The 226,838-nt window shown below is 70.7% G+C and carries 219 protein-coding genes, 6 tRNA genes, 1 other RNA gene and 1 pseudogene (2 of these 227 running past the window's edge); 98 read left to right on the top strand and 129 right to left on the bottom strand.

Features of this window, described 5'->3' with window-relative positions:
* A protein-coding gene (locus AYL44_RS10145) for an FMN reductase (protein ID WP_064003163.1) crosses the window boundary here: on the bottom strand, positions 1–301 show its 5' portion. It extends 344 nt beyond the left edge of the window; only the first 301 of its 645 coding nucleotides appear in the window; the start codon lies at positions 299–301; its stop codon lies beyond the left edge, outside the window.
* Positions 298–1,494 (bottom strand): LLM class flavin-dependent oxidoreductase, encoded by a 1,197-nt coding sequence (locus AYL44_RS10140; protein ID WP_157532635.1) that lies wholly within the window; start codon positions 1,492–1,494, stop codon positions 298–300. Before AYL44_RS10140 ends, AYL44_RS10145 begins: the two co-directional genes overlap by 4 nt.
* Positions 1,495–1,642: 148 nt before the next feature.
* Here AYL44_RS10140 and AYL44_RS10135 point away from each other — a divergent pair, with 148 nt between their 5' ends.
* On the top strand, positions 1,643–2,764 hold the full coding sequence (locus tag AYL44_RS10135) for an acyltransferase family protein (protein WP_064003161.1): 1,122 nt from the start codon (positions 1,643–1,645) through the stop codon (positions 2,762–2,764).
* A gap of 6 nt (positions 2,765–2,770) precedes the next feature.
* On the opposite strand, the gene ald is transcribed toward AYL44_RS10135, so the two are convergent.
* Positions 2,771–3,868 carry an alanine dehydrogenase gene (gene ald, locus AYL44_RS10130; RefSeq protein ID WP_064003257.1) on the bottom strand — a complete coding sequence of 366 codons (1,098 nt, stop codon included), beginning with the start codon at positions 3,866–3,868 and terminating at the stop codon, positions 2,771–2,773.
* A 119-nt stretch (positions 3,869–3,987) separates the two neighbouring features.
* On the opposite strand from ald, the gene AYL44_RS10125 reads away from it, so the two are divergent.
* Both AYL44_RS10125 and AYL44_RS10120 read left to right on the top strand, forming a co-directional pair.
* The gene (locus AYL44_RS10125) at positions 3,988–4,497 is read left to right on the top strand and encodes an Lrp/AsnC family transcriptional regulator (protein WP_064003160.1); all 510 of its coding nucleotides are present in this window, start codon (positions 3,988–3,990) and stop codon (positions 4,495–4,497) included.
* A gap of 59 nt (positions 4,498–4,556) precedes the next feature.
* Positions 4,557–5,567, top strand: a complete 1,011-nt coding sequence (locus AYL44_RS10120; RefSeq protein ID WP_064003159.1) for an isopenicillin N synthase family dioxygenase — start codon at positions 4,557–4,559, stop codon at positions 5,565–5,567.
* An 82-nt stretch (positions 5,568–5,649) separates the two neighbouring features.
* On the opposite strand, the gene rpsO is transcribed toward AYL44_RS10120, so the two are convergent.
* The 4 genes from rpsO to AYL44_RS10100 all read right to left on the bottom strand — a co-directional run bounded on the left by rpsO (position 5,650) and on the right by AYL44_RS10100 (position 8,436).
* Positions 5,650–5,919, bottom strand: a complete 270-nt coding sequence (gene rpsO / locus AYL44_RS10115; RefSeq protein ID WP_018187174.1) for a 30S ribosomal protein S15 — start codon at positions 5,917–5,919, stop codon at positions 5,650–5,652.
* A gap of 165 nt (positions 5,920–6,084) precedes the next feature.
* Positions 6,085–6,453 carry an FKBP-type peptidyl-prolyl cis-trans isomerase gene (locus tag AYL44_RS10110; RefSeq protein WP_064003158.1) on the bottom strand — a complete coding sequence of 123 codons (369 nt, stop codon included), beginning with the start codon at positions 6,451–6,453 and terminating at the stop codon, positions 6,085–6,087.
* A 40-nt stretch (positions 6,454–6,493) separates the two neighbouring features.
* The gene (locus AYL44_RS10105; RefSeq protein WP_064003157.1) at positions 6,494–7,057 is read right to left on the bottom strand and encodes a YceI family protein; all 564 of its coding nucleotides are present in this window, start codon (positions 7,055–7,057) and stop codon (positions 6,494–6,496) included.
* Positions 7,058–7,278: 221 nt separating this feature from the next.
* A complete protein-coding gene (locus AYL44_RS10100) occupies positions 7,279–8,436 on the bottom strand; it encodes a PrsW family intramembrane metalloprotease (RefSeq protein ID WP_064003156.1) in 1,158 nt (385 codons plus the stop codon).
* 64 nt (positions 8,437–8,500) lie between these two features.
* On the opposite strand from AYL44_RS10100, the gene AYL44_RS10095 reads away from it, so the two are divergent.
* Positions 8,501–9,370 (top strand): fumarylacetoacetate hydrolase family protein, encoded by an 870-nt coding sequence (locus AYL44_RS10095; RefSeq protein ID WP_064003155.1) that lies wholly within the window; start codon positions 8,501–8,503, stop codon positions 9,368–9,370.
* Between the two features lie 63 nt (positions 9,371–9,433).
* Here AYL44_RS10095 and AYL44_RS10090 read toward each other — a convergent pair whose 3' ends face one another.
* From AYL44_RS10090 to AYL44_RS10060, 7 genes are all read right to left on the bottom strand, one after another.
* The gene (locus AYL44_RS10090) at positions 9,434–9,877 is read right to left on the bottom strand and encodes a DUF4190 domain-containing protein (RefSeq protein ID WP_064003154.1); all 444 of its coding nucleotides are present in this window, start codon (positions 9,875–9,877) and stop codon (positions 9,434–9,436) included.
* A gap of 80 nt (positions 9,878–9,957) precedes the next feature.
* Complete coding sequence (locus AYL44_RS10085) at positions 9,958–11,415, bottom strand: aspartate ammonia-lyase (protein WP_064003153.1); 1,458 nt, start codon at positions 11,413–11,415, stop codon at positions 9,958–9,960.
* 65 nt (positions 11,416–11,480) lie between these two features.
* Positions 11,481–12,464, bottom strand: coding sequence for an aldo/keto reductase (locus AYL44_RS10080; protein WP_064003152.1), 984 nt, complete (start codon positions 12,462–12,464; stop codon positions 11,481–11,483).
* Positions 12,461–12,850: a MerR family transcriptional regulator gene (locus AYL44_RS10075; RefSeq protein ID WP_064003151.1), complete on the bottom strand. Its 390-nt coding sequence runs from the start codon at positions 12,848–12,850 to the stop codon at positions 12,461–12,463. The genes AYL44_RS10080 and AYL44_RS10075 overlap by 4 nt, the downstream gene beginning before the upstream one ends.
* 42 nt (positions 12,851–12,892) lie before the next feature.
* Positions 12,893–13,795, bottom strand: coding sequence for a phosphodiesterase (locus tag AYL44_RS10070; protein WP_064003150.1), 903 nt, complete (start codon positions 13,793–13,795; stop codon positions 12,893–12,895).
* Between the two features lie 37 nt (positions 13,796–13,832).
* On the bottom strand, positions 13,833–14,168 hold the full coding sequence (locus tag AYL44_RS10065; RefSeq protein ID WP_064003149.1) for a hypothetical protein: 336 nt from the start codon (positions 14,166–14,168) through the stop codon (positions 13,833–13,835).
* Positions 14,165–15,418, bottom strand: coding sequence for an inorganic phosphate transporter (locus AYL44_RS10060; protein ID WP_064003148.1), 1,254 nt, complete (start codon positions 15,416–15,418; stop codon positions 14,165–14,167). The genes AYL44_RS10065 and AYL44_RS10060 overlap by 4 nt, the downstream gene beginning before the upstream one ends.
* A 185-nt stretch (positions 15,419–15,603) precedes the next feature.
* On the opposite strand from AYL44_RS10060, the gene AYL44_RS10055 reads away from it, so the two are divergent.
* The 5 genes from AYL44_RS10055 (at position 15,604) to AYL44_RS10035 (ending at position 21,853) form a co-directional block, all read left to right on the top strand.
* Entirely contained in the window at positions 15,604–17,703 is a 2,100-nt protein-coding gene (locus AYL44_RS10055; protein WP_064003256.1) for a S9 family peptidase, read from the top strand.
* A gap of 34 nt (positions 17,704–17,737) precedes the next feature.
* Positions 17,738–18,640, top strand: coding sequence for a hypothetical protein (locus AYL44_RS10050; RefSeq protein WP_064003147.1), 903 nt, complete (start codon positions 17,738–17,740; stop codon positions 18,638–18,640).
* A gap of 193 nt (positions 18,641–18,833) precedes the next feature.
* Positions 18,834–19,871 carry a TerC family protein gene (locus tag AYL44_RS10045; RefSeq protein ID WP_197471638.1) on the top strand — a complete coding sequence of 346 codons (1,038 nt, stop codon included), beginning with the start codon at positions 18,834–18,836 and terminating at the stop codon, positions 19,869–19,871.
* 62 nt (positions 19,872–19,933) lie between these two features.
* Complete coding sequence (locus AYL44_RS10040; RefSeq protein WP_064003145.1) at positions 19,934–21,214, top strand: hemolysin family protein; 1,281 nt, start codon at positions 19,934–19,936, stop codon at positions 21,212–21,214.
* Positions 21,215–21,289: 75 nt separating this feature from the next.
* Positions 21,290–21,853 carry a hypothetical protein gene (locus AYL44_RS10035; protein ID WP_064003144.1) on the top strand — a complete coding sequence of 188 codons (564 nt, stop codon included), beginning with the start codon at positions 21,290–21,292 and terminating at the stop codon, positions 21,851–21,853.
* Between the two features lie 39 nt (positions 21,854–21,892).
* Here the strand turns inward: AYL44_RS10035 and AYL44_RS10030 are convergent.
* Together AYL44_RS10030 and AYL44_RS10025 are read right to left on the bottom strand one after the other, a co-directional pair.
* A tRNA-Thr gene (locus AYL44_RS10030) sits at positions 21,893–21,968 on the bottom strand.
* Positions 21,969–21,998: 30 nt separating this feature from the next.
* The gene (locus tag AYL44_RS10025) at positions 21,999–22,970 is read right to left on the bottom strand and encodes a DsbA family protein (protein ID WP_064003143.1); all 972 of its coding nucleotides are present in this window, start codon (positions 22,968–22,970) and stop codon (positions 21,999–22,001) included.
* Between the two features lie 226 nt (positions 22,971–23,196).
* Here AYL44_RS10025 and AYL44_RS10020 point away from each other — a divergent pair, with 226 nt between their 5' ends.
* Positions 23,197–24,300 (top strand): ABC transporter ATP-binding protein, encoded by a 1,104-nt coding sequence (locus tag AYL44_RS10020; RefSeq protein ID WP_064003142.1) that lies wholly within the window; start codon positions 23,197–23,199, stop codon positions 24,298–24,300.
* Positions 24,301–24,379: 79 nt separating this feature from the next.
* A complete protein-coding gene (locus tag AYL44_RS10015) occupies positions 24,380–25,690 on the top strand; it encodes a DUF4032 domain-containing protein (protein ID WP_064003141.1) in 1,311 nt (436 codons plus the stop codon).
* 6 nt (positions 25,691–25,696) lie between these two features.
* Here AYL44_RS10015 and AYL44_RS10010 read toward each other — a convergent pair whose 3' ends face one another.
* From AYL44_RS10010 to cysS, 3 genes are read right to left on the bottom strand one after another with little or no spacing between them, the layout of a single operon-like run.
* Positions 25,697–26,335, bottom strand: a complete 639-nt coding sequence (locus AYL44_RS10010; protein WP_064003140.1) for an NAD(P)-dependent oxidoreductase — start codon at positions 26,333–26,335, stop codon at positions 25,697–25,699.
* 60 nt (positions 26,336–26,395) lie between these two features.
* Complete coding sequence (gene rlmB, locus AYL44_RS10005; protein ID WP_064003139.1) at positions 26,396–27,382, bottom strand: 23S rRNA (guanosine(2251)-2'-O)-methyltransferase RlmB; 987 nt, start codon at positions 27,380–27,382, stop codon at positions 26,396–26,398.
* Positions 27,375–28,781 (bottom strand): cysteine--tRNA ligase, encoded by a 1,407-nt coding sequence (gene cysS / locus AYL44_RS10000; protein ID WP_064003138.1) that lies wholly within the window; start codon positions 28,779–28,781, stop codon positions 27,375–27,377. The genes rlmB and cysS overlap by 8 nt, the downstream gene beginning before the upstream one ends.
* A 58-nt stretch (positions 28,782–28,839) precedes the next feature.
* Between cysS and AYL44_RS09995 the strand changes: the two genes are divergently transcribed.
* Positions 28,840–29,766 (top strand): EamA family transporter, encoded by a 927-nt coding sequence (locus tag AYL44_RS09995; protein WP_064003137.1) that lies wholly within the window; start codon positions 28,840–28,842, stop codon positions 29,764–29,766.
* Position 29,767: 1 nt separating this feature from the next.
* Entirely contained in the window at positions 29,768–30,235 is a 468-nt protein-coding gene (locus AYL44_RS09990) for a GNAT family N-acetyltransferase (RefSeq protein WP_064003136.1), read from the top strand.
* Between the two features lie 9 nt (positions 30,236–30,244).
* Here AYL44_RS09990 and AYL44_RS09985 read toward each other — a convergent pair whose 3' ends face one another.
* The 3 genes from AYL44_RS09985 to AYL44_RS09975 form a co-directional block, all read right to left on the bottom strand.
* Entirely contained in the window at positions 30,245–31,435 is a 1,191-nt protein-coding gene (locus AYL44_RS09985; RefSeq protein WP_064003135.1) for a bifunctional 2-C-methyl-D-erythritol 4-phosphate cytidylyltransferase/2-C-methyl-D-erythritol 2,4-cyclodiphosphate synthase, read from the bottom strand.
* Positions 31,432–32,709 (bottom strand): acyltransferase family protein, encoded by a 1,278-nt coding sequence (locus AYL44_RS09980; protein ID WP_064003255.1) that lies wholly within the window; start codon positions 32,707–32,709, stop codon positions 31,432–31,434. Before AYL44_RS09980 ends, AYL44_RS09985 begins: the two co-directional genes overlap by 4 nt.
* Positions 32,710–32,806: 97 nt before the next feature.
* Positions 32,807–33,289 (bottom strand): CarD family transcriptional regulator, encoded by a 483-nt coding sequence (locus tag AYL44_RS09975; RefSeq protein ID WP_064003134.1) that lies wholly within the window; start codon positions 33,287–33,289, stop codon positions 32,807–32,809.
* Between the two features lie 134 nt (positions 33,290–33,423).
* Here AYL44_RS09975 and AYL44_RS09970 point away from each other — a divergent pair, with 134 nt between their 5' ends.
* Positions 33,424–33,909 (top strand): hypothetical protein, encoded by a 486-nt coding sequence (locus AYL44_RS09970; RefSeq protein ID WP_064003133.1) that lies wholly within the window; start codon positions 33,424–33,426, stop codon positions 33,907–33,909.
* Positions 33,910–33,968: 59 nt separating this feature from the next.
* Here the strand turns inward: AYL44_RS09970 and AYL44_RS09965 are convergent, their stop codons facing one another.
* Together AYL44_RS09965 and AYL44_RS09960 are read right to left on the bottom strand one after the other, a co-directional pair.
* Positions 33,969–34,652: a response regulator transcription factor gene (locus tag AYL44_RS09965; RefSeq protein ID WP_064003132.1), complete on the bottom strand. Its 684-nt coding sequence runs from the start codon at positions 34,650–34,652 to the stop codon at positions 33,969–33,971.
* Positions 34,649–35,836, bottom strand: coding sequence for a sensor histidine kinase (locus AYL44_RS09960; protein WP_064003131.1), 1,188 nt, complete (start codon positions 35,834–35,836; stop codon positions 34,649–34,651). The genes AYL44_RS09965 and AYL44_RS09960 overlap by 4 nt, the downstream gene beginning before the upstream one ends.
* A gap of 176 nt (positions 35,837–36,012) precedes the next feature.
* Between AYL44_RS09960 and phoU the strand changes: the two genes are divergently transcribed.
* A complete protein-coding gene (phoU, locus tag AYL44_RS09955) occupies positions 36,013–36,684 on the top strand; it encodes a phosphate signaling complex protein PhoU (RefSeq protein ID WP_064003130.1) in 672 nt (223 codons plus the stop codon).
* A gap of 67 nt (positions 36,685–36,751) precedes the next feature.
* Here phoU and AYL44_RS09950 read toward each other — a convergent pair whose 3' ends face one another.
* A complete protein-coding gene (locus AYL44_RS09950) occupies positions 36,752–37,501 on the bottom strand; it encodes a phosphoglyceromutase (RefSeq protein WP_064003129.1) in 750 nt (249 codons plus the stop codon).
* Between the two features lie 41 nt (positions 37,502–37,542).
* Between AYL44_RS09950 and AYL44_RS09945 the strand changes: the two genes are divergently transcribed.
* A complete protein-coding gene (locus AYL44_RS09945) occupies positions 37,543–38,367 on the top strand; it encodes a class I SAM-dependent methyltransferase (protein WP_064003128.1) in 825 nt (274 codons plus the stop codon).
* A gap of 10 nt (positions 38,368–38,377) precedes the next feature.
* Here the strand turns inward: AYL44_RS09945 and AYL44_RS09940 are convergent, their stop codons facing one another.
* The 4 genes from AYL44_RS09940 to AYL44_RS09925 all read right to left on the bottom strand — a co-directional run bounded on the left by AYL44_RS09940 (position 38,378) and on the right by AYL44_RS09925 (position 41,618).
* Positions 38,378–39,442 (bottom strand): FUSC family protein, encoded by a 1,065-nt coding sequence (locus AYL44_RS09940; protein WP_064003254.1) that lies wholly within the window; start codon positions 39,440–39,442, stop codon positions 38,378–38,380.
* A 32-nt stretch (positions 39,443–39,474) separates the two neighbouring features.
* Positions 39,475–40,554 carry a YgfZ/GcvT domain-containing protein gene (locus AYL44_RS09935; RefSeq protein WP_064003127.1) on the bottom strand — a complete coding sequence of 360 codons (1,080 nt, stop codon included), beginning with the start codon at positions 40,552–40,554 and terminating at the stop codon, positions 39,475–39,477.
* Complete coding sequence (locus tag AYL44_RS09930) at positions 40,551–41,156, bottom strand: FABP family protein (protein ID WP_064003126.1); 606 nt, start codon at positions 41,154–41,156, stop codon at positions 40,551–40,553. Before AYL44_RS09930 ends, AYL44_RS09935 begins: the two co-directional genes overlap by 4 nt.
* Positions 41,157–41,327: 171 nt before the next feature.
* On the bottom strand, positions 41,328–41,618 hold the full coding sequence (locus AYL44_RS09925) for a hypothetical protein (protein WP_064003125.1): 291 nt from the start codon (positions 41,616–41,618) through the stop codon (positions 41,328–41,330).
* A 117-nt stretch (positions 41,619–41,735) separates the two neighbouring features.
* Between AYL44_RS09925 and AYL44_RS09920 the strand changes: the two genes are divergently transcribed.
* From AYL44_RS09920 to AYL44_RS09885, 8 genes are all read left to right on the top strand, one after another.
* The gene (locus tag AYL44_RS09920) at positions 41,736–42,422 is read left to right on the top strand and encodes a response regulator transcription factor (protein ID WP_064003124.1); all 687 of its coding nucleotides are present in this window, start codon (positions 41,736–41,738) and stop codon (positions 42,420–42,422) included.
* A gap of 66 nt (positions 42,423–42,488) precedes the next feature.
* Positions 42,489–44,657, top strand: a complete 2,169-nt coding sequence (locus AYL44_RS09915) for an RNA degradosome polyphosphate kinase (protein WP_064003123.1) — start codon at positions 42,489–42,491, stop codon at positions 44,655–44,657.
* Positions 44,654–45,592 (top strand): NUDIX hydrolase, encoded by a 939-nt coding sequence (locus tag AYL44_RS09910; RefSeq protein WP_064003122.1) that lies wholly within the window; start codon positions 44,654–44,656, stop codon positions 45,590–45,592. The genes AYL44_RS09915 and AYL44_RS09910 overlap by 4 nt, the downstream gene beginning before the upstream one ends.
* A gap of 137 nt (positions 45,593–45,729) precedes the next feature.
* Positions 45,730–46,845: a phosphate ABC transporter substrate-binding protein PstS gene (locus AYL44_RS09905; RefSeq protein WP_064003121.1), complete on the top strand. Its 1,116-nt coding sequence runs from the start codon at positions 45,730–45,732 to the stop codon at positions 46,843–46,845.
* A 77-nt stretch (positions 46,846–46,922) separates the two neighbouring features.
* Positions 46,923–47,885 carry a phosphate ABC transporter permease subunit PstC gene (gene pstC / locus AYL44_RS09900; protein ID WP_064003120.1) on the top strand — a complete coding sequence of 321 codons (963 nt, stop codon included), beginning with the start codon at positions 46,923–46,925 and terminating at the stop codon, positions 47,883–47,885.
* On the top strand, positions 47,885–48,979 hold the full coding sequence (gene pstA, locus AYL44_RS09895; RefSeq protein ID WP_064003119.1) for a phosphate ABC transporter permease PstA: 1,095 nt from the start codon (positions 47,885–47,887) through the stop codon (positions 48,977–48,979). Before pstC ends, pstA begins: the two co-directional genes overlap by 1 nt.
* A gap of 29 nt (positions 48,980–49,008) precedes the next feature.
* Complete coding sequence (gene pstB, locus AYL44_RS09890; RefSeq protein ID WP_064003118.1) at positions 49,009–49,788, top strand: phosphate ABC transporter ATP-binding protein PstB; 780 nt, start codon at positions 49,009–49,011, stop codon at positions 49,786–49,788.
* Between the two features lie 279 nt (positions 49,789–50,067).
* Positions 50,068–50,877: a type IV toxin-antitoxin system AbiEi family antitoxin domain-containing protein gene (locus AYL44_RS09885; RefSeq protein WP_064003117.1), complete on the top strand. Its 810-nt coding sequence runs from the start codon at positions 50,068–50,070 to the stop codon at positions 50,875–50,877.
* A gap of 108 nt (positions 50,878–50,985) precedes the next feature.
* Here the strand turns inward: AYL44_RS09885 and AYL44_RS09880 are convergent, their stop codons facing one another.
* The 4 genes from AYL44_RS09880 to sigK form a co-directional block, all read right to left on the bottom strand.
* A complete protein-coding gene (locus AYL44_RS09880; protein WP_064003116.1) occupies positions 50,986–51,870 on the bottom strand; it encodes an aminodeoxychorismate lyase in 885 nt (294 codons plus the stop codon).
* A 323-nt stretch (positions 51,871–52,193) separates the two neighbouring features.
* Complete coding sequence (locus AYL44_RS09875; RefSeq protein ID WP_064003115.1) at positions 52,194–52,832, bottom strand: hypothetical protein; 639 nt, start codon at positions 52,830–52,832, stop codon at positions 52,194–52,196.
* Positions 52,833–52,876: 44 nt separating this feature from the next.
* The gene (locus tag AYL44_RS09870) at positions 52,877–53,686 is read right to left on the bottom strand and encodes an anti-sigma factor (protein ID WP_064003114.1); all 810 of its coding nucleotides are present in this window, start codon (positions 53,684–53,686) and stop codon (positions 52,877–52,879) included.
* Positions 53,683–54,270 (bottom strand): ECF RNA polymerase sigma factor SigK, encoded by a 588-nt coding sequence (gene sigK / locus AYL44_RS09865; protein ID WP_064003113.1) that lies wholly within the window; start codon positions 54,268–54,270, stop codon positions 53,683–53,685. Before sigK ends, AYL44_RS09870 begins: the two co-directional genes overlap by 4 nt.
* Before the next feature lie 216 nt (positions 54,271–54,486).
* Here sigK and AYL44_RS09860 point away from each other — a divergent pair, with 216 nt between their 5' ends.
* From AYL44_RS09860 to AYL44_RS09855, 3 genes are all read left to right on the top strand, one after another.
* Complete coding sequence (locus AYL44_RS09860) at positions 54,487–55,167, top strand: fasciclin domain-containing protein (RefSeq protein ID WP_064003253.1); 681 nt, start codon at positions 54,487–54,489, stop codon at positions 55,165–55,167.
* 115 nt (positions 55,168–55,282) lie between these two features.
* Entirely contained in the window at positions 55,283–55,459 is a 177-nt protein-coding gene (locus AYL44_RS14700; protein WP_197471637.1) for a hypothetical protein, read from the top strand.
* 39 nt (positions 55,460–55,498) lie between these two features.
* Positions 55,499–55,571 (top strand) — tRNA-Lys (locus AYL44_RS09855).
* Positions 55,572–55,658: 87 nt separating this feature from the next.
* Here AYL44_RS09855 and AYL44_RS09850 read toward each other — a convergent pair.
* The 3 genes from AYL44_RS09850 to AYL44_RS09840 are packed head-to-tail and all read right to left on the bottom strand — an operon-like array spanning position 55,659 to position 58,569.
* The gene (locus AYL44_RS09850; RefSeq protein WP_064003112.1) at positions 55,659–56,369 is read right to left on the bottom strand and encodes a glycosyltransferase; all 711 of its coding nucleotides are present in this window, start codon (positions 56,367–56,369) and stop codon (positions 55,659–55,661) included.
* Positions 56,370–56,371: 2 nt separating this feature from the next.
* Positions 56,372–57,724, bottom strand: a complete 1,353-nt coding sequence (locus tag AYL44_RS09845; RefSeq protein ID WP_082886183.1) for a PIG-L family deacetylase — start codon at positions 57,722–57,724, stop codon at positions 56,372–56,374.
* Positions 57,718–58,569 (bottom strand): acyl-CoA dehydrogenase, encoded by an 852-nt coding sequence (locus AYL44_RS09840; RefSeq protein ID WP_231872773.1) that lies wholly within the window; start codon positions 58,567–58,569, stop codon positions 57,718–57,720. Before AYL44_RS09840 ends, AYL44_RS09845 begins: the two co-directional genes overlap by 7 nt.
* Positions 58,570–59,006: 437 nt before the next feature.
* Here AYL44_RS09840 and AYL44_RS09835 point away from each other — a divergent pair, with 437 nt between their 5' ends.
* From AYL44_RS09835 to AYL44_RS09825, 3 genes are all read left to right on the top strand, one after another.
* Entirely contained in the window at positions 59,007–59,393 is a 387-nt protein-coding gene (locus AYL44_RS09835) for a YciI family protein (RefSeq protein ID WP_064003110.1), read from the top strand.
* A 167-nt stretch (positions 59,394–59,560) separates the two neighbouring features.
* Positions 59,561–59,851, top strand: coding sequence for a winged helix-turn-helix transcriptional regulator (locus AYL44_RS09830; RefSeq protein WP_064003109.1), 291 nt, complete (start codon positions 59,561–59,563; stop codon positions 59,849–59,851).
* Between the two features lie 270 nt (positions 59,852–60,121).
* Positions 60,122–60,709 (top strand): 1-acyl-sn-glycerol-3-phosphate acyltransferase, encoded by a 588-nt coding sequence (locus AYL44_RS09825; RefSeq protein ID WP_064003108.1) that lies wholly within the window; start codon positions 60,122–60,124, stop codon positions 60,707–60,709.
* A gap of 47 nt (positions 60,710–60,756) precedes the next feature.
* On the opposite strand, the gene AYL44_RS09820 is transcribed toward AYL44_RS09825, so the two are convergent.
* Positions 60,757–61,155 carry a YybH family protein gene (locus AYL44_RS09820; protein ID WP_064003107.1) on the bottom strand — a complete coding sequence of 133 codons (399 nt, stop codon included), beginning with the start codon at positions 61,153–61,155 and terminating at the stop codon, positions 60,757–60,759.
* Positions 61,156–61,288: 133 nt separating this feature from the next.
* On the opposite strand from AYL44_RS09820, the gene AYL44_RS09815 reads away from it, so the two are divergent.
* Complete coding sequence (locus AYL44_RS09815; RefSeq protein WP_157532626.1) at positions 61,289–61,960, top strand: hypothetical protein; 672 nt, start codon at positions 61,289–61,291, stop codon at positions 61,958–61,960.
* Positions 61,961–61,989: 29 nt separating this feature from the next.
* Here AYL44_RS09815 and moaA read toward each other — a convergent pair whose 3' ends face one another.
* Positions 61,990–63,078, bottom strand: a complete 1,089-nt coding sequence (gene moaA, locus AYL44_RS09810; RefSeq protein ID WP_064003105.1) for a GTP 3',8-cyclase MoaA — start codon at positions 63,076–63,078, stop codon at positions 61,990–61,992.
* On the opposite strand from moaA, the gene AYL44_RS09805 reads away from it, so the two are divergent.
* Positions 62,987–63,979 (top strand): NAD-dependent epimerase/dehydratase family protein, encoded by a 993-nt coding sequence (locus AYL44_RS09805; protein ID WP_157532624.1) that lies wholly within the window; start codon positions 62,987–62,989, stop codon positions 63,977–63,979. The genes moaA and AYL44_RS09805 overlap by 92 nt on opposite strands.
* Positions 63,980–64,050: 71 nt before the next feature.
* Positions 64,051–64,440: a hypothetical protein gene (locus tag AYL44_RS09800; RefSeq protein ID WP_064003104.1), complete on the top strand. Its 390-nt coding sequence runs from the start codon at positions 64,051–64,053 to the stop codon at positions 64,438–64,440.
* Here AYL44_RS09800 and AYL44_RS09795 read toward each other — a convergent pair.
* From AYL44_RS09795 to AYL44_RS09780, 4 genes are read right to left on the bottom strand one after another with little or no spacing between them, the layout of a single operon-like run.
* Positions 64,427–65,488: an ABC transporter ATP-binding protein gene (locus AYL44_RS09795; protein ID WP_064003103.1), complete on the bottom strand. Its 1,062-nt coding sequence runs from the start codon at positions 65,486–65,488 to the stop codon at positions 64,427–64,429. The genes AYL44_RS09800 and AYL44_RS09795 overlap by 14 nt on opposite strands.
* A complete protein-coding gene (locus AYL44_RS09790; RefSeq protein WP_064003102.1) occupies positions 65,485–66,267 on the bottom strand; it encodes an ABC transporter permease in 783 nt (260 codons plus the stop codon). The genes AYL44_RS09795 and AYL44_RS09790 overlap by 4 nt, the downstream gene beginning before the upstream one ends.
* Positions 66,264–67,010 carry a molybdate ABC transporter substrate-binding protein gene (modA, locus tag AYL44_RS09785; protein WP_064003101.1) on the bottom strand — a complete coding sequence of 249 codons (747 nt, stop codon included), beginning with the start codon at positions 67,008–67,010 and terminating at the stop codon, positions 66,264–66,266. The genes AYL44_RS09790 and modA overlap by 4 nt, the downstream gene beginning before the upstream one ends.
* Position 67,011: 1 nt before the next feature.
* A complete protein-coding gene (locus AYL44_RS09780) occupies positions 67,012–67,404 on the bottom strand; it encodes a TOBE domain-containing protein (RefSeq protein WP_064003100.1) in 393 nt (130 codons plus the stop codon).
* A 124-nt stretch (positions 67,405–67,528) separates the two neighbouring features.
* Here AYL44_RS09780 and AYL44_RS09775 point away from each other — a divergent pair, with 124 nt between their 5' ends.
* From AYL44_RS09775 to AYL44_RS09760, 4 genes are read left to right on the top strand one after another with little or no spacing between them, the layout of a single operon-like run.
* A complete protein-coding gene (locus AYL44_RS09775) occupies positions 67,529–68,308 on the top strand; it encodes a HesA/MoeB/ThiF family protein (protein WP_064003099.1) in 780 nt (259 codons plus the stop codon).
* Positions 68,305–69,537 (top strand): gephyrin-like molybdotransferase Glp, encoded by a 1,233-nt coding sequence (glp, locus tag AYL44_RS09770; protein ID WP_064003098.1) that lies wholly within the window; start codon positions 68,305–68,307, stop codon positions 69,535–69,537. Before AYL44_RS09775 ends, glp begins: the two co-directional genes overlap by 4 nt.
* The gene (moaC, locus tag AYL44_RS09765; RefSeq protein WP_064003097.1) at positions 69,534–70,028 is read left to right on the top strand and encodes a cyclic pyranopterin monophosphate synthase MoaC; all 495 of its coding nucleotides are present in this window, start codon (positions 69,534–69,536) and stop codon (positions 70,026–70,028) included. Before glp ends, moaC begins: the two co-directional genes overlap by 4 nt.
* Entirely contained in the window at positions 70,025–70,258 is a 234-nt protein-coding gene (locus tag AYL44_RS09760) for a MoaD/ThiS family protein (protein ID WP_064003096.1), read from the top strand. Before moaC ends, AYL44_RS09760 begins: the two co-directional genes overlap by 4 nt.
* Positions 70,259–70,275: 17 nt before the next feature.
* Here AYL44_RS09760 and AYL44_RS09755 read toward each other — a convergent pair whose 3' ends face one another.
* From AYL44_RS09755 to AYL44_RS09740, 4 genes are all read right to left on the bottom strand, one after another.
* Positions 70,276–70,704: a molybdenum cofactor biosynthesis protein MoaE gene (locus AYL44_RS09755; RefSeq protein WP_064003095.1), complete on the bottom strand. Its 429-nt coding sequence runs from the start codon at positions 70,702–70,704 to the stop codon at positions 70,276–70,278.
* Positions 70,701–71,189, bottom strand: coding sequence for a MogA/MoaB family molybdenum cofactor biosynthesis protein (locus AYL44_RS09750; protein ID WP_064003094.1), 489 nt, complete (start codon positions 71,187–71,189; stop codon positions 70,701–70,703). The genes AYL44_RS09755 and AYL44_RS09750 overlap by 4 nt, the downstream gene beginning before the upstream one ends.
* A gap of 25 nt (positions 71,190–71,214) precedes the next feature.
* Positions 71,215–72,768 carry a molybdopterin-dependent oxidoreductase gene (locus AYL44_RS09745; protein ID WP_064003093.1) on the bottom strand — a complete coding sequence of 518 codons (1,554 nt, stop codon included), beginning with the start codon at positions 72,766–72,768 and terminating at the stop codon, positions 71,215–71,217.
* Positions 72,769–72,913: 145 nt separating this feature from the next.
* Positions 72,914–73,432 carry a hypothetical protein gene (locus AYL44_RS09740; protein ID WP_157532622.1) on the bottom strand — a complete coding sequence of 173 codons (519 nt, stop codon included), beginning with the start codon at positions 73,430–73,432 and terminating at the stop codon, positions 72,914–72,916.
* Between the two features lie 179 nt (positions 73,433–73,611).
* Here AYL44_RS09740 and AYL44_RS09735 point away from each other — a divergent pair, with 179 nt between their 5' ends.
* Positions 73,612–74,655: a GNAT family N-acetyltransferase gene (locus AYL44_RS09735; RefSeq protein WP_064003091.1), complete on the top strand. Its 1,044-nt coding sequence runs from the start codon at positions 73,612–73,614 to the stop codon at positions 74,653–74,655.
* 24 nt (positions 74,656–74,679) lie between these two features.
* Here the strand turns inward: AYL44_RS09735 and AYL44_RS09730 are convergent, their stop codons facing one another.
* On the bottom strand, positions 74,680–75,513 hold the full coding sequence (locus AYL44_RS09730; protein ID WP_231872771.1) for a MerR family transcriptional regulator: 834 nt from the start codon (positions 75,511–75,513) through the stop codon (positions 74,680–74,682).
* Between the two features lie 102 nt (positions 75,514–75,615).
* Here AYL44_RS09730 and AYL44_RS09725 point away from each other — a divergent pair, with 102 nt between their 5' ends.
* The gene (locus AYL44_RS09725; protein WP_064003090.1) at positions 75,616–76,614 is read left to right on the top strand and encodes an endonuclease/exonuclease/phosphatase family protein; all 999 of its coding nucleotides are present in this window, start codon (positions 75,616–75,618) and stop codon (positions 76,612–76,614) included.
* Here the strand turns inward: AYL44_RS09725 and AYL44_RS09720 are convergent.
* Positions 76,592–77,551, bottom strand: coding sequence for an alpha/beta fold hydrolase (locus AYL44_RS09720; protein ID WP_064003249.1), 960 nt, complete (start codon positions 77,549–77,551; stop codon positions 76,592–76,594). The genes AYL44_RS09725 and AYL44_RS09720 overlap by 23 nt on opposite strands.
* A gap of 373 nt (positions 77,552–77,924) precedes the next feature.
* On the opposite strand from AYL44_RS09720, the gene AYL44_RS14895 reads away from it, so the two are divergent.
* On the top strand, positions 77,925–78,200 hold the full coding sequence (locus AYL44_RS14895; RefSeq protein WP_419865921.1) for an ATP-binding protein: 276 nt from the start codon (positions 77,925–77,927) through the stop codon (positions 78,198–78,200).
* 33 nt (positions 78,201–78,233) lie between these two features.
* Here the strand turns inward: AYL44_RS14895 and AYL44_RS09715 are convergent, their stop codons facing one another.
* Together AYL44_RS09715 and AYL44_RS09710 are read right to left on the bottom strand one after the other, a co-directional pair.
* Positions 78,234–78,614 carry a hypothetical protein gene (locus AYL44_RS09715; RefSeq protein ID WP_231872770.1) on the bottom strand — a complete coding sequence of 127 codons (381 nt, stop codon included), beginning with the start codon at positions 78,612–78,614 and terminating at the stop codon, positions 78,234–78,236.
* Positions 78,615–78,785: 171 nt separating this feature from the next.
* Complete coding sequence (locus AYL44_RS09710) at positions 78,786–79,967, bottom strand: NAD(P)/FAD-dependent oxidoreductase (protein ID WP_064003088.1); 1,182 nt, start codon at positions 79,965–79,967, stop codon at positions 78,786–78,788.
* 386 nt (positions 79,968–80,353) lie between these two features.
* Between AYL44_RS09710 and AYL44_RS09705 the strand changes: the two genes are divergently transcribed.
* Positions 80,354–81,763 (top strand): HNH endonuclease signature motif containing protein, encoded by a 1,410-nt coding sequence (locus tag AYL44_RS09705; RefSeq protein WP_064003248.1) that lies wholly within the window; start codon positions 80,354–80,356, stop codon positions 81,761–81,763.
* 77 nt (positions 81,764–81,840) lie between these two features.
* Here the strand turns inward: AYL44_RS09705 and AYL44_RS09700 are convergent.
* Positions 81,841–83,088, bottom strand: a pseudogene (locus AYL44_RS09700) (RNA polymerase sigma factor).
* A gap of 7 nt (positions 83,089–83,095) precedes the next feature.
* Positions 83,096–83,524 (bottom strand): YciI family protein, encoded by a 429-nt coding sequence (locus AYL44_RS09695; protein WP_064003087.1) that lies wholly within the window; start codon positions 83,522–83,524, stop codon positions 83,096–83,098.
* A 117-nt stretch (positions 83,525–83,641) separates the two neighbouring features.
* Between AYL44_RS09695 and AYL44_RS09690 the strand changes: the two genes are divergently transcribed.
* Entirely contained in the window at positions 83,642–84,040 is a 399-nt protein-coding gene (locus tag AYL44_RS09690; RefSeq protein WP_064003086.1) for a hypothetical protein, read from the top strand.
* A 4-nt stretch (positions 84,041–84,044) separates the two neighbouring features.
* On the opposite strand, the gene AYL44_RS09685 is transcribed toward AYL44_RS09690, so the two are convergent.
* The gene (locus AYL44_RS09685) at positions 84,045–84,683 is read right to left on the bottom strand and encodes a TetR/AcrR family transcriptional regulator (RefSeq protein ID WP_064003085.1); all 639 of its coding nucleotides are present in this window, start codon (positions 84,681–84,683) and stop codon (positions 84,045–84,047) included.
* 181 nt (positions 84,684–84,864) lie between these two features.
* On the opposite strand from AYL44_RS09685, the gene AYL44_RS09680 reads away from it, so the two are divergent.
* From AYL44_RS09680 to AYL44_RS09655, 6 genes are all read left to right on the top strand, one after another.
* Positions 84,865–86,529: an ABC transporter substrate-binding protein gene (locus AYL44_RS09680; protein ID WP_064003084.1), complete on the top strand. Its 1,665-nt coding sequence runs from the start codon at positions 84,865–84,867 to the stop codon at positions 86,527–86,529.
* Positions 86,530–86,615: 86 nt separating this feature from the next.
* A complete protein-coding gene (locus AYL44_RS09675; protein ID WP_064003083.1) occupies positions 86,616–87,440 on the top strand; it encodes an ABC transporter ATP-binding protein in 825 nt (274 codons plus the stop codon).
* Positions 87,437–88,246: an ABC transporter ATP-binding protein gene (locus AYL44_RS09670; protein ID WP_064003082.1), complete on the top strand. Its 810-nt coding sequence runs from the start codon at positions 87,437–87,439 to the stop codon at positions 88,244–88,246. The genes AYL44_RS09675 and AYL44_RS09670 overlap by 4 nt, the downstream gene beginning before the upstream one ends.
* A complete protein-coding gene (locus tag AYL44_RS09665; protein WP_064003081.1) occupies positions 88,243–89,322 on the top strand; it encodes an ABC transporter permease in 1,080 nt (359 codons plus the stop codon). The genes AYL44_RS09670 and AYL44_RS09665 overlap by 4 nt, the downstream gene beginning before the upstream one ends.
* Positions 89,323–89,324: 2 nt before the next feature.
* Positions 89,325–90,344: an ABC transporter permease gene (locus tag AYL44_RS09660; RefSeq protein WP_064003080.1), complete on the top strand. Its 1,020-nt coding sequence runs from the start codon at positions 89,325–89,327 to the stop codon at positions 90,342–90,344.
* Positions 90,341–92,581 carry a glycoside hydrolase family 3 N-terminal domain-containing protein gene (locus tag AYL44_RS09655; RefSeq protein ID WP_064003079.1) on the top strand — a complete coding sequence of 747 codons (2,241 nt, stop codon included), beginning with the start codon at positions 90,341–90,343 and terminating at the stop codon, positions 92,579–92,581. Before AYL44_RS09660 ends, AYL44_RS09655 begins: the two co-directional genes overlap by 4 nt.
* 177 nt (positions 92,582–92,758) lie before the next feature.
* Here the strand turns inward: AYL44_RS09655 and AYL44_RS14560 are convergent, their stop codons facing one another.
* From AYL44_RS14560 to AYL44_RS09640, 4 genes are all read right to left on the bottom strand, one after another.
* Entirely contained in the window at positions 92,759–92,947 is a 189-nt protein-coding gene (locus tag AYL44_RS14560; RefSeq protein WP_157532620.1) for a hypothetical protein, read from the bottom strand.
* A gap of 76 nt (positions 92,948–93,023) precedes the next feature.
* Positions 93,024–93,917: a carbohydrate ABC transporter permease gene (locus AYL44_RS09650; protein WP_064003078.1), complete on the bottom strand. Its 894-nt coding sequence runs from the start codon at positions 93,915–93,917 to the stop codon at positions 93,024–93,026.
* A 1-nt stretch (position 93,918) separates the two neighbouring features.
* Positions 93,919–94,845, bottom strand: coding sequence for a carbohydrate ABC transporter permease (locus tag AYL44_RS09645; RefSeq protein WP_157532618.1), 927 nt, complete (start codon positions 94,843–94,845; stop codon positions 93,919–93,921).
* 5 nt (positions 94,846–94,850) lie between these two features.
* Positions 94,851–96,134 (bottom strand): extracellular solute-binding protein, encoded by a 1,284-nt coding sequence (locus tag AYL44_RS09640; protein ID WP_064003246.1) that lies wholly within the window; start codon positions 96,132–96,134, stop codon positions 94,851–94,853.
* 125 nt (positions 96,135–96,259) lie between these two features.
* Here AYL44_RS09640 and AYL44_RS09635 point away from each other — a divergent pair, with 125 nt between their 5' ends.
* The 3 genes from AYL44_RS09635 to AYL44_RS09625 are packed head-to-tail and all read left to right on the top strand — an operon-like array spanning position 96,260 to position 98,085.
* On the top strand, positions 96,260–96,922 hold the full coding sequence (locus AYL44_RS09635; protein ID WP_064003077.1) for a TetR/AcrR family transcriptional regulator: 663 nt from the start codon (positions 96,260–96,262) through the stop codon (positions 96,920–96,922).
* A gap of 39 nt (positions 96,923–96,961) precedes the next feature.
* A complete protein-coding gene (locus tag AYL44_RS09630) occupies positions 96,962–97,498 on the top strand; it encodes an RNA polymerase sigma factor (RefSeq protein WP_197471635.1) in 537 nt (178 codons plus the stop codon).
* Positions 97,495–98,085, top strand: coding sequence for a hypothetical protein (locus AYL44_RS09625; RefSeq protein ID WP_064003075.1), 591 nt, complete (start codon positions 97,495–97,497; stop codon positions 98,083–98,085). The genes AYL44_RS09630 and AYL44_RS09625 overlap by 4 nt, the downstream gene beginning before the upstream one ends.
* Positions 98,086–98,110: 25 nt before the next feature.
* Here the strand turns inward: AYL44_RS09625 and AYL44_RS09620 are convergent, their stop codons facing one another.
* The gene (locus AYL44_RS09620; protein ID WP_064003074.1) at positions 98,111–98,824 is read right to left on the bottom strand and encodes a response regulator; all 714 of its coding nucleotides are present in this window, start codon (positions 98,822–98,824) and stop codon (positions 98,111–98,113) included.
* On the bottom strand, positions 98,821–100,086 hold the full coding sequence (locus tag AYL44_RS09615; protein ID WP_231872769.1) for a sensor histidine kinase: 1,266 nt from the start codon (positions 100,084–100,086) through the stop codon (positions 98,821–98,823). Before AYL44_RS09615 ends, AYL44_RS09620 begins: the two co-directional genes overlap by 4 nt.
* Positions 100,087–100,224: 138 nt before the next feature.
* On the opposite strand from AYL44_RS09615, the gene AYL44_RS09610 reads away from it, so the two are divergent.
* From AYL44_RS09610 to AYL44_RS09600, 3 genes are read left to right on the top strand one after another with little or no spacing between them, the layout of a single operon-like run.
* Complete coding sequence (locus tag AYL44_RS09610; RefSeq protein WP_064003073.1) at positions 100,225–101,256, top strand: tripartite tricarboxylate transporter substrate binding protein; 1,032 nt, start codon at positions 100,225–100,227, stop codon at positions 101,254–101,256.
* A complete protein-coding gene (locus AYL44_RS09605) occupies positions 101,253–101,837 on the top strand; it encodes a tripartite tricarboxylate transporter TctB family protein (RefSeq protein ID WP_064003072.1) in 585 nt (194 codons plus the stop codon). The genes AYL44_RS09610 and AYL44_RS09605 overlap by 4 nt, the downstream gene beginning before the upstream one ends.
* 1 nt (position 101,838) lies before the next feature.
* Complete coding sequence (locus AYL44_RS09600; RefSeq protein WP_064003071.1) at positions 101,839–103,368, top strand: tripartite tricarboxylate transporter permease; 1,530 nt, start codon at positions 101,839–101,841, stop codon at positions 103,366–103,368.
* A 56-nt stretch (positions 103,369–103,424) separates the two neighbouring features.
* Here the strand turns inward: AYL44_RS09600 and AYL44_RS09595 are convergent, their stop codons facing one another.
* Complete coding sequence (locus AYL44_RS09595) at positions 103,425–104,321, bottom strand: SDR family oxidoreductase (RefSeq protein ID WP_064003244.1); 897 nt, start codon at positions 104,319–104,321, stop codon at positions 103,425–103,427.
* Between the two features lie 38 nt (positions 104,322–104,359).
* Positions 104,360–106,171 (bottom strand): glycoside hydrolase family 15 protein, encoded by a 1,812-nt coding sequence (locus tag AYL44_RS09590; protein ID WP_064003070.1) that lies wholly within the window; start codon positions 106,169–106,171, stop codon positions 104,360–104,362.
* Between the two features lie 165 nt (positions 106,172–106,336).
* On the opposite strand from AYL44_RS09590, the gene AYL44_RS09585 reads away from it, so the two are divergent.
* Positions 106,337–106,957, top strand: a complete 621-nt coding sequence (locus tag AYL44_RS09585) for a hypothetical protein (protein ID WP_157532616.1) — start codon at positions 106,337–106,339, stop codon at positions 106,955–106,957.
* A 3-nt stretch (positions 106,958–106,960) separates the two neighbouring features.
* Here the strand turns inward: AYL44_RS09585 and AYL44_RS09580 are convergent, their stop codons facing one another.
* Together AYL44_RS09580 and AYL44_RS09575 are read right to left on the bottom strand one after the other, a co-directional pair.
* A complete protein-coding gene (locus AYL44_RS09580; protein ID WP_064003068.1) occupies positions 106,961–107,635 on the bottom strand; it encodes a DUF2510 domain-containing protein in 675 nt (224 codons plus the stop codon).
* The gene (locus AYL44_RS09575) at positions 107,632–108,231 is read right to left on the bottom strand and encodes an isochorismatase family protein (RefSeq protein WP_064003067.1); all 600 of its coding nucleotides are present in this window, start codon (positions 108,229–108,231) and stop codon (positions 107,632–107,634) included. The genes AYL44_RS09580 and AYL44_RS09575 overlap by 4 nt, the downstream gene beginning before the upstream one ends.
* 71 nt (positions 108,232–108,302) lie before the next feature.
* Between AYL44_RS09575 and AYL44_RS09570 the strand changes: the two genes are divergently transcribed.
* Positions 108,303–108,695, top strand: coding sequence for a DUF3054 domain-containing protein (locus AYL44_RS09570; RefSeq protein WP_064003066.1), 393 nt, complete (start codon positions 108,303–108,305; stop codon positions 108,693–108,695).
* 9 nt (positions 108,696–108,704) lie between these two features.
* Here AYL44_RS09570 and AYL44_RS09565 read toward each other — a convergent pair whose 3' ends face one another.
* The 12 genes from AYL44_RS09565 to AYL44_RS09510 form a co-directional block, all read right to left on the bottom strand.
* Positions 108,705–110,939, bottom strand: coding sequence for an MMPL family transporter (locus AYL44_RS09565; protein WP_064003065.1), 2,235 nt, complete (start codon positions 110,937–110,939; stop codon positions 108,705–108,707).
* Between the two features lie 38 nt (positions 110,940–110,977).
* The gene (locus AYL44_RS09560; RefSeq protein ID WP_064003064.1) at positions 110,978–111,367 is read right to left on the bottom strand and encodes a hypothetical protein; all 390 of its coding nucleotides are present in this window, start codon (positions 111,365–111,367) and stop codon (positions 110,978–110,980) included.
* Positions 111,368–111,384: 17 nt separating this feature from the next.
* A tRNA-Thr gene (locus tag AYL44_RS09555) sits at positions 111,385–111,460 on the bottom strand.
* Between the two features lie 67 nt (positions 111,461–111,527).
* A complete protein-coding gene (locus tag AYL44_RS09550) occupies positions 111,528–113,075 on the bottom strand; it encodes an alpha/beta hydrolase (protein WP_064003063.1) in 1,548 nt (515 codons plus the stop codon).
* Entirely contained in the window at positions 113,072–114,223 is a 1,152-nt protein-coding gene (locus tag AYL44_RS09545) for a DNA polymerase III subunit delta' (RefSeq protein WP_064003062.1), read from the bottom strand. The genes AYL44_RS09550 and AYL44_RS09545 overlap by 4 nt, the downstream gene beginning before the upstream one ends.
* Before the next feature lie 30 nt (positions 114,224–114,253).
* On the bottom strand, positions 114,254–114,877 hold the full coding sequence (gene tmk, locus AYL44_RS09540) for a dTMP kinase (protein ID WP_064003061.1): 624 nt from the start codon (positions 114,875–114,877) through the stop codon (positions 114,254–114,256).
* Complete coding sequence (topA, locus tag AYL44_RS09535) at positions 114,874–117,537, bottom strand: type I DNA topoisomerase (protein ID WP_064003060.1); 2,664 nt, start codon at positions 117,535–117,537, stop codon at positions 114,874–114,876. The genes tmk and topA overlap by 4 nt, the downstream gene beginning before the upstream one ends.
* 77 nt (positions 117,538–117,614) lie before the next feature.
* Positions 117,615–117,941: an Rv3654c family TadE-like protein gene (locus AYL44_RS09530; RefSeq protein ID WP_064003059.1), complete on the bottom strand. Its 327-nt coding sequence runs from the start codon at positions 117,939–117,941 to the stop codon at positions 117,615–117,617.
* Positions 117,941–118,279, bottom strand: a complete 339-nt coding sequence (locus tag AYL44_RS09525) for a TadE family type IV pilus minor pilin (RefSeq protein WP_157532614.1) — start codon at positions 118,277–118,279, stop codon at positions 117,941–117,943. Before AYL44_RS09525 ends, AYL44_RS09530 begins: the two co-directional genes overlap by 1 nt.
* Positions 118,276–118,479 (bottom strand): DUF4244 domain-containing protein, encoded by a 204-nt coding sequence (locus tag AYL44_RS09520; RefSeq protein ID WP_064003058.1) that lies wholly within the window; start codon positions 118,477–118,479, stop codon positions 118,276–118,278. Before AYL44_RS09520 ends, AYL44_RS09525 begins: the two co-directional genes overlap by 4 nt.
* A 43-nt stretch (positions 118,480–118,522) precedes the next feature.
* Positions 118,523–119,416, bottom strand: coding sequence for a type II secretion system F family protein (locus AYL44_RS09515; RefSeq protein WP_064003057.1), 894 nt, complete (start codon positions 119,414–119,416; stop codon positions 118,523–118,525).
* The gene (locus AYL44_RS09510; RefSeq protein ID WP_064003056.1) at positions 119,413–120,402 is read right to left on the bottom strand and encodes a TadA family conjugal transfer-associated ATPase; all 990 of its coding nucleotides are present in this window, start codon (positions 120,400–120,402) and stop codon (positions 119,413–119,415) included. Before AYL44_RS09510 ends, AYL44_RS09515 begins: the two co-directional genes overlap by 4 nt.
* A 364-nt stretch (positions 120,403–120,766) precedes the next feature.
* Between AYL44_RS09510 and acs the strand changes: the two genes are divergently transcribed.
* Positions 120,767–122,737, top strand: coding sequence for an acetate--CoA ligase (acs, locus tag AYL44_RS09505; protein ID WP_064003055.1), 1,971 nt, complete (start codon positions 120,767–120,769; stop codon positions 122,735–122,737).
* A 21-nt stretch (positions 122,738–122,758) separates the two neighbouring features.
* Here acs and AYL44_RS09500 read toward each other — a convergent pair whose 3' ends face one another.
* Together AYL44_RS09500 and AYL44_RS09495 are read right to left on the bottom strand one after the other, a co-directional pair.
* Positions 122,759–123,226, bottom strand: a complete 468-nt coding sequence (locus AYL44_RS09500) for a RidA family protein (protein ID WP_064003054.1) — start codon at positions 123,224–123,226, stop codon at positions 122,759–122,761.
* Positions 123,226–123,444 (bottom strand): DUF4177 domain-containing protein, encoded by a 219-nt coding sequence (locus AYL44_RS09495; protein ID WP_064003053.1) that lies wholly within the window; start codon positions 123,442–123,444, stop codon positions 123,226–123,228. The genes AYL44_RS09500 and AYL44_RS09495 overlap by 1 nt, the downstream gene beginning before the upstream one ends.
* Positions 123,445–123,540: 96 nt before the next feature.
* Here AYL44_RS09495 and AYL44_RS09490 point away from each other — a divergent pair, with 96 nt between their 5' ends.
* The 4 genes from AYL44_RS09490 (at position 123,541) to AYL44_RS09475 (ending at position 128,122) form a co-directional block, all read left to right on the top strand.
* Positions 123,541–126,216, top strand: coding sequence for a transglycosylase domain-containing protein (locus tag AYL44_RS09490; protein WP_064003052.1), 2,676 nt, complete (start codon positions 123,541–123,543; stop codon positions 126,214–126,216).
* Positions 126,213–127,181, top strand: coding sequence for a metallophosphoesterase (locus tag AYL44_RS09485; RefSeq protein WP_064003051.1), 969 nt, complete (start codon positions 126,213–126,215; stop codon positions 127,179–127,181). Before AYL44_RS09490 ends, AYL44_RS09485 begins: the two co-directional genes overlap by 4 nt.
* A gap of 16 nt (positions 127,182–127,197) precedes the next feature.
* Positions 127,198–127,271, top strand: a tRNA-Pro gene (locus AYL44_RS09480).
* Between the two features lie 86 nt (positions 127,272–127,357).
* Positions 127,358–128,122 carry an HAD-IIB family hydrolase gene (locus tag AYL44_RS09475; protein WP_064003050.1) on the top strand — a complete coding sequence of 255 codons (765 nt, stop codon included), beginning with the start codon at positions 127,358–127,360 and terminating at the stop codon, positions 128,120–128,122.
* 6 nt (positions 128,123–128,128) lie between these two features.
* On the opposite strand, the gene AYL44_RS09470 is transcribed toward AYL44_RS09475, so the two are convergent.
* From AYL44_RS09470 to sigJ, 4 genes are all read right to left on the bottom strand, one after another.
* Entirely contained in the window at positions 128,129–128,767 is a 639-nt protein-coding gene (locus AYL44_RS09470) for a thymidine kinase (RefSeq protein ID WP_064003049.1), read from the bottom strand.
* A gap of 9 nt (positions 128,768–128,776) precedes the next feature.
* Complete coding sequence (locus tag AYL44_RS09465; protein WP_064003048.1) at positions 128,777–130,327, bottom strand: malate:quinone oxidoreductase; 1,551 nt, start codon at positions 130,325–130,327, stop codon at positions 128,777–128,779.
* Positions 130,328–130,462: 135 nt separating this feature from the next.
* The gene (locus AYL44_RS09460; RefSeq protein ID WP_064003047.1) at positions 130,463–131,533 is read right to left on the bottom strand and encodes an aspartate-semialdehyde dehydrogenase; all 1,071 of its coding nucleotides are present in this window, start codon (positions 131,531–131,533) and stop codon (positions 130,463–130,465) included.
* A 121-nt stretch (positions 131,534–131,654) separates the two neighbouring features.
* Positions 131,655–132,569 carry an RNA polymerase sigma factor SigJ gene (gene sigJ, locus AYL44_RS09455; protein WP_231872768.1) on the bottom strand — a complete coding sequence of 305 codons (915 nt, stop codon included), beginning with the start codon at positions 132,567–132,569 and terminating at the stop codon, positions 131,655–131,657.
* Positions 132,570–132,621: 52 nt separating this feature from the next.
* Between sigJ and AYL44_RS09450 the strand changes: the two genes are divergently transcribed.
* The gene (locus tag AYL44_RS09450; RefSeq protein WP_064003045.1) at positions 132,622–133,365 is read left to right on the top strand and encodes an SDR family oxidoreductase; all 744 of its coding nucleotides are present in this window, start codon (positions 132,622–132,624) and stop codon (positions 133,363–133,365) included.
* 17 nt (positions 133,366–133,382) lie between these two features.
* On the opposite strand, the gene AYL44_RS09445 is transcribed toward AYL44_RS09450, so the two are convergent.
* Positions 133,383–134,669 carry an aspartate kinase gene (locus tag AYL44_RS09445; protein WP_064003044.1) on the bottom strand — a complete coding sequence of 429 codons (1,287 nt, stop codon included), beginning with the start codon at positions 134,667–134,669 and terminating at the stop codon, positions 133,383–133,385.
* A gap of 141 nt (positions 134,670–134,810) precedes the next feature.
* Between AYL44_RS09445 and AYL44_RS09440 the strand changes: the two genes are divergently transcribed.
* Together AYL44_RS09440 and AYL44_RS09435 are read left to right on the top strand one after the other, a co-directional pair.
* Positions 134,811–136,202, top strand: coding sequence for a threonine/serine ThrE exporter family protein (locus AYL44_RS09440; protein WP_064003043.1), 1,392 nt, complete (start codon positions 134,811–134,813; stop codon positions 136,200–136,202).
* A 21-nt stretch (positions 136,203–136,223) separates the two neighbouring features.
* Positions 136,224–136,622 (top strand): DMP19 family protein, encoded by a 399-nt coding sequence (locus AYL44_RS09435; protein WP_064003042.1) that lies wholly within the window; start codon positions 136,224–136,226, stop codon positions 136,620–136,622.
* On the opposite strand, the gene recR is transcribed toward AYL44_RS09435, so the two are convergent.
* From recR to AYL44_RS09415, 4 genes are read right to left on the bottom strand one after another with little or no spacing between them, the layout of a single operon-like run.
* Positions 136,623–137,216 carry a recombination mediator RecR gene (recR, locus tag AYL44_RS09430; RefSeq protein ID WP_064003041.1) on the bottom strand — a complete coding sequence of 198 codons (594 nt, stop codon included), beginning with the start codon at positions 137,214–137,216 and terminating at the stop codon, positions 136,623–136,625.
* 3 nt (positions 137,217–137,219) lie between these two features.
* Positions 137,220–139,358, bottom strand: coding sequence for a DNA polymerase III subunit gamma and tau (locus tag AYL44_RS09425; RefSeq protein ID WP_197471634.1), 2,139 nt, complete (start codon positions 139,356–139,358; stop codon positions 137,220–137,222).
* Positions 139,355–140,317, bottom strand: coding sequence for an asparaginase domain-containing protein (locus AYL44_RS09420; protein WP_064003039.1), 963 nt, complete (start codon positions 140,315–140,317; stop codon positions 139,355–139,357). The genes AYL44_RS09425 and AYL44_RS09420 overlap by 4 nt, the downstream gene beginning before the upstream one ends.
* A complete protein-coding gene (locus AYL44_RS09415; RefSeq protein WP_064003038.1) occupies positions 140,314–141,816 on the bottom strand; it encodes an amino acid permease in 1,503 nt (500 codons plus the stop codon). Before AYL44_RS09415 ends, AYL44_RS09420 begins: the two co-directional genes overlap by 4 nt.
* Positions 141,817–141,993: 177 nt before the next feature.
* Here AYL44_RS09415 and AYL44_RS09410 point away from each other — a divergent pair, with 177 nt between their 5' ends.
* Positions 141,994–143,391, top strand: a complete 1,398-nt coding sequence (locus AYL44_RS09410) for an aspartate ammonia-lyase (RefSeq protein ID WP_064003037.1) — start codon at positions 141,994–141,996, stop codon at positions 143,389–143,391.
* Here AYL44_RS09410 and AYL44_RS09405 read toward each other — a convergent pair.
* The gene (locus AYL44_RS09405; protein WP_064003036.1) at positions 143,357–144,040 is read right to left on the bottom strand and encodes a FadR/GntR family transcriptional regulator; all 684 of its coding nucleotides are present in this window, start codon (positions 144,038–144,040) and stop codon (positions 143,357–143,359) included. The genes AYL44_RS09410 and AYL44_RS09405 overlap by 35 nt on opposite strands.
* A 107-nt stretch (positions 144,041–144,147) precedes the next feature.
* Here AYL44_RS09405 and AYL44_RS09400 point away from each other — a divergent pair, with 107 nt between their 5' ends.
* The gene (locus AYL44_RS09400) at positions 144,148–145,257 is read left to right on the top strand and encodes an FAD-dependent oxidoreductase (RefSeq protein WP_064003035.1); all 1,110 of its coding nucleotides are present in this window, start codon (positions 144,148–144,150) and stop codon (positions 145,255–145,257) included.
* A gap of 2 nt (positions 145,258–145,259) precedes the next feature.
* Here the strand turns inward: AYL44_RS09400 and AYL44_RS09395 are convergent, their stop codons facing one another.
* From AYL44_RS09395 to ffs, 5 genes are all read right to left on the bottom strand, one after another.
* Positions 145,260–147,878, bottom strand: coding sequence for a glycoside hydrolase family 65 protein (locus tag AYL44_RS09395; RefSeq protein WP_064003034.1), 2,619 nt, complete (start codon positions 147,876–147,878; stop codon positions 145,260–145,262).
* A 46-nt stretch (positions 147,879–147,924) separates the two neighbouring features.
* Complete coding sequence (locus AYL44_RS09390; protein WP_064003242.1) at positions 147,925–148,647, bottom strand: HAD family hydrolase; 723 nt, start codon at positions 148,645–148,647, stop codon at positions 147,925–147,927.
* 31 nt (positions 148,648–148,678) lie between these two features.
* On the bottom strand, positions 148,679–149,902 hold the full coding sequence (locus AYL44_RS09385; protein ID WP_064003033.1) for an acetate kinase: 1,224 nt from the start codon (positions 149,900–149,902) through the stop codon (positions 148,679–148,681).
* The gene (gene pta / locus AYL44_RS09380; RefSeq protein WP_064003032.1) at positions 149,899–152,034 is read right to left on the bottom strand and encodes a phosphate acetyltransferase; all 2,136 of its coding nucleotides are present in this window, start codon (positions 152,032–152,034) and stop codon (positions 149,899–149,901) included. The genes AYL44_RS09385 and pta overlap by 4 nt, the downstream gene beginning before the upstream one ends.
* Before the next feature lie 51 nt (positions 152,035–152,085).
* An RNA gene (gene ffs / locus AYL44_RS09375) (signal recognition particle sRNA small type) lies at positions 152,086–152,182 on the bottom strand.
* A 91-nt stretch (positions 152,183–152,273) separates the two neighbouring features.
* On the opposite strand from ffs, the gene AYL44_RS09370 reads away from it, so the two are divergent.
* From AYL44_RS09370 to AYL44_RS09360, 3 genes are all read left to right on the top strand, one after another.
* Positions 152,274–153,305 carry an AAA family ATPase gene (locus AYL44_RS09370; RefSeq protein ID WP_082886174.1) on the top strand — a complete coding sequence of 344 codons (1,032 nt, stop codon included), beginning with the start codon at positions 152,274–152,276 and terminating at the stop codon, positions 153,303–153,305.
* A gap of 76 nt (positions 153,306–153,381) precedes the next feature.
* The gene (locus AYL44_RS09365) at positions 153,382–154,566 is read left to right on the top strand and encodes a DUF58 domain-containing protein (protein WP_231872767.1); all 1,185 of its coding nucleotides are present in this window, start codon (positions 153,382–153,384) and stop codon (positions 154,564–154,566) included.
* Positions 154,556–156,796: a transglutaminase TgpA family protein gene (locus tag AYL44_RS09360; protein ID WP_064003030.1), complete on the top strand. Its 2,241-nt coding sequence runs from the start codon at positions 154,556–154,558 to the stop codon at positions 156,794–156,796. The genes AYL44_RS09365 and AYL44_RS09360 overlap by 11 nt, the downstream gene beginning before the upstream one ends.
* A 55-nt stretch (positions 156,797–156,851) precedes the next feature.
* Here AYL44_RS09360 and AYL44_RS09355 read toward each other — a convergent pair.
* The 3 genes from AYL44_RS09355 to AYL44_RS09345 all read right to left on the bottom strand — a co-directional run bounded on the left by AYL44_RS09355 (position 156,852) and on the right by AYL44_RS09345 (position 158,300).
* Positions 156,852–156,943: transfer RNA gene (locus AYL44_RS09355), tRNA-Ser, on the bottom strand.
* 60 nt (positions 156,944–157,003) lie between these two features.
* Positions 157,004–157,780: an isocitrate lyase/PEP mutase family protein gene (locus AYL44_RS09350; RefSeq protein WP_064003029.1), complete on the bottom strand. Its 777-nt coding sequence runs from the start codon at positions 157,778–157,780 to the stop codon at positions 157,004–157,006.
* Between the two features lie 73 nt (positions 157,781–157,853).
* Positions 157,854–158,300 carry an SRPBCC family protein gene (locus AYL44_RS09345; RefSeq protein ID WP_064003028.1) on the bottom strand — a complete coding sequence of 149 codons (447 nt, stop codon included), beginning with the start codon at positions 158,298–158,300 and terminating at the stop codon, positions 157,854–157,856.
* A 148-nt stretch (positions 158,301–158,448) separates the two neighbouring features.
* On the opposite strand from AYL44_RS09345, the gene AYL44_RS09340 reads away from it, so the two are divergent.
* Positions 158,449–159,249 carry a hypothetical protein gene (locus AYL44_RS09340; protein WP_064003027.1) on the top strand — a complete coding sequence of 267 codons (801 nt, stop codon included), beginning with the start codon at positions 158,449–158,451 and terminating at the stop codon, positions 159,247–159,249.
* 19 nt (positions 159,250–159,268) lie between these two features.
* Here the strand turns inward: AYL44_RS09340 and AYL44_RS09335 are convergent, their stop codons facing one another.
* On the bottom strand, positions 159,269–159,787 hold the full coding sequence (locus AYL44_RS09335) for a GNAT family N-acetyltransferase (RefSeq protein WP_064003026.1): 519 nt from the start codon (positions 159,785–159,787) through the stop codon (positions 159,269–159,271).
* A 92-nt stretch (positions 159,788–159,879) separates the two neighbouring features.
* On the opposite strand from AYL44_RS09335, the gene AYL44_RS09330 reads away from it, so the two are divergent.
* The 5 genes from AYL44_RS09330 to AYL44_RS09310 all read left to right on the top strand — a co-directional run bounded on the left by AYL44_RS09330 (position 159,880) and on the right by AYL44_RS09310 (position 167,459).
* Positions 159,880–161,112, top strand: coding sequence for an ROK family transcriptional regulator (locus AYL44_RS09330; RefSeq protein ID WP_064003025.1), 1,233 nt, complete (start codon positions 159,880–159,882; stop codon positions 161,110–161,112).
* 109 nt (positions 161,113–161,221) lie between these two features.
* Entirely contained in the window at positions 161,222–162,583 is a 1,362-nt protein-coding gene (locus AYL44_RS09325; protein WP_064003024.1) for an extracellular solute-binding protein, read from the top strand.
* A 4-nt stretch (positions 162,584–162,587) separates the two neighbouring features.
* Positions 162,588–163,532: a carbohydrate ABC transporter permease gene (locus tag AYL44_RS09320; protein ID WP_064003023.1), complete on the top strand. Its 945-nt coding sequence runs from the start codon at positions 162,588–162,590 to the stop codon at positions 163,530–163,532.
* On the top strand, positions 163,529–164,419 hold the full coding sequence (locus AYL44_RS09315; RefSeq protein WP_064003022.1) for a carbohydrate ABC transporter permease: 891 nt from the start codon (positions 163,529–163,531) through the stop codon (positions 164,417–164,419). The genes AYL44_RS09320 and AYL44_RS09315 overlap by 4 nt, the downstream gene beginning before the upstream one ends.
* Positions 164,420–164,462: 43 nt before the next feature.
* A complete protein-coding gene (locus AYL44_RS09310; RefSeq protein WP_064003021.1) occupies positions 164,463–167,459 on the top strand; it encodes an alpha-mannosidase in 2,997 nt (998 codons plus the stop codon).
* Between the two features lie 12 nt (positions 167,460–167,471).
* On the opposite strand, the gene AYL44_RS09305 is transcribed toward AYL44_RS09310, so the two are convergent.
* From AYL44_RS09305 to AYL44_RS09290, 4 genes are read right to left on the bottom strand one after another with little or no spacing between them, the layout of a single operon-like run.
* Complete coding sequence (locus AYL44_RS09305) at positions 167,472–168,551, bottom strand: DNA glycosylase AlkZ-like family protein (protein ID WP_064003020.1); 1,080 nt, start codon at positions 168,549–168,551, stop codon at positions 167,472–167,474.
* Positions 168,552–168,583: 32 nt separating this feature from the next.
* Positions 168,584–169,315, bottom strand: coding sequence for a sulfurtransferase (locus AYL44_RS09300; protein WP_064003019.1), 732 nt, complete (start codon positions 169,313–169,315; stop codon positions 168,584–168,586).
* 41 nt (positions 169,316–169,356) lie between these two features.
* Complete coding sequence (locus AYL44_RS09295) at positions 169,357–170,295, bottom strand: aldo/keto reductase (protein WP_064003018.1); 939 nt, start codon at positions 170,293–170,295, stop codon at positions 169,357–169,359.
* Positions 170,296–170,330: 35 nt separating this feature from the next.
* Positions 170,331–170,693 (bottom strand): winged helix-turn-helix transcriptional regulator, encoded by a 363-nt coding sequence (locus AYL44_RS09290; protein ID WP_082886173.1) that lies wholly within the window; start codon positions 170,691–170,693, stop codon positions 170,331–170,333.
* A gap of 108 nt (positions 170,694–170,801) precedes the next feature.
* Here AYL44_RS09290 and AYL44_RS09285 point away from each other — a divergent pair, with 108 nt between their 5' ends.
* The 4 genes from AYL44_RS09285 (at position 170,802) to AYL44_RS09270 (ending at position 174,369) form a co-directional block, all read left to right on the top strand.
* A complete protein-coding gene (locus tag AYL44_RS09285; protein ID WP_064003017.1) occupies positions 170,802–171,662 on the top strand; it encodes an NmrA family NAD(P)-binding protein in 861 nt (286 codons plus the stop codon).
* 75 nt (positions 171,663–171,737) lie between these two features.
* Complete coding sequence (locus tag AYL44_RS09280; RefSeq protein WP_064003016.1) at positions 171,738–172,778, top strand: LLM class flavin-dependent oxidoreductase; 1,041 nt, start codon at positions 171,738–171,740, stop codon at positions 172,776–172,778.
* A 78-nt stretch (positions 172,779–172,856) separates the two neighbouring features.
* The gene (locus tag AYL44_RS09275) at positions 172,857–173,507 is read left to right on the top strand and encodes a dihydrofolate reductase family protein (RefSeq protein ID WP_064003015.1); all 651 of its coding nucleotides are present in this window, start codon (positions 172,857–172,859) and stop codon (positions 173,505–173,507) included.
* A 37-nt stretch (positions 173,508–173,544) separates the two neighbouring features.
* Positions 173,545–174,369, top strand: coding sequence for an HAD-IIA family hydrolase (locus tag AYL44_RS09270; protein WP_064003014.1), 825 nt, complete (start codon positions 173,545–173,547; stop codon positions 174,367–174,369).
* Positions 174,370–174,382: 13 nt separating this feature from the next.
* On the opposite strand, the gene AYL44_RS09265 is transcribed toward AYL44_RS09270, so the two are convergent.
* Entirely contained in the window at positions 174,383–174,880 is a 498-nt protein-coding gene (locus AYL44_RS09265; RefSeq protein WP_064003013.1) for a DUF427 domain-containing protein, read from the bottom strand.
* A 72-nt stretch (positions 174,881–174,952) separates the two neighbouring features.
* Between AYL44_RS09265 and AYL44_RS09260 the strand changes: the two genes are divergently transcribed.
* A complete protein-coding gene (locus AYL44_RS09260) occupies positions 174,953–175,582 on the top strand; it encodes a helix-turn-helix transcriptional regulator (RefSeq protein WP_064003012.1) in 630 nt (209 codons plus the stop codon).
* A gap of 7 nt (positions 175,583–175,589) precedes the next feature.
* Here AYL44_RS09260 and AYL44_RS14555 read toward each other — a convergent pair whose 3' ends face one another.
* Entirely contained in the window at positions 175,590–175,733 is a 144-nt protein-coding gene (locus tag AYL44_RS14555) for an SH3 domain-containing protein (protein WP_157532612.1), read from the bottom strand.
* A gap of 107 nt (positions 175,734–175,840) precedes the next feature.
* Here AYL44_RS14555 and AYL44_RS09255 point away from each other — a divergent pair, with 107 nt between their 5' ends.
* From AYL44_RS09255 to cydC, 4 genes are read left to right on the top strand one after another with little or no spacing between them, the layout of a single operon-like run.
* Positions 175,841–177,268: a cytochrome ubiquinol oxidase subunit I gene (locus tag AYL44_RS09255; RefSeq protein ID WP_064003011.1), complete on the top strand. Its 1,428-nt coding sequence runs from the start codon at positions 175,841–175,843 to the stop codon at positions 177,266–177,268.
* A gap of 9 nt (positions 177,269–177,277) precedes the next feature.
* Entirely contained in the window at positions 177,278–178,312 is a 1,035-nt protein-coding gene (gene cydB / locus AYL44_RS09250; RefSeq protein WP_064003010.1) for a cytochrome d ubiquinol oxidase subunit II, read from the top strand.
* 22 nt (positions 178,313–178,334) lie between these two features.
* Positions 178,335–179,972 (top strand): thiol reductant ABC exporter subunit CydD, encoded by a 1,638-nt coding sequence (gene cydD / locus AYL44_RS09245; protein ID WP_064003009.1) that lies wholly within the window; start codon positions 178,335–178,337, stop codon positions 179,970–179,972.
* Positions 179,969–181,630, top strand: a complete 1,662-nt coding sequence (cydC, locus tag AYL44_RS09240; RefSeq protein ID WP_064003008.1) for a thiol reductant ABC exporter subunit CydC — start codon at positions 179,969–179,971, stop codon at positions 181,628–181,630. Before cydD ends, cydC begins: the two co-directional genes overlap by 4 nt.
* A gap of 4 nt (positions 181,631–181,634) precedes the next feature.
* Here cydC and AYL44_RS09235 read toward each other — a convergent pair whose 3' ends face one another.
* Positions 181,635–183,173 (bottom strand): SDR family oxidoreductase, encoded by a 1,539-nt coding sequence (locus AYL44_RS09235; RefSeq protein WP_064003007.1) that lies wholly within the window; start codon positions 183,171–183,173, stop codon positions 181,635–181,637.
* Between the two features lie 190 nt (positions 183,174–183,363).
* On the opposite strand from AYL44_RS09235, the gene AYL44_RS09230 reads away from it, so the two are divergent.
* Positions 183,364–184,794, top strand: coding sequence for an MFS transporter (locus AYL44_RS09230; protein WP_064003006.1), 1,431 nt, complete (start codon positions 183,364–183,366; stop codon positions 184,792–184,794).
* Here the strand turns inward: AYL44_RS09230 and AYL44_RS09225 are convergent.
* Genes AYL44_RS09225 through AYL44_RS09215 form a run of 3 tightly spaced genes read right to left on the bottom strand, consistent with a single transcriptional unit; the run spans position 184,789 to position 187,957 of the window.
* The gene (locus tag AYL44_RS09225) at positions 184,789–185,394 is read right to left on the bottom strand and encodes a GNAT family N-acetyltransferase (RefSeq protein WP_064003005.1); all 606 of its coding nucleotides are present in this window, start codon (positions 185,392–185,394) and stop codon (positions 184,789–184,791) included. The genes AYL44_RS09230 and AYL44_RS09225 overlap by 6 nt on opposite strands.
* Positions 185,391–187,298 carry a helicase HerA-like domain-containing protein gene (locus AYL44_RS09220; protein WP_064003004.1) on the bottom strand — a complete coding sequence of 636 codons (1,908 nt, stop codon included), beginning with the start codon at positions 187,296–187,298 and terminating at the stop codon, positions 185,391–185,393. Before AYL44_RS09220 ends, AYL44_RS09225 begins: the two co-directional genes overlap by 4 nt.
* A gap of 5 nt (positions 187,299–187,303) precedes the next feature.
* Positions 187,304–187,957 carry a phosphatase PAP2 family protein gene (locus tag AYL44_RS09215; RefSeq protein WP_064003003.1) on the bottom strand — a complete coding sequence of 218 codons (654 nt, stop codon included), beginning with the start codon at positions 187,955–187,957 and terminating at the stop codon, positions 187,304–187,306.
* Positions 187,958–188,135: 178 nt separating this feature from the next.
* Between AYL44_RS09215 and AYL44_RS09210 the strand changes: the two genes are divergently transcribed.
* Together AYL44_RS09210 and AYL44_RS09205 are read left to right on the top strand one after the other, a co-directional pair.
* On the top strand, positions 188,136–188,846 hold the full coding sequence (locus AYL44_RS09210) for a DUF3105 domain-containing protein (RefSeq protein ID WP_064003002.1): 711 nt from the start codon (positions 188,136–188,138) through the stop codon (positions 188,844–188,846).
* Positions 188,843–189,529 carry a DUF305 domain-containing protein gene (locus AYL44_RS09205; RefSeq protein WP_064003001.1) on the top strand — a complete coding sequence of 229 codons (687 nt, stop codon included), beginning with the start codon at positions 188,843–188,845 and terminating at the stop codon, positions 189,527–189,529. Before AYL44_RS09210 ends, AYL44_RS09205 begins: the two co-directional genes overlap by 4 nt.
* A gap of 65 nt (positions 189,530–189,594) precedes the next feature.
* Here the strand turns inward: AYL44_RS09205 and AYL44_RS09200 are convergent, their stop codons facing one another.
* The 3 genes from AYL44_RS09200 to AYL44_RS09190 all read right to left on the bottom strand — a co-directional run bounded on the left by AYL44_RS09200 (position 189,595) and on the right by AYL44_RS09190 (position 193,348).
* Positions 189,595–190,566: a carbohydrate ABC transporter permease gene (locus tag AYL44_RS09200; protein WP_064003000.1), complete on the bottom strand. Its 972-nt coding sequence runs from the start codon at positions 190,564–190,566 to the stop codon at positions 189,595–189,597.
* Entirely contained in the window at positions 190,566–191,903 is a 1,338-nt protein-coding gene (locus tag AYL44_RS09195; protein WP_064002999.1) for a carbohydrate ABC transporter permease, read from the bottom strand. The genes AYL44_RS09200 and AYL44_RS09195 overlap by 1 nt, the downstream gene beginning before the upstream one ends.
* Positions 191,904–192,013: 110 nt before the next feature.
* Positions 192,014–193,348 carry an ABC transporter substrate-binding protein gene (locus AYL44_RS09190; protein ID WP_197471633.1) on the bottom strand — a complete coding sequence of 445 codons (1,335 nt, stop codon included), beginning with the start codon at positions 193,346–193,348 and terminating at the stop codon, positions 192,014–192,016.
* Positions 193,349–193,613: 265 nt separating this feature from the next.
* On the opposite strand from AYL44_RS09190, the gene AYL44_RS09185 reads away from it, so the two are divergent.
* Complete coding sequence (locus AYL44_RS09185; RefSeq protein WP_064002997.1) at positions 193,614–194,654, top strand: LacI family DNA-binding transcriptional regulator; 1,041 nt, start codon at positions 193,614–193,616, stop codon at positions 194,652–194,654.
* Between the two features lie 75 nt (positions 194,655–194,729).
* Here the strand turns inward: AYL44_RS09185 and rplL are convergent, their stop codons facing one another.
* The 6 genes from rplL to AYL44_RS09155 form a co-directional block, all read right to left on the bottom strand.
* Positions 194,730–195,110, bottom strand: coding sequence for a 50S ribosomal protein L7/L12 (rplL, locus tag AYL44_RS09180; protein ID WP_018186979.1), 381 nt, complete (start codon positions 195,108–195,110; stop codon positions 194,730–194,732).
* 50 nt (positions 195,111–195,160) lie between these two features.
* Positions 195,161–195,649, bottom strand: a complete 489-nt coding sequence (gene rplJ / locus AYL44_RS09175) for a 50S ribosomal protein L10 (RefSeq protein WP_064002996.1) — start codon at positions 195,647–195,649, stop codon at positions 195,161–195,163.
* A gap of 301 nt (positions 195,650–195,950) precedes the next feature.
* The gene (locus tag AYL44_RS09170; protein ID WP_064002995.1) at positions 195,951–196,973 is read right to left on the bottom strand and encodes a hypothetical protein; all 1,023 of its coding nucleotides are present in this window, start codon (positions 196,971–196,973) and stop codon (positions 195,951–195,953) included.
* Between the two features lie 192 nt (positions 196,974–197,165).
* Positions 197,166–198,170, bottom strand: a complete 1,005-nt coding sequence (locus tag AYL44_RS09165; protein WP_064002994.1) for a sugar phosphate isomerase/epimerase family protein — start codon at positions 198,168–198,170, stop codon at positions 197,166–197,168.
* A gap of 34 nt (positions 198,171–198,204) precedes the next feature.
* Complete coding sequence (locus AYL44_RS09160) at positions 198,205–199,350, bottom strand: Gfo/Idh/MocA family protein (RefSeq protein WP_064003239.1); 1,146 nt, start codon at positions 199,348–199,350, stop codon at positions 198,205–198,207.
* An 82-nt stretch (positions 199,351–199,432) separates the two neighbouring features.
* Positions 199,433–200,479: a substrate-binding domain-containing protein gene (locus tag AYL44_RS09155; protein WP_064002993.1), complete on the bottom strand. Its 1,047-nt coding sequence runs from the start codon at positions 200,477–200,479 to the stop codon at positions 199,433–199,435.
* Positions 200,480–200,799: 320 nt separating this feature from the next.
* Here AYL44_RS09155 and AYL44_RS09150 point away from each other — a divergent pair, with 320 nt between their 5' ends.
* The 8 genes from AYL44_RS09150 to AYL44_RS09115 all read left to right on the top strand — a co-directional run bounded on the left by AYL44_RS09150 (position 200,800) and on the right by AYL44_RS09115 (position 209,098).
* Entirely contained in the window at positions 200,800–202,275 is a 1,476-nt protein-coding gene (locus AYL44_RS09150; RefSeq protein ID WP_064002992.1) for a sugar ABC transporter ATP-binding protein, read from the top strand.
* Positions 202,272–203,339, top strand: coding sequence for an ABC transporter permease (locus tag AYL44_RS09145; RefSeq protein WP_064002991.1), 1,068 nt, complete (start codon positions 202,272–202,274; stop codon positions 203,337–203,339). Before AYL44_RS09150 ends, AYL44_RS09145 begins: the two co-directional genes overlap by 4 nt.
* Positions 203,340–203,445: 106 nt before the next feature.
* Entirely contained in the window at positions 203,446–204,624 is a 1,179-nt protein-coding gene (locus tag AYL44_RS09140) for an ROK family transcriptional regulator (RefSeq protein ID WP_064002990.1), read from the top strand.
* Positions 204,625–204,690: 66 nt separating this feature from the next.
* A complete protein-coding gene (locus AYL44_RS09135; RefSeq protein ID WP_064002989.1) occupies positions 204,691–205,368 on the top strand; it encodes a YqaJ viral recombinase family protein in 678 nt (225 codons plus the stop codon).
* A 128-nt stretch (positions 205,369–205,496) separates the two neighbouring features.
* On the top strand, positions 205,497–207,176 hold the full coding sequence (locus tag AYL44_RS09130) for an MDR family MFS transporter (RefSeq protein WP_064002988.1): 1,680 nt from the start codon (positions 205,497–205,499) through the stop codon (positions 207,174–207,176).
* A gap of 10 nt (positions 207,177–207,186) precedes the next feature.
* Entirely contained in the window at positions 207,187–207,663 is a 477-nt protein-coding gene (locus tag AYL44_RS09125) for a MarR family winged helix-turn-helix transcriptional regulator (RefSeq protein ID WP_064003238.1), read from the top strand.
* 125 nt (positions 207,664–207,788) lie between these two features.
* Positions 207,789–208,820 (top strand): NADP-dependent oxidoreductase, encoded by a 1,032-nt coding sequence (locus AYL44_RS09120; RefSeq protein ID WP_064002987.1) that lies wholly within the window; start codon positions 207,789–207,791, stop codon positions 208,818–208,820.
* Complete coding sequence (locus tag AYL44_RS09115; protein WP_064002986.1) at positions 208,820–209,098, top strand: acylphosphatase; 279 nt, start codon at positions 208,820–208,822, stop codon at positions 209,096–209,098. The genes AYL44_RS09120 and AYL44_RS09115 overlap by 1 nt, the downstream gene beginning before the upstream one ends.
* A 4-nt stretch (positions 209,099–209,102) precedes the next feature.
* Here the strand turns inward: AYL44_RS09115 and AYL44_RS09110 are convergent, their stop codons facing one another.
* The 9 genes from AYL44_RS09110 to AYL44_RS09070 form a co-directional block, all read right to left on the bottom strand.
* The gene (locus AYL44_RS09110; RefSeq protein WP_064002985.1) at positions 209,103–209,888 is read right to left on the bottom strand and encodes an amino acid ABC transporter ATP-binding protein; all 786 of its coding nucleotides are present in this window, start codon (positions 209,886–209,888) and stop codon (positions 209,103–209,105) included.
* Entirely contained in the window at positions 209,875–210,549 is a 675-nt protein-coding gene (locus AYL44_RS09105; RefSeq protein ID WP_064002984.1) for an amino acid ABC transporter permease, read from the bottom strand. The genes AYL44_RS09110 and AYL44_RS09105 overlap by 14 nt, the downstream gene beginning before the upstream one ends.
* Before the next feature lie 70 nt (positions 210,550–210,619).
* Positions 210,620–211,414: an amino acid ABC transporter substrate-binding protein gene (locus tag AYL44_RS09100; protein ID WP_064002983.1), complete on the bottom strand. Its 795-nt coding sequence runs from the start codon at positions 211,412–211,414 to the stop codon at positions 210,620–210,622.
* 112 nt (positions 211,415–211,526) lie between these two features.
* Positions 211,527–212,567: an NAD(P)H-dependent flavin oxidoreductase gene (locus tag AYL44_RS09095; RefSeq protein WP_064002982.1), complete on the bottom strand. Its 1,041-nt coding sequence runs from the start codon at positions 212,565–212,567 to the stop codon at positions 211,527–211,529.
* Positions 212,568–212,640: 73 nt separating this feature from the next.
* A complete protein-coding gene (gene rplA, locus AYL44_RS09090; RefSeq protein ID WP_064002981.1) occupies positions 212,641–213,330 on the bottom strand; it encodes a 50S ribosomal protein L1 in 690 nt (229 codons plus the stop codon).
* A 13-nt stretch (positions 213,331–213,343) separates the two neighbouring features.
* Positions 213,344–213,775, bottom strand: a complete 432-nt coding sequence (gene rplK, locus AYL44_RS09085; RefSeq protein WP_064002980.1) for a 50S ribosomal protein L11 — start codon at positions 213,773–213,775, stop codon at positions 213,344–213,346.
* 188 nt (positions 213,776–213,963) lie between these two features.
* Positions 213,964–214,974 carry a transcription termination/antitermination protein NusG gene (nusG, locus tag AYL44_RS09080; RefSeq protein WP_064002979.1) on the bottom strand — a complete coding sequence of 337 codons (1,011 nt, stop codon included), beginning with the start codon at positions 214,972–214,974 and terminating at the stop codon, positions 213,964–213,966.
* Positions 214,975–215,081: 107 nt separating this feature from the next.
* A complete protein-coding gene (gene secE, locus AYL44_RS09075) occupies positions 215,082–215,348 on the bottom strand; it encodes a preprotein translocase subunit SecE (RefSeq protein WP_064002978.1) in 267 nt (88 codons plus the stop codon).
* Positions 215,349–215,392: 44 nt separating this feature from the next.
* A tRNA-Trp gene (locus AYL44_RS09070) sits at positions 215,393–215,465 on the bottom strand.
* Between the two features lie 215 nt (positions 215,466–215,680).
* On the opposite strand from AYL44_RS09070, the gene AYL44_RS09065 reads away from it, so the two are divergent.
* Both AYL44_RS09065 and AYL44_RS09060 read left to right on the top strand, forming a co-directional pair.
* Positions 215,681–217,501, top strand: a complete 1,821-nt coding sequence (locus AYL44_RS09065) for an HSP90 family protein (RefSeq protein ID WP_064002977.1) — start codon at positions 215,681–215,683, stop codon at positions 217,499–217,501.
* Complete coding sequence (locus AYL44_RS09060; RefSeq protein WP_064002976.1) at positions 217,498–220,296, top strand: hypothetical protein; 2,799 nt, start codon at positions 217,498–217,500, stop codon at positions 220,294–220,296. Before AYL44_RS09065 ends, AYL44_RS09060 begins: the two co-directional genes overlap by 4 nt.
* 53 nt (positions 220,297–220,349) lie before the next feature.
* Here AYL44_RS09060 and AYL44_RS09055 read toward each other — a convergent pair whose 3' ends face one another.
* The 5 genes in view from AYL44_RS09055 to AYL44_RS09035 are tightly spaced (at most 20 nt apart) and all read right to left on the bottom strand, a layout consistent with a single transcriptional unit that may run on beyond the window.
* Complete coding sequence (locus AYL44_RS09055; protein ID WP_064002975.1) at positions 220,350–221,714, bottom strand: NAD-dependent succinate-semialdehyde dehydrogenase; 1,365 nt, start codon at positions 221,712–221,714, stop codon at positions 220,350–220,352.
* A 20-nt stretch (positions 221,715–221,734) separates the two neighbouring features.
* On the bottom strand, positions 221,735–223,195 hold the full coding sequence (locus tag AYL44_RS09050; protein WP_064002974.1) for an NAD-dependent succinate-semialdehyde dehydrogenase: 1,461 nt from the start codon (positions 223,193–223,195) through the stop codon (positions 221,735–221,737).
* Entirely contained in the window at positions 223,192–224,757 is a 1,566-nt protein-coding gene (locus tag AYL44_RS09045) for an APC family permease (protein WP_064002973.1), read from the bottom strand. Before AYL44_RS09045 ends, AYL44_RS09050 begins: the two co-directional genes overlap by 4 nt.
* A 17-nt stretch (positions 224,758–224,774) precedes the next feature.
* Positions 224,775–225,659 (bottom strand): universal stress protein, encoded by an 885-nt coding sequence (locus AYL44_RS09040; protein WP_064002972.1) that lies wholly within the window; start codon positions 225,657–225,659, stop codon positions 224,775–224,777.
* A protein-coding gene (locus AYL44_RS09035) for a flavin monoamine oxidase family protein (protein ID WP_064002971.1) crosses the window boundary here: on the bottom strand, positions 225,656–226,838 show its 3' portion. 176 nt of this gene lie beyond the right edge of the window; 1,183 of the gene's 1,359 nt are visible here — the last part of the coding sequence; the start codon falls outside the window, past its right edge; the stop codon is at positions 225,656–225,658. The genes AYL44_RS09040 and AYL44_RS09035 overlap by 4 nt, the downstream gene beginning before the upstream one ends.

The following is a 226,838-nucleotide window of genomic DNA, read 5'->3' as shown; positions in this document are numbered from 1 at the left end:
CGATGAACGACTTGAACAGGCCCGAGTAGCTCGTCGAGAAGATCGGCGTGACGACGATGAGCGCGTCGGCCGACACGACCGTGTTGATCATCGTCTCGAGGGCGGGCGGGGCGAACCCGGTGAGCAGGTTGTTCGTGATGTCGTGCGCGTACTCGCGGAGCTCGAAGGTGTCGACGGATGCCTCCACCCCCCGCTCCCGCAGGTCCGCGAGCACGGCGGTCGCCAGCTTGTCGGCGAGCATCCGCGTCGACGACGGGTTCGAGAGCCCCGCCGAGACGACCGCGATGCGACGGGCGGTCATCGTGCACCGCCCAGACCGAACGCGGCGCCGACGGGAGCCGGGGTGTCCTGGTACGGGCTCGGGCCGGAGAGGTTGTCGCCGCGGTTCGCGCGCGGGCGGGCCTCACGGACCGGACCGTCACCGTACGTGGCGGCCACCCGCGCCGCGTGGGTGGGGGCATCGGGGACGATCGCCGGCCGATCCTTCGCCAGCTCCTTGCGGAGCACCGGCACGACCTCGCCGCCGAGGAAGTCGAGCTGCTCGAGCACGGTCTTCAACGGAAGCCCCGCGTGGTCGACGAGGAAGAGCTGTCGCTGGAAATCGCCGAACAGGTCGCGCATGCCTGCGTATCGGTCGATCACCTGCTGCGGCGAACCGACGGTGAGCGGCGTCATCTCGGTGAAGTCCTCCATCGACGGGCCGTGGCCGTAGACGGGGGCGTTGTCGAAGTACGGGCGGAACTGCGCGACGGCATCCTGCGAGTTCTTCGCCATGAACGCCTGACCGCCGATGCCGACGATCGCCGTCTCGGGAGCCCCGTGGCCGTAGTGCTCCCAGCGCTGACGGTAGAGGCCGATGAGGCGCTGGTAGTGCTCGGCGGGCCAGAAGATGTTGTTCGCGAAGAAGCCGTCGCCGTAGTACGCGGCCTGCTCGGCGATCTCGGGCGTGCGGATCGAGCCGTGCCACACGAAGGGCGGCACGCCGTCGAGCGGCCGCGGCGTCGAGGTGAAGCCCTGCAGCGGCGTGCGGAACTTGCCCTCGAAGTCGACGACGTCCTCACGCCACAGCTTGTGGAGCAGGGCGTAGTTCTCGATCGCGAGCGGCACGCCCTGACGGATGTCCTTGCCGAACCAGGGGTAGACGGGACCGGTGTTGCCGCGCCCGAGCATGAGGTCCATGCGGCCGCCCGACAGGTGCTGCAGCATCGCATAGTCCTCGGCGATCTTCACGGGGTCGTTCGTCGTGATGAGCGTCGTCGAGGTCGAGAGGATGAGGCGCTCGGTCTGCGCGGCGATGTACGCGAGCGTCGTCGTCGGCGAGGACGACCAGAACGGCGGGTTGTGGTGCTCGCCGATGGCGAAGACGTCGAGGCCGACCTCCTCGGCGTGCTTGGCGATCTCGACGGTCGCGGCGATGCGCTCTCGCTCGCTCGGCGTGTGACCCGTGGTGGGGTCCTGCGTGATGTCGGTGACGGTGAAGATGCCGAACTGCACCCCGGGCCAGGTCGTGGTGGTGGTGCTGTTGGTGTCGCTCACGGTGTCCCTCTCGATTCCCGGACGGATCGCGCCCGATTCATGCAAGTGAATATACCGGTGTCAACGCCGTGGTGTCCACGTTATTCCCGCGGGTACTCTGGCCCGGATGAGTACCGCCGCCGCGGGCCGCACCCGCCGCATCCCGATCTGGGACAACGCCCGGGCCGCCTGCATCCTCCTCGTCGTCCTCGGGCACGCCATTCAGCGACTGACGTACGACTCGGACATCGCGCAGAGTCTCTACTTCCTGATCTACGCGTTCCACATGCCGGCGTTCGCGCTCATCTCGGGCTACTTCTCGCGCTCCGACCCGCCCAGCAGACGGCGGATGACCCGCCTGCTCACCGACATCGTCGTGCCGTACGTGATCTTCGAGGGCCTGTGGACACTGACGAAGTTCCTCGTCGAGGGCCAGGCGAACCCGAACCTCACCCAGCCGTCGTGGACCCTCTGGTTCCTGCTCGCCCTCGCCATCTTCCGGCTCGTGCTGCCGTACCTCGCACTGCTCCGGATGCCGCTGCTCTGGACGCTCGTCGTCTCGATCACGGTGGGCTACTTCCCCAACGTGGACGCGACGCTGTCGCTCTCGCGCACGCTCGGGCTGCTGCCGTTCTTCACCCTGGGATGGTGGCTCAGCCATCACCGCATCCTCGAACGCCACGGGCTGCTGCAGCGACGGAGACTGTCGTTGCGCCTGGCCGCCGCGGCGATCCTCGTCGCCGCGGGCGTGTGCGCCTGGGCGTTCGTCGGCCCGCTGAAGGAGATGAACCTCAGTCAGTGGCTCTTCTACGAGGAGAACTACGTCGACCTCGTCGGATGGCAGTGGTGGGCGGGCGGCGTGCGACTGCTGCTCATGGCCCTCGCGCTCGTGCTCAGCGTCTCGTTCTTCGCGCTCATCCCCCGCGGCCAGTACCGCTGGACCGCGATCGGCCGGTACACGATGTACGTCTACCTCCTGCACTCCTTCGCGCTCTACCCGTTCCGGGAGTCGGGGGTGCTGCGCGGACTCGATCCGACGTGGCTGTGGCTGCCGCTCGTCGCCCTCCTGTCGGTGGCGATCACGGTGCTCCTGGCGTCCCGACCGGTCCGCCGCGTCTTCCGCCCGCTGATCGAACCGCGCCCCGGATGGCTGTTCGCCGACCCCGACCTCACTCGGAGCGACGGACGGCGCAACGACCCGACGGGGTCGCGGCGGCCGGGCGCGCCGAGCGGGACGTCGAAGGCCTGAGAGGAGTCAGGCGGGGGCGAAAGACAGACCGAAGGCCGCGGCGACGCCCTCGTTGACGACCCGCCCCGCTCGCACGTTCAGTCCCTTGGCCAGCGCGGGATCGGCCGCCGATGCGGCATCCCACCCCTTGTCGGCGAGCGCCGTCACGTAGGGCAGCGTCGCGTTCGTGAGGGCGCGCGTGGAGGTCTCGGGCACCGCGCCGGGCATGTTCGCGACGCAGTAGTAGACCGCGTCGTGGACGGCGAACGTCGGGTCGTCGTGCGTGGTCGGACGCGACCCCTCGAAGCAGCCGCCCTGGTCGATCGCGATGTCGACGAGGACCGCGCCCGCCTTCATGCCCGCTACCATGTCGAGCGTGACGAGCTTCGGCGCCGCCGCGCCGGGGATGAGGACCGATCCGATGACGAGATCAGCGGATGCCACCTGCTCCGCGATCTCGTAGCGACTGGAGGCACGGGTGTGCAGTCCCGCGTACCGCTTCTCGAGCTCGCGAAGCCGCGGCAGCGAGACGTCGATGACGGTGACGTCCGCACCCATCCCGAGGGCGTTCGCCGCCGCGTGCTCGCCGGCCACCCCGCCGCCGATGACGACGACCTTGGCCTTCGGCGTCCCGGCGACCCCGCCCAGGAGGGTGCCGCGGCCGCCTGCGGCGCTCATGAGCGTGTGCGCGCCGACGGTGATGGAGATCCGGCCGGCGACCTCGCTCATGGGCGACAGGAGGGGCAGCGACCGATCCGCGGCCTGCACGGTCTCGTACGCCACGGCGGTGGTGCCCGCCGCGATGAGCGCGTCGGTGAGCGGTCGGTCCGCGGCCAGGTGGAGGTAGGCGAAGAGGGTGAGGTCGCCCCGGAGGTGACCGTACTCGGCGGCGATGGGCTCCTTGACCTTCACCACGAGCTCGGCGTCGCCCCAGGTCGATTCGGCGTCGGGCGTGATCGTCGCACCGGCCGCTGCGAAGGCGTCATCGGGGAGGCGGGAGCCCGCGCCGGCACCGGACTGCACGAGGACCTCATGCCCGCGGGAGACGAGGGCGTCGACACCGGCGGGGGTGATCGCCACCCGGTTCTCGTTGTTCTTGATCTCTGTGGGGACCCCGATGCGCATGGCGGCACGCTCCTCGTCGGCGAGTGATGTGGATTCATCCTGCAGATGATTCGTGTCGAACGTGTGACAACGGAACATCCTTCGGTGAAGATGGTCTGAAAACGGGAGAAGGGGACAGGATGACGGCCACTTCGCACGACCGGGCGAAGGATCTTCGGCCCGCCGTCGACCTCGACGAGGTCGATCGTTCGATCGTCGACGCCCTCGCCGCCGATGCGCGGCTCACGAACGCGGAGCTCGCCGCCCGCATCGGGGTGGCACCGTCGACCGCGCACGCCCGCACCCGCGCGCTGGTGGAGCGCGGGGTCCTCACCGGCTTCCACGCGAGCGTCGACCAGCGGGTCGTCGGTGCGGGACTCCAGGCGATGGTGCACGTGACGCTGCGACCCGGCTCGCGCCACGAGAGCATCACGGAGTTCGCCCACGAGGTGCGCGGCCTCCCCCAGGTCATCCAGATGTTCTTTCTCGGCGGGTCGGACGACTTCCTCATCCACATCGCCGTCGCGGACTCCAGCGAGGTGCGGGCCTTCGTCGTCGAGCACCTCTCCGCGCAGCGCAGCGTCGCGAACACCCGGACGAGCATCATCTTCGACTACCACCGCAATCGCGTCGCCGCCCCGTTCCACTGAGCCGGTAACGACCCGCAACATTGGGCGGCACGCCGGGGCGGCCTGCTTATCCTCGGACCATGTCCGCTCAGAGCCTCCCCGTCCTCGACCTCTCACTGCTCGATCAGGGGCCCGAGGCGGCCGACGCGTTCCGTGCCGAACTGCGCCGGGTCACCCACGAGGTCGGGTTCTTCTACCTCACCGGCACGGGCGTCTCCCCCGAACTCGAGGCCCGCCTCCACCGCGCCGCGCGCACCTTCTTCGCGCTGCCCGACGAGGCGAAGCTCGAGATCGAGAACGTGAAGAGCCCGCACTTCCGCGGCTACACGCGGATCGGCGGCGAGCGCACGCAGGGCCTCGTGGACTGGCGCGAGCAGATCGACATCGGACCGGAGCGCCCGGCGGTGACCGACCCGGACGCCCCCGCCTACGCCGCGCTCGTCGGACCGAACCTGTGGCCGAGCGCCCAGCCCGAACTCCGCGGGATCGCCGAGGAGTGGACGACGATCCTGTCGGACGTCGCCCGGACGCTCCTGCGCGCGTGGGCCGAGGCCCTCGGCGCACCCGCGACCTACTTCGACGACCACTTCGGCGAGGCGCAGACCCTGCTCAAGATCGTCCGCTACCCGGGGTCCACGGCGCCCGAGCCCCAGCAGGGCGTCGGTGCGCACAAGGATGCGGGTGTCGTCACGCTGCTGTGGGTCGAGCCCGGCAAGGGCGGCCTGCAGGTCGAGCGCGACGGCGAATGGATCGACGCACCCGCCGTTCCGGGATCCTTCGTCGTCAACATCGGCGAACTGCTCGAACACGCCACCGGCGGATACCTCACCGCGACCAACCATCGCGTCGTCTCGCCCCGGGCACCCGAGGACCGCATCTCGGTCCCGTTCTTCTTCAATCCGTCACTCGACGCCGAGCTACCCGCGATCGATCTCCCGGCCGACCTGGCCGCGCAGGCGCGCGGGGTGTCGCAGGACCCCCGCAACCCCATCCACGGGCTGCACGGCGAGAACGCGCTCAAGTCGCGGCTGCGGGCGCACCCGGACGTCGCCGCGATCTGGCATCCCGACCTCGTCGCCGCGCGGGCCTGATCCGGAACGACGAAGGCCGCCCCACACCGTGGGGCGGCCTTCTCAAGAATGTTTTGCGCGATTGAACGCTGGGTGCGGTGCCTTATCGACGGAGGCCGAGGCGCTCGATGAGCGAGCGGTAACGGTTGATGTCGACGTCCTGGAGGTAGCCCAGGAGACGGCGGCGCTGACCGACGAGCAGGAACAGCCCACGACGCGAGTGGTGGTCGTGCTTGTGCTCCTTGAGGTGCTCGGTGAGGTCCTTGATGCGCTGCGTCAGCATCGCGACCTGCACCTCGGGGGATCCGGTGTCACCGGGGTGCGTCGCGTACTCTTCGATGATCGCCTTCTTGACGTCTGCTTCCAGTGCCATAGGTGATCCCCTTCCTCTTCGTTGCGCGGCGCCCGACGCCTGATGCGTGGGCTCTCTTTATCCGCGGCCGATCGAACGGCAACCACAGGAGTCTACAGGACGGGACGACCTCGAACGACCGAGGGCCCGCTCGCCAAAGCGAACGGGCCCTCGTCGATCGTCGGATCAGGCGACGTCGAGCAGATCGATGATGAAGATCAGCGTCTTACCACCGAGGAAGTGTCCACCGGCGGGACCGTACGCGAGGTGCGGAGGGATGACGAGTTCACGCCGGCCGCCCACCTTCATCCCCGGGATCCCGTCCTGCCATCCCTGGATCAGGCCGCGGAGCGGGAACTGGATGCTCTCGCCGCGGTTCCAGGACGAGTCGAACTCCTCGCCGGAGAGGTACTCGACACCCACGTAGTGGACAGTGACGGTGTCGCCGGGCTTCGCCTCGGCACCGTCCCCCTCGATCAGGTCGCGGACGACCAGGTCAGCGGGTGCGGGACCCTGAGGCGCGTCGATCTCGGGCTTGGTGCGGTCTGCAGTCATGAGTCCATCCAACCCGAGGCGCTCTCCGTGGTCAAAGCCGTCAGGCCTGGACGGAACCCTGGAGGTCGAGCTCGATGGTGACGTCCTTGCCGACGAGCACGCCGCCGGTCTCGAGCGCCGCGTTCCAGGTCAGACCGAAGTCCTCGCGGTTGATGACGGTCTTCGCCGTCGCACCCGCCTTGTAGTTGCCCCACGGGTCGGTGCCGAAGCCACCGAAGTCGACCTCGAAGGTGACGGGCTTGGTGACGTCCTTGATCGTGAGGTCGCCGTCGACGAGGAAGTCGCCGCCCTCGACGCGCACACCGGTCGACGTGAAGGTGATCTCGGGGTAGGTCTCGACGTCGAAGAAGTCGGCGCTGCGAAGGTGGCCGTCGCGGCCCTCGTCCTTGGTGTCGAGCGATGCCGCGTCGACCTTCGCCTCGAGGGTGGCCTCAAGCGGGTTCTCGGGGGCGACGAGGGTCGCCTCCTTGACGTTGAAGTGGCCACGGACCTTCGAGATCATCATGTGGCGGACGCTGAAGCCGACCTCGCTGTGCGAGGCGTCGAGGATCCAGGTCCCCGCCTTGTAGCCGGGGATGTCGAGGGTCGCGGTGGAGTCGGTCATGGTGGTCCTTCGTCTGGGGGTCCGGAGAGATCCGGCGGTCGTGAGAGCGAAACGTCGCCGCATCCGATCCTATTCCCATGAATATAAAAACCCCGCCGCGGGCGGGGGTCTTGACAGCGTCGGGAGTGCGCGGGATCATTTTTTCAGGCCAACTCAGCGCCCGGAAGACTCGCAGGCATCGCCGCGGCACCGGGCGCTGAGTCTTTCCCCGGCAGTCCCCCTCAGCGGGCGAGGACGTCGCCGCGGGCCCGCGTGGCGCGCTCGAGGTAGACGCGCTCGTCGGCGGCGGCCGCAGGGTCGCGGCCGGTCACGACGCGCTGCCGCGCGGCGGCCAGCGACGTCGCCTCGGCGATGAAACGCCGCATCGCCGCGGACCGATCCCCCGGCAGTGTCCGCGCCCAGGCGACCGCACGCGCGCGACCGGCGCGGGTTGCCAGCATGTCGACCTCGCCGGGCGAGAACCACCCCGCCGCGGCGTAGTCGCCGAGTCGCGCGCGGGTCAACCGCGCCTCCTCGCGTCGCAGCAGGACGACACCGACGATGAACAGCACGAACAGCGGCACCTGGAGTGTCGTGTAGAGGGCGAAGAAGTCGGCGAACACGGCGGAACCGTTCCAGAGGGCGTGCAGAGCGATGGCCCCGACGATTCCGAGGAGCCACCGCGGTGTCGCCGCGGAGCCGCGGAGCCCGATCCGCGCGGCCCGGCCGAGCGCGTACCCCGTCACTGCCGTGAACATCACGTGCGCGAACGGCGACAGGACCCCACGGAGGAAGAACGTGTAGGCGGCGCTCTCGACACCCTCGGTGATGAGGCTGTCGGCGAAGTAGAGGATGTTCTCCGTGAAGGCGAACCCCGCCCCGACGAGGGCGCCGTAGACGACACCGTCCACCGGTCCGTCGAAGGCGCGGCGCGCGGCGACGAAGACGAGCAGCACCCCCGCGCCCTTGGCGAGCTCCTCCACGATCGGCGCCTGCACGACGGCCGACAACGTCTCCGGCACCTGCGGGACGACGAGACCGATGACGAGGTCGACCGCGAGGGTGAGGGCGACGGATGCCACCGCCCCCCACGCGAGCGCGAAGACCACCAGGCCGCGGGGCTCCGGCTCCCAGCGGTCGATGATCCGGACCGCGACCAGGACGAGCGCGAGCGGGACGAGCGCCAGGACCCCCGCGACGACCGCGGCGACGGGGCCGAGGAAGGTCAGGAAGTAGGCCGCGAGGCCGAGCGCCACGACGACGAGCACGATGCCCACGATCCAGAGGATCGTCCGCCCGGCTCCCGGCGTGGGCACGGGCAGGTCCGGGCGCGGCGGAGCCGGCGGGGGCGTCGCCGGCATCGAATGGGTCGGCTGCGCGAGCGGCGACGGGAACGACATGCGCTCAGCCTAGGGGCGGGCGCGCACGAGCCGCCGCCGCGCACGGGGACGATAGCCTGGGACCATGCGCTTCGCCCACGTTGTCCCCGACGGAGTCGACGAGCCGCAGCTGGTCCTGGTCGAGGAGGATCGCGCGACGGTGGTGTCGCGCCTCTTCGACGGTGCACCCTCGCGCCTGCAGCGGCTCATCGAAGGAGGTGACGCCCTCCTCGCCCGCGTCCGGGACGCGGCCGCCGACCTCGAGGTCGAGTGGATGCCGCTGGGCTCCCCCGTGTTCGCGTCCGCGATCCTCGACACGCCCGTCACGATCGCCGTCGGGTTGAACTACGCCGCGCACTCGAGCGAGCTGGGACTGAAGGCGGACGCCGCTCCGACCATCTTCACGCTGTGGCCGGGCTCCCTGGGCGGGCACCGCCAGACGACCACCTGGCCACGTTCGCTGAGTCAGTCGGTCGACTACGAGGCCGAGCTCGGTGTCGTGATCGGCCCAGCGGCCCGCGACGTCGCGCTCGAGGACGCACTCGACCACGTCTGGGGCTACACGGTCGTCAACGACATCACGGCCCGCGACATCCAGTTCTCCGAGGCGCAGTGGTCGCGGTGCAAGTCATTCGACGGCTTCACCCCGACGGGCCCCTTCGTCGTGACTGCGGACGAGATCCCCGACCCGCAGGATCTGCACATCTGGGCCGTCGTCGACGGGCAGACGGTGCAGGATGCCTCGACGGGCCAGATGATCCACCCCGTCGCCAAGCTCGTCTCCTACCTTTCGCGGTCGGCGACCCTGCTCCCCGGCACCCTCATCTCGACCGGCTCCCCCGGTGGCGCGGGCTACTCCCGCGATCCGCAGATCTTCCTCCGCGACCGTTCGACGGTCACGGTCGGCATCGACGGCATCGGTGAGCTGACGACGTTCTGCCGGATCACCGACTGACCCGCAACGACGAAGAGCCCCGGATGCCGCGCATCCAGGGCTCTCGTCGTTCCGAATCTCGGATCAGTAGCCGGACTGCTCCAGCAGCTCCTGGCAGGTGTAGGTCATCCCCTGGTACGTGACCGACCCGGTCGGGTCCTCCAGGCAGGCGTTGACCTGTGTCATCAGATCGCCTCCGACGCTCGCGGCGAAGGAGACGAGGGCGATGATGACGATGATCCCGATGATCAGCAGCACGACACTCACGATGATCGCCGCGATCGCCAAACCGTTCTTCGCGCCGGCCTTGCGGCTCTGCACGAGAGCCACGATGCCGAGGATGAGACCGATCACCTGGGTGCCGGGGATGATGGCGAGGATCAGCGCGACGATCGCCATGGTGCGGCCGGGGGTCGATCCGCCCGAGGGGGCGGCGTTGTACTGCGGCGCGTTGCTGTAGGCGGGCGCTTCGTAGGCCGGCGGTGCCGGGGGGACGTTCTGGGAGTTCGGCTGGTTGGGATCAGTCATGGGAGTGTCCTTCTGGTCGGTCATCGGCCGGGATTACGACCCCGACGCTAGCGTTCACCGTTCTCCCAGACAACCGGCAATCAGTGCTGCTCTACGTCACCGGGTTTCGTGATAACGGGGATGGCCCGCGTGACCGCCTGCAGCCCCGACAGGCGTGCCGGCGACAGCTGCTTGTCCACCTCGTCGCGCGACATCAGGCCGGCCTCGACGACGAGGTCGCCGACGTTCCGCTTGGTGAGCAGCGCAGTCTTGGCCAGGGCCGCGGCGGCGGTGTAGCCGATGAAGGGCGTCAGTGCCGTGATGACGCCGACCGACGACCCGACCATCGTCCCGAGGCGTTCGCGGTTGGCCGTGATGCCGTCGACGCAGTTGACCCGCAGCGTGCGCATACCGCGACGCATCCAGGTGATCGACTGGAAGATCGAGTGCGCGATTACCGGCTCGAACGCGTTCAGCTGCAGCTGCCCGCCCTCGACGGCCATCGTCACCGTCAGGTCGGCGCCCGCGACGGCGAAGGCGACCTGGTTGACGACCTCGGGGATGACCGGGTTCACCTTGCCGGGCATGATGCTCGAGCCGGCCTGTCGGGGCGGGAGGTTGATCTCGCCGAAGCCCGCCTGCGGGCCGCTCGAGAGGAGCCGCAGGTCGTTGCTGATCTTCGAGAGCTTGATGGCGTTGCGCTTGAGCGACGACGAGAACGACATGAACGCGCCGGTGTCGCTCGTCGACTCCACGAGGTCCTCGGCGGTCTCGAGGTCGAGACCGCTGATCTCGCGCAGGTGGCGGAGCACCGAGCCGGAGTAGTCGGGGTGCGTCGTGATACCGGTGCCGATGGCCGTCGCACCCATGTTGATCTCGTAGAGCAGGTACGCGTTCTCGCGGAGCCGGTGGTAGTCCTCCCCCAGCGTCGTCGCGAAGCCGTGGAACTCCTGCCCGAGCGTCATGGGCACGGCATCCTGCAACTGGGTGCGGCCGACCTTGAGCACGTCGTGGAACTCGTCGGCCTTCTTCAGGAAGGCCTGCCGCAGCAGGTCGAGCTCCTCGAGGAGGGACTGCAGGTCGAGGCCGAGGCCGACCTTGATCGCCGTCGGGTAGACGTCGTTCGTCGACTGACTGCGGTTCGTGTGGTCGATCGGCGAGAGGAACGCGTAGTCGCCTTTCTCACGGCCGGCCATCTCGAGCGCGATGTTGGTGATGACCTCGTTCGCGTTCATGTTGGTCGAGGTGCCGGCGCCGCCCTGGATGACGCCCACGACGAACTGGTCGTGGAACTCGCCGTCGATGACGCGCTGCGCCGCACGGTCGATGAGGTCGGCGCGGGATGCCTCGAGCACGCCGATCTCCTTGTTGGCGCGCGCGGAGGCCTGCTTGACCATCGCGAGGGCGACGACGAGGTCGCGGTAGACGGAGATGGGACGCATCGAGATCGGGAAGTTCTCGAGCGCTCTCGCGGTGTGGATGCCCCAGTAGGCGTCGGCGGGGATCTCCATCGATCCCAGGGAGTCGGTCTCGGTACGCGTCATCGCGTCAGGTGCCATTGCGGTGTCCTTGTGGGTCACAGGGTGCGGGGATGGGACGAGCCTATCCCCGCACCCCGCAGACCTCAGCGGTTGACGCTCGACATGTCGGCGTAGCGGTCGCCGACCGCCGGCCCGACCTCGCTCAGCCGGCGCAGCTGGTCGTCCGTGAGCGCGAGCTCGGTGGCGCCGACGTTCTCGTCGACGCGCTCGAGCTTGCGCGTCCCTGGGATGGGCACGATGTCCTCGCCCTGCGCGAGAAGCCAGGCGAGCGCGACCTGAGCGGGGGTCGCGTCCACCTCTCCCGCGACGCCTTCGATGACGTCCACGATCCGCAGGTTGGCGGCGAGCGCCTCGTCCTCGAACCGCGGGTTGTTACGACGGAAGTCGTTCTCGTCGAGCTGGTCGACCGAACGGATCCGACCCGTCAGGAAGCCGCGACCGAGCGGCGAGTACGGCACGAACCCGATGCCGAGCTCGCGCAGCGCGGGCAGCAGCTCGGCCTCGGGATCGCGGGTCCAGAGCGAGTACTCGGTCTGCACGGCGGTCACCGGGTGCACCGCGTGAGCGCGTCGGATGGTGGCGACGGATGCCTCGGACAGCCCGTATCCTCCGATCTTGCCCTCCCGGACGAGGTCGGCCAGCACACCGACCGTGTCTTCGATCGGGACGGACGGATCCATGCGGTGCTGGTAGTACAGGTCGATGCGATCGGTCTGCAGCCGGCGGAGCGACCCCTCGACGGCGATCCGGACGTTGTCGGGACTGCCGTCGATGCCCGGCTGGTCGCCGTCGGTGTGGCGGATGGTCCCGAACTTGGTCGCGATGACGACCTCGTCGCGGCGGCCGGCCTCGGCGAGGGTGCGACCCAGCAGCTCCTCGTTCGTGTACGGCCCGTACATCTCCGCCGTGTCGAGGAGGGTGACGCCGCGGTCCAGGGCGCCGAGGATCGTCCGGGCACCGCCGGCGTCGTCCTGCCCCGCGCCGGTGTAGAAGGCGCTGATCCCCATGAGTCCGAGGCCGATGCGGCCGACCCGGGGACCGTTCTGGCCGAGTGCGGTGGTCTTCATGATGCGGTGATCTCCTTGTCGTAGATGTCGATCTTGTGGTCGATGGCGGCGAGACTCAGCGTGACCTCTTCGAGCCGGCGGCGGACGACCTCCCGGTGCTCGACGAGCAGTCGACGCCGTTCCGCGATCGTCGCGTCCCCCTCGCGCACGAGCTCGGTGTAGCGACGCATGGTGGCGATCGGCATCCCGGTCCAGCGGAGCCGCGCGAGGAAGCGGATCCAGACGAGGTCCGCGTCCGAGTAGCGCCGGTGGGTCGAGGACGTCCGGTCCACGGGATGCAGCATCAGGCCCGCACGCTCGTAGTAGCGGAGGGTGTGCGCGCTGACGCCGGTCGCGTCCGCCGCTTCGGCGATGGAGGCGCCGGCAGAGGTGGAGAGGAGGGACATGCCCTCACGGTAGGACTTCGAGTGCGCTCGAAGTCAAGAGCCTCAGGCGGGCTTGCGGGAGAAGGCCTCGAGGCGCTCGTCCGGCGTGAGGGCGGCCATCCGCTCCACCCACTCGGCCGAGAAGTAGTCCCCCGTCGGCGCCTCGACCACGGGGACGACCGTGTGCGTGATCGTGTCGTCGTAGACGTGGACGAGGTGGAAGGACTGTCCGGCATCCATCCCGTTCACCTCGGTCGCCGGTCGCTGCAGGTTCATCGTGTAGCAGGTCGCCGAGGCGACGCTCACGGGGATGCCGGCGAAGGTGCCCGAGGTCGAGTAATGCAGGTGACCGGCCAGGATGCCGCGCACGTCGGTGCCGGCGAGCACGGCCGCCAGCTCGTCCTGCTCGCGCAGCTCGAGGATGTCGAAGAACGGGATGTGGCTCGGGATCGGCGGATGGTGCAACGCGAGCAGCGTGCCGAGCGGCGCCGGTTCGGCGAGCACCTCGCGGAGCCACTCGCGCTGCGCCGCATCGACGAGCCCGTGGTGCCAGCCGGGGACGGTGGAGTCGAGGACGACCAGCCGCAGCCCGCCGAGATCGTGGACCGCGGTGAGCGGCGCTTGGGAGCCCGGCTCGTCGAAGAGCCCCTCTCGCAGGGCGGGTCGCTCGTCGTGGTTGCCCGCGACCCACACGACAGGCGCGTCCAGCTGCGCGGCCATCGGTTCCACGAGCTCGCGCAGCCGGCGGTAGGCGGCGGGCTCCCCCAGGTCGGTGAGGTCGCCCGTCACGACGATCGCGTCGGGGCGGATGCCGGTGCGCTCGACGGCCGCGAGGGCCGCCGTCACACCGCCCGTGGCGTCGTAGGCGCCGCCGAGCGGGCGATCGCCGGCGAGCAGATGGGTGTCGCTCAGGTGGACGATCGTGCGGACGGCGGGCGCATGGCGGCCGAAGGAGACGGGCTGCATGCCGCCCAGCCTATTGACGCCCCCGGACGCGCGGCGATCAGTGGTTGAAGAGGATGAGCAGGAGCCCGCCCAGTACGACCAGGCCGCAGACAGCGAATGCGGCGTAGGCGCCGACGAGGGCGACGCGCTTCTGCGCCGGGCTCAGCGGGTTCTTCTTGGCGGCCTTCTTCGCGGCCTTGGCGGCGCGCTTCTGCTCCTTGGGCGTCATCACGGTCAGCGCATCGGTGAAGGTGGCCGGGATGACCACCGGCACCCGTCCCGCCCGAACGAGCAGACGCAGACCGATCGCGTAGAAAGCGACCACCGTCGCGGCGGCGAGGAGCGCCGCGATGAAGACCTGGACGAAGGCGAGCCAGTTGACGTCGACGCTCATCGGGTTCCCTCCTCGTCGGATGCGGCAGCGGACTGCGCGACGCGCTGCTGACGGCGTGTGGGGGGCGGCTCCTCCGTGAGATCGACGGCGGCACCCGAGTCGGCCACCTCGCTGCTCATCGCGTTCGCCGCGGTGACCTCGTTGCGTCGGGACCGCAGGAAGATCGCGAGCACGACGGCGACGGCCACGACGGCGCCGATGATGACGCCGATCAGCTCACCCGGTCCCTCGCCGAAGAGGTTCTCGAGTCCGACGATGAGGAGGGCGGCCAGTGCGCCGACGATGCCGGCGGCCGGAAGGGTGAGGACCCACCCGACCGTGATGCGCCCGACGGTGCGCCAGCGCACGCTCGACCCACGACGACCGAGGCCCGAGCCGATCACGGACCCCGAGGCCACCTGCGTCGTCGACAGGGCGAAGCCGAGCGCGCTCGAGGCGAGGATCGTCGACGCGGTGGATGCCTCCGCCGAGAAGCCCTGCGCGGGCTTGACGTCGGTGAGGCCCTTGCCGAGCGTGCGGATGATGCGCCACCCGCCCATGTACGTGCCGAGAGCGATCGTGAACGCGCAGGCGAAGATGACCCAGAGCTCGGGCTCGGACTGCGTCTGCCAGCCGACCGTGATGAGGGCGAGGGTGATGACGCCCATCGTCTTCTGCGCGTCGTTGGTGCCGTGCGCGAGGGCGACGAGCGACGACGTGAAGATCTGACCCCAGCGGAAGCCGTCGCGGCCGTCCGGCTTGTTGTCGTAGCGGCGGGTGACGGCGTAGGCGATCTTCGTGGCGGCGAAGGCGATGATGCCGGCCGTGAGGGGGGCGATGAGGGCGGGGAGCACGACCTTGGACAGGACGACACCGACGTTGATCGCGCTGACGGACGCGCCGACGATCGTCGCCCCGATGAGGCCGCCGAAGAGTGCGTGCGAGGAGCTCGAGGGAAGGCCGAGCAGCCAGGTGAGCATGTTCCACGTGATGGCGCCGATCAACCCCGCGAAGATGATCGCGGGGAAGATCGAGGGCGAGAGCTGATCCTCGCGGATCATGCCGCCCGAGATCGTCTTGGCGACCTCGGTCGACAGGAATGCGCCGACGAGGTTGAGGATGGCGGCCAGGAGTACCGCGACCTTGGGCTTGAGTGCGCCCGTCGCGATGGGTGTCGCCATCGCGTTCGCCGTGTCGTGGAAGCCGTTGGTGAAGTCGAAGAAGAGTGCCAGTGCGATGACCAGGACGACGATGAGTGCTGCGGTCTCCACAGTTCGCTTTCCGTCGGGAATCGGGGGAACGGGTGCCGCGGCGATCGGCGTTGCGAACGAAAAGTTCACCCAGACGTCACCAGGGGTTCAATCGGGCCTGGGAAATCCTCGCACACGATCCGCCATGGCATAACCCGCGCGCGCCCGCGAGGGTCGGTTAGCGTGGTCGGGTGACCTCCGAAGCCGTGACACCGCCCGTCGCCGACCGCCGCCCGTTCACCCGCACGCACCACGGAGACGACGTCTCGGACCCCTACGAGTGGCTGCGCGCGAAAGACGACGAGACCGTCATCGGCCACCTCGAGGCGGAGAACGACTACACCGACAGCCGTACGGCGCACCTCGCCGGCCTCCGCGAGCGGATCTTCGAGGAGATCAAGGGCCGCACGCTCGAAACCGACCTCTCCGTCCCCTCGCGCCGCGGGCAGTGGTGGTACTACGGCCGCACCGTCGAGGGCAAGCAGTACGGCATCAACTGCCGCGCCCCCATTGAGGACGTCGCGGACTGGACGCCGCCCGTGCTCTCGCCCGACACCGACGTCCCCGGCGAGCAGGTGCTCCTGGACGGCAACGTCGAGGCCGAGGGCCACGACTTCTTCTCGCTCGGCAGCCTCGACGTCTCGAACGACGGCACCCGGATGCTCTACGCCGTCGACGTCGCCGGTGACGAGCGCTACACCCTCCGCATCCGCGACCTGGTGACCGGCGACGACCTCGCCGACGTCATCGAGAACACCTTCTCCGGCGCGGTCTTCTCCCCCGACGGCCGTCACGTCGTCTACACGACCGTCGACGACGCCTGGCGACCCGACACCGTCTGGCTGCACGAAGTGGGGACGGATGCCGCATCCGACCGCGTCATCTTCACCGAACCCGACGAGCGGTACTGGGTCGGCGCCGGCTTCACGCGCAGCGACCGCTTCCTCGTCATCGGGGTGGGGTCCTCCATCACCTCGGAGGAGTTCCTCGTCCCGGCCGACGACCTCACGGCGGAGCCCCGATCGGTGTGGCCGCGCCGCGAGGGCGTCGAGTACTCGCTGACCCACGCAGTGGTCGACGGGGAGGACGTGCTCTACATCCTCCACAACGACGGCGCGTTGGACTTCGAGCTGGTGCGGGTGGCGGCATCCGACCCCACCGGGCAGCGGCACGTCGTGCTGCCGCACCAGCCGGGTCGGCGGTTGCTCGACGCGTCCGCCTACCGCGACTGGGCGGTCGTCGAGTACCGCCGCGAGGGCCTCGCGCGCGTCGGCATCCTCGACTACGCCACCGATGAGGTCACCGAGATCGCCTTCGACGAGCCGCTGTACGCCGCCGGGGCGAGCGGATCGTCGGAGTGGGCGCCCCCTGTCATCCGTCTCGGTTACGCCTCGTTCGTGACGCCCGGCACGGTGTACGACTACGTCGTGGCGACGGGCGAGCTCCTGCGGCGCAAGAGCCAGCCGGTCCTCGGCGGGTACGACCCGGCCGACTACGGTCAGGAAAGGGTCTGGGCGACCGCCGACGACGGCACGCGCGTCCCCGTTTCTCTCGTGTGGAAACGGTCGTTCGGCGAACCGGGAGCAGCGCCCCGACCTCTGCACCTCTACGGGTACGGCTCGTACGAGCACTCCATCGAGCCCGGATTCTCGGTCGCCCGCCTGTCGATGCTGGACCGTGGCGTGATCTTCGCGATCGCCCACGTCCGCGGCGGTGGCGAGATGGGGCGCCAGTGGTACGAGGAGGGCAAGCTGCTGCACAAGCGGAACACCTTCACGGACTTCGTCGCCGTCGGCCGTCACCTCGTCGCCGAGGGGTACACCTCCCCCGATCGCCTGGTCGCGGAGGGCGGCTCCGCCGGCGGTCTGCTCATGGGCGCCGTGGCGAACCTCGCCCCCGACCTGTTCGCGGGCGTCCTCGCCGGCGTCCCGTTCGTCGACGCGCTGACGACGATCCTCGACCCGTCACTGCCCCTCACCGTGATCGAGTGGGACGAGTGGGGCGACCCCCTGCACGACGCGGATGTCTACGCCTACATGAAGTCGTACACCCCCTACGAGAACGTGCAGGAGGGCGTCCGGTACCCCCGCATCCTCGCCGTCACCTCGCTCAACGACACCCGGGTGCTCTACGTCGAGCCCGCCAAGTGGGTCGCGCGCCTGCGCGAGGTCGGTGCCGACGCGTTGCTCAAGTGCGAGATGGTGGCGGGGCACGGTGGTGTCAGCGGACGGTACAACTCGTGGCGCGAGCGCGCGTTCGAGCTCGCCTGGCTCCTCGACGTCCTGGGACTGGCCGACGCGGACTGACACTTGTAAGCGGGGCCGTGGGTACGATGCCCCCATGGCACCCGTTCCCCGCTACCGCGCGGCGGTCCGTATCGATCTCGACCTCGTCTGCGCGCACCCCGACGACCTCGTCGGCGGCATGGATGACGCGTCACGCATGTCCGCGTCGTCGATGGATGCCGAGGACGCGCTGCTGTCGCTGATCGAGGTGTCGGTGGCCGACGGCGCGCAGCACCTGGTGCGGATCGCGTCCACGAGCTCGTCGATCGTGGACTCGGAGTGGCAGGGCACGTCGGGGACCCTTCCCGAGGGCTCGTCGGACACCGCGCGGGTCGCCCGGGCCGGCGCGCGCCTGGCCGGCATCGACTGGGCGCTCGACGAGCTCTTCGGCGGTTCGACGAGTGAGGCCACGGCATCCGAGCTGCGTCAGCGGACGATCATCAAAGGTCTCGTCTGGAACGCCTCGGTCCTGGTCGTCGACTGCCTCTTCGACGACGTCCGGCAGCTCGCGGACGCGGCCGACGACCGATCCGCCTGGCGGGAGACGCATGTGATCTCACAGCTGCCTCCGCAGTACGCCACGCACTACGACCGGGCGTTCGCGCAGAAGTTCCTCGCCGCCACGATCGAGGTCACCTCCCGGCTCAGCGCCTCACCCGTGTACCCTCCCACCGTCGCCCACGAGCTGGCGCTGAAGCTCGTGCTCGACGAGGCGGCGCGCAGCGCCGAACGCCTCACCGGGGACCTGCCGGAGGGCTGGCGGGAGCACCTGGACACCGTGCTGTTCCAGGACCTCGATGCGGAATCCCTCTTCGTCGATCAGGATGCGTCGAGCAAGCAGGATGCCGCCGCCGCGACTCCTCCGCTCGACTTCGCGAGCTGGTTCATCCCGTATGCGCACGCGCCGGCGCCGGCGCCGTACGCGAGCGACGATCTCAAGGAACCATCCCGCGGCTAGCACGCTCGGCCGCGTCAGGCAATTGTCAGTTTTGCCCGCGCCGATCCCGTAACATTTTGAGCCCCAGGGGGAGTACTCCACGACGGTCGGTTCGTCATTACGGATGTGAAGGTGCATCCCGGACCACCGGTCCCGATCAATCGGGATGGAGAAGACTCTGGCGTCCTTTCATCACGCCATTGAGGAGACTCCTGTGGAAATCACCCCTCTCGTCTGGGGCATCACGATCGCCGTCACGATCGCCTTCTTCGTCTACGAATTCTTCGCGCACGTCCGCAAGCCGCACGAGCCGTCGATCGGCGAGTCGGCGCGCTGGTCCGCCTTCTACATCGGTCTCGCGCTGATCTTCGGTGTCGTCATCGGCCTCATCCCGGGATGGGGCTGGGTGTACTCGGGCGAGTACTTCGCCGGGTACCTGACCGAGAAGGCGCTGTCGATCGACAACCTCTTCGTATTCCTCATCGTCATGACCGGGTTCGCGGTGCCGAAGAAGTACCAGCAGAAGGTCCTGATGATCGGCATCGTCATCGCGCTCATCATGCGCGGTGCGTTCATCGCCGTCGGCGCCGCCCTCATCGAGAACTTCTCGTGGATCTTCTACGTCTTCGGCGCGCTGCTGCTGTTCCTCGCCTATCGTCAGGCGTTCGCGCACGGTGAGTCCGACCCGGCCAACGGCAAGTTCATGCAGTTCGTCCGCCGCGTCCTGCCCGTCAGCGACGAGTACAACGGTGACAAGCTCACGGTGAAGAAGGCCGGTAAGAGGTTCGTCACCCCGATGCTGCTCGTGATCATCGCGATCGGCTTCGTCGACCTCATCTTCGCGGTCGACTCGATCCCCGCGATCTACGGCCTCACGAACGAGGCGTACATCGTGTTCACCGCGAACGCGTTCGCGCTCATGGGCCTGCGTCAGCTGTACTTCCTCATCGGCGGTCTGCTCGAGCGTCTCGTCTACCTCGCGCAGGGCCTGGCCGTCATCCTCGCCTTCATCGGTGTCAAGCTCGTGCTGCACGCGATGCATGTCAACGAGCTGCCGTTCATCAACGGGGGCGAGCCGATGCTGTGGGCTCCCGAGATCCCGATCTGGTTCTCGCTCCTGTTCATCGCGGCCACTATCGTCGTGGCCACGGTGGCGAGCCTCGCCAAGACGCGTCGCGACCGAGACCGCGAGCTCGCCGCCGGCGCACCGACCACGACCCCCTCCCCCGCAGAGACGAAGGAGCACCGCTGACCGATGGACAGCGATCATAGGATCCCGCCCACCGATGAGACCGGACCCGTCGGAGTGATCCGATGAACGATCTGGCACTGAACATCGCCCTCGTCGTGGTGTTCGTCCTGGTGGGCGGGGTGTTCGCGGCGACCGAGATGGCGCTGGTGACCCTGCGGGAGAGCCAGATCAACGCGATCTCCGCGCGCGGAAAGCGCGGCGAGAAGGTCGCGGGCCTCGCCCGGAACCCCAATACGTTCCTCTCCGCGGTGCAGATCGGCGTCACGGTGGCGGGGTTCGCATCCGCCGCCTACGGTGCGACCTCCATCGCACCGTCGGTGGCGCCGCTCATCGAATCCTGGGGCGCCGACCCGGGACTGGCCCTGACGATCGCGACGCTGATTCTCACGTTGCTGATCGCCTACCTGTCGCTCGTGCTCGGGGAACTCGTGCCGAAGCGGCTCGCCATCCAGCGGAACGCCCAGTTCGCCTACGTCGTCGCGCCTGTCCTCGACGGGTTCGCGAAGGTCATGCGACCGGTCATCTGGTTGCTGTCAGTGTCGACGAACGCCCTCGTGCGTCTGCTTGGCGGCGACCCGCACAAGACCGGCGAGGAGCTCACCGACGAGGAGGTCCGCGACATCGTCGCGAGCCACGAGGGTCTCCCCGAGGACGAGCGACGCATCCTGGAGGACGTCCTCTCGCTGCGCGAGCGTCAGCTGAGCGAGGTCATGCGGCCGCGCCCCGACGTCACCTCCCTCGACGACAGCGCGACGATCGGCGAGGCCATCTCCGCGGTGCACGAATTGCCGTTCTCGCGGTACCCCGTCGCCGACACGTCCATCGACGACATCGTCGGCTTCGTGCACGTCCGGGACCTGTTCGAGGCGGCGGCGGATGCGGCGGCCCCCCTGTCCAGCATCGTGCGACCGATCCCCTACTTCCCGTCGACGGCGCGCGTCCTCCCGACGCTGACGAAGATGCGGGCGGAAGGGCACCAGATCGCGGTCGTCGTCGACGAGTACGGCGGTACGGACGGCATCGTGACCCTCGAGGACCTCGTGGAGGAGGTCGTCGGTGAGATCTTCGACGAGTACGACGACGCAGTCGCCCCCGTGGGTGATCGCGAGATCATCGACGGGCGCCTCAACCTGCAGGACTTCTCCGAGGCGACGGGGATCACGCTCCCCCGCGGCGCCTCGGACACGGTCGCCGGATTCGTGACCGAGCAGCTCGGTCGCCTCGCGGTCGTGGGCGACACGATCGACGTCGACGGCGCGACGATCCAGGTGACCGCCATGGACCGCCGGCGCATCGCGGAGGTCCGCGTCACGCCTCGCGAGACCGAGGCTCCGGTGGCGTAGGCGCCATGTTCCGCATCACCCCGCATCCACCCGCACGCGTTCTCGTCGTGACATGAGCAGGATCGTCGCGCGGTCATGACGCACGATTGGCAGATCCACCTCTTCGTGCCGGCGGCGGCGCAACAGCCGTGGCATGACGACGAGGCGGCCGAGGTTTGGGCGCTCGCCCGTCGGGCCTGGTTCGTCGCAGGCCCGCAGGCGACTGTGGGCTGGTTCGGTTTCCGCCTGGGCCCGCGGACTGCAGTCGCTCTCGCCGAGGCGATCGAGCGCTGGACGGATGTCACCGATGAAGACGATCTGCGCGACTGGCCGGCGGATCTGCGGGAGCTTTCGAACGGCTCTCCTCAGCGCCACGCTGACGTCGTACACGTGGAGCCTGCCTCGTTCCTGCCCGTCGCACTGTGGTCCTTCACGGCCACCACGGAAGCCGCCGCCGTCGATGTCGCTGCACGCCCGCGGCCCATCGAGCACAGCATCTGGGAACCGGGAACGGTCGGATTCTGGATCGACGTCGCCACCGCCCACATGCTCCTGCGGGTTCCGTGGGGATCACAGGGCGCTCTCTCACAGCTCCGCAAACAACTGTGGTCGTGGCTCGTCGAGCGCGACGCGGAGCGGCTCAGCGCAGAAGCGCAATGAACCTGCATCCCCGTATGACAAGTACGGGTCGGGGCTTGATGGTGCCGGCTACAGGACTTGAACCTGCAACCCCCGTATTACAAGTACGGTGCGCTACCAATTGCGCCAAGCCGGCAGGTGGCCCAGTCTATCCGGGCCGCGCCGGTCACTCCGCAGGCGCGGTGGGCGTCGGCGTCTCCGCCGGTGCCGTCGGCGTGGGGGTCGGGGTCTGCTCGGTGTAGAACGCGTCGCTCGCGCTCGTGAGCACGAACTGCGAGAACTCCGCGGCATCCGACAGGGCACCCATGTAGGGCTGGCCGTTGACGAGGATCATCGGCGTGCCGGTGAGCTCCAGGCCGTCGGTGTCGGGGATGCCCGCGATCGCGCGCTCCGTGGCATCCTTCGCCCACTCGATGAAGTCGCCGTCCTCGATGCACGATCGCAGCTTCTCGGGGTCGCTCGCGCCGACGGCCTGCGCCAGGTCGGCGAGCTCGACGTCGGAGAACCCGTCGGTGTCCATCGCCGGCTGACGCGTGAGCAGCTCGGTGTTGTACGCGAAGAAGACACTCTCGTCGTGGGTCGCGACGCAGGCCGCCGCCGCGGCGGCGCGCAGCGAGTACTTCGTGCCGTTGGACTTGGCCGTGAGCATCGACACCGGGTGGTAGCTGAGCGTCGCGGCTCCCTGGTCCACCCACGTGGTGAGCTGATCGACGTTGGCGAGCTGCCATTCGCGCGCACCCGGCGAGAGGTAGTCGACGTAGACGCGGATGTCGACGGGAGCAGCGGTGGCGGATGCCGTCGGTGCCGGCGTCGCCGCCTTGTCCGACCCCGGGGTCGCCTCGACGGCGCTCTCGTCGATCGCGCCCTGGTCCGCCGCGACGCCCGTGACGTCGCTGACCGCGAAGCCGTCCGACGATGCGGTGCTCGGGGTCAGGTCACGTCCGCCCATCGTCGAGGTGACCGACCACACGACGACGGTCGCGACAGCGGCGACGGCCGCGGTCGCCAGGACGCCGAGCGAGATGCGACGAGCGATCCGCGCGCGCGACTGGCGGACGTGGACGCGCTGCGCCTTCTCTCGCACGGCCTCGCGGCGGTCGGTCGCGGATGACGGAGTGTCGCCGGAATCGGTGGACATGAAACCTCGGGAAGATCTGTGGTGGCCTCGGGGCCCGGCGCTCGGGGGTGGCGCACGGTCCGATGTTAGTCAGACGCGCTGGAAAAAGGCTGACGAGACCGCATCCCCTCTCCCGGTCCTCCCGTGCCATACTGAACACGCACCCGATGGCGGGTGTGCGGGGTCGTCCCCGCTCGCTTCACTACGGATCGTCCGGCACGTACCTGCCGGTGAAGGAGAAGAAACAATGGCGTCCGTCACGTTCGACAACGCAACCCGTCTGTACCCCGGTGGAACCCGCCCCGCGGTCGACAAGCTCAACCTCGAGGTCGCCGACGGCGAATTCCTCGTCCTGGTCGGTCCGTCCGGCTGCGGTAAGTCCACCTCCCTGCGCATGCTCGCGGGTCTCGAGGAGGTCAACTCCGGCTCGATCCGCATCGGTGACCGCGACGTCACCGACGTCCCGCCGAAGGACCGCGACATCGCGATGGTCTTCCAGAACTACGCGCTGTACCCGCACATGACCGTCGCCGAGAACATGGGCTTCGCGCTCAAGATCGCCGGTGTCGGCAAGGAGGAGCGCGCCGCCCGCGTCCTCGAGGCCGCCAAGCTCCTCGACCTCGAGCAGTACCTGACCCGCAAGCCGAAGGCCCTCTCGGGTGGTCAGCGTCAGCGTGTCGCCATGGGTCGCGCCATCGTCCGTCAGCCCCAGGTCTTCCTCATGGACGAGCCGCTGTCGAACCTCGACGCCAAGCTCCGCGTCCAGACGCGTACGCAGATCGCGTCGCTGCAGCGTCGCCTCGGCGTCACCACGGTCTACGTCACGCACGACCAGACCGAGGCCCTCACGATGGGTGACCGCATCGCGGTCCTCAAGGACGGTCTGCTCCAGCAGGTCGGCACGCCGCGCGACCTCTACGAGAAGCCGAACAACGTGTTCGTCGCCGGCTTCATCGGCTCGCCCGCCATGAACCTGTTCCCGGCGAGCCTCGCCGACGGCGGCATCCAGTTCGGCACCGAGGTCGTCCCGCTCGACCGTGACACCGTGGGCCGCGCCACCGGCAGCCAGGTCACCGTGGGCGTGCGCCCCGAGGACATCGAGGTCGGCCCCGCCGACGGTCGCGGCCTCGCGGTTCAGGTCGACCTCGTCGAGGAGCTCGGCGCCGACGGCTACCTGTACGGTCACGTCGACATCGACGGCAAGCGCACCGACGTCGTCGCCCGTGTCGACGGCCGCAACCACCCGAACGCGGGCGAGACGGTCACGCTGGCCGCCAAGCCGGGCCACGTCCACGCGTTCGACATCGAGTCGGGCGACCGCCTCAACGACAAGCCGGTCGTCTCGGCCTGATCGTCATCATCAGCAGGACCGCGGCGCGGGAAGGTCTCCGGACCTCCCGCGCCGCGGCGCGTGAGCCGGAGGTCACCGCGTGGTCCATTCCCTGAGCATCACCGCCAGCAGCGTCGACGCAGGGCTCCTCGCCCTGCCCTGGTCGACCCCGCTCGGCGAGTGGCCGAGCGACGCGATCGTCTCGCTCCCCAAAGGCCTCTCCCGCCACCTCGTGCGATTCGCGAGCCTGTCGGGGCGGGTGATCGCGGTGAAGGAGACGACCGCCGAGATGGCGCGCCGGGAGTACGAGATGCTCGGCTCGCTCGGCCGGCTCGACGTGCCCTGCGTGAGTCGGGTGGCGGTCATCGACGGGCGGCGGACGCCCAAGGGCGAACCGCTCCCGGCGGCCCTCGTCACCGCGCACCTGCGCTTCTCCCTCCCCTACCGCGCCCTGTTCACCCAGGTGCTGCGTCCCGATACCGCGACGCGCCTGGTCGACGCACTGGCGGCCCTGCTCGTGCGCCTGCACAACGTCGGCTTCTTCTGGGGCGACGTGTCGCTGTCGAACACGCTGTTCCGACGGGATGCCGGGGCCTTCGCCGCGTACCTGGTGGATGCCGAGACGGGCGAACTGCACGAGGGCGGCCTCACGCGGGGTCAGCGCGAGCACGACCTCGACGTCGCCCGCACGAACATCGCCGGCGAGATCATGGACCTCGAAGCCGGTGGCCGCCTCGAAGGCGGTGTGGATGCCGTCGCCATCGCCGACGGCATCATGTCCTCGTACCGCTCCCTGTGGAGCGCGCTGACCGAGACCGAGAGCTTCGCCGCGAACGAAACGTGGCGCATCACCGAGCGTGTGCAGCGGCTCAACGGTCTCGGCTTCGACATCGGTGAGATGTCGATCGACGAGACCGCCGACGGCACGAAGGTCCTCATCCAACCGAAGGTGGTGGATGCCGGCCACCACCAGCGACGTCTGCTCCGCCTCACCGGGCTCGACGTCGAGGAGAACCAGGCGCGGCGCCTGCTCAACGACATGGACGAGTTCGCCGCCCGCGTCTCGCGCCTCGGCAGCGACGAGGAGATGGTCGCGCACGAGTGGCTCACGCGGGTGTTCGAACCGGTCGTGAAGGCCATCCCGTGGGAGCTGCGGAGCAAGCTCGAGCCCGCCGAGGTGTTCCACCAGGTGCTGGAGCACCGGTGGTACATGTCGCAGGCGCGCGGCAAGTCGATCCCGATCGCGGAGGTCCTGTCGTCGTACATCGACGACGTCCTCCGTCACCGCCGCGACGAGGCGACCGTGATGGGACCGCCGACCGAGACGATGGCCGTTCCGGTCGTCACCGCCGATCTGCCCCTCCCCGACGAGGACGACGAGGAACAGGTCAACTGGCGCGACCTCGTCTGAGCGGGGTCAGTACCCGACGGTGAACCGCTCGTTGCGGTGCTTCGGCGACTCGATCTCGTCGAGCACGGCGATCGCGAAGTCGGCACCGGAGATGAAGGACTCGCCTTTGTCGTCGGTGACGATGACGTCGCCGCCGTCGCGGTACGAACCGGTGCGCTCCCCCGGCGCCCAGGCGCCGAATCCGCCGGCCGGGTGGATGTAGAACCATTCGCGGCCGGTCGTGTCGGCCTGCAGGTCTTCGAGGATGCCGATGGCCTCCATCGCCTCGGGCTTGATCTCCTCGGGGAAGCCGCTGTCGATCACACGGGGTCCACCCGGGGCGACGAGGCTCCCTCCGGCGCCACCGACGACACCGACCCGTACGGACAGCGGGAGCTCGCGGATCACCTCGGTGACGGCATCCCGCATCTTGCCGGCCATGTCACCGCGCGGCGACGTCGCGAACACGACGACCTCGACGCCCTCCAGCTCGGCGACGAGAGCGGGCGCGTCGAGGAGCGTGCCCTCGACGTAGGTCGCGCCGTCGACGCGTTCGGCGGGGAGCTTGCGGGCCACGGAGACGACCGTGTGGCCGCGCTCGGCGGCCTCGGCGACGATGTGGCCGCCGGCGTAGCCGGTGCCACCGATCACAGCGATACGGGTCATGGGATGCGTCCTTTCGCAGTCGGTGACGCCAGTCTGGCGCGCGTTCCTATGCCTGAGCTCTCACTCGGACGCCGCGCGCAGCGTGGCGACCTGGTAGAGCGCGACGGATGCCGCGATGCCGGCGTTCAGGGACTCGGTCGCCGCGTTGATCGGGATCGACACGATCTGGTCGCACGTCTCGGTGACCAGGCGCGAGAGACCCTTGCCTTCGGAGCCGACGACGATCACGACGGGGCGGTCGGCGAGCTCGAGCGCGGGCAGGGAGACGTCCCCGCCGCCGTCCAGACCCAGGATGAAGACACCCTGCTTCTTGAACTCCTTGAGCGTCGTCGTGAGGTTCGGCGCGATGGAGACGGGGATTCGGGCGGCCGCCCCCGCGCTCGTCTTCCACGCGGCGGAGTTCACGCCCGCCGAGCGGCGCTGCGGCAGGATGATCGCCTGCCCGCCGAACGCGGCGGTGGAACGGATGATGGCACCCAGGTTGCGGGGGTCGGTGACGCCGTCGAGGGCGACGAACAGGGGCAGCTGGCCGCGGTCGATGACCTGCTCGAGCAGGTCCTGCGGGTGGGCGTACTCGTACGGCGGCACCTTGAGCGCGACACCCTGGTGCACTCCGTCGAACCCGGCCATCCGGTCGAGCTCCTGACGGGTGACCTCGAGGACGGGGATGTCGCGGTGGGTCGCGATCGACAGCATCTCCTTGACGCGGTCGTCCATCTCGACGCGCTGCGCGATGTAGAACGCGGTCGCGGGGATCTTGGCGCGGAGGGCCTCGAGCACGCTGTTGCGCCCGGTCACGGTCTCGGTGTCGTCACCGGACTTCGCCTTGGGCGCGCGACCGCCCGTGGTCTGGCGGATCTGCGGCTTGCCACCGGCGGCGACGAACCGCTCCTTGGCGGCCTTGCGCTTCCCGGCGGGGTGCCAGGCGCGGTCCTCGGCCTTGGGGGTCGGGCCGCGCCCTTCGAGCGAGCGCTTGTTCTTGCCGCCGGATCCCTTCGTGGGACCCTTCTTGCCGCGTCCGGCGGACGGGTTGCCTGGCTTAGCCATTGTTCAAACTCCAATGGGTCCCTTCGGGACCGTCTTCGAGGACGACGCCGGCCGCCGCGATCGCGTCGCGGATGCGGTCGGCTGCCGCCCAGTCTTTCGCCGCGCGGGCCTCCGCGCGCTGGTCGATCATGGTGGTGATGAGGGCGTCGAGGGCGGCGTCCGCGGCGGCGCCGTAACCGACCGCTGTCGCGGAATCGTCTGCGGGAAGTCCGAGGACCTGCAACATGGCGACGACGCTCCCCCGGTGCGTGATGGCGGTCGCCAGGTCCCCCGCATCGACCGCCGTGTTGCCACGGCGCACCGTGTCGTGGAGCACGGCGAGCGCCTGCGGCACGCCGAGGTCGTCATCCATCGCCGCCGCGAACGCGTCCGGGATCCATCCCGGACGCAGTGCCGTCGCGGGATGTTCGGTCGCCCGCAGGACGCGCTGCAGGAACGAGTCGATCCGACTGAGCGCCGCCTCGGCCTCGGCGAATGTCGAGGCGGAGAGATCCAGATTCGAGCGGTAGTGGGCGGCGAGCAGCGCGTACCGCACCACGACGGGGTCGTTCTCGGCCAAGACGTCCTCGGCGAGCAGGAAGTTGCCGAGCGACTTCGACATCTTCTGATCGCCGACGGTCACGAGGCCGTTGTGCACCCAGTACCGGGCGAACGGATCACCGGCGGCGGTCGACTGCGCGAGTTCGTTCTCGTGGTGCGGGAAGCGCAGGTCGAGGCCCCCGCCGTGGATGTCGAACTCGGGCCCGAGGTAGCGCCGGCTCATCGCCGAGCACTCGATGTGCCAGCCGGGACGGCCCGATCCCCAGGGCGATGCCCATGCGGCATCCGCCGGTTCGCCCTCCTTCGCGCCCTTCCAGAGGGCGAAGTCGCGCGGATCGCGCTTGCCGCGCGGATCGGCGTCGGCGGCGGACTCCATCGCGTCGACGGACTGGCGGGTGAGCGACCCGTACTGCGGCCAGGACCGCACGTCGAAGTACACGTCACCTGCCGCGGCGTACGCGTGGCCGGCCTCGATGAGGCGTTCGATGAGTTCCTGCATCTGCGGGATGGATGCCGTCGCCCGGGGCTCGTACGTCGGGGGCAGGATGCCGACCGCGGCATACGCGCGCGAGAACTCGAGTTCGATCCGGTACGCCAGCGCCCACCAGGGCTCGTCGTCGGTCGCGTTCGCGAGGACCTTGTCGTCGATGTCGGTGACGTTGCGGACGAACGTGACGCGACCGAAACGGTGGGCGAGCCACCGACGGAGGACGTCGAAGCTCAGCGCCGCGCGGACGTGGCCGATGTGCGGCCCCGACTGGACGGTCGGCCCGCAGACGTACATCGTGACGTTTCCGGGGTCGGCGGGCGCGAAGTCGCGCAGCGCCTGAGCCTGGGAATCGTAGAGCCGAACCGTCACCGGTCCATGCTACCGGCGGGTGGCGGAGGCACCCGCGTCGAGACGATAGAAAAGGAGGGTGCTGCATCTGCTCGCCGTCCTCGCCGCCGCGCTGCTGTTCGGGACGACGGGAACCGCCAACGCCCTCGGTCCGGACGACGCCTCGACGCTCTCGGTCGGCGTCGCGCGGATGGTGGTCGGCGGCATCGGGCTCGCTGCCCTCGCGTTCCTCCTCGCCACCCGGTTCCGCCGGCGGACGCCCGACCGGCGGCGCCCCGCGCTCACCTGGCGCCCGCTCGCGCTCATGGCGGCCACGGGGGTCGCGATCAGCCTCTACCAGCCGCTCTTCTTCCTCGGCACCGAGACCAACGGCGTCGCCGTCAGCACCGTGATCGCGCTCGGGTCCGCTCCCGTGCTCGCCGGCATCCTCGAATGGGCGATCTCGCGCCGGGCGCCCTCCGGATTGTGGATGGCGGCCACCGCCCTCGCCGCGGTGGGTGTCGTGCTGCTGGGGATCGGCGGCGCGTCGGGCACGGGTGGCGTCGACGGCGCCGGTCTCGCCGCCGCCGTCGGCGCCGGCGCCTGCTTCGCCGTGATCGCCAACGCGCAGCGGCGCCTGCTCGACGCGGGATGGGACGCGTTCACCGTCGTGGGCTCGATGGGTGCCGGGTCGGCCGTCCTGTGCGCCGCGGCGATCCCCTTCGTCGACCTGAGCTGGGCGGCGACGCCGTCCGGGCTCGCGATGGCGCTCTGGCTCGGTCTCGCGACGATCTCCCTCGCCTATGTGCTCTTCACGTGGGGCCTCCAGGGGCTGACGGCGGCTACGGCTGCGACGCTGACCCTCGGCGAACCCCTCACGGCGACGGTGCTCGGCGTGACGGTGCTCGGCGAGGGACTCTCCCTTCTCGCGGTGACGGGCCTCGTCGTCCTGGCGGCGGGTCTCGTGACCCTCGCTTGGGGGTCGCGCCGACCCCGCGACCCCGCCCCGTTCGCCGTGGAGGCCTGACGTGCCCGCTCCCCTCGACATCCGCCTCGACGACCTCACCGGGCGGGCCAGCACCGCCCTCGTGCGGCAGCACCTCGCCGGCATGCACGCGCAGTCCCCCGCCGAGAGCGTGCACGCCCTCGACGTCGGCGCGCTGCGGCATCCGTCCGTCACCGTCTGGTCGGCGTGGCGGGACGGCGGGATCGCCGGGATCGGGGCCCTCGCCCGCCTCAGCGCGACAGACGGCGAGCTGAAGTCGATGCGGGTCGCCGACGCCCACCTCGGCACCGGCGTCGGCCGCGCGATCCTGCGTCACATCCTCGCCGCGGCGCGCGCCGACGGCCTCACCCGGGTCTGGCTGGAGACGGGGTCGGATGCCGCGTTCCTCGCCGCGCGCGCGCTGTACGCGAGCGAGGGGTTCGTCGAATGCGAGCCGTTCGGCGACTACCGCCCGGATCCCGCCTCGACCTTCATGACGAGAGAGCTCTGAGCCGCCGGGTCACGCGGGGACGACGACGGCGACCGCGAACGCCGCGACGCCCTCTCCGGCACCGGTGAACCCGAGTCCGTCCGTCGTCGTCGCCGACACCGCGACGGGAGCGCCGAGCGCCTCGGACAGCACCCGCTCCGCCTCCGCGCGCCGCGCGGCGAACCGCGGCCGGTTCGCCTGCACCTGCACGCTGACGTTGCCGATGCGCCATCCCGCCTCGCCGGCGAGCGCGCGGGTGCGGGCGAGGAACGCCGCGGCGTGCGCACCGGCGTACTCGGGCTGGTCCGTGCCGAAGTGCGTGCCGATGTCGCCGAGCCCCGCAGCGGCCAGCACCGCGTCGACGATCGCGTGCGCGACGGCATCCCCGTCGGAGTGCCCGTGGAGTCCCGGCTCCCCCGGCCACTCGAGGCCGGCGAGCCACAGCGTGCCGTCGCCGCCGAAGGCGTGGACATCGGTGCCGATCCCGACCCGCGGGATCGCGACCGGCGCCGCGGGTACGACCGGCGGGATCGGCGAGACGAGCGCGCGTGCCCGGTCGAGGTCGGCCGACGTCGTGATCTTGAACGCCCGCTCGTCGCCGGGGACGGTGCGCACGACCGTGCCGGCGGCCTGCAGCAGGGCGGCGTCGTCGGTGTGGTCGGCGGCGGCATCCCGATACGCGTCGTCGAGGACGGCGCGACGGAAGCCCTGCGGCGTCTGCGCCGCGGCGAGGATCGACCGGTCCACCGGCTCGACGACCGTGTCGGCGTCGATCCGCTTCAGGGTGTCGACGACGGGCAGCACGGGGATGACCGCGTCCGACCCCGCAGCGACCGCGTCGATCACGCGGGCGAAGACCTCGGGCGGGGTGAGCGCGCGGGCGGCGTCGTGGACGAGGACGATCTCGACGTCGGACCAGACCGCGGCCAGTCCCGCCGCGACCGACGACTGCCGGGTCGCCCCGCCGGCGACGACCGAGACCAGGTCGCCCCGATCACCGGCGGCCTCGTGGGCCTCGGTCGTGGCGTCGCCGACGCGGTCGGCGGGGGCGACAACGACCACCTGCGCCTGCGGGGCCGCGAACACGCCGCGCAGCGCGTGACGCAGGATCGTGTGCGCATCGATCCCCACGAACGCCTTGGGCGCGTCGGCCCCGAGCCGGGTGCCCGACCCCGCAGCGACGACGATGACGGCGACACGGGGAACGGGAATGATGCTCATGCCTCCGAGCGTACCGACGCGTGTGCGCGCGGGCGGCGTCGCAGGAGGAACACGGCGACGGCCAGCAGTACCGCACCCCCGACGGCGATCGGCAGGTCGAGGAACCACTCCATCACCGCGAACGGCGGGACGAACGCGCACGCCCAGGCGAGGGCAACGACCGCCCGGGGCGGTGTCGGCCCGAGCGTACCGAGGGCCTCCCATCGCGCGATGGCGAGGGAGAGCAGGAGCAGGACGGCCAGCACGACGACGAAGAGGATCGGCCGCGACCACCACCAGGCCTCGGACGCCGGTGTCGGCGCCGCCCCGGGGATGAGCAGGCTGACGCCGGTGAGGGCCAGCATCACCGGCAGGTGCCAGAGGTAGATCGTCATGAGCCGGGACCCGAGGACGAAGACGACCCCCTGCATCGCGCGGAGCGACATGAGGCGCGCGAGCGCCGGCTTGAGCAGTCGCAGCAGGCAGGCCTGGGCGATCCCGAGGACCACGAGCGGCACCGTCGGCGGATTGAGGTTGCCGAGCATGCTGGTCGAGTACGGTCCGACCGCCGTCAACGGCCACAGGAGCAGGTAGCAGGCGGCCGCGATGCCGACGAGGTTGAGCGGATGCCGCCGGTCGAACCATCCGTCGGCGTACCAGAACCCGAACTGCTGCACGAGGGGCCAGACGAACAGCAGGTTCAGCAGGCCGACCTCCTCGACACCCGACGAGAACCGCGCCACGTCGACCACGACGACCCCCAGGGCGAGGACGACGAGCGTCGCCACCGGGCGGCTGGCGTGGCAGGCCGCGAGGAACGGGACCGCCGCCTGGCACAGGAGATACGCCGCGAGGAACCATAGCGGCGACCCGGCGCCCACGGCGGCATCCGACACAAGCTGCGCAGGCAGACCCGCCGCCGTGGCGACGCCGAGGACCACCGCGAAGAAGACGAAGAGGGGCAGGGCGGGCTGCGCGAGACGGAGCGTGCGCGTGCGGATGAAGCCGGCGGCATCCCCGCCCTTCGCCGTCCATGACCGCCAGCCTGTGGCCGCGGCGAATCCGCCGACGACGAAGAAGAGCGGCATGATCTGCCCGACCCACGTCGCCGCGTCGAACCACGGCTGCTGTTCGGCGGGGCGAGATGCGACGAGACCGCCGTCGGGTCCGGGTCCGATGCCGACCTGCACGAGGTGCACGACGATGACGAACAGGACGCAGACGACCCGGGCGAGGTCGAGGGTGAGGTCCCGTCGCGCGAGGTCGACGGCGGCGGGTGCGGCGCGGGTGGTCACGGCCTCATCATGGCGCGCGCATCGCTCGAACGCACGCATGCGGTTCCGCGGCAAACGAAGAACGGCCGGCTGAGCAGCCGGCCGTTCTTTCGTGGTCTCAGGAGGCGAGGACCTCGTCGAGGACGCTGGACGCCTTGTCCTCGTCGGCCTTGAGGGCCAGCGCGATCTCGGAGATGAGGATCTGCCGCGCCTTCGCCAGCATCCGCTTCTCACCCGCGGAGAGCCCGCGGTCCTGGTCGCGGCGCCACAGGTCGCGCACGACCTCGCTCACCTTGATGACGTCACCCGACGCGAGCTTCTCGAGGTTCGCCTTGTAGCGACGCGACCAGTTGGTCGGCTCCTCGGTGAAGGGTGCGCGCAGGACGTCGAAGACCTTCTCGAGCCCGTCCTTGCCGATCACGTCGCGGACGCCCACGAGATCGACGTTGTCCGCAGGAACCTCGATGATGAGGTCGCCCTGGGTGACGTTGAGCTTCAGGTATTTCTTCGTCTCTCCCTTGATGACGCGATCCTTGACCTCGATGATGGTCGCAGCGCCATGGTGCGGATAGACGACGGTTTCGCCAACCTCAAAAAGCATGCAGTTGTGTCCTTTCGGCAACCTCCAGAATACCACAGGCGACATACGCTAGAGTTCGCCGCCCCCTCCGCCCGGCCCCGCCGTCGTGACCCCATAGGATGAGAGGGCCGCCGTTCGTGTCATCTGGAGGATCCGTGAAATCGCGTCTCATCGCGTCCCTCGCCCTGGGCGCCGCCGTCGTTCTGGGAACCACGGGCTGCAACATGCTGGCCCCGCAGGCGACGACCATCCAGTATTCGGCGTCCGACGGCGTCAACATCCCCGAGTCCGGGCCGCTGAAGGTCCGGAACGCCATGATCATCGCCAACGAGGACGGCTCGCTGGGCAACCTCATCGCCGGCATCGTCAACGGCACCGATGAGGACCTGGTCCTCAACGTCACCGTCGGCGACCAGCCGCAGCGCGTCGACGTCCCGGCGAACAGCACCGTCAGCCTCGGCGTGACGCAGGCTCCGCTCCTGTTCGACGACACCGGCAAGCCCGGCTCCGACGTCGACGTCTCGTTCCAGTCGGGCGAGGGCGAGGGCGTCCGCGTCGCCGTCCCCATCCTCGACGGCACGCTCCCCTACTACACCGAATTCGTCCCGACGCCCGCCGCGACGGCGACGACCACCGGCTGACACCCCCGTCACGAAGGCCCCCACCGCGAGGTGGGGGCCTTCGTCGTCGAGGGGGGCGCTCAGGCCTCGAAGCGGTAGCCGAGTCCGCGGACGGTCAGCAGCATGACGGGGTCGCTCGGGTTCGTCTCGATGCGCGAGCGGATGCGCTTGATGTGGACGTCGAGCGTCTTCGTGTCGCCGAAGTAATCGCTCCCCCACACCCGGTCGATGAGCTGCCCGCGCGTCAGCACGCGGCCGGCGTTGCGCATGAGCAGTTCGAGGAGCTCGAACTCCTTGAGCGGCATCGAGATCTCCTTACCGTCGACGGCGACCGTGTGCCGGTCGATGTCGAGGGTGACCCGACCGCCCTGGATGATGCGGTCGTCGACGTCGAGCTCGTCGCTGTCCGCACGGCGCAGCACGGCGCGCATGCGGGCGAGCAGCTCGCGCGAGGAGTAGGGCTTCGTGATGTAGTCGTCGGCGCCGAGTTCGAGCCCCACGACGATGTCGACCTCGCTGTCCTTCGCGGTCAGCATGATGATCGGCACCTTGGAGGTCTGCCGGATGACGCGGCACACCTCGGTGCCCGGCATCCCCGGCAGCATGAGGTCGAGCAGGACGATGTCGGCGCCGCGCGATGTGAACGCGTCGAGGGCCAGGCCGCCGTCCTCGGCGATCTCGACCTCGAACCCCTCCCGTCGCAGGAGGTAGGCGAGGGGGTCGGCGAGGTCGGGTTCGTCTTCGACGATCAGGACTCGGGTCATGAGGCTTTCCTTCTGCTGGGCGCCTTCGCGCCGATCTTCTTCTTCTTGGGCTTACGGGTGGTGGAGGCGTCGACGGCGGCGAGGGGCAGGCGGATCGTGAAGGTCGACCCGCGGCCGGGGCGCGACCAGAGGTCGACCGAGCCGCCGTGGCGCTGGACGGCGTGCTTGACGATCGCGAGCCCGAGTCCCGTGCCACCGGTGCGCCGGGACCGGGCCTGGTCGGCGCGGTAGAAGCGCTCGAAGACGCGCTGCTGGTCCTCCTCGGGGATGCCGATGCCATGGTCGGCCACGGCGATCTCGACCGCGCCGTCGGCCTCCCGCACGCCGACCCCCACCTGCGCTCCGGGCGGCGAGTAGGCGATGGCGTTGGCGAGCAGGTTGCTGACCGCCTCGGTGAGGATCTGGCGGTCGCCGCGGACGAACAGGCCGCGGTCGCCCCCGCGGGCGACGCTGATCTCGGCGGACTCCGCCGACACCGCGAGCGACTCGATCGCCGCGCGGACCACCTCGTCCACCGAGACGTCGCGCATCTCGGAGATCTCGTCGGCGGACTGCAGGCGGGAGAGGTTCATGATGCGGGAGGTCAGCTGCCCGAGGCGGGTCGCCTCGGCGCTCAGACGCCTGACGAAGTGACGCACCTGTTCGGGGTCGTCGGCGGCGGACTCGATCGCCTCGGCGAGGAGGGTGACGGCGCCGACGGGGGTCTTGAGCTCGTGCGAGGTGTTCGAGACGAAGTCGCGCCGCATCTGCTCGACGCGCTCGCGCTCGGTGATGTCGCGGATGACGATGAGGGTCAGACGCGGGGTGATGACGCTCGCCCGCGCGGCCACGACGCGCGGCTCGACGCCGCGGTTGAGCGTCATGTTCTCGGTCGCGGGGAGCCCCGTCTGGCGGGCGCCGCGCACGAGGGCGCGCAGCCGCTCGGCGTCGAGGCTCTCGTTCACCCGCAGCGAGAAGACCTCCGCCGTCGCGGAGGCGGCGAGGACGAGCATCGACGGATCGACGACGACCGCCGCGTCATCCATGGCCTGCAGGACGGATGCCGTGCCCTCGGGGAGCTCGGTCGAGGTCACGAGCCGGGTGCGCTCCCGCGAACGCGCCGCATAGAACACGAGCGCGGCCGCACCACCGCCGACCAGGAGCCCCACGACGAGCGCCAGCAGCTCGAGCTGCGTCGAATCCATGACCCCAGCGTAGGGTGGGCACACCCCCGCCATCGGACGGAAATCGGCCCGTAGGTCGGTCACCGCCGACTGTTCACCGTGTCGGCACCGACCGTTAACCTGAGCGCGGGAGGATCGCCGAGGTCTCTGCGCGACAGTCGCGCCCCTCACCCGCCCGCACGAAGAGAAGGTGCTCCATGCGCGAAGTTTTCCACCAGTCCCTCGAGGACGTGCAGACCCGTCTCGTCGAGATCTCCGAACTCGTCACCGTCGCCATCGAGAAGGCCACCCGAGCCTTCGCCACGAGCGACGTCGCCCTCGCCGAGGACGTCATCGACAACGACCAGGTCATCGATGACAAGGCCATCGAGCTCGACGAGCTCGCCATCGAGATCCTCGCGCGCCAGCAGCCCGTCGCGCGCGACCTGCGCATCGTCGTCGCGGCGCTGCGCGTGAGCGCCTCGCTCGAGCGCATGGGCGACATCGCCGAGCACATCGCCCAGCTGACGCGGATGCGCTTCCCCGAGCGGGCGGTCCCGAAGGGACTGAAGAACACGTTCACGAAGATGGGCGAGATCGACACCGAGGTCGCCCGCACCCTGGCCGACCTGCTGCGCACCGAGGACCTGTCGCTCGTGAGCCGCCTGCACGAGCTCGACGACCAGCTCGACGCACTGCACCTCGCGGTGTTCGAGAAGGTCCTGAGCGACAACTGGCAGGGCGAGGCATCCGCCACCGTCGACGCCACGCTGGCCTCCCGCTACCACGAGCGCTTCGGCGACCACGCGCTGTCGGTCGCCAAGAAGGTGTCGTACCTCGCGACCGGAACCTGGGCCGCCGACACCGAGGGCGTCGACCTCGAGGTCTGAGCCGCCGCAACGACGAAGAGCGGATGCCGCGAGGCATCCGCTCTTCGTGTTCCCGGCGTGAGGCGGGTTACTTCTTGCCCTGCGAGGCGACCGCGGCGGCGCCGGCAGCGGCGGCGTCGGGGTCGAGGTACTCTCCCGGTCCGATCGGGACGAGGTTCTCGTCGAGGCGGTACACGAGCGGGATGCCGGTGGGGATGTTGAGCTCGGCGATGTCGTCGTCGCTGATGCCGTCGAGGTGCTTCACGAGCGCGCGCAGCGAGTTGCCGTGGGCGGTCACCATCACGGTCCTGCCCGTCTTCAGGTCGGGGACGATCTCGCTCTCCCAGTAGGGCAGCAGGCGGTCGATGACGATCTTCAGCGACTCGGTGCGGGGCACCTCGCCATCGATGCCGTCGTAGCGCACGTCACCGACCTGCGTGTACGGGTCGTCGTCGGAGATGTCCGGCGGCGGCACGTCGAACGAGCGACGCCAGAGCATGAACTGCTCCTCGCCGAACTCCTCGAGGGTCTGCGCCTTGTCCTTGCCCTGCAGCGCGCCGTAGTGGCGCTCGTTGAGGCGCCACGACCGCTTGACCGGCACCCACAGGCGATCGGCCGCGTCGAGGGCGATGTTCGCGGTCTGGATGGCGCGGGACAGGAGCGAGGTGTGCAGGATGTCGGGCAGCAGACCCGACTCCTTGATCAGCTCGCCGCCGCGCTGGGCCTCGGCCTTGCCCTGATCGGTGAGACGGACGTCCACCCACCCGGTGAACTGGTTCGACTTGTTCCACTCGCTCTGGCCGTGCCGGAGGAGGATCAAGGTGTAGGGGGCTGTCATGCCCGCAATCCTACCGGCGCGGCGGGTGCGATCATGGGGGCATGACGCGCTCCGATCCTGTCGTCGGACAGGTGACCCGGGGGACGACGAACACCAACCGCCTGCGCCGTGTGGACCGTTGGATCGCGCGGCATCCGGTGCTGCGCCGGACCGCCGATCCGCTCGTGGTGGATCTCGGGTACGGCGCGAGCGGGGTGACCGCGTTCGAGCTCGAAGCCCGGCTGCGGCGGGCGCGTCCGGACGTCGAGGTGCTGGGGCTGGAGATCGAGCCGGCCCGCGTGGAGCGCGCCCGCGCGCAGCTCGCGCAGGTCCGTGCGGGGGCGGGGGTGTTCGCCGCGGATGCGCGCGTGTCGTTCGCGCGCGGCGGGTTCGAGGTGCCGGTGCCGGACGGGCGCCGCCCGGCGGTGATCCGTGCGTTCAACGTCCTGCGTCAGTACGACGAGACCGACGTGCCCGCGGCGTGGGAACGGATGGCGTCGCGCCTGCGCCCGGACGGGATGCTCGTCGAGGGCACGTGCGACGAGCTCGGCAGGATCTCGACCTGGCTCGAGATCGGGCCGGATGCCGCACCCCGCTCGCTCACGATCTCGTTGCGGCTCGCGGGGCTCGACTCCCCCGCCGTCGCCGCCGAGCGGCTGCCGAAGGCGCTCATCCACCGCAACGTCCCGGGCGAGCGGGTGCACGATGTCCTCGACGCCCTCGACCGCGAGTGGACGCGGGCGGTCGCCGCGTCGTCGTTCGGCCCGGTCCAGCGGTGGCGCGCCGCCCTCGACGCGCTCGTCGCGGCGGGGTGGCCGATCGGCGGGCGGAGCCGGTGGCGACTGGGCGAGTTCACGGTGCCGTGGGAAGCCGTCGCGCCTCGATGAGCGGCGCGCGTCAGACCCGCGGGAGCAGCGCGCGGGCCTCGTCGGGGCGCAGGCCCGTCGCGCACAGCAGGTCGGTCGCGAGCGGCCGCAGCGCCGTGATGAGGGTCTGGTCGCCGAGCGATCCATCGGGGACGAGGGCGACCGGGTCGAGACGGGCCGCCACCGCGGTGAGCACCTCCCGCGCCGCCGGCTCGTACGAGATGTCGGTCAGCGACGAGGCGACCAGGTTCGCGCCGCGCACCAGCTCGAGGAGCAGATCGGCGGTGACGTCGCGCTCGCGACCGTCGTCGCTCAGGTAGACCGCGCGGCGGGCGACGACGCGAAGGTTGCGTACCGCGAGGTCCATGGCCTGCCGCATCCGTTCGAAACGTTCGAGCTCGAAGCGCTGTCGACGGAGGAACGGCGAGATGCGGGCGATCGCCGCGCCCGACTCGACCGAGACCCGCCAGTCGTCGACGCGGCCCTGCAGCTCGCGCGCCTTCTCGAGCCCGCGCTCGGCGCGCACGCGGCTGCCACGACGGAGGCCCTGCGCGACGGTGCCGGCGGCGCCCTCGAAGGCAGCGAACAGGCGCGTCGCGTCGGCCAGGGCGGTGCGGAGCGGGCTGCGCGGGATGAGGGCCGTGACGAGCAGCGCCATCGCACCGCCGATGAGGGCGTCGAGCAACCGCAGGAACGGGGTCTGCGAGGGGACGACGACCACGATGATCGACTGGATCGCCGCGGCGATCGCGAAGCCCGCCTGCGGCGAGACGAATCGCGCGATCGACAGGCTCACCCCGAGGGTGAGGGCGAGCTGCCACCACCCGCTGCCGGCCGCGAAGACGACCAGCTCGGCGACGAAGACGCCCAGCACCATGCCGATGACGGTCTCGAGCACCCGCCACGGCCGGGCGTCGCGGACGAGCCCCAGGCTCGAGATGGTGACGGTCGCCGCGATTAGCGGAGCCGGGTGGCCGAGGCCGTAGTGCGCGATCGAGAACGCGGCGCTCGCAGCGACGACGAGCTGCACGATCGCGACGGCGGACCCCCGCAGGCGCGCCCAGCCCTCACGCGGATACCTCCGGGCGGTGGGCACCGGAACCGTGGCGGTCGGCTCGGGCGCCATCGTCAGCGGCGCTGCGACAGACGGGGCAGACGCGGGACGGATGCCGCACGCCCGGCATCCGGCGGAACGACGACCTCCTGCGCCGCGGCGATCTCGCCGTCCGCGACGGCCACGGTCAGCGCCGCGTCGACGGGGACGGACCGCTTCAGGATCGCGAGGGCGATGGGGCCCTCCTCGTGGTGGCGGGCGACGGAGGTGATGGCTCCGACCTCGGCGCCGTCGAGGCGGACCGGCGCGCCCGGGTCAGGCAGCTCGGCATCGGAACCGTCGAGCTGCAGCGCGACGAGGCGACGCGGCGGGTGCCCCAGGTTGTGCACCTTGGCGACGGTCTCCTGGCCGCGGTAGCAGCCCTTGTCGAGGTGGACGGCCGTGCGCAGCCAGTCGACCTCGTGCGGGAGGGTCCGGCCGTCGGCCTCCGTGGCGGCGCGGGGACGCCACGCGGCGACACGCAGCGCGTCGACGGCGAGGTGTCCGGCCAGGCGGACGTCGCCGCGGACGGCGGCGGCGGCGAGCTCGTCGAGCATGGCCCGCGGCACGATCGCCTCGGCCCAGTCGCGCTCGGCACCGGGGTGCGGTTCGACCGGGGAGTATCCCCACCCGCCGGGGCTCACGCGGGGCCACGGGTCGCACCACACGACGGCGGCGCCCAGGGCGTCGACGGCGGCGGCGGTCCCGCCGACGACGGCGTGGTCGGCGGCGTCCTGCGGGTCGACGCGCAGGCGGAACCTCATCCGCGTCAGCCAGGTCAGCAGCGCGTCGGCGCGGTCGCGGTCGACGATGAGCCAGGTGCGCTCCCCGTCGTCCACGACGGATGCCGCGTGCTCGACGTGCCCCTGCGGGTCGAGGACGAGCAACTCGGTGCCGACTCCGGGCGCGAGGGTCGTCAACGCCTGCGAGGTGATGGAGTCGAGCCACGAGAGACGGTCCTCGCCGGAGACGGTGAGGACGGCGCGGTCCGCGAGGGGCGCGACCGCGGCCCCACTCGCGAGGTCGCGCTGCTCCCGCACCGGATTGCCGACGTGGGCGAGCCCGCGGTCATCGAGGACAGCACCGGGCACGGCCGCGAAGGCGTCGGCGGTCATTGGACCCTCGCGAGTCGAGCGGAGGCGTGGGACGACAGGTCCGAGCCGAGCGCGGCGATGTCCCACGCCCACAGCAGGTGCCCGTCGACGAGCCCGTACATCCGGGTCGCGGCGCCGTACTCCTTGGCGCCCGCGGGGCGGACGATCGCGTCGGTGGCGATATCGATGCGCGGACCGCGCACCTGGCCGAGGTAGAGCTCGCTGATGCCGTCGGAGTGCACGAGCGCGACCTCGATCTCGAAGCCGTCCTCCGCCGTACGGAGAGCCTCGACGTCGTGCACCGTGCGCGCGTCGACGCGAGGTGCGAGGGCCGGCAGCAGCGCGGGCCCAGGATCCTGCTCGGTCGCGGGGCGGGACAGCCGCCAGTACCCGGTCTCGGCGACGAGGTCGCGGCGGCGGCCCTCGGCATCCTCGAACCAGGCGGTCGCCGCGTAGTTCAGGGCGTCGCCACCGTCATGGCTGAAGCTCACGCGGTGGGAGAACTCACCCGACATCGTGCGACCCTGCGCGTCGTACTCGAGGACGCCGGTGCCCTCCCACACGCCGAGGAGCCAGGAGAGCGGGACCAGATCAGCCGGAAGGTCGGTCGGCAGATCGATCACGATGTCAGCGCTGACCGCGGTAGAGGTTCCAGACGACGACGCCGGACACGAACGCGATCGCGAGCGATGCGAGGCCGAGCAGCCCGACGAAGAAGAGTTCGAGTGCGACGAGATCCATGCCGTCCACTTTAGCGGCCGGGAGCGGGCTCCCGGTCGGCGGATGCCGGTGGATCAGCTCGCGAAGAGTTCGGCGAGCGCGAAGCCGGCGCCGATGAGTCCCATCACCAGCATCGCGCCGAGGACGCTCGCCGAGATGCGCATGATGAACCCCTGCGACCGCCCCGACGCCAGCTGCACTGCGAAGGCGAGGAAGAAGCAGAATCCGAGACCGACCAGCAGCCACGCACCGCGCCAGTCGGGCTCGACGAACACGCCGACGGCGAGGGCGACGAGAGCGGCGGCCACCCAGACCGCGATCACTCCGGCGGCCCGTCGACGAGGGAGGATCTCGGGCGCGGTCATGGTCCCTATTGTGACGCACCGGCGCGGGGCCCGCACGGCGGCGAGCCCGCGTCGCGGCGGCCGCGGGGCGAGCCCCTAAGATGAGACCGGTTCCGAGTCCGCACCGGAGGGTCCCCCTTGGCACAGCTGCTCGTCCTGAGCTCCGCCGCCGGCGGCGACTCCGTCCTGCCCTCCCTCGAACTGCTGAGCCACCGGGTCCGCCAGATCCCCGCCGAGGCGGCGCAGCTGGTGAACGCCCCCAATGCGGACATCGTGTTCGTCGACGCCCGCAAGGACCTCGTCGCCGCGAAGTCGCTCTGCAAGATCCTGACGACGACGGGTCTCGACGCGCCGCTTCTGCTGGTCGTCACCGAGGGCGGACTCACCGCGGTCTCCCCCGACTGGGGCATCGACGACGTCGTCCTCGTCGGCGCAGGCCCCGCCGAGGTCGATGCCCGCATCCGCCTCGCCATCGGACGCGTGTCGAAGGAGCAGGTCTCCACCCGCATCCAGACCTCCGGTATCACGATCGACGAATCCTCCTACTCGGCGAAGGTGCACGGTCGCCCGCTCGACCTCACCTACAAGGAGTTCCAGCTGCTCCACTTCTTCGCGACGCACCCCTCGCGGGTGTTCACCCGCGAACAGCTGCTGAGCGAGGTGTGGGGCTACGACTACTTCGGCGGCACCCGCACGGTCGACGTGCACGTGCGCCGGCTGCGCGCGAAGCTCGGGGACCTCGAGCAGCTCATCGGCACCGTGCGAAACGTCGGCTACCGCTTCAACGTCTACGAGGACGAGCAGCTGCCGGGCTCCTCCGCCTGAGTCGGATGCCGCGGCATCCGTCGCCACGTTCACGCACACGTCACCGTCCCCTGCAATGATGTGGGGATGATCGACACCCAGGTTCACGACTCCGGACTGGGCGACGCGGACGACGACGACTTCGACGACGTCGTCGAAGCGTACGACTCGCAGCTGCCCGACAACCGCTACCTCGATCGCGAGCTCAGCTGGCTCGCGTTCAATCAGCGCGTGCTCGAGCTCGCGGAGGATCCGAACCTGCCGACGCTGGAGCGCGCGAACTTCCTCGCGATCTTCGCGAGCAACCTCGACGAGTTCTTCATGGTGCGCGTCGCGGGGCTCAAGCGCCGCATCCTCACCGGGCTGGCCGTTCCCACCAACGTCGGACGCGCTCCGCTGGACGTGCTGGCGGACCTCGCGACGTCGGCGCACGCGCTGCAGGAGCGTCACGCGGCGGTGTGGTCCGAGCAGGTCCGCCCGGCCCTCGCCGACGCGGGCATCGAGGTCGTCTCCTGGGCCGAGCTGTCGGACCCCGAGCGGAGCACGCTGTACGACTACTTCTCGGCGCAGGTCTTCCCGGTACTCATGCCGCTCGCCGTGGACCCCGCCCACCCGTTCCCCTACATCTCGGGTCTGTCGCTGAACCTCGCCGTGCGCATCCGCAACGCGCGCACCGGCCGTCAGGAGTTCGCCCGCCTGAAGGTGCCGCCCATGCTCCCCCGCCTCATCGAGGTGGCGAAGAACGGCTCCACCGTGCGGTACCTGCCGATCGAGGAACTGATCTCCGAGAACCTCGACGACCTGTTCCCGGGCATGGAGATCCTCGAGCACCACACGTTCCGCCTCACGCGCAACGAGGACGTCGTGATCGAGGAGGACGAGACCGAGAACCTCATCCAGGCGCTCGAAGCCGAGCTGCTGCGCCGCCGCTTCGGTCCGCCGATCCGCCTCGAGATCACCGAGGACATGGACGAGGTCACGCTCTCGCTGCTGCTCGACGAGCTCGACATCACCGAGAACGACGTCTACCGCCTGCCCGCCCCCCTCGACCTGCGGGGACTCTTCTCCCTGTCGCAGATCGAGCGGCCCGATCTGCGCTACCCGGCGCACGTGCCGAAGACCTCGACGCCGTTCCAGCCGGCCGAGCAGAACGGACGCGCCGACATCTTCGCGGCGATCCGCAAGGAGGACGTCCTCGTCCACCACCCGTACGAATCGTTCACGACGAGCGTCGTGTCGTTCCTGCAGCAGGCCGCACGCGACCCGCACGTGCTCGCGATCAAGCAGACGCTGTACCGCACCTCCGGTGACAGCCCGATCGTCGAGGCGCTCATCGACGCGGCCGAGAACGGCAAGCAGGTCCTCGCGCTCGTCGAGGTGAAGGCCCGCTTCGACGAGGCGGCCAACATCGTGTGGGCGCGCAAGCTCGAGAAGGCCGGCGTGCACGTCGTCTACGGGCTCGTGGGTCTGAAGACCCACTGCAAGCTCCTTCACGTGATCCGCGAGGAGGACGGCGTCCTCCGCAGCTACAGCCACATCGGGACGGGCAACTACAACCCGAAGACGAGCCGCATCTACGAGGACTACGGCCTGTTCACCGCGAACGAGCAGGTCGGTCGCGACCTGACCCGCCTCTTCAACGAGCTGAGTGGCTACGCGATCGAGAAGAAGTTCAAGCGGCTTCTCGTTGCCCCGCTCCACCTGCGCAAGGGCCTCCTCCGTCACATCGACGGCGAGCGCCGCAACGCGCTGGCCGGCAAGCCCGCCCACGTGCGCATCAAGGTCAACTCGATGGTCGACGAGCAGATCATCGACTCCCTCTACCGCGCCAGCCAGGCCGGGGTGAAGGTCGACGTCTGGGTGCGCGGCATCTGCTCGCTGCGCTCGGACCTGCCGGGGGTCAGCGACAACATCACGGTGCGCTCGATCCTGGGGCGCTACCTCGAGCACTCCCGCATCTTCACGTTCCACAACAACGGCGACCCGCAGGTCTTCATCGGCAGTGCCGACATGATGCACCGCAACCTCGACCGCCGCGTCGAGGCGCTCGTGCGGGTGACCGAGCCCGCGCACGTGAACGAGTTGATCTCGCTGTTCGAGCTGGCGATGTCCGACACCACGAGCTCGTGGCACCTCGGCGCCGAGGGCGAGTGGACGCGGCACCATCTGGATGCCGAGGGCAACCCGCTCGTCGATCTGCAGGAGAAGACGATGTCGCAGGTGCTCCGCCGCCGGCGGGCGCGGGCGGTGCGATGACGGAGACCGCGGTCTACGCCGCGGGCGGCGTCGTCTGGCGGATGGTGGACGGCAAGCTGCTCGTGCTGGCGATCCACCGCACGAAGTACCGCGACATCACCCTGCCCAAGGGCAAGGTCGATCCCGGTGAGTCCCTCGCCGAGACGGCCGTGCGCGAGATCTTCGAGGAGACCGGCATCCGTGTCCATCTCGGGGTTCCCGTCGGGATCTCGAAGTACCGCCTGCCGAGCAAGCGGACGAAAATCGTCCACTACTGGAGCACCGAGGCGACCGAGGAGGCGATCCGCGGGTCGTCCTTCGTGCCGAACCGCGAGATCGCCGCGATCGAATGGCTCACCCCGAAGAAGGCGCTCGAACGGCTGAGCTATCCGGTGGACGTCGAGATCCTCGAGAACTTCCTGCGCCTCGTCGACGACGGCGTGCTCGCGACCTTCCCCGTCGTCGTGCTGCGCCACGGCAAGGCGACTCCCCGCGAGGACTGGAAGGGGAAGGATGCCGCCCGCCCCCTCACCGACCGCGGCAAGCGCCAGGCGAAGGCGGCCGTCGGGCCGTTGCGGGCGTTCGGCATCCGTCGGGTCGTCTCGAGCGACGCGGTCCGCTGCGTCGACACCGTGGCACCGCTCGCGAAGGCGCTGGGCCGCGACATCCGTCGGACCGAGCTGATCTCGCAGGATGCCTGGGAGGAAGGGCACGCGGATGTGCGCGCCGTCGTCGGCAAACGCGTGAGGTCGCGGAAGGCCGCTGTGCTGTGCTCGCACCGACCGGTGATCCCCACGATCATGAGCGAGCTGGCGCTGGCGACCGGGAGCCTGAAGGGCTCGTACATCGAGAGCGCCGCCGACCTCGAGGTCGGCGGGTTCTCCGTGGCGCACCTGTCGGCGACGAATCCCGGCTCGGGCATCGTGGCGATCGAGACGCATCCCCCGAAGGTGTGAATCGGCTGAGCGAGAGGCGTTCGGACCCGACCCGTTCACCTGTCGTTCACCTGTCGAGCGGAACCTGGTCACCGGCGACTCTTAGCGTCGAGCCAGCCCCGCACCGGGGTGTCCCGATCACCCGAAGGAATTCACACGTGAAGCTCAACCGCATCGCCCGCGTGGGCGCTGTCGCCGCCGTCGCCGTCCTCTCCCTGTCGGCCTGCGCCGCCAACGAGGGCACCCCCGCTGGCGCTGGCCAGCCCTCCGACGGCGGCAGCTCGCTGTCGGGCACCGTTAAGGCGACCGGCGCCTCCTCGCAGGGCGCCGCCCAGCAGGCGTGGACCGCGGCCTTCCAGACCGCCAACCCGGACGTCACGGTCAACTACCAGCCGACCGGCTCGGGCACCGGCCGCGACAACTTCATCGCCGGCTCCAGCAACTTCATCGGCTCGGACCGCGCCTACAAGGCCGACGAGATCGCCGCCGGTAAGTTCGGCGCCTGCGCGACGCCCGACATCGTCGAAGTCCCCGCCTACATCTCGCCCGTCGCCGTCGTTTTCAACCTCGAGGGCATCACCGAGCTGAACCTCACGCCCGAGGTCATCGGCGAGATCTTCAACGAGAAGATCGAGAAGTGGAACGACCCGAAGATCGCGGAGATCAACGAGGGCGTCGAGCTGCCCGACCTGGCGATCACGCCCGTCTTCCGCGGCGACGAGTCCGGCACGACCGGCACCTTCACCGCCTACCTCGCCTCCGTCGCGCCCGACGCGTGGCCGTACGAGGACGACGACGCCTGGCCCGTCAAGACCACGCGCTCCGAGGCTGCCCAGCAGACCTCCGGCGTCGAGGCCGCCGTCAAGGCCGGCAACGGCACCATCGGCTACATCGACGCCTCGCGCGTCGGTGACCTGGGCTCGGCCGCCGTCAAGGTCGGCGACGACTTCGTGCCGTTCTCCTCCGAGGCCGCCGCGGAGCTCGTGGCGTCGTCGCCGCTCGAGGAGGGCCGTGCCGACGGTGACCTCGTCTACGACGTCGACCCCGCCAAGGCTCCCGCCGGCTCGTACCCGATCGCCCTCGTGAGCTACCTCATCGGCTGCCAGCAGTACGAGGATGCCGACACCGCCGCCATCGTGAAGGCGTACTTCTCGTACATCGTCAGCGAAGAGGGCCAGAAGGTCGCCAACGAGGCCGCCGGCTCCGCCCCGCTGTCGACCGAGGTCGCCAGCGAGGCCCAGGCCGCCATCGACCTGATCGGCGCCAAGCAGTAACACCCCTGCTGCGGGTGGCCCTCCACGGAGGGCCACCCGCAGCCCCACGTCCGCCCGCTTCCGACCCGAGGACTGCGATGCCCCCCACCTCCGACCTGGCCACCGACCAGGCGCCCACGAGACGACCGATGCGTCGCCGCGGCGACCTCGTCTTCTCCAGCACCGCGCTCGGCGCGGGCATCATCATCCTCATCGTGCTTGCCGCGGTGACGCTGTTCCTCATCGTCGAGAGCGTCCCCGCCTTCACCGCGAACCCCGACGAGACGCAGTTCCTGAGCGGCGAGCCGTTCTGGCAGTACGTCTGGCCCTTCGTCTTCGGCACACTCTGGGCGTCGATCATCGCCCTGGTCGTGGCGACCCCGCTCGCCATCGGCATCGCGCTCTTCATCTCGCACTACGCCCCGCGCCGGCTCGCCTCCGCCCTCGGCTACATCATCGATCTGCTCGCCGCGATCCCCTCGGTCGTCTACGGCCTGTGGGGCGCCCTCGTCTTCTCGCAGATCCTGCAGCCCTTCTACGTGTGGCTGAACGAGAACCTCGGCTGGATCCCCTTCTTTGCCGGTGCCGTCTCCCCCACCGGGCGCACGATCCTCACGGCATCCCTCGTCCTCGCGGTGATGATCCTGCCGATCATGACCGCGATCACGCGCGAGGTCTTCCTGCAGACGCCCGTCCTCCACGAGGAGGCGGCGCTGGCCCTCGGCGCGACGCGCTGGGAGATGATCCGCATGGCCGTGTTCCCCTTCGCCCGGGGCGGCATGGTCTCGGGTGCGATGCTCGGGCTGGGTCGCGCCCTCGGCGAGACGATGGCCGTCACGATGGTGCTCTCGGCCACGGGTGCGGTCACCTTCCAGGTGCTCAACTCGAACAACCCGACGCCGATCCCGGCGAACATCGCCCTCAACTTCGGTGAGGCGTACGGGGACGGCGTCAACGTCCTCATCGCGACCGGCCTCATCCTCTTCCTCGTGACCTTCGCCGTCAACGCGCTCGCGCGGTGGATCGTGAACCGTCGCGCCGAGTTCTCTGGAGCGAACTGATGACGACGACCCTCACCCGCTCCACGGCCCGGACGCCCGTCGGCAACTCGCTCACCGCGGGTCAGTTGCCGAAGTGGATGCCGTGGGTGCTGCTGGCCGGTGCCCTCGCCCTCTCGAGCATCGTGTTCGCCATCATGAACGGCGGCGGTGACGTCGCGGACTTCAACATCGCCGCGGCGGTCTTCGTCGGGGTGGTGCTGTTCGCGATCGTCCTCGTCATCCTCTCGAGCGTCGTCGAGACCCGGCGCCGCGCCGCCGACCGACTGGCGACCGTGCTGGTGTCGATCGCCTTCACGATCGCGCTGCTGCCGCTGATCTCGCTGCTGTTCACGGTCGTCGTCAACGGCATCGCACGATTCGACCCGATGTTCTTCTCGTACTCGATGCGGAACATCGTCGGCGAGGGCGGTGGAGCGATCCACGCCATCTACGGCACGCTCATCGTCACCGGGTGGGCGACGCTCATCTCCGTGCCGATCGGCCTCATGACGTCGATCTACCTCGTCGAGTACGGACGCGGTCGCCTCGCGAAGGCGATCACGTTCTTCGTCGACGTCATGACCGGCATCCCCTCGATCGTGGCGGGTCTGTTCATCGTCGCCGTCTGCGCGCTCATCTACGGGCCCGGTCTCAACACCGGCTTCATGGGTTCGCTCGCGCTCTCGGTGCTGATGATCCCCGTCGTCGTGCGGTCGAGCGAGGAGATGCTGCGGCTCGTGCCGAATGAGCTGCGCGAGGCGAGCTACGCGCTCGGTGTGCCGAAGTGGCTGACGATCGTCAAGGTCGTGCTCCCGACATCCGTCGCGGGCATCACGACGGGCATCATGCTGTCGATCTCCCGCGTCATCGGCGAGACCGCGCCGCTGCTGCTGACGGCCGGCTTCACCCAGTCGCTCAACGTGAACGCGTTCGACAACCCGATGATGACGCTCCCGGTGTTCGTCTACGACCAGTTCCAGAACCCCGGCACGAACATCCCCGCCGCCCTCGAGCGGGCCTGGGCAGGCGCGCTCACCCTCATCATCATCGTCATGGCGCTGAACCTCATCGCACGCTTCGTCGCGAAGAAGTTCGCCCCCAAGTTCGGCCGCTGACCCGCGGCATCCGACAGAAAGCACCCGAAGTGTCCAAGAGCATCGAAGTCAACGACCTCAACGTCTACTACAGCGACTTCCTCGCCGTGGAGGGCGTGTCCCTCGACATCGAGCCCCGCAGCGTGACGGCCTTCATCGGTCCGTCCGGATGCGGCAAGTCCACCTTCCTGCGCACGCTGAACCGCATGCACGAGGTCATCCCCGGCGCGCGCGTCGAGGGCGAGGTCCTGCTCGACGGCGAGGACCTCTACGGTCCTGGCGTCGACCCGGTGCTCGTGCGCCGGCAGATCGGCATGGTCTTCCAGCGGCCGAACCCGTTCCCCACGATGTCGATCCGCGACAACGTGCTGGCCGGTGTGAAGCTCAACAACTCGCGCATCTCGAAGTCCGACGCCGACGCCCTCGTCGAGAAGTCGCTGCGCGGTGCGAACCTCTGGAACGAGGTCAAGGACCGTCTCGAGAAGCCCGGATCGGGCCTGTCGGGTGGTCAGCAGCAGCGCCTGTGCATCGCCCGCGCGATCGCCGTCTCGCCCGACGTGCTGCTCATGGACGAGCCGTGCTCGGCCCTCGACCCGATCTCGACGTTCGCGATCGAGGAGCTCATCCAGGAGCTCAAGAGCGAGTACACGATCGTGATCGTGACGCACAACATGCAGCAGGCCTCGCGCGTCTCGGACAAGACCGCGTTCTTCAACATCGCCGGCACCGGCAAGCCCGGCAAGCTCATCGAGTACGACGAGACCGGCACGATCTTCACCAAGCCGTCCGTCCAGGCCACCGAGGACTACGTCTCGGGTCGTTTCGGGTGAGTCCTTCTCCCTGAGGCCACGCGCCGGCACGGATTCGGGTTCCGTGCCGGCGCGTTTTCTTTGTGCGCTGGTGCGTGGGGTGCGTGGGTCGCGTTGGCGTTCGCGGATGCAATGGATGCCGGGCGACACGCCGCATCCGTCGGGTCCGGAACGGGGTGTCGGGGCGGATCTGTTGCATCGGTGAACGGGGGTTCCTCCCCTGAGGGTGGGATGCGGCGGCTCTCCCTCGGTTCGGGGTGCGAGTCCGTGCGGGGTGACAGCGGCGGCGAGGATCGCGGGATGTGCGAGCTGCGGCATCCGATTCTCCGTCTTCGTCAGTTGCTCGACGCGGGGTGGTCGATGCGTCGGGTGCAGCGTGCGCTGCGGACGGGTGAGCTGCGGCGGGTTCGCGTCGGCGTGTTCGTGCCGCCGGACGCGTGCGCCGACGCCGTCGCGATCGCCCGGCACGGCGGGTCGATGGCGTGTGTGACCGCGGCGCGGCATCGCGGACTGTGGGTGCTCGACGAGGACGATTCGCCGCACGTCTGGATGCGGCCGGGCGGCCGGTCGCACGACGCGGACTGCGACTGCGTCGAGCACTGGGACGCGCCGGGCGTCGGTGAATCGCGGCGCGAGCCGTCACTCGCTCGGGTGCTGCGGCAGATCCTCCTGTGTCGCGGCGTCGAGGCGTTCTTCGTCGCGCTCGAATCGGCCCGGCGCCAGCGGATGCTCGACGGCGACGACATGCGGTGGCTCGCGCAGAACCTGAACGCCGCCGGACGCGAGGCTCTCGGGCTGAGCCGGGACGACGCCGACAGCGGTCTCGAGTCGCTGCTGCGGTGGCGGCTGCGCGGGTTCGGGCTGACCGTGCGGACGCAGGTGCGCGTCGCGGGCGTCGGTGTCGTGGACGCCCTGATCGGCGACAGCGTGATCGTCGAGGTCGACGGGCGGGAGAACCACGACGGCGCGTCGCTGCGGCACAAGGACCTCGTGCGGGACGCGAACGCCGCCTTGTGGGGATATGTCACGCTCCGGTTCGACTACGCGATGGTGCTGCACGACTGGGACCTCGTCGAGCGCGCGATCCTCGCGGCCCTCGCGCGGGCGTGACGCGTCCACGGATGCAATGGATGCGGGGCGACACGCGGCATCCCGGGGCGGGTCGGCGGTGTGTCGGGGCAGATCTGTTGCATCCGTGAACCGCAACCCGCCGCGGGGTCAGTCGCGGGGGCTGAGGAGGTAGCGGTTGAAGGATGCGGTGAGCTCGGCGTCCACGGCCAGCGGGCGACCGTCGACGGCGGTGATCGGGGCGGCGAGGCGCACGCTCGAGACGAGCCAGGCGGCATCCGCTTCGTGCAGGGCCGAGACGGGCAGCGTCTCGTAGGCGGTCTCGAAGCCCTGCGCGGCGAGGTGCTCGAACAGGCTCAGCTGGGTCGTGCCGTGCAGGATGCCGCCGTTCGGCGCCGGCGTCACGAACGCGTCGCCGCGGCGGATGATCAGCGACGCGGTCGGCGCCTCGAGCACGAATCCGTCGGAGCTCACGAAGACGGCGTCGTCGGCTCCGCGGCGCTTCGCCTCGCGGATCGCCGCCATGTTCACCGCGTACGACAGCGTCTTCGCGCCCAGCAGCAGCCACGGCGCCCGCCCGGGCAGATCGATGCTGTACCCGCGGTCGAGGACCGCCACGGCGATGCCCTCGGTGCGCGCCTTCGTGAAGTCCGCGGCCGGCGCGACCGTGACCCACGCGGTCGGCGTCGGACCATGCTCGACACCGCGGCTCAGGATGAGCTTGATGACCGCCTCGCCCTCGCCCGACGCGGCCTGCGCCCGCCGGATCGCCTCGCGCCACTGCCGCAGGTTCGGCGCGGGCAGCTCGCAGATCTCGGCGGAATGAGCGAGACGCTCGAGGTGAGGCTCGACCTCTTGCGCGTGCCCGTCGACGACGCCGATCGACTCGAAGATCCCGTCGCCGCGCTGCGTGCTCAGCTCGCCCACGGTGAGCGCGGGGGCCGACGGGTCCACCTCGGTGAACGTGTCGGCGAAGTCGGTGCGCGCATCGTCGGATGCCGCGGGGTCGATCATGAGAGCGAAGCGCCAAGCCATGCGACGAGCCTACGCGGCGGCATCCGTCCGCGGCGGTGTCGACGGATGCAACGGATCGTGCGCGACACGCCGCTCAAGGGCGACGGGATGCCGGGTGTCGCCCGGCATCCGTTGCATCCGTGAACGCGCACGACGCCCGCGGCGCGACACGCCCGGCCCGACGAAATCCCCCGCGGGCTGGAATACCCGCGGAGCCCCTCCGTTACACTTTTCTAGCCGGGCCGCAGTAACCCCGGGCTCCATCTTCAGCCGCTGCGAGCGGCCACGCGCCGAGAGGCGTTCTGCGGCCCGGCACTTCCATGCCCGCGACCGCGGCCTCCGACTCAGGTGAGGCCGTCGCGACGCCACAGGGCCGCGGCCGCCGTGAGGTCGCCTGCGTAGGTGTCGAGGCGCAGCGCGCGGGTCGTGAACTGCGACGCCCGGCCGGGTTCGCTCGCGTCGTAGTCGTCGGCGAGGTCGGTCGCGCCGGACGAGACGACGCGCGAGAACGCCGCCGCCCGCTCGAGGGCGAGCGCGAAGTCGCCTGCGAACACCCCGCGCATGATGAGGTCGATGAGCGAGACCAGCTCGTCGGGGCTCGCCGGAGCCGGCGCCCCCGCGATGACGACGTCCGCCGACGCGAGCCGCGTGCGTCCCCGCTCGTACAGCAGTGCGGCCGTCGCCGGATCGTCGTGGATCATCAGCTGCAGCAGGTACAGCCGCCACAGCGCGCCCGGCAGCGACCGGGCGGGCGACTGCGCCCACAGCTCGGCGATGGTCGCGATGCCGTGCGCGTCGGTGAAGGTCACGAGCCGGTCGATGACCTCGTCGTGCGGCGCCTCGCGCACCCGCGAGAGCAGAGCGGATGCCGTGGCGTGCGCCACGCGGCTGGCTTCAGCGGGATCGTCGGCGGCGAAGTTGCGATCGAAAGAATCGGGGGAACGGCGGACCGGCTTGTGGAAGTCGCGGGACGCGTCAGACATCGCTCCAGGCTACCCCGCGGGGCGGGGACGGGCCGCGGCCCGGCTCAGGCCGTGGGGATCGTGATGATCGGGTCGGTGGTGGGCGAGCCGTCGGGCGATCCGCCCTTCTGCTCGACCGTGACCGCCACGATGTCACCGGGCTGGAACTCGCCGGACAGCAGCGCCGTGACCTCGTCGGACGGGTCGAACACGCCGGCCGAGATCGGCTGGTCGCCGCGGATGAACCACAGCTCGAAGGAACGGTCCGAGGGGATCTCGGGTGCGTCATCCGTCGTCAGCACGACCTTGTCGAGCTCGTCCGACCAGTGCAGCACGGCCTCGCCGCCGTCGGTGAACTGACCGGTCACGGTCTGCGCGTCGGGCGCGGCCTCGATCTGCTCCAGCGCCTGCACCTCGAGGGGCGTGCGGGCCTGTTCGACGAGGGATCCGACGCCCCAGCCGATGCCGACGAGAAGTGCTGCGGATGCGACGAGCGCGAAGAGTCCGCGGGTCCAGTTGCGCCGCTGCACGGCCTGGATCGCTTCGGTCGGCGGTCCGGCGACGACGGGCTCGTCCGCGGGAGCGGGAGCCGACTCGACCGCAGGCTCAGCGGCGACAGGCACAGCGGCAGCAGCACGCGCCGGGGCCTGCGGCATCCCGCTGATCTGCTCGAGCAACCGGGCCCGCAAATCGGCGGGAGGGGCTTCTTCGCCCGCGCCTTCGGCGAGGAATCCGGCGACCTGCGCGTCGGCGTCGACCTGGTCCTGCCACTCGGGGTGGGCGGCCAGCGCGTCCTGGTAGGCGCGTTCGTCCTCCGGGGACAGCGCGGCGAGCGCGTGCCCTGCGGAGAGTTCGGCGAAATCCTTCTCGTTCACAATGTCACCCCCATCTCCTGTCGTAGGCGGTTCAGTCCGTCGCGCATCCGTGTCTTGATCGTTCCCAGCGGTGCTCCGAGGAGCGTCGCAATCTCACTTTGGCTGTATCCCCCGAAGTACGCGAGGGTCAGGGCTTCGCGTTGCGGGTCGGGCAGGGATCGGAGTGCGCGCACGACGCGGCGGCCTTCGATCTTCAGCTCAACCTGTTCGGCGATGCCTTCTTCTTGTGTGTACGCGTCCCGGGCCCCGACACGCATATCCCGGTCCACGCTCGATTGAGCTGAGCGCACCCGGTCGACGGCCCGACGATGAGCCATCGTCAGGATCCAGCTTCTTCCTTGCCCTTTGTTCGGAGCGAACGAGGAAGCGGATTGCCACACCTCGAGGAAGACCTCTTGCAGCACTTCCTCACTCTGCGAGGGGTCGACGAGGACGCGTCGGATCAGTCCGAACACGCGCGACGACAGCATGTCGTAGAGCTCAGCGAAGGCCAGCTGATCGCCGTCGGCGATGCGGACGAGCAGATCGCCGGCGTGATCCGCCGACTGCCCGTCCTCGGGGACGTCAACACCGTCGATAACCATTACTCCCCAGCATGCCATTCCCGCGTCGTGGAACCCGGATGAAGGGGCGCGAAACCCCGGCGAACAGCGGAATCGAGAGCGTTTCGTGACCGTCGGCATCCGCCCCATGGGAACCCGCGAAAAAGAATCTCGGGAAATGTGCAATCCGTTTGCCTAGTGGTTCCGAAGACCAGACATCGCCGCCGCAGAGGGCGGTCCCAACACATGGAGGACAACATGTTCAGCACGAAGAAGAAGATGACCGCAGCACTCTCTCTGACGCTGGTCGGTGCGTTCGCTCTCGCCGGGTGTTCGTCGAGCAGCGCCCCCGAGGGTGGCACCAGCAGCGAGGGCACCGAGTCGTCGCAGGCTCCGATGGAGTCGCCCTCGCCCGAGATGACCGAGGACACGATGGACCCGGCCGCCAACCTGGTCGGCCCCGGCTGCGCGGACTACGCCGAGGCCGTTCCGGACGGCGCGGGCTCGGTCGCCGGCATGGCGCAGGACCCGGTGGCCACCGCGGCATCCAACAACCCGCTGCTCAAGACCCTGACCGCTGCCGTCAGCGGCCAGCTGAACCCGGACGTCAACCTCGTCGACACGCTGAACGGTGACGAGTTCACCGTCTTCGCTCCGGTCGACGACGCCTTCGCGAAGATCCCCGCCGAGACCATCGAGGGTCTCAAGACGGACTCGGAGACGCTGACGTCGATCCTCACCTACCACGTGGTCCCCGGCCAGATCGCGCCCGACGAGATCGTCGGCACGCACGCGACCGTTCAGGGCGCTGACCTCGAGGTCACCGGCTCGGGCGACGAGCTCATGGTCAACGACGAGGCCATGGTGATCTGCGGTGGCGTTCAGACCGCCAACGCGACCGTTTACCTCATCGACACGGTGCTGATGCCCCCGATGTGATCACGGTCTTCTTGACCGGCGGCGTCGTCGGAGCTCTGCGGGCTCCGGCGGCGCCGCCTCCTTTTTCCCTCGTGTGGGGGATGCTGCGGCTCGGCGCCGTCCGTAGCGTCGAAGTATGGCGAACAAGAACATGAACGGGATGTCGTTCGGCCTCTGGATCGCGTTCGGAATGCTCGGCGGGATGATGGTCGGACTGCTGTTCCTCGACAACATCGGGCTCGGCGTCGGGTTCGGCCTGTCGTTCGGCATCATGCTCGGGATCATCTTCGGCAGTGCGAAGAGCACCGAGTGACGGATGCCGCGCCGCTCCCCCATTAGGCTGGGACGCTGAGGGCCTCTAGCTCAGTCGGTAGAGCATCGGACTTTTAATCCGCGGGTCGTGGGTTCGAGCCCCACGGGGCCCACCTCTCGACCAGTGCGCAGACAACACATGATGCGCGCGAATTGTCGCCGCTGCGACTCAGCCACCCGATCCACTAGCGGTCCTCCGATCACCGCCGCGATGCGGCTGCAATGCGCTCATGCGTCGCGCGCACGAACGCGGCGTAGCCCCCCGGCGTCCGTCCCCAGAAGCGGCCCGACGTGACCACCTCGTTCTCGTCCGTAGCCACCACGGACGCGCCGAGCGAGCGGGCGGCGTTGACGAGCTCGACATCCTCATGTTGCTCGAGGTTGCCGAACTCCCCCACTGCGAAGTACACATCCCCACGCAGTCCGAGGTTGGCCCCGTGCACGTTGCCTGCGGGGCGTCCGGGTGGATGTGTCTCCAACCAGTACGCCGCGTGCTCCGGTGTCAGATCGGCGAAGTCCGGGCGGACAGTGCCCAAGACGACATCCGCGCCCAGGGCGCGAAGATCGAGCTGATGACTGAGCCACCCGACGGGAACGGCAGAATCTCCATCCGTCGTGCTGACCCAGACGTCGGCCGGTGACGGCTTCCCCAGCTCGGCCATCGCAGCCCTCACCCCCACTCGTCGCGCGGTCCCCACGCTCCGTGCCTCGATGCTGACGGTGTGCACCGGCCAGGCTCGCGCGATCCGCTCCGACGCATCCGTGCACGCATCGAGGACGACCACCGCCGCGACCGAGACACCCGGATGTGTCTGCCGCGCGTGCGCGATCGAGGAGGTCAGAGCGGCGAGACACGCGTCGAGCAATTCGGCCTCGTCGTGCACCGGGACGACGATCGCGACCGAGGACACCCTCACGGAACGAGCCCGGTCTCCGCCGCGACCGATCGGGCACCCGAGAGCCCGTAGACCTCCAGCACGAAGTCCTCCTCCTCATGCTGTAGCAGCCGGACGAACCCCTCCGCGCCGCGGAGCGCCGCGTGCACGGCATCGCCGGAGAGCGGATACTCCGTCACCAGGTGACGCCAGTGGCACGCGACAAGGTGCCCCTCGGCCGTCAGTGCACCCCGCATCCGCTCGATCGCCACAGTCAGGTCGCCGCGGCTCCAGTAGTAGCCGACCTCCGACAGCATGATGAGGTCGAACTGGCCCTCCGGCCATTCGTCGGGAAGAGCCATCCGCTCGAATCGAACCGTTGTCCGACCGCTAAGTCGCCGGCGCGCCATCGCCAGCGGGGCGTCGGCGATGTCGACCGCGCGCACCGCATCGGACCGGTCGGCCAGCAGCTCCGTCAGCACACCCGTCGAGCAGCCCAACTCGAGCGTCGAGCGATAGCGCGCGCGAGGAAGACTCGCCATGGTGACGGCCCGCTTGCGCTTCTCGTACCAGCGCGATTCGAACCCCCACGGGTCATCGCCGTTCCGCTCATAGAAGGACTCGAAGAAGTCGGCACCCATACTCGACGCCGGCGGTCGCACGAAAACCTCGAAAGACCGGTCGAAGTGCGCCTGCATCCCGTCATGGAGCATCACCTCGTCACCGGGAGCCGAAGACAGCGGAGCGATCTGACTGCGATGGCGACGCGTGGCGGCGATCTTGCGATCGGCAGTTTCATGGTCGAGCGCGAACACTTCGAGGTCTTCCCACGGCACGTCCTCCGGCGACCCCCAATGCCACAACCAGATGGGATAACCCCGCCACGGGACGCGAAGCTCGCCGCACACCTCCGCGGACACCTCCCCCACGACACGGTGATCCCGATGACCGTCGCCCGTCCACGGCGATACGACGAGGCGCTTCACCGCCCCCGTGAGAAGTGCACGGAGGGATGCCGCAACTGCGGCCCGATGGCCGTCGGTCCCTCCGTCCGGCAGCCCGAGGAAAAGCAGCTCGATCGCGGGGCTCAACTGCTCGAGAGCGTCGGCCACCTCGCGCCGCCGCACCGCCGCGAGGTCGGCGGGCGTGTGGGACGGCGAATCCGGGTGCGACCCCTCGCCGTCGGTCACGACGAGCACCGTCACCCTCGTCCCGCGGCGGGCGGCGCTTGCCATCAGCCCTCCGGCGCCCAGGGTCTCATCGTCGGGATGGGCGGCGACGACGACGAGGTGCTCCACGTCCGCGTCGAGGTCCGGAAGAGCTCGTCCGCCGAAAGCCTCGCGCCACACCTCCTCCGTCGTTCCGGCATCGAGGTGACTGAAACTCACCATGTGCCACATCCCTCCGCGATGTCGGCTCCGATCCTCGCCACGTCGCGCTCGCCGTGGTGCTGACGCAGGTAGATCTGCAGATCGGCCACCCGCCGGGCATGCCCTTCATCTGCGACGAGGGGCAGCGGCCCCAGTGCGCGCGCTGTGTCGGCGAGCGTCGATTCGACCGCGCTCGCGACGATCGCTCGCGCGCGGCCGGCGAGGGTGCCGGGATAGCGCAACGCCGCTGAGCCGTCCATCTCCTTCGCGGCGGTGCGGAGGGCGAGGCGCGCGCCCCAGAGCGCCATGTCCGCGTTCCCGAGATGCACGCGCGACAACTGGTCGGCACCAGGACGACGCGCGGCATCCAGCAGGGCGGAACGTAGCGGCAAGACGCCACCCCACCAACATGCCGCCACGCCGATCCCTCCGGCTGCGAAACCGGGCCGACGCAGATACCAGCCCGGTTCACCGACGGGCACCGCTGGCGCGTCTGCGAAGTCGACCGGAGCACTCACGATCTGGTCGAGTCCGCGGGCATGCCATGGTCCCGACCGGGGGGCGACCTCGGGTCGCTGCATCTCGACAGCGAACAGCCGACGCTCGTCGCCGACCCATGCGGTGACGAGCGCATGCGTCACCTGCTGCGCGAGCGAACACCACGGCTTAGTCCCCGAGAGGTGCCACCGGGAGCCGACCATCTGCGCCTCGAGCCGCACTCCCGCACCTTCGGCAGCGAACACACCCCACGATGATTCAGAGCCCGCGCCCATCGAGGCGAGATCGACCTCGCAGCCACTCCGACGCGCCTGCTCGAGGATGGTGAGTGCGTCCAGGTGAGGTTCGAGAATGCGCGCCGCCGCCACATCTCGGAACGCAACCGCTGCGAGGAAGGTCCACTGCTCGGCGAGCGACCACTGTTCACTCACAGCCGCGCCCGCGGAAACGGCCCACACGAGAGTCGCGGGAACGTCCGTCCCGAACCCAGCGACTCGATCAGCCGCTGCGAGGGACGCGGCGGCAGCCTCGGGGAGGGGCCCGTCGCCTAAGCGGACTGCATCGAGATCTTCTGGGACGTCACTCACACCCGGAGTCTGTCCGCGATGCGTGCGCAGAGGCAGAGGCTTGCGATGCCACGGACCCGTCGGGTACCTCCTCGGGACCAGACCCCTCCCCGCGATCCAGATAGCGCCCTAGTGTCGTACCCGCAGGTCGCCGTTCATGAGCTGTGTGGGCGGCCCGAACGAATCGCTGCGACCGCGGTGCCGAGCCGGGGCCGCTATCTCGACAAGAGGAGACGACAGTGCCGAACTACCTCATCGCCTTCAACGACGAATGGGTGCCGCCGCAAACCACAGAGCAGCTGCAGACCAAGAGCCAGGCGTCGATGGCAGTGCTCGAAGAGATGAAGCAGGCGGGCGTGTTCGTCTTCGCGGACGGCGGCATCGACGCGTCGACGGCGCTCTTCAGCGTGCAGCTGAGGGGCGGCGAGCCGGCGTTCACCGACGGACCCTTCGTCGAAACTCAAGAGCACCTCGGCGGGTTCACCGTGATCAACGTTTCCACTGACGACGACGCACGCTACTGGGCGGGACGCCTCGCCCTCAGCCTCGACTGGCCGCAGGAAGTCCACCGCTTCCCGGGTGGCGTCGAAGACATCATCGACCGGCAGACTGCCGAGGGCGAGTGACCACCTCTCCTGCCGCACCAAAGGGTGCTCGCGCCCACGGGTCTTGACGGCGTACTTGCATTTTGCAAGTACGCCCACTACCCCTTCATATACCAGCGGCAGTCCGACGACCCCGATGGCTACCACTACTCCCCGTTCTGGATGAAGCCGGACGCCGACCAGACCTCGTGTGCGACCTCGCCGCCGCACTCGAGATCGTCGGCCCGCGCTGGGCTCTCCTCATCGTGGAGCGGCTGCTCGACGGACCGCAGCGCTACGGCGACCTTCAGCGTGAGCTCGGTGCGCCGACGAACATGCTGGCGACCCGCCTCAAGGAACTCGAAGCCGCAGGCGTGCTCCGCCGTCTTCCGCTGAAGCACAACACCCGCGCGTACGCCCTGACCGATCGCGGCCTCGACCTGGCGAACGCGATCGCGGAACTCGGACGTTGGGGATCAGGGCTGAGCGACACTGACTAGCGCCTCATTGAACGGCACGCGCGACCCAAGATTTGGTCAGTTCCGAAACCCTCCGGTGGCGGGTGAAGGCTCGTCCCACGAGCGCGCGAGCGAGTGACTGCGCGCGTCGCCGCGGACCGCCCGAGGAAGTAGAAAGCCCCGACTGTTACCACACAGCCGGGGCGAGACGAATGAGAAGTCCGCCTATCGCTATCAGGATACCGCAGGACCCTGAGCGCAAGCCCCTCGCCGCTCGAGCCCGGGAGCGCGCGGGGGCGTTACGGTTGCGGCATGCTCCGCCTCGTCACTCGTGTCTATTGGACTTTCAGCCGATGGACGCTCGCGACCGAGCCCGCGCCGACCCAGCCCACCGTTGTCCTGGGGGCGCCGCACACCTCCAACTGGGACTTCGTGCTCATGCTGGCCATCGCGTGGCGCCTGAAGATGCGGTTCCGCTGGCTGGGCAAGGAGAGTCTCTTCCGCGGCTGGCGCGGCCCGCTGATGCTATCGATCGGCGGCATCCCGGTCGACAGAGCGAACCCCGCTGGAGTGGTCGACGCGCTCGTGCGGCGCATCCGCGACGGTGAGGTCTTCGGCCTCGTGGTGACGCCGGAGGGCACGCGCGGCGGCGTCGGGCACTGGAAGTCGGGCTTTTACCGCATCGCGCGAGAGGCCAACCTCGCCGTCACGCTCGGGTATGTGGACCGCACCACCATGACCACCGGGCTGGGTCCGACGCTCACGCTCACGGGCGACGTGCGCGCGGACATGGATGCCATCCGCGCGTTCTACTCCGATAAGTCGGGACTGCGGCCCGAGCGACGCGTCGAGCCTCGCTTGCGCGAAGAAGGCGATCCTCAGCCGACAGCGTCGCCCTAGGCGGGGCCGACCCTGCGATGGGATGAGCCGTTCAAGCGGACGTGATGCTACGAGACGGCCTCGCCGGCGTCGGACGTCACGAACCAGTCGGTGAACGATCGGGCGCGGCCGTCGTCGGTCAGCTCGATGACCATGAGGTTGTCGTACTGCCGACTCTTCTCGGTCGAACTCGGGTAGCTCGTCCGACCGCGGATGATCGCGATGTCACCGTCGACAGCGGTGAGCTCGTAGTCGAACGACCACGTGCCGGGCTCATCCTTCTGCGCGAGCCAGCCCGCGATGATCGCGTCGTGACCGACCCATGGGGGCGTCGATGGGCCGTCGCGGTACTCCGCCGCCGGCGTGAACAGCGACCGGATGTCGTCCGGGTCGTTGGTCTCCCACGCGCGGACGTAACCGGCGATCCACGCGTCGGCGGCCTCCACAGCTGCCTCACGATCCCACATGACCCCAGGCTCGCCGACGTCGGCGGCGAGCGCAAGGTCCGTCCTGGGATCGGTCGCAGCAGGCCGACGTCGCCGTCAGAACAGGCGAGCGACGCCCCCGGCATGATCAAGGGACTGGATGTCACCGACGAAGGTGTCCGTGTCCGCCCCAGTCGGTAGGCTCACTCAGGCCGGGTATCCGGCGATCACTGGGGGAAGAAAAATGAAGATTCGTCACGCAATCATCTCGTTCACTGCCGCGGGAGCCCTGCTGTTGGGGGGATGTGCAGCCGCCGGCGATGAGGCCACGAGCAGCGCACCAGCCACACCTGCAGCGATCGAGGTCGACGAGCAACTGACGACGGTCGACGTCAAGGTGGCGAAGTCGATGCTCGACCCGGAGGGCACGCTCACCGACGATGAGATCATCGCGAGCGCGAAGGAGAAGGGCCTCTCGGCCGTGGTCGAGGGCGACACCGTCGTCTACACGATGACGAAGTCTCAGCGGGACGAGATGCTCGCCGACATGCGATCTTCCGCGCGGGAATCCGCCGACGAACTCGTTGCCGACGACACTAACTCTGTCACCGCCGTCGACTTCAACGACGCGATGACTTCTTTCACGGTGTCGGTCGATCCCGCCAAGTACAACGCGATGGAAGGGTTCCTCGTGCTCGGCTTTTACATGCAGGGCGCGCTCTTCCAGCAGTTCACGGGAGTTGCCGCGGACGACATCGACGTGACCGTCGACTTCGTCGACAACTCGACGGGCGAGGTGCTCGACTCAGGCTCGTTCCAAGAAATGCGCGACAACCTCGACCAGTAGGGCACTTCCCCGTCCCAGTCCCGGGGTGGTCAGCCCCCGATCGCGTTCATCCCCCGCGCCGGCTGCAGGAACGACGGGTCGTTGATCGCGTGCCCGGGGAGCTTGCCCAGCACGCACGCGTGCAGCACCTCGGCGATCACACGCCGACGATCGGCGGGCGCGGCGTCCACCGGCATCCCGCGCACCGCGGTCGTCACGTCGTACTCGGTCAGCGAGAACAGGCAATTGCGGAACTGACCGTCGGCGGTCAGACGTAGCCGGTCGCAGGCTCCGCAGAACGGCGCCGTCACCGACGCGATCACGCCGACCTCGTGCGGGCCGCCGTCGATCCGCCACTTCTCAGCGGGAGCGCCGCCGCGGCCGGGCACCGGCTCGAGCGACCACCGCTCCGACAGCGCCGCCAGGATCTCCTCCCGCGTCACCATCGCGCTCCGATCCCAGGTGTGCCCCGAATCCAGCGGCATCTGCTCGATGAACCGCAGCTGCGCGCCCACCTCCATCGCGAACGCCACGAGATCGACGAGCTGGTCGTCGTTCACGCCCCGCATCGCGACGGCGTTGAGCTTCAACGGCTTCAGATCGGATGCCGCGGCTGCCGCGATCCCCTCGAGCACGTCGTCGAGCCGGTCACGCCGCGTCAGCGCGGCGAATCGCTCGCGGTCGATCGTGTCGATGCTGATGTTCAGCCGCGTCAGGCCCGCGTCGATCAGGTCGGGCAGCACCTCGGCCAGCCGGATCCCGTTCGTCGTCATCGCCACCTCGACCGGACCGTCGGGGCCCGAGATCGCGGCGACCCGACGCACCACGTCCACGATGTCCGTCCGCAGCAGGGGCTCCCCGCCGGTCAGCCGGAACGTACGGATGCCGAGACTCGCCGCCACGTCCGCTATCTCGACGATCTCGTCCGTCGTCAGGATGCTCGTGCGCGCCAGCCACTCGTTCCCCTGCTCGGGCATGCAGTAGGTGCAGCGCAGCGAACACCGGTCGGTCAGCGAGATGCGCAGGTCGCGGTGCACACGGCCGTGCGTGTCGACGAGACCGACGGCCGGGTCGGGAAGGGCGACGGACTCGGAGGCGGTCTGCGGGGCGCGTCCGAGGGAAATCGGGATAGCGGTCACCGCCCTGTCCCCCCGCGCCGCTCCATCTTCCGAGCCTAATCGGCCAGACCCGCGGCTGGGGTCCTATTCGGATGCGCCGGTCCATGTCGTCACCCCCTGCCAGGATGACCCCGTGAACACAATCGCGGGGATCAGATGGGTCGTCACCGGCGCTGCCGGCAACATCGGAGTCGCTCTCCGTCGGGAACTTCGGGCTGCGGGCGTCGAGCTCGTCTCCACCGACGTGCGCGACGTGGAAGCGATCGACGGTACCGGTGATCGCGTCACCGTCGCCGACCTGCTCGACCTCACCGCGCTCACGGCGATGTTTGACGGCGCCGACGGGGTGATCCATCTGGGCGGATTGTCCGATGAAGCCGATTTCCACGACCTCGCAGAGGTGAACGTCGTCGGCACCTACCACGTGCTCGAAGCCGCTCGCCGCTCAGGCGTCCGCCGGGTCGTCTATGCCAGCAGCAACCGTGTCACCGGGATGTATTCCACCGACACACTCGTCGACGCGGACATGCCTGCTCGACCCGACGGCTTCTACGGGGTCTCGAAGGTGGCGGGCGAAGCACTGTGTCGCCTCTACTCCGACAAGTTCGACCTCAGCACGATCGCGCTTCGAATCGGGAGCTACGAACAGCAACCCAGCACCCCACGAGAGCGAGCGACCTGGTTGAGTCACCGCGACGCTATCGCCGCCTTCATCGCCGCGATGACGACAGACGAGCATCACGCCGTCTTCTACGCGGTGTCGGCGAACTCGGAGTCGTGGTGGGACCGGACCGCCGGCGAGCGCGTCGGGTTCCGCCCCATGGACGACGCCGCGGACTGGAACATTCCCGGCGACACCATCGAACCGCAGGGCGGGCCGTTTGCGACGCCGTCGTACTCGCTGGATCGCATGCGCGACTGACCCCGCTACCGGGCTGTGAAGTCGGCACCAATCCCCCGGTCGGGCAACGATGCCGCGGTACGTTTCCGCGCATGAGCCTTCGCCGCACCGCCCTGCCGGTCCTCGCCGTTATCGCCCTGCTCCTCACGGCATGCGCGCCGACCGAGTTCGCTCGCGAGCAGACCGCTGGTGACCGCCCCGACTCGGTCGTGGACGGGGCCGACGGCGCCATCGATGTCACCACGCTTCGCTACGTCGGCCAGGCCGACGACTACGACGTCTACCTCGCCCGCGCGGCGGACGACAGCGAGTCGCTCTGCCTGTCGCTGGCTATCGACGACGCTTGGCAGACCACGGAATGCGCGCGCGACTACGTGTCAGTACCGATCAGCGACAGCGCGAGCGTGGCTGCCGACCTCAGCTACCGCGGCGGCGAGGACCGCGACATGATCTCCGACAACGTCTGGGTCAACCGAAAGTAGCCGGTACCGCGACGAACCGCACGCGCGACGGGTCGACCTGCAGCCACACCGTCTCGCCCACCGACACCGCTTCTGGCGCGTCCCGCAGGTCCACCACGCCCTCCGTCGTCCGGATCCGCGTGCCCGACAGCGTCAGCTCCACCCCCACCACCGTCGCCGACCACGCGTTCTCGCCCGCAGCGCTCACGATCCGCACGTCGTCCGGCCGGAACACGGCGGCGAGCGCCGCACCGTCCCCGGCGGCGAGCGCGATCGACGCGGCATCCGTGCTCGTCAGCACCTGCCCCGCCGCACCTCGCCACACGCCGCGCGCGGCGACCCCCGGCATCCGATTCATGTCCGCGATCGACGCGACGAAAGCGGATGCCGGGGCCCGCAGCACCTCGCGCACCCCGCCGCTCTGCACCACGGCTCCCGCCTCGATCACGAACAGCCGCTCGGCGAGGGCGACCGCGTCGCCGGCGTCGTGCGTGACCGCGACGGTCGTCGTGCCGGCGAGCTGCTCGCGGAGCATCCCGCGGATCGCGAACGCCGTCACGGGATCGAGCGCGACCAGCGGCTCGTCGAGCAGCACCACCCGCGGCGACGCCGACAGGGCCCGCGCGACCGCGACGCGCTGCTGCTCGCCTCCCGACAGCTCGCGCGGCATCCGCGCACCCGTCCCCGCGAGGCCCACCCGCTCGAGCCAGGCGTCGGCCTCGGCGCGCGCCTGGACGGCCGGCATCCCGGTGGCGCGGGGACCGAATGCGACGTTCTCGCGCGCACTGAGGTGGGGGAACAGCCGCGGATCCTGCCCGAGCAGCACCACGCCGCGCTGCATCGGCGGCGTGCGCACCCGCGGAACGGCCGCCCGCTCGACTGTGCGGCCGGCCACCGCGATCTCGCCGCCGTCGAGCGGCACGAGTCCGGCGAGCGCCTCGAGCAGCGTCGACTTGCCGGCGCCGCTCGGACCCATGACCGCGACCGTCTCCCCGGCATCCGCATCGATCTCGACGTCGACACGGAACCGCGGACGCTCCACCACGACGTGCGCCCGCAGCCCGCTCATCGCACCGCTCCCGGTCGCCAGCCGCGCACCAGCATCAGCACCAGTACCGCCGCGGCCAGCAGCAGCAGCGCGAGCGCGACGGCCGTGCCCTGCGTCACTCCGGCGCCGTTGAACGCCGTGTAGATCGCGAGCGGCATCGTCTGCGTGACGCCGGGTCGGTTGCCCGCGAACAGCGCGGTGGCGCCGAACTCGCCGATCGCGCGGGCGAAGCACAGCACGACGCCGGCCACGATCCCGGGGGCGGCGAGCGGCAGCGTGATGCGCCGCAGGATCGTCCAGCGTCCGGCGCCGAGCGCGGCGGCGGTGCGCTCGAACTCCACCCCGGTCGAGCGCACGGCGCCCTCGACGGCGAGCACGAGGAACGGCAGCGCGACGAACGTCTGCGCGACGACGACGGCGGGCGTCGTGAACGACAGCCCCCATCCGCCCAGCCACCCCTGCCGACCGAACAGGTACAGCAGCGCGATGCCCCCGACCATCGGCGGCAGCACGAGCGGCACCGTCACCGCGGCCCGCAGCGCCGCCGCGAGCCGCGGACCCGACCGCGCGATCAGCAACGCCAACGGCACCCCGATCACGACGCAGACCGCGGTCGCCGCCGCCCCCGTGCCGAGCGATAGGCCCAGCGCCGACAGCGCCGCGGGCGACGTCACGTCGGCGACGAACGTCGACCACTGCACCCGGGCGATGAGCGCCACGAGCGGCAGGATCAGGAACGACAACCCGACCAGCGCCGGTACGGACAGCGTGCGCGGGACGTAGCCGCGCCCCACGCTCACGGCGCCCCGAACCCGCGGTCGGCGAGGATCCGCTGCCCGGCATCCGACAGCACGAACGCGACGAATGCATCGGCGGCCGCGGGGTTCGCGGCATCCGTCAGCGTCGCGATCTCGTACCGGTTCACGACGGCGCCGCTGCCCTCGGGGACGATCGCCTCGACGTCGTCGCGCCCGACCACGTCGGTCGCGTAAACGAGGCCCGCGTCGGCCTCACCCGCCGCCACCTTCGTGAGCACCGCGGTCACGTTCTGCTCGAGGCTCGCGGCGTCGACCGTCACACCCGCGCCCTCGAGCAGTCGAGCGGATGCCGCGCCGCACGGCACCTCCGGAGCGCAGAGCACCGTCACGACGCCGGACAGATCGGCCAGCGACGCGATCTTCTTCGGGTTGCCAGCCGGGACGACGATCACGAGCGTGTTCGTCGCGAAGACGGCGGGGTCGGGTGCGAGCTCCGACACCTTGGCCATCGTCGCCTCGTCAGCCGACGCGAAGACGTCGGCGGGCGCACCCTCGACGATCTGCGTGGCGAGCGTCGACGATCCGTCGTACACGGGACTGATGCGCACGCCCGGATGCTGCGCCGTGAACGCGTCGGCGACCTCGTCGAACGACGCCCGCAGGGATGCTGCGGCGTACACGGTCAGGGTGCCGTTCATGTCGTCGTCCGACGCCGGCGGAGTCGAGGCGGCGCAGCCGGTCAGCGCGAGCACGAGCGCAGCGAGCGCGACGGCCGGGCGGCGCACGTCAGCCCCCCGCCAGCTCGACGACGACGTTCGTCGCCTTCACCGAGGCGCGCGCCGTCGTCCCGACCTCGAGCTGCAGCTCGCGCACCGCCTCGGCCGACAGCAGCGACACCACCCGGTGAGGACCGGCCTGGATGTCGACCTGCGCCATGACCCCGTCGACCTGCACCCGCGTGACAATCCCGACGAAGCTGTTGCGCGCGCTCGAACGGTGCTCGAACCCGTCACCGGGGTCGTTCGCCATGGTCACCGCGAACGCCGCGAGGGCCTCACCGGGGATCTCGGCGGGCACGGCATCGGTCACGGGGAGCAGGCCCTGGTCGATCCAGCGCCGCACGGAGTCGTCGCTCACACCCAGCAGCCGGGCGGCCCGGGCCACACGGTAGGTCGTCATGGTTCGATCATGCCGCACGCGCGGCTGATTCGGGGCCCACGATGCCGCATCTGCGGACCCGTTCGCCCGTCGGCATCCGATTCCGCGACGGCCCTGCCATCACCGACACACGTACACTCGGGACATGCGCCCGTTGGTCGATCCCGTGCCCGAGTTGGATCCCGACGAGCGCCGGCGCACCGCGCGCCACACGGTGCTGAAAGGCATCGGCGACGAGGGGCAGCGACGTCTCGCGAACACCCGCGTGGCCGTCGTCGGCGCGGGCGGCATCGGCTCGCCGGCCATCCTCGCCCTCGCCGCCGCGGGCATCGGCGCGATCACCGTCATCGACGACGACACGGTCGAGCTGCACAACCTGCAGCGCCAGATCGCGCACCGCATCGAGGACATCGGGGTGCACAAGACCGAGAGCACGGTGCGCGCGGTCGCCGCCCTCTCCCCCGTCACGGTCGTCACCCCGATCACCGCCCGTCTCGACGAGAGCAACGCGCAGGAATTCTTCGCGGGCGCCGACATCGTCATCGACACGAGCGATTCGTTCGCGACTCGTCGCGCCGTCGCGGCGGCCACCGAGGCGCTCGGTGTGCCGCTCGTCTGGGGCGCCGTGCGCGAATGGCACGCGCAGGTCACCGTCTTCTGGTCGCGCCCGACCGAGGGCGACGCCGTCGTGCTGAACGACCTGTTCGCCGTCGGCACAGAGGGCGACCCGCCGACGTGCGCCCAGGTCGGCGTGCTCGGCGCGCTGTGCGTGCAGGTCGGCGGCATCCTCGCCACGGAGGTCGTCAAGCTGGCGATCGGCGTCGGGCAGCCGCTGCTCGGCCGCATGCTCGTGCTCGACGCCCTCTCGAGCCGACAGCACGAACTCCCGCTCCGCTCGGCGGCGACCGCGGCGGCCGGCGCATGAGCGGGCTCCGCAGCGTCGAGGACCAGCTCGCCCGCGTCCTCGCCGCGGTGCGCCCGATCGCCGGCGAGACCCTCCCCATCGGTGACGCCGCGGGGCGCACGCTCACGGCACCCGCCGTCGCCGCACACGACATCCCCCTGTTCGACAACTCCGCGATGGACGGGTTCGCCGTGCGCGCGGCCGACGTCGCAGCGGTGGGGCCGGGGCATCCCGTCTCGCTCCGTGTCGTCGCGGACCTGCCGGCGGGGGTCGCGACCGATCCCCCGCTCGCCGCGGGCGAGGCGGCACGCATCATGACCGGGTCGCCGACACCGACGGCCGCCGACGCCATCGTGCCGTTCGAGAGCACGGTGGGCGGCCTGGCCGACTCGCTCGGCACCGTCGAGGTGCTCGAGACGCCGACCCCGGGCGCGTTCATCCGCCGCCGCGGCGCCGACCTGCGCGCCGGCGACGTGGTCGTCGACGCGGGCGAGCGCCTGGGACCGTTCCAGGTGGCCGCGGCAGTCGCGGCGGGCATCGACGTGGTGACCGTCGCCCGGGCACCCCGCGTCGCCGTGGTCTCCACCGGCAGCGAGCTGCTCGCCCCCGGTGAGCCCGTGCGGCGCGGGCTCATTCCCGACTCGAACGGACCGCTCCTCGCGCAGCTCGTCGTCGACGCGGATGCCGAGCTCGTCCTCACCGCGCGCGTCCCGGACGACGGCGCGGCGGTCGCGCAGGTGACGGCCGACGCCCGCGCCGCCGGCGCCGACGTCATCGTCTTCACCGGCGGTGTGAGCGCCGGCGCCTACGAACCCGTCCGCGCCGCGTTCGACGGCCACGGCGAGGTCGAGTTCACCCGCGTGTCGATGCAGCCGGGCAAGCCTCAGGCCTTCGGCACAGTGGGTGACGGATGCCTCGTGTTCGGCCTTCCCGGCAACCCGGTCAGCGTCGCCGTGTCGTTCGAGGTGTTCGTGCGGCCCGCCCTCCTCGCGATGCAGGGTCGCAGCGAGATCCAGCGCCCGCGCCTGACGCTCGCCGCGGCGGAGTCGTGGACAACACCGCCTGGGCGTCGCCAATACCTGCCCGCGGTCGTCGACCTCGTCGCCCGCACGGTGCGCCCCGCGACGGCGGGCGGCTCGGGCTCGCACCTGGCCGGCGGGCTGGCACGGGCATCCGCGTTCGCGATCGTTCCCGCCGAGGTCGCACGCGTGGCCGTCGGCGACGACGTAGATGTCATGCTGGTGGGATGAGCTTTCCCCACCTCGATTCGGCCGGCCGGGCGCACATGGTCGACGTCACAGCGAAGACCCCGACGGTCCGCACGGCGACCGCCCGCGGGTTCGTCCGGTGCAGCGCCGACGTGATCGCCGCGCTCCGCGACGGCACCGCGCCGAAGGGCGACGTGCTCGCCGTGGCCCGGATCGCCGGCATCCAGGCGGCGAAGTCCACCGCCACGCTGCTGCCCCTGGCGCACGTCATCGGCGTGCACCGGGCATCCGTCGAACTCGAGATCACCGACGAGGGCGTCGAGATCGAGGCCACCGTGGGGACCGCCGACCGCACCGGCGTCGAGATGGAGGCCATCACCTCGGTGTCGGTCGCCGCGCTCGCCGTCGTCGACATGATCAAGGGCCTCGATCGCGCCGTCGTCATGGAGAACATCCGCATCGTCGCGAAGTCGGGCGGTCGCTCGGGCGACTGGGTGCGCCCCGGCGAGTCCGTCCAGGAGGAACAGGCATGACTCTCGTGCGCTACTTCGCGGCAGCCGCCGAGGCCGCCGGGACCGAGAGCGAGGAGCGGACCGAGGCGACCCTCGACGAGCTCCGCACCGCCGTGCTCGACGAGCACCCGAAGCTGTGGTTCGTGCTGCCCGACTGCGCCGTGCTGGTCGACGGCGTGCGGACCGACGGCGACGCCTCGCTCGCCGGCGCGCGCCTCATCGACGTGCTGCCGCCGTTCGCCGGCGGATAAGGGCGGGCGGGCGGGGGTCAGCCGCCGATGCCCTTCCAGGCGGTCGTGCCGTCCTCCTCGACCTGACGCTTCCACACCGGCAGGTCGGTCTTGATCGTCTCGATGATCGCGCGGCAGACCTCGAACGCCTCGGCGCGATGCTCCGACGCGACCGCGATGACGACTGCCGCGTCGCCGACGGCGAGGCTGCCGATGCGGTGACTGACGGCGACGACGGCGTCCGCGGCATCCCCCGCCTCCGCGGCGATGCGGTGCAACGTCGCCTCGGCGTCGGGGTGGGAGCTGTACTCGAGCCCGACGACCGTGGTCGCGGCATCCGGATCGTTGTCGCGCACCCGCCCGATGAACGTCGTCACCGCGCCGTACCGGGGGTCCTCGACGGCGCGCAGGTGCGCCTCGACGTCGAGAGTCGCCTCCTCGAGGCGGGCGATGCGCACCGTGTTCACGAGTGGTCCCCGCCCCTCACCTGATCGAGCACGTGGGCGGCGACCGACACGATCACCGGGATGCCGGAGGTCACCGCGCGGGTCGAGCCCGGCAGGTTGACGACCAGCGCCCCCTCCGGCTCGATGACGCCCGCGATCCCGCGGGAGAGCAGCGACATCGGGGTGTCGGCGAGGCCGACACGACGGAGCTCCTCGGCGATACCGGGGAGCTGTCGCGTCACCACACGCTCCGTGCCCTCGGGGGTGCGGTCGCGCGGACCCACACCGGTGCCGCCGGTCGTGACGATGAGCCGGGCCCCGGAGTCGAGCGCATCGCGGAGAGCCTGCGCCACGGCATCCGCTCCGTCGGGGACGACGGCGGTGCCTGCGGTCGCGATGCCGGCTGCGTCGAGGAGCGAGACGGCGAGGGGACCCCCGCGATCCTCGCGCTCCCCTGCGGCCGAGCGGTCCGAGACGGTGATGACGAAGGCACGCACGGGGGTCACAGGCTCACCCTAGACGGCCGCGGGCTCACGATGAGACGGTGATGAGCGAGCGCTGCCAGCCGGTCGAGCCGTCGGGCGCGATCGGCGCACGCTCCTCGATCTGCGTTTCGCCGTTCTTGTTGATCGCGCGCACGGCCACGTAGTGCGGCCCCGGCGTCGCATCCCACTCGAGCACCCACTGGACCCAGGTGTCCTCGTTGATCGGGTTCGAGAGCTTCGCCGCCTGCCAGTCGCCGTCGTCGATGCTGACCTCGACGCGCTCGATGCCCACCGTCTGCGCCCACGCGACGCCGGCGATGGGGACCTTGCCGGCAGCGACGGGGGTGCCGCTCTTCGGGGTGTCGACGCGGGAGGAGAACTTGATGGGCGCCTCCGCGGAGTATCCGCGCGGCGTCCAATACGCCTCGTCGGCGGCGAACGTCGTGATCTTCAGCTCGGTGACCCACTTCGTGGCCGAGACGTAGCCGTAGAGGCCGGGGATCACCATGCGGACCGGGAAGCCGTGCTCGGGCGGCAGCGGTTCGCCGTTCATCGCGACGGCGAGGATCGCGTCGAGGTTCTCGTCGGTCCCCGCAGACAGCGGAGTGCTCGCCGTGTAGCCGTCGACGCTGCGGGAGAGGATCATGTCGGCATCCGCCTTCGGTCCCGCCATCTTCAGCACCTCGCGCAGCGGCACGCCCTGCCAGATCGCGTTGCCGACGAGCCCACCGCCGACCTCGTTCGAGACGCACGTGAGCGTGATCGCGTACTCGTCGAGACCCATGTCGAGCAGGTCCTGGAAGCTGAGCTCGACGCGCCGGTCGACCATGCCGTCGATGACGAGCCGCCACGTCGAGGGGTCGACCGTCGGCACGGTGAGCGCCGTGTCGACGCGGTAGAAGTCGGCGTTCGGGGTGATCAGGGGGCTGATGCCCTTCACGTCGAGCTCGGCACCCGCGGGGATCGTCACGGTGCTTCTCGGGGCGGGCAGCTTGAGCGCCCGACGGATCGCGTCGGCCGAAGCGGTGGCGGCGCTCACCGCGCGGGCCGTGACGCCCCCGACGACAGCGGATGCCCCGGCGATAGCGGTCGTCAGCAGGAAGCGGCGGCGGTCGAGGCCCTGTGCCTCACCGGTGTGGGTGTCGTCTCGCCAGCCGCGCAGCCACCGTCCGAGCAGGAACAGGACCGCGGCGGAGCCGAGCGTGCCGAGCGTGGGCGGAAGGAACGCAAGCGGCGTGGCGTCGGCGCGGGTGACGATCGCCGCACCCGACAGGATCCCCGCGACGAAGAGCGCAATCACGCCGACGGGCGGTCGCACGTACTCGAGGATGCCGGCGATCGCCGACGCGATCGCGACCGCGAGGCCGAGCCCCGCGAGCAGAGCGACCTTGTCGTACTCGCCGAACGTCGTGATCGCGAACTCCTTGAGCGGCCGCGGCACGATGTCGACGACGAACGACCCCACGGCGAGGATCGGACTCGCCGTGCTCGAGAACAGGAGGGCTGCGAGTTCGGCGATGGCGAGGAACACCGCGCCCGCGACGATCCCCGAGAGGGCGGCCCACAGAGTGAACCGCTTACCGCTGGTGTGAGTGCTCATGTCATCCCTTCAACAGGTGTTCGGAGCGAACACGCGATCGGATGAACCGAAGAGCGGCACGCGAGGCGAGCTGATGCGTCTCACTCTGGCCGGTCGTGTGAGCGAAAGCTCGCTCTTGCGGAAGCGGGGCGGATGCCGCAGGGGCTCAGCCTCTGAGACGCTGGCGCAGCTCCGAGAGGTGACTGGGCAACGCTCCCATTTCGAACGTGCCCTGCGGCGTCTGCACGTCGACAATCCTTATCTGCGGGTTCATCGACCACCACTGGGAGGGCTTCGACTTGCGTTCCTCCGATCCCACATGGTCGACGTCGAGGTCCATCGGTTCGCCGGCGGGGATCCGCAGCTGCCACCGGTACTTCTGCAACCGCATCCTCCCGGGCGACACGTCAGCGCGGGCGTGACGCCATTTGTCCCCTGGAGCTCGCACGGCGAGTTCGATACTCTCCCCCACCAGGCGGTTCCCCACCAGCATGCCGATGCCCCCGCCGATCGCCGCGAGGACCACCATGGCCACGAGGACGATGACGATGACGAGCGGCGACACGGGTTCGAAGATTCCTGTCGCGGCGAGACCGGCGAACACCAGGAGGGCGATCACAGGACCGGCCATCAGCGTCCCGATCCGGAACGCCTGCTCCCGCAGGGGCGCTCTTCTACGCGGCATCCTCACACCACCGCTTCGGGAGTGGCGGCGATGAGTTCTTGCAGGCGCGTCTCGAGCGCGGCTCGTGTGTCTGTCCCCATGACCGGACACTAGGGGGCTGAGGGGTGGCAGGACAACGGGCTTGTCTCGCATCGGCGCGCGGGGACGGGCCGTCGACGGCGTCGAGTAGTGTCGGCCCGGTGACCCCCGCGCACCTCGCCGATCGTCTCGAGAAGACACCCGGGCCCCAGCTCCCCTCTCATCCGGCGATCGCCGTCTGGCGCGCAGCGGCATCCGCCGACATCGACGCGATCCACGCGGTCGTCAGCGCGGCAGACGCGATCGACCACCCCACGTGGACGACTCCGCGGCAAGACGTGGCCGAGGCGTTCGAGTCGACGCACATCGACCCCGCGCGCGACACCCTGGTCGCCGTCACCGCCGACGGCGAGATCGTCGCGACCGGCGTCAGTGCCCTGCACCCGTCGCGGGCCGGAGGGATGCTGTCGGTCGACCTGAGCGGCGCGGTCCACCCGCAGTGGCGCCGCCGCGGCATCGGAACAGCACTGCTGGGCTGGCTCGACGCGCGGGCGCAGCAGCAGGTCGCGCGGGCGGCTCAATCGCTCGAGGGCGGCGGGTCGGAGGGCCGACTCAAGGCGTACGTCGAAGAGCCCAACACCGACCACGCCACGATCCTGGCGGCGCAGGGGTATACCGCCGAGCGCTGGTTCTCGACGATGGAGCGCGACCTCGCCCAGCCCGTGACCGCCCTTCCGGTGCCGCAGGGCATCTCGCTCGTGCCGTATGACCGGGCACGGGATGCCGACGCCCTCGCCGCGCGCAACGACGCCTTCCGCGATCACTGGGGAAGCCTGCCGTCGAACGAGGAACGCTGGCAGCAGTTCGTCGGCGGCGACTTCTTCCGACCCGACCTGTCCCGCATGGCCGTCACCGATGACGGGCAGATCGTCGCGTTCTGTCTCGCCTCGGTCAATGAGCACGACTTCGCCGCCCTCGGTGCATCGCACGCCTACATCGACCTCATTGGGGTCATCCGATCGCATCGCCGGCAGGGGCTCGCGCCGCTCGTCATCGCGGCGGCGCTCGAGGCGATCACGGCCGAGGGGCTGGAGCGTGCCGTGCTCGATGTCGACACCGACTCCCCCACCGGAGCCAACCGGCTCTACGAGGGGGTCGGATTCATCGCGACGCACCGGGTCGTCGCGATGGTGCGGCGGCTCTGAAGGCCATCGAGCTCTCGGCGGCGGTCAGCGGCCTCCGTCCGCGAACGGCCAGGCGACCGTCAGCCGGAGATCCTCGTCATCTCGGGGTGAGTTGTGCCAGATCTCCCGGGGCGGGCCGACCGGGGTGGCCCCGGCATCCGTGATCCACGCGTGCACCTCGTCGTAGAGCGCGAGGATCTCGGGGAAGTCCGTCTCGCGACCTTCCGCGTGCCGGAGCGCGACCTGTCCCCCGGTCATCCGATAGCTGCGCACGCCGTCGGTCTCGTCGATGAGACCGTCGACGGGAAGCACGATCTCGAGCGGTCCGTCGGAGTCGTCCGTCACCGGGGCGTGGAACACCCCGAACGCGTCGCCGGTCGGGCACAGGCCGTGGCGCGTGGCGAGGTCGCGCAGGCGGCCGACCTCGGTGTGGATCACCTCGTCCATCTCGTGCGGCGCCATCCGACGCATCACGCTCATCACGGGGCGGTCGGCTTCGATCGCGGTCTCGACAGTGGACATGTGATTCTCCTTCGTGAGATGCAGCCGCGCTCGGGCGAGCACGACGGCGTTGGACTCGTTGCGGCGATACATCGCGTCGATGGCGTCGTCCAGCAGGGTGACCGCAGCGACCGGATCGGTGTCGGCGGCCTCGATGATCGCCGCGATCCGATCGAGGGACAGATCCGCTGAGCGCAGCAGCGCGATCAGCCATCCGGTCGGCACCTGATCGGCCGAGTAGTAGCGGTAGCCGGTGCTCTCATCGATGCGGCGCGGCTGCAGCAGCCCGCGCTCGGCGTAGATTCGCAGCGCCTTCGCGGACAGCAGCGTCTCTGCGCCGAACCGTCCGGCGGTCATCCACTCCTCGTGTTCTGTCACGTGCTCAGCCTCGGCCATGCCCCTGGGGCGAGGTCAAGCACCGATAGCGTGAGCCTGCGGCGCGCGCGTCGCGTCGCATCGGCGAGGGAGGAGACTCACGAGATGCCGGAGAAGGATCGACCGACCCGGCGCGGCACGTTCCTCACCGCGTGCGCGGCCGCACTCGGCGTGATCGCGCTCGTCTACATCACCGGGCTGCAGGTCGGTTTCGGAGCGAGGTGGGGGCTCTTCAGCGGAGCGCTCGCGTTCCCCGGCATCGTGTTCGCCGGGCTGCTCGGCGCCTCTCTCGTGCTGAGCGCCGTGGCCGTGGCATCCGGCCGCGCATCGCGCCCAGCACGCATCGTCACCGGCAGCGTGTCGGCGGGCCTCCTCGCAGCGATGGTGGTGACCCTCGCGGTGACGCCGGCGCCGATACCCCCGGAGTCCCTTCCCGCTCGCTCCACCGACGCTCTCCGCCTGCTCGCGTGGAACGTGCAGCAGACGGCGGAGAGCCCTGTCGCGCGGAACCGACTGATCGAGACGCTCGAGCCGGATGTCGTCGTGTTCAGCGAGCTGTACGAGGGGAACCTCCAGTCCGGCGACCTGCCGGCGGGCTACGTCAGCTACGGGGTACGCGGCATCGCCGTCACCGTTCTGGTCACCGACGACCTGCCGCCCTTCCGCGTCAGCGCGGCGGACGACTCGGGCGCGACCTCTGGATTCGTCCTGACGCCCGAGACCGACGGCGCCGCTCCCGAGATCGTCGCCGTGCACCTCGTCCGCCCCGGTATCGACGGGGACACGACTCTGCGGGATCGCGGCCTCGACTGGATCGCGGAGCAGTGCGCGTCACCCGATGCGATCGCCGCCGGAGATTTCAACGCCGTCGCCCCCAACATGCCACGCGGCAGGCTCGGCTTCTGCCGATCCGCTGCCGCGTTCGCGCCGTCGTGGCCCGCGTCGATTCCGCCGCTGTTCGGCGCGGCGATCGACAACGTGCTCGTTTCCGAGAGGTGGGATGCCGAGAGAGTCGCGACCCTCGACGTCCCCGGCATCCGCACCGACCACCGCCCGATCGTCGCGGACGTGGTGCCCGCCCTCATCGAGGGCGCCGCGCGCTGACGTCAGCGACGACGCGTTTCATCAGAGCAAGCACCGCCGCCGGCCTTTCGATCGCCGCGAAATGCCCGACGCCGTCCAGCGTCGTCTCGCGGAAGTCCACGATCGCGGCCGACAACGCCGCCGCATCCCCTTCACCCACGAAGACATCGCGGTCACCCTGGACCGCCCTGACCGGGCAGCGGATGCCGCGCCACGACGACTCGTCGTAGGCGGCGGCCGCACGGGCGGCGGCGACGAACGCAGCGGGACGGATCTCAGCGGCGAGCGCGCGGATGACAGAGGGGTCGATGTCGCGCGGCGCAGCGAAGAGAGGTGAGCTCAGCACGCGGAGCAATCCGGCCCGCTCGAGTCGACGCAGGAACCCCGCCGCCGCACCGCCCAGGGTGCGGAGGAACCGCATCGCGAGGAGCATCCCCGCCAATCCCGGCAGGCGCAGACCGCCTCGGATCGGTCGCCGCACGGCGTCGAACGCGGCGGCCCCGGACGGGGACACGAGGACCACCCCGTCCGTCATCTCCGGGGCCCGGGCCGCGAGGTCCAAGGCCAGCGCACCCCCGAGTGAATGCCCGACGACCACCGACCGCCGGTAACCCAGCCGCTCGATGACCTCGAGGACGGCGGTTGTCGTACGCACGATGTCGACACCGTCGCGCGGTGACTCGCTCTCACCCCAGCCAGGGATATCGAACGCCACGACGTCCGGCAGCGGCGCCCCGCTGCGAGCGGCCTCTTCCAGCAACGGCGTCCAGGTGGTCCACGACCCTGCTGCGCCGTGCAGGAATACGGTGGCGACCGGTCCACGCCGATCGCCCACGCGTACCGAGACGACACCGACTGCCGTCGGGACCCGGACCGTCCGCAGGCCCAGAGCCGCGGCATCCGTCGTCAGCCGAGTTCGCGCCGTCGACGGCGTCTCGCGGTGCTCGCTCCCCCTCACAGTGGTGATTCGTCGCGGTGACGACATCGGATCGGCGAGCACCGGCATCCGCTCTCTGCGCGTCCACCACCCAACTGCTTCTCGGCTGGGCCCACACACCCACTGGACGGGACGGGCGATCATGAGAACACGCGCAGACGTCCTCGAGGCGTGGGAGGAGCAGGTCGCCCTCTTCGCCATCGTTAAGCTCGATCCCGACGGCGTCGTCCGCGGCTGGAACGCCGGTGCCGAGACGCTCAAGGGGTACACGGCCGACGAGAGCAGAAGATCGTGCGTGACATCAGCGGCGAGAAGCGCGCCGAGGATGAGCAGGTCTCGCTGCAGCGCACCTTCGCCCACGACTTGATCTCGCCCGTGACAGCCCTGCGCGGCTATCTCGACCTGCTCGAGGAGGATCTGGGCGGCGAGAACCGGCACCTCCGCCTCGCGATCGAGACCAGCGAGCATCGCGGGGCGATGGCGAGCGTGCTCATGGCGGACGCGTCCCGGAACGCCCGCGAACGCCAGCGGACGTTCGACGTGGGACGGCGGGTCGGGGATCGGGCTGGCGAGTGTCGCGGCGTCCATCTCCGAGCACCGCGGCACCCTCGAGATCGACAGCGAGGTCGGCATCGGGACGACCGTCACGATCACGCTGCCGCTCGCCTGAGTCCGCGTCCGGGGCGCGGAGGTCCGCGGCGCTCTACTCGGGGTCCTCGGTTGCGGCGCAGTCTGGCGCGATGACGAACTGGCCGTCGCTGGTCGCGGCCACCAACCGCCCATCGAGCCAATACCGCACGACGTATCCCTCCGACCGGTGGACCTCACCGCCCCCGACAGGGGCGACGGCGAACATCACGGTCATCTCCGCACCCGCGTCGACCACCGTGCCGCGGACGTCGAGCCGGCGATCCCAGAACTGAGGATCCGGCGGGTAGGCGTCGGCGCCGAGGCTCGTACTGTTCTCGATGGGGACCAGGTAGGTCTCTCGGAGCTCGAGACCTTCGGGATCCACGAGCTCGACCGAATCCATCACGACCGCCGCCCCCTCGGACGCTCTTGCGACATCGCCGAAGGTGATCATCCGCCCATCCGATGGGGCGCAGACTACGTAACCGCTCCCGAGCGTCACGGCAGACTCGGACGCGCAGCCCGTCAGACCTGTGGTGACGACGAGGCAGCCGGCCACGGCGGTCACGAGGGAGCGGCGCATGCGCCCACCCTGGCACAGATGCGGGACCCCCGCACCCGGGACTCAGCCGATGCGCGCGCGGAGGGCCTCGGCATCCGTCTCACCGTCGACCAACACCGCGCGGGCGAGGTCGCGAGCGTCCTCGACGTTCCAGAGCAGCACGCCGACGGGAGCGCCGGACTCGTCGCGGTAGTAGACGACCGTGCGGTCCGCGTCGAGGTCGACGACGAGCGGGTCCTTCTCGGGATCGAGCGTGCCGACCGCCTCCCATCGCACGCCGAACACGGCTGAGTAGAAATACGGCGTGTGCGTGTAGGGCAGGCGCTCCCCCGCCATGGAGCGGCCGACCGCGGCACCCATCTCGTTCGCGTTGTCGACGTGCTCGACGCGCGTGCGCCCGAGGATCGGGTCGGGGTACGACGCGATGTCGCCCGCAGCCCAGATCGCGTCGTCGCTCGTGACGAGGTGCTCGTCGACGACGACGCCCTCGTCGACGACGAGGCCCGCCTGCTCGGCGAGGTCGGTCACGGGGTCGACGCCGAGGCCGAGCACGACGATGTCCGCCGGTCGTTCGTCGCCGCCCTCGAGCACGACGTGCAGGCGGTTCCCCTCCGTCCGGACCTCTTCGACGCGCGCGTTCGGGCGGAGCTCGACCCCTCCGTCACGGAACAGCTGCTCGTAACGCCGGGCGAGCTCGGGCGGGAACGTGCCGTCGCCGAGGACCTCGGACGGGAACACCAGCTCGGTCTCGACGCCGTTCTGTACGAGCGCGGCCGCGATCTCGGCGCCGATGTAGCCGCCGCCGACCACGACGGCACGACCGCCCTGTGCCGCGAGTTCGCGCAACCGCCGATAGTCGTCCGCCGAGCGGAAGAACAGCACGCGGTCGTCCTCCGGCGCCGGGATCTCGCGGGGCTTCGAGCCGGTCGCGAGCAGCAGGCGGCGGTAGCCGAGCTCGTGCCCATCACCGATCGAGACCGTCTTCGCGTCTCGATCGATGGCCGTGACGAGCGTCTCGAGCCGCAGCTCGGCGCCGGTCGTCTCCACGGTGCCGAGCGGAACCTGGTCCCACGTGAAGTCCGGGTCGGTCCAGAGCTTCTTCGACAAGGCCGGCCGCGTGTACGGCGGGTCGATGTCCGCGCTGAGGATCCCGATCGTCCCGTCGGGATCCAGTTCCCGGATGCCGCGCGCCGCCGCATCCGCCACCATTCCGCCGCCGACGATCAGATAGTCGTAGGTCCTCATCGCTTCGCTCCGCTCGGTTCGTTTGGGGCAACGGTAAGTGGGAGCGGTGGGATCGGCGGCGGGGTTGCGTGTGTGCGCGGGGGCGGTTAGGTGGGGGGCGGCGGGCGCGGTACGCGGCGGGGCGGGTGCGCGAGGGGCGGTTAGGTGGCGCGGATTCGGAGATGTGCGTCGGATTCGGATCGCGTGAGGTTGTCCATCCGAATCCAGCGACACCATCCGATTCCGGCGCCTTCACCTTGAGTTGCGGTTGCCGTCGGGGGCGGACCGAGTCGCTTCTCCCGCCCTCGCGAAGAACGAGAGGACTCTCATTTCCGGGATGTCCACATCATGTGATCTGGGCCGGTTTTGCCGGGGTGGATGTCGGTGGCCAGTGGCAGAGTGCAGATATGACGGATGCGGCGAAAACCCCCGGTGGCGAGGACTATCTCACCACCCTGGCGGGAATCGTCGCGGACGCGAGTGATGTCGCCGTCGAGCTTGCGCGGGCGCAGGTCCGGGAGCTGCGGATGCTGGCCGCCGCCGGCCGTCTGGCCGAGGCGCAGACCGCGCAGCGCAATGCGCGGGTGCAGGTTCACGACATGGCGTTGCGATCGATCGCGGCCGAGGTCGGCGGTGTGATGCGCGTGACCGACCGGACCGTTCAACGGCGGATCGGTGAAGCACGAACCCTGGTCGAAGGGTTTCCCGCGACGGTTGAGGCGTGGGAACGGGGGCGGATCGTGCGTGGTCACGCGATCGCGATCCTCGAGACCGGGACGAGCCTCCCGCCGGAGATGTGGGCCGAGTTCGAGCAGGTCGCGATCGGCCGGTGCGAACGCGATACCCCGAACCGGGTGCGAGGCGAGTTGGAGATCCTCGCCCACCGGATGCACCCGCGCTCGTTCGCGGAACGGCACGAGGAAGCCGCGGCGACGCGATGCGTGCGGATCGTGCCGGGACGAGACGGGATGTCCGACGTGGTCGCAACCGTCCCGACGGTGATCGCCGAAGGGATCCACGACCGGCTCACGCAGCAGGCGCGGGCGATTATCGACACCCGCGACGAACGCGTCGCTGCGCGCGGAGGTATCGGTGTCGCGTTCGGGGCCGCAGTCACGCACAGCGACAGCGACAGCGACAGCGACAGCGAGGACGCTGCCGTGATCGTCGCCACTGACAACCGGTCCGCCGATCAGGTCCGGGCCGACGTGTTCGCCGACCTCTTGCTCGCGGGAATACCCGCCCTCGACGACACCCGAGACACCACCGCCGGTCCGTTGGGCGCGATCCGCGCCCGCGTGCAGGTCCTCGTCCCCGCCGCCACCCTCACGGGCGAGGACGATGGGCCGTGCGACCTGACCGGCCGCTCCCCCATTGACCCCGCGACCGCCCGCACCCTCGCCGGCGGCATCCACGTCTGGGAGCGCTTGTTCCACGACCCGACCGCCGGGGTCACGGTCTCGACAGATTCGTACCGAGTCCCGTCCGGGATGCGCCGGTTTCTGCAAGCTCGGGACCAGCACTGCCGGTTCCCGGGTTGCCGCGTCGCGGCGATCCGCTGCGAAGTGGATCACACCCACGATCACGCCCTCGGCGGACGAACCGAACTGTCGAACCTCGCCCACCTGTGCCAACGGCATCACTCCATGAAGCAATTCACCGCCTGGAGGGTCCGACAACTCAAGGGTGGAGTCCTCGAATGGACCTCACCCCTCGGCAGGATCTATCGCGAAGACGCCCCCACCCCGGCCGTCGCCTTCACCCCTGCCGCACCACCACCCCCACCACCCGCACCAACGGAACCCGCACCCTTCTGACGCGACCATCGGGCGCGCCCAGACGCCGCGCGCGTGCGTGCGCCAGTCGAGCCCCACGCCCCCGACCCACCACCGACCTACTCCGCGCCGAGCCCCGCCGCCTTCTCCCGCAGCACCGCCTGCTGCACCGTGTTCGCGGTCAGCTCCGCTGCTGCCAGCAACTCGGTCCGCGCCTCCGACGCCCGCCCCAACCGCGCCAGCAACTCCCCCCGCACGCTCGGAACCACATGCGACCCGCGCAGCGCCCCGGCGCGCTCCACCTCGTCGACGATCGCCAGCGCCTCCGCCGGACCCACCGCCATCGACACCGCCGCGGCCCGGTTCAGCTCCACCATCGGGCTCGGCGCGACCCGACCGAGGATCTCGTACAGCAGCACGATCCGACCCCAATCGGTCTCCGCCACACTCGGCGCCACCGCATGGCACTGCGCGATCTCCGCCTGCAGCGCGTACGGACCCCGCCCGAGCCCGCGCGCCGCAGCCACGGCATCCGCCCGTCGCAACTCGTCCGCCGCCCGAGCGATCTGACCGCGATCTCACCGCGACCGGTCCTGGTCGGCGAGCAGCACCGCACCCCCCGACGCGGTCTCGCGCGCCGCGAACCGCGACCGCTGGAACTCCATCAGCGCCAACAGCGCGAGCGCCTCGGGTTCACGCGGCAGCAGCCCCGACACCACGCGTCCCAGCCGGATCGCCTCGTCCGCCAGATCCGGACGCACCCACCGGTCACCGGCCGTCGCCGCGTAGCCCTCCGTGAAGACGAGGTAGATCACCCCGAGCACGGCACCGAGCCGCGCCGTCCACTCCGACGGATCCGGCGTCTCGAACGGCACCCCCGCCGCCGTCAACGTCTTCTTCGCCCGCGTGATCCGCGCCTGCACCGTCGGCACCGACGTGAGCAGCATCCGCGCGATCTCCTCCGTCGTCAGCCCCGCCACCACCCGCAGCGTCAACGCGACCTGCGACTCGCGCGACAGCGCGGGGTGGCACGCCGTGAACACGAGCCGCAGCATGTCGTCGTCGATCGGCTCCCACTCGGCATCCACCGCCTCGTCCCACTCGCGCGCGATCCCCGCGTACCGCTCATCGAGCGCCGACCGGCGCCGCCACGCATCCACGCCCCGGCGCTTCGCCACCGCCGTCAGCCACGCGCCCGGGTTGGCCGGCGCGCCCTCGTTCGGCCAGGAACGCAACGCCTCGACGAGAGCCTCCTGCGCAACGTCCTCGGCGAGGCCGAGGTCGCCCGTCATCTTGGCGACGGATGCCACGATCCGCGCGCCCTCGATGCGCCAAACGGCCTCGACCTGACGCCGAGCATCACCCACGATCGGCTCAGTCGCCCGCGTTCTCGGCCTGCTCCGCGCGCCAGCCCTTTTCCTTCTGGATGTACTCGTTGTCCGAGTAGTCCGCGAAGTCCGACTCGTCCGTCACGCGACGCACCTCGAGCTTGTTGCCCGGCGTCAGCGGCGCCCGCTTCGCCCACTCGATCGCCTCTTCGACCGTCGCGGTCTGCAGGATCCAGAACCCGTTGAACAGCTCGTGGATCTCGCCGTAGGGGCCATCGCTGACGACCGGCGTCTCGCCCGAGAAGTCCACGACGTACCCCGCCTCGGGCGCGAGCCCCTCGCCGGCGACCAGCACGCCGGCCTTCATCATCGCTTCGTTGTACGCGCCCATCGCATTGATGACCGCCTCGAAGTCCATGTTCTCGTAGTTCTCCACGGCAGCCTGGGTGGCCCGCATGATCAGCATGTGCTTCATGGTTGTCTCCTGAGTGTTCGGGGGGACGCGATCTCGTCCCTCTCACTATCGCGTCGAACGAGCGCATGCGGAATCGACATCGCGTCGAGAAATTCTTCCGCGCTCTAACGTGAAGGTGTGCGTGCCACCGCGAGTCCCCGACGAACCGTCGTCCTGATCGTCGCGCTCAGCCTCATCGCGGCGGCGATCCTCGCCTACGGTCTCCGCGTCGCCTGGCTCATGGTCCTCGCCGACGAAGGCGACGTGCCCCCGGCATCCGCCCTCACCCTCCCGGCCGACGTCACCGTGTCATCGGACACGATCGGATGCGGCAGCGGCGGCTGCTCTCGCACGCTCACCCTCACCCCCGCCGACGGAACAACCCCCGAGGCACTCGCCGACGAGCTCGGGACCACTCCGCAGCAGCTCATCCCTGGGACCTTCGTCGACCCGCGCACCGTCTCGGCGTTCGGGACGGTCGGCGACGGCGAGCTCGTCGTCGTCCTCGACTACTCGTCGACGCCGTACGTGCCCTGACGGGTCACCCGTCCGCAAGCACCGGCCTGCGCGGCTCGACCACGGCCGCCACGATCGCCTCGATCGCGAACTCCGACGCGCGGCCGAGGTCCACCGCCGTCGGGTCGAGTAGCCACTGGATCTGCAGCCCGTCCATCACCGCGAGGATCGCGGCCGAGCCGTGCGCGATCGACCCCGGCTCGGTGATGCCGCGTTCCTGGCAGATGCGCTCGAACGCCTCGCGCAGATCCTTGCGCAGCACCGTGTACCGGTGCTCGAAGTACGACCGCCCGGGGTGGTCGTCGGTGACCGACTCCGCCGACAGCACCGCGTAGGCCTGCACGATCCCCGCCCGGCGCATGTTCATCATCGCCGTGTGCACGAGGTGGCGGAACAGCTCCATCCCGCCCGGGATCCGCCCGCCGTCCAGGTCGACGACATCCGTCTGATCACGGTGCTCGAGCACTTCGAGGAGCAGCTGATCCTTCGACCCGAAGTGATGCAGTATGCCGGCGTGCGTCATGCCGACCTGTTCGGCGATGTCCTGCAGGGTGCCGTTCGCGAAGCCCTTGGACCCGAAGATCTCCTGGGCCGCGTCGAGGATCTCCCGACGACGGACGAGCGTCGCCGGGCGCGACTTCGTCTGGTGCCGACTTTCGGCCATGATCCGCCTTCTTCTCCCCGCTGCGGATCAGATCTTACGCAGATCCCGGCGCCCGCATCATCCGAGGTTGTGAACTTACTTACTTGATTGTAAGTTTTCCCATGCAATCACACTCAGCGCCGAGTGGCACTCCTTCGGAGGTCTGTATGCGGCGCCGGGACCCACAGATGAAGGAGAAGCAATGAGGCTGAAGACCTCCCTCGCCGCCGCCGGTCTCACCGCGGCACTCATCCTCACCGGCTGCGCCGCCGGTGGCGGAGACACCAACGGCAACTCGGGCAACGGCACCGGAGCCGCGCTGACGATCGCGAAGCCCGACGGCGCGATCACCACCGAATCCCACAACCCCTACCTCGGCGACTCGGCGGGCTCGCGCTACGGCTACGCGAAGGTCATCTTCGAGCCCCTCGCCCTCGTCAACCCGACCGGCGACCTCGGCACCACGCCGTGGCTCGCGGAGACGGTCGAGTGGAACGACGACTACACCCAGCTCACCGTCACGCCCCGCAGCGGTGTGAAGTGGAGCGACGGTGAGGACTTCACCGCCGACGACATCGTCTTCACGTTCAACCAGTACCTCAGCGGCAAGCTCACCGACACCGGCGCCCTGGGCGTCACCGACGTGAAGGCCGACGGCGACACCGTCGTACTCACCTTCGGCAGCTCGAAGTTCACGTCGCAGGGCCGTGTGCTCCACACCCCGATCGTTCCGGAGCACATCTGGAAGGACATCGAGGACCCCAACACCGACCCCCTCACCGATGAGGGCAAGCTCGTCGGCACCGGGCCGTACGTCATGTCGAACTGGTCGACGGAGTCCGTCTCGCTGAAGGCCAACCCGGACTACTGGGGCGGCGACCTGGCCGTGCCGCAGCTGAACTACGTCTCGTACGGCGACAACGCCGCCCTCACGACGGCCCTCGCGACCGGCGACGCCGACTGGGCGCAGGCCTTCATCCCGCAGGTCCAGGAGAGCTACCTCGACGCCGACCCCGACAACGTGTTCCTCGTCTCGCCCACCCCGGGCGCGGGCACCCTGTTCATGAACCTCCAGAAGAAGCCCTTCAACGACCCCGCCCTGCGCGAGGCGCTGGCGTGGACGATCGACCGGCAGGCCTACGTCGATATCGCCCGCGAGGGTGCGAGCGAGGCGATCTGGAACAAGACCGGCCTGAGCTCGGTGCTCGAGAGCGAGATCATCGACGAGTACAAGGACGACAACTACTCGGTCGACGTCGACAAGGCCAAGGAGGTCCTCGAGGACGCCGGCTACACCTGGAACAGCGGTGCGCTGACCGACCCCGACGGTGAGCCCGTCGAGTTCTCGATCTCCGTCCCCGCCGGCTGGAGCGACTGGAACACCGAGCAGCAGCTCATCTCCGAGGAGCTCGACAAGGCGCTCGGCATCAAGGTGAACGTCGATCAGCCCGACTTCGGCGGCTGGGACGCCGGCAAGCAGGAGGGTGACTTCGACGCGATCATCCACTGGCTCGAGGACACCGGCAACGCGTACGGCCTGTACACGTCGACGATGGACCCGAAGTGGATCGTCGACGGCAAGGCGGCCTTCAACTTCGGTCGCTTCGACGACCCGAAGGTCACCGAGGCGCTGAACACCTACGCCAACGCCGCCTCCGACGAGGAGCGCGCCGAGGCCGGTGCCGTGCTGCAGAAGGCGTTCGTGGAGAACGTCCCCGCCATCCCGCTGGGCGCGCACCCGCTCCTCGGCGAGTTCAACACGCGCAACTACGTCGGCTGGCCGTCGGAGGACGACCAGTACGCCGCGGGTGACCCGACGCAGGCCGGTGTCGTTCAGATCCTGACGAAGCTGAAGCCCAAAGAGTAATCCGACCGAGTGACGGGGTGGATGCCGCTGGCCCGGCGGCATCCACCCCACCACCCCTGCCACCCCACGAAAGCGAGCACGCACCGATGCGCGATTCGTTACTGTCCGTCGACGACTTCTCCGTCGTCTACGACGTCGACCCCCCGGTCCAAGCCGTCAAGAACGTCAGCCTCGACCTGCGCCGCGGCGAGATCCTCGGCCTCGCGGGCGAGAGCGGATGCGGCAAGACGACCCTCGCCTACGGTGTGCAGCGCTTGCTCAAGGCGCCCGCCGTCATCTCGAGCGGATCCGTCACCTTCCGCGACGTCTCCGGCGAGGACATCGACGTCAACTCGCTCGACGCCGAGCAGATGCGCCGCTTCCGCTGGGACAAGATCTCGATGGTCTTCCAGGGCGCGATGAACGCCCTCAACCCCGTCGCGACGATCGGCTCCCAGCTCGCCGACGTCTTCGAGGTCCACCGCCCCGACATGAACCGCGCCGCGCGGCGCGAGGCCGTGGACGAGCTCCTCGAGATCGTCAAGGTCGGCGCCGCCCGCCGCCGCTCCTTCCCCCACGAACTCTCCGGCGGCATGCGCCAGCGCGTCATGATCGCGATGGCGCTCGCGCTGCGGCCGCAGCTGATGGTCATGGACGAGCCGACGACCGCGCTCGACGTCCTCGTCCAGCGCGAGATCCTCAAGCAGATCTCGCAGCTGCGCCACGAGTTCGGCTTCTCCGTCATCTTCATCACGCACGACCTGCCGCTGCTCCTGGAGATCAGCGACCGCATCGCCATCATGCGCGAGGGCGAGATCGTCGAGATCGACACCGCCGAGCGCATCTGGCGCAACCCGCAGCACGAGTACACGCGCACCCTGCTGTCCTCGTTCCCGCGCCTCACCGGTGAAAGGGGGGTCGTCGTCCGATGACCACACTCGAATTCGACGGCGTCACGAAGGTGTACCAGGTCCGTGGAGCCGGCCAGATGAAGGCCCTCGACGACGTGTCGTTCACCCTGACGTCCGGTCAGACGATCGGCCTCGTCGGCCAGTCCGGCAGCGGTAAGTCGACGATCGCCAAGATCCTCACGCAGCTCGAGACGCCCACGAGCGGCGAGGTCCGCCTCGACGGCGCCCCCATCCCCCGCCGGGGCAAGGGGCTGCGGGCGTACCGGCAGCAGCTGCGCATGGTGTTCCAGGACCCGTTCGCCTCGCTGAACCCGTACCACTCCATCCGTCACCACGTCGAGCGCCCGCTGCGCCTGGACGACGTGGTCCCGAAGCGCGAGGTCGAGGACGAGGTGCGCCGCCTGCTCGAGCGCGTACGACTCGACCCCGACTCGGTCATCGACCGCCGCCCGCACGAGCTCTCGGGCGGGCAGCGGCAACGCGTCGCGATCGCCCGGGCCCTGGCATCCCGCCCCCGCCTGCTCGTCGCCGACGAGCCCGTCTCGATGCTCGACGTCTCGATCCGCATGGGCGTGCTGAACCTCCTCGCCGACCTGCAGCGCGAAGAGGGCCTCGGGGTGCTCTACATCACGCACGACCTCGCGACCGCGCGGCACTTCAGCGACGAGATCCTCGTCCTCAACCAGGGCCGCGTCGTCGAGAGCGGCACCGCGGACGACGTCATCCTGCGCCCGCAGAACCCCTACACGCAGGAGCTCCGCGCTGCCTCGCCCGACCCCGAGAGCCACTTCGCGTCGGCTCCCGGCTTCTCCGGAGGTGCCCGATGACCGCCGTCGAACCCCAGCTGCCCGTCGAGACGTCCGACGCGCTCGAGGTCGGCACGACCGCCACGACCGCCGTCAAGGGACGCTCCCGCATCCCGTGGCGCTTCCTCGGCAGCCGCGCGCTGTTCTACCTGTTCACGCTGTGGGCCGCGATCACGATCAACTTCTTCCTGCCCCGGTTCATGAAGGGCGACGCGGTCGACCAGTACCTCGCCCGCAACCGCAACGTCACCCCCGAGGCGGCCGACGCCCTGCGAGCCCTGCTCGGCATCGACACCGACAAGTCCCTGTGGCAGCAGTACCTCGACTACTGGGGCCTCATGCTGCGCGGCGACCTCGGCGTCTCGCTGCTGCACGGCCTGCGCCCCGTCAGCGAGGTCATCGGCCAGTCCCTGCCGTGGACCGTCGGTCTCGTCGGCTTCGCCACGATCGTCTCGTTCCTCATCGGGACGATCGGCGGCGCCATCATCGGCTGGCGTCGCGGCAGCCGCGCCGAGGTGATGATCCCGATCACGACATTCCTCAGCACCATCCCGTACTTCTGGCTGGGTCTGCTCGCCATCGCGCTCTTCTCGGTCAACCTCAAGTGGTTCCCGATCGGCAAGGCCTACGGCGTCGGCTACTCGCCCGAGTTCACCCCCGAGTTCATCGGACAGGTGATCCATCACGGCACCCTGCCCGCCGTGACGATCATCATCGCCTCGCTCGGCGGCTGGATGCTCGGCATGCGCAACATGATGCTCACGGTCCTCGACGAGGACTACATCACGGTCGCGCAGGCCAAGGGGATGCCGAACTCGCGCGTCCTCTGGCGCTACGCCGCGCGCAACGCGGTGCTCCCCCAGATCCAGAGCTTCGCGCTGTCGATCGGCTTCATCGTCGGCGGCACGATCGTCATGGAGATGGTCTTCAGCTACCCCGGCGTCGGAAAACTTCTGCTGGATGCCACGAACGGCAAGGACTACGCGCTGATGCAGGGCGTCTTCCTGGTCATCACGCTGTCGGTGCTGGTGGCGAACATCCTCGCCGACATCGCCTACGCGTTCCTCGACCCGCGCACCCGCCAGACGGAGGCCTGACCATGACCACCACCGCCACCATCCGCATGGCCCGCACCGAGGACCCGACGCCCAACACGTTCTGGGCCCGCCTGGGGTCGGCGTTCGCGATGTTCCGCAACGCCAAGTCGATCACGGGGCTCGCCATCCTGGGCTTCTTCGTCCTCATCGCGATCTTCGCCGACGTCCTCGCTCCGTTCTCGCCCACCCAGGTCGACAACACGGCGCGGTTCCAGCCGCCGTCCGCCGAGCACTGGCTGGGCACCACCCACATCGGCGAGGACGTGCTCAGTCAGGTCATCCACGGCACGCGCGGCGTCATCGTCGTCGGCTTCCTCGCTGCGATCCTGGCCACCGTCATCGCCATCGTCGTGGGTGTCGTCTCGGGCTACGTCCGCGGGTGGAAGAGCGAGGGCCTCTCGGCGCTGACGAACGTGTTCCTCGTCATCCCGGGGCTCCCGCTCATCATCATCGTCGCCTCGATGTTCGAGGAGCCGCCGCTCGTCCTCATCGCCGCGGTCCTCGGGATCACCGGCTGGGCGTGGGGCGCCCGCGTCCTGCGCGCGCAGACGATGTCGCTCCGCAACCGCGACTTCATCCAGGCCGCCCGAGCGAACGGCGAGCCGCTGCGCCGCATCATCACCGTCGAGATGCTGCCGAACCTCATGGCCCTCATCGCCGCGAGCTTCGTCGGCACCGTGACCGCCGCGATCCTCGGCCTCACGACGCTCTCGTACATCGGCGTCATCCCGGTCAACACCTACAACTGGGGCACGATCCTCAACTGGGCCAGCGCGCAAGGCGCGTTCCGGCAGAACCAGTGGTGGTGGTACCTGCCTCCGGGCCTGTGCATCGCCGCGATCGGCGTCGCGCTCTCGCTCATCAACTTCGGCATCGACGAGTACGTGAACCCGCGTCTGCGCTCGGCCGGCGAGCGCGCCCGCGCCATGAGGAAGAAGGGGCTCGACGTCAACGACGCCGTCACGGTCGTCCGCGCACCCGCCTCGACGCACCGCACCACCTCGAAGGACAGCACCGCATGACAGTCGTCGACCTGCCCACCGCCCCCTACCTCGACCCCGCACGGACCGTCGAGGAGCGGGTCGCCGACCTGCTCGGGCGCATGACGCTGCCCGAGAAAGTCGGGCAGATGATGCAGTTCGACGCCCGCGAGGACCTCGAGCACATCGTGCACGAACGCCACGCCGGCTCGATCCTGCACACGTCGCCCGAGAAGGTGCTCCGCGCCGCCGAGCTCACCGCGCAGACGCGCCTGCGCATCCCGCTGCTGGTGGCCGAGGACTGCATCCACGGACACTCCTTCTGGGAGGGCGCGACCATCTTCCCGACGCAGCTCGGGATGGCCTCGACGTGGGACCCCGAGCTCGTCGAGCAGGTCGCGAAAGCGACCGCGGCAGAGGTGGCGTCCACCGGCATCCACTGGACCTTCTCCCCCGTGCTCTGCATCGCGCGCGACCTGCGCTGGGGCCGCGTGAACGAGACGTTCGGCGAGGATCCGTTCCTCATCGGCGAGCTCGCCTCGGCGATGGTGCGCGGCTACCAGGGCGACGGCCTCGACGATCCCGACGCGATCCTCGCGACCGCGAAGCACTTCGCCGGGTACTCCGAGACCCAGGGCGGGCGCGACGCGAGCGAGGCCGACATCTCGCGACGCAAGCTGCGCTCGTGGTTCTTGCCGCCGTTCGAACGCGTCGCGAAGGAGGGATGCCGCACCTTCATGCTCGGCTACCAGACCACCGACGGCGTGCCGATCACCGTCAACGACTGGCTGCTGAGCGACGTCCTCCGCGGCGAGTGGGGCTACACCGGCACCCTCATCACCGACTGGGACAACGTCGGTCGCATGGTGTGGGAGCAGAAGGTGCAGCCCGACTTTGTGCACGCCGCGGCCGCCGCCGTGAAGGCCGGCAACGACATGGTCATGACCACGCCCGGGTTCTTCTCCGGCGCGCTCGAGGCCGTCGAACGCGGGATGTTGACCGAAGCCGACATCGATCAGGCCGTCGCGCGCATCCTGTCGCTCAAGTTCCGTTTCGGTCTGTTCGAGAACCCCCGCCTGCCGGACCGCGAGCGCATCGCCGCGATCGTCGCCCGCAGCGCCCACACCGACCTCAACCTCGAGGTGACCCGCCGCTCGCTCGTGCTGCTGCGCAACGACGGCACCCTGCCACTGGCCGCCGGCACCCGCCGGATCGCCGTCGTCGGCCCCCTCGCCGATGACGCGCAGACTCAGCTCGGGGACTGGGCAGGCTCGTCCGGACAGGTCGATTGGATGCCGGACGGCCACCCGCGTGCGCAGATCGCGACGGTCCTCGACGGGCTGCGCGAGCGCTCGGGCGGGGCGGTCGAGTACGCGCGGGGCGCCGACATCCTGCGCCTCAGCGACGACCCCGCCGGCACGTTCCCCGACGGGCAGCCGCGCCCGCCCATCGTTGTCCCGAGCGACCCGGACGAGGAGCGGATCGCCGAGGCGGTCGCCCTCGCCGAGCGCTCCGACGTCGTCGTCGCCGTCGTCGGCGACCGGATCGAGCTCGTCGGCGAGGGCCGGTCGACCGCGACCCTCGAGCTCATCGGCGGGCAACGCGCACTCCTCGACGCCCTCGCGGCGACGGGCACGCCGCTCGTCGTCGTGCTCATGGCGTCGAAGCCGCTCATCCTGCCGGAGTCGGTGCGCGAGGCATCCGTCGTCTGGGTCGCGAACCCCGGCATGCAGGGCGGTCGCGCGATCGCCGAGTTGCTGCTCGGCGAGATCGAACCCGCCGGACGCCTGCCGATCTCCTTCGCCCGTCACGCCGGCCAGCAGCCGACGTACTACAACCAGATCCGCGGCCAGCACGGCGACCGCTACGCCGACCTCACCCAGGAACCGGCGTTCGCGTTCGGCGACGGCCTCTCGTACACGACCGTCGAGTACCACGAGCCCGAGATCCTGACGCCCGTGGTCTCCGCCGGGGACACCGTCCGCGCCCGCGTGACCGTCCGCAACACGGGCACGCGCCCCGCGCACGAGGTCGTCCAGGTCTACGTGCGCGACATCGTGACCTCGGTCAGCTGGGCCGACAAGGAGCTGAAGACGTACCGACACGTCGACCTCGCCCCGGGATCGCAGACGACGGTCGAGATCGAGCTGCCGGCGTCCGACTGCACGATCGTGGATGCGGCCGGCCGCCGCATCGTGGAACCCGGGGAGTTCGAACTCCTCATCGGGCCGTCGTCCCGCGACGAGGTGCTGCGGGCGGTCTCGTTCGAGATCCGCTGACACGACGGAACAGCGAGGGGCGGGTGCGTGGTGTCACCCGCCCCTCGCTCGCGTCCCGTGCCCCGCGCTCCAGCGGGAATCTGCGCTCCAGCGGACATTCGGCGTCGGTTCAACCGCTGGAACGCGGATCGCCGCCGTTATGACGAGCCGATCGCACCCCGTGTGGTGAGGCGGAGGTCACACTGCGCCGCCACCGCCGATGCGGGTCCACGCCGTGCTGCCCTCGGCGCGACGCGAAGCCTGCCTCGGATCGGTTGATATGGGGCCGCCGGCGCGCTTCGTTTCGTCGCGGCGCGTCGACGACGCCGGTCCGAGCAGACGGTCGAACACCCTGGCGATGCTGCGGACGATCCGAGACCTGGTCATGCCCGCAGGCTAGCCCCAGATCGGGACCCCGTCCGGTGAACGATCGGTGAACCACGACGCCGAGCCGCCGGGCGACCTACTTCAGCCCGGTCATCGCGATGCCCTGCACGAAGTAGCGCTGCAGGAACAGGAACAGCAGCAGGATCGGCGTCACGACGAGGACCGACCCCGCCATCAGCAGCCCGTAGTACGTGCCGTTCGACCCGACCGAGTAGAGCGACAGCGCCACCGGCAGGGTGTACATCTGCTCGGTCTGGGCCACCACGAGCGGCCAGAGGAAGTTGTTCCACGAGCCGAGGAAGGTGAGGATCGCGAGCGTGGCGATCGGCGGGCCGCACTGCGGCAGCACGACGCGCAGGAAGATGCGCCACTCCCCCGCCCCGTCGATGCGTGCCGCCTCGATCAGCGCGTCCGGCACACCCATGATGAACTGCCGCATGAGGAACACGCCGAGCGGTCCCGCCAGGAACGGCAGGATGAGCGCCGGATACGTGTTGACGAGGCCCATGTTCGCGACAAGGACGAACATCGGCACGAGCGTCACGACACCCGGGACCATCAAGGTCAGCAGCACGAGGCCGAACAGCACCTTCTTGCCGGGGAACTCCAGCTTCGCGAGCGCATAGGCGACCATCGAGCAGAACACGATGTTGCCGACCACGACGACGAGCGCCACGACCACCGAGTTCAGGAAGAACTGCCCGTAGTCCAGCTGCGTCAGCCACTGCGAGTAGTTGTCGAGCGTCGCCTGCTCGGGCCACCACGTGATGGGCCGCTGCAGCAACTCGCCCTGCGTCTTGAAGCTGCCGAGCAGCATCCACATGAACGGCGCGAGGGTCAGGATCAGCCCGATCGTGAGCGCGAGGTAGGTGACGCCGCGCGACCAGCCGATCGGCCGTCGACGCCGGCGGGGCGCGGCATCCGTCGTCACCGCGGCTTTCTCGGGCTCGGTCACCGTCGTGATCGCCATGTCAGTTGTCCTTCGATCGCAGCAGTCGGAACTGCACAGCCGACAGCGCTGCGATGAACGCGAACAGCACGTAGGCCGCCGCGGACGCGAGCGAGTAGTCGCCGTATCCGAACTGGTTGTAGACGTAGTAGCTGATGGTGAGGGTCGAGTTCAGCGGACCGCCCTGGGTCATCACGAAGGGCTCCTCGAAGACCTGCAGGAAGCCCACCGACAGGAGGACCGCGCCGAGCAGCAGCGTCGGCCGCATAAGCGGCAGCGTCATGCTCGTGAAACGACGCCAGGCGCTCGCGCCGTCGACCTCGGCGGCCTCGTAGACGTCCCGCGGGATCGCCTGCAGACCCGCCAGGAAGATGATCATGAGCGTGCCCATGTTGCGCCAGGCGCCCATCACGATGATCGACGGCATCGCCCAGACCGGGTCGTTCAGCCAATCCGGGCCGTTGATCCCGACCCAGGACAGCACCGTGTTGAGCAGCCCTGAGTCCTGCAGGATGAACTTCCACACGACGGCGACCGCGACGATCGATGTCACGACCGGCGTGTAGAAGCCCACCCGGAAGACGCTGCGGAACTTCTCGATGCCCGAGTTCAGCGCGACCGCCAGCAGCAGTCCGAGCGCCATCGTGAGAGGGATGCCGACACCGACGAAATAGAAGGTGTTGACGATCGACTTCACGAACAGTTCGTCCTGGAACAGCGCGACGAAGTTGTCGAACCCGATCACGTTGACCGAGAACGGCGAGCGCAGGTCCCGCACGCCGAGATCGGTGAACGACATCGCGAACGAGCCCAGCAGCGGGCCGAGCATGAAGACAGCGAAGATGACGAGGAACGGCAGGGCGAACAGCCACGCCACCACAGCGGTGCGGCGCCGCTGGGCGGCGAAGCCTCCTCGCCGCCCAGCCGCGCTCGTCGAGACGAGCGCCACGATGGTTACCAGCCCGTGCCGAGCGACTCGGCCTTGGCGATGATGGCGGATGCCGCATCCGCCGCGCTGCTGCCGTTGGCGACCTTCTCGGCCTCGGTCTCGATGAACGCCGACATCTCGTTCCAGCTCGGCACCGACGGCGGAGCCACGGTGTCCTCGAGCTGCTCGTTCAGGACCGACAGGCGCGGGTCGGAGGTGAACGGCTCGGCGTCGAGCGCTGAGGTCACCGCCGGGAGGGCGTTGACCGTCTCGAACCACTGCTGCTGCGTCTCGGGCTCGGAGAGCCACTGGATGAGCTTCCACGCACCGTCGGCGTTCTCCGCGTCCTCGAACACACCGAGGTGCCCGCCGCCGAGGTACGAGTCGTTGTTGTCGGCGCCGGCCGGCACCGGCGCGGTGCCGACGTTCTCGTCGACCCACTCCGGCGACTCCTGGTCGCCCAGTACGCCGACCATCCACGGGCCGGAGATGAACGCAGGGTTCGAGCCGCTCGCGAACGCGGCCGTCTGCTCGTCGCCATAACCGGACATGGGCGCGAGACCTTCGGTGAAGAACGAGGCGTAGTACTCGAGCGCGTCGGTGAGGGCAGCCTCGTCCCACGCATAGGCGGTGCCGTCGTCGTTCAGCACCTCGCCGCCGGCCTGCGCGTAGAACGGCAGGATGACCTGCGTCGAGTCCTCGGCGTCGCCCATCGGCAACTGGATGCCGTAGTCCGACCCGTTCTCCTTCATCGCCGTCGCGAAGGCGGTCAGGTCGTCCCATGTCTTCGGCGCCTCGACGCCCGCCTTCTCGGCGAGGTCGGTGCGGTAGTACATGACGCGGGTCTCGACGTACCACGGCACGGCGTAGGAGGTGCCCTCCACCTCGGTCGACTCGAGCGCCGTCTCGTTGAACGAGTCCTCGTCGACGAGGTCGTCGGGGACCTTCGCCAGGCCGCCGGCGGCGACCATGGAGGGCAGCAGCGACGAGCCGATCATGATCGCGTCGGGGACGGTGCCCGCGGCGACCGCGGTCTGGTACTTGGTCATGACGTCGGCCCACGGGATCGAGGTGACCGTCACGCTCGCGTCGGGATTCTCCTCGACGAAGGCGTCCGCGAAGTCGCCGAGGTTCTCCCCCTCCTCGCCCATCGCCCAGATCTCGATCTCGCCCTTCGCGGGCGCGTCGTCGACCGTCGCCGCCTCGCCACCTCCGCCGTTCTGTCCGGCGTCGTCCGCCCGGCCGCAGCCGGCCAGGGCAAGCATGCCCACCACGCCGATCGCTCCGAACGCGAGTGCCTTGTTGCGCATCTTCACGGGATCCTCCTCATCGAGTCTGGACGCAGCGGCAGCTGGTCGGAAAACTAACTTAGCAACTGCTCGCTTAGTTTGTTGAGTATAGACTGGCGGCAACCGACCTCGCAAGAGAGCAGGCCATGAGCAACGCAGCCGAAGAGACCCCCACCGACCAGCCCGAACGACCCGACCTGCGCCGGGTACGCGGGGACAAGCGACGATCGACGATCCTCGAGACCGCTGTCGAGGTGTTCGGCGAGCAGGGGTACCGCGGGACGTCGCTGCGCGAGATCGCCCGCCGCGTGGGGATCTCGGATGCCGGGCTCCTCCACCACTTCGGGTCGAAGGTGGGCCTTCTCGCCGCCACGATCGCCGAGCGCGACGAGATCGACCGCCAGCGCCGCGAGGAGTCCGAGGCGGCGGGCGTCAGCTTCGTCGACACGATGCGCGAGCAGGTCGCCCGCAACACTCGCTCCCCCGGGCTCGTCGCGCTCCACGTCGTGCTCTCGGCCGAGGCGACCGACCCGCAGCATCCCGCCCACGAGTCGTTCCGCGAGCGGTACCGCGCGATCCGTCACCAGGACGACGAGTCGTTCTCCCGGCTGCAGGACCAGGGCGAGCTGCGCACCGACCTCGACCCGAAGCGAGTCGGCCAGCTCGTCACCGCCATGATGGACGGCCTGCAGCTGCAGTGGCTGCTCGACCCGGACGCCGTCGACATGGAGGGGCTGTTCGAGGACTTCCTGCATCTGCTCGAGATCCCTGCGCGGCACGACACCGGAGCCGACGACACGACTGCGTAAGAACGGCCGCCCTGCCGGACATGCAGGAGCATGGGGGCCATGTCGCACGCAGACCGTCGCCGGCGCTTCGAGGAGATCGCCCGCGACGTCATCGAGCCCGTGCGGCGCTACCTCGCCCGGCGCGCGCACGCCGCCGACGTCGACGACGTCGTCTCCGAGACGCTGCTCGCCCTGTGGCGGCGCCTCGACGACATCCCCGCCGAGCACATCGCGTGGGCCATCGGGGTCGCGCGACTGCAGCTCGCCAACACCGAGCGGGCGGCGCGGCGGCGCGAACGCTTGGCCGGCCGCATCCGCACCCTCGACCCTCCCCCCGAGACGACCGCCAACAGCGACGACGGCACCGACGACGCGGTGCGGCGCGTGCTGGCGTCGCTGCGACCGGCGGATGCCGAGGTGCTCCGCCTCTGGTCGTGGGAGCAGCTCGAGCCGCGCGAGATCGCGGTCGTCCTCGGCCTCACCGCCAACGCCGCCACCGTCCGGCTGCACCGGGCCCGGAAGAGGTTCGCCGATGCGTGGCGTAAGGAAACGGCATCTCCCGGACATGTCGAAGTGAAGGAGAGGAGCGGACGATGACGGACCACGAGCAGGACGACCTGCGGCGACTCATCCGCCGCGCCGACCCCTCCGCGTCGCTCGCGCCCCTGCGCGGCGACGAACTCACCCGACTGACGGAGGACAGCATGACCCGCACCGACCCCGCGCCCGTCGGCGCCCGCGCTCCCCGCCGCGGCTGGCTGCTCGCCGGCGGCGGCATCGTCGTCGCGGCCGCCGCCGCTGCGTTCCTGCTGCCGATGGCGCTGGCACCCGCGGCGCCGCCGACCCGCCTCGAACTCGCCCCCGACGGCGGCCTTAACGCCTCGTGCGCGCAGATCACGCCCGACATCATCGGGCAGGCCGAGGACGCGTTCCGCGCGACCGTCACCTCGATCGCGGACGGCGTCGTGACGCTCTCGGTCGACAAGCGCTTCACCGGCGACGTCGGCGACACGGTCGAGGTCGCGCAGGGCGAGGACACGGTGGTCGACGGCGCCCCGATCGTCTTCGAGGACGGCACCGCCTACCTCATCGCCGCCACCGACGGCGTCATCGCGACGTGCGGCTTCAGCAACGTCGACTCGCCCGAGCTCGAGGCGATCTACGAGGCGGCGTTCCCCGGCTGAGCGTGCGTCACCGGCTGAGCCCGCGTCAGACCGGCGCGATCCGGTAGAGCACCTCGGGGCGGCCGCGCCGGCCGTAGCGGTGCGACACCGCGATCGCGCCGGAGTCGGCGAGGTGGGTCAGGTACCGGTGCGCCGTCGCGCGCGACAGATCGCACGCGCTCGCGACCTCGAGGACCGAGCGGCCCGCGACGGGGTCCAGCGCCTCGAGCACCCGTGCCAGCGTGGGGGCGGCGAGGCCCTTCGGCAGCGGGCGCGACCCGCTGGAGGGGGCGGTGATGGTCCGGATGCCGCCGGTCGCCAGCAGCCGGTCGATCTCGCCCTGGGCGAGCGGGCGGTCACGCCCGGCATCCGACCGGGCCTGTCGCTCCTCGCGGTACCGCTCCAGCCGCTCGCGGAGGGCGGCCTCGGTGAACGGCTTCACGAGGTAGCCGACCACGCGCGCGGCGAGCGCCTGCCGCACCGTCGTCTGGTCGTGCGACGAGCTGATCACGAGGACGTCCGGCTCGACCTCGCCGACGGTCCGCAGCCGGTGCAGCACCTCGACGCCGCTGATGTCGGGGAGCCGCATGTCGAGCAGCACGAGGTCGACGCCCGCCGCGCTCTGCGCGAGGGCGTCGCGTCCCGTGCCCGCGGCGCCGGCGACCGTGAACCCGGGCACGGCGTCGACGAACCGGCAGTGCAGCGCACGCGCACCCTGGTCGTCGTCGACGACCAGCACCCGGATCGCCGGCGCGGTCACACCCGCTCCATCTCGAACGCGAACCGCGCGCCACCGAGCGCCGACGGGCCGACCTCGATCGTGCCGCCGCGCGAGGTCACCGTGCGCCGGACGAGGTCGAGCCCGTACCCGCGGCCGAAGCCGGTGGTGTCGAGCTTCGTCGAGAAGCCCTGCCCGAAGATCCGGCCCGCGACGCGCGGATCGACCCCGGGACCGTCGTCCTCGACGGCGCCCCGCAGGCGCCCGCCGTCGTCGCGCAGCACGCACCGCACCCGGGTGGCACCGGCTTCGCCCGCGTTGCGGCAGAGGTTCGCCACGACCGAGACGGCACCCTCGTCGAGGTCCTCCGCCAGCGTTAGGTCGAACTCGGCCTGGGCGCCGAGGTCGAGCAGTTCGGCGCGCACGGCGTGCATCGTCGCCTCGGCGATCGGCTCCGCGTCGGTCGCGCCGTCCTCGTGCGCGCGCATCGGGACGACGTCCTCGATGTAGCCGAGCGCCGCCGCCTCGTCACCGCGCGACACCAGCCCGTGGATGACGTGCAGCCGCGTGCGGAACTCGTGCGACTGCTCGCGGAGGGCGGCTGTCGTGCGTGTCATCTGCGCGTTCTCGGCGGCGACGGCATCCGCTCGTCGGAACCGGCGCTCGACCGCCGCCGTCAGCGCCGAACCCGCGAGCGTCGCGACGATGAGCGCCCCGATCCCCCACGGCAGGAGGCCGGCGAGCGCGTGGTCGCGGTCGTCCGCGATGCTCGACTCGAGCACGCCCACCGCGACCATCCCGACGATCCCGCCGTCGTCGGCGCGCACCGGCACCTTCGCCCGCAGCGACGGGCCCGAGGCGCCGCGCTCGGTGCCGAGGAACGTCTCGCCCGCCAGCACGGCGGCGTTCGTCGTCTCGACCTGCACGCCGCGCTCCGACGCGGACGGGTGCGTGATGCGGACGCCCTCGTCGTCGGTGATGACGACGTAGTACACCCCCGCGGTTGCCGCGACGAGCTCGGCGAGCGGCTGCAGCGCCGCCGTCGCCGAGGCGAGGTCGGTGGCGTCGGCGAGGTCGGCCGGCGTCCCGGCATCCGTCACGGCCGACAGCGTCGCCCGGACCTCCCCGAGGTCGGCGATGCTCTCCGCGACCCCCATGACGCGCTCGGCCGTCGCCTCTCGGATCGTCCGCTCCTGCACGTCCATCGCGACCGCGACGGTCGCCGACAGCGCCGCGAGGGTCACGACCGAGGGCAGCACGAGCAGCAGCAACCGCACCGCGCGGGGCCGCAGCGGAGACGCCATCGTGCACCACTCCTCGTCCGTCGCGCGACGCGTGAGCGTTTAAGAGAACAACCGACGGCGGATGCCGGCCCGTCGCCGCGCGCTGTCATCCTATTTCGATCGCGCGGAGACGACGATGTCCGCGCGGAGGGAGCAACGATGACCCAGACAGACACCCCTGCGCTCACAGACAACCCTGCGCCGCCGCGGCGCACCCGGAGCGTGGTGGGCAAGATCATCGGCGGCGTGATCGCCGCCGCCGCCATCGGCACGGCGGCCACCGGATCGGTCGTCTCCGCATCGACCGGCAACGAGGTCGGCGCGTCCATGACGATCGTCGCCCCCGCTGCCGCGGGCGGCGGCTGGGACGGCGTCGCTCGCGAGCTGCAGCAGGCGCAGAAGGCGAACGGCCTCGTGAACAACGTGCAGGTCGTGAACATGCCCGGCGCGGGCGGCACGATCGCCCTCGGCAACGTGTCGGTGCTCGAGGGTCAGCCCAACAACATGCTCGTGGGCGGCACGGGACTGCTGGCCGCCACGATCCAGTTCGACTCGGCCGCGACCCTCGACGACGTCACCCCGCTGGCCGTCGTGGTCGAGGAGTACGACGTCATCGTGGTCCCGGCCGACTCGCCCTACGAGACCCTCGACGACCTCGTCCAGGCGTGGAAGGACGACCCGAAGGCGCTCCCCTGGACCGGCGGCGGCTCGTTCGACCAGCTGGTCGTGACCGACCTGGCGCTGTCGGCGGGGATCGATCCGGTCGACACGACCTACATCTCGTCCGACGGCGGCGGCGAGGCCATCCAGGCCCTCCTCAACGGCACCGCGAAGGCGGCGGCGGGCGGCTATCCCGACAACATCGACCAGATCGAGGCCGGCCGCCTGCGCGCGCTCGCACTCGTGGCGAATGAGCCGATTGAGGGCATCGACATCCCGACGGCCGTCGAGCAGGGCCACGACGTGACCCTCACCAACTGGCGGTCGCTCTCGGCCCCGACGGGGCTCGACGACGACGAGCGCGACGCGCTCACCGAGCTCGTGCTCGACAGCGTCGCGACCCCCGAATGGGCCGACGCCATGGAGCGTTACCACTGGACCGAACGCATCATCACCGGCGACGACCTCGACGCGTTCCTTCGGGACGAAGAGGTCCGCATCCGCGAACTGTACGAGGAGATGGGTCTGTGAGCTTCCCCGCCAACCCCACATCGGCGTCCGCCGTCGTCGGCGAGCGCCTCCGCCTGGTCTCGGGCCCCGGACTCGCCGCCCTGCTCAAGGGCCTCACGATGCCCCTCATCCTCGTGGGGTTCGCGACGTACCTCGTCGTCGGCATCGTCACGATGCGCGTCCCCGAAGGCGCGGCCTTCCCGGGGCCGCAGTTCTTCCCCGGCATCATCGCGGCGGGGCTCTACGCCTTCGCCGCGGTCCTCGCCGTCGGCGCGATCCGCGAGATCCGCGCCACCCCCGACGCGCTGACCGCCGAACTCGAGGCCGAGCGCGCCGGTGAGGAGCCGCCGCGCCCCGTGCGGGTCGACCTCCGCTCGTTCGCATGGGTCGTGCTGTCGTTCCTGGCCTTCGCCTTCCTCCTCGAGATCCTCGGCTGGATCCTCGCAGCCGGCCTGCTCTTCTGGTGCATCGCGCGGGCGTTCGGGGCGACCCGGCCGGTGCAGAGCCTGATCGTCGGGCTCACGCTGAGCTCCCTCGCCTACATCGGTTTCGACATGGCCCTCGGGATGCCCCTCCCGTCCGGCATCCTCGGAGGTTTCTGACATGGACGTCCTGACACTCCTCGGCGAAGGCTTCGCCGGCGCCCTCACCCCCGCGAACCTGCTCTGGGTGCTCATCGGATGCCTCCTGGGCACCGCGGTCGGCGTCCTCCCCGGGCTCGGCTCGTCGATGGCGGTCGCCCTGCTGCTGCCGATCACCTTCTCCCTCGACCCGACGGCGGCGTTCATCATGTTCGCGGGCGTCTACTTCGGCGGCCTCTTCGGCGATTCGACGATGGGCATCCTGATGAACACGCCGGGCCAAGCATCCGCCATCGCCTCCACCTTCGAGGGCCACAAGATGGCGCTGAACGGCCGCGCCGCGCAGGCCCTCGCCACCGCGGCGATCGGCGCCTTCATCGGCGGCATGGTCGCCTCGATCGTCGTCGTCTTCGTCGCCCCCGCCCTCGCCGATTTCTCGAGCCGGTTCGGTCCGGCCGAGTTCTTCGCCCTCGCCGTGTTCGCGTTCGCCGCGACCTCGTCCGTCGTCGCCGACAGCGCGATCAAGGGTCTGACGTCGCTGTTCATCGGCCTCGGCATCGCCGTCATCGGCGTGGACGGCGTCTCGGGTGCGCCGCGGTTCACGATGGACTCCCCCAACCTGTTCGACGGCATCTCGCTCGTGACCGTCACCGTCGCGATCCTCGCCCTCGGCGAGGTGATCTACGTCGCATGCCTCGAGCGGCACATGACCGACAAGGCGCTCATCAAGCCCACGGGCCGCCCGTGGCTCAGCCGTCGCGAGCTGAAGGAGGCGGCGCCGGCGTGGCTGCGCGGCACCGCGATCGGCCTGCCGTTCGGCGTCGTGCCCGCGGGCGGATCCGAGATCCCGACCTTCCTCGCCTACGGCCTCGAGAAGCGCCTGGACAAGCGGCGGAAGAACCCGATGTTCGGCAAGGGTGCGATCCGCGGACTCGCCGCCCCCGAGGCCGCCGGAAACTCGACCACCGGGATGGCGATGGGCGCCCTCCTGGCGCTCGGCCTGCCGATCTCGGCGACCGCCGCGATCATGCTCGCCGCCTTCCGCCAGTACGGTCTGCAGCCGGGGCCCCTCCTGTTCGACCGTGCGCCCGACCTCGTCTGGGCCCTGCTGGCGAGCTTCTTCATCGCCATGGTCGTGCTGCTCATCCTGAACCTGCCGTTCGCGATGCTCTGGGCGAAGCTCCTGCTGATCCCCCGTCCGTACCTGTACGCGGGCATCACAGTCTTCTGCGGACTCGGGATCTACGCCACGTCGGGCTCGACGTTCGACCTCGTGATGCTGCTCGGCATCGGCATCCTTGGCTTCCTCCTGCGGGCGCTCGACTTCCCGCTCGCGCCGCTCATCATCGGCATGGTCCTGGGACCTCTCGCCGAGACGAGCCTGCGGGATGCCGCGATGAGCGCCAACGGCGACTTCACCGTCCTCGTCCACGGCCCCATCTCGATCACGCTGTACGCGCTGCTGGCTGCCGTGCTGGTGTTCTCGATCCGCAGCAAGGTCGTCGCCCGGAAGCGGGCCGCGACGGCGGAGAAGGAGCTCGTCGACGCCTGACGCGGCATGACAAAGGCCCCGCCGCGCGATGCGACGGGGCCTTCGTCATGCGATTGTCAGGGGGTTGGCATCCCGCCGTTGACGTTGAGCGTCTCGCCGAGGACATAGCTCGACTCCGGCGAGGCGAGGAACACGTACGCCGGGGCGAGCTCGGCGGGCTGCCCCATGCGACCGAGCGGGGTGTCCTCGCCGAACTGCTCGAGCTTCTCGGGCGGCTGCCCGTCGGTCACCTGCAGCGGCGTCCAGACCGGTCCCGGAGCGACCGCGTTGACGCGGATGCCCTTGGGGGCCAGCTGCTGGGCGAGCGCCTTGGTGAAGGCGTTGATCGTCGCCTTGGTCGAGGCGTAGTCCACGAGGGTCTCGGACGGCGAGTACGCCTGGATCGAGGTCGTGTTGATGATGGTCGATCCCGCGGGGAGGTGGGGAACCGCCGCCTTGGTGATCCAGAACATCGCGTCGACGTTGGTCGTGAACGTGTGGTCGAACTGCTCGTCGGGAAGCTCGGTGATGTCCTCGCTGTAGATCTGCTTGCCGCCGTTGTTGACCAGGATGTCGAGGCCGCCGAGGCCCTCGACCGCCTGCGCGACGAGGCCGACGCAGTAGTCCTTGTCCTTCAGGTCGCCCGGCAGGGTGAGGACGTTGGCTCCGGCCTCACGCAGGATGCCGGCGATCCGCTGCGCATCCTCCTCCTCTTCCGGCAGGTAGGACAGGGCGACATCGGCCCCTTCACGGGCGAAGGCGATCGCCGTCGCGGCGCCGATGCCGGAGTCACCACCGGTGATGAGGGCCTTCCGCCCCGTCAACCGGCCCGTCCCGCGATAGGTGTCCTCGCCGAGGTCGGCCTGGGGAGCGAGGTCGGCGTCGAGGCCGGGCTCCTCCTGGTGACTCTTGCGCGGTTCGATGTGCGCGTAGAGCTCCACCGGGTTCGTGAACGTGTACTGGTCGCGTGCCATCGTGCTCTCCTTCTTCTTCATGGTGGTCGTGGTGGTCGTCAGCGGCCGTCGGCGTCGTCGCCGACCAGCTCGCGGATCGTCAGGGCTGCACGGATGAGCGCCAGGTGGCTGAGCGCCTGCGGCAGGTTGCCGAGGAACGCGCCGTCGTCGGGGTCGATCATCTCGGCGAACATGCCGACGTCATTGCCCGAGGCGACGAGCTCGTTCATCGCGGCGATGCCCTCGTCGTGGCGGCCGACGCACACGAGCGCGGCGGCGCGCCAGAAGCCGCAGGCGACGAAGGTCGCCTCCTCCTCGCGCATGCCCGTGTAGCGGAAGAGGTGCGACCCCTCGCCGAGTTCTCCCGAGAGCGCATCGATCGTGCGCGACATCCGCTCACCGCGGTCGAAGCCGCTCAGCGAATGCAGCAGGACGGAGGCGTCGAGGTCGCGGCTGCCCTGGGCCATGACGTACGCGCCGCGGGACTCCGACCAGCCGTGCTCGTCGACCCAGTCGCGCACGAGCTCCGCCTCGGCCGCCCACCGCTCGCTGCTGCCCGGGATCTGCTCGAGCTCGGCGAGCCGCACTGCGTCGTTGAGCGCCTGCCAGCATCCCATCTTCGACGAGACGTAGTGCCGCTCCTCGGGCAGCTCCCACATGCCCGAGTCGGGGTTCCGCCACGAATCGCACACCTTGTCGGCGTACATCGACAGCATGCGTCCGGTCTCGACGTCGAGGGCGTTCCCCGCCTCGACGTAGGCCCGGCAGATCGCGAACAGGTCGCCGTAGACGCCCAGCTGCACCTGCTCGCGGGCGGGGTTGCCGGTCACGACGGGGCCGATCCCGCGCCACCCGGGCACGTCGTACTCGGTGACGTGGCCGTCGAGCTCGCCGTCGAGGGTGTACATGACGTGCAGCTCCGGCCCGTGCCGGCGGATCGTCCGCAGCAGCCACGAGATGGCGGCGTGCGTCTCTTCGCGCAGCCCGAACCCGACGAGGGCGTCGAGCGTGTACGCGAGGTCGCGCACCCAGGCGAGGCGGTAATCCCAGTTCTTGCCTCCGGCGAGGTTCTCGGGGAGCGAGGTCGTCGCGGCCGCCGCGATCGCACCGGTCGGGCTGTGGATGAGGAGCTTGAGCATGAGCGCGCTCCGCTGCACGTCGGTCGCCCACGGACCGTCGTACGAGAACTCCCGCGACCAGGCGCGCCAGGCCTCGATGGTGCGGTCGATCCCGCGGTCGACGTTGTCGGGTTCCGGGAAGTGGATCGGCTCGTCGTGCGTGCCGACGACGATGAGCAGGTGCCGGCTGCCCTTCGTGGCCGTGAAGCCGCCCGCGAGTCCCGTCGCGATGCCGTCGGCGGATGCCGCGGGTTCCGGCCCGTGGTCGCGCCCCGTCACGCCGATCGTCGTGAGTCCCGAGCGCAGGATGCTGCGGCCGTTCGCCCGGTCGTGCCAGGGTGCGGCGGTCTTCAGCGACGTGCCGGGCTGGACGCGCCAGCGGAACGCCACCTCGCCCTCCACCCCGTCGACGCGGCGGGCGAGCTCCGCCCACGGCAGCCGCCCTGCGACACCCGTCACGAGCGCGTCGGTCACGGTCGCCGTGCCCGACGCGGTACGGAAGGTCGTCACGAGGACGTTGGTCCGCGGCAGGTAGCGGCGGCGGACGTCGTACTCCTCCACCGGTTCGAGCTCGATGCACCCGCCGGCGTCGTCGTCGAGCAGTCGCCCGAAGATCGGCAGGTCGTCGATGCCGGGCAGCGGCATCCAATCGATCTGACCGCGCAGCCCGATCAGCGCGACCGTGCGGCCGTCACCGATCGGCGCGTAGCTGCGCAGATCCTGACCGGGAGCGGCGTCATCGTGAGGGGGCATGACGCGAGTCTTCCCGGGGCGCGGACCGAGCGGATGCCGGTTGACACCCCGCCGACGATGTGTGACGGCGTCGGGTCAGGCAGCCGCCTCGCGACGTTCGGCCAGTCGTCGCGCTACCGTGAAGGAGGCGCCCGACGTTCGGACGCGGACGGAGAGTAGGCAAGCGTGGACGAAGGATCCGCCGTAGCGCTCGCAGCGCTAGTCGCAGTGCTCGCACAGTCGATCTTCACACTGGTGGAGTCGCGGAGGAGTCGCCTGATGCAGGCCGAACTGATGCGTGCGGCTGCCAGGCTCGTGCGTGATGAGATCTCGGGGAGCATGGAAGCAGTCCACGACACGATCGCGCGAAGAATGTGGTGGGGCGATGAGCTCGACTCAGAGCCTCAGATCACCCACGAAGACAGAAAAGCGCTCGCGGCGAACGCCGACGCAGAGACACTCAGGAGGTCTTTTGGATCTCTAAGGCGATACAGCCAGTTGCGGCGTCTTCGGTCGAGACGGCTGGCCGTATCCGCTGAGAGCGCTCTCGCTCGCGAAGAACTCATCGAAGCCGTGGCCGTGTTCCTCGACCTTGCGACTGCGCGGCGCCTCCTTTCAGAGTTCACGGGATATGGGACTGCTCCGTTCCGGCGACCGGTTCACATTGACGATGAGGTGCTGGACGCCGCGCTTCGCTCGGTGGAGCTCGATAGCGCCGACAGCTTGATTCGCCTGATCGAGCGGCGTGAGAAAGCTCCGAATGTGGCGTCGCACAATCGATCGAAAGGGAACACGCCCGCTCGCTGAGCGTCACCGTGCGGTGGTGACCGCCTCCCACGCCGCGTCCGAGAACAGGGTGATCCAGACGGCGAAGACGACCAGGCCGACGGCGGTCGCGATCAGCCAGCCCCAGAACGGCGCGAGCCCGCGGCCCGTCTCGCGGTGCACGACGAACGTGCGACCCGCGACGTAGACGCCCAGGGTGGCGACGAAGGCGAGCGCGGCCCATCCCCAGCCGAAGGGCGACGGGATGCCGCGACGCCGCAGCGCGCGATGGTCGAGGCGCGCGAACAGCACCGCGAGGGCGACGAGCACGAGGTCGACGACGACCAGCAGGCTGAGGCCGGCGACGATCCACCCCGCCGGCGTCAGCGCGGCGGACGCCTCACCGAACAGCCGCGCGACCGCCTCCCCGTCGAGGAACGCCCCCGTGTAGAGCGGCAGCACGGATGCCGCGATCGCCGCCCAGATCCAGACGGTGCCGGCGCGCGCGGCGCCGGGTGCCGGGGCGGGAGTGGGCGCCGGGGCGGGGTTGAGAGAAGACGTGGGGGCGGGCGCCGGGGCAGCGGCGGGTTCCGGGTCGTCGACCGCGACCGGTGTGCGGGGGGCGACCGTGTCGGTCGCCCACTCCGTGCCGTCCCACCATCGCAGCTGATCCGGCTCGCCCGGGTCGGGGTACCAGCCCGCGGGCGCCTGACGGCTCACCGGCCGCTCTCGTCCCGGTTGCCCGTCGACGAGGCGAGCTCGGCACCGGCGTGCGCGAGTTCGGCGAGCGCGGCTTCGCTGGGGGCGGGCGCGACGCCGGCGATGAGGTCGGTGAGGATGCGCACCCGTCGCCCGTGCGCGATCGCGTCGAGGGCGGATGCCCGCACGCAGTGATCCGTGGCGATCCCGGTGACGTCGACGTCGACCACGCCGTGCGCCGTCAAGAGGTCGGCGACCGTCTCACCGGCATCCGTCACCCCTTCGAACAGCGAGTAGGCGGGCTGGCCCTGCCCCTTCTTGACGTGGTGCGTGACCGTGCTCGTGTCGAGGCCGGGGTCGTAGTCCGCGCCCGGGGTGCCCGCGACGCAGTGCACGGGCCACGAGTCGACGAAGTCGGGCTCGGCGGCGAAGTGCCCGCCGTTGTCGCCGTCGCCGTCGTGCCAGTCGCGCGAGGCGACGATGAGGTCGTAGTCGGCGGCGTGGGCTCTCAGGTGTGACGTGATCGCTGCGGCGACCGCATCCCCTCCGTCGACGCCCAGGGCCCCGCCCTCGGTGAAATCGTTCTGCACATCGACGATGAACAGCGCTCGGGTCATGTGACGAGGGTACGACGGCGCGGGGCCGGCGGTCATCTCCGTGTCGCGGGCGGCGCGGCTACGCTGGCGCCATGACCGTCCCCGTCCGCGACCGCCGCTCGACCGCAGGCATCCTCGCCGCCCTCGGCCTCGACGTCGTGCTGGTCACGGTCTTCGCCGCGATCGGACGGGCCAGCCATTCCGAGGCGCCGTTCGCGGGTCTCGCGACGACGGCGGGGCCCTTCGTCGCCGCCCTCGTGGCCGGCTGGCTGGTGGCCCTCGCCTGGCGCGCCCCGCTCGCGGTGGTGCGCACCGGCATCCCGGTGTGGGCGGTCACCGTCGCGGGCGGCATGATGCTGCGCGCCCTCTCCGGTCAGGGCGTGCAGGTCGCCTTCGTCATCGTCGCGGCATCCGTCCTGCTCCTGCTGCTGGTGGGATGGCGCCTCGTGGCCGCGCTCGTCGCCCGCCGCCGCTCGGTCGACTGACGGCGCCCCTCACGCGTCGAGCGTGCGGCGGTACTCGGCGCGCGTCATCTCCTCCGGCGCGGCGTCCGCAGGCGCATCCTCCGCATCGACACGGGACAGCTTCGAGGGCCACCAGATCTTCCGGCCGATGTCGTACGCGAGGGCCGGCACGAGCAGCGAGCGCACGATGAACGTGTCGAGCAGCACGCCGAAGGCGACGATGAAGGCGAGCTGGACGAGGAAGAGGATCTGGATCACGCCGAGCGCCGCGAACGTCGCCGCCAGCACGAGGCCCGCCGAGGTGATCACCCCGCCCGTCGCGACGAGCCCGCGGAGGATGCCGCGGCGCGTCCCGTGCGCCAGCGACTCCTCGCGCACCCGCGACATGAGGAAGATGTTGTAGTCGATGCCGAGGGCGACGAGGAAGACGAAGCCGTAGAGCGGGACGGCGGGATCCCCGCCCGGGAACCCGAACACGTCGTTGAAGACGAGCGCGCTCACCCCCAACGCCGCCGCGAACGACACGATGACGCTGAGGATCAGTAGCACCGGTGCGAGCACCGAGCGCAGCAGCAGCATGAGGATCAGCAGCACGACGACGAGGATGACGGGGATGATCACCGTCCGGTCGCGGATCGAGGTGTCGTTCGTGTCGAGGTCGACGGCGGTGGTGCCGCCGACGATCCCGTCGAACGACGCGTCGGCGAGGGAGGCTCGCAGGTCGCGCACCGTCTGCTCGGCCTCGAGCGAGTCCGCCGCGTCCGAGAGGGTGGCCACGAGCATGACGTCGCCGCCGTCGACGGTCGGCTCGGGGGCCGGCGTCCCGGGAGGGCCCTGCGGCGCGAGGACGAGCTCGCCGCCCTCGACGCTGACGGCGGCCTGCCCCGAGGGGGTGTCGTCGGCCACGACGCCGACGGAGTCGACCCCGTCCTGACCGGCGACGAGCTCGGCCGCCTCGGGGGCGTCGCCCTCGGACACGATGACGTAGAGCGGGCTGCCCGACCCCGCCGGGAAGTGCTCGGCGAGCACGACCCCGCCGTCCCGCGCCTGGGACTCCCCCAGCACGAGTTCGCTGGCCGGGACGCCGTCCGCCTTCAGCTGGGTGACACCGACGGATGCCGCCAGCAGCACGACCGTCGAGAGGATCCAGACGACCCGCGCGCGGCGCGCGACGAACCGTGCGAGCTTCGCCCACAGGCCGCGGGTGGGCTGCGTCAAGTCGGCGGGGAGCTCCGCCATGCCGGTCTTCGGGATGAACGGCCAGAACGCCGCGCGCCCGACGAGCGCGAGGAGCGCGGGCAGGAAGGTCAGCGCCGACAGCATCGCGAACGCGATGCCGATCGAGGCGATGGGGCCGAGGGCACGGTTGCTCGCGAGGTCGCTCAGCAGCAGGCAGAGCAGGCCCGCGATGACCGTGCCGCCCGAGGCGAGGATGGGTTCGATCGACCCCTTCCAGGCGGCGGTCGCGGCATCCCACCTCCGGCGGCCCTCCCCGATCGCCTCCCGGAAGCGCGCGACGTAGAGCAGGGCGTAGTCGGTCGCGGCGCCGATGACGAGGATGAAGAGGATGCCCTGGACCTGACCGTTGAGGACGACGATCCCCGCCTTCGCGAGCCACCATACGCTCAGCAGCGCGACGCAGAGGGCGAACACCGAAGTCAGCAGCACGAGGATCGGCAGCAGCGGCGACCGGTAGACGACCACGAGGATGACGAACACGGCGCCGAGCGCGACGAGCAGCAGCAGGCCGTCGATGCCGGTGAAGCCGGTCGCGAGGTCGGCGGTGAAGCCAGCGGGACCGGTGACCCACGCCTGCAGTGAGTCGGGAGCGTCCGCCGCGACGAGTTCTCGCACCTCGCCGACGATGTCGGTGACCTCCGCCGAAGCGTCGATGGAGACCACCACCTGCGCCGCCTCGCCGTCCTCGGACGGGATGGCGGGCGAGACCTCGAGGACGCCCTCGAGCGCACCGATCTCGTCGGCGACGGTCTGCACGCCCTCGAGGTCGGCGGCGTCGAGGCTGCCGGTGCCCTCGAAGACGACGAGCGCCGGGATCGCGTCGCCGCCGAGGAAGTCGTCGAGGCGCTCCTGCACCTGCGTCGACTCGGCGCTCTGCGGCAGGAAGCTCGACTGGTCGTTCGTCGAGACCTCCTCGACCTTGCCGAAGTAGGGCCCGCCGATGGATCCCCCGGCGAGCCAGATGACCACGAGGACGAGCGGAAGCGCGATGCGCAGCCAGCGCGAGGGTGTCGATGCGGAGGACATATACCTAGCTTATCTAGATATACGCTTTTACAACAATCTCAGGATCGCAGGAAGAAGACGATCACCGAGGCGAGCACCGAGACGACGCCCAGGACACCGCCGCCGATCGCGAGCCCCACCAGCAGGCGCAGGACGGGCGGACGCCTCGTGAACCGCATGCGGTCGCGCCAGCCGTGGCGATACCAGATGCGCGCCGTGCCGCCTGCCCGGAGGTGATCGCGGTCGTGAGCGGACAGCTCGGCGGCGTTCACCTCGCCCGCGTCGTCGAGCCACCGCAGGGTGCGACCGTCCTCGTCGAGGTACGCGTCCGCGGGGAGCCAAGTGCCGTCGGACGCCCACACGACGACGGCGGCGATCCCGAAGACGACGGCAGCCCCGAAGCCCACCCACGAGAAGATCTCGAGAATCGCATCGAGGGCCTGTGTCACCCGTGTGTCCTCTGTTCTGGAGCCACCTAAGGGAATCGAACCCTTGACCTATTCATTACGAGTGAATCGCTCTGCCGTCTGAGCTAAGGTGGCGCGCTTCGCTCGCGCGTTGCACGATCATCGATCCTACAGGGTCCGAGGGGATGGTGCGAACGCGCCCCTATCCGGCGTCGCAGCGGACGTCGCCGGTGGGCACCTCGCCGTCCTCGACGTACGCCACGACGGTCTCGTCGACGCAGGCGTTCCCCTTGTTGAACCCGGTGTGCCCCTCCCCCACCCGCGTGATCAGGATGCCGGAGCTCAGCTGCTCGGCCAGTGCCGCCGACCACTCGTAGGGGGTCGCGGGGTCGTTCGTGGTGCCGATGACGAGGATCGGCGCCGCCCCGTCGGCGGTGATCTCGTTGCGGGTACCCGTGGGCGGGTAGGGCCATTCGTCGCAGAGGTCGACGTCGGAGCTCCAGTACGGCGCGAAGGTGGGCGCGTCCTCGGCGACCTGCGCCTCCGCCTCGGCGACGACGTCGGCGGGGTCGGCCGGGTAATCCATGCAGTTGTACGCCGAGAACGCCTCCGTCGAGTTGTCGAGGTACGACCCGTCGTAGCGGTTGTAGTAGCGGTCGACGAGGTCGAACATCTCGTCGGGGTCGCCTTCGAGGACCGCGGTGAGCGCCGAGGAGAGGGTCATCCAGCTGCCCTCGCTGTAGAGCGCCGAGATGATGCCCATCACGAGTGAGTCGGCCCCCAGCATCCGCCCGTCCGAGGCCGGCAGCGGGGACGCGTCGACGGCGGCGAGCGCATCCTCGAGCTGCTGCTGCGCCGCGTCCTGCGCCCCGTCGAACGGGCAGTCCGAGCCGGCGAGGCACCAGGTCAGATAGGCATCGAGCGCGGATTGGAAACCGGCCGCCTGTCGCGCGCCGACGATCGCGCCCGGGATCGACGGGTCGAGTCCGCCGTCGAGGACGACCCGGCCGACGTTCTGCGGGAAGAGCTTCGCGTACGTCGCGCCGAGGAACGATCCGTACGAGTATCCGAGGTAGGCGAGCTTCTCGTCGCCGAGCACAGCGCGCATGAGGTCGAGGTCGCGGGCCGCGTTCTCGGTGGTGATGAAGGGCAGGATGCCGCCGCTGTTCGCGTCGCAGGCGCGGGCGAACGCGGCGGCCGACTGCCGCTGCTCGCCGACGCGCTCGGGCGTGCCGCGCGGGGCGGCGGGGATGTCGAAGAGGTACCGGTCCATCGCGGCGGCGTCGAGGCAGCGCACCGCCGTGGAGCGTCCGACCCCGCGCGGATCGAAGCCGACGACGTCGTACGACTGCAACAGCTCGGGTCCCACGGCGAAACCTGCGGACTGCTGGACCATGTCAACGCCGCTCGCACCCGGTCCGCCGGGGTTGACGAACAGCGACCCCTTCGACTCGCCGTTCGAGGCGACGCGGACGATGACGGCGAGGTCGAGGTCGCCGGCGTCCGGGGCGGTCCAGTCGCGCGGCGCGGTGATCGTGCCGCAGAAGTAGCCCCCGTCGTCGAAGCCGGTGCACTGCTCCCACGCGACGTCCTGGCCGTAGTAGTCCTCGAAGCCGGCGGGGGCGCCGGAGACCACCGGCGTGCGGTCGGGGGCGACGGGCGTCCTCGGGGTGCAGCCGGCGAGCATCGCCGCCGCGAGACCGGCCGCCAGGACGGCGGCCGCCGCGCGGCGGAGCGCGCCGCGGATCACGCCGCGCGCCCCGTCGCGACGGTGATCAGCATGCTCTCGAGGGCCAGGGCGGGGGCGGCGTTGCCCTGCAGGTTGGTGCGCGTGAGCGCGATGGCGTCGAGGACGGTGAGGGTGTGCTGCGGCGTCCACGCCGCCGCGAGCGCCTCGATGTCGGGCGTGAGCTCGCGGTTGATGAGCTCGGTCTCGCGGCCGAACTGCCGCATGAGCGCGTCGCGGTAGAGCGACTCGAGGTCGGTCAGCACCCGGTCGATCCCGTCGCGCAGGCTGCGGGTCGCGCGCCGCTTCTGCTCGTCCTCGAGGGCGCTGACCTGGCTGCGCACGGCGGGAGGCACGGCGCTGCCCGGAGCGACCCCGAGCGTGCGCAACAGCGCCTCGCGCTCGCTCTCGTCGCGTTCCGCGGTGAGCGCCTTCGCGTCGTCGGTCGCGGACTGCACGATCGTGGCCGCAACCTCGACCGCATCGCCGACACCGCGCACACGGAGGACCGCGCGGAGGGTGCGCTCGCGACGCTCACGGGATGCCGCATCCGTCGCCAACCGCTGCGCCATGCCGATGTGGCGCTGCGCGAGCCGGGCCGACTGCTCCGCCACGGCCTCGTCGACGCCCGTCCGCTGGACGATGAGCCGGGCCACGTCGGCGACGTCGGGCTCGCGCAGCCGCAGGATGCGCACGCGTGAGCGGATCGTGGGGAGCAGGTCCGCGTCACTCGGCGCGCAGAGGATCCAGACGGTCTGCTCGGGCGGCTCCTCGAGGGCCTTCAGCAGGACGTTGCTCGTCCGCTCCACCATGCGGTCGGCGTCCTCCATGACCATGACCCGGTAGCGCCCGAGCGACGGCGAGAAGTAGGACCGTTCGACGAGCGAGCGCGCCTCTTTGATCGAGATGATGACGCCCTCGGTGCGGAGGGCCGCGAGGTCGGGGTGGGTCCGCGCCATGACCTGCCGCATCGCGTTCTCGTCGCCCGGTTCGGCGATGAGCGCCGCCGCGAACGCGTACGCGAGGGTCGACCGGCCCGATCCCGGCGGCCCCGTGATGAGCCACGCGTGCGCCAGCTGAGAGGGGTCGGATGCCGCGGCCCGCAACTGCGCGACGGCCTCGTCCTGACCCCAGACCTCGCCCCACGGGAGCACGTCGGTGGAGGCGGTCATGCCGTTCAGCCTACGAGGTGCCGGCGACGCTCAGGACAGGTGCGGGGCGACGCGGGAGCGGATCTCCGCCGCGATCTCGTCGATCGCCCGTGTCGCGTCAACGACGAGGAAGCGGTCCGGATCGGCCTCCGCGAGCGCGAGGAACGCCGCACGCACCCGCTCGTGGAACGCGCCCTTCTCGGCTTCGAGTCGGTCGAACGGCTTGTCGGCGGCATCCAATCGTCCGCGCGCCGTCGCCGGATCGACATCGAGCAGGACCGTGAGGTCGGGGAGCGCACCCTCGGCGGCCCACAGCGACAGGTCGCGGATCTCCCCGCCGTCGAGCACGCGGCCGGCGCCCTGGTAGGCGACCGAGCTGTCGAGGTAGCGGTCCTGGAGGACGACGTCGCCGCGCTCGATCGCCGGTCGAACGAGGGTCGCGACGTGGTGGGCGCGGTCGGCGGCGTAGAGGAGCGCTTCGGCGCGCGGCGCGATGTCGCCCCGGTGGTGCAGGACGATGTCGCGGATGAGGACGCCGACGTCGGTGCCGCCGGGTTCGCGCGTGCGCACGACCCGGCGACCCTGCTCGCGGAGCCACTGCTCCAGCAGGGCCGCCTGCGTCGTCTTGCCCGAGCCGTCACCCCCCTCGAGGGTGATCCACAGCCCGGAGGTCACTTCTTCTTCGCCGCCGGCTTGCGCGCCGCGGGCTTGCGGGTCGTGCGCTTGGGCGCTGGCCCCTTGGCCCGCTTGTCGGCGAGCATCTGCACGGCGACCTCGAAGGTGATGTCGTCGGGCGTCTGACCGCGCGGGATCGTCACGTTGGTCGTGCCGTCGGTGACGTAGGCCCCGAAACGGCCGTCCTTGATGCGGATCGGCTTGCCACTGACCGGGTCGGCCTCGAACTCCTTCAGCGAGGTCGCGGCGCGGTTGGCGTACTTCGGCTGCGAGTAGATCTCGAGGGCCTGCTCGAGCGTGATGTCGAAGATCATGTCCTCGCTCGCGATGCTGCGCGAGTCGGTGCCCTTCTTGATGTACGGACCGTACGGACCGTTCTGGGCCGTGATGACGGTGCCGGACTCGGGGTCGACACCCACCTCGCGCGGCAGCGACAGGAGCTTCAGCGCGGTCGCGAGGTCGATCGTCTCGGGCGACATGCTCTTGAACAGCGAGGCGCGCTTGGGCTTGGGCGCGACGGCCTTCTTCGCGCCGCGCTTGGGCTTCGCCTCCTCGGCCGGCGCCTCCTCCTCGGGGAGCGCCTCTTCGAGGTAGGGCCCGAAACGACCGTCCTTGATGACGACGTCGCGGCCGTTCTCGGGGTTCTGCCCGAGGACACGGTCGCCGCCGACGGGCGCCTCGATGAGCTCCTGCGCCTTCTCGGGCGTGAGCTCGTCGGGGGCGAGGTCGTCGGGGACGTTGATGCGTCGCGGCGTCTCGGGGTCGTCGCCCGGGACCTCGAGGTACGGACCGTAGCGGCCGAAGCGGAGGACCGCGACGTCGCCGATCCTGGTGGAGTTGATCTCGCGCGCGTCGATGTCGCCCAGGTTGTCGACGATGTTGCGGAGGCCGACGTGGTCCTCGGAGCCGAAGTAGAACTCGCGCAGCCAGGCGGCGCGGTTCTGCTCGCCCCGGGCGATCGCGTCGAGGTCGTCCTCGAGCGCGGCGGTGAAGTCGTAGTCGACGAGATCGGCGAAGTGCTCCTCGAGCAGCCGCACGATGCTGAACGCGAGCCAGCTGGGGACGAGGGCCTGGCCGCGCTTGGACACGTAGCCGCGGTCGAGGATGACGTCGATGATGCTCGCGAAGGTCGAGGGACGGCCGATGCCGCGCTCTTCGAGCGCCTTGACGAGCGACGCCTCGGTGTAGCGGGGCTTGGGGCTCGTCGCGTGCCCCTTCGGCTCGACGTCGGTCAGCCGCAGTGCGTCGCCGACGGCGAGCGCCGGCAGGGACTGGTCGTCGGTGCGGTCGTTGTCGTGGCGCTTCTCGTCGCGGCCCTCCTCGTACGCGTCGAGGAAGCCCTTGAACGTGTAGACGGTGCCGGATGTCGTGAACGTCGCGGTGCGACCGGCGGCATCCGCGTCGATCGTGACGGTCGTCGTCTCGTACTTGGCGTCGGCCATCTGGCTGGCGACGGTGCGCTTCCAGATCAGGTCGTAGAGGCGCAGCTCGTCGCGGTCGAGGCCGGAGGTGACCTCCTTGGGCGTGCGGAAGTGCTCGCCCGAAGGACGGATCGCCTCGTGCGCCTCCTGCGCGTTCTTCGCGTTGTTGCGGTAGCTGCGGGGGTTTGCGGGCACGGCCTTGTCGCCGTACAACGCGACGGCCTGCGTGCGCGCCGCGGTGACCGCCTGGGCCGACAGGGCGGTCGAGTCGGTACGCATATAGGTGATGTACCCCTTCTCGTAGAGCCGCTGCGCGACGCCCATGGCGTGCTTGGCGCTCATCGAGAGCTTGCGACCGGCCTCCTGCTGGAGGGTCGAGGTCGTGAAGGGGGGCTTGGGGCTGCGTGTGCCGGGCTTGGCCTCGACGCTGACGACGGATGCCGCGCCCGACGCCTCGAGCGCGGCGGCCAGCTCGCGCGCCTGGTCCTCGCTGAGCACGACGACGGCCTTCTTCAGCGCGCCGGTGTCGTCGAAGTCCGTGCCGCGCGCCAGAGGGGCGCCGTCGAGGCGGGCGAGGCGGATCGCGAACGAGTCCGACCCCTTCACGGCGGTCGAGTCGACATCCCAGTAGGAGGCGGAGACGAAGGCCATGCGCTCGCGCTCGCGCTCGACGACCATGCGGGTCGCGGCGGACTGCACGCGCCCGGCGCTCGTGCCCTGACCGACCTTGCGGCGTGTGACGTCCGAGACGTCCCAGCCGTAGAGGCGGTCGAGGATGCGCCGCGTCTCCTGCGCGTCGACGAGGGCGTGATCGAGCTCGCGGGTGTTCTTCACCGCGGCCTGGATCGCGTCCTTCGTGATCTCGTGGAAGACCATGCGCTTGACGGGGACCTTGGGCTTCAGGGTCTCGAGCAGGTGCCACGCAATGGCTTCGCCCTCGCGGTCCTCATCGGTGGCGAGCAGGAGTTCGTCGGCGTTCTTCAGGGCGCGCTTGAGCTCGGCGACCGTTTTCTTGCCGCGGTCGCTCTCCACATAAAGAGGAGTGAAGTCGTTCTCAATGTCGATGGAGTACTTGCCGACGGAGGTCTTCTTCAGATCCGCCGGGATGTCCTTCTTGTCGGCGAGGTCGCGGATGTGCCCGACCGAACTCATGACCTCGTATCCGTCACCCAGGTATCCCTGGATCGAGCGCATCTTCGTCGGCGACTCGACGATGACGAGCTTCTTGCCCTGTGCCACGTGGGGTCCTTTCTTCGTTGCACACCATACACACCGCGTTGTCAAGAGCACGCTGGGAGCGGTTGCGGTCCGGCGCGTCACCCGGCACCGGGTGGGGGCCCCGCGCGGGCGCGCGCCCGCGCGTCCAGGGGGCCGACACCGATCGAGACCTCGATCGTGGCGATGAGGCCGTCGATGCGACACGCGGAGACCGACGCGCCCACGCGCGAGGCGACGTCCGCGGCGCGTGCGCACGGCTCGCCGGGAACGAGGCCCGAGGCGGTGTCGGCGGCCGCCAGGGCTGCGGCGTCGGCGGCTCCTGCGGCGCGCGCGGCGGTCGCCGCCGCCCCTCCGGCCGCGATAAAGCCGACCGCGAGCGTCGCCGTGACCGCCAGGACGCCGACGGTCGTCGCCGATCCTGCCATCAGTCCCCCTCCGGCGCGGGCAGGGCGCACGACGATGCGCGCAGGTCGGGCAGCGGCAGCGGGACCCCCGGTGCCGCGGTCAGATCGACGCAGACGAGGTCGCCGTCCCGGCGGGTCCCGACCTCGGCGCCCGAGGCGAGGGCGCGCGCGGCGGCGACCACCCGATCGGCGGGCTCCTCCCGAGCGGCCAGGCGGGCCGCCTGCGCGGCTGCGTGCTCGAGCCGCACCTGCCGACCGCCCACGGAGAGCGCCGAGACCGCGAGCACGAGCACGAGGACGACGGCGGGGACCGTCACGGCGAACTCCGCCGCGACCGATCCCCGCTCGTCGCGCCTCATGAGACGGTCAGGGCGCGCCGGACCAGGTCGGTGAGGATGCCGCGCACCTCATCCGAGCGCATGATGATGACGAGCAGGCCCGCGAAGGCGACCGCCGCCATCGTCGCGATGGCGTACTCGGCAGTCGCCGCGCCGGTCTCGTCGGCGAACAGTTCCGCCGCGCGACGGCGGGTCAAGGTGGGCAGGTCGTGGGATGTCATGATCTCCTCCGATGTGGGTTGTGGATGTGGGCACGTGTGGGGCTCACAGCGTGAGCGGGGTCGTGGTGAGGACCGAGAGCAGCATCGGCCCGACGCCGAGCAACAGGAACGCGGGGAGGGTGCAGACCCCGAGCGGCAGCAGGAGCCGCCCGGACAGGGCGGCGGCGCGCAGCCGACCCTCCGTTCGTGCCGCCTGACGGCGGGCCGCGGCATCCGCTCGGAGCAGTTCGACGGCGGGAGCTCCGGCGGAGCGGGAGAGGGCGAGCACCGCGCCGGTCTCGCTCGACGGCGCGAGGCCCGACGCCGCCGCCGCGACCTCGATCGCGCGCGGGATGGAGACGCCGCCCGAGAGGGCGATCGCGATCACCTCGGCGTCCAGGCCCGGGATGTCGTCCCCCGGCTGCGCCCGGGCGACGAGGGCGCGGGTCCACCGGTGGGTCAGGAGCATCAGCGACCCTCCGGCCACGAGACACACGGCGCCCGCCGGCGTGGCGAGGGCCGTGAACGGGTCGAACCCGAGCGCCGCGCCCAGCCCCAACGCGACGAGGGGCAACCACGCGATGAGGCGGGCCGTCGTCTGCGGCTCGGCGAGCGCCGTGCGCACGTCGTCGCGCGCCTGATGGGCGTCGCGGAGCGCCTCGGCGAGGCCGCGCAGGCTCGCCGCCAGGGGCGCCCCGACGACGGTCGCCACGTGCCACGCCACCCCAATCTGCCGCCAAGCCTCGCCGCGTTTGGCGAGAGCGGATGCCGGCGGATCCCCCGCGTCGAGGCGGGCGCAGACCGCGCGGGCGGTGTCGTCCCCCGCCGCGGCCAGGTGGCGCCAGGCCGCGCCCGGCGCGATGCCGGCCTGCAGCAGGACCGCGAGACGCTGGACGACGGCGGCGACCGCTGCCGCGTCGGGTGCCGCCGCGGCATCCGCTCTCCTGCGGCGCCTCACGGGAGGTCCTCCACCCCGAGCCGGTCGCCGCGCACGACGGGACGCGCGATCCCCGTCACGCGCCGCACCCCGTCACGCCCCCGTTCGATGTGCACGATCGCGCCGATCGCGCTGGCGGTCTGCCGCGCGAGCGCCCGCTCGCCCATGCCGGCGAGGGCGCCGAGCGCTTCGAGGCGCGCGGGCACGTCGGCGATCCCGCTGGCGTGGACGGTGCCCGCGCCGCCGTCGTGCCCCGTGTTGAGCGCGGTCAGCAATTCGCGGACCTCCTCGCCGCGGCACTCCCCCACCACGAGACGATCCGGCCGCATCCGCAGCGCCTCGCGCAGCAGACGCCCGAGAGCGATCGCACCGACGCCCTCGAGGTTCGCCTGCCGCGCCTCGAGGCGGACGTGGTGCGGGTGGGCGATGCGCAGCTCCGCGACGTCCTCGATCGTGACGATGCGTTCCGAGACCGGGACCCGCCCGAGGAGCGCCGCGAGCAGCGTCGTCTTACCGGCGCCGGTGGCCCCCGTCACGAGGATGTTCGCCCGCTCGTCGACGAGCCGCTCGAGGCGTGCGCCGGTCGCGGCGTCGAAGGTGCCGCGCCGGCCCAGCTCGTCGAGGTCGGCCATACCCGTCCCGGGCAGACGGATCGAGATCGTCGCGCCCGTGCAGGCGATGGGCGGCAGGACCGCGTGCACCCGCACCCCGTGCTCCCACCGGACGTCGGCACACGGCGTCGCGTCGTCGAGGTGCCGCCCTCCCAGCGCGATCAGCCCGACGGCGAGCTCGCGGACGGCCTCCTCGTCGAGGCGCCAGTCCGGGATCCGTTCCGCTCCCGCGCCCCGGTCCACGTACAACCCCTGCGTGCCGTTGACGAAGACGTCGGTCACCTCGGGGTCGGCGAGGTAGCGCCGCAGCGGCGCGACGACGGGATGCGGCGGCACCGGGCGCGGCTCGGCGGACGCCGTGCGGCCCCGCGGAGCGACGATGAACGGATGCGGCATGCCCGAGACGCTAGGCGCGGCGACGGGGGCGCCGCGGCGGCCGTCGGGCAGCGGTGGAGGACCTCGTCCGCACTCGAGGTGTGCAGGAACCGGCGCACCCCGCCCGGGAAAAGAAGAAGGGCGGCACCCATTGGGGGGAAGGGTGCCGCCCACGCGACCGCGCTTCAGGGGGGATCAACGGGGCCGCGAAGCCGAATCGATGTTCGGGCGATAAGTATCTTACGCACACCGGACGGGTGCACGTTCACAGACAGTCGATGGTTGCCACGCACCCACTATCGGCGGTAGTAGACGACGACGAGCGATCCTAGAGTGACCGCATCGCAGGACGAGGCCACGACGGCCCGACGCAAAGGAGCGCCGCATGAGCAGCCAGATCGATCACCTCCTCACCGAGACCCGCCGCTTCGCGCCGTCCGCGGAGTTCGCGGCCCAGGCCAACGCTCACGCCGACCTGTACGAGGCCGCCGCGGCGGATCGCGAGGCCTTCTGGGCCGAGCAGGCGCGCGCCCTCCACTGGCACACCCCGTTCACGAAGACCCTGGACTGGTCGAACCCGCCGTTCGCCACCTGGTTCGAGGACGGCGAACTGAACGTCGCCTACAACTGCCTCGACCGACATGTCGAGGCGGGCCTCGGCGACCGCGTCGCCCTGCTCTGGGAGGGCGAGCCCGGCGACGAGCGCCGGGTCACCTACGCGGAGCTCACCGACGAAGTCAAGCGCCTCGCGAACGTCCTGACCGACCTCGGGGTCGAGGCCGGCGACCGCGTCGCCATCTACCTGCCGATGATCCCCGAGGCCGTCGCCTCGATGCTGGCCGTCGCGCGCATCGGCGCGATCCACTCCGTCGTCTTCGGCGGCTTCTCGGCCGACAGCCTGCGCTCGCGCATCGACGACGCCGGCGCCAAGCTCGTCATCACGAGCGACGGCGGCTACCGCAAGGGCAAGGCCTCGCCCCTCAAGCCCGCCGTCGACCAGGCCCTCGCCGACCGCGGGCACGGCCCGCAGGAGACGGTCGAGCACGTCCTCGTCGTCAAGCGCACCGACACCGAGGTCAGCTGGCAGGACGGGCGCGACCTCTGGTGGCACGACCTCGTGCCCGCGGCATCCGCCGACCACGTCGCGCAGCCGTTCCCGTCCGAGAACCCGCTCTTCATCCTCTACACGTCGGGGACCACCGGGAAGCCGAAGGGCATCCTGCACACGAGCGGCGGCTACCTCACGCAGGCCGCCTTCACGAACAAGGTCGTGCACGACCTGCACGCCGAGACCGACGTCTACTGGTGCACGGCCGACATCGGCTGGATCACGGGGCACACCTACGTCACCTACGGTCCGCTCGCCAACGGCGCGACGCAGGTGATCTACGAGGGCACGCCCGACACCCCGCATCCGGGACGCTGGTGGGAGATCGTCGCGAAGTACGGCGTGACGATCCTCTACACGGCCCCGACGGCGATCCGGTCGTTCATGAAGCTCGGCCGCAGCATCCCCGAGCAGCACGACCTGTCCTCGCTACGACTCCTCGGCAGCGTGGGCGAGCCCATCAACCCCGAGGCGTGGATGTGGTACCGCCACGTCATCGGCGGCGACACGGCGCCGATCGTCGACACCTGGTGGCAAACCGAGACCGGCGCGATCATGGTGTCGGCCCTGCCGGGGGTGACCGAGACCAAGCCGGGCAGCGCCCAGGTACCCCTCCCCGGCATCAGCGTCGACGTCGTCGACGAGAAGGGCGAGGTCGTCGGCAACGGCAACGGCGGCCTGCTCGTCCTCACCGAGCCGTGGCCGAGCATGCTGCGCGGCATCTGGGGCGACCCCGAGCGGTTCAAGGAGACCTACTGGGACAAGTTCGCCGACCTCGGCTACTACTTCGCCGGCGACGGGGCTCGCCTCGACGAGGACGGGGACGTCTGGTTCCTCGGCCGGGTCGACGACGTCATGAACGTCTCGGGACACCGGTTGTCGACGACCGAGATCGAATCGGCCCTCGTCGGCAACGAGGCGGTCGCCGAGGCTGCGGTGGTCGGCGCGTCCGACGAGACGACCGGCCAGGCGGTGGTGGCGTTCTGCGTCATCAAGGAGTCGTACATGAAAGCGAACTCGCTCGACGGTCTGGTCGACACGCTCCGCGCCTGGGTCGGCGAGCAGATCGGCCCGATCGCACGCCCGCGCGATGTCTACATCGTGACGGAGCTCCCCAAGACCCGCAGCGGCAAGATCATGCGCCGCCTGCTGCGCGACGTGGCGGAAGGGCGCGAGGTCGGCGACACCACGACCCTCGCCGACACGATGGTCATGTCGACGATCAAGGGGCAGGTCACGAAGAAGTAGCGCGGCCGGCAGCCCGGTCGATCAGGCGTGCGAGAACACGACCTCGACTTCGACCGGGCTGTCGAGCGGCAGCACGGGCACACCGACGGCGGAGCGCGCGTGACGGCCGGCATCGCCGAAGATCTCGCCCAGCACGCTGCTCGCGCCGTTGATCACGACGGGCTGACCGGTGAACTCGGGGACGGATGCCACGAATCCGGTCACCTTCAGGACGCCGGTCAGCCGGTCGACACCGCCCACGGCGGCCGCGGCGGCGGCGATGGCGTTGAGCGCGCACTGGCGCGCGAGCGCGGCGGCGTCGTCCGCGGAGACGAGGCCCTCACCGTCGCCCACCTTCCCGGTGGCCGGGAGCGCGCCGTCGACCATGGGGAGCTGCCCCGCCGTGTAGACGAGGTCGCCGTGCACCTTGGCCGGGATGTACGCCGCCAGCGGCGGGACGACGGAGCCGAGCTCGATGCCCAGCTCGGCGAGTCGCGCGGAGACCGACATCAGCCCTGGCCGAACTGACGGGCGGCCTGGGCCGCGGCATCCAGTCCCGCGTTGGCGGAACCGTCGCCACCCGAGGGTCGCTTGAAGTAGCCGACGAGGCCACCTTCGGGGCCGGTCACCACCTGCACGAGCTCCCACCCCTGCTTGCCCCAGTTGTTGAGGATCGCAGCGGTGTTGTGGATGAGCAGAGGCGTGGTCATGTACTCCCACGTGGTCATACGATGCTCCCGGAGGTCGAGGCGGGGCGGCCCGAAGGGCGCGACGACGGGAGCGTCACCGAGGCGTCACCCAGCTATCTCCCTTACGATCAGCCTATGCCCCACTCGAAACGCACGGCCACCGGTGTGCTCGGAGGCCTGTTGGGCCTCGTCGGTCTGAGCACCGTGGCGGCTCTTCTCGTCACGGCGACCATCACTCCCGCGATCGCCGTCTCCGGCTACGCCGCGACGAGCGCGATCAAGATGTTCCAGGACATGCCGAGCTATCTCAAGATCGAGAAGCTCATGCTGCCGACGACGATCTACGCGAAGAACGACGACGGTAAGAACGTCAAGCTCACCGAGTTCTACGACCAGAACCGGATCCCGGTCACCTTCGACCAGGTGAACCCGGTGATGTACGACGCGATCCTCTCGAGTGAGGACAAGAACTTCTACACGCACGGCGGCATCGACCTGCTCGGCACGCTGAGCGCGCTGGCCCGCAACGCGAGCTCCGGCTCGAACCGCGGTGGCTCCTCGATCACCCAGCAGTACGTCAAGAACGTCCTGCAGCAGACCTGCGAGGCCAAGGCCGTCAGCACGGAGCAGGTTCAGGCCTGCTTCAAGGAGTCGACCGCGAACCGGGGCACCGAGGGCTACCAGCGCAAGATCCAGGAGATGCGCTACGCCATCCAGCTCGAGAAGGAGTACTCGAAAGACGAAATCCTCCTCGGGTACCTCAACATCGCGCACTTCGGCGGCACGGTCTACGGCATCGGCGCGGCCGCCCGCCACTACTTCGACACCACGCCCGAGAAGCTGACGATCGGGCAGGCCGCGGTCATCGCCGGCATGGTGCAGGAACCCAACACGCTGCGCATCGACCGGCCCGACGGCTCGACGACGACCCGCGACGGCGCGCCTCTCAACGGCGCCGGTGACGGCTACAAGCTCAGCAAGGCGCGTCAGGTGTACGTCCTGAACCGTCTGCTCGAGGACAAGAAGATCACGCAGGCGGAGCACGACGAAGCCGTGGCCGCCCCCATCGAGCCGAAGATCACCTCGCGCCCGCAGGGGTGCTCGGTGGCCAAGGGTGCGCAGTTCTTCTGCGCCTACGTGACGTCGATCATCCGCAGCGATCCCGCGTTCGGCGCGGAGCCGAACGACCGCATCGCGGCGCTGCGCCGCGGCGGCCTCAGCGTCTACACCACGCTCGACGTCACGCTGCAGGCGGCCGCGAACAAGGCGATCTCCGTCGTCCCGGCGAGCGTCGATTACATGAACCTCGGTGCCTCCGGCGTCCAGGTCGAGGTGGGCACGGGTCGTGTGCTCTCGATGGTGCAGAACCGCCCGTGGGCGGATCAGGCCGACGACAAGACGACCACCCAGGTCAACTACAACGTCCCTGTGAAGAACGGCGGCGGCGGTCACTCGGCCGGATCGACCTACAAGGTGTTCAGCCTCATCAACTGGATGCAGCAGGGTCACTCGGTCAACGAGATGCTCAATGGACGCGTCGGCACCAAGACAGTGCAGACGTGCGACGGCGCGACGCAGACCGTCTACACCGGTGAGGGCACCGGACCCGACGGCCAGCCCCGCATCGGCAACTTCGAGAGCAACCGCGGCTACACCGGCACCGTCGCCCGCTTCACGAAGGACTCGCTGAACTCGGGCTTCCTGACCATGGCCGAGAAGATCCCGGTCTGCACGACGAACAAGGTGGCCGGCGACCTGGGCGTGACGCTCGGCAACGGCCAGCCGCTCGACCAGAACAACAACCCCTACGACGTCCTCGGCTCGCAGGATGTCGCGCCCATCGACATGGCGAACGCGTACGCCGCGATCGCCTCGAACGGCACGCTCTGCGCCGCGAAGGCCATCGACCGCGTCGTCAACGCGGACGGCGAGGAGCAGCCGATCCCCGACACGAAGTGCGAGCGCAAGCTCAGCGAGGACGTCGCGGCGACCGCCGCCTACGTCCTGCAAAGCGTCATGACCGGGAGCGGAACCGGTAGCGGTGCCCGCACGTTCGACGGCGTCCCGATCTTCGGCAAGACCGGCATCCACCAGTTCCTCCATACCTGGATGATCGGCTCGAGCACCGAGGTCACCACTGCGGTCTGGGTCGGCAACGTCAAGGGCAACGAGCGCCTCGAGAACCACTACGAGAGCGGCTACCGACTCTCCCGCATCCGCAACTCGATCTGGCCCGCCATGCAGCGAGCCGCGAACGCGGAGTTCGGTGGCTCGAAGTTCCCCGAGCCGTCGAAGGAGCTCACCAAGCGCAGCTATGCGCGACTTCCGAGCGTCATCGGCCTCGACGTCGATGCCGCGACCGAACGGATCGAGGACGCCGGCTTCAGCGTCGTCGTCGGCCGGCCCGTCTCCTCGCCGGAGGCCGAGGGCACGATCGTGTCGCAGACGCCCGGCGCGGGCCGCGTCGTCTCGGGCACCACGGTCACCATCAACCCGAGTGACGGCGAAGGCGTCGTCGTCCCGGGTGTGAGCGGCACCCCGGAGCAGGCGGCGCGGGCGCTGTCCGACGCAGGGTTCCGAAACGTCGCGCAGAAGTGCGAGGACGACGACGGGGCGCCGGCAGAGGGTGTCGTCACCGGCACGGATCCCGCCGCCGGCGAGACCGTGAGCCGCGACGCCGCGATCACCATCGAGTACCAGTCCTCCGACTGCGACGGAAACGGTGACGGCGGCGGCAACGGGGGCGACGGCAGCGGTCCCGGCAACGGCAACGGTCCCGGCAACGGCAACGGCAACGGCAACGGTCCGTGAGGCCCGCCGGTCACACCGCCCTCACCGCGCTCGGCGCGGTGGGGGCGGTCGGCGTCGCCGCCGGCGTCTGGGGCGTCGGGATCGAGCGGTACCTCTTCACGCTCCGGCGTCATGAGCTGGCCGTGCTGCCGCCGGGGAGCCCCTCGGTCACCGTCCTCCACCTGTCCGACGCCCACATGGCGCCCTGGCAGCACCGCAAGCAGCGCTGGATCGCCGACGTCGCCGATCGCGTCCAACCGGACCTCGTCGTCAACACGGGTGACAACCTCGGGCACGTGGAGGGGCTGCGCGGCATCCGCGCGGCCTTCGCTCCCCTGCGGGGCGTACCCGGCTTCTTCGTGCACGGATCCAACGACAAGGTCGCCCCCAGCGCGCGGAACCCGATCAAGTACCTGTTCGGCCCGTCGGGCCCGCAGAGCCACGAGTCCTTCACCCCGTCGCTCGACACCGACGCGCTCGACGACTACCTCACCGGCCTCGGTGAGACGCTCATCGACAACACCGCCGCGAGCGTCCGGGTCGGCGGCATCCGCATCGACGGGTTCGGTGTGGACGACGCGCACCGCGACTTCGACGACCTCGACGCGGCGAAGGACGCCGTGCGCTCGCTCGGCGACGGTGCGCAGGCGCGCCTGGGCGTGACGCACGCTCCCTACCGACGGGTGCTGGACGCGTTCACGGATGCCGGTGCCGACCTCCTCATCGGCGGGCACACGCACGGCGGCCAGGTCCGCATCCCCTTCTCGAAAAAGGCGCTCGTGTCGAACTGCGACATCCCGCTCGAGAAGGCGCGCGGGCTCAGCTCGTGGACGCACGACGGACGCACGGTGCCGCTGAACGTCAGCGCCGGCCTCGGCCACTCGATCTACGCACCCGTGCGCTTCGCGTGCCGCCCCGAGGCATCCGTCCTCGTCCTCCGCGCCCGACGCGCCGACGATTCGCCCGACGGGCGGTCGGCAGGGTAAGCTTGGAGGGTTGCCACGGGGTGTGGCGCAGCTTGGTAGCGCGCGTCGTTCGGGACGACGAGGCCGCAGGTTCAAATCCTGTCACCCCGACCGCAGAGAGGCTCCGCCGGATTCCGGCGGGGCCTTTCGCATCCCTCCTCGGAGGGGCCATCGCACCTCCCACCGAACGGAGTCCCATGACCTCTCCCCGCCTCGTGGCCTTCGACCTCGACGACACGCTCGCGCCCTCGAAGAGCGCCATCGATCCGCGGATCGGCGAGCAGCTGCTGCGCCTCGCGGAGCGCGTCGAGGTCGCGATCATCTCGGGTGGCCAGCTGCAGCAGTTCCGCTCGCAGGTCGTCGAGCGCCTGCCCGAAGCGGATGCCGACCTGCTGGCGCACATCCACCTGATGCCCACGTGCGGCACGCAGTACTACCGCCTCACCTCGGACGGCATCGAGACGGTCTACGCCCTCTCCCTCACCGACGACGAGAAGCAGCGCGCGCTCGCGGCCGTCGAGGAGGAGGCGAAGCGCCTGGGCCTCTGGGCCGAGCAGACGTGGGGACCGATCCTCGAGGACCGCGGATCGCAGATCACCTTCTCGGCGCTCGGGCAGTCCGCCCCCCTCGACGCCAAGACGGCGTGGGACCCGACCGGGGAGAAGAAGAACACGCTGCGCGACGCGGTGGCCGCGCGCATCCCGGACCTCGAGGTCCGCTCCGGCGGGTCCACCTCGGTCGACATCACTCACCGGGGCATCGACAAGGCCTACGGCATGCGCAAGCTGGCCGAGCAGACCGGCATCCTCCTCGTCGACATGCTGTTCGTGGGCGACCGCCTCGACGAGCACGGCAACGACTACCCCGTCCTCGCGATGGGCGTGACCTGCCACGCCGTCGAGGGCTGGGAGGACACCGCCGCCTACCTCGACGAGCTGATCCCGACCCTGCCTGCCCGCTGAGCCGCCTCAGCGCAGCCTGCCGCCCGACTCGCTCAGGTAGCACCGGGCGCACATCGACTCGTACGTGACGCGGTCGGCGGACAGTTCGTCAATCGCGACCTGGTCGCCGTCGAAGACGAACCGGCCGCCCACCAGCCGCGCGTTGAACAGCGCCTTGCTGCCGCAGCGGCAGATGGTCTTCAGCTCCTCGAGGCTGTGGGCGAGCTCCATGAGTCGCGCCGAGCCCGGGAAGGCCCGCGTCTGGAAGTCGGTGCGGATGCCGTAGGCGAGGACCGGGATGCCGTCGTTCACCGCGATCCGCAGCAGATCGTCGATCTGATCCGGCGCGAGGAACTGTGCCTCGTCGATCAGGAGGCAGGCGACATCCGTCCGGGTGTCGGGCACGAGTGCCGCCTCGGCCTCGATCTGCACCCGACGGCGGTGCTCTGCGAACAGGGCGCGGGCGTCGTCGTCCGGGCCGATGAGGAAGTCGACCTTGCGCTCCACACCGAGACGGCTGGAGATCTGATCGGCACCCTTCGTGTCGATCTCGGGCTTCGCGAGCAGGACGTGCTGGCCGCGCTCCTCGTAGTTGAACGCGGCCTGCAGCAGCGCCGTGGACTTGCCCGAGTTCATCGCGCCGTAGCGGAAGTAGAGCTTCGCCACGGATGCGTCTCAGGCGTTGATCTTGAGGGCTGCGGCCGTCGTCTGCAGGACCTCGTGCGCCGTCTCCGGTGCGTCGTTGAGCGTCCGACCGTACGTGGGGATGAGCTCCTTGAGCGTCGGCTCCCACGCCGGCAGGCGGTCGGCGAAGCAGGTCTTCAGCAGACCCAGCATGATCGACGCGCCGGTGGATGCGCCCGGCGAAGCACCCAGCAGTCCCGCGATGGAGCCGTCCGCGGAGCTGACGACCTCGGTGCCGAACTGCAGCACGCCGCCCTTCTTCGGGTCCTTCTTCATGACCTGCGCGCGCTGACCGGCCTGCAGGAGCTCCCAGTCCTCATCGCGGGCGCTGGGCATGAAGTCGCGGAGCGAGTCGACCTTCTTCGCGTGACCCTTGAGGAGCTCGCTGACGAGGTACTTGATGAGACCGGGGTTGTCGATCGCGACCTTGAGCATCGGCAGGATGTTGCCGGGGCGCACCTGGGCGATGATGTCGGTCATCCGCCCGTTCTTGAGGAACTTCGGGCTGAACGTCGCGAACGGGCCGAACAGCAGCGACGCCTCACCATCGACGACGCGCGTGTCGAGGTGCGGCACCGACATGGGCGGGGCGCCCACCGACGCCTGCGAGTACACCTTCGCCTTGTGCTGCGCGACGAGCTCGGGCTTGGACGTCTTCAGCCACTGGCCGCCGATCGGGAAGACCCCGTAGCCCGAGATCTCGGGGATGCCGGATCGCTGCAGGAGCTTGATGGCCCAGCCGCCAGCGCCCACGAAGACGAACCGCGCCCGCGCCTTGCCGGGAGTGCGCCCGACGGTGTGGCGGTAGGTGACCTCCCACGTGCCGTCCTTCTGACGCTTCAGGTCGCGCACCTCGCGGTTGGTCTCGACGTCGACGCCCTGCGCGGCGAGGTGCTCGAACAGCTGACGGGTGAGGGAACCGAAGTCGACGTCGGTGCCCGCCGGGACTCGCGTGGCCGCGAAGGGCTCGCCCTTGCGGCGCTGCTGCATGAGCAGCGGGGCCCACTGGTTGATGACGCGGGAGTCCTCGGAGTACTCGATGCCGGCGAACAGCGGCTGCTCCTTGAGCACTTCGTAGCGCTTCTTGAGGAACGCGACATCCTTCTCGCCGCGGACGAACGTCATGTGCGGCGTCGCATTGATGAACGTCGACGGCTCGTCGAGCACGCCGCGCTCGACGAGGGCGCTCCACAGCTGTCGGGACTGCTGGAACTGCTCGTTGATCCCGATCGCCTTCGCCGGGTCGATCGTGCCGTCGGGTCCTTCAGGGGTGTAGTTCAGTTCGCAGAGCGCGGCGTGGCCCGTGCCGGCGTTGTTCCACGCGTTGGAGGACTCCTGCGCGACCTCGGAGAGGCGCTCGAAGACGCCGATCTTCCAGTCCGGTTCGAGCTGCTGCAGCAGGGTGCCGAGCGTGGCGCTCATGATGCCGCCGCCGATCAGCAGGGCGTCGTACACCTCCGTCGGACTCACCGCGGCGGGGCTGCTCGCGGCGGCGTTCTCTGCGGCGTGATCGTCTGCTCCGGGATTGTCAGTCACGGTCATCCAGTCTACGTCGCCCGACCACCGGCGATCGCCGTCGGGGCGCCCCCGGCTGTGCAGGAATCACGGTTCTTTCCCCAGATGAAACACGGATGCCGGGTGCCGCCGCGCGGGGACGGGGGCACCCGGCATCCGCCCTCAGACGCGGGCGGCGAGGTTCGCGGCGACGAGCTCGGCGATCTGGACCGCGTTCAGAGCGGCCCCCTTGCGGAGGTTGTCGTTGCTGATGAACAGGACGAGGCCCTTACCCTCGGGCGCGGACTGGTCGGCACGGATGCGGCCGACGAGGCTCGGGTCGGCGCCGGCGGCGGCGAGGGGGGTCGGCACGTCGGCGAGGGCGACCCCCGCGGCGTCGGCGAGCACCTCCCGCGCGCGGGCGGGCGTGATGTCGCGCGCGAACTCGGCGTGGATCGACAGCGAGTGGCCCGTGAAGACGGGGACGCGGACGCAGGTCCCGGCGACGCGGAGGTCGGGAAGCGCGAGGATCTTGCGGCTCTCGTTGCGGAGCTTCTTCTCCTCGTCGGTCTCGTCCTCGCCGTCGTCGACGAGGTTGCCGGCGAAGGGGATGACGTTGAACGCGATGGGGGCGACGTACTTCTGCGGCGCCGGGAACTCGACGGCGGCGCCGTCGTGGACAAGACCGATCGCGCCGCCCTGGCCGACCACCGACTCCACCTGGCCGAGCAGCTCCTCGGCCCCCGCCAGACCCGAGCCCGACACCGCCTGGTAGGTGCTGACGGTCAGGCGGACGAGCCCCGCCTCGACGTGCAGGGGCTTGAGCACGGGCATGGCGGCCATGGTCGTGCAGTTCGGGTTGGCGATGATGCCCTTGGGGAGATCCTCGATCGCGTGCGGGTTGACCTCGCTGACGACGAGCGGGACCTCGGGGTCCATCCGCCAGGCGCTCGAGTTGTCGATGACGACGGCGCCCGCCTCGGCGAACCGCGGCGCGTGGGCGCGCGAGCCCGTCGCGCCGGCCGAGAACAGCGCGATCTGGATGCCGGCGGGGTCGGCCGTCGCGACGTCCTCGACGACGATCTCGCGGCCGTCGACCTCGATCGTCGAGCCGGCCGAGCGGGCCGTCGCGAACAGGCGGAGCTCACGGATCGGGAATGCGCGCTCGACGAGGATGTCGCGCATCACCGTCCCGACCTGGCCGGTGGCGCCGACGACGGCGACGGAGAATCCCGAATCGGAGAAGACGGTCATGGTGCGGTTCCTCGGGGGTGCGGCGCCGCGCGACAAGGCGTCGCGACAGGGCGCAGGAGAGCGGGTTCCGGCGATTCTACCGGCGCCGCGGGTGCCGTGATCCGCATGTGTCGCCCGGGCGTCACACCCAGGCGCGCAGCTTGCCAGGGTGGCGCATCATCCAGACGTCCGTGATCCGCTGGCCGTCGGTCGCGAACGTCACGACCGCGGCGACGGCGCCGCCCAGGCGTATCACGAATCCGAGGCCGTCGCCGGTGACCGCCGGCTCGTACACCGCCGCGGGCTGCTTCTGAGCCAGCCCGAGCAGGAACCGCGCGACGTGGTCGGCACCGCGCACCGGCCGCCTGGCCGCGGAGACGACCCCGCCGCCGTCCGAGACGAGGACGACGTCGGGCGCGAGCACGCGGACGAGGGCGTCGAGCCGCCCCGTCGCACTCGCGGCGGCGAACGCGGCCACGACCTCGTCGCGCCGGCTGCGCGGGACGGTGGCCCCCGGGCGGCGGCCGACGTGACGACGAGCGGATGCCGCCAGCTGTCGGCACGCGGCGGGTGAACGCCCCAGCACCTCGGCGATCTCCCCGAACGGCACCGCGAACACCTCGTGCAGCACGAACGCCACGCGCTCGGCCGGGGTGAGGGTCTCGAGGACGAGCAGGAGCGCCGTCGAGACGCTCTCCGCCCCGGCGGCGGCATCGGCGGGGTCGCCGCCGGCGGACTCGGCGGGGACCGGCTCGGGGAGCCACTCCCCCACGTAGATCTCATGGCGCGCGCGCGCCGAGCCGAGCACGTCGAGACAGATCCGACCCGTCACCCGCATGAGCCAGCCCGCGGGGTTCGCGATCTCCGTCCGCTCAGTGTCGCTGAGGCGCACCCAGCGGACGTACGCCTCCTGCACGGCGTCCTCGGCCTCGGCGAGCGTCCCGAGCATGCGATGGGCCGCGGCGACGAGGATGCGGCGGTGCGCGTCGACCTCGCCGGCCGCGGCATCCGGTCGCGTCGCGGCATCCGTCATCGCGATCTCCGTCCCCGGCCTCACATTCGCGGAGGCTGCGTCGTCACCACAGTGACACACCTTCGAAAGGGGAGAGATGAAGATCGCAGTGGCAGGCGGAACGGGCACCGTCGGACGACTCGTGGTGGAGCGGGTGCGCGCAGCGGGGCACGAGCCCGTCGTCCTCTCGCGGGCGGCGGGGGTCGATCTGCGCGACCGCGCGGCGACCGATCGCGCGCTGGTGGGCGTTGACGCCCTCATCGACGCGGCCAGCGTCGGGACCACCCGCGCGGCGACGTCGACGGAGTTCTTCCACGCCGCCTCCGGGACGCTCCTCGCGGCGGCCCGGGCGGCTGGTGTGGCGCACGCGGTGCTGCTGTCGATCGTCGGGATCGACCGCAACCCGAACGGCTACTACGCCGGCAAGGTCGTGCAGGAGGAGCTGTTCGAACGCGGCACGGTGCCCTGGACGATCCTGCGGGCGACCCAGTTCCACGAGTTCGCCGGGCAGGTGGCGTCGCAGGCACGGCTCGGGCCGCTGCAGCTCGCTCCGCGCGCCCGCGTGCAGCCGGTCGCCGCCGCCGAGGTCGCGGCGCGACTGGTCGCCCTCGCCGTCTCGGGACCGCAGGGACGTGCGGCGGACTTCGCGGGGCCCCGCGAGGAACGCCTCGAGCGCATGATCCGGGCGTGGGTGCGACGGGACGGCTCGCGGCCCCCCGTCATCCCCGTCGCCATCCCGGGGGCGCAGATGCGCGGCATGCGCGCGGGGCTCAACCTGCCGGCCGCGGGGGCGACACTCGCCGGGCCGACCTTCGACGACTGGCTCGCCGCGCAGGGATGAACCCGGCGGGGCCGTCGTCAGCGACCGGTGCCGGCGTGGACGACGGCCTCGGTGTCGCCGTCGAGACCGTACGCGGTGTGCACGACACGCGCCGCCTCGGCGAGGTCGTCACCGCGGACGACGACCGAGATGCGGATCTCGGAAGTCGAGATCATCTCGATGTTGACACCCGTCGTCGACAGCGCCTCGAACAGGGTCGCCGAGACGCCCGAGTGGGTGCGCATGCCGGCGCCGACGACCGACAGCTTGCCGATCTGGTCGTCGTGGACGAGCTTGTCGAAGCCGACCGAGCCCTGCTCGACCGACAGGGCGCGCAGAGCCGTCGACGCCTCTGCCTTCGGCAGCGTGAACGAGATGTCGGTGCGCCCGGTGGCGGCGGCCGACACGTTCTGGACGATCATGTCGACGTTCGCGCCGGACTTCGCGACGATCTTGAAGATCTCGGCGGCCTTGCCGGGGACGTCGGGCACGCCGACGACCGTGATCTTGGCCTGGCTGAGGTCGGTGGCGACACCGGTGACGATGGGCTCTTCCATCTCTTCTCCCTCTTCGTGGTCGGGGGCGGTCATCCCCGGACCGAGAACGTACGTGCCGACACCCGAGCTGAAGGTCGAGCGGGCGTGGATCATGACGCCGTGACGGCGGGCGAACTCGACGGCGCGGATGTAGAGCACCTTCGCGCCGTTGGCAGCGAGCTCGAGCATCTCCTCGGACTGGACCGTCGCGAGCTTGCGGGCCTTCGGCACGACGCGCGGGTCGGCGGTGAAGATGCCGTCGACGTCGCTGTAGATCTCGCAGACGTCGGCGTTCAGGGCGGCGGCCAGCGCGACGGCGGTGGTATCGGACCCGCCGCGGCCGAGGGTCGTGATGTCGCGGGTGTCGCGGCTGAAGCCCTGGAAGCCGGCGACGATGACGATCGCGCCCTCGTCGAGCGCCTCACGGACCCGGACGGGGGTGACGTCGACGATGCGGGCGGCGCCGTGCGAGCTGTCGGTGATCATGCCGGCCTGGCTGCCCGTGAACGAGCGTGCCTCGAAGCCCATGGAGTTGATCGCCATCGCGAGCAGCGCCATCGAGATGCGCTCACCGCTGGAGAGCAGCATGTCGAGCTCGCGCGGAGCGGGCAGCGGTGAGACCTGCGAGGCGAGGTCGAGAAGCTCGTCGGTCGTGTCGCCCATCGCGCTCACGGCGACGACGACGTCGTGACCGGCGCGGCGGGCGTCGACGATGCGCTTCGCGACGCGGCGGATGCTCTCGGCGTCGGCGACGGACGAACCGCCGTACTTCTGGACGATCAGGGCCATGGTCGGATACTCCCGGGTGGATGCCGGGCGCAGCCGGCGGGCGGAGACTCACGCCCGCCGTCCATCCTACGGAGCGGCCCGTACCGCGACAGCCATGTGACGCGGGCGGACCGCCGGGAGGGCTCATTTAGGCTGGATCCCATGGGACGACGCCAGCTCTTCACGTCGCTGCAGGCCCTCGTCCGCACTCCCGAGAGCTCGGCTCCGCACACCGAGATGCTGCCCGTCATCGACGACGCGTTCGCGGTCGGGGTGCTCGATCTGGCCATCCGCATCGGCGAGTCCATGCTCGCCTCGGGCGCCCCCGCGAGCGAGGTGACGCTCACGATCGTCCGGGTCGCCGGGGTGTACAGCCTCGACCCCGTGCACGTCGACGTCAGCTACAACTCGATCACCGTCGCGCATCACCGCAGCGGCGCCGACCGTCCGATCACGCTCATGCGCGTCGTGCGGAGCCAGGCCCCCGACCACGCCCGTTTGCAGCGGCTGCAGGCCCTCGTCGCGGCGATCCGGAACGGGATGCCGCTCGAGTCCGCGCGCGCCGAGTTCCGGATCGTGCGCCGCACCCCCTTCGCCTATCACCCGCCGGTCATCGTCGGGGCGCAGGCGCTGCTCGCCGTCGGCGTCGCCCTCATGTTCGGCGCGAACTGGCTGGTCATCCTGCTCTCCTTCATCGCGGCAGCGGGGGCGGCGATCACGCAGTTCCTCCTCGGCCGCGCGCACGTCCCGTTCTTCTTCAGCCAGGTCGCCGGCGCCTTCGTCCTGACCCTCATCGCCGCCGTCGCCCCGCGCCTCGAGGCGACGGGATGGATGGCGGCGCAGGACATCCGACCGTCGGTCATCGTCGCCTCCGGCATCGTGCTCATGCTCGCGGGGCTCACCGTCGTGGGCGCCGCGCAGGACGCGATCGACGGTTTCGCGCTCACGGCGACCGGCCGCATCCTCGAACTCACGACCCAGACCCTGGGTGTCGTCCTGGGCATCCTCGCGGGACTCGAGACGGCGCGCGTCGTCGGGGCGGGGATGGACGCCCCGAACGACCCGCTGCCGTTCGGGCCGATCCCCCTGCAATTCGCGGGCGCCGCGCTCATCGCCGTCTCGGTCACGATCTACAACGGCGCCGGGCTCCGGGTCGTCGCGGTCAGCGTGGCCCTGAGCGTCGTCGCCTGGGCGGGCTACACCGCGGCATCCGCCCTCGGCTTCGAAACCGCGGCCGCCAGCGGCGTGGGGGCGTTCGTGGGGAGCCTCATCGGCATCCTCGCCGCCTACAAGCTGCACGTGCCGTCGGTGGCGATCACGACGGCGGCGATCCTGCCGATGGTGCCCGGCGCGGCCGTGTTCCGCGGGCTCCTCGGCGTCGTCGAGTCCGGGCAGAGCACCGTGACGCTGCTCATGGGCTTCACGACCCTCGCCTCGGCGGCGACCGTCGGGATCGCCCTGGCCGTCGGAGCGTCGCTCGGCATCTACGTCGGTCAGCCGCTGCGCGCGACGCTCGGAACCGTCATCCGCGCCCGCGCGCGCGAACGGTCCTGAGCTCTCCCCTAGGCTCTCCGCATGAGCTCTGCGAGTGACGCGATCTGGAACCGGGCCGTCGATTTCGACGTCGCCGCGACGCTGGCCGGCGACCTCGCCGCCCGACGGGTCCTCACCTTCCACGGCATGGTCCAGAACGGCGGATTCTGGTACGCGATCGAGGTGCACTCGACCGATGACGAGTTCCCCCTGAACGCGATCGCCGACGGCTATCGCACCCTCGGACTCGAAGCGACCGCCGAGGCCGTGGACCGAGCAACCTCGGAGTACGACGAGACGGCGGGGATCGGCGACGACGAGGCGTGGGGCGAAGCCGAGGAGCGTGTGAACGGCGAGTACCGCATCGAGGACGAGGACATCCTCGCGGCCATCGAGCGCACGCTCGCCCAGGAGCCGGAGCTGTTCGCCCCGACCGACTGACTAGACCGCGCGGCGGCCTTCGAAGGCGCGCCCGAGGGTGACCTCGTCGGCGTACTCGAGGTCTCCGCCGACCGGGAGTCCCGACGCGAGCCGGGTCACCCGGATCTCGAGAGTGTGGAGCAGGCGGCTCAGGTAGGTCGCGGTCGCCTCGCCCTCGAGGTTCGGGTTGGTCGCGAGGATCACCTCGGTGACGGTGCCGTCGGCGAGGCGCTGCATGAGCTGCGCGATGCGGAGGTCGTCGGGACCGATACCCGCCATGGGGCTGATCGAGCCGCCGAGCACGTGGTACAGCCCCCGGAACTCGCGGGTGCGCTCGATCGCCGAGACGTCCTTCGCGTCCTCGACGACGCAGATGAAGGTGCGGTCGCGACGGGGGTCACGGCAGATGGAGCACTGCGTCTGCTCCGACACGTTGCCGCAGATCTCGCAGAACCGCACCCGCTCACGCAGCTCGGACAGCAGCTGCGCGAGCCGGGACACGTCGAAGGACGGGGTCTGCAGGATGTGGAACGCGATGCGCTGCGCCGACTTCGGGCCGATGCCGGGGAGGCGCCCGAACTCGTCGATCAGGTCTTGGACGATGCCGTCGTACATGGGTCAGTTGAACCTCGTCGGCGGCGTGTACGGCTCCTCGCGGACGAACCGGGCGCCGAGCAGTTGTCGGACCGCCGCCTCGCCGACCCGCTCGATGCCGCCCGGACGCGGCGCGCGCGGCGGCTCGGCGGCGAGCCGCGTGGGCGGTGGGGTGTGAACCGGGACGGGCGCGTCGGCATCCACCGGCGGCGGCACGTCGTCCTCGTCGTCGTCGGGCGCCTCGGCCGGCAGGACATCGCCCTCCCGCGGCGCGGTGAGCGTGCGGACCGGCGCGGGGGCCGCATCCTCGGGCTCCTCGTCGACCGCGAACTGCGCGGCGGGCGCTCCGCCGTCGGAGGGGATGGGAGCGACCGCCCACTCGGTGACGGGCGCGGCGGCCGCGGGCGCGGTCCGCGGGGCGGCGGACGACGGACGGGATGCCGCGGGTGCAGCGGCGCCGCCGGGGCCGGACGAGGGCGTCGCGGCCGGCGGGGCCGTCGGGGCGGGCGGGACGTCGGGTCCGACGCCGCCGGGCGGCGGCGGGGTCGGATCGGTGTCGTGCCGCGTGAGATACTTCACCCGCACGCCGAGCACCGACAGGATCGCGGTGCGCAGATCCTCGCTCGGACCCTTGCCCGCGCTCAGCTTCTTGAACGACTGCACGTCGGCGTGGCTCTGGAACGACAGCGTGAGGATGTCACCCTCCGCATATGCCACCGGCCGGGACGCGCTCGCGATCATCCACGACGTGCGGCTGAGGTCTTCGAGCCGGCGGAGGATCTCGGGCCACGAGTCGCGGATCTGCGCGAACGTCACCGGCCCGGTCGGGACGGGCGGCTCGGGCAGGGCCGCCGGGGCCGGCTCGGGTGCCGACGCGGCGGGCGCCGCGGCGGCCCCGGCGCCGGGAACTGCGGGAGCGGATGCCGGGGGCGTCGCGCGGGGTTCCGCCGCGGCGGGTGCCGGCGCCGCAGCGACCGGCGCGGAGGCGACCGGCGCGGAGGCGACCGGCGCCGAGGCGACCGGCGCGGGTGCCGAGGGCGCTGCCGCGGCGGGGGCACCGGCATCCGTCGCGGCGAGGACACGGGCCACGAGCAGCTCGAGCTGCAGGCGGGGCGAGGTCGTGCCGGTCATGTCGTCGAGTGCGGTGACGACCAGGTCGGCGATCCGCGAGAGCCGGTCAGTGCCGAACGCAGCCGCCTGGCGCCCCATGCGCTCGAGCTCGTCGGCCGGCACGCCGCGCAGCACGGCGCGGGCGCCCTCGCCGGTCGCCGCCACGATGATGAGGTCGCGCAGGCGCTCGAGCAGGTCGTCGACGAAACGGCGCGGGTCCTGACCGGTCTGAACGACGCGGTCGACGGCGCCGAAGGCCGCGGCGGCGTCGTGCGACGAGAACGCGTCGACGACCTCGTCGAGCAGTTCGGCGTGCGTGTAGCCGAGCAGGGCGACCGCGCGCTCGTAGCCGACGGCGCCGTCCTCGGAGCCGGCGATGAGCTGGTCGAGGAGCGAGAGGGTGTCGCGCGGCGACCCGCCGCCGGCGCGGACGACGAGCGGCAGGACACCGGGCTCGACGGTCACGCCCTCGCTGGCGCAGAGCTGCTCGACGTACTCGAGCATGGCGGCGGGGGCGACGAGACGGAACGGGTAGTGGTGGGTGCGCGAGCGGATCGTGCCGATGACCTTCTCGGGCTCGGTCGTCGCGAAGATGAACTTCACGTGCGCGGGGGGCTCCTCGACGAGCTTCAGCAGGGCGTTGAATCCCTGCGCCGTGACCATGTGCGCCTCGTCCAGGATGAAGATCTTGAAGCGGTCGCGCGCGGGGGCGAAGACGGCGCGTTCGCGCAGGTCGCGCGCGTCGTCGACACCGTTGTGCGAGGCGGCGTCGATCTCGACGACGTCGAGCGAACCGCCGCCGCCGCGGCTGAGCTCCTTGCAGGAGTCGCACTCGCCGCACGGGGTGTCGGTCGGGCCCTGCGCGCAGTTGAGGCAGCGCGCGAGGATGCGGGCGGAAGTGGTCTTGCCGCAGCCGCGGGGACCGGAGAAGAGGTAGGCGTGGCCGACCCGGTCGCTGCGCAGCGCCGTCATGAGCGGCTCGGTCACCTGGCTCTGCCCGATCATCTCGCCGAAGGACTCCGGGCGATAGCGGCGGTACAGAGCGGTGGTCACCACAACAGACTACGGCGTGGCGCCGACATCCGATCCGGTGCGCGTCCCGCGAGGGCGGCGGCGAGGAACGCGCGGTCGGCCCCCGACGCGAGGAGCGCCGCGAGCAGGATGCGGGCCTGCCCCGGACGCAGGGTCGGCGAGTGCAGCGCCCCCGCCTCGGCGAGGTCGGCGCCGCCCCCTCCGCCGCCGTACGACGGGACGAGCAGGCCCCGCGGCACGCGGCTCGAGACGACGACGGGGATGCCGGCGGCCACCGCATCCCGTACGGCCCCGACCATCGTGGGGGTCGTGTTGCCCGACCCGAGCGCCTCAAGGACGATCCCGTCCGCCCCGGCGGCGACACTCGCGCGAAGGTGCAGGTCGTCGGCCCCGGGGGGCGAGGCAACGACGTCGACCCGGAGTCCCGACACGTCGCCGGGGAGGTGCGGCACGGCCGCGGCATCCCGCCGCGCGTGGCCGAACGCGTCGGCACGGTCGGTCGTCAGCTTGGCGAGCCCCCACGTGGAGAGGATGCGGCCGCCGAAGGCGACCCAGACGCCCGGGACGGCGGCGCGGGTCGCGGCGAGGGCGACCCGGATGTTGTCGGGACCGTCGGACGCGGGATCGTCGGCGGTGAACTGCGCACCCGTGAAGACGACGGGCACCGGTGGCGTGCCCACCTGGATCGCCGCGAGCAGCGAGGTCTCCTCGAGCGAGTCGGTGCCGTGCAGGACGAGCACCCCGCGGACGCCGTCACCCTCGACCGCCCGCGCGACCGCGTCGACGATGAGCTGCATGTCGGCGAGGGTGAACGTCGCCGAGTCCGCCGCCAGCGCGTCGACGACCCGCACGTCGTCGTCGGGGGCGAGACCGTGGAGCAGAGCGCTCCCGCCCAGGACGGGAGCGCTCGATCCGTCGGGCGACCGGCGGCTCGCGATGGTGCCGCCGGTCGCGATGACGACGAGGTGCCCTGCGCTCACGCGCCGCCCTCGTCGGTGCGCTGCAGGGCGGCGATCGTGCCGGTCTGCTCGGCGGCCAGCATCCGAATGCGGTCGCGCAGCAGGAACCAGCCGCCGATCAGCGCGGGCACGATCACGAGGAGCGAGCCGACGGTGAAGGTGCCGATCGGGAAGTCGAGCGCCATGAGCACGATGACCGAGGCGAGGAAGACGAGGGTCACCCATCCCGTGTACGGGGCGCCCGGCATCCGGAACGAGGGGCGCTCCATCACGCCGGCGCGAGCCAGCCGCTGCAGCTTGATCTGGCAGAGGATGATGACCGCCCAGGCGCTGATGATGCCGAGCGCCGACACGTTGAGGGCGATCTCGAACGCCTGCGACGGGACGAGCGCGTTGAGGACGACGCCGAGGGCGGTGACGACGGCGGTGACCGCGATGCCCATGTAGGGGACGCCGGACCGGTTCATCCGCATGAGCGGCGCGGGGGCGGACCCTGTGACGGCCATCGAGTGGAGGATGCGGCCGGTGGAGTACAGCCCGGCGTTGAGCGAGGAGACCACGGCGGTGAGCACGACGAGGTTCATGATGACGTCGGCACCCTGCACGCCGATCGACCCGAAGAAGGTGACGAACGGGCTCTCGCCGGACTTGTAGCTCGAGAACGGCATGAGCAGCGCGAACAGGAGGACGGACCCGACGTAGAAGACGGCGAGGCGGAACACGACGGCGCGGATCGCCTTGGGCATGATCTTCCGAGCGTTCTCGGTCTCGCCGGCGGCGGTGCCGACGAGCTCGATCGACGCGTAGGCGAAGACGACGCCCTGCACAACGATGAGGGCGGGGAGGATGCCGTTCGGGAACACTCCCCCGTTGTCGACGATCAGATGGAAACCGGGGGTGGTCCCACCGACCGGCGTGCCGGTGACGACGAAGAAGATCCCCACGACGAGGAACGTGACGAGGGCGGCGACCTTGATGATCGCGAACCAGAACTCGAGCTCGCCGAAGACCTTCACCGACAGGAGGTTCATCGCGAGGACGAGCACGAGGGCCACGAGCGCGAAGACCCACTGCGGGATGCCGGCGAGCGCCGGGACGTACTGCTTGAAGAAGTTCATGTAGAGCGCGACGGCGGTGACATCGGCGACCGAGGTCATCGCCCAGTTGAGCCAGTACATCCAGCCCGCCGCGAACGCCATCTTCTCGCCGTAGAACTCACGGGCGTAGGACACGAACGACCCCGTCGAGGGGCGGTGCACGATGAGCTCGCCGAGCGCCCGCATCACGAGGAAGGCGAACACGGCGCAGACGGCGTACACGAGGACGAGCGCGGGTCCCGCCGTGGCGAGGCGGCCGCCGGCGCCCATGAACAGGCCCGTCCCGATCGCGCCGCCGATGGCGATCATCTGGATCTGGCGGGGGCGCAGACCCTTGTGGAAGCCCGCGCCCTCGGCTTGGGCGATCGCGGCGGTTCGCAGCAGTGCGGCATCCGTCTGGGAGGTGGTCGACTCCGTCGTCATGTGTTCTCGCTTTCTGAGCTCGTCGGCACCGTCGCCGCGAGGAGGATGTGGTATCTGCCTGACAGGTTCGGGACCACTGAACACCCCACAGGCCGGATTCGTCAAGTCTTCGCGACCCGAAAGTCAAATCTGTCTGATAGGTTTGCGCCGTTCGTCCACCTCGAGGAAGAGAGCGACATGACGACGACGCGCACCGAGCACGACCTGCTCGGACCTGCCGAGATCCCCGCCGACGCGTACTGGGGCGTCCACACCTCCCGCGCCCGCGACAACTTCCCGGTCACGGGCGTCCCCATCGGCACCTACCCGTTCCTCCTGCGGGGACTCGCCTTCGTGAAGGAGGCGGCCGCGCTCGCCAACCGCGACCTCGGACTGCTCGATCCCGCCCGCGCCGACGCCATCGCGGCGGCCTGCCGCGAGATCCGCGGGGGCGCCCTCGCCGACCAGTTCGTCGTCGACGTCATCCAGGGCGGCGCGGGGACCTCGACGAACATGAACGCGAACGAGGTCATCGCCAACCGCGCGCTCGAGATCCTCGGTCACGCCAAGGGCGAGTACGCCCACCTGCACCCCAACGACCACGTCAACCTCAGCCAGTCCACCAACGACGCCTACCCGACCGCGATCGACGTCGCCCTCGTCGAAGGCGTCGACGGACTGGATGCCGCGATGGGAGTGCTGCACGACGCGTTCGTCGCGAAGGCGGCCGAGTTCGCGGGGTTCGTGAAGATCGGCAGGACGCAGCTGCAGGATGCCGTGCCGATGACCCTCGGGCAGGAGTTCGGCGCGTTCGCGGTCATGCTCGACGAGGACCGCCAGCGCCTGCGGGAATCCGCGCGGCTGCTGCTCGAGGTGAACCTCGGCGCGACGGCGATCGGCACCGGCCTGAACGCCCCCGCCGGCTACGGCCCGCTCGCCGTCGCGCACCTCGCCGAGCTCACCGGCCGCCCGTTCGTCCCCGCGGCCGACCTCGTCGAGGCGACGCAGGACCCGGGAGCGTTCGTGCACCTGTCGGGCATGCTCAAGCGCATCGCCGTCAAGCTGTCGAAGACGTGCAACGACCTGCGGCTGCTGTCGTCGGGGCCGCGCGCGGGCCTGGGCGAGATCACCCTGCCGGCCCTGCAGGCGGGGTCGAGCATCATGCCCGGCAAGGTGAACCCCGTCATCCCCGAGATGGTCACGCAGGTCGCGTACACGGTCATCGCCGACGATCTCGCCGTCACCCTCGCCGCCGAGGCCGGTCAGCTTCAGCTGAACGCCTTCGAGCCGGTCATCGTGCGCGCCCTGTCGCAGAGCATCGCGCACCTGACCGCCGCATGCCGACTGCTGGCCGAGCGGTGCGTCAGCGGCATCCAGGCCCGTCCCGACGTGATGGCCGCCCGCGTGACCGATTCGATCGGTCTCGCCACGGCGCTCAACCCGCTCATCGGCTACCGCGCTGCGACCGAGGTCGCGGGCGAGGCGCTCCTGTCGGGACGCACGGTGCCCGAGGTCGTGCTCGAGCGCGGGCTGCTGACGCCGGACGCGCTGGCGGCGGCGCTCAGTCCCGAGAAGCTGGTTCCGACAGCGGGCTGACGACACGCTCGACCGCGCCGAGGTGCGCGCGCATGGCCTCGCGCGCCTCGATGGCCGAGCCGATGCCGATCGCCTCGGCGATGGCGCGGTGCTCGCGCGATGAGGGTTCGCGCCGGTGCGCGATGAGGTTGACGACCCCGGACTGATGGCTGAGGGCGTCGCGGATGTCGCCGACGGCGCGGGCGAAGACCGCGTTGCCGGATGCCACGGCCACCAGCACGTGGAAGCGCGAGTCGAGGTCGACCCACTCCTCGGGATCGATCGTCGCGTCCATCCGGTCGCACAGCGCGACGAGCTCGGCGCGCTGCTCCTCGGTGCGGCGCTCGGCGGCGAGGCCCGCGGCGGGGACCTCGATGTGCGGCCGGGCCTCGCTGAGGTCGCGCGGCGAGAAGTCGCCGTAGCCGAGCGAGAGGGCGGGACGGTCCGACACGACGTACGTCCCGCTGCCCGTACGGGTGCGGGTGAGGCCGAGGGCCTGCAGGGAGCGGATCGCCTCGCGCACGCTCGGACGGCTCACCCCATAGCGCTCGGCGAGCGCCGCCTCGGAGGGGAGGCGCTCCCCCACGGTGAGGCGACCGGCGACGATGTCCTCGCGCAGGCCGTCGAACACGCCATCCGCCGCGCGGGCGCCGACGGCGGGCGAGCTCATCGTGCTCCCCCGGTCCGCCACGTCACGCCTGCCACCCGGTCAGCCTAACGGGCGCGTCGCGCGGAGGCGGCGGGAACAGCGCCACCGACCGCGACGTTGCAGCGCACATGTCCCCCACCCCCGTCGACGTCCTCGTGATCGGCGCGGGCCAGGCGGGGCTGAGCGCGGCGTACCATCTGCGCCGCCGCGGGTTCGTCCCGGTCGAGGCGGACCACCCCGACGACGCCCCCACCTTCGTCGTCCTCGACGCCGAGGCCTCCCCGGGCGGGGCGTGGCAGCACCGCTGGCCGAGCTTGCGGATGGGCACCGTCAACGGCATCCACGAACTGCCCGGCTACGCCGTGCCCCCGGCCGATCCGCGGGCCCCCAGCCGCGAGGTGCTCCCGGCGTACTTCGCCGCGTACGAGTCCCGGTTCGAGCTCGCCGTCCGCCGCCCCGTGCGGGTGCGCGCCGTCCGCCGGGCGGACGACGATCCGCGCGGGCGCCTCAACGTCGAGGCGGAGGAGACCGACGGCATCCGCTCCTGGGGGGCCCGGTACGTCATCAACGCGACCGGCACCTGGCGCCGACCCTTCTGGCCCACCTTTCCGGGGCAGGCGTCGTTCGCGGGACGGCAGCTGCACGTGCACGACTACCGCTCAGCCGAGGAGTTCCGCGGTCGACGCGTCGTCATCGTGGGCGCCGGGGTCTCGGCGATCCAGTTGCTCGACGAGATCTCCGCCGTCACGGACACGTTCTGGGTCTCGCGCACCGAACCGCAGTGGGATGCCGTCGCGTTCGACACCGCGGCGCGCATCCAGGCGATCGCCGGTGTCGAGGAGCGCGTACGGCAGGGGCTGCCGCCGGGGAGCGTCGTCTCGGTCACCGGCGCGCACTGGTCGCCGTGGGCGCAGGCGGCGAAGGACCGGGGCGCCCTGGTGTGGCATCCGATGTTCCGCGCGATCGAGCCGGACGGGGTGCGGATGCCGGACGGCACCCTCGAGCGCGCGGACGTCATCCTGTGGGCGACCGGCTTCCGCGCCGACATCGCCCATCTCGCGCCGCTGGGCCTGCGCACCCCCGCCGGCGGCGTGCGCGTGCGGGACACCCGCGCGATCGACGAGCCGCGGCTGTTCCTCATCGGCTACGGGCCGTCGCAGTCGACGATCGGCGCGAACCGTGCCGGTCGCGACGCCGTCCGCGCGATCGTCCGCGAGCGCGCCGCCGCGACGGTCTGAACTCAGACCGTCGCGGTGACATCGCCCGCGTCGACCGCGGGGAACTGCCGCGTGCGGGTGTCGGGCTCGGGCGCCGCCTGCTCCCCGGCATCCGTCGGCTGCTCCTCGGCGGTCACGATCGGGATCGTGCCCGTGTGCACCGGGACCGAGGTCGCGGCCGTCGCGTCAGGGACGGATGCCGACAGCAGCGTGCCGTCCTCGCGCAGTTGCTCGCCGATCTGGCGGAGGGTGGGGCGTCCCGGGATCACCGGGCCCTGGCCGTCGAGATGCACGGTCACCGTCTCGCCGCCGGCGACCGTGTACCCGGCGCCGCGGACCGTGAACGACACGGCGTCGCCGTCGTCGGCGGTGACCGTCATCTCGTCGCGGCGGACCATGATCCGCAGGCGCGTGCCGTGCCAGTGGAGCGTGTACGACAGCGACGGCCAGTCGGCGGGCAGGCGCGGGTCGAAGCTGAGCGCCCCGCGGTGGTCGCGCATGCCGCCGAACCCGGCGACGAGCGCCGTCCAGACGCCGCCGGCGGAGGCGACGTGGACGCCGTCGGACGCGTTGCTGTGCAGGTCGCCGAGGTCGACGAACGCCGACTCGCGGAAGTACTCCAGCGCGAGGTCCTGGTACCCGACCTCGGCGGCGAGGATCGCCTGCACGACCGCCGAGAGCGTGGAGTCGCCCGTCGTCAGCGCGTCGTAGTACTCGAAGTCGGCGAGCTTCTCGGCCGGGGTGAACTGGTTGCCCTGCAGGAACAGGGCGAGCACGACGTCGGCCTGCTTGAGGACCTGGTACCGGTAGATCACCAGCGGGTGGAAGTGCAGCAGCAGCGGGCGCTGCTCGGCGGGGGTGTTCTCGAGGTCCCACACCTCGCGCTCGAGGAAGACGGCGTCCTGGGGGTGGATGCCGAGGGCCTCGCTGTACGGGATGTGCATCGCCTCACCGGCGCTCTGCCACGCGACCGGCTCGGCCTCGTCGAGATCGAGACGGTCGACCATCGCGCGGTAGGCCTCGGGCTGGTCGACGGCCATCTCGCGCACGACGCGCGCGGCGTAGCGCAGGTTGTACCGCGCCATGACGTTCGTGAACAGGTTGTCGTTGACGACCGTCGTGTACTCGTCGGGACCGGTCACCCCGTGGATGTGGAAGCTCTCGGGCTCGCCCGTCTCGGTGAACCGCCAGAAACCGAGGGTCGCCCACAGCCGCGCCGTCTCGACGAGGATGTCGACGCCCTCGCGGTGCAGGAAGTCGGTGTCCCCCGTCGCGCGGACGTACTTGCCGAGCGCGAAGGCGACGTCGGCGTTGATGTGGTACTGCGCGGTGCCGGCGGCGTAGTAGGCCGAGGCCTCCTCGCCGTTGATCGTGCGCCACGGGAACAGCGCGCCCGCCTCGTTCAACTGCCCCGCGCGCTTCCGGGCCGCGGGGAGCATGAGGTACCGCATCCGCAGCGCGTTCCGCGCCCACAGCGGCGTCGTGTACGCGAGGAACGGCAGGACGTAGACCTCGGTGTCCCAGAAGTAGTGGCCGCTGTAGCCCGAGCCGGTCACACCCTTCGCGGGCACGCCGAGCGAGTCGGCGCGCGCGGCCGCCTGGGCGAGCTGGTACAGGCACCACCGGGTCGCCTGCTGCAGGTCGTCGTGCCCCTCGATGAGCACGTCGGACCGCTCCCAGAACGCCTGCACCCAGGCTTCCTGCCGCTCGAACAGCCGCTCGATGCCCTCGTGCTCGACCCGGTCGAGCGTGCGGCGGGCGCGCTCGACGAGCTCGCGCGCGGGGACGCCGCGGGAGGTGTGATACGCGACGGCCTTCGTGATCGTCACCGGCACACCCTGCTTCGCCTGCACCCGGAAGACGTTCTTGGCGACGTCGGGCTCGACGAGCGAGCGCGACGAGTACTCGTTCTCGGTCTCGACGAGGTGGTCGGCGACGACGGCGACCGTCATGCCGGAGTCGGTGACCTTGTACGACAGCGCGGCTCGGGTGCCGTCCTGCCAGTAATCCTCGGGCTGCAGCACCCGGTTCGCGAAACCGTCGGCCTTGCGGGGGTCGAACCCGGCCTCGGCCTGCTTGCCGAGCCCCGGGCCGCCGTACACGTCCTGGCCGTCCTGCCGGTTGATCATCTGGCAGCTGATCGTGACCGGGGCATCCGCGTTCAGCACCGTGACCGAGATGCGCATGACGGCGACGTGGCGCTCCTCGAACGAGACCATGCGCTCGTAGTCGATGACGACGTCCTTGCCGCTCGGGGTCATCCACCGGATGTGGCGGGTCAGTACCCCCCGGCGCATGTCGAGGGCGCGCTCGTATTCGCGCAGGTCCGCGATGTCGAGCGAGAGCGGCTCGTCGTCGACGTAGACGCGCATGACCTTGCTGTCGGGCGCGTTGATGATCGTCTGCCCGACCTCGGCGAAGCCGAAGGCGCGCTCGGCGTGCCGGATCGGGAACACCTCGTGGAAGCCGTTCAGGAACGTGCCGTGCTCGTGCGCGTGGCGCCCCTCGGGGTGGTTGCCCCGCAGGCCCAGGTAGCCGTTGCCCTCGGCGAACAGCGTCTCGGTGACGCCGACGTCGTCGAGCGAGAACGAGGTCTCGACGAGACGCCACGGGTCCACGGGAAAACGATGACGATCGATCATGCGGGGGTCCTTCTTCGGGTGTCAGGACGACAGGGGATGCCGCGGGTCAGGCGAAGACGGCGAGGTCGTCCACGACGACGTGCGCCCCGGCGTCACGCAGCGCCTGGGCTCCGGCGCCGCGGTCCACACCCACCACGAGACCGTACCCGGCGGAGGCGGCCGATCGCACGCCCGAATGCGCGTCCTCGACGGCGGCGCTGCGCGCGGGGTCCACCCCGAGCATCTCGGCGGCGCGCGCGAAGACGTCGGGCGCGGGCTTGGAGGCGAGGCGCTCGGACTCGGCCACGACGCCGTCCATGATGACCGGGAAGCGGTCGATGATGCCGGCGACCGTCAGGACCTCGCGGGCGTTCTTCGAGCTCGAGACGACGGCGAGGGGGACGCCGGCGGCCTGCAGCTTCTCGACGAGGGCGAGCGAGCCCGGGTACGGCGCGATGCCGTCGGCGCGCAGCACGCGCTCGAAGACGACGTTCTTGCGGTTGCCGATCCCGCAGATCGTGTCGACCGAGGGGTCGTCGGACGGGTCGCCCCACGGCACCTCGACGTCGCGCGAGCGCAGCAGGCTCGCGACGCCGTCGTACCGCTTCTTGCCGTCGAGGTGCTCGAAGTAGTCGCTCTCGCGGTAGGCGGGCTCGACGCCCCACGAGGCGAACAGCTCCGTGAACATGCTCTGCCAGGCGTGCATGTGGACCTCGGCCGTGGGGGTCAGCACACCGTCGAGGTCGAAGAGGACCCCGTCGAAACGGGTGAGGTCGGGAAGCTCAGCCATCGTCACCGGACCAGCGTAACGGCCGCGCGCGTCAGGCCGTCGCGACGGCGTGGGCCTGGCGCGCGATCTCGAGCTCCTCGTCGGTGGGCACGACGAGGACCGTCACGGGAGAGTCGTCGGTGGAGATGACGCGGATGCCGCGCTCGCCCGACGTGTTGCGCTCGGCATCCAGGTGGACACCGGCGAAGCCGAGGGTCTCGAGGGCCGCGGCGCGCACGACGGCGGAGTTCTCGCCCACGCCCGCCGTGAACGAGATGACGTCGACGCCGCCGAGCTGCGCGAGGTAGGCGCCGAGGTAGGCGCGGAGCCGGTGGATGTAGACGTCGAAGGCGAGCTGCGCGTCGTCATCCCCCTCCCGTCGGCGGGTGTCGATGTCGCGCATGTCGGACGCGCCGGCGAGCCCCAGGAGGCCGCTGCGCTTGTTGAGGAAGGCGTCGAGCTCGCCGGGGCCCATGTCCTCACGCCGGGCGAGCACCCCGAGCACCGACGGGTCGATGTCCCCGGAGCGCGTGCCCATGACGAGCCCCTCGAGCGGCGTGAGTCCCATCGAGGTGTCGACCGACTCGCCGCCGCGGATGGCCGTCGCCGACGCCCCGTTGCCGAGGTGCAGCACGATCTGCGAGAGCTCGCCGAGCGGCCGCCCGAGGAAGGCCGCAGCCGCTTCGCTCACGAACTTGTGGCTCGTGCCGTGGAAGCCGTACTTGCGGATGCGGTGCTTCTGCGCCGTCTCGCGGTCGATCGCGTAGGTGTACGCCGCGGCCGGCATCGTCTGGTGGAAGGCCGTGTCGAACACCGCGACGTGGGGGACGTCGGCGAAGGCTGCGCGCGCCGCGCGGATGCCCTGCAGCGCCCCCGGGTTGTGCAGCGGCGCGAGGGCCGACAGCTCGTCGATGTTGATCTCGACGAGGGGGGTGATGAGGGTCGGCTCGAAGAAGCGGGCGCCGCCCTGGACGACGCGGTGGCCGACGGCGACCGGGCGCGCGTCCTCGAGCGAGGGACCCTGGGCCGCGAAGGCCTCGAGCATGACGGCGAACCCGGCGGTGTGGTCGGGGATCGCGCGCTCGATGCGCGAGGTGGCCTTCGTCGCGGTGACCGCGGTGCCCTCCCCGCCGAGGAAGACCGTGTGGGTCGCGATACCCGACTCCTCGCCGATCCGCTCCACCAGGCCGGAGGCGAGGGGACGCTCGGTGGCGACGTCGACGAGCTGGTACTTGAACGAGGACGAGCCGCTGTTGATGACGAGGACGGGGGTCATGCGCGGGCCTCCGGGGACGCGGCATCCGCGTTCTGCGCCTGGATCGCGGTGATCGCGATCGTGTTGACGATGTCCTCGACGAGGGCACCGCGGGAGAGGTCGTTGATGGGTTTGTTCAGTCCCTGCAGGACCGGACCCATCGCCACCGCGCCGGCCGAGCGCTGCACGGCCTTGTAGGTGTTGTTGCCCGTGTTGAGGTCGGGGAAGACGAAGACGGTCGCCCGACCGGCGACATCGGACCCGGGCATCTTCGTCGCCGCGACGGCCGCATCGGTGGCGGCGTCGTACTGGATCGGGCCCTCGACGAGGAGCTCCGGAGCACGCTCGCGCACGAGAGCGGTCGCCTCGCGCACCTTCTCGACGTCGGCACCCGACCCGGACTCGCCGGTCGAGTACGAGAGCATGGCGACGCGCGGCGAGATGCCGAACTGCTCCGCCGTGGCCGCGGACGAGACGGCGATGTCGGCGAGCTGGGCCGCCGTCGGGTCGGGGATGACCGCGCAGTCGCCGTAGACGAGCACGCGGTCGGCGAGCGCCATGAGGAACACGCTCGAGACGACGTCGACGCCGGGTTTGGTCTTGATGATCTCGAACGCCGGACGAATGGTGTGCGCCGTCGTGTGCGCCGCGCCCGACACCATGCCGTCGGCGAGCCCGAGGTGCACCATGAGCGTGCCGAAGTAGGAGACGTCGGTGACCGTGTCGGCGGCCTGCCGGAACGTGACGCCCTTGTGCGCGCGGAGTCGCTCGTACTCGCGGGCGAACTTGTCGACGTGGACGGCGTCGAAGGGGCTCAGCACCTCGGCGGCGCGGATGTCGAGACCCAGCTCGAGGGCACGCGCGTGCACCTCGATGGGCTCGCCGAGGATCGTGATGTCGGCGATCCCGCGCGCGAGCGCAGTGGCAGCCGCGCGCAGGATGCGGTCGTCGCCGCCCTCGGGCAGCACGATGCGGCGACGCTCGCGCCGGGCGCGTTCGATCAGCCCGTACTGGAACATGAGGGGCGTGACCACCTGCGAGCTCGCGAGGCCGATGCGTCGGAGGAGGTCGTCGGTGTCGACGTGCTGCTCGAACAGCGCCAGTGCCGTGTCGTACCGGCGCTGCGAGTGCGCGGCCAGCCGGCCGCGGGCACTCATGATGCCGCGCACGGTCTCGTACGTGCCCTGATCGGTCGCGAGGATCGGGAGGTTCGAGTCGAGGCCGTCGATGAGGCGCTCGACGTGCTCGGGGAGCTCGAACGGGCCGTAGAGGACGATGCCCGACAGCGAGGGGAACGTCCCCGACGCGTTGGCCAGGAGCGCCGCCAGCAGCACCTCGGTGCGATCGGCGGCGACCGCGAGGATCGCGGCCTCCTCGAGCCGCGGCAGGACGTTGTTGAGCGACATCCCCGCGACGACGACGTGGAGCACCTCGCGGTCGAGCAGCGCCTCGTCGCCCTTCACGAGCGTCGCGCCGAGCGAACGGGCGACGTCGCCGACAGACGGGGCCACGAGGTAGGCGTCCTCGGGGATCGCCCAGACCCCGATGTCGCCCGCCGCGGCGGGGACGGCGCGGACGGCCGCGACGATGTCGTCGAGGTGCGCGGGGTCGGCGCGGTTGACCACGACGGCGAAGATGCCCGCGCGCTCGTGGGTGATCTCGGACAGCGCGAGGGTCGCGAGGTTGCCGACCTGGGCGGGTGTCAGCCCACCGGCATCCGTCTGCCGCTCGCCGTCGGCGGCCTGCCCCGACAGCACCACGAGGACGGGCGCCCCCAGGTTGGCCGCGATGCGGGCGTTGTAGCCCAGCTCGGCGGGACTGCCGACGTCGGTGTAGTCGCTGCCGACGATGACGACCGCGTCGCACTGGGCCTCGACCGCCTTGTACCGCTCGACGATGCGGCCCAGGGCCGCCTCGGGGTCGGCGCGGACCTCGTCGTAGGTGGCCCCGATGCACTCGTCGTAACCGAGGTCGACGCCGTCGTGGTCGAGGAGCATCTCGAGCACGTAGTCGCGCTCCTCGGTCGAGCGCGCGATCGCGCGGAACACCCCGACGCGGGGCGACCGGCGGCTGAGGGTGTCGAGCACGCCGAGGGCGATCGTCGACTTCCCGGAGTGACCTTCCGCGGAGGTGATGTAGATGCTCTGAGCCACGCTCCCAGCCTAGGGTCGCGGCCGATGGGCGGGCTGGGAGGCGCCGGGCAAAAGAAAGACTCTCCGCGAACCCGGCAGAGCCTGGTTACCCTTGCTACGTTTCCGTCCTGGGGGAGTTGGCCTGGATGCCGTCTCGCGGAGAGCTGCTGCAAGTCTACCCGACGTCGGGCGCCCGCCCGTGACGGGCGGGTTAGCATCGGGTCGGGCGCGCTGATGCGCCGACCGCGTGAGGGGGACGGATGACCGACGACCAGACGACGATGACGGCGCCGGGGGGCGCCCCCACGTCACGGGCAGCGGCCGGAGTGGATGCCGCGGTGTTCGCCGAGACCACCGATGCCCTCATCTCCTCGGTGTCGCAGGTCATCGACGGCAAGCCGGACGCCGTCCGCGCCGCGCTCGTGTGCCTGCTCGCCGAGGGGCACCTCCTCATCGAGGACGTCCCGGGCGTCGGCAAGACGATGCTCGCCCGCGCGCTCGGCGCGTCCATCCGGGCGACCGTGCGCCGCATCCAGTTCACGCCCGACCTGCTGCCGAGCGACGTCACCGGCGTGAGCGTCTACGACCAGTCGGAGGGTCGGTTCGAGTTCAAACCGGGGGCGATCTTCGCGCACGTCGTCATCGCCGACGAGATCAACCGCTCGTCGCCCAAGACGCAGTCGGCACTGCTGGAGGCGATGGAGGAGCGTCAGGTCACGGTGGACGGCACGAGCCGCAGCCTGCCCGACCCCTTCCTCGTCGTCGCGACGCAGAACCCGATGGAGATGGAGGGCACCTACGCCCTGCCCGAAGCGCAGCGCGACCGCTTCATGATGCGCATCTCGATGGGCTATCCGGATGCCGCGAACGAGGCGCTCATGCTCCGCCAGCGCGACACCGCCAACCCGCTCGACGCGATCCGTCCCGTCATCTCGGCCGAACGCGTCGCCGCCCTCATCGCGTGGGCGCGCTCGGTGCACGTCTCCCCCGCCGTCGAGGAGTACGCCGTCGCGCTCTCACGGGCGACGCGCGAGCACAGCGACCTGCGGCTGGGGGCGAGCCCGCGCGCGACGCTGCAGCTCGTCCGCGCCGCGAAGGTGTGGGCGGCGCTCGAGGGCCGTGAGTACGTGATCCCCGACGACCTCGTGACGCTGCTCGAACCCGTCTTCGCCCACCGCCTCATCGCCGCCCGCGGCGGTGCGATGGCGCGCGGCCGGGGCGGCGCCGACCTCGTGTCGTCGGTGCTCGACTCGGTGGTGCGTTCGGTGCGCGTCCCCGTCGCCGCGCGCTGAGCGGTCCGACGACATGACGCGATGGCCCCTGACCCCTCGGGGCACAGGAGCGGTCCTGGTCGGACTCGCTTCGTTCGTGTGCGCCCAGATCTTCTCCGTGCCGGCGCTCGTCTTCTTCGGCGTGCTGCTGCTGGCGGCGGTGGGCGTCTCGTTCGCGTCGCTGTGGCTGGGACACCGCGACGACGGCGTGCGCCGCTCGTTCGCGCCCGCCGTGGCGAGCGTCGGGGGCGATGTCGACGTCCGCGCCCACGTCGAGGCGCGCACCGTCCTCCCGACGGCGGTGGGCACGTGGCAGGACCGACTGCCCCGCGGCGTCGACGGCGAACCGAGCGGCGTCTACCCCGCGCTGCGGTCGGGTCTCGTCTCGGGCGGGCACAGCGTCGACATCTCGTACCGGGTGCAGGCCCGACGCCGCGGCGTGCGCCCCATCGGCCCCCTCGTGGTCGAGACGACCGATGCGTTCGGTCTGAGCCGGCGGCGTCAGCAGCTCGGCGGCACCGTCCCTCTGACCATCGCGCCCGCCGTCCTTCCGCTCGAGGCTTTCGAGGAACTCCCGGGAGCCGCCGGGGGCACGATGCAATCCGTCACCGACAAGCTCGGGCAGGGCGCCGACAACCTCATCCCGCGCGTGTACGCGCCCGGTGACTCGATGCGCCGCATCCACTGGCGCGCCAGCGCGCACCGCGGTGAGCTCATGGTGCGTCAGGAGGAGCGCGAGTCGAACCCGGAGGCCGTGATCGTCTTCGACCGGAGTGTGACGCGGTGGAGCGGCGACGCCCTGCGCTCCCCCGGCGAGGACGCGGGCTTCGAGGCGGCCGTCTCGATCGTGGTCTCGGCGGCGCACCGCTTCGTGCAGGAGGGGTACAGCGTGACGATCGTCGACGTGGACGGCTCGGAGATCGCCGAGCCGCTCGAGGGCGGCGACACGACGGCGCTCGAGGCGCTCACGACGGGCTTCGCCACGCTCACCGCGCGACGGGACGGGAACCTCCGCACCCTCTCGACGCTGTTCGCCGGGACGACCCTCGGTCCCGTGGTCGTCGCGACCGGCGAGATCGACGCGGAGGATGCCGCGGCCCTCCTCCCGATCGTCACCCACAGCAGCCTCCCGGTGCTGTTCGCGCTCGGCGGGTCCGCCGAGGCGATGCGGATCGCCCGCGACGGCGGCTGGCGCGTGCACCGGCTCGAACCCGAGGACGAGATCGACACCCTGTGGTCGGGCATGGCGGGCTACACCGAAGGCCGCGGTCATGTCGACTGACCGGATCGAGGCGGAACGGCCCCGCCACGACGGTCCGTCGACGGTCGCCCTGCTCCTGGCGATCGTCGCGGCGCTCATCCCGCTGTTCTCGGTGATCGCCGGCGGTGCGTGGGCGGCGCTCGCCTTCGTGCTGTCGGCCCTCCTCCTCGGCGCCGGCTACCTCCTGCGGCGCCTCCGGCTCGTGGCCGGCGTCGTGACCCTCGCCCTCCTGGCGCTGTGGACGGCGATCATGACGGCGGTGTTCTTCTCCGACGTCGCGTGGCTGCTCGTCATCCCCTCCGGTGAGGCGTTCGCGCGGGTGCCGCGGCTGCTCGAGATCGCGAGCTCCGACATCGCCGTCGGCGTCGCGCCCCTCGAGGCCTCGGCGTCGCTGACGTTCCTCATCGTCGGTGCCGTCGGAGTGCTGACCATCGCGCTCGACCACGTCGTCCTGACGGCACGGATGCCGCTCCTCGGCGGTGTCGCGCTGATCGCCGTCTGGCTCATCCCGACGATCGCCGTCCCCCGCGCGGTCGACCTGTGGGCGTTCGCGCTCCTCGCCCTCGCGCTCCTGTGGCTCATGCGCACCGAGACGCGCGCGCGGCACCGCGCGCTGCAGCCCGCGGCGCCCCGGGGTGGTGTCGGCGGCGTGGCTGCCGTGATCGCGGCATCCGCTGTCGTCATCGCCGTCATCGTCGCGCCCGTCCTGCCGACGGCCGTCGCCCCCGCGGGCGGGTTCGGCGGCGGCACGAGGATCGACGCGAGCCTCAACCTCGGCGACGATCTGCGGCGCCCGGCCGAGGTCCCCGTCGTGCGCCAGTGGAGTGCGAGCGGCGGGCCCTCGTACCTGCGGGTCGCCACCCTCACCGAGCTCGAGGGCGGGTCGTGGCGTCCCGACCGCGCCCGCACCGTGCCCGTCGAGGAGTGGGAGCCCGACGACTCCGCCGCGGAGGGCATCGAGATCGTGGAATCGTCGCGGACCGTCGAGGTGCTCGACCTGTCCTCGGCGCAGCTTCCCGTCCCGGCCGATGCGGTGTCGTTCGAGGGCCTGAGCGGCACCTGGCGCATCGCGGCGGAGAACGGCACGGTCGTCTCCCCCTCCTCGGCGGCGCGCGGTCAGCGTTTCGACGTCGTGACCCGCAGCCCCGCGCCCACGATCGAGCAGGCCCGCGCCGCCCAGGCGCGCGGCGGCCCCGACGACGCGCGGGGACTCCCGGCCGAGACGCCCGACGACATCGGCGCCCTCGCCGCCGAGGTGACCGCCGACGCCGGCACCGACTACGACCGGCTGCTGGCGCTGCAGTCCTGGTTCCGCGGACCGGAGTTCGACTACTCGCTCGAGGCGCCCGTCGAGGACGGGTTCGACGGACCGGGTGTCGAGGCCGTCTCGCGGTTCCTGCAGGTGCGATCGGGCTACTGCGTGCACTTCGCCTCGGCGTTCGCCCTCATGGCCCGGTCGCTCGACATGCCCTCGCGGGTCGTCGTGGGGTTCCTCCCGGGCCTCGCCACGGGCGACGTCGTCGACGACGAACGGGTCTACCAGGCGACGACGGCGCAGCTGCACGCCTGGCCGGAGGTCTTCTTCGAGGGCATCGGCTGGGTTGGGTTCGAGCCCACGAAGAGCCTCGGCACCGCGCAGCGGTTCGCCTCCGACGACGACGGCTCGAACGAGCCCGAACCCGAGCCGACCGCGAGCTCGACGCCGCAGCCGACCTCGAGTGCGTCGGCGGCACCACGGCCCGAGGACGACCCCACCGCCGGCACCACGCCCACCTCGACCGCCTCGGTCACGCAAGCACTCCCCGTCGTCGGCATCGTCGCGGCGGTCCTCGTCGTGCTGGCCCTGCCGGCCCTCGTGAGCGCCACGGTCACCCGTCGCCGCGCCGCGCAGGCCCGGGGCGGCAGCGCGCTGGCGGCCTGGCGTCTCGTGCAGGACGCCGCGATCGATCTCGGCATCCCGGTGCCCGACTCCGAGTCGCCCCGCGCGTTCGGCTACCGCCTGCGTCGTCACCACGGCGCCCCCGCCGACGCCGTCGAGCGACTCGTCGACGCGGTCGAACGCGCCAGCTACGCCCCGCCGGGATCGTTCGGCGACGAGGGCGCGGCGATGGCGACGGATGCCGCCGCCGTCCGCGCCGGGCTGTACTCGGCCGTCGCGGCGCCGCGGCGCCGGATCGCGCGCCTCCTGCCGCGATCGCTGGTCATCCGCCCGGGGTCGACGTTCGCCGAGGAGACACCGGTGCGCCGCTGAGCCGCCCCGGCGGGAACGCCGAAGCCCCGCACCACTCGGGTGCGGGGCTTCGTTGTGGCGGAAGCGACAGGATTTGAACCTGCGAGACGAGTTACCCCGCCTACATGGATTCCAGCCATGCTCCTTCGGCCGCTCGGACACGCTTCCAACGGGAGAGCCTACCACGCGGGGTTCGTCCGGCCCGCGCGCGGGGCGCGGCATCCGTCGTCAGTTCAGGGCGCGGGTGCTCTCGGGGATCACCCCGTCGCGGTAGAGATCGGCCGCGACGTCCTGGAACGCGGTCAGCGCGACGCGCTGGGTCAGGGGGCCGTAGGAGATGCGGGCGACGCCGAGCTTCTCGTACTCGCCGGCGGTGAGGGCGCCGGGCAGCCCGATGACGCTGATCCGGCCGATGCCCTCCACGAGGCGAGAGGTGGTCTCGGCGTCGAGGACCCCCGGCACGAAGACGACGTCGGCGCCGGCGTCGAGGTAGGCGCGTCCGCGCGCGATCGCGTCGGCGATCGACTCCTCGACGGGGCGGCCGCCGCCGCGGACGAACGCATCGGTGCGGGCGTTCAGGGCGAAGGGCACGCCCTCCGCCTCGGCGGCGGCGACGACGGCCGCGACGCGCGCGACCGACTCGTCGAACGGGCGCAGCCGGTCCTCCATGTTGGCGCCCACGATGCCCACCCCGATGGCCCGGCGGGTGGTGTCGCCGGTGTCGGCGTAGCCGTCGTCGAGGTCGGCGGTGACGGGGATGTCGCCGGCGACGGCGACGATGCGCCCCACCATGTCGAGGGTGGTCTCCAGCGGGATCGTGCCGTCGTCGTAGCCGAAGGATGCCGCGATCGAATGCCCCGCCGTCGCGATCGCGCGGGTGTCCGGGAGGGCGAGGACGGCCTTGGCCGAGACGACGTCCCACACGTTGACGACACGGAGGATCTCGGGGGCGGCGTGGAGTTCGCGAAGGCGGCGAGCGCGGCCTTCGATGGAGATGGTGGTCATGCCTCCACCGTGCCACGGCGGCCCGGTGGAATGCACCACCGGGCCGCCGCGAGCGGAAGGACGGGCCGTCCGCTCACCCCACGTCGCCTCGCCAGGCACCGGTCTCAGCGCCGCGGGATTCGATGAACTCTTTGAACTTCTGCAGATCCTTCTTGACCGCGTGGTCGTCGATGCCGATGGCGGCGCCGACGGTCTCGACGAAGCCCTCGGGCTTCCAGTCGAGCTGCACTGTGACGCGCGTCTCGGTGTCGCTCAGCCGGTGGAAGGTGACGACGCCGGCGTGATCCTCGTCGACGCTCTTCCACGCGACACGCTCGTCGGGATGCTGCTCGGTGATGTGCGCGGTGAACTCGCGCTCCACTCCGCCAATCTTCACCTTCCAGCGGTTCGTCGTGTCGTCGATCTGCGTGATCGACTCGACGTAGCTCAGGAAGTGCGGGAAGGACTCGAACTGGGTCCACTGGTTGTACGCGGTGGACACCGGCACACTGACATCGACGGTCTCGATGATGCTGGCCACGGTTTTCCTCTCGTCGTGATCGTGCCGCCCATCGTGCTCCCGATGCGTTCGTCCTCTCCAGGGGCTTGCACGAGCGACGGAGGAACGGATAGAAGCGGCGATAGGCTCGTCCGCGACTGCCGACCCGTCCCCTGCAAGGAGCCGCATCGTGCGCACCCGCGCCCTGCCCCTGCTCGCCGCGACCGCCGTGCTCGCCCTCGCGGGGTGCTCCGCCGCCGAGACCCCGGCCCCGAGCGCGTCTCCGACCGCGTCGGCATCCGCATCTGCGGCACCGCCCACCTCCGCGTCCCCCACCCCCGACGCGACGGCCGGCGCGCCCGTCGTCGAGACGCCCGTCGAGTGCGAGACGCTCGACCTCGCCTCCGGGACGGTCGCCGGGTCGGACCTCGGCCCGTGCCTGCAGGCGGTCCTCGTGCGCTACGACACCGGCACGCTCACCATCTCCGGCGACGAGCTCGCCGGAGAGATCTCGTACCACTACGACCCGATGTTCGAGTTCCGTGGCGACCTCGAGACCGGCGGTGGGCCGGTGGCCATCAGCTTCGTCGACGGCGACATGCTCATCGACGAGGGCGACGGGCCCGTCGTCGCCGATCCCGACTCCGCCGATCCCACCGAGCAGGCAGCCGGAGCCGCGGCGGAGGCCTACCGCGTGTTCTCGGACCCGGGTTTCATCGGCGACCTCATCGGCGGCGGCGACACCTGGTCGGTCTCGGCTGCGCCCGAGCCGGTCGAGACGCTCGACGGGTCCGTGGAGGCCTACCGCCTGGAGAGCACGGCGGCGTACGACTGGTACGGCATCCCGATCGACGCCTACACGCTGTGGCTGACGGAGGACTTCCGTCCCGTCGCGGCGGAGTCGACCACCGGATTCCTCGGGCGGACGGCGACGCTGACGCAGCAGCTGTCGGGCCTCGGCGAGCCGGTCACGATCTCGCCGCTGAGCTGAGTCGGCGAACGCGTCGCGGTCAGCGCCGCGCGAGGGCGGCGAGCGCCTCGCCCGTCATCCGCTGCGTCGTCCACTCGTCCATGGCCTCGGCGCCGATGGACCGGTAGAAGCCGACGGCGGGCGCGTTCCAGTCGAGCACCGTCCACTCCAGTCGCGGATAGCCGCGCTCGAGTGCGACGGCGGCCAGGGAGGACAGCAGCGCCGTGCCGTACCCGCGGCCCCGGTCCGCCTCGTCGACGAAGAGGTCCTCGAGCCAGATCCCGTGGCGTCCGGTCCAGGTCGAGTAGGTGAGGAACCACACGGCGATCGCACGGATCCCCCCGTCCCGCTCGATGACGAGGGCGAAGGCCTTCGGGTCGTCGCCGAACAGGGTGGCGGTGAGATCGTCCGTCGTCGTGCGGACGGCATCCGGCTCGCGCTCGTACACGGCGAGCGCGTGGATCGCGGCGAGGATGCCGGCCTCGTCGCCGGGCGCCGCAGCGCGCAGGACGGCGCCGTCGTCGAGCGTGCGGGCAGGGAGCGCGGAGGGAGATGCCATGCCTCGAATGTAGCGGCGGCGTCGGATCACCGCCGTGGACGCGGCGCGCTACGCTCAAGCCACCGCACCCCCGGAGCAAAGCAGGTTCACCCATGGCCAGACGCGGCGCCAATCAACCCAGCGTCGGTGGTTACAACGAGGCTGTCGTCCTGGACCAGATCCGCCGGGCCCACGGACACAGCCGCGTCGAGCTCGCCGACGCCACCGGGCTGTCCGCACAGACCGTGTCCAACATCGTCCAGCGCCTGCTGGATGCGGGGATCGTAGAGGAGGCCGGCCGCACGAGCTCGGGGCGCGGCAAGCCGCGGACGACCCTGCGACTGGTCGGAAGCAGCCGCTACGCCGTCGGCGTCCACCTGGACCCGGGACTCATCACGGTCGTCGTCCTGTCGATCGACGGCGAGGTCGTCGCCCGCCACGCCCGCGCCACGCCGCGCGCACAGGACCCGGCCGACACGGTGGCCGTCCTCATCGAGGACATCCAAGCCGTGCTGTCCGAGTCGGGGATCGACCGCAGCCGGATCGTCGGCCTCGGGATCGCCGCGCCCGGACCGATCGACGCCGACCGCGGCATCGTCGTCGACCCGCCCAACCTGCTCGGCTGGGACCGCGTCCCCCTCCGCGACGCGATCGCCGAGGCCACCGGGCTGGCGGTCGTGCTCGACAAGGACGTGACGGCGGCGGCCGTCGCCGAGAAGTGGGTCGCCGCTCCCGGTGGGGCCCCGAACTTCGCGTTCCTGTACCTCGGCACCGGGCTCGGCGTGGGACTCGTCGTCGGCGACGAGGTCGTCCGCGGCGGGTCGGGCAACGCCGGCGAGATCGGGCACATCGTCGTCGACCCCGAGGGTCCGTCGTGCGCGTGCGGACTGCGCGGATGCATCGCGGTCACGTGCGCGCCGCTCCCCCTCGTCGAGGAGGCCGAGCGCCGCGGCGTGCTCGAGGCGGACCGCGAGTGCGACGACCCGACGCGGGTGGATGCCGCGCTCACCCGGCTCGTCCGCATGGCCGAGGACGGCGATGAGCGCGCCCGCGACCTGCTGCAGCGGTGCACGGTGCACGTCGCCCGCGCCCTCGCCGTCGTCTCCAACCTGCTCGACGTCGACCGCATCGTCATGGGCGGTCCGCTCTGGGACCGCGTCGGACCGACCTTCACCGAGGCGATCCCCCCGCTCCTCGACGAGATGCGCGTCGCACGCGGGGTCCATCCCCTCTCGATCGCGGGCACCGCACTCGGGTCGGATGTCGGGGCGATCGGCGCCGCGTGCCTCATCCTCGACGAGGCCCTGACGCCCCGGCCGACCTCGCTTCTGGTGCCGACTGCGTGAGAGGAGCGCCCGACGCCGCGAGGCGTCTTGACTCCGCTATGTCCATCGGTTTGACTTACCGTGTCCCGCCGTCGCGCGTGGACGCCACGATCCGGAGCAAGGGGGCACCGTGAGAGCTCGCACCGTCGTCACATCCATCGCCGCAGCGACCGCTGCCGCCCTCCTCCTCGGCGGGTGCTCCGCTGAGGGAGGCGAAAGCAACGGTGACACCGTCACGGTCGTCTACGCGAAGACCGCCTCGTTCGAGGTGCTCGACACCCTGATGAAGACGGCGAAGGAGGAGTTCGAGGCATCCCACGAGGGGATCACCGTCGACCTGCAGCCGATCACCGCCACGGACGACGACTACAAGACCCGGTTGCAGCTCTCGCTCGCCTCGCCCGACACCGCCCCCGACGTCTTCTACGAGGACACCTTCACCGTCCGCAGCGACGCCGAGGCCGGCTACCTCCTGAAGCTCGACGACAAGCTCGCCGACTGGGCCGATTGGGAGATGTTCGACGAGGCCGGCCGGAACGCCGGCAAGGGCGAGGACGGCGGGACCTACGCCCTGCCGCTCGGCACCGACACGCGGGTCATCTGGTACAACAAGGACGTCCTCGAGAAGGCCGGGGTCGCCACGCCCTGGCAGCCCGAGAGCTGGGACGACATCCTCGCCACGGCCGCCGCGATCAAGGAGAGCCAACCGGACGTCGTGCCATTCAACATGTACGCGGGCACCGGCACCGGCGAGGGCACCGTCATGCAGAGCTTCTACGAGCTGCTCTACGGCACCGGCGAGGGCACCGGCCTGTACGACGACGACGCGGGCAAGTGGGTCGTCGGATCGCAGGGCTTCATCGACTCGCTGACGTTCCTGCAGACTCTCTACGACGAGGGCTACGCCGTGAGCGCCGACCAGGCCCTCGACCCGAACGTGTGGCAGGCCGTCTTCGGCGAGTGGTTCCCGAAGGGAACCCTCGGGGCGACCGTCGAGGGCTCGTACACCCCGTCGTTCTGGGCCGAGGGCGGTCAGTACCCGTGGCCCGAGTACACCGACACGATGGGGGTCGCCCTCTTCCCGACGCAGGACGGACAGGCGCCCGGCGGCGTCAGCATGTCGGGCGGGTGGACCCTCGCGGCATCGGCGCAGACGGACGTTCCCGACCTCGCCTTCGATTTCATGACGACGGTCCTCAACAAGGAGAACGCGCTCTGGTACGCGATCAACAACGCGCAGATCGCGGTCCGCTCCGACGTCGCCGAGGACCCGACGTATCTCGAGGCCAACCCGTTCGTCGGCGCGGTGACGGATGCCGTCTCGGTGACGCACTTCCGACCCGCGAACAGCGACTACCCGAAGATTTCGGTCGCGGCGCAGCAGGCCACGGAAGCGGTCATCACGGGACAGCAGTCCCCCGCCGAAGCAGCCGCCGCCTACGACGACGCCGTCCGCGAGATCGTCGGTGACGACGGGGTCACCACCGGATGACCCCGTGAGCACGACGCTCGCGCCGCAGCAGGACCGCCGCGCGTCGCCCCGCCGCCGCGGCCACGGTCGGGTCGACATGCGCCTCTCCCCGACGCGCGCGCTCCCGCTCGTCCCCGCCGTCGGCCTCCTCCTCGTCTTCCTGGCCGGCCCCATCGTCTGGGCGACGGTCGGTTCCTTCACCGACCGCGCCTTGACGGGAGTGGGGGCGGCGAAGCCGGAGTTCATCGGGCTCGACAACTACGCCCGGCTGTTCACCGATCCGGTGCTGCCGCTCTCGATCCTGCTGACCGTCGTCTTCGTCATCGGCTCGGCCATCGTCGGGCAGAACATCCTCGGGCTGCTGCTCGCGGTCCTGTTCCGCGCCGGCAGCCGGGCCGTCGCGGGCACGGTGGGCGTCCTGGTGGTCACGGCGTGGGTCCTGCCCGAGATCGTGGCCGCCTTCGTGGGCTACGCGTTCCTCTCCGCGGACGGGACGCTCAACGGCGCGCTGTCACTCGTCGGGATCGAGGGACCCAACTGGCTCTACGCCCTGCCGCTGCTGGCCATCATCCTCGCGAACACCTGGCGGGGCACCGCGTTCTCGATGATGATCTACCGCGCGGCGCTCGACGACGTGCCGCCCGAGGTCACCGAGTCGGCGATGATCGACGGGGCGGGCACGTGGAACCGGCTGCGGTACATCACGCTGCCGATGATCTCGGGGACGATCTTCACCAACCTGCTGCTCACGACGCTGCAGACCCTGTCCGTGTTCACCCTCATCTGGGTCATGACCAAGGGCGGCCCAGGCGACCTCTCTCGCACCCTCCCCGTGCTCGCCTACAGCGAGGCCTTCTCGTTCGGCGACATCGGGTACGGCAACGCGATCGCGATCGTCATGCTCGCCCTGGGCGCGGTCTTCTCGATCGCCTACGTCGTGTCGCTGCGGCGCCGAGGGGGTGTCGCGTGACCACCGCCACCGCGACCGTCACCACCGCGACCCGGCGCACCCCCCGTGCGCCCAGCGTCGCCTCACCGCGACGCGGCGCGACGCGGTTCTGGGCGAACCTCGTGCTCGTGATCATCGGGATCGTGTTCGCCGCGCCGCTCGCGTGGGTCGTCCTCGCCTCGATCGACTCGGCGGCGACCTATCGCGTGGCGTGGCCGACCGACCCGACCCTCGACAACTTCGCCGACGTCCTCACCCCCGAGCTGACGCTCCGCCCGCTCGTGAACAGCCTGCTGCTCTCGACGGGTGCGGCCGCGGTGACGGTCGTGGCATCCGTCCTCGCCGCTTACCCGCTCTCGCGGTACCGGTCGCGGTTCCACGCGCCGTTCCTCTACTCCGTGCTCTTCGCGAGCTGCCTGCCGATCACCGCGATCATGGTGCCCGTCTACAGCCTGTTCGTGCAGGTCCGGCTGATCAACCAGCCGTGGGCGGTGGCGCTGTTCCTCGCCGCGAGCGCCCTTCCGATGGCGCTGTGGATGACGAAGAACTTCATGGACTCGGTACCGGTGAGCCTCGAAGAGGCCGCCTGGGTCGACGGGGCGAGCGCGATGCGCGCGCTGTGGACGATCGTCGTGCCGCTCATGCGCCCCGCCCTGAGCGTCGTCTTCGTCTTCGTCTTCCTGCAGGCCTGGGGCAACTTCTTCGTGCCGTTCGTCCTCCTGCTGACGCCCGACTGGCAGCCGGCCGCGGTCTCGATCTACGCCTTCTTCGGGCAGTACGGCACCGTCGCCTACGGACGCCTGGCCGCCTACTCCCTGCTCTACTCGCTCCCGGTCCTCGGGCTCTACCTCCTCGTCACCCGCGGCCTCGGGGGCTCGTTCGCCCTCTCGGGCGCCGTGAAGGGCTGACCCGTCCCGGCTCCCGCGCCGCACCGACCTCGAAGGAACCCGCATGCACCGCAACGACCACCTGGCCCTGCAACGCATCGACCGGCTCGTGCGCGACCGGCTGCCCCCCGCCCTGCACCGCGAGACCGCTCCCGTGACGATCGAGGCGTGGGAGCTCCCCGACGAGCCCGTGCCCTTCGCCGAGGCGATCCGGCAGGAGTACGCGCCGTTCGCCGTCGGCACCGAGTGGGGCAAGCCGTGGGGGACGGTGTGGTTCCACGTCACCGGCCGGGTGCCCGACTCCTGGCGAGACGTGCCGGGCACCCGTCCCGAGATCGTCGTCGACCTCGGCTTCGACGGCTCCGGTCCGGGGTTCCAGGCCGAGGCGCTCGTGTTCCGCCCCGACGGCTCGATCGTGAAGGCGATCGAGCCGCGCAACACCGCCGTCCCCGTCGAGGGCGACGAGATCGACCTCTGGATCGAGGCGGCGGGCAATCCCAGCGTCGCCGGGACGTTCACCTTCGCCGCGACCCCGCTCGGCGACAAGCGAACCGCGGGCACGGAGCCCGTCTACCGGCTGCGGCGCCTGGAGCTCGGACTGCTCGACGAGACGGTCTGGGAGCTGCAACAGGACATCTGGACGCTGCGCGGGCTCGTCGAGCAGCTCGACCCCGACCGCACCCGTCACGCCCGCGTCCTCGCGGCGCTCGGCCGCGCGGTCGACGCGGTGGACCCCGACGACGTCGCCGGCACGGTCGCCGCGGGGCGCGCCGAACTGCGCGACGCGCTCGAGGCCCCGGCATCCGCCACCTCGCATCAGCTGACCGCCGTGGGGCACGCCCACATCGACTCCGCCTGGCTGTGGCCGGTCCGCGAGACGGTGCGCAAGGTCGCGCGGACGTTCTCGAACGTGCTCGACCTCATGCGCACCGAGGACGACTTCGTCTTCGCGGCGTCGTCGGCGCAGCAGTACGCGTGGATGAAGCAGCACTACCCCGAGCTGTTCGAGCGGATGCGGCGGGCCGTCGCCGAGGGCCGGTTCGCGCCCGTGGGCGGCATGTGGGTCGAATCCGACACGAACATGCCGGGATCGGAGGCCCTCGCCCGCCAGTTCGTCGAGGGCAAGCGGTTCTTCCTCGAGGAGTTCGGCGTCGAGCCGCTCGAGGTCTGGCTGCCCGACTCGTTCGGGTACTCCGCCGCGCTCCCCCAGATCATCGCCGCGGCGGGCTCGCGCTGGTTCCTCACGCAGAAGATCTCGTGGAACGAGACGAACCGGATGCCGCACCACACGTTCCTGTGGGAGGGCATCGACGGCACCCGCGTGTTCACCCACTTCCCGCCGGTCGACACGTACAACTCCGATCTGTCGGCGGCAGAGCTCGCCCGCGCCGAGCGTCAGTTCGCCGAGAAGGCGCACGCGACGCACTCGCTCGTGCCGTTCGGCTGGGGCGACGGCGGCGGCGGGCCGACCCGCGAGATGATCGCCGCCGCGCGCCGCACCGCCGACCTAGAGGGGGCCCCCAAGGTGCGCCTGGGCTCGCCGGCGCAGTTCTTCGCCGACGCCGAGGCGGAGTACGCGGCGCCGCCGGTGTGGTCCGGGGAGCTCTACCTCGAGTACCACCGGGGCACCTACAGCGCGCAGGCCCGCACGAAGCGCGGCAACCGCGAGAGCGAGCACCTGCTGCGGGCGGCCGAGCTCTGGGCGACGCTCGACACGGTCCGCACCGGTGCGGCCTACCCCGCCGAGCGGCTGCGCGCCCTGTGGCAGACGGTCCTGCTGCACCAGTTCCACGACATCCTGCCCGGCACCTCGATCGCGTGGGTCCACCAGGAGGCCGAGGCGACGTACGCCCGCCTCGCGGACGAGCTGCGGGAGATCATCGACACCGCCCTGCGCTCGCTCGTGGGCGAGGGCGAGCGGGCGCTCGCGGCCAACGCCGCGCCGGTGGCGCTCGGCGGCGCACCGGCGCTCGGCGTCGGGGCCGCGGCATCCGCTCCCGCCGTCCGGCCCGAGGCGGACGGCGACGGCTGGCGGTTCCGGCACCCCCGGTTCGACTGGGCGATCGACGCGCGAGGACTCGTCGTGGGCGCCGTCGACCTCGCGACGGGCCGCGAGCTCATCGATCCCGCGCACCCCGGTGGCGCGCTGCACCTGTTCCGCGACACCCCGCGGGACTGGGACGCGTGGAACATCGACGTCGAGGACGGCGCGCTCGGGACCGTCCTCGACGCGGCCGACGAGATCACGGTCGACGGGGCCGACCTCGTGGTCCGGCGCCGGTTCGGATCGTCGTCGGCCGAGCAGCGCTACCGCGTCGACCCCGCGTCCGGCGCGCTCGAGGTGGCGCTGCGGCTCGACTGGCGCGAGCGGCAGAAGATGCTGAAGATCGCCTTCCCGCTGCGGGTGCGGGCCGAGCGCGCGGAGTCCGAGATCCAGTTCGGCCACGTGTCGCGGCCTGTCCACATGAACACGACGTGGGATGCCGCCCGGTTCGAGACCGTCGCGCACCGCTGGATCCGCGTGGCCGAGGGCGAGTACGGCGTGGCGATCGCCAACGACGCGATGTACGGCCACGACGTGCAGCGCGCGCCCGGCTCGGACGGGGGCGCGCGGACGGTCGCACGGGTCACCCTCGTGCGGGCGCCCCTGTTCCCGGACCCCGAAGCCGACCAGGGCGCACACACCTTCCGCCTGTCCGTGCTCCCGGGCGCCACCGTCGCGGCGGCCGTCGCGGAGGGGCTGCGCCTGAACCTTCCGACCGTCGCCCTGCAGGGGGCGCGCGAGGTCGACCCGTTCCTCGAGCTCGACGACCCGGGCGTCGTCGTCGAGGCCGTCAAGCTCGCCGACGACGGGTCGGGCGACGTCATCGTGCGGCTCTACGAGGCGCTCGGCTCGAGCCGGACCGCGCACCTCGTCCCGGGCTTCCGGGCGACCGGCGTCGTGCAGACGGACCTGCTCGAACGCCCGATCGCGGCGACGGCGCTGCGGGATGCCGCCGGCGACGCGGTCCGCCTCGAGCTGTCGCCGTTCCAGCTGGTCACGCTGCGCCTGGCGCGCTGAGCGTCGCCGGACTCAGTCGAGTCCGCGGACCGGGACCCCGAGCCACTCGCCGAGGTCCCGGACCTCGGCGTGCACCATGTCGCGCTCGTCGTCGTCCAGGGGGACGAGCTCGTGCACGGCGGAGACCACGAGGTTCTCCTTCTTCTTGTCGAGCGCCGCGTCGAGCAGACCCACGAAGCGGTCGCCGACGAGGATCGGATGCGCGAAGTAGCCGTAGACCCGCTGATGCTTCGGTTTGAACTGCTCCAGGACGTAGGTGAACTCGAACAGCTCGGTCAGGCGCGGCCGGTCGAACAGCATGCGGTCGTACGGATTGAGGATCGCCGCGCGCCCGCCCGGGTCGTCGTCCAGCGCGGCGAGCGCCTCGGGGTCGACCCGCCAGCGCCACGCGCTTCCCTCGACCTCGGCCGGCTCACCCGCCGTGCCGACACCCGACCACGACGACTTCTCGCGCGCGATGCCGAGCGCCTGCAGCCGCCGTGCCGCCAGAACGTCTTCGGCGTCGGCCGGGTCCATCTCGGCATCCCGTGCACCGTAGACACGGTCGGGCAGGTCCCACACGCGCTGGCGGCCGATCCGCCCGCTGATGGCGACGTCGCCGAGGTACGACAGAAGCTCGAGCATGCGCGGCACCTGGTTCGCGCCGTACCAGCCGCTCTCGTTCTTCGCCTGGACGACGCTCGTGTCGGGGATCTCCGAGGCCGGCAGCGGTCCCTCCCGCTCGAGGCGTCGCAGGATCTCGGCGCGGAAGGCGGCGTTCGCCTCGAGGTACTGGCGTGTCGAACCGCCGAGGCGGCGCCCCGGCATGACGGCGCGGAGAGCCGGGAGGAGGGATGCCGGGCGGAAGTGCCCGTCGTACTCGAACAGCAGCCGGTCCCCCTCGACGGCCTTCGACAGCTGCCCCGGCTCGTAGGCCCAGCCGATGCGCGACCAGCAGATCGACTGCTCGCTGGGGGCGATGACGGCCGTCGGGTCGATCTTGATCGCGGCGATCTGCTCGGCGACCTCGACGACGTCGCCGGGCCGGTCCGCGTCGAGCAGCTGCGCGCGCACCGCGATGCGGCGGGCCTCGTCCCTGGTGAGCCGGTGCATGGGTCGAGGCTAGCGGCCGCCTCGGACGCTGCTCAGCCGGTGGGCTGCAGGCGCGCGTCGACGGTGCGCCGCTCGTCGAAGACGAAGCAGTCGCCGTCGAACCCGTCGCCGCCCACGTGCTCGAAATACCCGAGGATGCCACCGTCGAGCTGACGCGCGTCGATGCCGTCCTCCCGCAGGACGAGGGCAGCCTTCTCGCAGCGGTTGCCGCCGGTGCAGAAGCTCACGACCGTCTTGCCGACGAGCTCGTCGCGGTGCGCGGCCGCGGCATCCGGGAACTCGGTGAACTTCTCCAGGCGCCAGTCCAGCGCCCCGGCGAACGTCCCGTGGTCGACCTCGAACGCGTTGCGCGTGTCGAGCAGGACGACCTCGCGGCCGTCGTCGTCGCGGCCGGTCTCGAGCCACCGGCGGAGCGTGAGCGGGTCGACCGCCGGGGCGCGTCCGGCCGCCGGCCGGATCGCGGGACGGTCCATCCGGATGATCTCGCGCTTGTGCTTGACGAGCATCTTGCGGAACGGCTGCTCGGCGGACCAGCTCTCCTTCGTCGTGAGCGCGGCGAACCGTTCCTCGGCCCGCAGCTCGTCGACGAACCCGCGGACGTCCTCCGCCGGTCCCGCGAGGAAGAGGTTGATGCCCTCCTCGGCGACCAGGATCGTGCCACGCAGCGAGCGCGCGTCGACCCGCTCCTGCAGCTCGGAGCGCAGCGACGCGGGGTCGTCGATCGCCGTGAAGAGGTAGGCGGAGATGTTCAGGACGGATGCCACCGGTCCAGGCTAGGCGACCGGCGGCATCCGTCCCGGGTCGGTCAGCCGACGAACGGTGCCGAGGCGTCGTCGAGCGCGGCGACCTCGTCGGGTGCCAGCTCGAGCGTCGCGCCGGCGATGAGGCCCTCGACCTGGTCGACGCGCGAGGCCGAGGCGATCGGGACGGCACCCTTCGCGCGCAGCCACCCGAGGGCGGCGGAGGCGACCGAGACGCCGTGGCCGGCCGCGACGTCGTCGAGCGCGGAGAGCACGGCGAGCCCATCGGGCGTCGCGTACTTCGCCGCCGATCCCGCACGGGGCGAGGACTGCCCCGAGGTGTCGGCGGAACGGTACTTGCCGGTGAGGAATCCGCTCGCGAGGGCGTAGTACGGCACGACGGTCAGGCCGAGCTCGGCCGCCGTCGGGACGACGTCGCGCTCGACGCCGCGGTCGACGAGGTTGTAGGCGGGCTGGGTCGCGATGGGTTCGGCGACCCCCTGCTCGCGCGCCAGGCGCACCCACTCGCGGGTGCGCTCGACGGAGAAGTTCGACACGGCCGGGTAGCGGATGAGACCGTCGGCGACCAGGGCGCCGAAAGCGGCGACGGTCTCCTCGAGCGGGGTGTCCGGGTCTTCGGCGTGCGCGTAGTACACGTCGATGGTGTCGACGCCCAGCCGGGCGAGCGACGCCTCGGCGGCCGCGCGCACGTTGTCCGCCGACAGACCGGGGAACTCGGGGTGCTTCGACACCTTGGTCGCCATGACGACCCGCTCGGGCCGCCGCGAGGCGATCCACTCGCCGATGATGCGCTCGCTCTCGCCGCCCGAGTTGCCGGGGACCCACGCGCTGTAGACGTCCGCCGTGTCGATGAAGTCGCCGCCGGCGGCGGTGAAGGCGTCGAGGACGGCGAAGGACGTGTCGCGGTCGGCCGTCCAGCCGAAGACGTTGCCGCCGAGCGACAGGGGGAACACGGTCAGATCGCTGGTACCGAGAACAGTCATGATCTCGATCCTGACACGGCCGCGGATGCCGGGGCTCAGCGCGCGACGATCTCGTCGGCGTTCGCCTGGATCCACGTCATGAGGGGCGTCATCCGCTCCATGAGCTCGACGCCGCGCGGGGTCAGGGAGTACTCGACGCGGGGCGGGACCTCGGGGTAGGACGTGCGCGCCACGATCCCGTCGGCGGCGAGGGTGCGCAGCGTCGTGGCCAGCATCTTCTCGCTGATCCCGTCGACGCTGCGACGCAGCTCGCCCCACCGGCGTGTGCCGTCGGTGAGCGCGAGGAGAACGAGGACGCCCCACTTGCTCATGACGTGGTCGAGGACGACACGCGACGGGCACGCCTCGCTGAAGATCCCCGGCGACTCCTGCCGCATCCGCTCGAAACTCACCGACACGTCAGCAGCTTACCTGAAAGTGGGTACCCTCCGATCGGAATGCACGGGGGTCTGGTGGGGGTTGTCCCGGCTGTCGCACGCATCGCGCGATCATCGAAAGGACTCGCCATGACCATCCTCGTCACCGCCGCCGGCGGCCAGCTCGGACACCTCGTCGTCGACGCACTGCTCGCCCGCGGCGCCGCCCAGGAGAGCATCGTCGCCGGAGCACGCACCGTCTCGAAGGCCGCCGACCTCGCCGACAGGGGCGTGCGCGTCGTGCCGCTCGACTACACCGTGCCAGAGTCGGTCGACGCCGCCCTCGAGGGCGTCGACAGCGTGCTGCTCATCTCGGGCTCGGAGCCGGGCGGGCGCCTCGCCGGCCACCTGACCGTCATCGACGCCGCCGCCCGCGCCGGTGTCGCGAAGCTCGTCTACACGAGCGTCTCGCACGCCGACACCGTCGACCTCGTCCTCGCCCCCGACCACAAGGCGACCGAGGAGGCGATCGCGGCCAGCGGCATCCCCGCCGTGGTCCTGCGCAACAACTGGTACATGGAGAACTACGCCGGCGACCTGGCCGGCGCGGCGCAGACGGGCGTCTTCTCTGCTGCCGTCGGCGACGCCGCCGTGGCCGCCGCCGCGCGAGCGGACTACGCCGACGCCGCCGCGGTCGTCCTGCTCGAGGACGGGCACCTCGGCCGCACGTACGAGCTCGCGGGACCCCGCGCCACCTACGCCGACATCGCCGCCGCCATGGGCGAGGTGCTCGGGCGCGAGGTCGTGTACGCGCCGGCGACCCCCGACGAGCTGGCGGCGCGGCTGGCGTCGTTCGGGCTCGACGAGGGCACCGTCGGGTTCGTCGTCGCCCTCGACGGCGGCATCGCCCGCGGTGCGCTCGATGTCACCTCATCCGACCTGACCGACCTCATCGGGCGCCCCGTGACGCCCTGGACGGACGCGCTGCGCGCCGTGGCGCCCGCGAGCTGATCCCTCGCACGCTCCCGCGGCCGCGGCATCCATATTCATCGGAATGGATGCCGCGGCCGTGGCGTTGCGCCCGGTATGCAACGCTTCGGAACGCTGTCCTTCGGCCATTACGGTCCCCTCGGCGGGGGTCGCGAACTCACCGCCGGCGACTCGATGCTGCAGGCGATCGACCTCGCGCAGGGCATGGACGAGCTCGGGGTGAACGGCGCGTACTTCCGCGTGCACCACTTCGCCCGTCAGCAGGCCTCCCCTATGCCACTGCTCGCCGCGATCGCGGCGCGCACCTCGCGCATCGAGGTCGGCACGGGCGTCATCGACATGCGCTACGAGAACCCGCTCTACCTCGCGGAGGAGGCGGCCGCGGTCGACCTCATCAGCGACGGACGGCTCGCGCTCGGCGTGAGCCGCGGGTCACCCGAGAGCGTCATCCGCGGCTACGAGACCTTCGGCTACACCGGGTCGACCGACCCGCGCGGCGCCGACATCGCCCGCGAGCACTTCGAGCTGTTCCTGCGCGCCGTGGAGGGCGAAGGGCTCGCCGAGAGCGACCCGCACAGCCCGTTCGGCGGCGGCCACGGGCTGCAGCGCATCGAACCGCACTCCCCCGGGCTGCGCTCGCGCATCTGGTGGGGCGCCGGCAACCGCGACTCGGCCGAATGGGCGGGACGCATGGGAGTCAACCTCATGTCGTCGACGCTGCTGACCTCGGCCGACGGTCGCCCCTTCGACATCCTGCAGGCCGAGCAGATCGACGCTTTCCGCGCGGCCTGGCGCGAGGCCGGTCACGCGGGGACCCCGCGCGTCTCGGTGAGCCGCAGCATCTTCCCCATCACGACCGCGGAGGACGCCATGTACTTCGGCGGCCGCTCCGACGGCGACCAGATCGGGATCATCGACGGCATGCGGTCGACCTTCGGCAAGACCTACGCCGGCACCCCCGACGAGCTCGTCGAGCAGCTGCAGCACGACGCCGCGGTCCGCGAGGCCGACACGCTCATGCTCACCATCCCGAGCCAGCTCGGTGTGGCGTTCAACCTGCGCCTCGTCGAGTCGTTCGCCCGCTACGTCGCCCCGTCGCTGGGGTGGACGCCGACGCACGAGATCGCCACGGCGTAGCTCTCCCGTCGACGCGGGCGGGCGTCGTGCGGCACACTGGAGCGCCTGCTTTCGTCAGTCGTTCCCGGAAGGACCGCAATGACACGCGTCCGCGTCGACCTCAACATCTCGCTCGACGGCTTCGCGACAACGACCGATCAGACGCCGGAGAACCCGTTCGGCGACGACTGGGGCAGGCTCACGCGGGACTACACGGCGACCCGGACCTTCCGGCAGCGCGTGCTGCACGACGCCACCGGGCAGGGCACGACGGGTGTCGACGACGCCTACGCGGAGCGGTACTTCGCGGAGCTCGGTGCGGAGATCATGGGCGCTGGCATGTTCGGGCTGCACGCGAACCCCGACGACCCCGACTGGCGCGGATGGTGGGGCGACGAGCCGCCCTTCGGTTTCCCGGTCCTCGTCCTCACGCACGCGCCGCGGCCGCCGATCGTGTTCGCGAACGGAACGGAGTTCCATTTCCTGACGGCGACACCCGCCGAGGCGCTCGCACGCGCCCGCGAGCTCGCGGGCGGCCGGGACATCCGGGTCGGAGGCGGCGCCGAGACGGTGCGCGCTTTCCTGCGCGACGGGCTCGTCGACGACCTCCACGTCGCGATCGTCCCGATCCTGCTCGGCCGCGGTGTGCGCCTGTGGGACGACCTGCGCGGCCTGGAGAGGGACTACAGCGTCACGTCGGAAGCCGCCGAGAGCGGGGTCGTCCACACGACCTTCCGTCGCGGGATCTGAACCGGGAGGAAGCCCCACGCGGGCATAGGGTGGACGCATGCGGACCCGCGCGGACATCGAGTGCTGGCTGACCGACATGGACGGCGTGCTCGTGCACGAGAACACGCCGATCCCCGGCGCCGCCGAGCTGCTCGAGCAGTGGCGCGACGAGGGCACCCCGTTCCTCGTCCTGACGAACAACTCGATCTTCACGCCGCGCGACCTCAGCGCCCGGCTGCGCGCGTCGGGACTCGTCGTGCCGGAGGAGTCGATCTGGACCTCGGCGCTCGCGACCGCGGACTTCCTCGCCTCGCAGATGCCGGGCGGCAGCGCCTTCGTCATCGGTGAGGCCGGTCTGACGACGGCCCTCCACGAGGCGGGCTTCATCATGACCGAGACCCGCCCCGACTACGTCGTCGTCGGCGAGACCCGCAACTACTCGTTCGAGGCGATCACCAAGGCGATCCGCTTCATCGGCGCCGGCTCCCGCTTCATCGCCACCAACCCCGACGCGACCGGCCCCTCGACCGAGGGCGTCCTGCCGGCGACGGGCGCGATCTCGGCGCTCATCACGAAGGCCACCGGCAAAGAGCCCTACGTCGTCGGCAAGCCCAACCCGATGATGTTCCGCTCGGCACTCAACCGCATCGGCGCGCACTCCGAGAACACCGGCATGATCGGCGACCGCATGGACACGGACGTGGTCGCCGGGATCGAAGCGGGCCTGCACACCGTGCTCGTGCTCACCGGCATCAGCGACACCGCCGAGATCGAGCGCTACCCGTTCCGTCCCGACGAGATCCTCGGCTCGGTCGCCGACCTGGTGCGCACCGAACCGCGCGAGAGCGACTCCCCCGACGTGCAGGCGGCGCTCGGCCTCTGACGGTCGGCTCCGGTCACCAGCCCATCGAGCCCGGCACGCCCTTGAACGGTCCCACGACCTGAGAGGTGACCCACCCACCGTAGAAGCGACCCGGCTGCGGGGTCACGACCTCACCGGCGACGGTGCACTCGTCCATCTGCTGCGCGTACACCGCCACCCGTTCCGCCAGCTCCTCATAGCCCGGTTCGGGATGCGGGTAGTTCCACGCCGCCGCGGGGCGGGACACGCCGCCACCGTGGACGTCAAGGTAGCGCGCCGCGCCCTTGAACTCGCAGAAGGATGACCCCTGACCGGGCGTCAGCGCACCGGGGACGAAGTCGTCGATCGGCAGGTAGTAGACGGGCGGGTGGCTCGTCTCGAGCACGCGCAAGGCGCGGCTCGTCGAGACGATGCGTTCGCCGCCGAGGGTGATCGTGACGGTGCCGGCGACCGGTTCGACGCGGGGAGGCCGGGGGTAGTCCCAGACGCTCTCCTGGCCCGGTCCGACGGGGTCGGGGGTGGGATGCCGCATGGTCTCAGATTACGGGCGGAATCATAGGCGAGGGCCGCCCCGCGGCATCCGTCATCCCCCGATAATGAAGTCATGACGGCCCGGCGCCCGACCGCCTACAACGCGATCTCCACGTCATCGCGCGTGGAGATCCTCCACCTGCTGCAGACGACCCCGCAGCAGACCGTCGGCGAGCTCGTCGCGGCGACGAAGCTGCATCCGAACACGGTCCGGGAGCATCTGCAGCGGCTCATCGAGCGCGGGTTCGTCGCGACCGAGGTGGAGAAGCGCACGACGCGCGGCCGGCCCCGGGTGTTCTACCGCGCCGTCGACGGCGTGAGCGTCTCGAGTCCGGAGCACCGCCGCAAGGTGCAGGCCGCCGCCGAGCGCGGCGACCTCATGCGCCGGGTCATGCCCGAGACCGCCGGGTCGCTGACGGGCGAGGAACAGCATCAGCTCGACGCGCTCGTCGAGCAGCTTCTCGACGGCGGCTTCGACCCCGACATCGACGAGGACGCCCTCACGATCGACCTGACGCCCTGCGCGCACGCGGCCGATCAGGCGGACAACCGCGAGACGCTCTGCGACGTGCACCTCGGGCTCATGCAGGGCGCCCTCAGCGAGGCGGGCGGGCCCTTGGCGGTCGACGGCATGCGCTCGTCGTGCGATCCGCAGCAATGCGTCATCCACCTCCTGCGGCGGCGCCCCGACGCCTCCGCGTGAACCCGCATCAGTAGGCGAGGTTGGTGCGCAGGGACGAGTACCAGACCCAGGCGTATCCGCCCCGGTAGTGGAGCTTGTACCAGTGACGCTTCGAATCCGAGACCCGCAGCGGCGTGCCCTTCGGGATCGTCCCGTCGACCGCTCCCCCCATGGGGGTGTCCGGCGCGGCGGCATCCGGGTATTTTGCACGGCCCGATCGGATGCCGCGATCAGCCGGCCGTCGTAGCGTCGGAGTATACCCGTGGAAGGACCAAGCCCGTGGACTTTCTGGACCCGCTCATCCTGGCTCGCCTGCAGTTCGGACTGACGACGCTCTACCACTACCTGTTCGTGCCGTTGACGCTCGGCATGGCGCTCACGGTGGCGATCTTCCAGACCGTCTGGCACCGCACCGGCGACGTGAGGTGGCTCCACCTCACGCGCCTGTTCGGCAAGATCTTCCTCATCAACTTCGCGATGGGCGTCGTCACCGGCATCGTGCAGGAGTTCCAGTTCGGCATGAACTGGTCCGCCTACTCCCGCTTCGTCGGCGACGTCTTCGGCGCCCCGCTCGCCTTCGAGGGCCTCATGGCGTTCTTCTTCGAGGCGACCTTCATCGGCCTGTGGATCTTCGGGTGGGACAAGCTGCCCCGCCGCATCCACCTGCTGACCATCTGGGCGACGGCGTTCGGGTCGATCCTGTCGGCGTACTTCATCCTCACCGCCAACGCGTTCATGCAGAACCCGGTCGGGTACACCCTGAACCCCGACACGGGTCGCGCCGAGCTCACGGACTTCTTCGCGCTGCTCACCAACCCGGTCGCCCTCGCCGCCTTCCCGCACACGATCTTCTCGGCGTTCATGTTCGCCGCGGCGGTCATCATCGCCGTCGCCGCCTGGCACCTGCGCCGCGGACAGCACATCGAGACGATGCGGCCGGCCCTCCGCTACGGCATGTGGTTCATGATCATCTCCTTCGCCGGCACCGCCATCAGCGGCGACCAGCTGGGGCTCGTCATGGTGCAGACGCAGCCGATGAAGATGGCGGCCGCCGAAGCCCTGTACGAGAACGCGTGCGGCGCCGACGCATCCTTCTCCATCTTCTCGATCGGCACGCCCGACGGCTCGGAGGAGGTCTGGTCGCTGCGCGTTCCCTACTTGCTCTCGTTCCTCTCCACCCACACGCTCGACGGCTGCGTCGAGGGACTGAACGATCTGCAGGACCTCTACACGCAGCGCTTCGGCGCCGGCGTCGACTACCGTCCCGAGATCTGGGTCACCTACTGGTCGTTCCGCTGGATGATGGGCTTCGGCGGTCTGGCGACGCTCATCTCGGTCGCCGGCCTCTGGGTCACGCGGAAGAAGGCGACCCGTCCCGTCGCCGACTGGATGTGGCGCATCGCGATCTGGTCGGCCCCGCTCCCCCTGCTCGGCAGCCTCGTCGGCTGGGTGTTCACCGAGATGGGCCGCCAGCCCTGGATCGTGTTCAGCCTCATGCTCACCGAGGACGGCGTCTCGCCCAGCGTCCCCGGCTGGACGGTGCTCATCTCCCTCGTCGCGTTCACCCTCATCTACGCCTCGCTCGCCGTCGTCGAGTTCCGCCTCATCCTGAAGGCCGCGCAGAAGGGGCCCGACCCCCTGCCCGGGCCCGACGACCCCGACCCGCGCGACCTGCCGGTCGACCAGACCCCCTCGACGGTCTACTAGGAGCACGCCATGGATCTCGCCTACCTCTGGTTCTTCGTCGTCGGTGTGTTCTTCGTCGGCTACTTCGTGCTCGACGGCTTCGACTTCGGCGTCGGGATGAGCCTGCCGTTCCTCGGCCGCGACGAGGTGTCGCGGCGTCAGGTCATCAACACCATCGGACCGGTGTGGGACCTCAACGAGACGTGGGTCATCGTCGCCGGAGCGTGCCTGTTCGCCGCCTTCCCGGAGTGGTACGCGACGCTGTTCAGCGGGTTCTACCTGCCGCTGCTGCTGATCCTGCTCGCCCTCATCCTCCGCGGCGTCTCGTTCGAGTACCGCCACCAGCGCGAGGGGCTCGCGTGGAAGCGCGGCTTCGACCGGATGATCGTCATCGGCTCGGTCGTCCCGGCCCTCCTCTGGGGTGTCGCGTTCGGCAACATCGTGCAGGGGGTGCCGATCGACGCCGACAAGGAGTTCACCGGCTCGCTCCTCACCCTCCTGAACCCCTACGGACTGTGGGTCGGCGTCACCACCCTGCTGCTCTTCTTCCTGCACGGTCTGTACTTCGTGGGGCTGAAGGCCGACGGTCGGGTGAAGGAGGACGCTCACGCCCTGGCCCGTCGCGTGGCGATCCCGACGATCCTCTTCGCGGCCGGGACGGTCGTCTGGACCACGGCGATCGCGATGGACCGCGAAGCCCCCGCACTGGCGGCGGTGATCGGATGCGGCGTCGCCGCCGCGCTCGCCCTGATCGGCTCCGCCGTGGCCAACCTGCGGGAGCGCGACGGGTGGGCCTTCGCGCTCGGCGCCGTCACGATCGTCACGGCCGTCCTCACCCTGTGGTTCGCGCTGTTCCCCTTCGTCATGCCGTCCTCGACCGACCCGGCGTTCTCCCTGACGATCGCGAACGCGTCCAGCACCGACTACACGCTCGGGGTCATGACGTGGGCGGCGGTCATCTTCCTGCCCGGCATCCTGGCCTACCAGGCCTGGACGTACTGGGTCTTCCGCAAGCGCATCTCGCGTGCGCAGATCGAGAAGGCGGATGCCGCGCCCGCCCACTGAGTCGGCGGAGGAGGATCGATCCATGGCGCCCGAGCTCGAACGGCGGCAGCCGCCGGTGGACCCGCGGTTGTGGCGGTACGCGACGGCATCCCGGTCGTTCCTCCTGCTCATCGGACTGCTCGCGCTGGCGCAGACGGCGGTGGTCGTCGGCTTCGCCTTCCTGACGACCCGGGCGGTCGTCGATGCGATCGCGGGGCGCGAGATCGCGGGAACCCTCCTGGCCCTCGCGGCCGTCGTCCTCCTCCGCTCGGTGCTCTCGTTCGCGCGCGAGCGGGTGGCCGCCCGCGCGTCGGCGCGCGTCGAGTCGCAGCTGCGGGCTTCCGTGCTCGACGCGATCGCCCGGCTCGGGCCGGGGTGGACGGCGACGCGCAGCACGGCGCAGCTCGCCCTCGTCGCCGGGCGCGGACTCGACGCGCTCGAACCGTACGTCGGCCGCTATCTGCCCCAGCTCGTGCAGACCGGGGTCGCGACGCCCATCCTGCTCGCGGTCATGGGGACGGCCGACGCGGTCTCAGGCCTCACGGTCCTGCTCACCCTGCCGCTCATCCCTATCTTCATGGTGCTGATCGGGCTCGCGACCCGCAGCGTCCAGCGCCGTCAGTGGGACACGCTCACCCACCTCGCCACGCGGTTCGCCGAAACGGTGCAGGGACTGTCGACCCTGACCGTCTTCGGGCGGCAGCATCGCGCCGCGGACTCGATCGAGCGGGTCACCGACGACTATCGGCGCGAGACGATGACCGTGCTGCGGGTGTCTTTCCTGTCGGGGTTCGCCCTCGAGTTCCTCGCGTCGATCTCGGTCGCCATCGTCGCCGTGACGATCGGGTTCCGGCTGCTCGACGGGTCGCTCAGCCTGACGGTCGGGCTCTTCGTCCTCCTGCTCGGGCCCGAGGCGTTCCTGCCGATCCGCCAGGTCGGTGTGCAGTTCCACGCGTCGAGCGAGGGCGTCGCGGCGACCCGCGACGTGTTCGCGGTCCTCGACGAGGCTGCCGCAGCGACGCCGTCGGCGGCTGCGACGGCAACGGTGGACCGGGGCGCGCACGTGCTGAGGCTGACGGACGTGGGGGTGCGCGATCTGCCGCCGGTGGACCTCGAGGCGCGGTCGGGCGAGATCGTCCTCATCGAGGGGCCGAGCGGCGCGGGCAAGTCGAGCCTGCTGCACGCCCTCCTGGGCTTCGCGCCCGCGACGGGCCGCATCGAGCTCGATGGCCGCGACGTCCGCATCCTCCCGCCGTCGGCGTGGCTCGCGTGGGCGGGGCAGCGGCCGGGGCTCGCGGCGGGGACGGTCGCGTCGAACGTCTCGCTGGGGGATGCCGACCTGCCCGCCGCGACGATCGCCGAGGCCCTGGCGCTCGTGGGTCTCACCGACGTCGAGCCGGAGCGGGTCCTGGGCGTCCAGGGCGCCGGGCTCTCGGGCGGGCAGGCCCAACGGGTCGCCGTCGCCCGCGCAGTCGCCCGCCACCTGCGCGGGCACGCCCCCGTCCTCGCCCTGGACGAACCGTCGGCCGCGCTCGACGCCGCCGCGGAGGCGCACCTGTGGCGGTCCCTCCGATCGATCGCGGATGCCGGAGCCCTCATCCTGCTCGTCTCGCACCGCACGAGCGCCCGCGCGATCGCGGACCGCGTCGTGCGGATGACCGGTGCGGGGGTGTCGGTGTGACGACGACCCGTGACGTGCTGCGCGGCGCCGTCCCGCCCGTCCGCCGCCTCTGGCCCGCCCTGGCCTCGGGATTCCTCTCGGAGGCCTCGGCGGTCGCCCTGCTCGCCGTGAGCGCCTGGCTGATCGTGCGCGCCGCCGAGCAGCCGCTCGTCCTCTACATCACGACCGCCGTCGTGGGGGTCCGGGCGTTCGCCCTCTCCCGCGCCGTGTTCCGCTACACGGAGCGCCTCGCAGGCCACGATGCGGTTCTGCGCCAGCTGGCCCGCACGCGGACCGACCTCGTGCGCCGCCTCCTCCCCCACGCGCCCGCGGGGCTCGCCTCGGCCGGCCGGGGCGATGCGGCGACGGCCCTCGTCGACGACGTCGACGAACTGCAGAACCTGCCGCTGCGCGTCATCCTGCCGCTGGTGTCGTCGGCCGCCGTCGCCGTCGGCGCCGTCCTGCTGGTCGCCGTCGTGTGGTGGCCCGCCGCCCTCACCCTCGCGGCGTGCCTGGTCGGCGCGGGAGTCGCGGCGACCGCGTGGGGCTGGACGGCGGGTGCCCGCGCCGAGCGTTCCATCGCGCCCCTGCGCGCGCAGCTGCGCGACGCGATCCTCGACCATCTCTCGCGTCTCGACGTCCTCGTCGCCTACGGCGCGGAGCAGGATTCGCGCGCCGACGTCCGCGCCGCGGACGCGGCGCTGCGGCGCGCCCTGCTTCGGCGCACCGCGGCGCAGGCGGGGACGGCGGCCCTCGTGTCGCTCGCCGCCGGCGCCGCGACCGTCCTCGCGCTCGTCGCCGCCGCCCCGGCCGCGGGTGCGGGTGCGCTCTCGGGCCCGGCCCTCGCCGTGGTCGTGCTCGTGCCGATGGCCGTGTTCGAGGTCTACACGTCCGTGCCGCTCGCGGCGTCCGCGTGGCGGCAGGTCCGCGCGGCCGCGACGCGTGTCGCGGGCGTCGTCCCCGCCGCGGTGCCGGCGGAGATCCCACCCGCAGGCGCGCCGACGGGGCAGGCACCGCCGCTCGGTGACGGCCTCCGCGTGCGCGGCGTCACGGTCCGCTGGCCGGGCGCCGACCGCCCCGCCCTCACCGACGTGGACCTCGACGTCCGCCCCGGCGAGCGGATCCACGTCGTGGGTCCGAGCGGCGCGGGCAAGTCGACCCTCGCCGCCGCCCTCGTGCGCTTCCTCGCCGTCTCCGGCGAGTACACGATCGGCGGGCGCCCCGTCGAGGCGATCGCCCCCGACGACCTGCGACAGACCGTGGGGCTGTGCGAGCAGCATCCGATGCTCTTCGACGAGGACATCCGCCAGAACCTGCTCTTCGCCCGCGACACCGCGACCGACGACGAGCTCGTGCGCGTCCTCGAGCGCGTGGGCCTGGGCGACTGGCTCCGCGCGCGCGGCGGACTCGACGCGCGGGTCGGCGAGCGCGGCGCGCTCGTCTCGGGCGGTCAGGCCCAGCGCATCTCGCTCGCGCGGGCCCTCCTGCGCGGCTTCCCCGTGCTGATCCTCGACGAACCGACCGCCGGCGTCGACCCGTCCGCCGCCGATGCGCTGCTGACCGACCTGCTCGGCGCGGTCGACGGGTCGCACGCGGTTGTGCTCATCTCGCACGCCGAGGTCCCGGCATCCCTCGTCGACCGCACCGTCCGCGTCGCGAACGGTCGCCTCACGGCCTGAGACCTCAGGCGGCGGGCGCCTCGCGCTCGGCGGCGGCCGCGATGCGGTTCGCCATGCCCTGGAAGATGAAGCCGTGGAAGGGCAGCACGGCGAACCAGTACAGCCGTCCGGCGAGCCCCTTCGGGAAGAAGACGGCGCGCTGGTCGTACCGTGAGCCCGACCCCTCGGGGCTCGCGCGCAGTTCGAGCCACGCGAGGCCCGGCACCTTCATCTCCGCACGCAGGCGCAGCAGTCGCCCTTCCTCGACGGCCTCGACGCGCCAGAAGTCGATCGCGTCGCCCGCCGCGACCTTGCCGCGGCTGCGGCGCCCGCGCTGCAGGCCCACACCGCCCACGAGTCGGTCCATCCAGCCGCGGACGGCCCACAGGAACGGCGACGAGTACCAGCCGTTCTCGCCGCCGATCCCGACGATGACGCGCCAGAGCTGCTCGGGGCTCGCCGACGTCGTCGCGCTCTGCTCGTCGGTGAACACGAGCCGGCCGGCCCACTCGGGGTCGCTCGGCAGCGGGTCGCTCGGCACCGACGAGACCTCGGCGTCCTGCCAGCTCGTCTCGACGGCGTCGGCCTCGACCTTGCGCAGCGCCAGCCGCACCGCCTCGCGGTAGGGCGTGAGTCCGCCCTCGGGCCGCGGCAGCAGCTCGTCGACGGCGTGGTCGTCCATGATGCACTCGTTCTGCAGCGACGCGATGAGCGGCCGGGCGATCGCACGCGGAACGGGGGTCACGAGGTTCACCCAGTGCGACGCGAGACCGGGGGTCAGCACGGGCAGGGCGGCGATCGCGCGCTGGCGCAATCCCGCCTCGACGGCGTACCCGTTCATCATCTGGCCGTAGCGGAGCACGTCCGGCCCGCCGATGTCGACGGCCCGGTTGACGTCCGAGTCGACCCGCGCCGCCGCGAGCAGGTAGTGCAGCACGTCGCGCACCGCGATCGGCTGGATGCGGTTGCGCACCCACTTCGGCGCCGGCATGTACGGCAGCACGTCGGTGAGGTGACGCACCATCTCGAACGAGGCGGACCCCGACCCGATGACGACACCGGCCTGCAGGACGAGGGTGGGCACGCCGCTGTGCAGCAGCACTTCGCCCACCTCGACGCGCGAGCGCAGGTGCGGGCTGAGTTCCACACCGGCCGGGTGCAGACCCCCGAGGTAGACGATGCGACCGACGGATGCCTCGGCCGCCGCATCCGCCACGGTCTCCGCCGCGCGCAGGTCCTTCGTCTCGAAGTCGCCGCCGCCGCCCATCGAGTGGACGAGGTAGTAGAGCACGTCGACGTCGTCGACGGCGCGGGCGACGGCGTCGGCGTCCTCCGCCGCGCCCTCGACGACCTCGACCTCGCTCCCCCACACGAACGCCCTCACCCGGGCGGGCGTGCGGACGAGCACCCGCACCCGGTACCCCGCCGACAGGAGTCGCGGGACGAGGCGTCCGCCGAGGTATCCGGTCGATCCGAGGACCAGCGCACGCGGCGCGGAGCCGTCGGCGCGGGGCTGGGCGACGAGGGCGGATTCGCGGCCGGTGGGGGCGGAGAGCTCGCTCATGTCGCCACGATAGACCGGTCCCGGAGGGGTGCGGCCCCCGCTCGACGGACGGGTTTTGTCAAGGGACAGCCGCACGGATGCGGGCCGCGGACCACGCGCGTACCGTGGAGAGATGGCCAGGTCATCCCGTCAGCCGGCACGCCCGTCCTCCGATCCGATCACCCGCTCGGCGCCCCCGCCCCGCCTCGACGTGGACGACGTGGTGGTCGTCGACACGAAGCGGGTCCGCACCGCGATCAGCGGCACCGTCGTCGGCAACTTCATGGAGTGGTTCGACTTCGGCATCTACGGCTACCTCGCCGTCACGATCTCGGTCGTCTTCGCGGACGATCTGCCCGAGCCGTGGAACCTGCTCGTCACCCTCCTCGGGTTCGCGATCTCGTTCCTCGTGCGCCCCATCGGCGGCCTCGTCCTCGGTCCGCTCGGCGATCGCATCGGTCGACAGAAGGTCCTCTTCTTCACGATGGCGATGATGGCCGTCGCGACCGCCCTCATCGGCGTCCTGCCCACGAGCGCGCAGATCGGACTCTGGGCGATCGTGCCGCTGTACCTGCTCAAGATGGTGCAGGGGTTCTCCACCGGCGGCGAGTACGCCGGCGCCACCACGTACGTCGCGGAGTTCTCCCCCGACAAGCGACGCGGCTTCTGGTCGTCATGGCTCGACCTGGGCTCCTACGTCGGCTTCGCCGCCGGCGCCTCGGTCGTCGCCCTCACCACCGTCATCACCGAGTCGGTGTGGGGCGATACCGCGATGACCGACTTCGGGTGGCGGATCCCGTTCCTCGTCGCGATCCCCCTCGGCATCGTCGCGATCTGGTTCCGCCTCAAGATCCCCGAGACCCCCGCCTACGAGAACGCCGCGGAGACCGAAGGGCAGATCGACCGCGATGACCCGCTGGCACGCCACGGCATCGGCGGCATCCTGCGCCATCACTGGCGCGAGGTGCTCATCGGCATCGCGATCGTCGCGGCGACGAACACTGCCGGCTACGCCCTCACGAGCTACATGCCGACCTACCTCGAGACGGAGGTCGGGATCTCGAACCTCGGCGCGGCCGTGGCGACCGTGCCGGTGCTGCTCGTGATGTCGGCCTGTCTGCCGTTCATCGGGATGCTGAGCGACCGGATCGGCCGGCGGCCGGTCTACATGATCGCCGCCGGCTCGACGATCGTGCTCATGATCCCGGCGTTCGCGATCATGCAGATCGGGCAGGAGTGGGCGGTCTTCGTCGCCCTCGGGATGGTGGCGATCCCCGTCGCCTTCTACGTCGCCGTGTCAGCGTCCACGCTGCCGGCCCTGTTCCCGACCGCGTCGCGGTTCGGCGCGATGGCGATCGCCTACAACGTCTCGGTCTCGCTGTTCGGCGGCACGACTCCGCTGTTCAGTCAGGCCCTCATCGACGCCACCGGCAACACCTACATGCCCGCGTTCTACATCATGTTCTTCGCGCTGCTGGGCGGGATCGCGCTGCTGTCGATGAAGGAGACCGCGAAGCGACCGCTGCTCGGCTCGGTGCCGACCGTCGAGACGCGCGAGGAGGCGATCGAGGTCGTCGAGCGTCAGGATGACGACCCGCTCATCGACACGTCGACGATGCCGATCCCGGTGCACCGCTCATAGCTTGACGCCGTAGGCGCGGGACCCCGGCGACGAGGGCAGTGGCGCGAGCCCGAGGCGGGTGTAGAAGGCCATCGCGCCGGTGTTCCCCGCCGACGCCACGAGGTGCAGTCCGGAGACACCCCGCTCGCGGAGCGCGCGGAAGAGCGTCTCGATGAGGCGGCGCCCCGCGCCCTTGCCCTGGGCCTGCGGCAGCAGGTCGATGTGCAGGTGCGCGGGGAACTCCTCGGCGTACCGCTCGGGCTTCTCCCCGCGGCTGTAGGCGTAGAGCAGGGTGCCGTCCTGACGCGTGACCTCGCGCTCGGGCTTCGGCCAGCGGTGCGCGTGGCGCGGCCACCATTCGTCGTGGAACCACCGTTCGAACGCGTCGGTGTCGGGGGTGGCGACGACGTACCCCGAGGCGGTGCCGTCCTCCTCCTCGACGACGAACGCGAGATCGGGGTGGCGTTCGACGTAGGGCAGGACCCAGATGTGGGCCCAGATGGCGTCGTCCTCGAAGATCCCGGTCGCGTCACCGCCGCCGTCGGCGGTCCGCAGGCAGATCTCGGCGAGAGCAGGCTCGTCTCCGGCACGGAACGGGCGGATGCGGGCCTCCGCGCTCATCGGCGACCGTTCCCGAACACGCCGCGGATGACGCTGCCGATGATCGACTGCGTCGCCTTCGACCCGAGGATCTGCTCGAGCGGCGAGGACTCGGCGCGGCGCGAGGTCCGGGTGCGGCCGCCGGTGCTGCGGAGGATCCGGTCATACTCCCGCTGCGCGTCGGCTTCGGCCTTCTTCTGCGCCTTGTCCATCGCGGCCTTCTGCTTCGCGTACTCCGCGTCGGCCTTCGCCTTGTCGGCGGCAGCCCTGGCGGCATCCGCCTCGGCATCCGCCGCCGCCATCTTCGCGGCGAGGATCTCGCGCGCGGACTCCCGGTCGACGGGGGTGCCGTAGGTCGCGAGCAGCGGCGATGCCGCGACGGCGGCCTGCACGGCGGCCGTCGGGGTCGGGGACATGAGCCCCTGCGGTGCGCGCAGCCGCGTCCACGCGACGGGCGTGGGCGCGCCCTTCTCGTTCATGACGGTCACGATCGCCTCGCCGGTGCCGAGCTCCTGCAGCACGCGTTCGAGGTCGTAACCCGAGGTCGGATAGGTGCCCACCGTCGCGCGGAGGGCCTTCGCGTCGTCGGGCGTGAAGGCGCGGAGCGCATGCTGGATGCGCGAGCCGAGCTGGCCGAGGACGTCGCCCGGCACGTCCTTCGGGGTCTGCGTCACGAAGAAGACCCCGACCCCCTTCGAGCGGATGAGGCGCACGGTCTGCACGATCGCCGCGGTGAACGCCTTCGACGCGTCGCGGAACAGCAGGTGCGCCTCGTCGAAGAAGAACACGAGCTTGGGCTTGGCGGCATCCCCCACCTCGGGGAGGATCTCGAACAGCTCCGCGAGCAGGTACATGAGGAACGTCGAGAACAGTTCGGGCTTGTCGGCGATGCCGGGCACCTCGAGGAGCGAGATGATCCCGCGGCCGTCGGGGGCGGTGCGCAGGAAGTCGCGGACGTCGAACTCCGGCTCGCCGAAGAACACGTCGGCGCCGCCGTCGGCGAAGGTGTTGAGCTCGCGCAGGATGACACCGGCCGTGGCGGAGGACAGCCCGCCGAGGTCCTTCAGCTCGGGCTTGCCGGCGTCGCTGGTCAGGTGGGTGAGGACGGCGCGCAGGTCCGCCAGGTCGACCAGCGGCAGCCCGTGCGCGTCGGCGTAGTGGAAGACGAGGCCGAGGCTCGACTCCTGCGTCTCGTTGAGACCGAGCACGCGGCTCAGCAGCAGCGGACCGAACCCGGTGACGGTGGCCCTGACCGGGACGCCGGTACCGATGCCGCCGAGCGCGAAGTACTCCGTGACGGATGCCGCCGGTTCCCACGCCTGCCCGATCGCCTCGGTGCGGGCCAGGAGCTTCGGGCTCGATTCGCCGGCCGTGGCGACCCCCGTGAGGTCCCCCTTGATGTCGGCCGCGAAGACCGGCACGCCCTTGGCCGCGAGCTGCTCGGCGAGCCCCTGCAGGGTGCGGGTCTTGCCCGTGCCGGTGGCCCCGGCGACCAGCCCGTGTCTGTTGGTCATTGCGATCGGGATTCGGATCTGCGCTTCGCGGACCGGGTCGCCGTTGACGAGCGCGCCGAGGTCGAGCGTCTCCTCTTCGAACGTGTACCCCGCGACGATCCGCGCGACCTCCTCCGCGTCGAGCGGACCGGCGGGTGCGTCGGGCGTGGGCGCGTCGGCAGGTGCCGGCGCGTCGGCAGGTGCCGGCGCGTCGACCGCCGCCGGCGCGGGAGACGGAGGATCGGCGGCCGGGGCGGGATCGCTGCCCGGGCCCGCCGCGGTCACAGGCGCGGCATCCGTCTGTGTCCGTGCGGCCGCCGCACGTGCGGCGGCCAGGGCGGCCTGCGCCTTCGCGAGCTTCAGCTCCGCCTCTGCGGCGGCGGCCTCGGCTTCGAGACGGGCGAGTTCGGCAGCGGCTTCCTCGGCGCTCATGCCGCTCAGCCTAGCGAGAGCCGGCGCTCGCGTTCCCGGACGACGGGGATCGTCAGCGCCGCCGCGACGAGGAGCGTCGTGGCGACACCGAGCACGGTCCCTCCCAGGGTGTCGGTCAACCAGTGCGCGTGGACCTGCGTGCGGCTGAACGCCATGAGCAGGGTCCACGCGACCCCGACGACGAGCACCCAGACGCGCGGGAAGAGGATGACCGCGACGGTGGCGATCACCGCGGCGTTCGCCGTGTGGCCGGACGGGAACGACCCGTGGTCGGAGATGACGAGCATCTCCTCGGGCCGCACGCGGCCGAAGATCCCTTTGAGCAGCTGCACGACGAGCGCCCCCGCGATGGACGCGGCCAGGAAGAAGACCGCGCCCCACGGCCTCCGGGCCACGAGCAGCAACGCCGCGCCGACGAGGGGCACGACGTAGGTCCCGATGACCCCCGCGCCCAGGATGTTCATGAGCAGCGACACGGGTCGGATGCCGGGGAGGAACGTCGCGACGTAGGCGTTCCACCAGGAATCGAGGTCGATGAGCTCGGAGTCGGTCGACTCGACGGCGATCCCGGTGGCCACGGCGACGACGAGGAGCACCGCGCCGATCACCGCCAGCCGCAGACCGATACCGATCTCGTGTTCGTGCGTGGGCACTGTCATCGCCCCATCCTGCTCGACGCGGGGCGCCGTCAGGCACCCCTTGCGCAGCCGCGCGGGATGCCTCCCACGTCACGAGACCCTATGAAACGCTCTCCCCCAGGGCCCGTGCAGATGCAGGCGAATAAAATCGAAGCGGCGCACCTGCGCCCTCCCCACCCCGACCGACGAGGCCACTCCCATGACCCCGAACGATCCCACCGGCAAGCGTACGAGCGGCAACCCTGCCACGCAGGCGCAGCTGAACCTCACCGTGAAGCAGCAGCGCGAGCAGCAGAAGCAGCAGAAGCTCGCCGAGTACCAGCGCCAGCTCGCCAAGCGCCGCCGCACGAAGACCACCTGGTGGATCGTCGGCGTCACCGCCGCCGTCGTGGTCGTCGGCCTCGTGGCCGCCTCCTACTTCCTCGCACCCCGCCCCGTGACCGTCGCCCGCGGCGACGGCGACGGCTCGGGCATCTCGGGGGTGCAGACCTTCGAGCACACCGCCAACCACGTCGAGGGCGTCGTCGACTACGAGCAGACCCCTCCCGCCGGCGGCGACCACAACGCGGTGTGGCTGAACTGCGGCGTCTACGACCAGCCCGTCCCGAACGAGAACGCCGTCCACGCCCTCGAGCACGGCGCCATCTGGATCACGTACGACCCGGCGCAGGTCGACCAGGCGGGCATCGACGCCCTCGACGCGCAGCTGCCCTCGGACTACACCGTGCTCTCGCCCTACGAGGACATGGACACCCCCATCGCCGTCAGCGCGTGGAACGCGCAGCTGAAGGTCGACTCCCCCGACGATGAGCGCATCGGCGAGTTCATCAAGGCCTACTGGCGCAACGTGAACGGTCCCGAGCCCGGCGCCGCGTGCACCGGCGCTCTGGACGCGCCCGGCAAGCAGTGACCGACGGCACCGTCGGCGACGAGCCGGGCACCGAGCGCACCCTGCCCCCGTGGTGGGTCGTGCTGCTCGTGGGCCTCGCCATCGCCGCGGTGGCGTTCGCGATCGGCCGCTTCTCGACGTTCGGCATCGCCGGCTCCACCCCGGGTGAAGGCTCCGCCGACGCCGGCTTCGCCCGCGACATGCAGATGCACCACGCGCAGGCGGTCGACATGGCGATGACCATCTACGCCGAGACCGACGACGACGAGCTCCGCGCCCTCGCGTACGACATCGCGACCGGGCAGTCGTCGCAGCGCGGCGAGATGCTGGACTGGCTGGTCCGCTGGGGGCTGCCGCAGTACGACGACCAGCCGATGGCGTGGATGGCGGCATCCGATTCCGGGCATGCGCACGGCGGCACCGAGGGCGAGCCTCTCTCGGACGAAGAGGTGCGCGAGCAGATGGGCATGGCCTCGGACGCCGAGCTGGCAGCTCTCAAGGCGGCCACCGGCCAGCAGGCGGACTGCTCATTCCTGACCCTGATGATCCGCCACCACGAGGGCGCGATCCCGATGGCCGAGGCCGCCGTCGACCTCGCCTCCGACGAGCGGGTCCGGACGGTCGCTCAGACCATGATCAAAGGCCAGTCCTTCGAGATCCAGGCGATGACCTCGATGCAGCAGCGCCTCGGCTGCAGCGGCTGACACGCAGACGAACGAAGAGGGGGATGCCGGTGGCCACCGGCATCCCCCTCTTCGGCGTTCCGGGCTCAGCCCTTCGTCGCACCCGCGAGCAGGCCGCGGACGAAGAAGCGCTGCAGCGCGAAGAACACGATGAGCGGGACGATGATCGAGATGAACGTGCCCGCCGACTGCAGGAACCAGCGGTTGCCCCAGGTTCCCGACAGCGAGTTCAGCGCCTGCGTGATCGGCAGGGCGCCCGGCGAGGCGAAGATCGTCGCGACCAGCAGGTCGTTCCAGACCCACAGGAACTGGAAGATCGCGAACGACGCGATCGCCGGAGCGGCCAGCGGCAGGATGATCCGGAAGAAGACCTGACCGTGGCCGGCGCCGTCCACCCGCGCCGCCTCGATGACCTCACCCGGGATCTCCGCGATGAAGTTGTGCAGCATGAACGTCGCCAGCGGCAGCGCGAAGATCGCGTGCGCGATCCAGACGCGGGCGAAGCTGTACTGCACGTCATTCAGACCGAAGCCCGGGAAGATCGGCACCTCGTTGATCGTGAGCCCCTCGGAGAAGAGGCTCAGCAGCGGCACGAGTGCCATCTGCAGCGGCACGATCTGGAGGGCGAACACGAAGACGAACAGCGCGCTCCGCCCCTTGAAGTCGATCCACGCGAACGCGTAGGCCGCCAGCGCCGCCATGACGATCGGGAAGACCGTCGCGGGGATGGTGATCGCGAGCGAGTTCACGAATGCCGACGCGAGGGTGGTGGAGGTTCCTCCCGCGTTCAGCGCCTCGAAGTAGTTGTCGAGGGTGAAGTCGGGGTTGGTGAACACGGTCCACCATCCGGTCGACTGCGTGTCGGCGCCGGGTCGGAACGAGGTGACGAACAGGCCGAACGTCGGGATCGTCCAGAAGATCGCGATGATGACAGCCGCGATCGTCGCGCCCTTCGACGTCAGCTTCTTGTGGGCGATCGCCTCGTTCTTGCGGGTGTCGCGCGCGACCTGACGGGCCGTGCGGTTGTCGACCGGTGTGGTGGGTGCTGCGACGGTCATCAGCGGATCTCCCTCTGCTTGGCCATCGATCGGGCGTTGTAGATGATCAGCGGCAGGACGAACAGGAACAGGACGACGGCCAGAGCGGACGAGTGGCCGTAGCTCTGGAACCGCTGCTGCTGGTTGACCATCTCGAAACCGAGGACGGTCGTCTCGTCGCGACCACCGGTCATGACGGCGACGATGTCGTACACCTTCAGCGAGGCGATCGTGATGGTCGTGAGCACGACGATCAGCGACGAGCGGATGCCGGGGACCGTGACGTTGCGGAACCGCTGCCACGCGTTGGTGCCGTCCAGCTGCGCCGCCTCCATCTGCTCGACGGGGACCGCCTTGATGGCCGCCGACAGGATCACCATCGCGAAACCGGTCTGCGTCCAGATGAAGACGACGAGCAGCATGAGCGTGTTGATGACCGGCTTGATCGCCAGCCACTGCACCGGGTCGCCCCCGAAGGCGGTGACGATCGCGTTCAGCAAACCGACCTGGTCGCCCTGGCGGGCGTCGTACATGAACTTCCAGATGATGCCGGCGCCGACGAACGAGATCGCGACGGGCATGAACACGAGGACCTTCAGGATCTTCTCGCCGCGGGCGCGGTCGATGAAGACGGCGTAGGCGAGACCGATCACGACCGAGATCGTCGGTGCCAGAAGCGCCCACAGCAGCGTGTTGACCACCGACGCCGTACCGGTCGGGTTCGTGAACACCCAGATGTAGTTCTCCATGCCGACGAACTGCTCGCCCGACTTGTCGAAGAACGACTTGAAGATCGTCGAAATCGCCGGGTAGATCAGGCCGAGGATCAGCATGATGCTGGCCGGGGCCATGAAGAGGATCAGCTGGAACAGGTAGCCGGCGCCCTGACGGGAACGGAAGTCCGCGAAGAAGAGCAGTCCGCCGACCAGCAGCGCGATCGCGACGACGTACACCACCGCGTTCGCGTAGGGACGCAGTAGCAGGAAGGCCAGCAGCGGGATCAGCAGGCAGGCCGCCAACCGCATGATGAAGTAGCCGCGACCGGGCCGCGGGGCGAACTCGATCAGCACGAGGATGATGCCGACCACGATCCCGAACACCACCAGGATGACGGGGATCTGGATCAGCGGATTCAGACCGCCGAGCCAGAGGAAGAAGCTGTTGAGCGAGAACCCGATGGTGATGCGTGCCGACTCCTCGCTGGAGGCTGTGAAGGCCAGCAGGAAGAAGAGCAGGACGATCAGGGCGAAGCCGGCGGCGACGACGATTCGGGTGATCGATCGTCCCTTGGGGTCCTGCGCGTGAGTGGTCACGGCGGGTTCGGTGTCGACCGGCCTGTCGACGGTGGTCTGCGACATGGGTGTCCCCTTCTGAGTGCGACGACGTACTCGGGCGGTGCGGATGGGAGAAGCGGGGTCGGGCTGGTGCAGCCCGACCCCGCTCGGCTCAGCCGATCGTCAGGCGACGATCAGTTCTCGTAACCGGCCTGGATGTCCGAGAGCACCGTGTCGGTGTCCTTGCCGTCGATCCAGTCGACCATGCCCTTCCAGAACGAGCCCGAGCCCACCGTGGAGGGCATCAGGTCGGAGGCGTCGAAACGGAAGACCGTCGACTCGTCCTGGAGCGTCATCATCGCTTCCTTGAGGAACTCGCTGGAGGCGAGGTTGGGGTCGGCGTTCTTGTTCGCGGAGATCACACCGCCGAGCTCGACACGAGCGTCGGCGAACTCCGGCGAGGCCATGAACTCCAGCACCTTCTGGGTGGACTCGTCGTCCGAGAAGCCGGCGACGAACTCGCCGCCACCCTCGACCTGGAGCTCGCCCTCGGTGTAGCCCGGCATGATGAACGCGTAGACGTCACCGTCGGGGGCGACCTCGGGGGTCTGGCCGTCGGCGGTCTGCACGTCGAGGAAGTTGGCCGAGAGGAACGACGCCTGGTGCGTGAGCGCGCAGTCGCCGCTCGCGACGGCCGCAGCCACGTCGCCGAACGCCGTCGAGTTGATGCTCTTGACGTCGCCGTAGCCGGCGTTGACGTAGTCCGGGTTGAGCAGGATGTCGCCGACCGCGTCGAACGCTTCCTTGATCTGCGGGTCGGTGAACTTCACGTCACCGGCCACCCACTGGTCGTAGACGTCGGGGCCGGACTGGCGCAGGACGAGGTCCTCGATCCAGTCGGTGCCCGGCCATCCCGACGCGGCGTCGGAGGCGAATCCGGCGCACCACGCGGGGCCGCCGGTGGTCTCGACGATCTTGTCGGTGAGGGCGATCATCTCGTCCCACGTCTTGGGGATCTCGACGCCCCACTCGGCGAACTGCTTCGGGGAGTACCAGACGTACCCCTTCAGGTTCGCGAGCATGGGAGCGGCATAGAACTCGTCGTCGAACGTGCCGTAGTTCTTCCAGTCGGGCGACCAGTTCTCGTCGACGGCACTTTCGACCGCGTCGGAGGCGGGCAGCACCTTGCCGGTGTCGACGAGCGTCTTCAGCAGACCGGGCTGCGGGACGATCGCGATGTCCGGGGCGTCGCCACCGGTGACCTTCGTGACGATGTTTCCTTCGAACGACTTGTCGCCGGTGTACTCGACCGTGATGCCGGTGTCGGCGGTGAACTTCTCGAACGACTTGTTGAGGGCGTCGGCCTCACCGCCGGTGATGCCTCCGGCGATGCGGACGGTCTTCTTCGCCTCGCCGCCCGTGCCGCCTTCGCCCTCGGTGCCACCTTCTGCACACCCGGCGAGCACCAGTGCTGCCGCGCCCAGGAGGGCGACCGGGGCAAGAAGACGGTATCGCTGTGACAATGCCATGTACTTCTCCTCTTTCGGGATCATCGTCCGCCCAGAGGAGCCTTGGCCGCATCCTTGGGGAACCGATTCCAGGACAACCTACTTGGCGGTAGCGCTTCGACACAACAGCGAAATATCAAGGTTCTGCATCCATTAGAGTGCCTGGGCCCTCGAGCCGTGAGACCGCTCTCACGGCCGGCCCACGGAACCGGTTCCGGAGTGCCGTTCCAGGCACTACGCTGAGTCCTCGACCGAGGGGACGGTCGGACAGGGTCGAGGAGGACCGATGAGCACCATCGCCGACGTCGCACGTGAGGCCGGCGTATCGAAGGCGACCGCCAGTCGCGCACTGACCGGCAGCACGCAGGTGTCGGCCGATGCCCGACGACGTGTGCACGAGGCCGCGCGCCGACTCGGATACACACCGTCGACGAGCGCCGTCAGCCTCGCGACGGGGCGCACCCGCAACGTCGGCGTCGTGATGCCGCACGTCAACCGATGGTTCTTCGCCGAGGTCCTCGAAGGTATACAGCAGGCGCTCCTGGAACGCGGACTGGACCTCACCCTGTACGACGCCGACCCGGGCAGCGAGACCCGCCGTCGCGTGTTCGACGAGTTCCTCACCCGCAAGAGGTTCGACGGGCTCATCGCGGTCGGGCTGGAGCCCGCCGAGAGCGAGCTCGAGACCCTGCTGTCGCTCGCCCGCCCGGTCGTCAGCATCATCGGCACCGAGCGCACGACGAGCGTCGTGACCCTCGACGACGCGCACGCGGCCGCCCTGGCGACAGCGCACCTCGTCTCGCTGGGACACCGCCGCATCGCGTTCCTCGGCGGCACGGCGGCGACACTGTGGCCTCACGTCGAGTCCGCGCGCTACGAGGGTTACGAGCGCGAGATGCGCGAGTCGGGGCTCGGCGACCACATCAGCCGCACGCCCGCGGAGCTCACGATGTCCGCCGGCTACGCCGCCGCGGTCGATCTGCTCAGCGACCCCTCGCAGCGACCCACGGGACTGGTGGCGGCGTGCGACGAGGTCGCGATCGGCGCCATCATCGCGGCGCGGCGCCTCGGCATCCTGGTCCCCTCCGACCTCAGCGTCATCGGCATCGACGACCACGAGAACGCCGAGATGTTCGCCCTGACGACGCTGCGACAGATCCCGCGCGAGCAGGGCGCGACGGCCGTGGAACTGCTCATGCGCCACATCGAGGACCCGACCGTCGAGCCGACGAGCGTCATCATCCGCCCTCGGCTGGTCGTCCGGAACTCGACGTCCACGCCCACCGGGGCCTCGAGCGCCGCCGTCCGCGACGCCGCCTGGTCCTGACGCCAGGCATCCCCCGGGAACGGCCGAAGGCCCCGGATGCCGAAGCATCCGAGGCCTTCGGAAAGGTGCGGGACCTTACTTGACGGACACCGTCGCGCCGGCGGCCTCGAGGGCCTCCTTCGCCTTGTCGGCGGCTTCCTTGTTCGCGCCCTCGAGCACGGCCTTGGGAGCACCGTCGACGACGGCCTTGGCCTCGCCGAGGCCGAGCGAGGTGAGCTCGCGGACGACCTTGATGACCTGGATCTTCTTGTCGCCGGCAGCCTCGAGGATGACGTCGAAGGAGTCCTTCTCCTCAACCTCTTCAGCAGCAGCGCCACCACCGGCACCGGCAACGGCGACGGGGGCAGCAGCGGTGACGTCGAACTTCTCCTCGAACGCCTTCACGAACTCGCTGAGCTCGACGAGGGTGAGGCCGGCGAACTGCTCGAGCAGCTCCTCGGTGGAAAGCTTCGCCATGATGTATCTCCTAGATAGATGGGGTGTGTGTAAAAGAGCTCGCTCGTCGCTTACGCGGCGTCAGCGGTCTCCAGCTTTTCGCGAAGCGCGTCGATGGTGGCGGCAGCCTTGCCCATCGTCGCCTTCATCATGCCCGCAGCCTTCGCCAGCAGAACCTCGCGGCTCTCGAGCGAGGCGTACTTGTTGACCTCGTCGGCCGAGAGCGCGTTGCCCTCGAAGATGCCGCCCTTGATCACGAGAAGCGGGTTGGCCTTGGCGAAGTCACGCAGAGCCTTGGCAGTGGCGACGAAGTCGCCGTGCACGAAAGCGACGGCCGAGGGACCCTTGAGGTCCTCGTCCAGCGCCGTGATCCCCGCGTTGTTCGCGGCGATCTTGGTCAGCGTGTTCTTCACCACGGCGTACTGCGCGTCCTGACGGATCGCGTTGCGCAGCTGCTTGAGCTGGGCAACCGTCAGACCGCGGTACTCGGTCAGCAAGACGGCGTTCGAGTCCTCGAAGTTCTTCGTGAGCTCGGCGACCGATGCATCCTTCTGCGCCATGGTCACTCCTTGATGTGTACGAGACGCCCCGCGGTGGCGGGACGTCGACCTCGACGGTCGGGCTGCATGAGAAAAGCTCCGGCGCAAGCGCACGGAGCTTCGGCCCGGTTTCCCGGAAGTCTGTCGTACACCTGCGTGGGCCCCTGCGATGCAGAGCTTCGATCGTGTGCGGCGGGCGCACAGCGATGACCGACGGTCTTTGGCTTGTCCCCCAGTGTACGCCGCGCTCGCGCACCCGCCAAATCCCGGCATCCGGTCCCTGCGTTCGCGCGAAAGCGCGCCCGCGTGCCGAGAGCGCCCACTATTGCCCGGCCAGAAGGGGCCGCCTCGGCAGGAAGAGGCGCTTTCGTGTGGTCGGCAGCTCGACACGGAAGGCACGGAGGCGCGACGCGAGCGCGTCGGGCGTCGCGACGTCGCGGGTGCCGAAACGGAGGACCCTGTTGCCGGTGACGCCGCGCACCCAGTCCTCGCGGTGCTTCTCGTCGAGCAGGATGCGCTCGACCGGGCGCCCGTCGGTCAGCGCCGCATCCGTGTACTTGCCGTTCCCATCGCACTCGAGGAAGAGTCCCGTGCCCGGGATCTCGAGGTCCATCCAGTACGTGCCGCCAGGGCTCGGGACCGGCACCTGCAGGCCGGGCTGCGGGAAGCCGAGCCGACGCAGCTGGAGCTTCATCACCGATTCGAGAGGCAACTCCGACCTGCCGTCGACGACCTCGATCAGGTCGCGCGCGGCGCGCACGCCCCGCCCGCCCGCACCGGCGCGCACGCGCTCGCGCACCGCCTCCCGGAACCTCTCGGCGGCGCCCGTGTCGTAGGCGCGCGGCGGTCCGGCGACAAGCTGCAGCGCGGCGTCAGCGGCGGCGACTGCGACCTCGAGACCCGCACCGCAGAGGAGGTCGTGGACGGTGCGCTCGAGACTCGTGCACGGGAGGCCCTCGACGACGACGATGTCCTCCGCGGCGAGCGCAGCCCGGTGCCGCGCGACCGCGGGACCGCTGTGACGCCCCGCCGCCGGCTGGAGCGTGTGGACGCGCTCGACGCGGGCACGGTAGAGCGGAAGCCCGTGGAGGACCGCGGCCGAGGTGAAAGAGAACACCGGCGGCGCCCCGGCATCCGCTGACACCGCCGCGATGTGCAGGCGATGCTGCAACTCGGGCCAGAGGTCCCGCCAGGTCGCGTCATCGCAGTACCACCCCCTGCGGACCCGCACGAGCTCACCGCCCGTGATCGCCTCGTCGATGTCGCGTCTGCTCCACCCGTCGAGGACGAGGTCTTCTCGGCGCCGCAGCGCCGCCGCGGCGGCAGTCAGGTCCAGATCACGCATCCCCCGAGAGTGCCGCGCGACCCCCCTCCCCACGCGCCGTCCCGTAGCCCTTCCGGGACGGGCCCCCTCACCCCGCGGTTGTGGAGGAGGTGCGAGAGCGTGCCTCCGCGCCGAAAGCGAGGGTGGATGCCGCGCCACAGCCGGCGCGCTCGGCACCAGCGCACGCCCTCGCGCGCTGACCACGCGCGCGGGTCAGTGCGAGGAGAAGGCGGCGTCGAAGGCGGCGGCGGACGGCTGGTACGTCGAGAGGCGGCGGATGAAGGCGAGCGCCTCGGGGGCTCCGACGAGGCGGTCCATGCCGGCATCCTCCCACTCGACCGACAACGGACCGGTGTAGCCGATCGCGTTGAGCATGCGGAACGCGTCCTCCCAGGGCACGTCGCCGTGCCCGGTGGAGATGAAGTCCCAGCCGCGCCGCGGGTCGGCCCAGGCGAGGTGCGACGAGAGCCGCCCGTTGCGTCCGTTGCCGAGGCGCTTCTTCGTGTCCTTGCAGTGGACGTGGATGATCCGGTCGCGGAAGTCCCACAGGAACGCCACGGGGTCGAGGTCCTGCCACACCATGTGGCTCGGATCCCAGTTCAGGCCGAACGCCTCGCGGTGGCCGATGGCCTCGAGCGCGCGGTGCGTGGTCCAGTAGTCGTACGCGATCTCGGACGGGTGCACCTCGTGGGCGAACCGCACGCCGACCTCGTCGAACACGTCGAGGATCGGGTTCCAGCGGGCGGCGAAGTCCTCGTAGCCGGCGTCGACCATGTCCTGGGATGCCGGTGGGAACATCGCGAGGTACTTCCAGATCGACGACCCCGTGAAGCCGGTGACGATCTTCACCCCGAGCTTCGCGGCCATCCGGGCCGTGTCCTTCATCCCCTCGGCGGCACGCCGCCGGACCCCCTCGGCGTCACCGTCGCCCCAGACGCGGTCGGAGAGGATGTCGCGGTGCCGCTGATCGATCGGGTCGTCGCACACCGCCTGCCCACCGAGGTGGTTGGCGATGGCGTGCACCTGCAGTCCGTTGCGTTCCAGGATCTCCCTCCGGCTGCGGACGTAGGCGGCATCGTCCCAGCGGGACACGTCGAGGTGGTCGCCCCAGCAGGCGATCTCGAGCCCGTCGTAGCCCCACTCGCCCGCGAGGCGCGCGACCTCGTCGAACGGCAGGTCGGCCCACTGGCCGGTGAACAGCGTGATCGGTCGCGCCATCGCGGATCCTTTCTCGGATGCGGGGGTCCCGCGGTCAGTCGTTCGTCTGCACCCAGCGGCTCTGGTCCGCGGAGCTGCGTTCCACCGCGTCGAGGACACGCTGGACGTGCAGGCCGTCGGCGAACGACGGCCGTGGCGCCGTGCCCTCGGCGATGGCCGTCGTGAAGTCGACGACCTGGTGGGAGAAGCCGTGCTCGTAGCCGAGCATGTGGCCGGTGGGCCACCACGGCGACAGGTAGGGGTGGTCGTGCTCCGTGACGAGGATGCGGCGGAATCCGAGTTCGGTTTCAGCCGCGGTCGCGTCGTAGAAGTCCAGTTCGTTGAGCCGTTCGAGGTCGAACGAGAGCGCACCGCGCGTCCCCGACACCTCCACCCGCAGCGCGTTCTTGCGCCCCGTCCGGTAGCGGGTCGCTTCGAACGACGCGAGGGCGCCCGAACTCAACCGCCCCGTGAAGAGCGCGACGTCGTCGACGGTCACGCGTCCGCGTTCCGTGCACGCCGTTCCCGAGAGCCCGATGCCCTCCCCCAGCAGGGGACGCTCCTCGACGAGAGTCTCGACGATGCCCGAGACGCTGTCGACGGTCTGCCCCGTGATGTACTCCGCGAGGTCGACCGCGTGGGCGCCGATGTCGCCGAGCGATCCCGAGCCCGCCTTCGTGCGGTCGAGGCGCCACGTCATCGGCGCCTCCGGATCGATGAGCCAGTCCTGCAGGTATTCGGCCCGCACCTGACGGACCTCGCCGATCCTGCCGGCGGCGACCAGGTCCCGCGCGAAGGTCGCGGCGGGGACCCGACGGTAGGTGAAGCCCACCATGGCACGGATGCCCCGCGCCGCAGCGCGCTCCGCGGCATCCGTCATCGCCTCGGCCTCGGCGACGGAGTTGGCCAGCGGCTTCTCACAGAGCACGTGCTTGCCGGCCTCGAGCGCGGCGATCGCGATCTCGGCGTGGGTGTCGCCGGGGGTGACGATGTCGACGACGTCGATGTCCTCGCGGGCGATCGTGGCCCGCCAGTCGGTGGAGGACTCCGACCACCCCCACTTCTCCGCCGCAGCGGCGGTCGACGCCGCGTCGCGCCCGGTCACGACCTGCATGACGGGATCGAGCGGCAGGTCGAAGAACCTCGGAGCGACGCGCCACCCCTGCGAGTGGGCGGCGCCCATGAAACCGTGGCCGATCATCGCGACCCGCAGCGTGTCCGTCATGTCGGTGTCCTCTCGGAGATGGTGGGGGCGCCCACGCACCGGGCGCCCCCGTCGATGATCACTCGAACGAGAGGTCGATGTACTGGTCGACGTTGTCCTTCGTGACGACCGGTGCGTCGAGGACAATCCGGTTCGGGATGCCGGGGGTGATGATGTCCCCGAGCGTCTTGTTCTGAGCGATGAGGCGCGCCAGCGCGACCCCGTCGGCCGCCTGGGTCGACGGGTAGATCACGGTCGCCTTCAGGACGGTGTTGTCATCCTTGATGGCCTCCATCGCGGCCTTGCTGCCCGCGCCGCCCATCATGAAGAACTCGTCGCGACCGGCGGAGTCGATGGCGGCCATGACGCCGATGCCCTGGTCGTCGTCGTGGTTCCAGATCGCGTCGATCTTCGGGTTGGCCGAGAGCAGCTGGGATGCCGCGGACTCCCCGCCGGCGACGGTGAAGTCGGCGGCGACACGGGCGGAGACCTCGAGGCCGCAGTCCTCGAGCGCATCCTTGAAGCCCTGCGAGCGGTCCTGGGTGAGCGGCAGCGAGTCGATGCCGGCGATCTCGGCCACCACGGCATCCGAGGTGCCCTCGAGCTGCTCGCAGATGTAGGTGCCCGCCGAGACGCCCATGCCGTAGTTGTCGCCGAGGATCGTCGCGCGCGCGGCGAACGGGCTCGAGAACTCGCGGTCGACGTTGATGACGGGGATGCCGGCCTCCATCGCGGCGATGGCGGCCTCGGTGAGCGCGGCACCGTCGGTCGGGAGCAGGACGATGGCGTCGACGCCGTCGTTGACGAACGTCTCGACGGCGGCGATCTGGGCGATGGGATCGTTCGTCCCTTCCGCGGTCTTCAGTTCGACGTCGTCGAAGCTGGCAGCGGCGTCCGCGGCGCCGGAGTTGATGGCGCCGAGCCAGCCGTGGTCGGCGGCGGGACCCGAGAAGCCGATCGTGACGGTGTCGCCGCTCTCGGCGTTCTCCTCGGCCGACGTGCCCTGGTCGACGACGCTGTCCTCATCGGCGCCGGTGCCCGTGCACCCGGCCAGCAGACCGATGGCGGCCGCGGCGGCGGCACCGGTCAGGACGAGGCGCGTCCGGGCGGTCATGCGTGAGCGCATGTCTTCCTCCTTGAATGTGATGCAGCTCTGGTGTGAAGCGGCCAACGCGTCTCTCGGTTTCGAGTACTCACACGAGGAGGGTCAGCGCTGACGGGATGAACATAACAGAACGAATGTTGGAATGGTCAACTTTTGTTCTTGAGAGCGCAAAAGTCTCCAACCGGCGGACGCGGGCGGTAACAGGCGCATTCGCGCGTATCGTCGGCTCGACGCGCGGGAGCACCCCTTCCTTTTTGCCCTCGCGGGCCGTGAACCCGGCATGTTATGTTCACCGCGTGATCAAAGTCGACCATGAAACGTCATTACTCGACGTCCGCGGCGTGACGAAAGCCTTCGCCGGCGTGCGGGCGCTGCGCGGCGTCGACCTCGAGGTCCGCGCCGGCGAGGTCCACTGCATCCTCGGGCAGAACGGTGCCGGCAAGTCGACGCTCATCAAGACCCTCGCCGGCGTCCACCGACCGGACGAGGGCGAGATCCGGTGGGACGGCGAGGTCGTCGAGATCCCCGACCCGGACGCCGGGCTCGCGATGGGCATCGCGACGATGTACCAGGAACTCGACGTGGTCGACGGCCTCACCATCGCGGAGAACATCTTCCTCGGGCACGAACTCTCGCGCGGCGGATTCACCCGACGCGGCGAAGCCGCCGCACGGACCCGCGAGCTCCTGCGCCGACTGGGACACGCCAGCCTGTCACCGCACCTCGAGGTGAGCCAGTTGAGCGCCGCCAACAAACAGATCGTCGCGATGGCCCGCGCGCTCTCGCACGACGTGAAGCTCATCATCATGGACGAGCCGTCGGCCGTCCTCGACACCCACGAGGTCCAGAACCTGTTCGGCGTCGTGCGGGAGCTCACCGCCGCCGGGATCGCCGTCGTCTACATCACCCACCGACTCGAGGAGATCCGCCAGATCGGCGACCGCATCACCGTCCTCAAGGACGGCAGGACCACCGCGACGGGGCTCCCCGTGGCCGACACCCCGACGCCGGAGCTCATCCGTCTGATGACCGGCCGCGAGGTCGCGAACGTGTTCCCCACGCACGCCCCCCTCCCCACCGACGCCCCCGTCGTGCTGGACGTCGACGGGCTCTCGCTGCGCGGCGTCTTCGACGACGTGTCGTTCCAGGTCCGCGCCGGCGAGGTGGTGGGCCTCGCGGGGCTCGTCGGGTCGGGACGCTCCGAGATCCTCGAGACCGTCTACGGTGCCCGTCGCGCGACGGCCGGCACGGTGTCTGTGGCGGGCCGCCGACTGAGGCGGGGCTCGGTCGTCGACGCGGTCGCGGCGGGGGTCGGCCTCTCGCCCGAGGAACGCAAGAGCCAGGGGCTCGTCCTCGACGAGCCGATCGCGATGAACGTGACCCTCCCCTCGATCCCGCGCTTCGCCCGCGCGGGGTTCCTGGACTTCCGCGCCGAGCGAGCCGCCGCCCGGCAGCAGATCGACGCCCTGGAGCTGCGACCGGCGGATCCCGATCGTCCGGCGCGCACCCTGTCGGGCGGGAACCAGCAGAAGATCCTTCTCGCCCGATGGTTCGTGCACGGGACGCGGGTCCTCCTGCTCGACGAGCCGACGCGCGGCGTCGACGTCGGCGCCCGGGCGGAGATCTACGCCCTCATCCGGCGGCTCGCGGCCGACGGCAACGCCGTCGTGATCGTCTCCAGCGAGATCGAGGAGGTGATCGGACTGTCCGACACCGTGCTCGTCGTCGCGGAGGGCCGCATCCTCTCCACCGTCCCCTCCACCCAGATCGATGAGCACGGCGTGCTCGACCTCGTCATGAAAGGAAGCGCCGCGTGAGCGAGCAGACCACCACGGGGGCGGACGCTCCCCTCACACCGACGGAACCCGCGGCGACGACGTCCACCGTCACCGCCCCGGACGCGCCCCTGTGGCGCCGCATCCTCTCCGGCTCCGTCGGCCGCAACCTCGGCCTCGTCCTCGCCCTGCTCGTCCTCGTGATAGTGGGGGCGGCGACGGCACCGGACACCTTCCTCGGCCTGTCGAACATCATGGTGATCCTGCGTCAGGCCTCGATCGTCGGGGTGATCAGCATCGGGATGACGCTCGTCATCATCGCGGGCGGGATCGACCTCTCCGTCGGCTCGGTGCTGGGCCTCGCCTCGGTGGTGGGGGCGCTCGCGGCGGTGCAGGACCTCGCCGATCAGACCCACTGGATCGTCATGGTCCTCGTCGCCCTCGCGGTCGGCGTGTTCGCGGGACTGCTGAACGGCATCGTGATCGCCTACGGCAACGTGGTGGCCTTCATGGCGACCCTCGCCATGCTCGTGGGGGCGCGCGGCCTGGCCGAGATCCTCGCCGACCGGCGGACCCTGCAGGTCGGCGGGCAGCGCGAGTTCATCACCTTCATGAACCTCGACATCCTCGGTGTCGACATGCTGATCTGGATCTTCCTCGTCGTCGCCGTCCTGGGATGGGTGCTGCTGAACCGGACCACCTTCGGCCGGCGGACGGTCGCCATCGGCGGCAACCGCGAAGCGGCACGCCTGGCCGGCATCAACGTCAAGCGGCACGTCCTGTACCTCTACGCCCTCTCCGGGCTCTGCGCGGGCATCGCCGGCGTGATGATCCTCGGGCGCACCACGGCGGGGACCTCGGTCAACGGTCAGCTCTACGAACTCGACGCGATCGCGGCTGTCGTCGTCGGCGGGACCCTGCTGATCGGTGGACGCGGGACGATCACGGGCACCGTCCTCGGCGTCCTCATCTTCCAGACGCTCACGAACGTCTTCATCCAGAACAACCTCACGTCCTCGGTCCAGGCCGTCGCGAAGGGCGTCATCATCGTGGTGGCCGTGCTCCTGCAGCAGCGGTTCGCACGTCCCGCCGGTCGCTCGTCCTGAGACGCGTCCCCCCGGCGTCACATGGGAGGCTCCCCAGCGCCGCCGGGGGACAATTGACGGACGCGGGACACGCGCCCGCCGGCAGCAGGACCTGGAAGAAGACCCGATGACAGACTCCCCCTCCCTCGCCAGCGGCGTCAGCGAGCTCTTTCAGCTGCTCCGCGATGGCGTGCCGCGCACCCGGGCCGAACTCGCGAAGTCGACCGGGCTCGCGCGCTCCACCATCGCCGCGCGGGTCGATGAGCTGATGCGGATGGGGCTGATCGCGGCCGTCGCCGACAAGGTGTCGACCGGGGGGCGACCGCCGTCGCAGTTCGCGCTCAACCCCGCCGCACGGGTCGTCATCGCGGCCGACCTGGGGGCGTCGCACGCGACGGTGGCGATCGCGGATCTGGCCGGGACCATCCTCGCGGAGTCTTCGGAGCCGATCGACATCGCCGACGGACCGGATGCCGTCCTGTCCTGGCTCCTCGACGGCGCGCGCCGACTGCTCACCCAGGTCGGTCGGGACGACACCGCCGTCGCGGCGATCGGCATCGGCGTCCCGGGACCCGTCGAGCATTCGAGCGGCAAGCCGTCCACCCCGCCGATCATGCCCGGGTGGGACGGGTTCGACATCCCGGGGTGGCTGCAGGCGCACATCCCGGTCCCGGTGCTCGTCGACAACGACGTCAACACGATGGCCCTCGGCGAGCGCGCCACCGCGTGGCCGTCGGTGGACAACCTCCTCTTCGTCAAGATCGCGACGGGGATCGGCGCCGGCCTCATCTCGGACGGGCACCTCCAGCGCGGCGCGCAGGGTGTCGCGGGCGACATCGGGCACGTCCACGTCGCCCGTGGCGGCGATGTGCCGTGCACGTGCGGCAACCGGGGCTGCCTCGAGGCCCTCGCCTCGGGTCCCGCGATCGCGCGCACCCTCCGCGCGACGGGGGTGGAGGCCCACACGGTGAACGACGTGGTCGACCTGGTCAAGCACGGCAACGTCGACGCCATCCAGGCCGTCCGGCAGGCCGGACGCGACATCGGCGAGGTGCTCACGACGTGCGTGAGCCTCGTCAACCCCTCGGTCATCGCCATCGGCGGATCGATGGCGCGGGTGGGCGAGCACCTGATCGCCGGGGTGCGCGAGGTCGTGTACTCCCGTTCCGCGCCGCTCGCGACGGCGCACCTGTCGATCGTGCAGTCCGCGACGGGTGCGGAGGCGGGCGTCCTGGGCGCCAGCATCCTCGCCGTCGAGCATGCGCTCTCCCGGGACGTCCTCGCCGCGGGGGTCGCGACCGTCTGATCGGTCGACGGCCCCGCGCGGCGGGTCGGGGCAGCCCCTGCGGGAGGGGCGACTTAGGATCGACGGGTGACTCCCGAACTCGCCGCCCGGATCGTCGCGGACTCCCGCGACCGGGTGGCGTGGATGCGGGCCCGCTCCCGCGGGATCACGGCCACGGACGTCGCCTCGCTCACCAGCGAGAGGGCGATCGCCCGGGCGGCCGAGGCGAAACTGAACGGCTCCGGATTCAGCGGCAACGCCTACACCGACCACGGCCGACGGCGTGAGCCCGAGATCGCCGCATGGGTCGCGGCGACCCACGGCATCCGTCCGTCGTCGGCGCTGTTCCACGCCGAGATCGAGAAGCGGCACCTCGCCACCCCCGACGGGATCATGGTGGATGCCGCGGGCCGCGTCACGCTCGCCGAGATCAAGACGACCAACAAGACGTGGAAGTCGATCCCCCGTACGTACCTGCGTCAGGTGTGGTGGCAGCAGCACGTCCTCGGCGCCGAGCGCACGCTCGTCGTGTGGGAGGAGCACCAGGACTTCGTCCCGCTCCGAGACGAGCCGCGGTGCGCCTGGATCGATCGCGACGAGGCCGAGATCGGGTCCCTCGTGCGCCTGGCGACCGCCTTGATCGACGAGCTCTACCACCGCACGACCGGTAAGACGCCGCCGGTGCGCGAGACGGCCGCGCCGGTGAGCCGCCGCGAGCAGCTGCGCGAACGCGACATCTTCCGCGCGCTCGCCCTCGCCGACTGATCCCCCGTGATGAGGCCGCCTCCGGGCGGTGTTCCGTCGCGCGTCCGGGAGATAGTTGACGTGGATCAAATGACGGCATATAGTTGACGTCTATCAAATGTTGACCTGAATCATCTAACAGGAGTTGCATGTCCACCTCGACCCCCACCGCGCCGCGCCGGGTCCTCGCCCCGCTGTCGGGGCTGCTCCTCGGCATGTTCGTGTCGATGATCGCGTCGACGGTCGTCTCGACGTCGCTGCCCGTGATCATCCACGACCTCCAGGGCGACCAGGGCGCGTTCACCTGGGTGGTGACCGCCACCCTGCTCACCACGGCCATCTCGACGCCCATCTGGGGCAAGCTCGCGGACCTCGTGAACCGCAAGGCGCTCTACCAGATCGCGCTCGTCATCTTCGTCCTCGCGACCGCCGCCGCCGGGTTCGCACAGGACCCCGGCACGCTGATCGCATTCCGCGCCGTGCAGGGACTCGGCGCGGGAGGCCTCGCGGCCCTCAGCCAGGTGCTCATGGCCGACATCATCAGCCCGCGTGAGCGCGGCCGCTACATGGGCCTGTTCGGCGCCGTAATGGCCGTCGCGACCGTCGGCGGCCCGCTGCTGGGTGGCGTCATCACCGACGCGTTCGGCTGGCGCTGGAACTTCTTCGTGTCGCTCCCGATCGCCGTCGCCGCGCTCATCATGGTGCAGCGCACCCTGCCTCACTCGAGCGTGAGCAGTCGCCGTCCGAAGATCGACTACCTCGGCATCGTGCTGCTGTCCACCGCCGTCTCGCTGCTGCTCATCTGGGTCACCAGCGCCGGCTCCAGCTTCGATTGGTGGGGCACCGAGACCATCCTCATGGTCGGTGGCGCCCTCGTCGCCGCCGTGCTGTTCGTCGTCGTCGAACTGCGCACCAGCGAGCCGCTCGTGCCGCTCACCCTCTTCCGCGACCGCACCTTCACCCTCGCGGTCGTCGCCTCGATCGCCACGGGCATCGCGATGTTCGGTGCGTCGGTCTTCCTCGGCCAGTACATGCAGATGGCCCGCGGCGCCACGCCGACCGAGGCCGGCCTCATGACGATCCCGATGATCGCGGGGCTCCTGCTGTCGTCGGTCGGTGTCGGTGCGCTCATCACGCGCTTCGGCCACTGGAAGCCGTACCTCGTCGTGGGCAGCATCCTGCTGACCGCCGGCGCGACCCTCCTGTCGACCATCCACTACGACACCGACTTCTTCCTCGTCTCGGTCTACATGTTCCTGCTGGGCGCGGGCGTCGGCATGACGATGCAAAACCTCGTCCTGGCGGTGCAGAACACCGCGAAGCCGTCGGAGATCGGCGTCGCGAGTTCGGGTGTGACCTTCTTCCGCAGCCTCGGCGGCACCGTCGGCGTCTCGCTCATGGGCGCGGCGCTCGCCACGCGCGTCACCGACCTGTTCGGCGGAGCGCAGGAGAAGATCGTCGCCGCCCTCACCGCCCTCGGGCCCGAGGGGGCGACCTGGGCCAAGCAGCTCGCCTCCGGCGCACTCCCCCGCGTCGCCACCATGCCCGAGAGCCTCCGCGTGATCGTCGAGGACATCTACGCGCAGGGCATCTCGTCCGCGTTCCTCATCGCGGTGCCGTTCGGTGTGATCAGCATCCTGGCCGTGATCTTCCTGCCCAACCGCAGCCTCAGCACCATGACCACCTCCGAGCGTCGCCAGGCGTCGGAGGCCGACCTGGCCACCGTGTCGGTGCCTGCCGGAATGGATGCCGTCACCGCGACGGGCACGGTTCCCGTGGTCGCCCCCGACGCCCGGACGGACGAGGCCGCGAGCGAGGCACGCCGATAACATGGACACGATGTCCGCAGCGACCGACCGAGAGGCCCGCACCCGCGCGGTGCGGGCCCTCGAGGGCGAGTTCAGCGACCTGATCACCCTCTTCCGGCGCAAGATCACCGAGAACGCCAACCGTGTGAGCCCGGGGATGCTGCCGGGGGCCTACAAGGTCTTCACGACGATCGTGCGTCACGAGCCGGTCACCCAATCCGCCCTCGCCGAGATGCTCCTGCTCGACAAAGGGCAGCTCAGCCGGAGCGTGCGCGAGCTCACGGAGCTCGGCCTCATCGAACGCACCCCCGACCCCAACGACGGCCGGTCGAGCCTGCTGAGCGCCACCGCGCACGGCCGCGACCGCCTCGCGGATGCCCGCGGCCCCCAGGAGGGCGCGCTGCTCGCCGCGCTGGAGGACTGGCGGGTCGAGGACATCGAGAACCTCGCCCGACTGCTGCACGCCCTCGTCGCCGGATCCCGACCCGACGGCAGCCCCACCACGTAGGCCGCCGCCGGGATTCTCGCTCCGGTGACGCCGACGTAACACCGTCGAGACAATGTCGCGATTGACTGGTCTTCCACCGAGCACCCCCGCGCTCGCCGTCGAGCGCAGGTGAGAAGGAGCAGCCGATGCGATTCCGGCCGCTGCGATCCGCAGCCCCCACCGCGAGCGAGGTCGTCGAGGTGACCGCTCCTCCCCCGGACATGCGCGGCGTGGTCTACGACGCCCCGGGCGACGCCGAGGCCCTCCGTGTCGCCCGGCTGCCCGTCCCGAAGCCCGCGCTCAGCGAACTGCTCGTGCGCGTCGTCGCCGCCGGCGTGAACCCGATCGACGCCAAGACCCGCGGGGGCCGCGGCCTGAACGGTCTCCTCCACGGGGACCCCACGCCCCTCGGCTTCGACTTCAGCGGGGTCGTCGTCGCGAGCCCGTTCGAGGCCCACCCGTTGCAGCCGGGCGACCCGGTGTTCGGGATGGCGGCCTTCCCCCGGACGGGCGGGAGCTACGCCGACTACCTCGTCGTGCCCACCCTGTCGGTGGCACGCAAGCCCGCCTCACTGTCGCACGTCGAGGCGGCGGGCGTGCCGGTCGCGGCGCTCACCGCCTGGGGACTCGTCGTCGAGACCGCTCACGCGCACGAGGGCCAGCGCGTCCTCATCCACGCCGGCTCCGGCGGCGTCGGTCACTTCGCCGTGCAGCTCGCGGCCTACTTCGGTGCCCACGTGACGGCGACCGGTTCGGAGCGCAACCTCGGCTGGCTGCGCGAGCTCGGGGCATCCGTCGCCATCGACTACACGACGACCCGCTTCGAGGAGGTCGTCGGCGAGGTGGACGTCGTCATCGACCTCGTGGGCAACGTCCACGGCGACACCGGTACGCGGTCCCTGACCGTCCTGCGCCCGGGCGGCCTCTACGTCATGGTGCCCACGGGAGCCTGGGACGGATACGCGGATGCCGCCGCGGCGGCCGGCGTGCGCGCGACCTCCTACAAGACCATCCCCGACGGTGCCGTGCTCGCGACGCTCGGACGCCTGCTCGACTCGGGTGCCGTGCAGGTCTACATCGACCGGGTGTTCGACCTCGCCGACGCCGCCGAGGCGCACCGCGAGCTCGAACGCGGCCATACGCGCGGCAAGATCGTGCTGAGCGTGGCGGACGCCTAATGCGCCGCATCCGCCTCGTCGTCCGAGGCATCGTCCAGGGCGTCGGGTTCCGCTACGCGATGCAGCACATCGCCGGCACGGTCGGCGCGACCGGCTGGGTGCGCAACCTGTCGGACGGCACCGTCGAGGCAGAGGTCCAGGGCGACGCCGCGGCCGTCGAGGCGGTCCTCGATTGGGCGGCGAAGGGACCCCGGGGCGGCGTGGTCGACGACGTCGCGATGACCGAGGTGCCGGCGGTGACAGGCGACGCGGGGTTCGAGATCCGCCGCGACGCCTGACGCCTCACTCCTCGAGCGGTCGCAGGATCCGGTCGAGGAAGCGCCGGGTGCGCTCGTTCTTCGGCGCGGTGAAGAGGTCGCGGGGGTGGCCGCGCTCGACGATCACGCCGCCGTCGAAGAAGACCACCTCGTCGGCGACCTGCCGTGCGAAGCCGAGCTCGTGCGTGACGATGACCATCGTCCAGCCCTCGTCGGCGAGCTCCTTCAGGACGAGGAGCACCTCCCCGACCAGCTCGGGGTCGAGCGCACTCGTCGGCTCGTCGAAGAGGAGCACGTCGGGCGCCAGGGCGAGCGCACGGACGATGCCGACGCGCTGCTGCTGACCGCCGGAGAGCTCATGCGGGTAGGCGTCCCGCTTCTCGGCGAGCCCCACGCGGGCCAGCAGCCGCTCCGCGTCGGCGACGGCGGCATCCCGCGCGACCCCTCGGGCGTGGACGGGACCCTCGATGACGTTCTCGAGGACCGTCAGGTGCGGGAACAGGTTGTGGTGCTGGAACACCATGGCCGAGCGGTCGCGGAGAGCGGCGCGCTGCTGCCTCGCCTCCTTGCCCTTCGCGGGGGCGGCGAAGTCCTGCGTCTGGCCGTCGGAGAAGGTCACCACGCCGGCGTCGGGAGCCTCCAGGCCGTTGAGGCACCGGAGCACCGTGGTCTTGCCGGACCCGCTCGGACCGATGAGGCAGACGACCTCGCCGCGACCGACGGCGAAGTCCACGCCGTCGAGGACGAGGTTGTCGCCGAAGGACTTCCGCAGTCCGGTCACGGCCAGCAGGGGGGCGTCAGTGTGCGACACGGCGATCGAGCCTCCGTTCGATGCGGTCCTGACCGAAGGAGAGGACGAGGCAGAAAAGCCAGTAGATGAACGCGGCCTCGATGTAGACGACGAGGAACTCCGAGCTGAACGCGGCGATGCGCTGCGCCGCGAGGAACAGCTCGGCCACCGTGATCTGCGCCACGAGGGACGTGTCCTTCACGAGCGAGATGAACGTGTTCGACAGCGGCGGAACCGAGACGCGCGCCGCCTGCGGCAGGATGATGCGCCGGAGCGCCGTGGCCCGCGGCAGACCGACGGTGAACGCCGCCTCCCACTGCCCCTTGGGGACGGAGAGGATCGCCGCGCGGATGACTTCCGCGGCGTACCCGCCGACGTTGAGCGACAGCGCGATGACGGCGGCCGGCCAGGCGTCGAGGCGCACATCGATCTGCGGCAGCCCGTAGTAGACCACGAAGATCTGGACGAGCAGCGGCGTCCCCCGGATGACGGAGATGTACGCCCGGGCGAGACCCGACAGCAGCTGGTTGCCCGAGATGCGCATCAGCGCCGCCGCGATCGCCAGCACGAGACCGATCACGAACGAGACGAGGGCGAGAGGGATCGTGACCGTCACCCCGGCCAGGAGCATCGGCCAGAACGAGCTCAGGACCAGTTGCCACGTATCGGCGTCCACCGGCATCCTTTCTCAGAACGGGCGACGGGCCCGATGGACGCCTCGCAGCGTCGCGCCGAGCCCGTCGGGGCCGGGATCACTCGGTGACGTCGGCTCCGAAGTAGGTCTCGCTGATCTTCGCGAGGGTTCCATCTTCGCGCAGCTCGTCGAGCGCGTCGTCGATCTTCTCGATCAGCGCCGTCTTGTCCTTGGCGGCGACGACGGCGCTCTGGGCGGGGTCGGTCTCGGCCGCGATCTTCAGGCCCGTGGGTCCGTTGGTCTTCTCGTAGTCGAGGAAGGTGAGCTTGTCGTTGACGGTCGCGTCGACGCGGCCCTGACGCAGCAGCTCGACGGCCTGGGCCCAGCCCTCAATCGGGGTGACGTCGGCGCCGGCTTCCTCGGCGAGCTGGAAGAAGTTGCTCGTGAGCGACTGCGCCGTCTTCTTGCCCTTCAGGTCGGCGAAGCTCGAGATCGAGTCGTCGCCCTCCTGCACAACGACGACGCTCGGCGACACGGTGTACGGCTCGCTGAAGAGGTACTTCTCCTCGCGCTCGGGGTTGATCGAGACCTGGTTGGCGATGACGTCGACGCGGCCCGCATCGAGACCGGCGAAGATGCCGTCCCACTGGGTCTCCTGGAACTCGACCTTCAGGTCGAGCTTCTCGGCGACGGCCTCGATGATCTCGACGTCGTAGCCGACGAGCTTGCCGGTCTCGTCGTGGTACGTGAACGGGCGGTAGGTGCCCTCGGTCGCGACCGTGAGCGTGCCCGCCTTGGCGAGACCGAGGTCCTCGCCGCCAGCACCGGGCTGCCCCGAACTCGTGGAGCAGGCGGTCAGCGCCAGGACGGTGCTAAGGGCGAGGGCTCCGAGGGCAGCGGTACGACGGGACATGGGTCTCCTTGGTGAGGGGGTGCCGGGATGCGGTCGCGCAGCAGCGGTGGCCGGCGCGGCCCTTCAGTACAACACGCAGCGGCCCGAGATCTTCCCCGGGTGACGGACTGTGTCAGCGCGGCAGCCCGCGGACCAGCTCCGCGAACACCGCCGCGGCGTCGTCCGACCGCGACAGGCCGGCCGCCTGACCCGCCCACAGCGAGACGAGGTCGCCGTCCTGTGCCGCCGCGGAGCGGAACGCCCCGGTCAGCCAGTTCTGCGCCGGGAACGGCGCAATCGCCCCGCCGTCCTCGATCGTCCGCACCGCTCGATTCGGGATGCCGCGGGCCAGGCGCCCGCTCATCGCCCGCGTCAGCACGGTGTCGGTGTCCGCCGCCGCCGCGAGTGCGCCTCGGTGCGCCTCGGCCGCCGCCGACTGCCGCGTCCGCAGGAACGCACTCCCCACCTGCACGCCCGCGGCGCCGAGCGCGAAAGCCGCCGCGACACCCCGACGGTCGGCCACGCCGCCCGCGGCGATCACCGGGACGTCGACGGCGTCGACGACCTGCGGCACGAGGGCGAACGTCCCCACGAGGGACTCCTCGGCCCGTCGCAGGAAGCTCACCCGGTGACCGGCCGCCTCGGCACCGCTCGCGACGACCGCGTCGACGCCGCCCTCTTCCAGCGCGACGGCCTCGGCGACGGAGGTCGCAGTGCCGATGACGCGGATGCCGCGACGATGCGCCTCGGCGACGATCTCCGGCGCGGGCACCCCGAACACGACGCTCAGGACGGCGGGCGCGGCATCCCACACCGCGTCGAGCTGCTCCGACAGGGGAGGGAGGAAGGATGCGGGCAGTGACGGCGGCTCGACACCCGCTGCCTCGAACAGCGGAGCGACGGCGTCGCGCGCCGCCGTCAGGTCGACCTCGTCGGGGCGAACCTCGTCCCCCGTCGGCAGCCAGAGGTTCAGGGCGAAGGGTCGGCCGGTCACGGCGCGCAGCGCGGTCGCGGTGTCGCGGATCCGGTCGCCCGAGTAGCCGTAAAGTCCGAAGGATCCGAGGCCGCCGCAGTCGCTCACGCTCGCCGTCAGCGCGACCGACGAGAGCCCGCCGAACGGGCCGAGGAAGATCGGGGCCTCGATGCCGAGGAGGGACTGCAGATCACCGGTCACGCCCCGACGCTACCAAGGGCGGGAACGACGACGGGGCCCCACCCGAAGGTGGAGCCCCGTACGGTCAGTGATCTCAGACGAGAGCGTTGACGTCCAGCGGGATGCCGGGACCGAACGTGGTCGAGATGGCGCCCTTCTGGATGTAGCGGCCCTTCGCGCTCGAGGGCTTCAGACGCACGATCTCTTCGAGAGCGGCGGTGAAGTTCTCGTTGAGCTGCTCAGCCGTGAACGACGCCTTGCCGACCACGAAGTGGACGTTGGCGTGCTTGTCGACGCGGAACTCGATCTTTCCGCCCTTGATCTCCTCGACGGCCTTGGCCGGGTTGGGGGTCACGGTGCCGGTCTTCGGGTTCGGCATGAGGCCGCGGGGTCCGAGGACCTTACCGAGGCGACCGACCTGGCCCATGAGCTCGGGGGTGGAGACCGCCGAGTCGAACGCGGTGTAGCCACCGGCGACCTTCTCGATGAGCTCGGCGCCACCGACCTCGTCCGCACCCGCGGCGATGGCCGCTTCGGCGGCGGGACCGGTCGCGAACACGATGACGCGGGCGGTCTTGCCGGTGCCGTGGGGCAGGATGACCGTGCCACGGACCATCTGGTCCGCCTTGCGCGGGTCGACGGCGAGCTTCAGCGCGACCTCGACGGTCGAGTCGAACTTCGCGGAGCCGGTCTCCTTCGCGAGGGCGACAGCCTCCTCGGAGGAGTAGAACGTGGAGCGGTCGATCTTCGCCGCTGCTGCTTCGTAAGCCTTGGACTTAGCCATGATGTTCTTCCCCTCAGTCCTCGACCGTGATGCCCATGGAGCGGGCGGTGCCGGCGATGATCAGCGAGGCGGCCTCGATGTCGTTCGCGTTCAGGTCGGGCATCTTGGTCTCGGCGATCTGACGGACCTGGTCCTTCGTGAGCTTCGCGACCTTGACGGTGTGCGGGGTCTTCGACCCCTTCGCGACGCCGGCGGCCTTCTTGATGAGCTCCGCGGCGGGCGGGGTCTTCAGGACGAAGGTGAAGCTGCGGTCCTCGTAGACGGTGATCTCGACGGGGATGACGTTGCCGCGCTGCGACTCGGTCGCGGCGTTGTACGCCTTGCAGAACTCCATGATGTTGACGCCATGCTGACCGAGCGCGGGGCCGATCGGCGGCGCCGGGTTGGCGGCACCGGCGTTGATCTGAAGCTTGATCAGGCCGGTCACCTTCTTCTTCGGTGCCATTCCTCTTCCTTTCACGAGCGGGACGGATGCCCCGTTCTCCCACGGTCCCGGCGGTTCCGGGTCGTGGTGGTGTCCGTGCGCGCGACGAAGCGACACACAAACCACATGAGTCTACCGCATCCGGCATCCTCCGGCAGCACGGCGAAGGCCCCGCCGGAGCGGGGCCCTCGCGTCGCGCGGTGCGGCGCTTACTGCTTGGTGACCTGGTCGAAGCTGAGCTCGACCGGCGTCTCGCGCTCGAAGAGCGAGACGAGGACCGTGAGCTTGCCGCTCTCGGGCTTGATCTCGGAGATCGATCCGGGCAGGCCCGCGAACGAACCCTCCTTGATCGTGATCGTCTCGCCGATCTCGAAGTCGACCTCGGTGACGACCGAGCGCGCCTGCGTGGCGGAGCCCTTGGCGGCACCGGCCTTGGCGGGGGCGACCTCCTTGGCCTCGACGAGGGGCTTCAGCATGTTGAAGGCCTCTTCGAAGCGCAGCGGCGTGGGGTTGTGGGCGTTGCCGACGAAGCCGGTGACACCGGGCGTGTGACGCACGACCGACCAGGTGTCCTCGTTGAGCTCCATGCGGACCAGCACGTAGCCGGGGATCCGCACGCGGTTGACCATCTTGCGCTGGCCGTTCTTGATCTCGACGACGTCCTCCATGGGGACCTCGACCTGGTAGATGTCATCCTCGACCTCGAGCGTCGACTTGCGCTGCTCGATGTTGGCCTTCACCTTGCGCTCGAAGCCGGCGTAGGAGTGGATGACGTACCACTTGCCCTCGAGGGAGCGCAGCTCCTGACGGAACGCCTCGTACGGGTCCTCGGGGGTCTCGTCCTCGTCCTCGTCGTCGCCGAGTTCGGGACCGTCGTAGGGGGCGACCTCGTCGGCGGCGGCCGCAGCGCGCTCGGCCTCCTCGTCGGCGAGCGACTCGGTCAGCACCTCGGCGGCGGCCTCGGCCTCGTCGGCCTGGTCGATCTCGAGCGCGTCGTTCACGATGCGGTCGGCCTCGGGGTCTTCGATCACGACGGCGTCCTCTCCCGTGGGCTCGTCATCGGAGGACTCGTCGTCCTCGATGTGCAGGGCGGCGTGCTCGGCGGACTCGGCGGAACGCTCCTGGTCGGCCAGGACGTTGCCCTCCTGGGCCTCGTCGTCCTCGCTGGACTGCTCCGCGGCGGTCGACCAGTCGGCGTCGTCGACATATCTTTCGGTCACGTCATTCACTTCCCTGCAGGTTCGGCTTCGGTGTTCAGCGGCGCGTCGGCGGGTGATCCCGTGGTCCGGGATGCCGTCCGTCACCGCGACGGATGGTCGTCCGTTCGTCAGCTCGGCACGTCGAAGACGATGTCCGTGACCCAGGTGAAGAGCAGGTCGAGCCCGTAGACGATCGCCATCACGACGACGACGAATCCGAGGACCACGAGCGTGAACTTGACGAGCTCCTGCCGGGTCGGCGTGACGACCTTGCGGAGTTCGGCGATCACCTGACGGATGAAGAGGGCGATCCGCTGGAAGAAGTTGAGCTTCTTCTCACGGGTGGCGCCGCTGCTGGCAGCGACGACCTCGCCGTTCGGCTCATCCTGGACCATTCAACCCACCTGTTGCTCGGTTCGAGTCAGCTGACGCTGACGCGCAGGGCGGACAGGAATCGAACCTGCAACCTGCGGTTTTGGAGACCGCTGCTCTGCCAATTGAGCTACCGCCCTAAGGTCTTGCGACCCGGGAATCCACATCCTCGCCGACCCCATGGGCACGGCAAAAGAATGCAGACAACTGCGCGCACAAGCATACGGCATGCCTCGCGGGCTGGCGAACGCGCGGCATCCCGCCCCTCCCGGAGGGGCCTCGCTAGGCTTGTCCGGCCGTCCTGTCGCGGCAGCGCCGGAGGGGGTCCGGCGCACGGACGATCATGAGGAGCCCGGTGACCGACAGTTCCGCCGCCCACCAGTTCCAGGTCGACCTCCGGGGTGTCATCGACCTCCTCAGTCGCCACATCTATTCGAGCCCGCGCGTGTTCCTGCGCGAACTCCTCCAGAACGCCGTCGACGCGATCGCCGCTCGACGTGCGCTCGACGGCGGGGGCGGCCGCATCCGGATCACGCCCGTGAGTGCCGCGTCGGACGAGTTCGTCCTGCGCGACGACGGCATCGGGCTCACCGAGGCCGAGGTCGCGGATCTGCTCGCGACGGTGGGACGCAGCTCGAAGCGCGACATCTTCGATCTTCCGCGTGGCGACTTCCTCGGCCAGTTCGGCATCGGGATGCTGTCGTGCTTCATGGTGTGCGACACGATCGTCATCCGTTCGCGCAGCGCCGCGGGGGGCGGCGCCGTGGAATGGACCGGCCACGCCGACGGCACCTTCACGGTGTCGCCGTACGCCGGCGACCTCCCCGTCGGGACGAGCGTGCACCTGACCCCGCGCGCCGACACGCGGTCGCTGCTCGAGACGAGCACCGTCCTCGACCTCGCCGAGACGTTCGGGCGCTACCTGCCCCACGCCGTCGTGGTCGACCTCCCCGGCGGCGGCGAGACGACCGTCACCGAGCCGGCGCCGTTCCTCGACGGCGACCTCGAGCGCCTCCTCGCCTACGGGCGCGAGCTCATCGGTGCGGAGCCGCTCGATGCCATCCCCCTCCACGTGCCGGGCACGCAGACCCGCGGGGTGGCCTTCGTCCTGCCCTTCGCCCCTCCGTCCACCGCACGGCAGAGCACCCGCGTCTACCTGCGGCGGATGCTGCTGACCGAACGCGCCGACGACCTGCTGCCCGCGTGGGCGTTCTTCACGCGCGCCGTCGTGGACTCGGGGTCGCTGCATCCGACGGCCAGTCGCGAGTCCCTCGTCGACGACGACGCGCTGGAGCAGACGCGGCAGGAGATCGGCGAGGCGATCCGGCGCTGGATCCTCGAGCTCGCGCTGCAGGACCCGGTGCGGCTCTCGCAGTTCGTGTCGATCCACGAGGTCGCCCTCAAATCCCTCGTCCGTCACGATGACGAGCTCGCCCGCTTCATCGTGCGCTGGCTCTCGGTCGAGACGACCGCGGGGCGGCTGCGGATCGAGGAGCTGGCCAGCCGGTTCCCGGTCGTGCGCTACGCCGAGACGGTCGACGAGTTCCGGCAGGTGGCCAGCATGACCGCGTCGGGCGGGGTGCTCGTCAACGGCGGCTACCTCTACGACGCCGACCTCGTCCGCCGCATCCCGGAGCTGTTCCCCGGGGTCGAGGTGGAGCGGGTGGACGTCGTCGGCGAGATCGACCGGCTCGATCTCGCCCCGCTCGACGATCGCGCCGCCGCGACCGGCCTCGAGGACCGCGCCCGCGCAGCGCTGACCGATGTCGACGTGGCCGTCCGGAGCTTCGACCGGCCTGAGCTGCCGGGGCTGTTCGTGGCCGATCCCGAGGTCCTCCGCGCGCTCGACCGCGGACGGGCCCGGAGCGCCGGAGGCGCCCTGTGGAGCGGCGTCCTCGACCGCGCCGCGAGCGTCGTCTCGGGCGGCCGCGGGGCCGACGAGCCCGCGGCGCGGCTCTGCCTCAACTGGACCAACCCGGTGATCCGCCGGCTCGCGGCGACCGCACCGGGCCGCGTGTTCGACCTCAGTGTGCAGCTGCTCTACGTGCAGTCGCTGCTCGCCGGGCACCATCCCCTCGGACCCGACGACCGCGCCCTCATGTCGACGGCGCTGTCCGAGCTCGTCGACCGCGCGATCGACTCCGACACCCCGCCCGCGACAGAAGGAGCCTCATGACCGGTCACGCCACCCGCATCCGATCCCTCTTCGACGAGATCGACAACACGCCGTGGGGACCGCAGGAGCAGGCCCTCGTCGCGCAGGCGGTCGCGCTGGCGCAGGAGAGCGGCGACGAGCGGCTCGAGTACGAGGCGCGGCTGCGGCAGACCTCGAGCGCCAACATGAGCGGTGACACCGACCTCATGCTGACCTCCTTCGCGTGGTGCCTCGCCCATCACGACGCCGACCCCGAGGGCTTCCCCGCGACGGTCGAACCCGCCGGCGACCTGCTCTGGCAGTACAAGTGGATGGCGAGCGCGCTCGGCGGGTCGCCGGAGTTCTCGCTCGATCAGATCGCGGCGGTGCTCGACGACATGGAGGCGCACTACGAGCGCGCCGGCATCGGCCCCAGCGGGGTGCTGATGGCCCGTTTCGAGGATGCCTGGGCCGCGGGGCGCCTGGAGGAGGCGACCGACCTGCAGCGCCGGCTCGAGGCGACGCCGCGCGACGACTACAGCCACTGCGACGCGTGCGTGCGCAGCCAGTTCGCCGGGTTCTTCATCGAGACCGGTCGCGAGGACGACGCCATCCGGCTCGTCGGCGAGATGATCGAGAACGGTTTCTCGTGCGGCGAGGAGCCCGAGCACGCCCTCTCGCGCATCCTCCTCCCCTACCTGCGCGCCGGCATGTTCGACGACGCCCGGACGGCGCACCTGCGGAGCTACCGGCTCGCGAAGGACAACCCCGACAACCTCGCGATCGTCGCGAAGAACGTCGTGTTCTGCGCCGTCACCGGCAACGAGGCCCGCGCCCTCGCCCTCGTCGAACGCCACCTCCCCTGGCTCGTCCACGACGGCCTCAACGCCGACGCGCACGCGACGGCCCTGGGCGCCTTCGCCCTGGCACTCGACGCCGTCGCGGCCGCGGGGCACCCCGAGCTCACCGTGCGGGGGTCCGACGCCGACGCGCTCGTGCCGGTCTTCGGCGCGCATGACAGGCCGTGGCGCGTCTATGAGCTCGCCGCGACCGCCTGGCGGGCCGCCGGCGACATCGCCGCCGCGTTCGACCGCCGCAACGGCACCGACGCCCACACCCGGAACCTCGAGCGACTGCGCGAGACCGGCGCCGAGCGGTACGACGTCCCGATCCGCACGCACGACTTCTCGGCCGTCGCGACCCCCGCCCCCGCCGTGACCCGCGAGGAGCGGCTCGCGCGGGCCGTCGCGCTTGCGCAGGTCGGATCGTCTGCCGCGATCGCCCCGCTGCGCGAGCTGCTGACGGATGCCGCGCCCGCCGAGCGCGTGACGCTGTCGTCGCACCTGCTGGGCGGCCTCGTCGCGACCGACCGGCTGGACGAGGCGGAGGCGTTCCTGCCCGAGCGGATCGCCGCGCTGCACGAAGCGGGACACGCGGCGCAGGCCGAGCTCGAGGACCGCCTGGGGCTGGTCCTGTTCGGCAGGGACCTCGCCGAGGCGGGCGACCTGCTGCGCGCCGAGGTCGCCGCCGCGGCCGACGCGCCCGCCGACGTGCGGGCGGACCTGCTCCAGACGCTCGGCGTCGCGCGGCTGTATGAGGGGGGCTTCGCCGAGGCGCGCGAGGACGCCCGCACCGCTGCCCGCTTGTTCGCCGAGGCGGGGGACCCGGTCCGCGCGCAGGGCGCGCAGGTGCTGGAGGTGGATGCCGCGGCATCCGCTTCGCTCTTCGACGAGGCGCGTGAGGTCGTGGCCGAGCTGTTGGCCGCGCCGCTGAGCGATGGGCGCCGCGCCCGCGTGCTCGCCGCCCGCGCGCGTCTGCAGGGCGGTGCCGGGGAGTTCGAGTCCGGCGCCGCCGACGCCGACGAGACCGTGCGACTTCTGCTGTCGGTCGGCGCCGACGACCTGCGCGTCGGCGAGGCGTTCCTGCTCGCGGGAGCCCTGCACGAGGATGCCGGCTCGGCGTCGCTCGCGGCGGGTCGGTACCGGTCGGCGGCGGAGCGGTTCGAGTCCGCGGGCGCCTCGACCGCCGAGACCCGCTACCGGCTCGGCCGCGCGCTCCTCGCCGCGGACATGTCGCAGGAGGCCCTCGATGCCCTCCACGAGGCGCTGCAGGAGGAGACCGCCGCCGAGGTCCCCGCGGGGTCCCGCGCGATCACCGTCGCCCTGCTCGCCCGCGCCTACGAGGGGGCGCGCGACTACGGCAACGCCGTGGGGGCGTGGGGCTTCGCGGCCGATCTGCACGAGGAGGCCGGCGAGGCCGAGGGCCAGGCGCAGGCGCTCGTGCAGCAGGGCCGGCACCTCGGCAACTTCGGGGAGTTCGACGACGCCGTGCTAGCGTTCGACACCGCGATCGGTCTGATCCGGGACCGCGAGGACCAGGTCGGCGTGCTCGCCGAGGCGCTGCACCTGCTCGCGCAGGCCAAGATGCAGCGCGGCGACGAGGACGCCTCCGACGTGATCGACCAGGCGCTGGCGCTCGGCCGGGCCAACGAGGCGCACTGGTACGTCGCCGACGTGCTCGACACGCGCGCGCGCCTGCTGGCCGGCCGCGAGCGCACGGAGGAGGCCGTGGCGACCGCCCTCCAGGCCGCGGACGGATTCGCCGAGGCCGGCGACCCGGGCTCGGGGGCGGGGTCGGAGCTGCTGGCAGCCCGGCTGCTCGTCGGGGTCGACCGGGCGGCCGACGCGGTCCTGCTGTACCGCTCGGCCGTCGACCATGCGACCGAGGGCGGCAACGACCCGCTCCGCCAGCAGGCGGCGCTCGAGCTCGGCGACGTCTACGAGGGCCTCGGCCGTCACGCCGAGGCGGCGGAGATCCGCGCGACGACCTCGGCCTGATCCGGGAACGGTGAGGGGCGGCATCCGACCGGATGCCGCCCCTCACCGTTCGGTCAGCCGATGCGGATGAGCTTCTTGTTGACGAACTCGTCGGCCGCCAGCAGCCCCAGCTCGCGGCCGGTGCCGCTGCGCTTGATGCCGCCGAAGGGCAGGCCCGGCTCGTCGGCGAGCACGAGGTTGACGTAGACCATGCCCGCCTCGATCCTGTCGGCGACCCGCTTCGCCTGCTCGGGGTCGGTCGTGTACACGTACGATCCGAGGCCGAACGGGGTGTCGTTGGCGAGGCGGACCGCCTCGTCCTCGTCCGCGACGCGGTAGACGACGCCCGCCGGACCGAACAGCTCCTCGCGGTAGACGTCCATCACGGGGGTGACGCCCGTGAGGACGGTCGGGGTGAAGAAGGCACCGTCGCGGGTGCCGCCGGTGACGATCGTGGCGCCCTGGGCCGCGGCATCCCGGATCTGCTTCTCGAGACGCTCGGCGGCCGCGACCGACGACAGCGGGCCGAGGACCGTGTCGGAGCTCCACGGATCGCCGACGCTCGCCGCGGCCATCTTGGCGGTGAACGCCTCGAGGAACGCGTCGTAGAGGCCGTCGACGACGATGAACCGCTTGGCGCCGTTGCAGGACTGCCCCGTGTTGTCGAGGCGCGCGTCGACCGCCGCCTGCGCGACCGCGTCGATGTCGTCGGCCGACAGCACGATGAACGGGTCGGACCCGCCGAGCTCGAGGGCGACCTTCTTGAGGTTGCGCCCGGCGACCTCGGCGACCGCCGCACCGGCACGCTCGGAACCCGTCACCGAGGCGCCCTGCACCCGCGGGTCGGCGATGACGTCGGCGGCCTGCTCGTTCGTCAGGTAGACGTTCGTGTACGCGCCCTCGGGGAAGCCCGCGTCGCGGTAGATCGCCTCGATCGCCGCGGCGGACTCGGGGCACTGCGGCGCGTGCTTGAGGAGGATCGTGTTGCCGACCGCCAGGTTCGGGGCCGCGAAACGGGCCACCTGGTAGTAGGGGAAGTTCCACGGCATGACCCCCAGCAGCACGCCCAGGGGCGCCTTGCGGATGACGGCGGTGCCGTCGCCGTCGATCGGGACGGGCGCGTCCGCGGTGATCTCCTCGATGTGGTCGGCGTAGTACTCGGTGATGTCGGCGGCGAAGTCGACCTCGCCGAGCGCCCCGTCGATCTGCTTGCCCATCTCGCGGACGATGATCTTCGCGAGCTCGTCGCGGCGCTCGCGGTGCAGCTGCGCGGCGCGGCGCAGCAGATCGGCCCGCTCGGCGGGCGTGGAGGTGCGCCCCCACCCGCGGGCGGCCCCGTCGGCGGTGGCGAGGGCGTGCTCCACCTCCTCGGCGGTGGCGGTCGGGTAGGTGGCGTGGGTCTCCCCCGTGGCGGGGTCGATGACGGCGTAGTCGCTCATGATGCTCCTCTTCGTCCCGCTCAGGCGGGGATCAGGGTGTACTTCACGTTCAGGTATTCGTGGATGCCTTCCAGGCCGCCTTCGCGCCCCATGCCCGACTGCTTGACCCCGCCGAACGGGGCAGCGGCGTTGGACACGACGCCGACGTTCAGGCCCATCATGCCCGTCTCGAGACGGTCGATCATGCGGTGGCCGCGGGCGAGGTCCTGTGTGAAGACGTAGGACACCAGCCCGTACTCGGTGTCGTTGGCCAGGCGCACGGCCTCGTCCTCGTCGGAGAAGGTGGAGATCGCCAGCACCGGCCCGAAGATCTCCTCGCGGAGGATCGCGCTGCCGGGGACGACGCCCTCGACGACCGTCGGCTCGTAGAAGGTGCCGGGACCTTCGAGGGCGTTGCCGCCGGCCAGGATGCGGGCGCCCCGCTCGACGGCGTCGCCGACGAGCTCCTGCGCCTTCGCGACCGCGCGGTCGTCGATGAGCGGACCGATCTGCACGCCGTCCTCGGTGCCGCGGCCCACGTTCATGGCGCGCACGCGGTCGGCGACGCGCTGCGAGAACTCGGCCGCGACCGACTCGTGCACGATGAAGCGGTTGGCCGCTGTGCAGGCCTGTCCGATGTTGCGGAACTTCGCCAGCATCGCGCCGTCGACGGCCTTGTCGAGGTCGGCGTCCTCGAAGACGACGAACGGCGCGTTGCCGCCGAGCTCCATCGAGACGCGCAGGACGCCCTCGGCCGCCTGGGCGATGAGCTTCTGACCGACGGGGGTGGACCCCGTGAAGGAGAGCTTGCGCAGTCGAGGGTCGGAGATGATCGGACCGGACACCGCGCTCGACGACGAGGTCGTGATGACGTTGACGACGCCCTCGGGCACGCCGGCCTCGGCGAGCAGCTGCGCGAAGAACAGAGTCGTCAGCGGCGTCAGCTCGGCGGGCTTCACGACCACGGTGCAGCCCGCGGCGAGCGCGGGGGCGATCTTGCGGGTCGCCATCGCGAGCGGGAAGTTCCACGGGGTGATGAAGAAGGACGGACCCACGGGGCGCTGCGAGACGACCATGCGCCCCGTGCCCTCGGGGTTCATGCCGTAGCGGCCCGAGATGCGCACGGCCTCCTCGCTGAACCAGCGCAGGAACTCGCCGCCGTAGGCCACCTCTCCCCTGGACTCGGCGAGGGGCTTGCCCATCTCGAGGGTCATGAGGAGGGCGAGATCCTCCTTGCGGGCCTGCACGAGGTCGAACGCGCGGCGGAGGATGTCGCTCCGCTCCCGCGGCGCGGTCGCCGCCCACGCCTCCTGCGCCGCGACGGCCGCGTCGAGGGCCCGGATGCCGTCGGCCGGCGAGGCGTCGGCGATCCGCCGGATCACCTCTCCCGTCGACGGGTCGAACACGTCGAGGGTCTTCTGCCCCTCGGCATCCACCCACCGGCCCCCGATGAAGAGCTGGTTCGGGATCTGGGCGAGGAGGTCGGACTCGCGGGAGGTCATCGGTTGTTCTCGCTTTCTGCGCGTAGCTTCCGCGCACTGGGGGGTGCGTCCATCGCGAGCGTCTGCCCGCGGAAGAACGCCGGACGGCGGACGGACTGCCAGATCATTGTGACGATCCCGACGACGATGATCAGCATCCCGAGGATGAACACGAGGCCGACGCCGAACACCTCGGAGCCGGAACCGTAGGCCGGGTCCATCGAGTCGACGAGGGTCGTGACGAAGATGACGGCGAGGATCACCCCGCCGACGAGCGGCGAGAGGAACGTGAACAGGAACGACCGGACGGAATCGAACCACTGCTTGCGGAAGTACCAGACGCACGCGAAGGCGGTGAGCCCGTAGTAGAAGCAGATCATCATTCCGAGCGACAGAATCGTGTCGGTGAGGACGTTCTCGCTGAGCAGCCGCATGACCGCGTAGAACACCGCGGCGACCACGGAGGACACGATGGTCGCGAAGCCGGGCGTGAAGAACCGCGGGCTGACGGCGGCGAACCGACGCGGCAGCGCGCCGTAATGCCCCATGGCCAGCAGCGTCCGGGCCGGTCCCACCGCGGTGGACTGCAGGGATGCCGCCGAGCTCGAGAGCACGGCCAGCGAGACGAGGAAGGCCAACGGTCCGAGCACGGGGCCCGAGAGCGCGAAGAAGACGTTCGCCGAGATGTCCTCGTTGCCGAGCCCGAGTTCCCCGGTCCCGACGCCGGCGAACATCATCAGGCTGACGGACAGGGCGAGGTAGAGCGCCATCACGACCACGACGGTCACCATCGCGGCGCGTCCGGGCGTGCGGTCGGGGTCTTTCGTCTCCTCGTTCATCGTCAGGACGACGTCCCAGCCCCAGAAGATGAAGATCGACAGCGAGATGCCCGCGGCGAAGGCGCTGAAGCTCGACACCTCGAACGGGTTGACCCACGACCAGTCGAAGGCGAGGTGGTCGATGCCGTCCCCGCTGAAGCTCTTCACGAAGGCCGCGACGGCGAAGAGGACCAGCACGATGACCTGGAAACCGACGAGCACGTACTGGAACTTCTGCGTGGTCTGCATGTCGCGGTAGGACACGAGCGTCGCGCCCAGGAGGAACAGCAGACACACCCCGACATTGATGAACGGGTTGAAGGCGAGCTCGGCGATGCCCTCGTTGCCGCTGATCTGCGCGATCAGCAGGAAGAGGAACTCGACGGCGATGCCGGCGAGGTTCGACAGCACGATGACGGTCGCCGCGATCAGGCCCCAGCCCGTCATCCACCCGATCCACGGGCCGAAGGCGCGGACGCCCCAGGTGAAGCTCGTTCCGGAGTCGGGCATGACCCGGTTCAGCTCGCGGTAGCCCAGGGCGACGAGCAGCATCGGGATGAACCCGACGAGGATCACGGCGGGCACCTGCACGCCCACCGCCGAGACCGTGGGCCCCAGGGAGGCGGTGAGCGTGTAGGCGGGGGCGATCGTCGAGACGCCGATCACGACGGCGCCGACCAGGCCCACCGTTCCGGCGCTGAGGCCCTTGGCGGAGATCGCGGCGTCTTTCGCCCCGGGGATCTTCTCTGCGGCGTGCTGGCTCATCGTCGAGCTCCTTCGGATCAGCGGGACTGTTCGGGGGTGCGGGTGCGCGGCACGACAACCATCGGCACCGGGATCTCGCTCAGCAGCTTCGCCGCGACCGATCCCAGGAACAGGCGCCGCGGCTGCGCGAGGCGGCTCGAGCCGACGAGGATCATCTCGCCCGGCAGCCAGTCGAGATGGGCGACGGCATCCTCGATGCTGTCGCCCTTCGCGGTCACGATGTCGGCACGGACGCCCTCGGGGATCGCTGCGAGCACGTCGTCGAGCACCTTCTCGGCGTGCGCGGCGCCCGCGAGCCGGATGACCCCCGTGTCGACGGATGCCGGCAGGTCGACCGTCACGAGCGAGATGAGGCGCAGCGACGCCCCCGTCGCCGACGCGAGCGCGACGGCCTCCTCGAGGAGGACGTCGGCACCGGCACGCGTGCCGACCGCGACGGTCAGGCGCGGAACACCGGCATCCGTCACCCGCTTGCGCGCACCGCGCGGCACGAGCACGACCGGAACGTCGGAGGAGTGCAGCAGCTGGCTCGTCGTGGAGCCGAGCCGGTGACGCCCCCGCGAGCCGCCGTCGGCAGCACCCACCACGAGGTGCGAGGCGCCGAATTCGTCGGCGGCCTCGACGAGACCCTCGGCGAAGGACTCGGCGTAGCGGGCGTGCTCGCGGTGGACCACGCCGTTCGGCACGTCGGCGGCCGCCTCGGCGAGCCAGGACTCGGCCTGGCCGAGCAGGTAGCGGTCGTACGACGCGTCGGGCGGGGTGATGACGCTGCGCCCCTCCCCCGGCAGGACGAGCACGATGTCGAGTTCCGCGCCGGATGCCGCGGCCAGACCACCCGCGACCGCGACCGCGTCGCGGCCGGCTTTCGTCGCGGTGTACCCGACGACGATGCGGCCGCTCATACCCGGCCGTCCGCGAGGATGTTCCGGGCGGCGAGGCGGCCCATGCGGATCGCGCCGTCGACGTGCTGGTAGCCGGCGCCCGCGATGTCGCTGCAGGCGAAGTGGATGGGCCCGACGGGCGTGCGCACATCCGCGCCGTAGCGGTGCAGGCCGCCCATGTCGAAGCTCGCCGCGTAGGCGCCGCGGGTCCACTCCTCGGTGCCCCAGTCGCTCTCGTAGTAGACGACCGGGTCCTTCGCCTCGGGGCCGTAGTAGTGCGACAGCGACTCGAGGATGCGTTCCTTGCGCTCCTCGGCCGACAGGCGGAACATGTCGTCGGCGTTACGGTCCGACACGAAGCCGACGAGCGTGCCGCGCGGGTCCTCGTGGTTCGTGTTGTCGTAGGCCTCGTGGCAGATCTCGTAGGGGCTGAAGGCGGTGCCCGACAAGCCCTTCTCGCGCCAGAACGGCGTCTCGTAGACGGCGTGCACCTTGATGACGAACCCCATCGACAGGTGCTGGTGCATCTGGTGCTGCAGACGCGGCATCGGCGGCTCGAACGAGATCCGGTGGTACAGCACCGGCGCGAGGGCGAGGATCGCGCGGCGCGCCCGGACGGTGAGGCCCTCGGCGTGCGCCGTGACCCCGGCATCCGACCATTCCAGGGTGCGCACCGGACGGTTCAGGAAGACGTCGTCGCCGAGGCGCTCCGCCAGGAGCACCGGCACCTGCTGCAGGCCACCCACGACGCGCTTGTCGAGGATGAAGTCCGCGTCGACGAGGTGCGAATAGCTGCCGGCGCTCGCGGCCATGAGCAGCGACTGCAGCAGCGAGAAGGCGTGCGTCGGCTTGGTGAGCATCGCCGACCCGGTCGCGAAGGCGAGGTTGCGGACCGCCTCGTCGTCGTCGGTCTGCTGGCGCAGCCACGCGTCCCACGTGATCGTGTCCCACTCGGCGGCCTTCGGGTGCGCGTAGGGACGGTCGGGGTCGATCTCGGCGACCATCGCGTCGAGCCGGCGGGTGATCTCGTCGATCGTCCGCTCGGTCTCGGGGCTCACGGGGAACATCTCGCCGGTGAAACGCGACACGGTGCCGTCGGGCCCGACGTAGACGCTGTCGCCCTCGCGGTAGCGGCTGAAGGTCTCGAGCCCCAGTTCGGCGACCGTCTCGATGAGGGCGTCCTGGTCGGGCGAGACCCAC

The organism is Microbacterium oleivorans, from assembly GCF_001644225.1.
In the GTDB taxonomy this organism is placed as follows: domain Bacteria; phylum Actinomycetota; class Actinomycetes; order Actinomycetales; family Microbacteriaceae; genus Microbacterium; species Microbacterium gawkjiense.
The sequence above is the reverse complement of the archived record's forward strand: the minus strand, read 5'-3'. Positions and strand labels throughout refer to the sequence as shown.

Coding starts and splice junctions, on each gene's coding strand:
- AYL44_RS10135 (WP_064003161.1), top strand. CDS start 1,643: ATGAGTACCGCCGCCGCGGGCCGCACCCGCCGCATCCCGATCTGGGAC.
- ald (WP_064003257.1), bottom strand. CDS start 3,868: ATGCGCATCGGGGTCCCCACAGAGATCAAGAACAACGAGAACCGGGTG.
- AYL44_RS10125 (WP_064003160.1), top strand. CDS start 3,988: ATGACGGCCACTTCGCACGACCGGGCGAAGGATCTTCGGCCCGCCGTC.
- AYL44_RS10120 (WP_064003159.1), top strand. CDS start 4,557: ATGTCCGCTCAGAGCCTCCCCGTCCTCGACCTCTCACTGCTCGATCAG.
- rpsO (WP_018187174.1), bottom strand. CDS start 5,919: ATGGCACTGGAAGCAGACGTCAAGAAGGCGATCATCGAAGAGTACGCG.
- AYL44_RS10110 (WP_064003158.1), bottom strand. CDS start 6,453: ATGACTGCAGACCGCACCAAGCCCGAGATCGACGCGCCTCAGGGTCCC.
- AYL44_RS10105 (WP_064003157.1), bottom strand. CDS start 7,057: ATGACCGACTCCACCGCGACCCTCGACATCCCCGGCTACAAGGCGGGG.
- AYL44_RS10100 (WP_064003156.1), bottom strand. CDS start 8,436: ATGTCGTTCCCGTCGCCGCTCGCGCAGCCGACCCATTCGATGCCGGCG.
- AYL44_RS10095 (WP_064003155.1), top strand. CDS start 8,501: ATGCGCTTCGCCCACGTTGTCCCCGACGGAGTCGACGAGCCGCAGCTG.
- AYL44_RS10090 (WP_064003154.1), bottom strand. CDS start 9,877: ATGACTGATCCCAACCAGCCGAACTCCCAGAACGTCCCCCCGGCACCG.
- AYL44_RS10085 (WP_064003153.1), bottom strand. CDS start 11,415: ATGGCACCTGACGCGATGACGCGTACCGAGACCGACTCCCTGGGATCG.
- AYL44_RS10080 (WP_064003152.1), bottom strand. CDS start 12,464: ATGAAGACCACCGCACTCGGCCAGAACGGTCCCCGGGTCGGCCGCATC.
- AYL44_RS10075 (WP_064003151.1), bottom strand. CDS start 12,850: ATGTCCCTCCTCTCCACCTCTGCCGGCGCCTCCATCGCCGAAGCGGCG.
- AYL44_RS10070 (WP_064003150.1), bottom strand. CDS start 13,795: ATGCAGCCCGTCTCCTTCGGCCGCCATGCGCCCGCCGTCCGCACGATC.
- AYL44_RS10065 (WP_064003149.1), bottom strand. CDS start 14,168: ATGAGCGTCGACGTCAACTGGCTCGCCTTCGTCCAGGTCTTCATCGCG.
- AYL44_RS10050 (WP_064003147.1), top strand. CDS start 17,738: ATGGCACCCGTTCCCCGCTACCGCGCGGCGGTCCGTATCGATCTCGAC.
- AYL44_RS10040 (WP_064003145.1), top strand. CDS start 19,934: ATGAACGATCTGGCACTGAACATCGCCCTCGTCGTGGTGTTCGTCCTG.
- AYL44_RS10035 (WP_064003144.1), top strand. CDS start 21,290: ATGACGCACGATTGGCAGATCCACCTCTTCGTGCCGGCGGCGGCGCAA.
- AYL44_RS10025 (WP_064003143.1), bottom strand. CDS start 22,970: ATGTCCACCGATTCCGGCGACACTCCGTCATCCGCGACCGACCGCCGC.
- AYL44_RS10020 (WP_064003142.1), top strand. CDS start 23,197: ATGGCGTCCGTCACGTTCGACAACGCAACCCGTCTGTACCCCGGTGGA.
- AYL44_RS10010 (WP_064003140.1), bottom strand. CDS start 26,335: ATGACCCGTATCGCTGTGATCGGTGGCACCGGCTACGCCGGCGGCCAC.
- rlmB (WP_064003139.1), bottom strand. CDS start 27,382: ATGGCTAAGCCAGGCAACCCGTCCGCCGGACGCGGCAAGAAGGGTCCC.
- AYL44_RS09985 (WP_064003135.1), bottom strand. CDS start 31,435: ATGAGCATCATTCCCGTTCCCCGTGTCGCCGTCATCGTCGTCGCTGCG.
- AYL44_RS09975 (WP_064003134.1), bottom strand. CDS start 33,289: ATGCTTTTTGAGGTTGGCGAAACCGTCGTCTATCCGCACCATGGCGCT.
- AYL44_RS09965 (WP_064003132.1), bottom strand. CDS start 34,652: ATGACCCGAGTCCTGATCGTCGAAGACGAACCCGACCTCGCCGACCCC.
- AYL44_RS09960 (WP_064003131.1), bottom strand. CDS start 35,836: ATGGATTCGACGCAGCTCGAGCTGCTGGCGCTCGTCGTGGGGCTCCTG.
- phoU (WP_064003130.1), top strand. CDS start 36,013: ATGCGCGAAGTTTTCCACCAGTCCCTCGAGGACGTGCAGACCCGTCTC.
- AYL44_RS09950 (WP_064003129.1), bottom strand. CDS start 37,501: ATGACAGCCCCCTACACCTTGATCCTCCTCCGGCACGGCCAGAGCGAG.
- AYL44_RS09945 (WP_064003128.1), top strand. CDS start 37,543: ATGACGCGCTCCGATCCTGTCGTCGGACAGGTGACCCGGGGGACGACG.
- AYL44_RS09935 (WP_064003127.1), bottom strand. CDS start 40,554: ATGACCGCCGACGCCTTCGCGGCCGTGCCCGGTGCTGTCCTCGATGAC.
- AYL44_RS09925 (WP_064003125.1), bottom strand. CDS start 41,618: ATGACCGCGCCCGAGATCCTCCCTCGTCGACGGGCCGCCGGAGTGATC.
- AYL44_RS09915 (WP_064003123.1), top strand. CDS start 42,489: ATGATCGACACCCAGGTTCACGACTCCGGACTGGGCGACGCGGACGAC.
- AYL44_RS09910 (WP_064003122.1), top strand. CDS start 44,654: ATGACGGAGACCGCGGTCTACGCCGCGGGCGGCGTCGTCTGGCGGATG.
- pstC (WP_064003120.1), top strand. CDS start 46,923: ATGCCCCCCACCTCCGACCTGGCCACCGACCAGGCGCCCACGAGACGA.
- pstA (WP_064003119.1), top strand. CDS start 47,885: ATGACGACGACCCTCACCCGCTCCACGGCCCGGACGCCCGTCGGCAAC.
- AYL44_RS09885 (WP_064003117.1), top strand. CDS start 50,068: ATGTGCGAGCTGCGGCATCCGATTCTCCGTCTTCGTCAGTTGCTCGAC.
- AYL44_RS09880 (WP_064003116.1), bottom strand. CDS start 51,870: ATGGCTTGGCGCTTCGCTCTCATGATCGACCCCGCGGCATCCGACGAT.
- AYL44_RS09875 (WP_064003115.1), bottom strand. CDS start 52,832: ATGTCTGACGCGTCCCGCGACTTCCACAAGCCGGTCCGCCGTTCCCCC.
- sigK (WP_064003113.1), bottom strand. CDS start 54,270: ATGGTTATCGACGGTGTTGACGTCCCCGAGGACGGGCAGTCGGCGGAT.
- AYL44_RS09860 (WP_064003253.1), top strand. CDS start 54,487: ATGTTCAGCACGAAGAAGAAGATGACCGCAGCACTCTCTCTGACGCTG.
- AYL44_RS14700 (WP_197471637.1), top strand. CDS start 55,283: ATGGCGAACAAGAACATGAACGGGATGTCGTTCGGCCTCTGGATCGCG.
- AYL44_RS09845 (WP_082886183.1), bottom strand. CDS start 57,724: ATGGTGAGTTTCAGTCACCTCGATGCCGGAACGACGGAGGAGGTGTGG.
- AYL44_RS09825 (WP_064003108.1), top strand. CDS start 60,122: ATGCTCCGCCTCGTCACTCGTGTCTATTGGACTTTCAGCCGATGGACG.
- AYL44_RS09820 (WP_064003107.1), bottom strand. CDS start 61,155: ATGTGGGATCGTGAGGCAGCTGTGGAGGCCGCCGACGCGTGGATCGCC.
- AYL44_RS09800 (WP_064003104.1), top strand. CDS start 64,051: ATGAGCCTTCGCCGCACCGCCCTGCCGGTCCTCGCCGTTATCGCCCTG.
- AYL44_RS09795 (WP_064003103.1), bottom strand. CDS start 65,488: ATGAGCGGGCTGCGGGCGCACGTCGTGGTGGAGCGTCCGCGGTTCCGT.
- AYL44_RS09780 (WP_064003100.1), bottom strand. CDS start 67,404: ATGACGACCTACCGTGTGGCCCGGGCCGCCCGGCTGCTGGGTGTGAGC.
- AYL44_RS09775 (WP_064003099.1), top strand. CDS start 67,529: ATGCGCCCGTTGGTCGATCCCGTGCCCGAGTTGGATCCCGACGAGCGC.
- glp (WP_064003098.1), top strand. CDS start 68,305: ATGAGCGGGCTCCGCAGCGTCGAGGACCAGCTCGCCCGCGTCCTCGCC.
- moaC (WP_064003097.1), top strand. CDS start 69,534: ATGAGCTTTCCCCACCTCGATTCGGCCGGCCGGGCGCACATGGTCGAC.
- AYL44_RS09760 (WP_064003096.1), top strand. CDS start 70,025: ATGACTCTCGTGCGCTACTTCGCGGCAGCCGCCGAGGCCGCCGGGACC.
- AYL44_RS09745 (WP_064003093.1), bottom strand. CDS start 72,768: ATGAGCACTCACACCAGCGGTAAGCGGTTCACTCTGTGGGCCGCCCTC.
- AYL44_RS09740 (WP_157532622.1), bottom strand. CDS start 73,432: ATGCCGCGTAGAAGAGCGCCCCTGCGGGAGCAGGCGTTCCGGATCGGG.
- AYL44_RS09725 (WP_064003090.1), top strand. CDS start 75,616: ATGCCGGAGAAGGATCGACCGACCCGGCGCGGCACGTTCCTCACCGCG.
- AYL44_RS09715 (WP_231872770.1), bottom strand. CDS start 78,614: ATGATCACCTTCGGCGATGTCGCAAGAGCGTCCGAGGGGGCGGCGGTC.
- AYL44_RS09710 (WP_064003088.1), bottom strand. CDS start 79,967: ATGAGGACCTACGACTATCTGATCGTCGGCGGCGGAATGGTGGCGGAT.
- AYL44_RS09705 (WP_064003248.1), top strand. CDS start 80,354: ATGACGGATGCGGCGAAAACCCCCGGTGGCGAGGACTATCTCACCACC.
- AYL44_RS09695 (WP_064003087.1), bottom strand. CDS start 83,524: ATGAAGCACATGCTGATCATGCGGGCCACCCAGGCTGCCGTGGAGAAC.
- AYL44_RS09685 (WP_064003085.1), bottom strand. CDS start 84,683: ATGGCCGAAAGTCGGCACCAGACGAAGTCGCGCCCGGCGACGCTCGTC.
- AYL44_RS09680 (WP_064003084.1), top strand. CDS start 84,865: ATGAGGCTGAAGACCTCCCTCGCCGCCGCCGGTCTCACCGCGGCACTC.
- AYL44_RS09675 (WP_064003083.1), top strand. CDS start 86,616: ATGCGCGATTCGTTACTGTCCGTCGACGACTTCTCCGTCGTCTACGAC.
- AYL44_RS09670 (WP_064003082.1), top strand. CDS start 87,437: ATGACCACACTCGAATTCGACGGCGTCACGAAGGTGTACCAGGTCCGT.
- AYL44_RS09665 (WP_064003081.1), top strand. CDS start 88,243: ATGACCGCCGTCGAACCCCAGCTGCCCGTCGAGACGTCCGACGCGCTC.
- AYL44_RS09660 (WP_064003080.1), top strand. CDS start 89,325: ATGACCACCACCGCCACCATCCGCATGGCCCGCACCGAGGACCCGACG.
- AYL44_RS09655 (WP_064003079.1), top strand. CDS start 90,341: ATGACAGTCGTCGACCTGCCCACCGCCCCCTACCTCGACCCCGCACGG.
- AYL44_RS14560 (WP_157532620.1), bottom strand. CDS start 92,947: ATGACCAGGTCTCGGATCGTCCGCAGCATCGCCAGGGTGTTCGACCGT.
- AYL44_RS09650 (WP_064003078.1), bottom strand. CDS start 93,917: ATGGCGATCACGACGGTGACCGAGCCCGAGAAAGCCGCGGTGACGACG.
- AYL44_RS09640 (WP_064003246.1), bottom strand. CDS start 96,134: ATGCGCAACAAGGCACTCGCGTTCGGAGCGATCGGCGTGGTGGGCATG.
- AYL44_RS09635 (WP_064003077.1), top strand. CDS start 96,260: ATGAGCAACGCAGCCGAAGAGACCCCCACCGACCAGCCCGAACGACCC.
- AYL44_RS09630 (WP_197471635.1), top strand. CDS start 96,962: ATGTCGCACGCAGACCGTCGCCGGCGCTTCGAGGAGATCGCCCGCGAC.
- AYL44_RS09625 (WP_064003075.1), top strand. CDS start 97,495: ATGACGGACCACGAGCAGGACGACCTGCGGCGACTCATCCGCCGCGCC.
- AYL44_RS09615 (WP_231872769.1), bottom strand. CDS start 100,086: ATGGCGTCTCCGCTGCGGCCCCGCGCGGTGCGGTTGCTGCTGCTCGTG.
- AYL44_RS09610 (WP_064003073.1), top strand. CDS start 100,225: ATGACCCAGACAGACACCCCTGCGCTCACAGACAACCCTGCGCCGCCG.
- AYL44_RS09600 (WP_064003071.1), top strand. CDS start 101,839: ATGGACGTCCTGACACTCCTCGGCGAAGGCTTCGCCGGCGCCCTCACC.
- AYL44_RS09595 (WP_064003244.1), bottom strand. CDS start 104,321: ATGGCACGCGACCAGTACACGTTCACGAACCCGGTGGAGCTCTACGCG.
- AYL44_RS09590 (WP_064003070.1), bottom strand. CDS start 106,171: ATGCCCCCTCACGATGACGCCGCTCCCGGTCAGGATCTGCGCAGCTAC.
- AYL44_RS09575 (WP_064003067.1), bottom strand. CDS start 108,231: ATGACCCGAGCGCTGTTCATCGTCGATGTGCAGAACGATTTCACCGAG.
- AYL44_RS09570 (WP_064003066.1), top strand. CDS start 108,303: ATGACCGTCCCCGTCCGCGACCGCCGCTCGACCGCAGGCATCCTCGCC.
- AYL44_RS09565 (WP_064003065.1), bottom strand. CDS start 110,939: ATGTCCTCCGCATCGACACCCTCGCGCTGGCTGCGCATCGCGCTTCCG.
- AYL44_RS09545 (WP_064003062.1), bottom strand. CDS start 114,223: ATGACCGCCTCCACCGACGTGCTCCCGTGGGGCGAGGTCTGGGGTCAG.
- AYL44_RS09530 (WP_064003059.1), bottom strand. CDS start 117,941: ATGGCAGGATCGGCGACGACCGTCGGCGTCCTGGCGGTCACGGCGACG.
- AYL44_RS09525 (WP_157532614.1), bottom strand. CDS start 118,279: ATGAGGCGCGACGAGCGGGGATCGGTCGCGGCGGAGTTCGCCGTGACG.
- AYL44_RS09520 (WP_064003058.1), bottom strand. CDS start 118,479: ATGACATCCCACGACCTGCCCACCTTGACCCGCCGTCGCGCGGCGGAA.
- AYL44_RS09510 (WP_064003056.1), bottom strand. CDS start 120,402: ATGCCGCATCCGTTCATCGTCGCTCCGCGGGGCCGCACGGCGTCCGCC.
- acs (WP_064003055.1), top strand. CDS start 120,767: ATGAGCAGCCAGATCGATCACCTCCTCACCGAGACCCGCCGCTTCGCG.
- AYL44_RS09500 (WP_064003054.1), bottom strand. CDS start 123,226: ATGTCGGTCTCCGCGCGACTCGCCGAGCTGGGCATCGAGCTCGGCTCC.
- AYL44_RS09495 (WP_064003053.1), bottom strand. CDS start 123,444: ATGACCACGTGGGAGTACATGACCACGCCTCTGCTCATCCACAACACC.
- AYL44_RS09490 (WP_064003052.1), top strand. CDS start 123,541: ATGCCCCACTCGAAACGCACGGCCACCGGTGTGCTCGGAGGCCTGTTG.
- AYL44_RS09475 (WP_064003050.1), top strand. CDS start 127,358: ATGACCTCTCCCCGCCTCGTGGCCTTCGACCTCGACGACACGCTCGCG.
- AYL44_RS09465 (WP_064003048.1), bottom strand. CDS start 130,327: ATGACCGTGACTGACAATCCCGGAGCAGACGATCACGCCGCAGAGAAC.
- AYL44_RS09460 (WP_064003047.1), bottom strand. CDS start 131,533: ATGACCGTCTTCTCCGATTCGGGATTCTCCGTCGCCGTCGTCGGCGCC.
- AYL44_RS09450 (WP_064003045.1), top strand. CDS start 132,622: ATGAAGATCGCAGTGGCAGGCGGAACGGGCACCGTCGGACGACTCGTG.
- AYL44_RS09445 (WP_064003044.1), bottom strand. CDS start 134,669: ATGGCCCTGATCGTCCAGAAGTACGGCGGTTCGTCCGTCGCCGACGCC.
- AYL44_RS09440 (WP_064003043.1), top strand. CDS start 134,811: ATGGGACGACGCCAGCTCTTCACGTCGCTGCAGGCCCTCGTCCGCACT.
- AYL44_RS09435 (WP_064003042.1), top strand. CDS start 136,224: ATGAGCTCTGCGAGTGACGCGATCTGGAACCGGGCCGTCGATTTCGAC.
- recR (WP_064003041.1), bottom strand. CDS start 137,216: ATGTACGACGGCATCGTCCAAGACCTGATCGACGAGTTCGGGCGCCTC.
- AYL44_RS09415 (WP_064003038.1), bottom strand. CDS start 141,816: ATGACGACGGAGTCGACCACCTCCCAGACGGATGCCGCACTGCTGCGA.
- AYL44_RS09410 (WP_064003037.1), top strand. CDS start 141,994: ATGACGACGACGCGCACCGAGCACGACCTGCTCGGACCTGCCGAGATC.
- AYL44_RS09405 (WP_064003036.1), bottom strand. CDS start 144,040: ATGAGCTCGCCCGCCGTCGGCGCCCGCGCGGCGGATGGCGTGTTCGAC.
- AYL44_RS09400 (WP_064003035.1), top strand. CDS start 144,148: ATGTCCCCCACCCCCGTCGACGTCCTCGTGATCGGCGCGGGCCAGGCG.
- AYL44_RS09395 (WP_064003034.1), bottom strand. CDS start 147,878: ATGATCGATCGTCATCGTTTTCCCGTGGACCCGTGGCGTCTCGTCGAG.
- AYL44_RS09390 (WP_064003242.1), bottom strand. CDS start 148,647: ATGGCTGAGCTTCCCGACCTCACCCGTTTCGACGGGGTCCTCTTCGAC.
- AYL44_RS09385 (WP_064003033.1), bottom strand. CDS start 149,902: ATGACCCCCGTCCTCGTCATCAACAGCGGCTCGTCCTCGTTCAAGTAC.
- AYL44_RS09370 (WP_082886174.1), top strand. CDS start 152,274: ATGACCGACGACCAGACGACGATGACGGCGCCGGGGGGCGCCCCCACG.
- AYL44_RS09360 (WP_064003030.1), top strand. CDS start 154,556: ATGTCGACTGACCGGATCGAGGCGGAACGGCCCCGCCACGACGGTCCG.
- AYL44_RS09350 (WP_064003029.1), bottom strand. CDS start 157,780: ATGACCACCATCTCCATCGAAGGCCGCGCTCGCCGCCTTCGCGAACTC.
- AYL44_RS09335 (WP_064003026.1), bottom strand. CDS start 159,787: ATGGCATCTCCCTCCGCGCTCCCTGCCCGCACGCTCGACGACGGCGCC.
- AYL44_RS09330 (WP_064003025.1), top strand. CDS start 159,880: ATGGCCAGACGCGGCGCCAATCAACCCAGCGTCGGTGGTTACAACGAG.
- AYL44_RS09310 (WP_064003021.1), top strand. CDS start 164,463: ATGCACCGCAACGACCACCTGGCCCTGCAACGCATCGACCGGCTCGTG.
- AYL44_RS09305 (WP_064003020.1), bottom strand. CDS start 168,551: ATGCACCGGCTCACCAGGGACGAGGCCCGCCGCATCGCGGTGCGCGCG.
- AYL44_RS09295 (WP_064003018.1), bottom strand. CDS start 170,295: ATGACTGTTCTCGGTACCAGCGATCTGACCGTGTTCCCCCTGTCGCTC.
- AYL44_RS09285 (WP_064003017.1), top strand. CDS start 170,802: ATGACCATCCTCGTCACCGCCGCCGGCGGCCAGCTCGGACACCTCGTC.
- AYL44_RS09280 (WP_064003016.1), top strand. CDS start 171,738: ATGCAACGCTTCGGAACGCTGTCCTTCGGCCATTACGGTCCCCTCGGC.
- AYL44_RS09275 (WP_064003015.1), top strand. CDS start 172,857: ATGACACGCGTCCGCGTCGACCTCAACATCTCGCTCGACGGCTTCGCG.
- AYL44_RS09270 (WP_064003014.1), top strand. CDS start 173,545: ATGCGGACCCGCGCGGACATCGAGTGCTGGCTGACCGACATGGACGGC.
- AYL44_RS09265 (WP_064003013.1), bottom strand. CDS start 174,880: ATGCGGCATCCCACCCCCGACCCCGTCGGACCGGGCCAGGAGAGCGTC.
- AYL44_RS09260 (WP_064003012.1), top strand. CDS start 174,953: ATGACGGCCCGGCGCCCGACCGCCTACAACGCGATCTCCACGTCATCG.
- AYL44_RS14555 (WP_157532612.1), bottom strand. CDS start 175,733: ATGGGGGGAGCGGTCGACGGGACGATCCCGAAGGGCACGCCGCTGCGG.
- cydB (WP_064003010.1), top strand. CDS start 177,278: ATGGATCTCGCCTACCTCTGGTTCTTCGTCGTCGGTGTGTTCTTCGTC.
- cydD (WP_064003009.1), top strand. CDS start 178,335: ATGGCGCCCGAGCTCGAACGGCGGCAGCCGCCGGTGGACCCGCGGTTG.
- AYL44_RS09235 (WP_064003007.1), bottom strand. CDS start 183,173: ATGAGCGAGCTCTCCGCCCCCACCGGCCGCGAATCCGCCCTCGTCGCC.
- AYL44_RS09225 (WP_064003005.1), bottom strand. CDS start 185,394: ATGAGCGCGGAGGCCCGCATCCGCCCGTTCCGTGCCGGAGACGAGCCT.
- AYL44_RS09220 (WP_064003004.1), bottom strand. CDS start 187,298: ATGAGCGCCGAGGAAGCCGCTGCCGAACTCGCCCGTCTCGAAGCCGAG.
- AYL44_RS09215 (WP_064003003.1), bottom strand. CDS start 187,957: ATGACAGTGCCCACGCACGAACACGAGATCGGTATCGGTCTGCGGCTG.
- AYL44_RS09210 (WP_064003002.1), top strand. CDS start 188,136: ATGACCCCGAACGATCCCACCGGCAAGCGTACGAGCGGCAACCCTGCC.
- AYL44_RS09200 (WP_064003000.1), bottom strand. CDS start 190,566: ATGACCGTCGCAGCACCCACCACACCGGTCGACAACCGCACGGCCCGT.
- AYL44_RS09195 (WP_064002999.1), bottom strand. CDS start 191,903: ATGTCGCAGACCACCGTCGACAGGCCGGTCGACACCGAACCCGCCGTG.
- AYL44_RS09190 (WP_197471633.1), bottom strand. CDS start 193,348: ATGGCATTGTCACAGCGATACCGTCTTCTTGCCCCGGTCGCCCTCCTG.
- AYL44_RS09185 (WP_064002997.1), top strand. CDS start 193,614: ATGAGCACCATCGCCGACGTCGCACGTGAGGCCGGCGTATCGAAGGCG.
- rplL (WP_018186979.1), bottom strand. CDS start 195,110: ATGGCGAAGCTTTCCACCGAGGAGCTGCTCGAGCAGTTCGCCGGCCTC.
- rplJ (WP_064002996.1), bottom strand. CDS start 195,649: ATGGCGCAGAAGGATGCATCGGTCGCCGAGCTCACGAAGAACTTCGAG.
- AYL44_RS09170 (WP_064002995.1), bottom strand. CDS start 196,973: ATGCGTGATCTGGACCTGACTGCCGCCGCGGCGGCGCTGCGGCGCCGA.
- AYL44_RS09165 (WP_064002994.1), bottom strand. CDS start 198,170: ATGGCGCGACCGATCACGCTGTTCACCGGCCAGTGGGCCGACCTGCCG.
- AYL44_RS09160 (WP_064003239.1), bottom strand. CDS start 199,350: ATGATCGGCCACGGTTTCATGGGCGCCGCCCACTCGCAGGGGTGGCGC.
- AYL44_RS09155 (WP_064002993.1), bottom strand. CDS start 200,479: ATGCGCTCACGCATGACCGCCCGGACGCGCCTCGTCCTGACCGGTGCC.
- AYL44_RS09140 (WP_064002990.1), top strand. CDS start 203,446: ATGACAGACTCCCCCTCCCTCGCCAGCGGCGTCAGCGAGCTCTTTCAG.
- AYL44_RS09130 (WP_064002988.1), top strand. CDS start 205,497: ATGTCCACCTCGACCCCCACCGCGCCGCGCCGGGTCCTCGCCCCGCTG.
- AYL44_RS09125 (WP_064003238.1), top strand. CDS start 207,187: ATGTCCGCAGCGACCGACCGAGAGGCCCGCACCCGCGCGGTGCGGGCC.
- AYL44_RS09120 (WP_064002987.1), top strand. CDS start 207,789: ATGCGATTCCGGCCGCTGCGATCCGCAGCCCCCACCGCGAGCGAGGTC.
- AYL44_RS09115 (WP_064002986.1), top strand. CDS start 208,820: ATGCGCCGCATCCGCCTCGTCGTCCGAGGCATCGTCCAGGGCGTCGGG.
- AYL44_RS09105 (WP_064002984.1), bottom strand. CDS start 210,549: ATGCCGGTGGACGCCGATACGTGGCAACTGGTCCTGAGCTCGTTCTGG.
- AYL44_RS09100 (WP_064002983.1), bottom strand. CDS start 211,414: ATGTCCCGTCGTACCGCTGCCCTCGGAGCCCTCGCCCTTAGCACCGTC.
- rplA (WP_064002981.1), bottom strand. CDS start 213,330: ATGGCTAAGTCCAAGGCTTACGAAGCAGCAGCGGCGAAGATCGACCGC.
- rplK (WP_064002980.1), bottom strand. CDS start 213,775: ATGGCACCGAAGAAGAAGGTGACCGGCCTGATCAAGCTTCAGATCAAC.
- secE (WP_064002978.1), bottom strand. CDS start 215,348: ATGGTCCAGGATGAGCCGAACGGCGAGGTCGTCGCTGCCAGCAGCGGC.
- AYL44_RS09060 (WP_064002976.1), top strand. CDS start 217,498: ATGACCGGTCACGCCACCCGCATCCGATCCCTCTTCGACGAGATCGAC.
- AYL44_RS09055 (WP_064002975.1), bottom strand. CDS start 221,714: ATGAGCGACTACGCCGTCATCGACCCCGCCACGGGGGAGACCCACGCC.
- AYL44_RS09050 (WP_064002974.1), bottom strand. CDS start 223,195: ATGACCTCCCGCGAGTCCGACCTCCTCGCCCAGATCCCGAACCAGCTC.
- AYL44_RS09045 (WP_064002973.1), bottom strand. CDS start 224,757: ATGAGCCAGCACGCCGCAGAGAAGATCCCCGGGGCGAAAGACGCCGCG.
- AYL44_RS09040 (WP_064002972.1), bottom strand. CDS start 225,659: ATGAGCGGCCGCATCGTCGTCGGGTACACCGCGACGAAAGCCGGCCGC.